The 230686-nt window shown below is 68.1% G+C and carries 205 protein-coding genes, 2 tRNA genes and 1 riboswitch (2 of these 208 cut by a window edge); of the genes, 79 read left to right on the top strand and 128 right to left on the bottom strand.

Annotation, left to right across the window (positions count from 1 at the left end; genetic code table 11):
* The 3 genes in view from PFX91_RS06070 to PFX91_RS06060 are tightly spaced (at most 53 nt apart) and all read left to right on the top strand, a layout consistent with a single transcriptional unit that may run on beyond the window.
* A protein-coding gene (locus PFX91_RS06070) for a glycosyltransferase family 28 protein (protein ID WP_285730032.1) crosses the window boundary here: on the top strand, nt 1–137 show its 3' end. It extends 322 nt beyond the left edge of the window; only the last 137 of its 459 coding nucleotides appear in the window; the start codon falls outside the window, past its left edge; it ends in the stop codon at nt 135–137.
* Nucleotides 134–1639, top strand: a complete 1506-nt coding sequence (locus PFX91_RS06065) for a glycosyltransferase (protein WP_285730031.1) — start codon at nt 134–136, stop codon at nt 1637–1639. The genes PFX91_RS06070 and PFX91_RS06065 overlap by 4 nt, the downstream gene beginning before the upstream one ends.
* A gap of 53 nt (nt 1640–1692) precedes the next feature.
* Nucleotides 1693–2277, top strand: a complete 585-nt coding sequence (locus PFX91_RS06060) for a GNAT family N-acetyltransferase (RefSeq protein ID WP_285730029.1) — start codon at nt 1693–1695, stop codon at nt 2275–2277.
* 22 nt (nt 2278–2299) lie between these two features.
* Here PFX91_RS06060 and PFX91_RS06055 read toward each other — a convergent pair whose 3' ends face one another.
* The 10 genes from PFX91_RS06055 to PFX91_RS06010 all read right to left on the bottom strand — a co-directional run bounded on the left by PFX91_RS06055 (nt 2300) and on the right by PFX91_RS06010 (nt 14350).
* Entirely contained in the window at nt 2300–3427 is a 1128-nt protein-coding gene (locus PFX91_RS06055; protein WP_502888263.1) for a glycoside hydrolase family 26 protein, read from the bottom strand.
* Nucleotides 3428–3540: 113 nt separating this feature from the next.
* Nucleotides 3541–4431 carry a sulfotransferase gene (locus PFX91_RS06050; protein ID WP_502888262.1) on the bottom strand — a complete coding sequence of 297 codons (891 nt, stop codon included), beginning with the start codon at nt 4429–4431 and terminating at the stop codon, nt 3541–3543.
* A 236-nt stretch (nt 4432–4667) separates the two neighbouring features.
* Entirely contained in the window at nt 4668–5825 is a 1158-nt protein-coding gene (locus PFX91_RS06045) for a S8 family peptidase (protein WP_285730027.1), read from the bottom strand.
* Between the two features lie 232 nt (nt 5826–6057).
* A complete protein-coding gene (cysN, locus tag PFX91_RS06040) occupies nt 6058–7326 on the bottom strand; it encodes a sulfate adenylyltransferase subunit CysN (protein ID WP_285730025.1) in 1269 nt (422 codons plus the stop codon).
* A gap of 109 nt (nt 7327–7435) precedes the next feature.
* Complete coding sequence (gene cysD, locus PFX91_RS06035) at nt 7436–8368, bottom strand: sulfate adenylyltransferase subunit CysD (RefSeq protein WP_285730024.1); 933 nt, start codon at nt 8366–8368, stop codon at nt 7436–7438.
* Nucleotides 8369–8412: 44 nt separating this feature from the next.
* Nucleotides 8413–9204, bottom strand: coding sequence for a 3'(2'),5'-bisphosphate nucleotidase CysQ (locus PFX91_RS06030; RefSeq protein WP_285730022.1), 792 nt, complete (start codon nt 9202–9204; stop codon nt 8413–8415).
* A gap of 3 nt (nt 9205–9207) precedes the next feature.
* Complete coding sequence (locus tag PFX91_RS06025) at nt 9208–10764, bottom strand: sugar transferase (RefSeq protein ID WP_502888253.1); 1557 nt, start codon at nt 10762–10764, stop codon at nt 9208–9210.
* Between the two features lie 335 nt (nt 10765–11099).
* Nucleotides 11100–12404, bottom strand: a complete 1305-nt coding sequence (locus PFX91_RS06020) for an SGNH/GDSL hydrolase family protein (protein ID WP_285730020.1) — start codon at nt 12402–12404, stop codon at nt 11100–11102.
* 82 nt (nt 12405–12486) lie between these two features.
* The gene (locus PFX91_RS06015) at nt 12487–13215 is read right to left on the bottom strand and encodes a polysaccharide deacetylase family protein (protein WP_285730019.1); all 729 of its coding nucleotides are present in this window, start codon (nt 13213–13215) and stop codon (nt 12487–12489) included.
* Nucleotides 13216–13333: 118 nt separating this feature from the next.
* On the bottom strand, nt 13334–14350 hold the full coding sequence (locus PFX91_RS06010) for a LacI family DNA-binding transcriptional regulator (RefSeq protein ID WP_285730018.1): 1017 nt from the start codon (nt 14348–14350) through the stop codon (nt 13334–13336).
* 161 nt (nt 14351–14511) lie between these two features.
* Between PFX91_RS06010 and PFX91_RS06005 the strand changes: the two genes are divergently transcribed.
* Nucleotides 14512–15693 carry an endo-1,4-beta-xylanase gene (locus PFX91_RS06005; RefSeq protein ID WP_285730017.1) on the top strand — a complete coding sequence of 394 codons (1182 nt, stop codon included), beginning with the start codon at nt 14512–14514 and terminating at the stop codon, nt 15691–15693.
* 72 nt (nt 15694–15765) lie between these two features.
* Here the strand turns inward: PFX91_RS06005 and pth are convergent, their stop codons facing one another.
* The 4 genes from pth to glmU all read right to left on the bottom strand — a co-directional run bounded on the left by pth (nt 15766) and on the right by glmU (nt 19918).
* Nucleotides 15766–16422 (bottom strand): aminoacyl-tRNA hydrolase, encoded by a 657-nt coding sequence (gene pth, locus PFX91_RS06000; protein ID WP_285730016.1) that lies wholly within the window; start codon nt 16420–16422, stop codon nt 15766–15768.
* Between the two features lie 92 nt (nt 16423–16514).
* A complete protein-coding gene (locus PFX91_RS05995) occupies nt 16515–17111 on the bottom strand; it encodes a 50S ribosomal protein L25/general stress protein Ctc (RefSeq protein ID WP_285730015.1) in 597 nt (198 codons plus the stop codon).
* 361 nt (nt 17112–17472) lie between these two features.
* Nucleotides 17473–18441, bottom strand: a complete 969-nt coding sequence (locus tag PFX91_RS05990; protein WP_285730014.1) for a ribose-phosphate diphosphokinase — start codon at nt 18439–18441, stop codon at nt 17473–17475.
* Between the two features lie 19 nt (nt 18442–18460).
* Nucleotides 18461–19918, bottom strand: coding sequence for a bifunctional UDP-N-acetylglucosamine diphosphorylase/glucosamine-1-phosphate N-acetyltransferase GlmU (glmU, locus tag PFX91_RS05985; protein WP_285730012.1), 1458 nt, complete (start codon nt 19916–19918; stop codon nt 18461–18463).
* A gap of 527 nt (nt 19919–20445) precedes the next feature.
* Here glmU and PFX91_RS05980 point away from each other — a divergent pair.
* The 4 genes from PFX91_RS05980 (at nt 20446) to PFX91_RS05965 (ending at nt 23723) form a co-directional block, all read left to right on the top strand.
* On the top strand, nt 20446–21405 hold the full coding sequence (locus tag PFX91_RS05980; RefSeq protein ID WP_285730011.1) for an acyl-CoA desaturase: 960 nt from the start codon (nt 20446–20448) through the stop codon (nt 21403–21405).
* Nucleotides 21406–21419: 14 nt separating this feature from the next.
* Nucleotides 21420–22076 carry a TetR/AcrR family transcriptional regulator gene (locus PFX91_RS05975; protein ID WP_285730010.1) on the top strand — a complete coding sequence of 219 codons (657 nt, stop codon included), beginning with the start codon at nt 21420–21422 and terminating at the stop codon, nt 22074–22076.
* 84 nt (nt 22077–22160) lie between these two features.
* A complete protein-coding gene (locus tag PFX91_RS05970; RefSeq protein WP_285730009.1) occupies nt 22161–22670 on the top strand; it encodes a MarR family winged helix-turn-helix transcriptional regulator in 510 nt (169 codons plus the stop codon).
* Nucleotides 22671–22760: 90 nt separating this feature from the next.
* Nucleotides 22761–23723, top strand: coding sequence for an SGNH/GDSL hydrolase family protein (locus PFX91_RS05965; RefSeq protein WP_285730094.1), 963 nt, complete (start codon nt 22761–22763; stop codon nt 23721–23723).
* Nucleotides 23724–23777: 54 nt separating this feature from the next.
* Here PFX91_RS05965 and PFX91_RS05960 read toward each other — a convergent pair whose 3' ends face one another.
* The 4 genes from PFX91_RS05960 to PFX91_RS05945 form a co-directional block, all read right to left on the bottom strand.
* Nucleotides 23778–24269 (bottom strand): glutathione peroxidase, encoded by a 492-nt coding sequence (locus PFX91_RS05960; protein WP_285730093.1) that lies wholly within the window; start codon nt 24267–24269, stop codon nt 23778–23780.
* Nucleotides 24270–24372: 103 nt separating this feature from the next.
* Complete coding sequence (locus tag PFX91_RS05955) at nt 24373–26148, bottom strand: ABC-F family ATP-binding cassette domain-containing protein (protein WP_285730008.1); 1776 nt, start codon at nt 26146–26148, stop codon at nt 24373–24375.
* Nucleotides 26149–27485: 1337 nt separating this feature from the next.
* A complete protein-coding gene (locus tag PFX91_RS05950; protein WP_285730007.1) occupies nt 27486–27662 on the bottom strand; it encodes a DUF397 domain-containing protein in 177 nt (58 codons plus the stop codon).
* Complete coding sequence (locus tag PFX91_RS05945) at nt 27659–28468, bottom strand: helix-turn-helix domain-containing protein (RefSeq protein ID WP_285730006.1); 810 nt, start codon at nt 28466–28468, stop codon at nt 27659–27661. Before PFX91_RS05945 ends, PFX91_RS05950 begins: the two co-directional genes overlap by 4 nt.
* Nucleotides 28469–28576: 108 nt before the next feature.
* Between PFX91_RS05945 and PFX91_RS05940 the strand changes: the two genes are divergently transcribed.
* The gene (locus tag PFX91_RS05940; RefSeq protein WP_285730005.1) at nt 28577–28924 is read left to right on the top strand and encodes a hypothetical protein; all 348 of its coding nucleotides are present in this window, start codon (nt 28577–28579) and stop codon (nt 28922–28924) included.
* A gap of 943 nt (nt 28925–29867) precedes the next feature.
* On the top strand, nt 29868–30968 hold the full coding sequence (locus PFX91_RS05935; RefSeq protein ID WP_285730004.1) for a hypothetical protein: 1101 nt from the start codon (nt 29868–29870) through the stop codon (nt 30966–30968).
* A 183-nt stretch (nt 30969–31151) separates the two neighbouring features.
* Here PFX91_RS05935 and PFX91_RS05930 read toward each other — a convergent pair whose 3' ends face one another.
* From PFX91_RS05930 to PFX91_RS05920, 3 genes are read right to left on the bottom strand one after another with little or no spacing between them, the layout of a single operon-like run.
* Nucleotides 31152–31706: a hypothetical protein gene (locus PFX91_RS05930; protein WP_285730003.1), complete on the bottom strand. Its 555-nt coding sequence runs from the start codon at nt 31704–31706 to the stop codon at nt 31152–31154.
* 29 nt (nt 31707–31735) lie between these two features.
* Nucleotides 31736–31885 (bottom strand): hypothetical protein, encoded by a 150-nt coding sequence (locus tag PFX91_RS05925; protein ID WP_285730002.1) that lies wholly within the window; start codon nt 31883–31885, stop codon nt 31736–31738.
* Nucleotides 31886–31905: 20 nt separating this feature from the next.
* Nucleotides 31906–32067 carry a helix-turn-helix domain-containing protein gene (locus tag PFX91_RS05920; RefSeq protein ID WP_285730001.1) on the bottom strand — a complete coding sequence of 54 codons (162 nt, stop codon included), beginning with the start codon at nt 32065–32067 and terminating at the stop codon, nt 31906–31908.
* 145 nt (nt 32068–32212) lie between these two features.
* Here PFX91_RS05920 and PFX91_RS05915 point away from each other — a divergent pair, with 145 nt between their 5' ends.
* Nucleotides 32213–32815 (top strand): hypothetical protein, encoded by a 603-nt coding sequence (locus PFX91_RS05915; protein ID WP_285730000.1) that lies wholly within the window; start codon nt 32213–32215, stop codon nt 32813–32815.
* A gap of 1 nt (nt 32816) precedes the next feature.
* Nucleotides 32817–34019: a tyrosine-type recombinase/integrase gene (locus PFX91_RS05910; RefSeq protein ID WP_285729999.1), complete on the top strand. Its 1203-nt coding sequence runs from the start codon at nt 32817–32819 to the stop codon at nt 34017–34019.
* Nucleotides 34020–34250: 231 nt separating this feature from the next.
* On the opposite strand, the gene PFX91_RS05905 is transcribed toward PFX91_RS05910, so the two are convergent.
* The 3 genes from PFX91_RS05905 to PFX91_RS05895 all read right to left on the bottom strand — a co-directional run bounded on the left by PFX91_RS05905 (nt 34251) and on the right by PFX91_RS05895 (nt 36915).
* Nucleotides 34251–35150 carry a transketolase family protein gene (locus PFX91_RS05905; RefSeq protein WP_285729997.1) on the bottom strand — a complete coding sequence of 300 codons (900 nt, stop codon included), beginning with the start codon at nt 35148–35150 and terminating at the stop codon, nt 34251–34253.
* 10 nt (nt 35151–35160) lie between these two features.
* Nucleotides 35161–35865: a thiamine pyrophosphate-binding protein gene (locus tag PFX91_RS05900; RefSeq protein WP_285729995.1), complete on the bottom strand. Its 705-nt coding sequence runs from the start codon at nt 35863–35865 to the stop codon at nt 35161–35163.
* A gap of 81 nt (nt 35866–35946) precedes the next feature.
* The gene (locus PFX91_RS05895) at nt 35947–36915 is read right to left on the bottom strand and encodes a 4-(cytidine 5'-diphospho)-2-C-methyl-D-erythritol kinase (RefSeq protein ID WP_502888261.1); all 969 of its coding nucleotides are present in this window, start codon (nt 36913–36915) and stop codon (nt 35947–35949) included.
* Between the two features lie 285 nt (nt 36916–37200).
* On the opposite strand from PFX91_RS05895, the gene PFX91_RS05890 reads away from it, so the two are divergent.
* Nucleotides 37201–39129 (top strand): serine/threonine protein kinase, encoded by a 1929-nt coding sequence (locus tag PFX91_RS05890; protein ID WP_285729992.1) that lies wholly within the window; start codon nt 37201–37203, stop codon nt 39127–39129.
* Between the two features lie 72 nt (nt 39130–39201).
* Here the strand turns inward: PFX91_RS05890 and guaA are convergent, their stop codons facing one another.
* The gene (gene guaA / locus PFX91_RS05885) at nt 39202–40782 is read right to left on the bottom strand and encodes a glutamine-hydrolyzing GMP synthase (RefSeq protein WP_285729990.1); all 1581 of its coding nucleotides are present in this window, start codon (nt 40780–40782) and stop codon (nt 39202–39204) included.
* Between the two features lie 123 nt (nt 40783–40905).
* The gene (gene galE, locus PFX91_RS05880) at nt 40906–41919 is read right to left on the bottom strand and encodes a UDP-glucose 4-epimerase GalE (protein ID WP_285729988.1); all 1014 of its coding nucleotides are present in this window, start codon (nt 41917–41919) and stop codon (nt 40906–40908) included.
* Between the two features lie 187 nt (nt 41920–42106).
* Between galE and PFX91_RS05875 the strand changes: the two genes are divergently transcribed.
* The 5 genes from PFX91_RS05875 to PFX91_RS05855 all read left to right on the top strand — a co-directional run bounded on the left by PFX91_RS05875 (nt 42107) and on the right by PFX91_RS05855 (nt 46589).
* The gene (locus tag PFX91_RS05875) at nt 42107–43384 is read left to right on the top strand and encodes a sensor histidine kinase (RefSeq protein WP_285729986.1); all 1278 of its coding nucleotides are present in this window, start codon (nt 42107–42109) and stop codon (nt 43382–43384) included.
* On the top strand, nt 43381–44076 hold the full coding sequence (locus PFX91_RS05870; protein ID WP_285729985.1) for a response regulator: 696 nt from the start codon (nt 43381–43383) through the stop codon (nt 44074–44076). Before PFX91_RS05875 ends, PFX91_RS05870 begins: the two co-directional genes overlap by 4 nt.
* Before the next feature lie 109 nt (nt 44077–44185).
* Nucleotides 44186–45085, top strand: a complete 900-nt coding sequence (locus PFX91_RS05865; protein ID WP_285729983.1) for an ABC transporter ATP-binding protein — start codon at nt 44186–44188, stop codon at nt 45083–45085.
* Nucleotides 45085–45837 carry an ABC transporter permease gene (locus PFX91_RS05860; protein WP_502888252.1) on the top strand — a complete coding sequence of 251 codons (753 nt, stop codon included), beginning with the start codon at nt 45085–45087 and terminating at the stop codon, nt 45835–45837. Before PFX91_RS05865 ends, PFX91_RS05860 begins: the two co-directional genes overlap by 1 nt.
* Complete coding sequence (locus PFX91_RS05855; protein WP_285729980.1) at nt 45834–46589, top strand: ABC transporter permease; 756 nt, start codon at nt 45834–45836, stop codon at nt 46587–46589. The genes PFX91_RS05860 and PFX91_RS05855 overlap by 4 nt, the downstream gene beginning before the upstream one ends.
* A 125-nt stretch (nt 46590–46714) precedes the next feature.
* On the opposite strand, the gene PFX91_RS05850 is transcribed toward PFX91_RS05855, so the two are convergent.
* The 7 genes from PFX91_RS05850 to PFX91_RS05820 all read right to left on the bottom strand — a co-directional run bounded on the left by PFX91_RS05850 (nt 46715) and on the right by PFX91_RS05820 (nt 56479).
* A complete protein-coding gene (locus tag PFX91_RS05850) occupies nt 46715–49309 on the bottom strand; it encodes a polynucleotide kinase-phosphatase (RefSeq protein WP_285729978.1) in 2595 nt (864 codons plus the stop codon).
* On the bottom strand, nt 49306–50847 hold the full coding sequence (locus PFX91_RS05845) for a 3' terminal RNA ribose 2'-O-methyltransferase Hen1 (protein ID WP_285729977.1): 1542 nt from the start codon (nt 50845–50847) through the stop codon (nt 49306–49308). The genes PFX91_RS05850 and PFX91_RS05845 overlap by 4 nt, the downstream gene beginning before the upstream one ends.
* A gap of 84 nt (nt 50848–50931) precedes the next feature.
* Entirely contained in the window at nt 50932–51375 is a 444-nt protein-coding gene (locus PFX91_RS05840; RefSeq protein ID WP_285729975.1) for a transporter, read from the bottom strand.
* 63 nt (nt 51376–51438) lie between these two features.
* Entirely contained in the window at nt 51439–52467 is a 1029-nt protein-coding gene (locus PFX91_RS05835; RefSeq protein ID WP_285729973.1) for a hypothetical protein, read from the bottom strand.
* Nucleotides 52468–52557: 90 nt separating this feature from the next.
* The gene (locus PFX91_RS05830; protein ID WP_285729971.1) at nt 52558–54789 is read right to left on the bottom strand and encodes a TRAP transporter permease; all 2232 of its coding nucleotides are present in this window, start codon (nt 54787–54789) and stop codon (nt 52558–52560) included.
* Between the two features lie 79 nt (nt 54790–54868).
* Nucleotides 54869–55438 (bottom strand): DUF1850 domain-containing protein, encoded by a 570-nt coding sequence (locus PFX91_RS05825; protein ID WP_285729970.1) that lies wholly within the window; start codon nt 55436–55438, stop codon nt 54869–54871.
* Between the two features lie 12 nt (nt 55439–55450).
* Nucleotides 55451–56479, bottom strand: coding sequence for a TAXI family TRAP transporter solute-binding subunit (locus PFX91_RS05820; protein WP_285729969.1), 1029 nt, complete (start codon nt 56477–56479; stop codon nt 55451–55453).
* Between the two features lie 191 nt (nt 56480–56670).
* Here PFX91_RS05820 and PFX91_RS05815 point away from each other — a divergent pair, with 191 nt between their 5' ends.
* Nucleotides 56671–57669 carry a TAXI family TRAP transporter solute-binding subunit gene (locus tag PFX91_RS05815; protein WP_285729968.1) on the top strand — a complete coding sequence of 333 codons (999 nt, stop codon included), beginning with the start codon at nt 56671–56673 and terminating at the stop codon, nt 57667–57669.
* 45 nt (nt 57670–57714) lie between these two features.
* On the opposite strand, the gene PFX91_RS05810 is transcribed toward PFX91_RS05815, so the two are convergent.
* From PFX91_RS05810 to groES, 9 genes are all read right to left on the bottom strand, one after another.
* Nucleotides 57715–59118: a sensor histidine kinase gene (locus tag PFX91_RS05810; RefSeq protein ID WP_285729967.1), complete on the bottom strand. Its 1404-nt coding sequence runs from the start codon at nt 59116–59118 to the stop codon at nt 57715–57717.
* 10 nt (nt 59119–59128) lie between these two features.
* Nucleotides 59129–59902, bottom strand: a complete 774-nt coding sequence (locus tag PFX91_RS05805; RefSeq protein ID WP_285729966.1) for a response regulator transcription factor — start codon at nt 59900–59902, stop codon at nt 59129–59131.
* 119 nt (nt 59903–60021) lie between these two features.
* Complete coding sequence (glpD, locus tag PFX91_RS05800; RefSeq protein WP_285729965.1) at nt 60022–61743, bottom strand: glycerol-3-phosphate dehydrogenase; 1722 nt, start codon at nt 61741–61743, stop codon at nt 60022–60024.
* A 181-nt stretch (nt 61744–61924) separates the two neighbouring features.
* Entirely contained in the window at nt 61925–62782 is an 858-nt protein-coding gene (locus PFX91_RS05795) for a lytic transglycosylase domain-containing protein (RefSeq protein ID WP_285729963.1), read from the bottom strand.
* 334 nt (nt 62783–63116) lie between these two features.
* A complete protein-coding gene (locus tag PFX91_RS05790; protein ID WP_285730092.1) occupies nt 63117–64223 on the bottom strand; it encodes a GuaB3 family IMP dehydrogenase-related protein in 1107 nt (368 codons plus the stop codon).
* A gap of 232 nt (nt 64224–64455) precedes the next feature.
* Nucleotides 64456–65946 carry an IMP dehydrogenase gene (gene guaB, locus PFX91_RS05785; protein WP_285729962.1) on the bottom strand — a complete coding sequence of 497 codons (1491 nt, stop codon included), beginning with the start codon at nt 65944–65946 and terminating at the stop codon, nt 64456–64458.
* A 991-nt stretch (nt 65947–66937) separates the two neighbouring features.
* The gene (locus PFX91_RS05780) at nt 66938–67519 is read right to left on the bottom strand and encodes a sigma-70 family RNA polymerase sigma factor (protein WP_285729961.1); all 582 of its coding nucleotides are present in this window, start codon (nt 67517–67519) and stop codon (nt 66938–66940) included.
* A gap of 274 nt (nt 67520–67793) precedes the next feature.
* Nucleotides 67794–69398: a chaperonin GroEL gene (groL, locus tag PFX91_RS05775; RefSeq protein WP_285729959.1), complete on the bottom strand. Its 1605-nt coding sequence runs from the start codon at nt 69396–69398 to the stop codon at nt 67794–67796.
* Between the two features lie 115 nt (nt 69399–69513).
* Nucleotides 69514–69825: a co-chaperone GroES gene (gene groES / locus PFX91_RS05770; RefSeq protein ID WP_285729957.1), complete on the bottom strand. Its 312-nt coding sequence runs from the start codon at nt 69823–69825 to the stop codon at nt 69514–69516.
* A gap of 291 nt (nt 69826–70116) precedes the next feature.
* On the opposite strand from groES, the gene PFX91_RS05765 reads away from it, so the two are divergent.
* Nucleotides 70117–71385, top strand: a complete 1269-nt coding sequence (locus PFX91_RS05765; RefSeq protein ID WP_285729956.1) for a THUMP-like domain-containing protein — start codon at nt 70117–70119, stop codon at nt 71383–71385.
* A 545-nt stretch (nt 71386–71930) separates the two neighbouring features.
* Nucleotides 71931–74039: a hypothetical protein gene (locus tag PFX91_RS05760; RefSeq protein WP_285729955.1), complete on the top strand. Its 2109-nt coding sequence runs from the start codon at nt 71931–71933 to the stop codon at nt 74037–74039.
* A gap of 199 nt (nt 74040–74238) precedes the next feature.
* On the opposite strand, the gene PFX91_RS05755 is transcribed toward PFX91_RS05760, so the two are convergent.
* The 8 genes from PFX91_RS05755 to PFX91_RS05720 form a co-directional block, all read right to left on the bottom strand.
* On the bottom strand, nt 74239–75207 hold the full coding sequence (locus PFX91_RS05755) for a zinc-binding dehydrogenase (protein WP_285729953.1): 969 nt from the start codon (nt 75205–75207) through the stop codon (nt 74239–74241).
* 121 nt (nt 75208–75328) lie between these two features.
* Nucleotides 75329–75796 carry a DUF6098 family protein gene (locus tag PFX91_RS05750; protein WP_285729952.1) on the bottom strand — a complete coding sequence of 156 codons (468 nt, stop codon included), beginning with the start codon at nt 75794–75796 and terminating at the stop codon, nt 75329–75331.
* Nucleotides 75797–76036: 240 nt separating this feature from the next.
* Nucleotides 76037–77227, bottom strand: a complete 1191-nt coding sequence (locus PFX91_RS05745) for a PQQ-binding-like beta-propeller repeat protein (RefSeq protein WP_285729951.1) — start codon at nt 77225–77227, stop codon at nt 76037–76039.
* A 163-nt stretch (nt 77228–77390) separates the two neighbouring features.
* Nucleotides 77391–78491 (bottom strand): PQQ-binding-like beta-propeller repeat protein, encoded by a 1101-nt coding sequence (locus tag PFX91_RS05740; RefSeq protein ID WP_285729950.1) that lies wholly within the window; start codon nt 78489–78491, stop codon nt 77391–77393.
* A 558-nt stretch (nt 78492–79049) separates the two neighbouring features.
* Nucleotides 79050–80399 carry an outer membrane protein assembly factor BamB family protein gene (locus PFX91_RS05735; protein WP_285729949.1) on the bottom strand — a complete coding sequence of 450 codons (1350 nt, stop codon included), beginning with the start codon at nt 80397–80399 and terminating at the stop codon, nt 79050–79052.
* 37 nt (nt 80400–80436) lie between these two features.
* Nucleotides 80437–83007 carry a TPR repeat domain-containing protein gene (locus PFX91_RS05730; protein ID WP_285729948.1) on the bottom strand — a complete coding sequence of 857 codons (2571 nt, stop codon included), beginning with the start codon at nt 83005–83007 and terminating at the stop codon, nt 80437–80439.
* 34 nt (nt 83008–83041) lie between these two features.
* Nucleotides 83042–83359: a hypothetical protein gene (locus PFX91_RS05725; RefSeq protein WP_285729946.1), complete on the bottom strand. Its 318-nt coding sequence runs from the start codon at nt 83357–83359 to the stop codon at nt 83042–83044.
* Between the two features lie 293 nt (nt 83360–83652).
* Entirely contained in the window at nt 83653–83820 is a 168-nt protein-coding gene (locus tag PFX91_RS05720) for a hypothetical protein (protein ID WP_285729945.1), read from the bottom strand.
* A 680-nt stretch (nt 83821–84500) separates the two neighbouring features.
* On the opposite strand from PFX91_RS05720, the gene PFX91_RS05715 reads away from it, so the two are divergent.
* Together PFX91_RS05715 and PFX91_RS05710 are read left to right on the top strand one after the other, a co-directional pair.
* Nucleotides 84501–84791 (top strand): ATP-binding protein, encoded by a 291-nt coding sequence (locus PFX91_RS05715; RefSeq protein ID WP_352231632.1) that lies wholly within the window; start codon nt 84501–84503, stop codon nt 84789–84791.
* Between the two features lie 49 nt (nt 84792–84840).
* Nucleotides 84841–85704: a hypothetical protein gene (locus PFX91_RS05710; protein WP_285729943.1), complete on the top strand. Its 864-nt coding sequence runs from the start codon at nt 84841–84843 to the stop codon at nt 85702–85704.
* Between the two features lie 78 nt (nt 85705–85782).
* Here PFX91_RS05710 and tsaD read toward each other — a convergent pair whose 3' ends face one another.
* From tsaD to alr, 5 genes are all read right to left on the bottom strand, one after another.
* Nucleotides 85783–86817, bottom strand: coding sequence for a tRNA (adenosine(37)-N6)-threonylcarbamoyltransferase complex transferase subunit TsaD (gene tsaD, locus PFX91_RS05705; protein WP_285729941.1), 1035 nt, complete (start codon nt 86815–86817; stop codon nt 85783–85785).
* Complete coding sequence (gene rimI, locus PFX91_RS05700; RefSeq protein ID WP_285729939.1) at nt 86810–87295, bottom strand: ribosomal protein S18-alanine N-acetyltransferase; 486 nt, start codon at nt 87293–87295, stop codon at nt 86810–86812. The genes tsaD and rimI overlap by 8 nt, the downstream gene beginning before the upstream one ends.
* A complete protein-coding gene (tsaB, locus tag PFX91_RS05695; protein ID WP_285729937.1) occupies nt 87283–87960 on the bottom strand; it encodes a tRNA (adenosine(37)-N6)-threonylcarbamoyltransferase complex dimerization subunit type 1 TsaB in 678 nt (225 codons plus the stop codon). The genes rimI and tsaB overlap by 13 nt, the downstream gene beginning before the upstream one ends.
* An 11-nt stretch (nt 87961–87971) precedes the next feature.
* On the bottom strand, nt 87972–88484 hold the full coding sequence (gene tsaE / locus PFX91_RS05690) for a tRNA (adenosine(37)-N6)-threonylcarbamoyltransferase complex ATPase subunit type 1 TsaE (RefSeq protein ID WP_285729935.1): 513 nt from the start codon (nt 88482–88484) through the stop codon (nt 87972–87974).
* Between the two features lie 192 nt (nt 88485–88676).
* Nucleotides 88677–89807, bottom strand: coding sequence for an alanine racemase (gene alr / locus PFX91_RS05685; protein WP_285729934.1), 1131 nt, complete (start codon nt 89805–89807; stop codon nt 88677–88679).
* A gap of 195 nt (nt 89808–90002) precedes the next feature.
* Here alr and PFX91_RS05680 point away from each other — a divergent pair, with 195 nt between their 5' ends.
* Nucleotides 90003–90719, top strand: coding sequence for a DUF6069 family protein (locus PFX91_RS05680; RefSeq protein ID WP_285729932.1), 717 nt, complete (start codon nt 90003–90005; stop codon nt 90717–90719).
* Nucleotides 90720–90977: 258 nt separating this feature from the next.
* On the opposite strand, the gene PFX91_RS05675 is transcribed toward PFX91_RS05680, so the two are convergent.
* Nucleotides 90978–92195: an ROK family transcriptional regulator gene (locus PFX91_RS05675; RefSeq protein ID WP_285729930.1), complete on the bottom strand. Its 1218-nt coding sequence runs from the start codon at nt 92193–92195 to the stop codon at nt 90978–90980.
* Nucleotides 92196–92303: 108 nt separating this feature from the next.
* On the opposite strand from PFX91_RS05675, the gene PFX91_RS05670 reads away from it, so the two are divergent.
* The 8 genes from PFX91_RS05670 (at nt 92304) to PFX91_RS05635 (ending at nt 101283) form a co-directional block, all read left to right on the top strand.
* Nucleotides 92304–93452, top strand: a complete 1149-nt coding sequence (locus tag PFX91_RS05670) for a Gfo/Idh/MocA family protein (RefSeq protein WP_285729929.1) — start codon at nt 92304–92306, stop codon at nt 93450–93452.
* A complete protein-coding gene (locus PFX91_RS05665) occupies nt 93449–95128 on the top strand; it encodes a sugar ABC transporter ATP-binding protein (RefSeq protein ID WP_285729927.1) in 1680 nt (559 codons plus the stop codon). The genes PFX91_RS05670 and PFX91_RS05665 overlap by 4 nt, the downstream gene beginning before the upstream one ends.
* Before the next feature lie 50 nt (nt 95129–95178).
* Nucleotides 95179–96234: an ABC transporter permease gene (locus PFX91_RS05660; RefSeq protein WP_285730091.1), complete on the top strand. Its 1056-nt coding sequence runs from the start codon at nt 95179–95181 to the stop codon at nt 96232–96234.
* Complete coding sequence (locus PFX91_RS05655) at nt 96231–97292, top strand: ABC transporter permease (RefSeq protein WP_285729926.1); 1062 nt, start codon at nt 96231–96233, stop codon at nt 97290–97292. Before PFX91_RS05660 ends, PFX91_RS05655 begins: the two co-directional genes overlap by 4 nt.
* Nucleotides 97293–97294: 2 nt before the next feature.
* On the top strand, nt 97295–98500 hold the full coding sequence (locus tag PFX91_RS05650) for a substrate-binding domain-containing protein (protein ID WP_285729924.1): 1206 nt from the start codon (nt 97295–97297) through the stop codon (nt 98498–98500).
* 4 nt (nt 98501–98504) lie between these two features.
* A complete protein-coding gene (locus tag PFX91_RS05645; protein ID WP_285729923.1) occupies nt 98505–99371 on the top strand; it encodes a sugar phosphate isomerase/epimerase family protein in 867 nt (288 codons plus the stop codon).
* A gap of 144 nt (nt 99372–99515) precedes the next feature.
* Nucleotides 99516–100241: a hypothetical protein gene (locus tag PFX91_RS05640; RefSeq protein WP_285729921.1), complete on the top strand. Its 726-nt coding sequence runs from the start codon at nt 99516–99518 to the stop codon at nt 100239–100241.
* Nucleotides 100242–100278: 37 nt separating this feature from the next.
* Nucleotides 100279–101283 (top strand): sugar phosphate isomerase/epimerase family protein, encoded by a 1005-nt coding sequence (locus PFX91_RS05635; RefSeq protein ID WP_285729919.1) that lies wholly within the window; start codon nt 100279–100281, stop codon nt 101281–101283.
* 18 nt (nt 101284–101301) lie between these two features.
* On the opposite strand, the gene PFX91_RS05630 is transcribed toward PFX91_RS05635, so the two are convergent.
* From PFX91_RS05630 to PFX91_RS05620, 3 genes are all read right to left on the bottom strand, one after another.
* Complete coding sequence (locus PFX91_RS05630; RefSeq protein WP_285729917.1) at nt 101302–101547, bottom strand: hypothetical protein; 246 nt, start codon at nt 101545–101547, stop codon at nt 101302–101304.
* A gap of 139 nt (nt 101548–101686) precedes the next feature.
* A complete protein-coding gene (locus PFX91_RS05625; RefSeq protein WP_285730088.1) occupies nt 101687–102058 on the bottom strand; it encodes a hypothetical protein in 372 nt (123 codons plus the stop codon).
* A 92-nt stretch (nt 102059–102150) separates the two neighbouring features.
* Entirely contained in the window at nt 102151–102645 is a 495-nt protein-coding gene (locus PFX91_RS05620; protein WP_285729916.1) for a hypothetical protein, read from the bottom strand.
* A gap of 442 nt (nt 102646–103087) precedes the next feature.
* Here PFX91_RS05620 and PFX91_RS05615 point away from each other — a divergent pair, with 442 nt between their 5' ends.
* The 3 genes from PFX91_RS05615 (at nt 103088) to PFX91_RS05605 (ending at nt 106287) form a co-directional block, all read left to right on the top strand.
* Nucleotides 103088–103723, top strand: coding sequence for a TetR/AcrR family transcriptional regulator (locus PFX91_RS05615; protein ID WP_502888251.1), 636 nt, complete (start codon nt 103088–103090; stop codon nt 103721–103723).
* Between the two features lie 292 nt (nt 103724–104015).
* Entirely contained in the window at nt 104016–104864 is an 849-nt protein-coding gene (locus PFX91_RS05610) for an MHYT domain-containing protein (RefSeq protein ID WP_285729915.1), read from the top strand.
* Between the two features lie 580 nt (nt 104865–105444).
* Nucleotides 105445–106287: an MHYT domain-containing protein gene (locus PFX91_RS05605; RefSeq protein ID WP_285729913.1), complete on the top strand. Its 843-nt coding sequence runs from the start codon at nt 105445–105447 to the stop codon at nt 106285–106287.
* A gap of 70 nt (nt 106288–106357) precedes the next feature.
* Here the strand turns inward: PFX91_RS05605 and PFX91_RS05600 are convergent, their stop codons facing one another.
* Nucleotides 106358–106630, bottom strand: coding sequence for a MafI family immunity protein (locus PFX91_RS05600; protein ID WP_285729911.1), 273 nt, complete (start codon nt 106628–106630; stop codon nt 106358–106360).
* Nucleotides 106631–106746: 116 nt separating this feature from the next.
* Between PFX91_RS05600 and PFX91_RS23225 the strand changes: the two genes are divergently transcribed.
* On the top strand, nt 106747–107013 hold the full coding sequence (locus tag PFX91_RS23225) for a hypothetical protein (RefSeq protein ID WP_502888250.1): 267 nt from the start codon (nt 106747–106749) through the stop codon (nt 107011–107013).
* A gap of 146 nt (nt 107014–107159) precedes the next feature.
* The gene (gene rsgA, locus PFX91_RS05595) at nt 107160–108272 is read left to right on the top strand and encodes a ribosome small subunit-dependent GTPase A (RefSeq protein ID WP_285729909.1); all 1113 of its coding nucleotides are present in this window, start codon (nt 107160–107162) and stop codon (nt 108270–108272) included.
* A 56-nt stretch (nt 108273–108328) separates the two neighbouring features.
* Here rsgA and PFX91_RS05590 read toward each other — a convergent pair whose 3' ends face one another.
* Together PFX91_RS05590 and metG are read right to left on the bottom strand one after the other, a co-directional pair.
* Nucleotides 108329–109252: a TatD family hydrolase gene (locus PFX91_RS05590; protein WP_285729906.1), complete on the bottom strand. Its 924-nt coding sequence runs from the start codon at nt 109250–109252 to the stop codon at nt 108329–108331.
* An 80-nt stretch (nt 109253–109332) separates the two neighbouring features.
* Nucleotides 109333–111150, bottom strand: coding sequence for a methionine--tRNA ligase (gene metG, locus PFX91_RS05585; RefSeq protein WP_285729904.1), 1818 nt, complete (start codon nt 111148–111150; stop codon nt 109333–109335).
* Nucleotides 111151–111363: 213 nt separating this feature from the next.
* Here metG and PFX91_RS05580 point away from each other — a divergent pair, with 213 nt between their 5' ends.
* Nucleotides 111364–111810, top strand: a complete 447-nt coding sequence (locus tag PFX91_RS05580; protein WP_285730086.1) for a hypothetical protein — start codon at nt 111364–111366, stop codon at nt 111808–111810.
* A gap of 82 nt (nt 111811–111892) precedes the next feature.
* Nucleotides 111893–114520, top strand: coding sequence for a protein translocase subunit SecD (gene secD / locus PFX91_RS05575; RefSeq protein ID WP_285729902.1), 2628 nt, complete (start codon nt 111893–111895; stop codon nt 114518–114520).
* Nucleotides 114521–114590: 70 nt separating this feature from the next.
* Here the strand turns inward: secD and PFX91_RS05570 are convergent, their stop codons facing one another.
* Entirely contained in the window at nt 114591–115253 is a 663-nt protein-coding gene (locus PFX91_RS05570) for an AIM24 family protein (RefSeq protein WP_285729900.1), read from the bottom strand.
* A gap of 84 nt (nt 115254–115337) precedes the next feature.
* Nucleotides 115338–116174: a 16S rRNA (cytidine(1402)-2'-O)-methyltransferase gene (gene rsmI, locus PFX91_RS05565; RefSeq protein WP_285730085.1), complete on the bottom strand. Its 837-nt coding sequence runs from the start codon at nt 116172–116174 to the stop codon at nt 115338–115340.
* Nucleotides 116175–116320: 146 nt separating this feature from the next.
* Here rsmI and PFX91_RS05560 point away from each other — a divergent pair, with 146 nt between their 5' ends.
* The 3 genes from PFX91_RS05560 (at nt 116321) to PFX91_RS05550 (ending at nt 119089) form a co-directional block, all read left to right on the top strand.
* Complete coding sequence (locus PFX91_RS05560) at nt 116321–117958, top strand: dolichyl-phosphate-mannose--protein mannosyltransferase (RefSeq protein WP_285729898.1); 1638 nt, start codon at nt 116321–116323, stop codon at nt 117956–117958.
* Nucleotides 117959–118249: 291 nt separating this feature from the next.
* Nucleotides 118250–118453 (top strand): cold-shock protein, encoded by a 204-nt coding sequence (locus PFX91_RS05555; protein ID WP_017603347.1) that lies wholly within the window; start codon nt 118250–118252, stop codon nt 118451–118453.
* Nucleotides 118454–118780: 327 nt separating this feature from the next.
* Complete coding sequence (locus PFX91_RS05550; RefSeq protein WP_285729895.1) at nt 118781–119089, top strand: sec-independent translocase; 309 nt, start codon at nt 118781–118783, stop codon at nt 119087–119089.
* A 39-nt stretch (nt 119090–119128) separates the two neighbouring features.
* Here PFX91_RS05550 and PFX91_RS05545 read toward each other — a convergent pair whose 3' ends face one another.
* The 8 genes from PFX91_RS05545 to galU form a co-directional block, all read right to left on the bottom strand.
* Nucleotides 119129–119683 carry a hypothetical protein gene (locus PFX91_RS05545; protein ID WP_285729893.1) on the bottom strand — a complete coding sequence of 185 codons (555 nt, stop codon included), beginning with the start codon at nt 119681–119683 and terminating at the stop codon, nt 119129–119131.
* Between the two features lie 1557 nt (nt 119684–121240).
* A tRNA-Ala gene (locus PFX91_RS05540) sits at nt 121241–121314 on the bottom strand.
* A gap of 72 nt (nt 121315–121386) precedes the next feature.
* Nucleotides 121387–122040: a divisome protein SepX/GlpR gene (sepX, locus tag PFX91_RS05535; RefSeq protein WP_285729891.1), complete on the bottom strand. Its 654-nt coding sequence runs from the start codon at nt 122038–122040 to the stop codon at nt 121387–121389.
* A gap of 403 nt (nt 122041–122443) precedes the next feature.
* Nucleotides 122444–123154, bottom strand: a complete 711-nt coding sequence (locus tag PFX91_RS05530) for a GNAT family N-acetyltransferase (RefSeq protein ID WP_285729889.1) — start codon at nt 123152–123154, stop codon at nt 122444–122446.
* 234 nt (nt 123155–123388) lie between these two features.
* On the bottom strand, nt 123389–123919 hold the full coding sequence (locus PFX91_RS05525; protein ID WP_285729887.1) for a MogA/MoaB family molybdenum cofactor biosynthesis protein: 531 nt from the start codon (nt 123917–123919) through the stop codon (nt 123389–123391).
* Complete coding sequence (gene moaC, locus PFX91_RS05520) at nt 123912–124424, bottom strand: cyclic pyranopterin monophosphate synthase MoaC (protein ID WP_285729885.1); 513 nt, start codon at nt 124422–124424, stop codon at nt 123912–123914. Before moaC ends, PFX91_RS05525 begins: the two co-directional genes overlap by 8 nt.
* A 165-nt stretch (nt 124425–124589) precedes the next feature.
* Complete coding sequence (gene glp / locus PFX91_RS05515; protein ID WP_285729884.1) at nt 124590–125822, bottom strand: molybdotransferase-like divisome protein Glp; 1233 nt, start codon at nt 125820–125822, stop codon at nt 124590–124592.
* A 153-nt stretch (nt 125823–125975) separates the two neighbouring features.
* Complete coding sequence (gene galU, locus PFX91_RS05510) at nt 125976–126911, bottom strand: UTP--glucose-1-phosphate uridylyltransferase GalU (protein ID WP_285729882.1); 936 nt, start codon at nt 126909–126911, stop codon at nt 125976–125978.
* A gap of 165 nt (nt 126912–127076) precedes the next feature.
* Between galU and PFX91_RS05505 the strand changes: the two genes are divergently transcribed.
* The 4 genes from PFX91_RS05505 to PFX91_RS05490 all read left to right on the top strand — a co-directional run bounded on the left by PFX91_RS05505 (nt 127077) and on the right by PFX91_RS05490 (nt 129610).
* Nucleotides 127077–127694, top strand: a complete 618-nt coding sequence (locus PFX91_RS05505; protein WP_285729881.1) for a 5-formyltetrahydrofolate cyclo-ligase — start codon at nt 127077–127079, stop codon at nt 127692–127694.
* A 176-nt stretch (nt 127695–127870) separates the two neighbouring features.
* The gene (locus tag PFX91_RS05500; RefSeq protein ID WP_285729880.1) at nt 127871–128212 is read left to right on the top strand and encodes an FmdB family zinc ribbon protein; all 342 of its coding nucleotides are present in this window, start codon (nt 127871–127873) and stop codon (nt 128210–128212) included.
* A gap of 119 nt (nt 128213–128331) precedes the next feature.
* On the top strand, nt 128332–128982 hold the full coding sequence (locus PFX91_RS05495; protein ID WP_285729879.1) for an SAF domain-containing protein: 651 nt from the start codon (nt 128332–128334) through the stop codon (nt 128980–128982).
* Between the two features lie 223 nt (nt 128983–129205).
* Nucleotides 129206–129610 carry an MscL family protein gene (locus PFX91_RS05490; RefSeq protein ID WP_285729878.1) on the top strand — a complete coding sequence of 135 codons (405 nt, stop codon included), beginning with the start codon at nt 129206–129208 and terminating at the stop codon, nt 129608–129610.
* A gap of 30 nt (nt 129611–129640) precedes the next feature.
* Here PFX91_RS05490 and PFX91_RS05485 read toward each other — a convergent pair whose 3' ends face one another.
* A complete protein-coding gene (locus tag PFX91_RS05485; protein WP_285729877.1) occupies nt 129641–130747 on the bottom strand; it encodes a D-alanyl-D-alanine carboxypeptidase family protein in 1107 nt (368 codons plus the stop codon).
* A 420-nt stretch (nt 130748–131167) separates the two neighbouring features.
* Here PFX91_RS05485 and PFX91_RS05480 point away from each other — a divergent pair.
* A tRNA-Arg gene (locus PFX91_RS05480) sits at nt 131168–131240 on the top strand.
* An 887-nt stretch (nt 131241–132127) separates the two neighbouring features.
* On the opposite strand, the gene PFX91_RS05475 is transcribed toward PFX91_RS05480, so the two are convergent.
* Nucleotides 132128–132643 carry a PaaI family thioesterase gene (locus tag PFX91_RS05475; protein ID WP_285729875.1) on the bottom strand — a complete coding sequence of 172 codons (516 nt, stop codon included), beginning with the start codon at nt 132641–132643 and terminating at the stop codon, nt 132128–132130.
* A 212-nt stretch (nt 132644–132855) separates the two neighbouring features.
* Here PFX91_RS05475 and PFX91_RS05470 point away from each other — a divergent pair, with 212 nt between their 5' ends.
* Nucleotides 132856–133608 (top strand): SDR family NAD(P)-dependent oxidoreductase, encoded by a 753-nt coding sequence (locus tag PFX91_RS05470; RefSeq protein ID WP_285729874.1) that lies wholly within the window; start codon nt 132856–132858, stop codon nt 133606–133608.
* Between the two features lie 61 nt (nt 133609–133669).
* On the opposite strand, the gene PFX91_RS05465 is transcribed toward PFX91_RS05470, so the two are convergent.
* From PFX91_RS05465 to PFX91_RS05410, 12 genes are all read right to left on the bottom strand, one after another.
* On the bottom strand, nt 133670–135343 hold the full coding sequence (locus PFX91_RS05465; protein WP_285729873.1) for a flavin-containing monooxygenase: 1674 nt from the start codon (nt 135341–135343) through the stop codon (nt 133670–133672).
* A 94-nt stretch (nt 135344–135437) separates the two neighbouring features.
* Nucleotides 135438–136325, bottom strand: coding sequence for an LLM class F420-dependent oxidoreductase (locus PFX91_RS05460; protein ID WP_285729872.1), 888 nt, complete (start codon nt 136323–136325; stop codon nt 135438–135440).
* Entirely contained in the window at nt 136322–137896 is a 1575-nt protein-coding gene (locus PFX91_RS05455; RefSeq protein ID WP_285729871.1) for a class I adenylate-forming enzyme family protein, read from the bottom strand. Before PFX91_RS05455 ends, PFX91_RS05460 begins: the two co-directional genes overlap by 4 nt.
* Complete coding sequence (locus tag PFX91_RS05450) at nt 137893–138861, bottom strand: amidohydrolase family protein (protein WP_285729870.1); 969 nt, start codon at nt 138859–138861, stop codon at nt 137893–137895. Before PFX91_RS05450 ends, PFX91_RS05455 begins: the two co-directional genes overlap by 4 nt.
* On the bottom strand, nt 138862–140049 hold the full coding sequence (locus PFX91_RS05445; RefSeq protein ID WP_285729869.1) for a thiolase family protein: 1188 nt from the start codon (nt 140047–140049) through the stop codon (nt 138862–138864).
* A gap of 12 nt (nt 140050–140061) precedes the next feature.
* Entirely contained in the window at nt 140062–140865 is an 804-nt protein-coding gene (locus tag PFX91_RS05440; RefSeq protein ID WP_285729868.1) for an SDR family NAD(P)-dependent oxidoreductase, read from the bottom strand.
* A gap of 1 nt (nt 140866) precedes the next feature.
* Nucleotides 140867–142036 carry an acyl-CoA dehydrogenase family protein gene (locus PFX91_RS05435; protein WP_285729867.1) on the bottom strand — a complete coding sequence of 390 codons (1170 nt, stop codon included), beginning with the start codon at nt 142034–142036 and terminating at the stop codon, nt 140867–140869.
* Between the two features lie 158 nt (nt 142037–142194).
* Nucleotides 142195–143088, bottom strand: coding sequence for an SDR family NAD(P)-dependent oxidoreductase (locus PFX91_RS05430; protein ID WP_285729866.1), 894 nt, complete (start codon nt 143086–143088; stop codon nt 142195–142197).
* Between the two features lie 66 nt (nt 143089–143154).
* On the bottom strand, nt 143155–143859 hold the full coding sequence (locus PFX91_RS05425; RefSeq protein ID WP_285729865.1) for an ABC transporter ATP-binding protein: 705 nt from the start codon (nt 143857–143859) through the stop codon (nt 143155–143157).
* Entirely contained in the window at nt 143804–144655 is an 852-nt protein-coding gene (locus tag PFX91_RS05420; protein ID WP_285729864.1) for an ABC transporter ATP-binding protein, read from the bottom strand. The genes PFX91_RS05425 and PFX91_RS05420 overlap by 56 nt, the downstream gene beginning before the upstream one ends.
* The gene (locus PFX91_RS05415) at nt 144652–145554 is read right to left on the bottom strand and encodes a branched-chain amino acid ABC transporter permease (protein WP_285729863.1); all 903 of its coding nucleotides are present in this window, start codon (nt 145552–145554) and stop codon (nt 144652–144654) included. Before PFX91_RS05415 ends, PFX91_RS05420 begins: the two co-directional genes overlap by 4 nt.
* Nucleotides 145555–145581: 27 nt before the next feature.
* The gene (locus PFX91_RS05410; protein WP_285729862.1) at nt 145582–146469 is read right to left on the bottom strand and encodes a branched-chain amino acid ABC transporter permease; all 888 of its coding nucleotides are present in this window, start codon (nt 146467–146469) and stop codon (nt 145582–145584) included.
* A 231-nt stretch (nt 146470–146700) separates the two neighbouring features.
* On the opposite strand from PFX91_RS05410, the gene PFX91_RS05405 reads away from it, so the two are divergent.
* The gene (locus PFX91_RS05405; protein WP_285729861.1) at nt 146701–147972 is read left to right on the top strand and encodes an acetyl-CoA hydrolase/transferase family protein; all 1272 of its coding nucleotides are present in this window, start codon (nt 146701–146703) and stop codon (nt 147970–147972) included.
* Nucleotides 147969–148457, top strand: a complete 489-nt coding sequence (locus PFX91_RS05400) for a MaoC family dehydratase (protein WP_285729860.1) — start codon at nt 147969–147971, stop codon at nt 148455–148457. The genes PFX91_RS05405 and PFX91_RS05400 overlap by 4 nt, the downstream gene beginning before the upstream one ends.
* 136 nt (nt 148458–148593) lie before the next feature.
* Here the strand turns inward: PFX91_RS05400 and PFX91_RS05395 are convergent, their stop codons facing one another.
* The 19 genes from PFX91_RS05395 to PFX91_RS05305 form a co-directional block, all read right to left on the bottom strand.
* Complete coding sequence (locus PFX91_RS05395) at nt 148594–149751, bottom strand: thiolase C-terminal domain-containing protein (protein WP_285729858.1); 1158 nt, start codon at nt 149749–149751, stop codon at nt 148594–148596.
* Nucleotides 149748–150149, bottom strand: coding sequence for a Zn-ribbon domain-containing OB-fold protein (locus PFX91_RS05390; protein WP_285729857.1), 402 nt, complete (start codon nt 150147–150149; stop codon nt 149748–149750). Before PFX91_RS05390 ends, PFX91_RS05395 begins: the two co-directional genes overlap by 4 nt.
* Nucleotides 150150–150194: 45 nt before the next feature.
* Nucleotides 150195–151739 carry an AMP-binding protein gene (locus PFX91_RS05385; RefSeq protein ID WP_285729855.1) on the bottom strand — a complete coding sequence of 515 codons (1545 nt, stop codon included), beginning with the start codon at nt 151737–151739 and terminating at the stop codon, nt 150195–150197.
* Nucleotides 151736–152764, bottom strand: coding sequence for an acyl-CoA dehydrogenase family protein (locus tag PFX91_RS05380; protein ID WP_285729854.1), 1029 nt, complete (start codon nt 152762–152764; stop codon nt 151736–151738). The genes PFX91_RS05385 and PFX91_RS05380 overlap by 4 nt, the downstream gene beginning before the upstream one ends.
* Nucleotides 152761–153942 carry an acyl-CoA dehydrogenase family protein gene (locus PFX91_RS05375; protein ID WP_285729853.1) on the bottom strand — a complete coding sequence of 394 codons (1182 nt, stop codon included), beginning with the start codon at nt 153940–153942 and terminating at the stop codon, nt 152761–152763. The genes PFX91_RS05380 and PFX91_RS05375 overlap by 4 nt, the downstream gene beginning before the upstream one ends.
* Before the next feature lie 35 nt (nt 153943–153977).
* Nucleotides 153978–154931, bottom strand: a complete 954-nt coding sequence (locus PFX91_RS05370) for an LLM class flavin-dependent oxidoreductase (protein WP_285729851.1) — start codon at nt 154929–154931, stop codon at nt 153978–153980.
* Nucleotides 154928–155716: an LLM class flavin-dependent oxidoreductase gene (locus PFX91_RS05365; protein ID WP_285729850.1), complete on the bottom strand. Its 789-nt coding sequence runs from the start codon at nt 155714–155716 to the stop codon at nt 154928–154930. Before PFX91_RS05365 ends, PFX91_RS05370 begins: the two co-directional genes overlap by 4 nt.
* 64 nt (nt 155717–155780) lie before the next feature.
* Entirely contained in the window at nt 155781–156956 is a 1176-nt protein-coding gene (locus PFX91_RS05360) for an ABC transporter substrate-binding protein (RefSeq protein WP_285729849.1), read from the bottom strand.
* 154 nt (nt 156957–157110) lie between these two features.
* Nucleotides 157111–157698, bottom strand: coding sequence for a nuclear transport factor 2 family protein (locus PFX91_RS05355; protein WP_285729847.1), 588 nt, complete (start codon nt 157696–157698; stop codon nt 157111–157113).
* A gap of 65 nt (nt 157699–157763) precedes the next feature.
* Complete coding sequence (locus tag PFX91_RS05350) at nt 157764–158942, bottom strand: ABC transporter substrate-binding protein (protein WP_285729846.1); 1179 nt, start codon at nt 158940–158942, stop codon at nt 157764–157766.
* Between the two features lie 148 nt (nt 158943–159090).
* Nucleotides 159091–160686, bottom strand: coding sequence for a class I adenylate-forming enzyme family protein (locus PFX91_RS05345; protein WP_285729845.1), 1596 nt, complete (start codon nt 160684–160686; stop codon nt 159091–159093).
* Between the two features lie 149 nt (nt 160687–160835).
* Nucleotides 160836–162011: an ABC transporter substrate-binding protein gene (locus PFX91_RS05340; RefSeq protein WP_285729843.1), complete on the bottom strand. Its 1176-nt coding sequence runs from the start codon at nt 162009–162011 to the stop codon at nt 160836–160838.
* Between the two features lie 250 nt (nt 162012–162261).
* Nucleotides 162262–162990 (bottom strand): acyl-CoA dehydrogenase family protein, encoded by a 729-nt coding sequence (locus tag PFX91_RS05335; protein WP_285729842.1) that lies wholly within the window; start codon nt 162988–162990, stop codon nt 162262–162264.
* Nucleotides 162991–163353: 363 nt separating this feature from the next.
* Nucleotides 163354–164208: a MaoC/PaaZ C-terminal domain-containing protein gene (locus tag PFX91_RS05330; RefSeq protein WP_285729840.1), complete on the bottom strand. Its 855-nt coding sequence runs from the start codon at nt 164206–164208 to the stop codon at nt 163354–163356.
* A gap of 78 nt (nt 164209–164286) precedes the next feature.
* Nucleotides 164287–165198, bottom strand: a complete 912-nt coding sequence (locus PFX91_RS05325) for a hydroxymethylglutaryl-CoA lyase (protein WP_285729839.1) — start codon at nt 165196–165198, stop codon at nt 164287–164289.
* On the bottom strand, nt 165195–166280 hold the full coding sequence (locus tag PFX91_RS05320) for an acyl-CoA dehydrogenase family protein (protein ID WP_285729838.1): 1086 nt from the start codon (nt 166278–166280) through the stop codon (nt 165195–165197). Before PFX91_RS05320 ends, PFX91_RS05325 begins: the two co-directional genes overlap by 4 nt.
* Before the next feature lie 69 nt (nt 166281–166349).
* Nucleotides 166350–166958 carry a TetR/AcrR family transcriptional regulator gene (locus PFX91_RS05315; protein ID WP_285729837.1) on the bottom strand — a complete coding sequence of 203 codons (609 nt, stop codon included), beginning with the start codon at nt 166956–166958 and terminating at the stop codon, nt 166350–166352.
* Nucleotides 166959–167054: 96 nt separating this feature from the next.
* Nucleotides 167055–168248, bottom strand: a complete 1194-nt coding sequence (locus PFX91_RS05310) for an acetyl-CoA acetyltransferase (RefSeq protein ID WP_285729835.1) — start codon at nt 168246–168248, stop codon at nt 167055–167057.
* A complete protein-coding gene (locus PFX91_RS05305; protein ID WP_285729833.1) occupies nt 168248–169636 on the bottom strand; it encodes a hydroxymethylglutaryl-CoA synthase in 1389 nt (462 codons plus the stop codon). Before PFX91_RS05305 ends, PFX91_RS05310 begins: the two co-directional genes overlap by 1 nt.
* A 147-nt stretch (nt 169637–169783) precedes the next feature.
* Between PFX91_RS05305 and PFX91_RS05300 the strand changes: the two genes are divergently transcribed.
* From PFX91_RS05300 to PFX91_RS05290, 3 genes are read left to right on the top strand one after another with little or no spacing between them, the layout of a single operon-like run.
* The gene (locus PFX91_RS05300) at nt 169784–170989 is read left to right on the top strand and encodes an acyl-CoA dehydrogenase family protein (RefSeq protein ID WP_285729831.1); all 1206 of its coding nucleotides are present in this window, start codon (nt 169784–169786) and stop codon (nt 170987–170989) included.
* Nucleotides 170986–172014 carry a TIGR03617 family F420-dependent LLM class oxidoreductase gene (locus PFX91_RS05295; protein WP_285729829.1) on the top strand — a complete coding sequence of 343 codons (1029 nt, stop codon included), beginning with the start codon at nt 170986–170988 and terminating at the stop codon, nt 172012–172014. The genes PFX91_RS05300 and PFX91_RS05295 overlap by 4 nt, the downstream gene beginning before the upstream one ends.
* Nucleotides 172011–172490 carry a nuclear transport factor 2 family protein gene (locus tag PFX91_RS05290; protein WP_285729817.1) on the top strand — a complete coding sequence of 160 codons (480 nt, stop codon included), beginning with the start codon at nt 172011–172013 and terminating at the stop codon, nt 172488–172490. The genes PFX91_RS05295 and PFX91_RS05290 overlap by 4 nt, the downstream gene beginning before the upstream one ends.
* Nucleotides 172491–172838: 348 nt before the next feature.
* Here the strand turns inward: PFX91_RS05290 and PFX91_RS05285 are convergent, their stop codons facing one another.
* Nucleotides 172839–173138, bottom strand: coding sequence for a DUF2637 domain-containing protein (locus PFX91_RS05285; protein WP_502888260.1), 300 nt, complete (start codon nt 173136–173138; stop codon nt 172839–172841).
* Nucleotides 173139–174002: 864 nt separating this feature from the next.
* On the opposite strand from PFX91_RS05285, the gene yicI reads away from it, so the two are divergent.
* Both yicI and PFX91_RS05275 read left to right on the top strand, forming a co-directional pair.
* Nucleotides 174003–176336, top strand: a complete 2334-nt coding sequence (gene yicI, locus PFX91_RS05280) for an alpha-xylosidase (protein WP_285729816.1) — start codon at nt 174003–174005, stop codon at nt 176334–176336.
* 167 nt (nt 176337–176503) lie between these two features.
* Nucleotides 176504–176725: a calcium-binding protein gene (locus PFX91_RS05275; RefSeq protein WP_285729815.1), complete on the top strand. Its 222-nt coding sequence runs from the start codon at nt 176504–176506 to the stop codon at nt 176723–176725.
* A 108-nt stretch (nt 176726–176833) separates the two neighbouring features.
* Here PFX91_RS05275 and PFX91_RS05270 read toward each other — a convergent pair whose 3' ends face one another.
* The 3 genes from PFX91_RS05270 to PFX91_RS05260 all read right to left on the bottom strand — a co-directional run bounded on the left by PFX91_RS05270 (nt 176834) and on the right by PFX91_RS05260 (nt 179737).
* Complete coding sequence (locus PFX91_RS05270; RefSeq protein ID WP_285730083.1) at nt 176834–178075, bottom strand: phospholipase D-like domain-containing protein; 1242 nt, start codon at nt 178073–178075, stop codon at nt 176834–176836.
* Nucleotides 178076–178222: 147 nt separating this feature from the next.
* Nucleotides 178223–179008 carry a class I SAM-dependent methyltransferase gene (locus PFX91_RS05265; protein WP_285729814.1) on the bottom strand — a complete coding sequence of 262 codons (786 nt, stop codon included), beginning with the start codon at nt 179006–179008 and terminating at the stop codon, nt 178223–178225.
* A gap of 138 nt (nt 179009–179146) precedes the next feature.
* Nucleotides 179147–179737: a class I SAM-dependent methyltransferase gene (locus PFX91_RS05260; RefSeq protein ID WP_285729812.1), complete on the bottom strand. Its 591-nt coding sequence runs from the start codon at nt 179735–179737 to the stop codon at nt 179147–179149.
* Nucleotides 179738–180184: 447 nt separating this feature from the next.
* Here PFX91_RS05260 and PFX91_RS05255 point away from each other — a divergent pair, with 447 nt between their 5' ends.
* Together PFX91_RS05255 and fdhD are read left to right on the top strand one after the other, a co-directional pair.
* Nucleotides 180185–181003, top strand: coding sequence for an HAD-IIB family hydrolase (locus PFX91_RS05255; protein ID WP_285729811.1), 819 nt, complete (start codon nt 180185–180187; stop codon nt 181001–181003).
* Between the two features lie 158 nt (nt 181004–181161).
* Nucleotides 181162–182046 carry a formate dehydrogenase accessory sulfurtransferase FdhD gene (gene fdhD, locus PFX91_RS05250; RefSeq protein WP_285729810.1) on the top strand — a complete coding sequence of 295 codons (885 nt, stop codon included), beginning with the start codon at nt 181162–181164 and terminating at the stop codon, nt 182044–182046.
* Between the two features lie 16 nt (nt 182047–182062).
* On the opposite strand, the gene PFX91_RS05245 is transcribed toward fdhD, so the two are convergent.
* Nucleotides 182063–182377, bottom strand: a complete 315-nt coding sequence (locus tag PFX91_RS05245; RefSeq protein ID WP_285729809.1) for a DMT family transporter — start codon at nt 182375–182377, stop codon at nt 182063–182065.
* A 34-nt stretch (nt 182378–182411) separates the two neighbouring features.
* A riboswitch (guanidine-III (ykkC-III) riboswitch) is annotated at nt 182412–182478 on the bottom strand.
* A 339-nt stretch (nt 182479–182817) separates the two neighbouring features.
* Between PFX91_RS05245 and PFX91_RS05240 the strand changes: the two genes are divergently transcribed.
* From PFX91_RS05240 to PFX91_RS05210, 7 genes are all read left to right on the top strand, one after another.
* Nucleotides 182818–183216: a DUF485 domain-containing protein gene (locus tag PFX91_RS05240; RefSeq protein WP_285729808.1), complete on the top strand. Its 399-nt coding sequence runs from the start codon at nt 182818–182820 to the stop codon at nt 183214–183216.
* A complete protein-coding gene (locus tag PFX91_RS05235; RefSeq protein ID WP_285729807.1) occupies nt 183213–184898 on the top strand; it encodes a monocarboxylic acid transporter in 1686 nt (561 codons plus the stop codon). Before PFX91_RS05240 ends, PFX91_RS05235 begins: the two co-directional genes overlap by 4 nt.
* 326 nt (nt 184899–185224) lie before the next feature.
* Complete coding sequence (locus PFX91_RS05230) at nt 185225–186241, top strand: sensor histidine kinase (protein ID WP_285729806.1); 1017 nt, start codon at nt 185225–185227, stop codon at nt 186239–186241.
* Nucleotides 186238–187065, top strand: a complete 828-nt coding sequence (locus tag PFX91_RS05225; RefSeq protein ID WP_285729805.1) for a LytR/AlgR family response regulator transcription factor — start codon at nt 186238–186240, stop codon at nt 187063–187065. Before PFX91_RS05230 ends, PFX91_RS05225 begins: the two co-directional genes overlap by 4 nt.
* On the top strand, nt 187062–187445 hold the full coding sequence (locus tag PFX91_RS05220) for a hypothetical protein (RefSeq protein ID WP_285729803.1): 384 nt from the start codon (nt 187062–187064) through the stop codon (nt 187443–187445). The genes PFX91_RS05225 and PFX91_RS05220 overlap by 4 nt, the downstream gene beginning before the upstream one ends.
* A complete protein-coding gene (locus tag PFX91_RS05215) occupies nt 187442–189094 on the top strand; it encodes a sodium/solute symporter (protein WP_285729802.1) in 1653 nt (550 codons plus the stop codon). The genes PFX91_RS05220 and PFX91_RS05215 overlap by 4 nt, the downstream gene beginning before the upstream one ends.
* A gap of 77 nt (nt 189095–189171) precedes the next feature.
* A complete protein-coding gene (locus PFX91_RS05210; RefSeq protein WP_285729801.1) occupies nt 189172–189855 on the top strand; it encodes a hypothetical protein in 684 nt (227 codons plus the stop codon).
* Nucleotides 189856–189871: 16 nt separating this feature from the next.
* Here PFX91_RS05210 and PFX91_RS05205 read toward each other — a convergent pair whose 3' ends face one another.
* From PFX91_RS05205 to PFX91_RS05195, 3 genes are all read right to left on the bottom strand, one after another.
* Nucleotides 189872–190645, bottom strand: a complete 774-nt coding sequence (locus tag PFX91_RS05205) for a bestrophin-like domain (protein WP_285729800.1) — start codon at nt 190643–190645, stop codon at nt 189872–189874.
* Nucleotides 190646–190914: 269 nt separating this feature from the next.
* Nucleotides 190915–192723: a phosphoenolpyruvate carboxykinase (GTP) gene (locus tag PFX91_RS05200; RefSeq protein ID WP_285730082.1), complete on the bottom strand. Its 1809-nt coding sequence runs from the start codon at nt 192721–192723 to the stop codon at nt 190915–190917.
* Between the two features lie 366 nt (nt 192724–193089).
* Entirely contained in the window at nt 193090–194001 is a 912-nt protein-coding gene (locus tag PFX91_RS05195) for a universal stress protein (RefSeq protein ID WP_285729799.1), read from the bottom strand.
* A 226-nt stretch (nt 194002–194227) separates the two neighbouring features.
* Here PFX91_RS05195 and PFX91_RS05190 point away from each other — a divergent pair, with 226 nt between their 5' ends.
* Nucleotides 194228–194941, top strand: a complete 714-nt coding sequence (locus PFX91_RS05190; protein ID WP_285730081.1) for a DUF998 domain-containing protein — start codon at nt 194228–194230, stop codon at nt 194939–194941.
* On the opposite strand, the gene PFX91_RS05185 is transcribed toward PFX91_RS05190, so the two are convergent.
* Nucleotides 194931–197138: a HelD family protein gene (locus PFX91_RS05185; RefSeq protein ID WP_285729798.1), complete on the bottom strand. Its 2208-nt coding sequence runs from the start codon at nt 197136–197138 to the stop codon at nt 194931–194933. The two genes, PFX91_RS05190 and PFX91_RS05185, sit on opposite strands and share 11 nt — an antisense overlap.
* A 286-nt stretch (nt 197139–197424) precedes the next feature.
* Nucleotides 197425–198330 carry a type I pantothenate kinase gene (coaA, locus tag PFX91_RS05180; RefSeq protein WP_285730080.1) on the bottom strand — a complete coding sequence of 302 codons (906 nt, stop codon included), beginning with the start codon at nt 198328–198330 and terminating at the stop codon, nt 197425–197427.
* Between the two features lie 332 nt (nt 198331–198662).
* Between coaA and glmS the strand changes: the two genes are divergently transcribed.
* On the top strand, nt 198663–200510 hold the full coding sequence (gene glmS / locus PFX91_RS05175; protein WP_285729797.1) for a glutamine--fructose-6-phosphate transaminase (isomerizing): 1848 nt from the start codon (nt 198663–198665) through the stop codon (nt 200508–200510).
* 67 nt (nt 200511–200577) lie between these two features.
* Here glmS and PFX91_RS05170 read toward each other — a convergent pair whose 3' ends face one another.
* The gene (locus PFX91_RS05170) at nt 200578–200946 is read right to left on the bottom strand and encodes an STAS domain-containing protein (RefSeq protein ID WP_285729796.1); all 369 of its coding nucleotides are present in this window, start codon (nt 200944–200946) and stop codon (nt 200578–200580) included.
* Nucleotides 200947–201097: 151 nt separating this feature from the next.
* Entirely contained in the window at nt 201098–201649 is a 552-nt protein-coding gene (locus tag PFX91_RS05165; RefSeq protein ID WP_285729795.1) for an ATP-binding protein, read from the bottom strand.
* 291 nt (nt 201650–201940) lie between these two features.
* On the opposite strand from PFX91_RS05165, the gene PFX91_RS05160 reads away from it, so the two are divergent.
* Complete coding sequence (locus PFX91_RS05160; protein ID WP_285729794.1) at nt 201941–202849, top strand: Sco1979 family transcriptional regulator; 909 nt, start codon at nt 201941–201943, stop codon at nt 202847–202849.
* Nucleotides 202850–203346: 497 nt separating this feature from the next.
* Nucleotides 203347–203583, top strand: a complete 237-nt coding sequence (locus PFX91_RS05155; RefSeq protein ID WP_285729793.1) for a DUF397 domain-containing protein — start codon at nt 203347–203349, stop codon at nt 203581–203583.
* A gap of 373 nt (nt 203584–203956) precedes the next feature.
* Here the strand turns inward: PFX91_RS05155 and PFX91_RS05150 are convergent, their stop codons facing one another.
* A complete protein-coding gene (locus PFX91_RS05150) occupies nt 203957–205198 on the bottom strand; it encodes a KamA family radical SAM protein (RefSeq protein ID WP_502888259.1) in 1242 nt (413 codons plus the stop codon).
* Between the two features lie 516 nt (nt 205199–205714).
* Here PFX91_RS05150 and plsX point away from each other — a divergent pair.
* Both plsX and argS read left to right on the top strand, forming a co-directional pair.
* A complete protein-coding gene (gene plsX, locus PFX91_RS05145) occupies nt 205715–206839 on the top strand; it encodes a phosphate acyltransferase PlsX (RefSeq protein WP_285729792.1) in 1125 nt (374 codons plus the stop codon).
* Nucleotides 206840–206886: 47 nt separating this feature from the next.
* Nucleotides 206887–208632, top strand: a complete 1746-nt coding sequence (argS, locus tag PFX91_RS05140; RefSeq protein ID WP_285729791.1) for an arginine--tRNA ligase — start codon at nt 206887–206889, stop codon at nt 208630–208632.
* A gap of 143 nt (nt 208633–208775) precedes the next feature.
* On the opposite strand, the gene rbsK is transcribed toward argS, so the two are convergent.
* Nucleotides 208776–209678, bottom strand: coding sequence for a ribokinase (gene rbsK / locus PFX91_RS05135; protein ID WP_285729789.1), 903 nt, complete (start codon nt 209676–209678; stop codon nt 208776–208778).
* Complete coding sequence (locus PFX91_RS05130) at nt 209675–210502, bottom strand: exodeoxyribonuclease III (protein ID WP_285729788.1); 828 nt, start codon at nt 210500–210502, stop codon at nt 209675–209677. The genes rbsK and PFX91_RS05130 overlap by 4 nt, the downstream gene beginning before the upstream one ends.
* 298 nt (nt 210503–210800) lie before the next feature.
* Between PFX91_RS05130 and PFX91_RS05125 the strand changes: the two genes are divergently transcribed.
* The 3 genes from PFX91_RS05125 (at nt 210801) to PFX91_RS05115 (ending at nt 215757) form a co-directional block, all read left to right on the top strand.
* On the top strand, nt 210801–212744 hold the full coding sequence (locus PFX91_RS05125) for an acyl-CoA dehydrogenase family protein (RefSeq protein WP_285729786.1): 1944 nt from the start codon (nt 210801–210803) through the stop codon (nt 212742–212744).
* Between the two features lie 47 nt (nt 212745–212791).
* On the top strand, nt 212792–214024 hold the full coding sequence (locus PFX91_RS05120; protein WP_285729785.1) for a winged helix-turn-helix domain-containing protein: 1233 nt from the start codon (nt 212792–212794) through the stop codon (nt 214022–214024).
* Nucleotides 214025–214323: 299 nt separating this feature from the next.
* A complete protein-coding gene (locus PFX91_RS05115; RefSeq protein WP_285729784.1) occupies nt 214324–215757 on the top strand; it encodes an FAD-binding oxidoreductase in 1434 nt (477 codons plus the stop codon).
* A 37-nt stretch (nt 215758–215794) separates the two neighbouring features.
* On the opposite strand, the gene PFX91_RS05110 is transcribed toward PFX91_RS05115, so the two are convergent.
* A complete protein-coding gene (locus tag PFX91_RS05110; protein WP_285729782.1) occupies nt 215795–216937 on the bottom strand; it encodes an acetyl-CoA C-acetyltransferase in 1143 nt (380 codons plus the stop codon).
* Between the two features lie 206 nt (nt 216938–217143).
* Between PFX91_RS05110 and PFX91_RS05105 the strand changes: the two genes are divergently transcribed.
* On the top strand, nt 217144–218286 hold the full coding sequence (locus PFX91_RS05105; protein ID WP_285729781.1) for an acyl-CoA dehydrogenase family protein: 1143 nt from the start codon (nt 217144–217146) through the stop codon (nt 218284–218286).
* Between the two features lie 36 nt (nt 218287–218322).
* Nucleotides 218323–218490, top strand: a complete 168-nt coding sequence (locus PFX91_RS05100) for a hypothetical protein (protein ID WP_285729780.1) — start codon at nt 218323–218325, stop codon at nt 218488–218490.
* Nucleotides 218491–218517: 27 nt separating this feature from the next.
* Here PFX91_RS05100 and PFX91_RS05095 read toward each other — a convergent pair whose 3' ends face one another.
* From PFX91_RS05095 to pdxH, 3 genes are all read right to left on the bottom strand, one after another.
* The gene (locus tag PFX91_RS05095) at nt 218518–220806 is read right to left on the bottom strand and encodes a SpoIIE family protein phosphatase (RefSeq protein WP_285729779.1); all 2289 of its coding nucleotides are present in this window, start codon (nt 220804–220806) and stop codon (nt 218518–218520) included.
* A 152-nt stretch (nt 220807–220958) separates the two neighbouring features.
* A complete protein-coding gene (locus PFX91_RS05090) occupies nt 220959–221660 on the bottom strand; it encodes an iron-dependent transcriptional repressor DtxR (protein ID WP_285729777.1) in 702 nt (233 codons plus the stop codon).
* Nucleotides 221661–221965: 305 nt separating this feature from the next.
* Nucleotides 221966–222619, bottom strand: a complete 654-nt coding sequence (gene pdxH / locus PFX91_RS05085) for a pyridoxamine 5'-phosphate oxidase (protein WP_285729775.1) — start codon at nt 222617–222619, stop codon at nt 221966–221968.
* A gap of 311 nt (nt 222620–222930) precedes the next feature.
* On the opposite strand from pdxH, the gene serC reads away from it, so the two are divergent.
* Together serC and PFX91_RS05075 are read left to right on the top strand one after the other, a co-directional pair.
* Nucleotides 222931–224055 carry a phosphoserine transaminase gene (serC, locus tag PFX91_RS05080; RefSeq protein ID WP_285729774.1) on the top strand — a complete coding sequence of 375 codons (1125 nt, stop codon included), beginning with the start codon at nt 222931–222933 and terminating at the stop codon, nt 224053–224055.
* Nucleotides 224056–224149: 94 nt separating this feature from the next.
* On the top strand, nt 224150–225154 hold the full coding sequence (locus PFX91_RS05075) for a glycerophosphodiester phosphodiesterase family protein (RefSeq protein WP_285729772.1): 1005 nt from the start codon (nt 224150–224152) through the stop codon (nt 225152–225154).
* Nucleotides 225155–225212: 58 nt separating this feature from the next.
* Here the strand turns inward: PFX91_RS05075 and PFX91_RS05070 are convergent, their stop codons facing one another.
* The 4 genes from PFX91_RS05070 to PFX91_RS05055 all read right to left on the bottom strand — a co-directional run bounded on the left by PFX91_RS05070 (nt 225213) and on the right by PFX91_RS05055 (nt 229604).
* On the bottom strand, nt 225213–226427 hold the full coding sequence (locus tag PFX91_RS05070) for a hypothetical protein (RefSeq protein WP_285729771.1): 1215 nt from the start codon (nt 226425–226427) through the stop codon (nt 225213–225215).
* Complete coding sequence (locus PFX91_RS05065) at nt 226424–227023, bottom strand: hypothetical protein (protein WP_285729769.1); 600 nt, start codon at nt 227021–227023, stop codon at nt 226424–226426. The genes PFX91_RS05070 and PFX91_RS05065 overlap by 4 nt, the downstream gene beginning before the upstream one ends.
* Nucleotides 227024–227146: 123 nt before the next feature.
* Nucleotides 227147–227596 carry a VOC family protein gene (locus PFX91_RS05060; protein ID WP_285729767.1) on the bottom strand — a complete coding sequence of 150 codons (450 nt, stop codon included), beginning with the start codon at nt 227594–227596 and terminating at the stop codon, nt 227147–227149.
* Between the two features lie 793 nt (nt 227597–228389).
* Complete coding sequence (locus PFX91_RS05055; RefSeq protein WP_285729766.1) at nt 228390–229604, bottom strand: lytic transglycosylase domain-containing protein; 1215 nt, start codon at nt 229602–229604, stop codon at nt 228390–228392.
* A 325-nt stretch (nt 229605–229929) separates the two neighbouring features.
* Between PFX91_RS05055 and PFX91_RS05050 the strand changes: the two genes are divergently transcribed.
* Nucleotides 229930–230394 (top strand): DUF6668 family protein, encoded by a 465-nt coding sequence (locus PFX91_RS05050; RefSeq protein WP_285729765.1) that lies wholly within the window; start codon nt 229930–229932, stop codon nt 230392–230394.
* Nucleotides 230395–230420: 26 nt separating this feature from the next.
* Nucleotides 230421–230686, top strand: the 5' portion of a protein-coding gene (locus tag PFX91_RS05045; RefSeq protein WP_285729764.1) for a hypothetical protein. The gene runs 34 nt beyond the window's last position; the window shows 266 of its 300 coding nt (coding positions 1–266); the start codon lies at nt 230421–230423; the stop codon falls past the right edge of the window.

The following is a 230686-nucleotide window of genomic DNA, read 5'->3' as shown; positions in this document are numbered from 1 at the left end:
TCGAGGTCTACGACCGCATCGACGCTCCCACGCTCACCGCGCGCCTGTGCCGTCCCTTCACCAGGCTGTTCCTCGCCCAGTGGGAGGAGCAGCGTGCCTTCATGCCGACCGCCATCACGGTAGGACCGCTCCTTTGACAGAACAGACCATCCGTCCCCTCCCTCCGCCCGACGACGACGCCCACCCCGACGTGGTGGTCAGCCTCGGCACGGACCACCACTCCTTCGACCGACTGGTCCGATGGATCGACGACTGCGCACGCCGCCGCCGCGACCTGCGTTTCCTGGTCCAGCACGGGCACAGCATCGCACCCACCGTGGCGGCGGGGGTTCCGTTCCTGCCCGGCGAGGACCTCGGTGAGCACATGCGCGAGGCCCGGGTCGTCGTCACCCACGGCGGTCCGGCCACCATCGTCCAGGCGCGCGGAGTCGGCCGTCTGCCCATCGTCGTGCCCCGCGACCCCGAACTGCGCGAGCACGTGGACGACCACCAGTTGTCCTTCGTCCGGAGGTTGGAGGAGACGGGCCGGGTGCGTTCCTGCGCCACCCTCCATCAGCTGTCCTCGTTCATCGACAGGGCGTTGTCCGCTCCCGAGGAGTTCCGGGTCTCCCCCCACGGTGAGGACACCGCACGGGCCGCGCTGCGCACCGGTGAACTCGTCGACCTGCTCACCGGCATCGGCGACGGCACCGCGCCCGCCTCCTCGCCCCACACCGCCGAGGTCCCCGACACCTGGCCCGAGGTGACCGTGGTCGTCCCCACACGGGACCGACCCGAACTGCTGCGCCGCACCCTGCGCGCGATCTCCGCACAGGACTATCCCGGTCGTGTCACCTCGATCGTGGTCTTCGACAACGACCAGCCCGATCCCTCGTTGGCCTGCTCCGAGGGGGACCGTCCCGTACGGGTGGTCACCAACACCCTCACCCCCGGCCTGGCCGGAGCCCGCAACACCGGGGTGCTCGCCGCCGACACCGACCTGGTCGCCTTCTGTGACGATGACGACACCTGGCTGCCCGGCAAACTCCGCGCGCAGGTGCGGGTCATGCTCGACGAACCCGGCACGGAGGTGGTGTGCTGCGGCATCCGGGTGGTCTACGACAAGGTGGAGGCGGTCCGCACCCTGGACAGGACCAGCATCACCTTCGGCGACCTGCTGGGATCGCGGTTGACCGAGCTGCACCCCTCCACGTTCCTCATCCGACGCCGCGCCATGGTGGGAGGCTGTGGGACGGTCAGCGAGGAGATCCCCGGCAGCTACGGCGAGGACTACGAGCTCCTGCTGCGCCTGGCCAGACGGGGGCCCGTCCGCAACGTCCCCGAGGCCGGCGTCCGGGTGCTGTGGCACCGCCGCTCGCACTTCTCCGGCCGCTGGCGGACCATCTCCACCGCTCTGCGCTGGCTCCTGGAGCGTTACCCCGAGTTCGCGCTGGTCCCCCGCGGTTACGCGCGGGTGGCCGGGCAGATCGCCTTCGCCGAGGCCGCGGCCGGGCACCGCCGCGCGGCCCTGCGCTGGACGGGCACCACGATCCGCCATCGTCCCACCGAGGGCCGCGCCTACCTGGCCTTGGCGGTGGTGTGCGGGGTGCCGGCCGGATGGGTCCTACGCGCGCTGCACCTTCGTGGCAGGGGTCTGTAGCCTCGAAAACGGCATCGGGGACCTTCGGTGCCCCCTACCCAGGAAGGACGCCCGTGATCCGTGAGGCGACCACCGACGACGTCGAGGGGGCGGCAGACACCCTGGCCGCCGCCTTCGCGGACTACCCCCTCACCCGGCACGTCATCAGCGCCGACGACCATGGGAAACGGTTGAGGGAGTTCCAGCGGATCTTCCTGGCCGAGATCGGCCTCCCCCACGGACGCGTCTGGGTGAGCGACGGCCTCGACGCCGTCGCGGTCTGGTCCACGCCCGACTCCGGCGGCGCCGACGAGGTGATGGACGGACTGCTCCCGCGGCTCGTGGAACTCGCGGGGGACCGTGCTCCGGCCTACGCGCGCGCCGAGGCGGTCATGGCGGTCCACAGGCCGGACGCACCGGTGTGGTTCCTCGGCACCGTCGGAGTCCGGCCGGAGGCGATGGGCCGAGGGCTGGGGCGTCGGGTGATCGACGCGGGACTACGCGAGGCCGACGCCCAGGGGTTCCCCGCCTTCCTGGAGACCTCCGCCGAACGCAACGTCCGCCTGTACGAGTCCCTCGGCTTCCGTGTGACCGCCGAGTACGACCTGCCGTGCGACGGCCCGCGCACCTGGTCCATGCTCCGTTCCGTGGGTGGCTGAGACCGCGGTCCCTCCGACTTCCTCAGTCTCGCCGCCGAGCCTGTTCGGCCAGACGACGCACCCTGTCGGGCAGCTTCACGTACGGGTCCTTGCCCGCCGTCTCGAAGCCCTTGCGGGCGTGCCGGTCGGCCCCGATCCGGAAGTCGCACCCCGGGGAGACCTTGTTGTCCCACACCTTCACCGCGCGCACACGCTCGTAGCGGCGCAGCACGTCGGGGATGTCGGTGTACCACTTCGTGGTCTCCCGGGCCCCGATGTACGTCGTGCCCATCTCACCGATCATCACGGGCTTGTCCGGGTCGATGCCGTGTTCGGCGCCCTCCTCCTGGATCCACTCGTAGGCCGGACGCAGCGCGTCCTCGAAGGAGTACACCTCGGTCCAGTGCGGCTGGGTGTCGCAGCCGGTCATGTTGTAGGCCTCCCAGCTGAGCCAGTCGACGTAGTCGTTGCCCGGCCACAGCCCCGGCAGGCGATCGAGGTTGCCCTTCCATCCGGTCACGTTCCACACCCAGATCACGTTGTCGGCGCCCTCCTGGCGGTACAGGTCCACGATGTGCCGCCAGGAACGCACGAACTCCTCGGGCGTGCCGCGCTTGTCGTAGCGCTTGTCGGCGTCGGCCTCGTGGTCGAAGGTGAGGAAGTAGGGCACCTCCAGTTCGGCGATGGAGCGGGCCTGGGCCCGCAGCGACTCGTCGAACTCGCCTTGGAGGATGGAGCGGTAGGCGACGGCCGGATGCCCTCGGCGGGTGAAGCGGCGAGCCTCGATGTTGGTGTGCACGAGCCGGCCCTCGGAGATCATCTTCCGCTCCCGTGAGCGGGGGACGTCGGCCTGGTCGATACCGCGCCAGGTGTAGACGATGTCCATACGCCGGTCGACGGCCTTCTCCAACGGCTCGATCCGGTCCTGGTAGGGGCTGGCGCCCCACCACGCCCCGCAGGAGGGCTCCAGGATCTCCGAGACCGTGCACGTGGTCTGGGGTCCGTGACCGCCATCGGCCGGAGGCTCCGTGGGCGTGACCGGCCGGACCGGCACGTCCTGCGACGGCACGTGTGGTGTCCCTCGTGCGGGAACGTCTTCCGTTCCGACCAGTGTCAGAACGAGGATCATCGCCCCCGTCGTCGCCATCGCCCGTACCGGTCCCCTGTCCACGGCGGATACCCCCCAGCACCCCAGAACACGACTCACAGTATTAAGATAGCTACTATAAGTGACATTCGGGGAGGACAACAGCCCTGCTCTGGCATAACGGACATCCGCGGGCGTCAGTAACCGTAACGTCCACGCAAGGGCGCGGTCACGGCGGCCACCAGGCCCCGCCGCCAGGAGGGCATGGCCCCACGCCAACCATGGTCGGCGCGCACGCCGATCCGTCCGTTCGTGAACCGCATCGGATTCCCCGACATCGCGTGCCCCTCCGACAGGTCCACGCCGCCTCCGGTCACGTCCAACGGAGCGCCCGTGTGTCCCGCGAAATCGGCGATACGGGCGAACTCCCCTCCCGGGTCGGCGACGAAGTCCTCATAGCGCACTCGCAGGGTCGGGGTGCCGCGTCGGGAGAGCGCGTCCAGACAGGCGTTCTGCGTCATCCACTGGACCGCCGCCCGCCCCGGGGAGTAGCGGGCCATCTCCGGCTCGCTGCTTCGCTCGGAGGCGTCGGGGCGCGCGACCCTCCTGGCCCAGGAGTGGGCCACCGCCCTCGGGTCCCGTACCACGTGCAGCAGGTGCAGCCGCGCGCCGTATCGCCGTCGCAGGCACGCCGCGAGCGAGGCGTGTTTGCTGGCGTCGACGATCACACGGGCCCCACTGACCAGGGACACCGCCGAGTACAGCCGGTGGTAGAGCTCGGTGTAACGCTCACAGCGGGAGGCCAGCGGGCCGTCGCCGGGGCCGTGGAGCAACGCCGGCAGGAAGCGGGTGCGGTCGACACCGCCCTTGAGTCTCAACACCTGGTCGGCGTCCAGCCGGTGCCAGCCACCGAAGGCCTCCCGTCCCACCTCGACCCAGAAACCGCAGTCGGAGAACGACCGGCCACAGCCGCACCGTTCGTCCTCGACCAGTCCGCGCCGCCACAGGTGCACGGTCTCACCGACCGAGCAGAACCCGGGCAACTCTCCGAGGAGCCGTTCGATCAGGGTCGATCCCGAGCGACCCATGCCACCGACGAACACCAGCCGATACCCATCGTCCATACAGGCAGGCTATTACCTTCGGTGAAATCTCCGTGGCGGAAGGTGACTCCTCCGTGTGCCCTCGCCGCCTCATGAGGACGACCCCGGCCGGGGATGCCGTACCCGGCCGGGGTCGTCCGTCTCCTCACTCCCGCGCCGAAGGAGGGGCCGGTGTTGTGAACGAGCGGGGAACTCCACAACCGCCGGCCTCTTCCTCCGTCCTACAGACCCTGGACGTTGAGGAGGAGGTTGACGGTGCCGGAGGGCACTCCGCTCAGCTTGTCCACACCACCGTTGGACGTGAGCCATCCCAGGATCACGCCTTGGGCGTCGTCACCGTGGACGCTCTTGTACAGCGCGGCGGCACCGGCCACGTGCGGGCTGGCCATCGAGGTGCCGTTGAACCGGCTGGTCCCACCGCCGGGGACGGTCGACTCCACACCCACACCGGGGGCGTAGATGTCCACGTTCGAACCGTGGTTGGAGAAGGTGGCCGCGGCGTCGTTGGAGTCGGAGGCTCCCACCACGACCACGCCCTCGGCCCCTCCCGGAGAGGTGTTGCCGGCGTCCTGGCCCTCGTTGCCCGCGGCCACCGCCACGAACACGCCCGAGTCCGCGAGGGATTCGACGGCCTGGTCCAGGGCCGGGGAGGGCGGCCCGCCCAGCGACATGTTGGCGACCGCGTTGGACCCGGCGTTCTCCGCCACCCACTCCACGCCGGCGATGACGTCGTCGTAGGAGCCCGACCCGTTGTCACCGAGGACCTTGACCCCGATCAGGTCGGCCCCGGGAGCCACGCCGTAGTTCTCGGAGCCGATGGTCCCCGCGACGTGCGTGCCGTGGCCCTGGCGGTCGATGCCGTCGCCGCCACTGGCGTCGAATCCGACCGAGGCGCGCCCGCCGAAATCGGGGTGGCCGGGGTCGATACCGGTGTCGAGGACGTAGGCGGAGGTGCCCGAGCCGTCGCCCGTGGTGGTGTAGGACCCGTCCAGCGGCAGGTCCTCCTGGTCGATGCGGTCCAGGCCCCATGTCGTCGTGGTGTGCGCGACGCCGACCTGCTCGACGTAGGCGACACCGTCCTGTGCGCGCAGTTCGCGCACCTCGGCCTCGCTCAGGTCGGCCGAGTAGCCGTTGAGGACCTCCTCGTAGGTGTGGTTCACCTGTTCGGCCGCGATACCGAGCGAGGTCGGGGTCACGGACGCGGCGCTGAGCGTGTCCTCCAGGACCACGAACCAGGCCTCGCCCGAGGCGGCGTCACTGGTGTACAGGGGGGCCAGGTCCTGTGTCCCCGCCGAAGCGGTCCCGGACAGGACGAGGGGGAGGGAGAGGGCTCCGGCCGCGATGACGCCGAGCCCTTTCCCCGCGGTGTTCTTCCGCACTCTGTCTTCTCCTTGAGAAGGGGGTGTCAGGGGTCCGGCAGGATTGGCTACCCAGTGTGTTCACTCGGTTGCAAACTCTGCCAAAAGTCACGTTAGTTAGATTCCGTCCTCTTTGCCAGGGTTGACGGAGGTTTTTTTCCTCGTTCACCTTTTTCGTACTCTCCGCGCACGACGAAGGGGCCGCCCGGAGGCGACCCCTGAGGAGTGCGTCCCTTGGAGGAGGGACCCGTGCTCAGACGGTTCGGACGACCATCCCCGCGGCGACCGTGGCGTTGGTCGCCTCGTCGATGAGGATGAATCCGCCCGTCTGACGGTTCCTGCCGTACTCGTCCACGAACAGGGGCTGTGTCGAGCGCAGCCGTACCCGGCCGATCTCGTTCACCGCGAGGTGATCGGCCTGTTCGTCCCGGTGCAGGGTGTTGATGTCCAGTCGGTACCGCAGGTCCTTGACGATGACCTTCGCGCTGCGGGTCGTGTGCTTGAGCAGGAGTTTGGAGCGTGGCGTGAGCTTGCGCGCGTCCGTCATCCAGCACACCATCGCCTCCAGGTCCTGGGTGACCGCGGGCATGTTGTTCGGGCGGCAGATCATGTCACCGCGGGAGATGTCGATCTCGTCCTCCAGCAGGAGGGTGACCGACATCGGCGAGTAGGCCTGGGCCACATCACCGTCGGCGGTGAGGATCTTGGCGATGCGTGTGTTCAGCCCGGACGGAAGGTGGACGACCTCATCACCCGGCTTGAGCACCCCTCCGGCGAGCTGACCCGCGTAGCCCCGGTAGTCGTGCAGTTCGGGGTCGGCCGACTTGTGGGGCCGGATCACGTACTGCACGGGAAAACGCGCGTCGATCAGGTTGCGGTCGGAGGCGATGTGCACGTTCTCCAGGTGGTGCAACAGGGAGGGTCCGCTGTACCAGGGCATGTTCTCCGAACGGCTCACCACGTTGTCGCCGTTGAGCGCCGAGATCGGCACGAAGGTCAGGTCGCGCGTCTCCAGCTTGGTCGCGAAGTCGGTGAACTCGGCCCTGATCTCCTCGAAGCGTTCCTGGGAGTAGTCCACCAGGTCCATCTTGTTGACCGCCAGCACAAGGTGCGGCACCTGCAACAGGGTGGCGAGGAAGGCATGGCGGCGGCTCTGCTCCTGGAGGCCCTTGCGCGCGTCCACCAGGATGATCGCCAGGTCCGCGGTGGAGGCCCCGGTGACCATGTTGCGGGTGTACTGGATGTGCCCGGGGGTGTCGGCGATGATGAAGGTGCGCTTGGGGGTGGCGAAGTAGCGGTACGCCACGTCGATGGTGATGCCCTGTTCTCGCTCCGCGCGCAGTCCGTCGGTGAGCAGCGCCAGGTTGGCCTGCTCCTCCCCCCGCGCGACGCTGGTGCGCTCCACCGCGTCGAGTTGGTCCTCGAAGATGGATTTGGAGTCGAACAGCAGTCGTCCGATCAGGGTGCTCTTGCCGTCGTCGACGGATCCCGCCGTCGCGAACCGCAGGATGTCGTTGCTCATGCTCACCTGGTCCTATGTGCAGTGGGCGGCGGGGGTCGTGCGAGGCGGGAAGGACCGCGGTCCTTGGAGACCTCGGGGAGAGGGGCGTGGTGCGGCGGCCGGCGTCGGACTAGAAGTAGCCCTCGCGCTTACGGTCCTCCATGGCGGCCTCGCTCGCGCGGTCGTCGGCTCGTGTCTGCCCGCGCTCGGTGATGCGGGTCGCGGCGATCTCGGCGATGACGTCGTCGATCTCCACCGCCGTGGACCTGACCGCGCCGGTGCAGGTCAGATCGCCGACCGTGCGGTAGCGGACGGTCTCCGTGAAGGGGACCTCGGTCTCCTCACGCTGGATGAGGGGCGAGTCGGCCAGCAGGATGCCGTCGCGCTCGAACACCTCGCGCTCATGGGCGAAGTAGATGGAGGGCAGCTCCAACCGCTCCCGCTTGATGTAGGCCCACACGTCCAGCTCGGTCCAGTTGGAGATGGGAAAGACCCGGATGTGCTCGCCTCGCTCGATGCGGGTGTTGAACACGTTCCACAGCTCGGGACGCTGGTTCTTGGGGTCCCACTGGCCGAACTCGTCGCGGAAGGAGAAGATCCGCTCCTTGGCCCGCGCCTTCTCCTCGTCGCGGCGCGCGCCACCGAAGGCCGCGTCGAACCCGTGCTCCTCGATGGCCTCCAGGAGCGCGGAGGTCTGGAGGCGGTTACGGCTGGCCCAGCGACCGGTCGGCTCCGTGACCTTGCCCGCGTCGATCTGCTCCTGTACCGAGGCCACCACCAGGCGGATCCCCGCCTCGGCCAGGCGGCGGTCACGGAACTCGATGACCTCGGGGAAGTTGTGGCCGGTGTCCACGTGCATGACCGGGAAGGGGACGGCACCGGGCCAGAAGGCCTTCTCCGCCAGGCGGAGCATGACGATGGAGTCCTTGCCTCCGGAGAACAGGAGGACCGGCCTTTCGAACTCCGCCGCGACCTCGCGCATGATGAAGACCGCCTCGGCCTCCAGGACGTCCAGCCGGGAGAGCTGGTAACGTCCCGGAGCCTGCTGAATCGCCTGGCCCATGAACCCGCCTTCGTAGTATCGACAGGGCCGACGGCGGGGATCGGTCAACCCCCCGTGTGCGGACCCGCGTTGTCCAGGTCCGCGCCGTCGCGGATGCTTGCCAACAACATACCCGACAATTCCGGTCGACATACAAGGATATCAGGCAGCAGGGGGTCGGCCTCGTTGTAGCGCAGGGCGGATCCGTCGATCCGGGAGGCGTGCAGCCCCGCGGCGCGGGCGACCGCGACCGGCGCCGCGCTGTCCCATTCGTACTGGCCCCCCGCGTGCACGTAGATGTCGGCGATACCGAGCATCACCGCGCAGATCTTGGCTCCGGCGGAACCCATCGGGACCACCTCGGCGCCGAGCTGGGTGGCCATGCGCTGCACGAAGGCCGGCGGCCGGGTCCTGCTGGCGGTGATACGCAGTCGCTGGTCCGAAGGACGTTCCTCCGGCAGCCACGGCGGATCGACCGTGGACAGGGTGCTGCCCTGCGCGGGAAGCGCCACGGCGCCCGCGACCAGCTCACCGTTCTCCCACAACGCCACATGGACCGCCCAGTCGGTGCGTCCGGCCTCGGCGAACTCGCGGGTGCCGTCGAGCGGGTCGATGATCCACACCCGGCGGGCCCCCAGACGCGCGGGGTCGTCGACGCCCTCCTCGGAGAGCACGGCGTCGCTGGGTCGCAGCCGCCCCAGGGCGGAGAACAGGAACTCGTGGGAGGTGCGGTCGCCCAGGGTGCGTAGCACGTCGGGTTCGCCGAAGCCGTGCCGGGCGCGTAGGCGCAACAGCAGCTGGCCGGCCTCACTCGCCAGGTCGCGGGCCACCTCATGGTCGTTTCGGATGTTGTTCACCGGCTAGTACGCTCCCGCTCCACGGATCACCGCTGACCACGTCTTCCACAGGATCTGGATGTCCAATGTCAGCGACCAGTTTTCCACGTACCGCAGATCGAGGCGGACCGATTCCTCCCACGAGAGATCGGAACGGCCGCTGACCTGCCACAGACCCGTCATACCTGGTTTGACCACGAGCCTACGACGAACATCGTCCACGTAGCGGGCGACCTCCTCCGGAAGCGGCGGCCTGGGGCCGACGAGCGACATCTCCCCCCGGACCACGTTGACGAGCTGGGGAAGCTCGTCGAGCGAGTAGCGGCGCAGCCACGCCCCCACACGCGTCACCCTGGGATCGCGGCGCATCTTGAACAGCACGCCGTCGTGTTCGTTGCGGGACTGGAGCGTCGTCCTCAACACCTCGGCCCCGGGGATCATCGTGCGGAACTTGTAGACGGTGAACTCGCTCCCGCCTCTTCCCACCCGGGTCTGGGCGAAGAGGGCGGGACCACCGTCCTCGGCGCGCACGAGCACGGACAGCACCAGGAACAGCGGGGAGAGCGCGACCAGGGCCGACGCCGCGGCACAGCGGTCGAAGATCCCCTTGAGGACGCGACGGGCCCCCACCAGCTCGGGGTGCTCCACGTGCAGCAGCGGCAGCCCGGCGACCGGCCGGATGGAGGTGCGCGGACCGGCCACGTCCATGAGCGCGGAGGCCACGATCAGATCGGTGCCGGTCTTCTCCAGTCGCCAGGCCAGGCGGCGTAGTTCCGCGCCGTCCATCTCCGGGCAGGCCAGGACCGCGACGGTGTCGGCTCCGGTCAGCGCGACGGCGTCCGCGACATCGGTGAAGGTGCCGAGGACCGGGCAACCCTCCACCTCTCCCGTCACCCGCTCCTCCTGCGGCAGGCACACGCCCACCACGCGCATGCCGTGGTGGACCTCACCGCGCAGCCTGCGGACGAGGTCGCGCACGGCCACCCGGTGACCGACGACCACCACACCGCTCATGCACCGACCGGAGCGACGGCGGCGGTGCAGGGCCTTGCGCCTGGCGTAACGAAGGACCAGGCAGACCAGCGGGACGAGCGGCAGGGTCAGGATCGCGTAACCACGCGCCAGGTCGAAGCCGACGGCGTAGGCGCCCATGGCGACGAACGCCCCCATGGCGAACCCGGAGGTGGCGACACGGCGGTACTCCTCGGTGCCCACTCCGAGGAAACGCCGCGCGTAACCCCCGCCCAGCCAGACGAACAACACCCATAGTGGCGGCAGCAGGAGGCACAGGTGGAGGTAGGGAAGGGTGGCGCTCTCCCCGAGGGCGGAGTGGAAGCGCACGGTCGTCCCGCTGAGGGCCGCGACGAGGGCCGCGGTCAGGTCGAGGCAGACCAGACTCCCGACGTAGGGCCGGACCCACGCGCCCGAACGTGGGGCCCGGTTCCCACCGGAACCGGCCGCCGCCGCGACGGCGGAGGTCACGGTGGTCCGCGCCGGCCGTTCGGGAGCGGTCTCCACCTTGCTGGTTGTGGCCACGTATCCCCCAAGACCACGGCTCTGGAAGTCTCGACTCCGAGACATCGCCCCGGCACCGTGGGGCTCAGGCTCTGAGGTTGGGGGCGGATGTGCCTCGGGCGCGACATGGATGGCAACCCGAATGGTAACTCAAAGTAGCGTAAAAATCTCTCAGTGTTTCGATCGTTCGCCAGGACTCTCCGGCGGGGAAGAACACGAGCACCTGCTCGAAGCCCTTCCGGCAAGGAGCCTCACGGGAGGACCCTGATCGGGGCGCCCATGGACACGTCGAACGGACGCCCGAAACCATGTGCGGAAAGTGACCGTCCGCGCGGGTCCAAGGCCCCGGAACACGCGCCCGTCACGCCGTCCGGTGGACTCGTCCCCGACGCGGGGGCGCCTCACCGCACGACCGGCCGAAAGAGCCGGGTCGGCACCGCCTCCGCCATCGCGGCCATACCGGCGTCGTTGGGATGCAGACCGTCCCCGCTGTCATGGTCCGGACGCAGGCGCGACGGGTCCTTCGGGTCTCGCAGCGCCGCGTCGAAGTCGATCACGGTGTCGTACTCCCCGCCCGTACGGATCCACTCGTTGACCGCCTGTCGCTTGGCCTCGTTCTCCTCGGTGAAGAAACCGAGGGCGTCGCCCCCGAACGGCAGGATGGTGCCTCCGTGGGCCCGCAGCCCCGCCGCGTGGGAACGGACGATGATCTGACGGTGCGCCCCGATGATCTCCTCCACCGTGACGACCTCCGAGAGCGGGGCCGTGGTACCGGGATGACCGAGGTCGTTCACCCCGAGCAACACGATGACGTGACGCACGCCGGGATGCGCCGTCACGTCGCGGTCGAAGCGACGCAGGGCGCTCTGTCCGAAGAAGGCCGCGTAGCCCTCGGCCTCGCTGCCCGCGATGGGGCGGGGGTCGTGCAGCAGCCGGTTGCCCGCGACCCCCGAGTTCAGCACCCCGGTGTGCTCCAGCCGTTCGGCGAGCAGGTCGGGCCATCGGTTGTCGGCGTCGACCTCGGTCTCCGAGCCGTCGGTGATCGAGTCCCCCAGTGCCACGACCGCGTCGGCACCCCTGGTCCGGGCTCGCACGCTGACCCCCGAGAGGAAGCGCCACTGGGTGAGCGTCTCGGTCGCCTCGATGCTCGTGTCTCCGGTGACGTTGCCCAAGGCCACCTCGTTCTCCTGGTAGGAGAGGGCGTGCAGTGTGGTCACGGGTGTCTCGTCCGGCACGTGGATGCTCACGACCAGGGCGGCCCGAGCGGGCAGTGTGAGCGGCACCGGATCACTGATCATCGGCGCGCCGGCCGGGATGGTCGGGGACGTGTTCCCACCGAAGGTGACCGTGTGGTCGGTGGAGGGGTCGATGTCGGTGCCCGTGGCCCCCGAGCGCAGTGCCACGTGGACCTCGCCGATACGCAGGGGCACCGTTCCGAACTCGTTGGTGAGCCTCAGTCGCAACCGGTCGCCGCCCAGACTGGTGCGGACCACCTGACGGAAGGTCTGGTCGTGCAGCACCGGGGTCGCCGTGGGCGGCGTGGCGGTCGGCACGCACGCCCAGGTGCCGACCCGGTTCTCGGTTCCGTCGATGGCGGGGGCGTCCACGGGGCCGGCCGAGGCTGCGCCGACGGCCCCGCCGGAGAGCGGCTCCGGCGTGCTCACCGGAACGGCGGCCCGGCGCCTTCGGGGCGTGAGTGGGGGCATGCGTTCCTCCTGGGGAGAACGGTTCGAACGTCGGAGCCGGTCCGCGTGCCCTCCGGCCACGGCTCCGAGGTCCGAAAGGACGTCACGGCCCATGGGCGGCGGGCAGGGTGAAGCGCCGGCCCTCGGCCTTCAGCACGGGGATGACCCGGGCCACGGCGTCGACCGTCTGGGCGCGGTCGCCCCCGCCGTCATGGAGCAGGACCACCGAGCGGGACGTGACTCCCTCCTCCAGGCGTCGGACCAACGTGTCCGTACCGGGCGAGTCCCAGTCCTGGACCACCAGACTCCATCCCAGAGGTCGCATGCCCAGTTCGGCGGCCACCTCGGGCGAACGACCCCAGGCCCCGTAGGGCGCGCGGAAGTAGGGGACCCGGGCGTGCGGTACCGCTTCGCGGATCACCGCGTCGGTCTCCAGCAGATCCTCACGGATCCGCTCCGGCGACCAGGTGCTCATGTCGTCGTGGTACATGCCGTGGTTGCCCAGCGTGTGCCCCTCCACGGCGATCCTTTCGACCAGCTCGGGGTGTCGACGCGCATGGTCGCCCCACAGGCAGAACACCGCCCTGACCCGGTTCTCCCGCAGTACGTCGAGCAACCGCGGGGTGTTGCGGGGGTCGGGCCCGTCGTCGAAGGTCAGGGCCACGGACCGACCACCCCGTGCGGTCGAGTCGACGATGTCGGGGGCGACCGGGTCCTGGGACGGGGAGAGGTCCGGGGAGCGGTGGGCGTGCCCGTCGGCCGGAGCCGTGGTGCACGGGACCGCCGGGAGGCGCTCTCGGGGCGGTCGGTCGTGTCCCTGGGGGTGCGCCACACAGACCTCCTCGGCCGTGGAACCCAGAATTACCGGAACTTTCCGGAAAACGAGGGCAGCCTAAGGAGCGTCACGCCGCGATGTCAACGGCCCGCACCAGTTCGGGGCACGGCACGGTTCACGGTGCCGGGGCCGTGCTGTCCCGGACCACGAGTTCGGTCGCCAGTTCGACCCTCGGACTCTCGATCGTCTCTCGCCGCACCAACCGCTGCACGGTGCGCACGGCGAGCCTGCCCATGTCGGACAGGGGCTGGCGGACCGTGGTCAGCGAGGGCGACGACCAGCGCGCCTCCGGAAGGTCGTCGAAACCGACCACACTGACGTCGGCCGGCACACGCAGGCCGCGCCTTCTGAGCGCCTCGTAGACACCGAGCGCCATCTGGTCGCTGGCGGCGAACACCGCCGTGGGCGGGTCGGCCAGGTCGAACAGTCGCTCCCCCGCGCGGAAGCCGGACTCGTACCCGAACTCGCCCGGCACCACCAGGTCGTCGTCGACCGCCAGCCCGGCGGTCTCCAGACCCGCCCGGTAGCCATCGAGCCGGGCACGGCTGCACCACAACTCGGGACGCCCCGCCACGAAGGCGATGCGCCGGTGACCGAGATGGATCAGGTGCTCGGTGGCGCTCAGACCCCCGGCCCAGTTGGTGGCGCCGATCGTGGGGGTGTCCAGGTCCGGGACTCCGACCGGGTCGACGACCACGGCGGGCACGTGCAGCTCCCGCAGTTCGGCGTGCAGGGTGGGGTCCAGGTCCGTGGTCACCAGGATCGCGCCGTCGCTGGCCCGCGAGCGGACGTTCTCCAGCCATTGACGGGCCGAGCTGGCCCTGCGGTGGATGGCCGACACGACGATGCCGGTGCCCACCGCGTGCGCGGCGTCCTCCACGCCGCGAATGATCTCGACCGCCCAGGGGCTGTCCAGGTCGTTGAACACCAGGTCCAGCAGACCGATGCGCTCCCGGGCACGGTTGCCCCTGCGCCGATAACCGTGGGCCCTGATGAGGCCCTCGATGCGTTCGCGCGTCGCGGGGGCCACGTCGCCCCGCCCGTTGAGTACGCGCGACACCGTCGGTGCGGACACGCCGGCCTCTGCGGCGATGGTGGAGATGGTGACGTCTCGTGACGGGGTGTCGGCCACTGGTCCTCCCTTGTACTCACCCAGAGTACGAGCACGGGCGATGGGACAGCACGTGGATACGGCCGGACCTTGACGCTCGGTACGTCAACGGCCTAGTGTCCATTCCTCACATGTTACGGAAATTTCCGGAAGTTTCGTCCGTACGAGAAGTGGAGCCCCCCATGAAACCGGTCCGCCTCGTCACCGCCGTACTCACGGCGGCGGCGCTGTCACTGTCCCTGGCCGCCCCGGTCGCGGCCACGCCGGGCCACGGCCACGGGCCGCCCCACCACCCCGGCCACCCCAAGTACGCCAAGCCCGGCACGCTGCGCTGGGCGGCCCCCGACGGCTTCGTCATCGGCACCGCCGTCGCCGGCGGCGGCCACCACGAGGAGCAGGACTACCCCGATCCCTTCACCTCGGACCGGACCTACCGCAAGATCCTGGCCGACCAGTTCAGTTCGGTCTCCCCCGAGAACCAGATGAAGTGGGAGTACATCCACCCCGAGCAGGGTGAGTACGACTTCGCGATGGCCGACTCCATCGTGGAGTTCGCCGAGCGCAACGGCCAGGACGTACGCGGACACACCCTGCTCTGGCACAGCCAGAACCCCGCGTGGTTGGAGGAGGGGGACTTCTCCTCGGAGGAGTTGCGCGAGATCCTGCACGACCACATCACCACCGTGGTCGGTCGCTACGCGGGCCGGATCGACCAGTGGGACGTGTCCAACGAGATCTTCGACGAGGAAGGCGAACTTCGCACCGAGGACAACATCTGGATCCGCGAGCTGGGTCCGGAGATCATCGCCGACGCCTTCCGCTGGGCTCATGAGGCGGACCCGTCGGCCGAACTGTACTTCAACGACTACAACGTCGAGGACGTCAACGCCAAGAGCGACGCCTACTACGAGCTGGTCCAGGAGCTGCTCGCCGACGACGTCCCCGTGCACGGCTTCTCCGCCCAGGTGCACCTGAGCACCCAGTACGGCTTCCCCGGCTCCTTGGAGGACAACCTTCAGCGCTTCGACGACCTGGGTCTGGGCACCGCCCTGACCGAGGTGGACGTGCGCATGCAGCTCCCCGAGAGCGGGAGGCCGACCTGGGCACAGCTGGAGCAGCAGGCCGACTACTACCAGCAGGCGCTCTCGGCGTGCCTGAACGTGGAGGGCTGCGCCTCCTTCACCATCTGGGGCTTCACCGACAAGTACTCCTGGGTGCCGGTGTTCTTCGAGGGTGAGGGCGCGGCGACGGTCATGGACGAGAGGTTCCGTCCCAAGCCCGCCTTCTTCACGATGAAGCACACCCTGTTGAAGGCCGACCGGAAGGGCCCGGGCCGTCCGCCCTGGGCCGGCCCCGGTCGGTGACGCGGCGCCGCGCCTTCGCGGCCGACCGCCCCGCCGAGGCTCCTCCGCCGGCGGGGCGGTCCCGTTCCGGGCTCAGGCCGCCGTGTGGAAGATGTTCTGCGCCCGGTCCAGCCCGTCCGAGAGGATCGTGCGGACCGCGTCGGCGGCGCGTTCGACGTTCAGGTCCAGCTCGGCGCGCTCGGTGGAGGAGAAGTCCTTGAGCACGTAAGCGGCCGGGTCCATCCGCCCCGGCGGACGGCCCACGCCGAAACGCACCCGGACGTAGTCGGGGCTCGACAGCGACGAGGTCGTCGACTTCAGGCCGTTGTGTCCGCCCGAACCGCCGCCCCTCTTGAGCTTGAGCGCACCGTAGTCGATGTCCATCTCGTCGTGCACCACGATGATCCGCTCGACGGGAACCTTGTAGAAGCGGGCCAGCCCGGAGATCGGACCGCCCGACAGGTTCATGAAGCTGCGGGGTTTGGCCAACACCACCGGCACCCCGTCCAGACGGGTCTCCACCACCTCGGCGTGCGCCCTGTGCGCCTTCCAGCGCTCGCCGGAGGCGAGCGCCTCCACCACCAGGAAACCGGCGTTGTGTCTGTTCCCCGCGTACTTGGGGCCGGGGTTGCCCAGTCCCACCACGAGCCAACGCTCGGTGTTCGCCATGTCCTCGTTCTCCTCGCCGGCGACTTCACCGCCGGTCTTCCCCGCGCCGGCACCGAACAGCCTGCTCCACCAGTTCCCCATGGGGCACGAGCCTACCGATCCCGCTGCCGACATGACGGACGCGCGGTCCCGGTCGGGGCCGCGCGTCCGTCTCACGTACGAAGGGTGAGACCCTACTCTTCCTTCTCGGCCGCCTCGCCCGCGGCCTCCTCACTGGTCTCCGGCTCCTCGTGCGTGCGAGGAGCGGAGACGGTGAGGACCGTGGTCTCCGGGTCGTCGATCAGCGTGGCGCCCTCGGGGAGCGTGACCTCGCCGGCGGTCGGAACGGCACCGATCTCCATGCCCTCGATGACGAACTCGACCTGGTTGGGGATGTTGTGGGCCTCGACCTCGACCCGCACGGTCACCAGCTCCTGGTTGAGCACGCCCGGGGCCTTGACCTCGCCGACCAGGATCAGGGGCACCTCGACCTCGACCCTCTCGCCCTTGGTGACGACCAGGAGGTCGACGTGCTCCAGGAAGCCCTTGATGGCGTCACGCTGGATGCTCCTGGGCAGGGCCAGGTTGTCCTTGTCCAGACCGTCGAGACGGATCAGGACGTTGGGGGTCTTGAGGGCGAGCATCAGCTCATGGCCCGGCAGGTTCAGGTGACGGGGCTCGGTGCCGTGGCCGTAGAGGACGGCCGGCACCTTACCCGCGCGGCGGGCGCGACGGGAGGCGCCCTTGCCGAATTCCGTGCGGGGCTCGGCAGCGATACGTACCTCGGACACGACAAAACTCCTCGGGCTCAACCCCGCAGTACGGGGAACACGACTCCAGTAGTACGAACGATTCCCGCCCGCGGCGGAGAATGCGGCGGGGTCTCCCCACAGTTCGGGGACGCGACCGCCTTGGTTCCAGGCGTGCCCGGCGAGCCGTCACCGGACCCGTCCGGCCCGGGAACGCTCGTCGCGCACCCCTGCCCGCGTTTGTCACGCGCAGCCCGCAGGACTCCGCCTGGACACGGGGACACTCGCTCAAGTCTACTGGTTCCACCGACGACTCCGAACACTCCCCGTCCCCCGGCTCCCCCGGCGGACACGTCCGCCCCCGTCCACGGGCGGACGGAGGCGGACGACTCGTGGCGAGGGCCTACTCGAACAGGCTCGTCACCGAGCCGTCGGTGAAGACCTCGCTGATGGCGCGTGCCACCAGCGGAGCGATCGAGAGCTGGGTGAGCTTGTCGAAGGAACGCTCCTCGGGCACGGGCAGCGAGTTGGTGATGACCACCTCGGAGATCCGGGAGTCCTGTAGACGCTTGGCCGCCGGTCCGGACAGTACGCCGTGCGTGGCGGCCACCAGGACCTTGGCCGCCCCCTGCTCGAACAGCGCCTCGGAGGCCTTCACGATGGTGCCCCCGGTGTCGATCATGTCGTCGACCAGCACGCAGGTGCGGCCCTTGACCTGCCCGACGACCTCGTGGACCCTCACCTGGTTGGCCTCGTCCGGGTCGCGACGCTTGTGGATGATGGCCAGCGGGGCGCCAAGGCGGTCCGCCCACCTGTCCGCAGTACGGACGCGGCCCGCGTCCGGGGAGACCACGGTGATCTCGGAGTGGTCGACCCGCTTGGAGATGTGGTCGGCCAGGATCGGCAGTGCGAACAGGTGGTCCACCGGGCCGTCGAAGAAGCCCTGGATCTGGTCCGTGTGCAGGTCCACCGCCATCATCCGGTCCGCGCCCGCGGTGCGGAACAGGTCGGTCATCAGTCGCGCCGAGATGGGCTCGCGACCGCGGTGCTTCTTGTCCTGGCGGGCGTACCCGAAGAACGGCGTGACCACGGTGATGCGTTTGGCCGAGGCGCGCTTGAGCGCGTCCACCATGATCAACTGCTCCATGATGGCCTCGTTGATCGGATCCGCGTGGCACTGGATGACGAACGCGTCCGAGCCGCGCACCGACTCCAGGTAACGGACGAAGATCTCGCCGTTGGCGAAGGTCTCGAACCGGGTGGGGACCACGTCGATCCCCAGTTCCTTCGCGACCTCCTCGGCCAGGCTCGGGTGCGTACGCCCCGAGAACAACATCAGGTTCTTCTGGCCGGTGGCCTTCATCCCGGTCACGTGTTCTCCCCCACACTCACTACTTGTCGTCGGCTCTGTGCCGATTGGACTTCTCCGCCGCCTCGGCCGAGGCCGTTCCCGGTCGCTTGCGCAGGGTCCAGCCCTCGACGTTGCGCTGACGGTTCCCCTCGGAGATCGCCAACGCGCCGGGAGGCACGTCGTCGCGCACCACGGTTCCGGCCCCGGAGTAGGAACCGTCGCCCACGTGGACCGGAGCGACGATGGTGTTGTCGCTGCCGATCCGGACGTGGTCGCCGATCACGCTCCGGGACTTGTTGACCCCGTCGTAGTTGACGAAGACCGAGGAGCAGCCGATGTTGCTGCCCACGCCGATGTCGGCGTCCCCGACGTAGGTCAGGTGCGGGATCTTGGACCCGCTGCCGACGTTGGCGTTCTTGACCTCGACGAAGGCGCCGGCCTTGGTCCGGTCGGCCAGGCGGGTGCCCGGCCGCAGGTAGGTGTAGGGACCGACCGTCGCCCCCGGGCCGATCTCGGCTCGGTCGGCGGTGGTCTCGCTCACCGTGGCGCCCTCACCGACGACCGTGTCCCTCAGGTCCGCGCGTGGACCGACCACGGCGTCCTCACCGATGACGGTGGCGCCCCTCAGTCGGGTCCCGGGTTCCAGGACCGCGTCGCGGCCGATGGCGACCTGGGCGTCCACCCAGGTGGTGGCGGGATCGACGACGGTGACCCCGGCGAGCATGTGCCGGGTGAGAAGGCGGTCGTTGAGGACGCGGCGGGCCTCGGAGAGCTGGACCCGGTTGTTCACGCCCTGGACCTCGTGCCAGTCCCGGGCGATCCACGCGCCGACCCGGTGGCCGTCGCCCCGCAACAGGGCGACCGCGTCGGTGACGTACTCCTCGCCCTTGGCGTTGTCCGTGGAAAGACGCTGGACGACCTCGGAGAGCAGCGCGCCGTCGAAGGCGTACATGCCCGAGTTGATCTCTTCGATCGCGTGCTGTTCGGGGGTGGCGTCGGCGTGCTCGACGATCCCGGTGAACTCGCCCTCGGCGTCTCGGACGATGCGACCGTAACCGTGGGGGTCGGGCACCCGTGCCGAGAGCACGGTGACGGCGTTGCCCTTCTCCTCGTGGGCGGCCACCAGCTCGGCGAGCGTGGAGCCTCGCAGGAGCGGGGTGTCACCACAGGTCAGGACCACGGTTCCACGGAGCTTGATGCCTTGGGACCCCAGGTCCTCGATCGCCATGCGCACGGCGTGTCCGGTGCCGTTCTGCTCCTCCTGGACCGCGGTGACGGTCTCGGGGGCGACCTCCTGGAGGTGGGACCTGACCTGGTCCCGGGCGTGACCGACGACCACGACCGAGTGCTGGGGATCGAGATCCCGCGCGGCCGCGAGCACGTGGCCGAGCATGCTGCGGCCGTTGAGTTCGTGGAGGACCTTGGGAAGTTTCGACTTCATTCTGGTGCCCTCGCCCGCCGCGAGGACGATGACGGCAGCTGGACGGTTCACGCTCACAGAAGGAGACCCCTCGTGATAGCCGGTGATGGTTCTGTCGGCTCACCCCTCGGCGGCGCGACCCGCATGCCGCACGGGCGGCCGTCGGATGACCAGCGGCCGACATGGGCAGGATACATGCGCGCCACCGTCGCCCAGCGGTCGCATGACGCCGGGTTCGGATGCCCGCCTCCCGTCGCGCCCGCGTGGACGCCGTGTTCGGGGGCGGTCGACGAGAAGTGTGTGAGATACGCCGCGCCACTTCCCGCGGAGGGCCCTCACAGCTCCCGGACCAGGGCTCGAACCTGGACGATGGGGACCAAAACCCCACATGCTGCCAATTACATCATCCGGGAAGGCGGCGGGTTGGAACATGTCGCGACCGCGCCCTGCACCACGATAGCGCGTCCCGCATGGGACTTGCCAAACCTACGGCATCGTAGGTTACGGTTACGTAGGAATAGGTTGGGTAGTCGCACGGGTGTCCCGGTGCCGTCCTGACCGCAACGACGTTGCCCGACGGCCCGAGGACGAGGTGTTGAAGGACCATGACCGTCATTTCTGAGGTACCGAGCATGCAGAAGACGAAACGTGAGGCGATTCCCGAGTACGAGCCCGAGCCGAGAGGCAAGGCCGAGCGCTACACGGTCTTCGCCTTCGTGTTCGTGCCGCTGATCGCGTTGTTCGCCTCCCTGCCCTTCTTCTGGGGCTGGGGCCTGTCCCTCACCGACATCGCCATCGCCGCGGTCTTCTACGTGATCAGCGGTCTGGGGATCACCGTCGGCTTCCACCGCCACTTCACCCACGGCTCCTTCAGGGCCAAGCGCCCGCTGCGCATCGCGCTGGCCATCGCGGGCTCCATGGCGATCGAGGGCAGCGTCATCAAGTGGGTCGCCGACCACCGCCGCCACCACAAGTACTCCGACGCCGAGGGCGACCCGCACTCGCCGTGGCGCTTCGGCGACGACTGGAAGTCGGTGGCCAAGGGCCTGTACTACGCGCACATGGCGTGGATGTACCTGGACGAGAAGAAGACCTCGCCCCGCCGTTTCGCGCCCGACCTGCTCAAGGACAAGGACGTCGTCCTCATCGACAGGCTGTTCGTGCCGATCGTGATCTTCTCCCTGGGCGCCCCGGCCCTCATCGGCGGCCTGGTCACCATGTCCTGGTGGGGCGCCTTCACCGCGTTCTTCTGGGCGAGCCTGGTCCGCGTCGCCCTGCTGCACCACGTCACCTGGTCGATCAACTCCATCTGCCACACCATCGGCGAGGAGAACTTCGAGGTGCGCGACCGCTCCCGCAACGTCTGGTGGCTGGCCATCCCCTCCTTCGGTGAGTCCTGGCACAACCTGCACCACGCCGACCCCACCTGCGCCCGCCACGGCGTGCTCAAGGGTCAGGTCGACATCTCGGCCCGCGTCATCTGGATCTTCGAGAAGTTGGGTTGGGCCACCAAGGTCCGCTGGCCCGACAACGAAAGACTCGCCGCCAAGCGGGTCAAGGTCTAGGATCTGTAGCCATCATGGGAGCAGCCGACAGCGAACAGAGGGTCCGTGTGCGCCGCAAGCGCATGACGGGTAAGGAGCGTCGGCAACAGCTTGTGGAGATCGGCCGGGAGCTGTTCGCCGAACGTGGTTTCGACGCGGCCTCAGTGGAGGAGATCGCCGCTCGGGCCGGTGTGTCCAAGCCCGTGGTGTACGAGCACTTCGGCGGTAAGGAGGGCCTCTACGCGGTCGTGGTCGACCGGGAGATGCGCACCCTCCTGGGGATGATGGGCGAGGCCCTCACCTCCGACAACGCACGAGGCAAGATCGAGAGCGCGGCCCTGGCCCTGCTGCGGTACGTGGAGGAGAACACGGTGGGGTTCCGGGTCCTGACCCGCGACTCCCACGTGGCCTCGGGTACGGGGAGCTTCGCCAGTCTGCTCAACGACATCGCCAGTCAGGTCGAGTACATCATGGCCGACGAGTTCGCCGAGAGGGGTTACGACCCCGCGCTCGCGCCCATGTACTCCCAAGCACTGGTGGGCATGTGGGCGTTGACCGGACAGTGGTGGCTGGAGGTCCGCAAGCCCAAGCGCGAGGTGGTCGCGGCCCATCTGGTCAACCTGGCGTGGAACGGGCTGTCCAGTCTGGAGCCCAAGCCGAAGCTGCGCTCACGAAAACGCAGGTCGAGCTGAATCCACGATCTCTCTCGAAATCCGGGGCGGGTATGCGCGACATACCCGCCCCGATCTCTTGATGTCAAGAGATAAACTGTTCCCATGCGCGATGAGGTGGATGGGCTGATCGAGGCGTGGCGCTCCGAACGCCCGGATGTGGACGTGACACCGCTGGAGGTGTTCAGTCGGGTGTCCCGGCTCGCGCGCCACCTGGACCGTGCCCGCCGCACGGTCTTCACCGAGCACTCCCTGGAGCCCTGGGAGTTCGACGTGTTGGCCGAGTTGCGCCGGTCCGGTCCTCCGTACGAGTTGAGTCCGGGGAAACTGCTGCGCGCCACACTGGTGACGTCGGGGACCATGACCAACCGGGTGGACCGACTGACCGCCGCCGGTCTGGTGCGGCGACGCCCCGACCCCGGGGACAAGCGCGGTGTGCTGGTCCGGCTGACCGAACAGGGCGCGGCGCGCATCGACGCGGCGCTGGCGTCCCTGGTGAGCTATGAGGAGTCCCTCCTCGCCCCGATGGACGAAGAGGACAGGAAACGGCTCGCATCGTTATTGAGATGCCTTCTGGTGCCCCTCGACATGGGGCCGGACGGTCCGCAAGGCTAGTTACCGAGCGGTACCCGTCCCTCACCGGGCCCGCGTCCAGGCGCGACACACATTCCGGGCTTTGGTTGGAGATCAGACGTGAAAAGGTGGATGGCCGCGGCGGCCGTGACCGTGCTGGCAGCGGGCTGCGGAGGTGGCGACGGCGAGGAACAGGCGACCTCTCCGAGCTACTACCTGTCCCTGGGCGACTCGTTGAGCGTGGGCGTGCAGCCCGACGAGAACGGGGCGCCCGCGGAGACCTCGGAGGGGTACACCGACGTCCTCCACCGGACCCTGTACGACGCCGACTCCACGCTCCGCCACGAGCGGATGGGATGCGGCGGCGAGGACACCACGACCTTCCTCCAGGGCGGACTGCCCGACTGCGACGAGCGGTACGAGAACGGTTCGCAACTGGAGGAGGCCGAGGCGTTCCTGGCCGAACACGAGGGTCGGGTGGACCTGGTGACCCTGACCATCGGCGGGAACAACTTCACCCGCTGCGTGGAGGGTGTGGAGGATCCCGAGACCCCCGAGGACATCGGGATCGACGAGGAGTGCGTGGCCGACGGACTCGAACGTGTCGAGACCGAGATCCCGGTGATCGCCGAACGGCTGCGCGACGCCGCGGGGCCGGACACGCAGATCATCGGGATGACCTACTACAACCCCTTCCTGGCCCTGCTGCTGCTGGACGACGCGCCCGAGGAGGAGGCGACCGAGGCCGCCGCAGAGGCCGAGGGCGAGGAGGCCGAGGAGCCCGACGGCGACGCCGAGGTCGAGAGCACCGAAGACGACTCTCTCGCGGAGTACTCGGTGGACATCCTCACGGAACTGAACGAGTCGCTCATCGCCTCCTACTCCGCCGCCGGGATCGACGTGGCGGACGTGGACACGGTGTTCGAGTCCGACAACACCGAGGTGCCCGCCGACAGCGACACCGGGATGCCGACCAACCTCCAGAACATCTGCGACCTGACGTGGATGTGCGACACCCGACGGGGCCCGGACATCCACACCAACCAGGCGGGTGCCAAGGAGATCGCGGCCGTGTTCGCCGAACAGGTGCACTGAGCGGTCCGCCCGTCGACCCGGGGCCGGGTCACCGATACCCTCCGTCCGTCGCCCTCATCCGGGCAGCGACTCCTCGATGAGGGCGACGATCCTGGGATCGTCGGGAACCGTCGTGGGGTGGAAGCGGTGAACGGCCCCGTCGGGGAGGACGAGGAACTTCTCGAAGTTCCAGCGCACCCTCCCGGACCTGCCCTCCTCGTCGGAGACCATGGCGAGCGCGGCGTAGAGGGGATGGGCGCGCCTGCCGTTGACCCTGACCTTGCTCATCATGGGGAAGGTGACCCCCCACGTGGAGGCGCAGTAGTCGGCGATCTTCTCGTTGGCGCCGAACTCCTGGAGGAACTGGTTGCTCGGGAAGCCGAGCACGGTGAAGCCCCGCGACCCGTAGCGGTGCTGCAACCCTTCCAGACGCGCGTACTGCGGGGTGAGGCCGCAGCGGGAGGCGACGTTGACCACCAGCCTCACCTGACCCGACCACTCGCCGAACGTCGTCTGCCGCCCGTCGATCAGTGTCACGGGGATCTCGTCCAGGTCCAGGGAGATCATCTCTTCCACTTCCTGCCTTCTCGGGTACCGCACACAAAACGTGTCCGGATTCTCCCTGAAAAGGGAGAACGCAGCACAATCGCCACCCAGAACACAGGCGGTGTCAGTCGCCGGCGACCTCGGCCTGCTCCAGCCAGACCTCCTCCAGCTCCTCGCGTTCGGCGGCCAGGGCCCTGGCCTCGGCGTCGAGTTCGGCGAGCCTGGCGTAGTCGTCGGCCGCGGCGGCCATCAGTTCGTGGAGTTCGGCCTCGCGCCTGCCGATACGGTCCATGCGCCGTTCCACGCGCTGCATCTCCTTCTGCGCCGCGCGCCGCTCGGCCGCCGACACTGCGGGCCGCTCCGCCCGCGGGGCCTCCTCCGCCTCGGAGGAGGACTGGGGCACCGTGGCCTCACCCATGGTGTCCGCGCGCCGCCGCAGGTACTCGTCCACCCCTCCCGGGAGGAAGGCCAGGCCGCCGTCGCCCATCAGGGCGAGCACGCGGTCGGTGATGCGCTCCAGGAAGTAACGGTCGTGACTGACCAGCACCAGGGAGCCGGGCCAGCCGTCGAGCAGGTCCTCCAGCTCGGTGAGGGTCTCGATGTCCAGATCGTTGGTGGGCTCGTCCAGCAGCAACACGTTGGGCTCGTCCATGAGCAGGCGCAGCAGTTGCAGGCGTCGGCGCTCACCACCGGACAGGTCCCCGATCGGGGTCCACTGGCGTTCGCCCCGGAACCCGAAGCGCTCCAGCATCTGGCTGGCGCTGTAGTCGCGTTTGCCGATGGTGACGTGCTCACGCACGTCCATGACCGCCTGAAGGGGACGGGACTCGGGATCGAGTTCGACGACGTTCTGGGACAGGTGGGCGAGTTTGACGGTCCTGCCGGTGCGCACACTGCCGGAGTCGGGGGCGCGTTCCCCGGCGAGGATCCTCAGGAGGGTCGACTTTCCCGCGCCGTTCACGCCGACCAGGCCGATCCGGTCCCCGGGTCCCAGTTGCCAGGTCAGCTCGTCGAGCAGCACGCGACCCGGGACGGTGGCCGACACGTTCTTCAGGTCGATGACGGTCTTGCCGAGCCTGGAACTGGCGAACCTGACGAGTTCGACGGTGTCCCGGGGAGGCGGCTCGTCGGCGATGAGCTGGTTGGCCGCCTCGATGCGGAACTTGGGCTTGGAGGTGCGCGCCGGGGCTCCCCGGCGCAGCCAGGCCAGCTCCTTGCGCATGAGGTTCTGGCGCCGCTCCTCGGAGACGGCGGCCTGGCGTTCACGCTCGGCCTTGGCCAGGACGTAGGCGGCGTAGCCACCCTCGTAGCGCTCGACGGTACCGCGCCCGACCTCCCACGTGCGGGTGGTGACGGCGTCCAGGAACCAGCGGTCGTGGGTGACCACCACCAGCGCCTCGGGACGGCCGCGCAGGTGCTCGGCGAGCCAGGCGATGCCCTCGATGTCCAGGTGGTTGGTGGGCTCGTCCAGGACGATGAGGTCGTGGTCGCCGACCAGGAGTCGGGCCAGGCCGGTGCGGCGCCGTTCACCGCCGGACAGGGCGCTCATGGGCGTGTCCAGGGCCCAGCCACCGAGCAGCCCGCGCAGGACGTCACGAATGCGGGCGTCACCCGCCCACTCGTGCTCGGCCCGATCGCCCAGCACGAACGACCCCACGGTGGTGTCGGGGAAGGTGTCGCGTTGGTGCAGGAAGCCGACGCGCAGCCCGCGGTTGTGCACCACTCGCCCGGAGTCGGGCTCGGTGATGCCGGACAGCACGGAGATCAGCGTCGACTTACCGCCTCCGTTGCGACCGACGACGCCGATGCGTTCACCCTCGTCGACACCGAGCGAGACCTTGTCGAGGAGTACGAGCGGCCCGTAGGCCAGGGACACGTCCTGAAGATTGACCAGATTCATCAACGGCCTTCCGCCCATAGCACATTGGTGTTCACCTGGTCAAACTTCCTCTCTGAACTGCAATGACACTGCTTGAAGGGGCAAGGGTTGAGCTTGGTTGTCTACGGTTGGCCCGGGGTCATGTGCTGACATGGTGCTGACCCCTCCCCGAGCAACAAAGGCACCCCTGCAATCACCCGAAGACCCACACTAGGCCCTGCCCCGACCCCCGGGGCGGGGCCTGTGCCACGCCTCACAGGACGACCAACGCGCCCCTGGATAAGGCCCCTCTCCGTCAAGCCCCCTCTGCGCCCCTCAGGGCATCACAGGTGCGTCACTCACAGGTGCGCCAGAGGAGTTGCCAGCAAGGCCCTCTGTAAGGCCCCTGTCCTGTACAAGGCTCTCTGTGAGCGCTGCTCTGTTGGTCCTGTGAGCTGCACAGGTGCTCACTCTGCTCTCCTGCTTGCTCTCTGCTGACTCCTGTTGAGCCCAGAGCTTCGTCTCACAAGCCCTGTTGACCTTGCTGCCTTGAGTGCTTCCACTCGATAGCCACGCTCTGACGTGGCTTCTCGGAGATCCATCTATCCATGTTCACTGCTCAGGAGAAGAGCAAGCGCAAGAAGCCCTGTCCATGCAGGCAACACTCATCTTCAAGGAGAAGATCACACATTCCAAGAACCCCTCGTAATATGTGCTCTTTTCTCTCCAATCTCGGAGATATGAACCGGAAAATGTAAGGCTTACGGAGATACTAAAAAATGCACGGACAGAGGAGGGATTTAATAAGTCCCCTTGCACATCTGGGGTAACACCCACAGCCGAACTTCTCAGACCCCGCCGGGGCTGGGTTCCCTCTCCGCATACGGGTCTGGGGTTTTGCAATCCTAGAGAAGACTGGAATCCGGGCCAGGGGTTATGCCTGATCTCGGGGTGGAAAAACTTGGGTTGTCCTAGATTTTACTAGTCCACGGGAATGCCTCCAAAACAATCTCCATCTTGGACATTACCCGTAATGGGGTCGATAGCGCATGGGTCGTATTCGGGGGCTGGCGGGGGAGGTGGCGGCGCGTAGGTCTCCGTTCCGGTATCTGAGCCGCTTCTTAGGTAGGTCTCTGGGGGTGGAGGTTCTAGTCTCTTTGGTGGGGAAGGGTTCGCGAAGAAAGGTTCTTCAGTAGCCGCATCCTTGGGCTGCTCTTGCCCCTGGCTCTGACAGCCTGCGAGAGCAAAAAGGAAAAGAAAAGCAAGAGTTCCTATGTATCTAATTTTCATATATAGAAGACATTCGCGCGCAGGGACACCCCGGCCTTTGAAGCTGGGGTGTCCAGTGAGGGGGTTTTCTTGGGATGTAGTGCTGTGGTCTACAGTTGCCCGTATTTGATTTCCTTAAGGAAGGAAGTCCACTCGGAAGCTTTAAAGCTTAGATGCCCAAGCTCCCTGTTCTGAGTATCCCGAACGAGGACACTGTGAGGACCTTCGTTCACTTCTACGCAGCTTGTTTCGCCCTGGCTGTAGCTGGACTTATGCCACTCGTTCACAGTGCTTCCTTTATTTCGGTCATTTTCTCTAGGGAGTCATCGGGGGATAGTGCCCACGTTTGCAGCTTATTATACGCGACTTCAAGCCTGCGCACTTGTGGGGCTTCATCAGTGATGTGTTCCCCCGTCGTGTACTCAGAGCACACTAGAGGGCTTCTGTCATTAATGTATATGAGCCGGAAGGACCCTACGGTCCATGTGAAGTCACTCAACCCCATGGGCAGCACCTGGATTGTAATACCTTCGGCAGTAGCCTCTTTCTCCAGGCGCTCAAGCTGATCTCGCATCACATGCGAACCACCCACTCTTTGAGTGAGAACTAGCTCAGGGATGACCACGCTCAGCATGAGTGAGCCCTCAGTTTGGAGGCGCTCTCGCCACGACTGGCGTGCTGCGATGGTTCTTTGAATACGTGCCTCGTTGGCCATGGGGACAGTGTGAGATATGAGTATCCGCGCATAGCCCTCCGTCTGGAAGAAGCCCGGGATCACAAATGGGTGAAAGAAGCGGATTTCATCCGCCTCCTTCTCATACTCCTCAGACTGCTCATACCAACCTGACCCACTCTCTAAGCGTTCCACATCACGCCAGAGCCTGAGCAGTGCCCCGTTGGTACTGAAAGCCGTGTCCATGGCGTCCACAATGCCCTGCTTAGGCGCCCTCACGGCGCGCTCAACTTTGCTGTGGTAAGTGGCTGAGTAGTTGGTCATCTCTGCTAGCTGTCCAAGAGACCATCCTCGCTGCCTGCGCAAACCCTTGACGTGCTCCCCAAAACTGACCCATGCGGGCTTCTTCTGGTCCACCATGTACTCAGCTTGTCACGAAGTCAGTACATGCCTGTACTCGGTAAGACCATTCGTGATCGTTCTGTATCCCACCTTCCATGGCTTCCTTGCAGGTGACAGCCTCACGGCATGACCAGTACAGGCCCGCCAAGGGAAAACCTGAATACAGGAGATATCAGGCATTGGCATCTCCTCAAGCTGAAAGAGTTGCAAAAGGAACTTAAGGGACGGCAGGTATCAGCTGTCCTCCGCTGCCAGGATCTCGGTGCCCTTGAGTCCAGGGAGGTCAGCGCATGGGAGGAGGGTGAGCCCCTAGAACTCCATGCTTCCATTCCGGGCACTAGGACCCCTGTTGTCATCACAGTGTCGGATGACTGTTACCTGTGGAAGCGCGCTGACGGCGCTGAGATGGCTTGCCCTGTTTATTTGTTTTCCAGAGCTCTTGAGTTGATCATCTACACGGTGAATGTTTCATGACTTCCTCAAAAGAAAGAGGGAAGTCGGAGGTCCTGCGAAATCTCTATGAGGAGCTGCAAGCACGGGGTGTTCCCGGTACTTACTTTGAGCCGGGAGAAAGCCCGGCTGTGTACACAAAACACACGTGTACTCGGATTCGCGCAGGATGCTTTTTTATCAAGCGCCTGTCCTCTTACGGGCATGTCATGGAGACAGCTTCTCTCGGTGCCAATCGCCAAAAGATCGCTGTATCGCTTATTCGAGCGATGAACTCTTAATGGAGGATCCCCTAGCTATGAGAAGTGTGCCTACGGGTGACGGCAGACGGCTAGCGCTCCCTGCGCCCATGTGACAAGCCCCCACATAGAAGCAGCCCTGCAAGGTGCGTCAACACCTCACAGGGCCTGACTCCTCAACCTGCTGTTACCAGGAAAGAAGAGCTATGGATGACCTTATCAGCCGTGCGCTGTCCGCGTTCGTCGCTGGATTGCTTGCCCTTGCCTACCCAGGCGTCTCTGTAGAGGCCCTGGCAGCCTCCCAAGGAGTGAGTGAAGGGGAAGGCCTTCCCCAAGCCTTCCCGGCGCCCCAGGGGGACTCTGGGCGCCTTTCTTGTGCTATCCGGAAGAGGTCTACCCGGGTACGTGGCTACTCCCGGCCTGTGAGGGCTCCTTACACCTTCGGCTCTGCTGAGTGGTGGGAAGTGCACAACGCTTCCAAACATCCCCGGGCGTTCATCATCAACGACCGGCCTTATCGGCAATATGTCTCATAACCTCATGACATGAGAAAGGCTCTGACAGTTGGCACTGTCGGGGCCTTTGCTTGATTGGTCCTGAAAATTCCGATACTCTCTTCGTGGGGTATCGGAATTTTGGGTGGAGAAAAAATGACTTGGGATAAGGGAAAGAGTGAGCATGGCGATCTTTATCGGTGTGCCGTTCGCCTTGTAGGGGAACTTAGTGGGATGGCCCATCGGCTGGAGCCGGTTGACGATGTCGAGCATGCTTTTAATACGGATAATGCCAAAAGGTGTGCATCGCTTTCCGTCTATCTCCAGTCATCGTTGGATTCCCTGGTGCGCGATGCCTATGCTCCTGCTTTCTCAGTGCTCCGTTCTTGCATGGAGCATGTTCTTGTAGACAAGCTGATCTTTTTGGGCCAGCGCTATGTTCAGGTGTTTAGTGAAATCGACGACGAAACTTGGAGTAGGTGGCAGGCTGAACGAAATTCTGGCGAGGCATGGCAAAATGTTGCTAGCTGGAGGCGTTCCAACAAAAGGAACGTTCGCGTTCTGTTTGAAGGCTTGCACTCTAAGTCTGAAAAAGAAGAAGAGCGTCAAACGATTGGGATCCACTACTTCCTTCTGAATGAGTACTCCCCCTTTGTGGCTCCGCCTTCTGAACAGGAGTATTTCGATGATGGTGTTACGGATGCGACTATGCGCCGGGATCATGCTGTGCATAACAAAAGTCTCTATGAAACCTATTTGAGGTGGTTGAGTGTCAAGGAGAGCCTCAAGGAAAACGGGTTTGCAGACGGGGAAAGCGTCAGGGCACTCGATGTCCATTATCGATTTTTGAGTGCATTTGTCCACCCAAACACTGATGCTACAAGACTACTTTACGGGAACCGCACCTGGGAGTGGCCATCTTATGACCATTACAGTAGTGAGTTGGTGCTTCTTTATGTGATCGTACTTTCTGTGGAAGAGACGAGGAACTTCCTTAAAATGGCGGATAATTCTCCTCGGGTTGGGATCTCGGATAGAGATTCGCTTGAAGCGTTGTGCGATCAGGCGTGGGATATGAGTTCACACCTCTGGTTTCCTGGGCAGCCCCCTCATGGCTATGACAGGTTTGTAGAGGCTAACCGCAGAGGTTTTCGTGAGCGCCGGTCCGGAACCTTTGATCGGGCAGTAAATCCTGCTTCGCTCTCGGAAGATGAGATCTCCTACTATGACAACCCTCTGCAACGCCTTATTAGGATGCATTCCAGTGCCTCTGAGTACATGACTGGTCTCGTATACCAGTCCCCTTGGCATCGAAATGACGCAAGGGGTCGCTGAGGTAGAATAATTTATTTGGACTCGGAGACCTCAAGTCGAAGAGACCATGTCTGTAAAGTTACAAGGCCGAGTCTCCCCGGCCTTGTAACTTATTACTCTTTACTTGAAGCTTCTTGCTTCAAACTTACTACTTTGCACTTGTTGCTTAATACTTAGCCACCGCCGGGGCGGTGATTGAGAGCTCTAGAGCATCAAGCTATCTCCCCAGGGATCTTTGGTCACTCCACCCGCTAGGTTTTCCTTGTTCACATGCTTCTTCTCTTGCCTGTTCTCCTTGTGCTCGTCTCCCCTCAAAGTATCCGGGTTGAGGAAATCTGTTATATCCTCGTACTCATCACCGTTAGCATTCTCGTACTTGTCGATTAGCACTACAGGGACACTGAGCGCATACTCTACCGTTCTTCCCTTTCCTTTGACATGGGTCAGGAATCCGTATACCTCTAGGAGGTTTCTGCATTTGGTCAGGTCATGCCCGCTCCCTGAGTACCCCATATCTTGAGCGAGCTTATTAAGGGAGGAAAACGTAGTTCCTGACCTTCCGTTCATGTGCCTTAGATATCCGTGAAGAAGGAGAGGAATCCTATGACCTAAGTCCTTACCACCAGTCCTCTCTACAATGATCTCAGATATCAAACCTCCTGGTTTCGCTTCATCCCAGATCATGCGACCGTAGAAAACTCTGGCAGCGTAGTCGGTTTTAATCTTCCTTCTTGGCTTGTAGTCCAAGTTCACTCCCATGTGTCCCATTAAAAGAGCTTGGCAAGATTTCAGTCTTCCAGTCGCTCTTCTTCCCCAGTCTCACTGCTTGCTTCGCGAATGATTAGCGCAACCTCTCGTGAGGCCTCCTGGTAGATGTGAATAAATTCCAAGGCATCACGTTCCGCCTGCTTCTCAAAGAAGCGTGCAATGTTGAACATTCTTTTCCCTCCGTTCTTTTCTAATAGCTGACTCGGTTGGCCTCAAGCCAGGTCTCTACGTCTCGCTCTCTGAATCGGAGATGCTTGCCCACCTTGTGAGCTCGGATTCCCCAAGAGCGCCAACGCTCATAGACCGTCTGCTTGGACACCCCCAGGTAGTCCGCCAGCTGTTTCGGAGACATGAGTCGGTTGCTTCCACCACTCGCCATGCACTCACTCCTAACTTCTGCCACCACCACGCCACACGAGGCCAGACAAGCACCGTGTGCCACACACCTTAAGCCCAGCACATGGCACTAGTCAAGTTTCGTGTGCTAACATGCTGGCATGAATCATCACGAAATAGACCCCAAGACCTACGGCTGGGAGCTTCCGGCAGGTTGGAAGCTGTACGCCTACGAGACAGACGGAGAGCCTGCCATCCTCAAGGCCACCTATGAACTCACAGAGGGCTGTGTCGCTCTCGTAGAGGCGCACGTACACGCGCCCTACAACGGCCCTACTCGCGTCACGGTGCTAGCAGAGAGTGAGGATGCGGCCAGCCAAAGCGACGGTGTCACCACGGAGATGATGCGTTCGGTCCCCCTCGGAGAGGCCCGGAAGACCATCACCTACTGGGTGAATCGGATCCGCTCCGAAATCGACCCGGGGTCGCAGCCCGCACCCCTCCCGGAACGAGTCGAGACCCCAGAGGACTACGCGCTTGTAGCCGCTGAGTACGTACGCCTGATTAACTCCAACGAACGTCGCCCCATCGAAACCATGGCTCAGGCTTGGGAGGTCTCCAGGAACACGGCCAGCGCTCGTGTCCGACGCGCAAGAGAGAAGGGCTACCTGATCCAGAGGAAGGGCGACAAGAACCGTCTCAGCGCCGAACTAACGGACTTGGCACTCGATGCCCTCAAGAGCACTGGGGAGAGTGGTGCCTGACATGGCCAAGCTCCTCAAGAAGTGCGACTGTGCAGACGCCGTGAAAACGGATGTGGGGAAGACACGCAAGTGGGACAAGTGTTCTCACTCTTGGACGGTCCGCTACCGGACTGCCGGGGGTAGGAGGGGCAAGCAGCGTGAGCAGTCCTTCAAGTCCACTGAGAAGCAGAAAGCGAAGGACTTCGCTCTCAAGATCGACTACGACAAGCGCGCCTACCTTGAGTCCTTCGTGGACCCCAAGGCCGGTGAGGTCTCCTTCAAGGACTTCACGGACAAGTGGCTCAAGCACAGACGGTTGAAACCTGCCTCCGTCCGGAAGTACCGCTCACTGTTGAACAAACACGTGTACCCGGCCTTCGGGGGAAGGCCCATGTCCTCCCTCACCAAGGAGGAGATGCGAGAGTTCTACTGGAATCTTCCCTTGGCGGGAAGCACTGTGGCATCCGTCCACACACTACTGAGTGGCGTCTTCAACAAGGCTGTAGAGGACCGAAAGCTCACGGAGTCCCCTGTCAAGGGAGTCGACCTTCCCGAGATCAGGACCAAGAAGATCCACCTGCCCACGCTTGAGCAGGTAGAGACGCTCTATCAGGCCATGCCCGGATACCTGCGAGTGATCATCCCCCTCATGGCCGGATGCGGCTTGCGTGTCAGTGAGGCGCTGGCCGCCAACGTGAACAACCTGGTGCATGGGGACACCATGTACCGGGTCATCGAACAGACCGGTCGTGACGAGAACGGCGTCACAAGGGTGGTACCGCTCAAGCACAGGATCGAAGGAGACTTTCGGGATGTTCCACTTCCGGCGTGGGCTTCCCAGGCCATCACAGACAGCGTCATGGGGTTCGGCACCAACGATGATGGCTACCTCGTTCAGCCTGCCCGCAGCGGAGACTATGTGTACCACGTGTCCATCAGCAGACCATGGAAGAAAGCTGTCAAAGCCGCTGGCCTTCCCAAGGACTTCACTGCTCATGGGTTGAGACACTTCTACGCGACGAAGCTCCTTGCCTCTGGGGTTCCCCTCACCGACGTGTCATCGTGGCTCGGCCACAACAACGTGAACGTCACCTACCGAACTTACCGCCACTACATCCCCGAGTCGGGAGAGCGTGCCCGCGCGGTCCTTGACCAGACCTTCAAGACCGTCAGCACAACACTCGGAGATGTCATGACAAAAGAGCCGGTGCTGACTTCGTGCTGACTCCAGAGGGAGTCAGAACAGAGTATGTGCAGGTAGAAGACTTATTTTTGCTCCCAGGTGATGGAACAGATTCATCGCTATCCATTGTGGCGGCAGCACCATGGTGCGTGGACCGCCCGCCCCTGTCCCCTGACCGGGACCGCCCCCGGCGCGCGAGGGCCTCTTCCCGGAGGGCCCGTCGTCTTCGGTGGACACCGCGTACGGACAGAGGGCGGCCACCGAACAGCACACCTAGACCAGGAAGAAGTCCCGGGCGGCCTTGGCGATCCCCTCGGTGTCCAGGCCGTGCTCCCGCGCGTGCTGGACGGAGGTGCCGTAGGCCCGTACCTCACGGTCCCGGGCGACGCCCAGGCCCGACTGTCGATGCCGTCGGTCGGCCAGCGCTTCGGCCACCTCGTGCGCCGAGGTGCCCCGCAGGTACGGTTCCACCACGAGCACGTCCGCGTTGCCCGCGGCGGCCACCAGCGAACTCAGCCCCTCCCGGTCGAACGGACGCACGGTGGCCGTGTAGGCGACGGTCACGTCCAGGTCGGCGGTCGCCTCCAGCACCCGGTCCAGCATCGGCCCGACCGCCAGGACCACTCCGGCCGATCGCGGCGAGCCCGACCGCACCACGTGGAGACGTCCGCTGACGGGAAACGGCGCGCGGTTGACGGTCTCCGAGAGTCGCACGTACACGCGGTCGTCCCCCGGGACGGCGGCGCCGAGCGCCTCGCGCACCTCGTCCGGATGCCCGGGCACGTACACCGTCCACCCCGGCAGGGTGTCCAGCAGGGCGACGTCGCCGGGCGCCTGGTGGGTGCGGCCCTCCTCGGCGGCGTCGTAGGAGCCCCCGATGCTCACCAGGACCGCCCCGACGTCCTGGTGGCCGAGGTCCAGTTTGATCTGTTCGAAGGGCCGTTCCACCAAGAACGGCGCGTAACTGTGCACGATCGGCCGCATACCGGTCAGGGCCAGGCCTCCGGCGACGCCGATCATGGCCTGCTCCCGAATACCCACGTCGATCACCCTGCCCGGATGCCGCGCCGCCGAGGTGCGGAACATGCCGGCGGAGATGGCGGCCAGGACGAGGGCGACACGCGGGTCGTCGTCCAAGGCCCGGCTGACGGTTGCGGCGAAGGTCCTGCGCATCTGCGGTCTCCTAGGGACGGACACGGGCGACGACGGCGAGCGGCCGCCCCGGATGGGGCCGGGTGAGGGCCTGGTACAGGGCGTCGTGGTCACGTCCGTGCGCCTCCCGGGCCTCCCAGCCCTCGACCTCGAAGCGCGGACCGATCCCTCCGGGCCATCCGTGGGTGGAGGAGTCGTTGTCCACGACGACGGCGGTGAGGTTGTCCATGCCAAGGCGTGCGGCCACCGCGATGGCCTCGTGATTGCTGCCCTCGTCGAGTTCCCCGTCACCGACGAGGACGACGATCCGGGGCTCGGTGCCATCGGCCCGGCGGATCTTCCGGGCGCGCGTCCCGAGGGCGGCTCCCAGGGCGAGGGGCAGTCCGTGTCCGAGGGAGCCGCTGCCGATCTCCACTCCGGGCACCAGGGTGCGGTCGGGGTGGTGCCCCAGGGGGGAGTCGAAGGAGGCCCATCCGCGCAACGTGGGCACGTCCACGAACCCCTTGGCGGCGAGCACGGCGTAGTAGGCGGCCGGTCCGTGCCCCTTGGAGAGCAGGAACCGGTCACGGGTCGGGGCGTCGGCGGTGGCGGGGGTGACGTCGAGCACGCGGTCGTAGAGCACCCACAACACGTCGAGCGTGGAGTGGGCGGCTCCGCTGTGCTTCTCGTCACCCTCCATGAGCCCGATGAGGGCGGGAAGGTCCGCGTAGCGCGAAAGAGCGGCTGTGGCTGGCATGACCCCAGTGTCGAACCTCGACAAAAGTTGAGGTCAATCGCCGCACCCTCGAAGAACGGTAAGAACTTCCTGTGATTTACGTCATAGGACGGTGGCTCCGGGGACGTCTCCCCACGCCCTCACGACCCGCTCGCACGACCCGCTCGACTCCAACGCGGCCACCACGGCGGTCTCCCTCTCCGTCGCCTCGTCGTCGTCCCCACCGACCAGGAACGCACAGGTCGGCCCCGAGCCCGACACCAGTGCGCCCAGCGCCCCCTCGTCGGTCCCCGTCCTCAGGGTGCGCCCCAACTCCGGCAGCAGCGACAGCGCCGCGTCCTGGAGATCGTTGGTCAACGCCGCTCCGAGGGCCACCGGGTCGCCCTCGGCGAGCGCGTCGACCAGGGCATCGTCCAACCGCGGCTCGGGGGCGTCCGGCCTGACGCGGTCGTACTCCGCGAACACCTCGGCCGTGGACAACCCTCGCGGCGACAGCGCGAACACCCAGCGGAAACGTCCAGGGCTGGGCAGGGGACGCAGGATCTCCCCGCGTCCCCTGCCCACCGCGGTGGCCCCCAACAACGCGAAGGGAACGTCGCTGCCGAGGTCGGCCGCGTACTCGGTCAGGACCCCGGCCGGCAGGTCACAACCCCACAGCCGATCGCAGGCCAGCAGCGCGGCGGCGGCGTCCGCGCTTCCTCCGGCCATGCCCCCCGCGACGGGGATGTCCTTGTCCAGGTGGACCGTGACCGGGAAGCCCCGGCCGGTCCGTTCGGCCAACAGGTTCACCGCGCGTGCGGCCAGGTTGGAGGAGTCCAGGGGCACGCGGGACAGATGACTGCCCAGGTCGCCCCCCACGCTCATCCCCGCGAAGGCGGATTCTTCGGGTTCTCCGGGAGGATCGTCCCGTCCCACGCCTTCGGACGGACTCTGCCGACACGGCGAGGCCCGCTTGACGGTAACCTCATCGAACAGCGAGACGGCGTGGAACACGTTGACGAGGTCGTGGAACCCGTCCTCACGTCTGGGCCCCACCGCCAACTGGAGGTTCACCTTCGCGGGGACCCGCACGGTTACGGTGGTATCAACGGTCACGAGTCCCCAATCGTAAAGGACCCCCACTTTGCGTGAACACCTACCCCGCCAGGGGCTCCGGAGTGTTCACCGTCCTCCGTCGACACCGATGTCGCGGGAGGGAATCGGGAACCAGGACAGCGATTCGGGGATCGTCACCACTGTCATGTCAGTTACCGCCCGCCCCCAGAACGGCCCCATCAGGTCGGTGAGTGGGAATCCGGGCACAAACCCCGCTACCTTGGGGCAAGGCGGAGTTTGGACACCGTCGGGGAGGGTCGCTTGCCGTCGGATGGGCTCCCGAAGAACCTGGAACCGCTGGCCGCCGGAGATCCGGCCACCATCGGTCCCTATGTGCTGTCCGGGAAGCTGGGTAGTGGCGGCATGGGCACCGTCTACCTCGGCAGCATGCCGGAGAAGAACAACCAGGTAGCCATCAAGGTCATCCGCCCGGAACTCGCCTTCGACGAGGCGACGCGGGCGCGTTTTCGCGACGAGATGGAGAACGCCCGCAAGGTCGCCTCCTTCTGCACCGCCAAGGTGCTCGACCACGGGACGTTCGAGAACCGCCCCTACATGGTCACCGAGTACATCGCGGGCACGGCGTTGGCCGAGCACATCGCCGAGAACGGTCCACTCGACTCCTCGACCCTGCACGGTTTCGCGCTGGGCGTGGCCGCCGCCCTGGCCGCCATCCACCGCACCGGGCTGGTCCACCGCGACCTCAAGCCCGCCAACGTGCTGCTGTCGCTCTCCGGTCCCCGGGTGATCGACTTCGGTATCGCCCGTGCGATGAACACCGCGACGAACCACACCCAGACCGGCATCGTCATGGGCAGTCCCGGGTGGATGGCGCCCGAGCAACTGCTGGAGGAGAAGGTCACCACCGCCGCGGACATCTTCGCGTGGGGATGCCTGGTGGCCTTCGCCGGGAACGGCACCCATCCCTTCGGCAACGGCGACGCCATGACGCTGGGCAAGCGGGTGCTCTTCGCCGAACCGCAGATCGGCGACCTGGACGGTCCTTTGGACCGCCTGGTCATGCGCGCTCTGGACAAGGACCCCAACCGCCGCCCCACCGCCCAGGACCTGCTGCTGGAACTGGCGGGTGGCGAGGAGAGCACCAACCCCAACGACATGGTGTCCAACGCGCTGCACCAGTCGTGGCGACCGAACCTGCCTCCGATGCCGCCCGGTATGCCACACCCGCAGCAGGTGCCGCCCGGCCACCAGGCGATGTCGGGGGTGAGGCATCCGGCCCACGGCCACTACCAGGCCGCGCCGCACGCCCCCATGTCCCCCCCGGCCCACCAGACGGGCGACTTCCAGCGTTCCCAGGCCCCCCAGCGGGGACGTCCCGGGCCCGTCCACCCGAGTGGCCGACCGCACGGAGGACAGGCTCAGGCGGGGCAGGGGCCGCCCCACCAGGCAGGCCCGCACGGACCCGTACAGGCCCAACACCCGGCCTCGACCGGACCGATCCCGATGGTCCCCCCCGCCGACCAGCAGGCGAACCGTCCCGGCCCACAGCCCTACGTGCCGCCGGTGCCCCCGCCCCCGCACCGGCCCGCCACACCGAATCGACGCAGAGGCGTGATCATCGCCATGGCGCTGGGCGGTGTGCTGGTGCTCGTGTTGATCATGCTCCTGATGAACGCGTTGGTGAACTGGGGCGGCCTGCCGTTGTTCGGCGACGATCGGGGTTCCCAAGGGGAGGCCTCCCCTCAGGAACAGCCGTCCGATCCCACGCCCGAGGAGGACGCGGCCGACTCCGAGGACTCTCCCGACCGCCCCTCCACCGGCCTGCCGGACGACATGGCGGGGGCCTCGGCCGACCAGATGGTGCAGTACCACGTCCACGAGGTCACCTGCGGTCTGCCCCAGCACAACATCCGTTCGCGGCTCCAGACGAACGCGGAGTACTGCGTGGTGATGCTCGGACTGTCGAACGTCAGCGACGAACTGGTGGTGTTCGACCACAACGAGCAGTTGCTGACGACCAGTTTCAACGAGACGGTCGAAGCCGAGGAGCCGTCCCGCCCCGAGTACGAGAAACCGCTGTGGGACACCTCGGGGATCGGCCCCGGGGCCACGGTGGAGGGTGAACTGGTGTTCATCCTGCGCAACGGTGAGACCCCGAGGATGCTCGTCCTCAGCCACCGCCCGGACGCCGAACCCACGGAGATCGACATCCGGCACATGGTCGACTGACCCGAACGGGCACGGGCCCGGCGTCCGCGCCGAAGAGGCGGACGCCGGGCCCGTCCTGGTTCCGGGGGAGGTCTACTCCCACTCGATGGTGCCCGGGGGCTTGCTGGTCACGTCCAGCACCACCCGGTTGACCTCGTCCACCTCGTTGGTGATGCGGTTGGAGATCCCGGCCAGGACGTCGTAGGGCACGCGCGACCAGTCGGCGGTCATCGCGTCCTCACTGCTGACCGGGCGCAGCACCACGGGGTGACCGTAGGTACGACCATCACCCTGCACCCCTACCGAGCGCACGTCCGCGAGCAACACCACCGGGCACTGCCAGATGGAGCGGTCCAGTCCGGCGCGGGTCAACTCCTCGCGCGCGATCGCGTCGGCCTCGCGCAGGATCTCCAGGCGCTCCCGGGTCACCTCACCGATGATGCGGATGCCCAGCCCGGGGCCGGGGAAGGGCTGACGCCAGACCATCTCCGGAGGCAGACCCAACTCCTCGCCGACCTTGCGCACCTCGTCCTTGAACAGTTCGCGCAGCGGCTCCACGAGCGTGAACCGCAGGTCGTCGGGTAGACCGCCCACGTTGTGGTGCGACTTGATGTTCGCGGTGCCGTTGCCGCCGCCGGACTCCACCACGTCCGGGTACAGGGTCCCCTGCACCAGGAACTCCACCTCCGTGCCGGCCTCGCCGCTCTCGGCGACGACCTCACGGGCCGCCTGCTCGAACACGCGGATGAACTCGCGGCCGATGATCTTGCGCTTCTGTTCGGGGTCGGTCACGCCCGCCAGCGCGGACAGGAAGCGCTCCTGGGCGTCCACGACCTTGAGCCTGGCGCCGGTGACCGCGACGTAGTCCTTCTCCACCTGCTCCGCCTCGCCCTTGCGCAGCAGACCGTGGTCCACGAACACGCAGGTCAGCTGCTCGCCGACGGCACGCTGGACCAGGGCACCGGCCACCGCCGAGTCCACGCCTCCGCTGAGGGCGCAGATGACGCGCTTGTCGCCGATCTGTTCGCGGATGTGCTCCACCTGCTCCTCGACGATGTTGAGCATCGTCCAGGTGGGCCGGCAGCCCGCGCCCTCGTACAGGAAGCGGCGCAGCACCTCCTGGCCGTGGTCGGTGTGCAGCACCTCGGGGTGGAACTGAACGCCGAAGAGGCGGCGCCCGGTGTCCTCGAACGCGGCGACCGGCGCGCCGGTGGTGGAGGCCGTCGTGACGAACCCCTCGGGGGCGGTGGTGACCGAGTCCCCGTGCGACATCCACACCTGCTGTTCGGCCGGCAGACCCGCGAAGAGCAGGGAGTCGGTGTTCGCCGTCAGCGCGGTGCGACCGTACTCGCGAAGATCGGTCCTGGACACGGTGCCGCCCAGGGCCTGGGTCATCGCCTGGAAGCCGTAGCAGATGCCGAGGGTGGGCACCCCCGTCTCGAACAGCTCCGGCCCGGGCCTCGGCGCCTCCTCGGCGTAGACCGAGGACGGTCCGCCGGAGAGGATGATGGCCTTGGGCCTCTTGGCGACCATCTCCTCCACTGGCATGGTCGAGGGCACGATCTCACTGTGCACGTGGCATTCGCGTACGCGTCGTGCGATCAGCTGCGCGTACTGCGCGCCGAAGTCGACGACGAGAACGGTGTCGAACGTGCTCTCAGCACCAACGGACACGACGGAGGACCTTCCGCAGGGAGTCAAGGGATGTCCGCCCAGTCTAGTGCGGTGACCGCCGCCGGTTCACCGCTCCGGAGCACTCGGCCCCCCGGTCCCGGCCCGTGGAGCGTGGGATCGGTCTCAGACGGCGAAGCCACCGGGGTTGGACGACTGCCAGCGCCATGCGTCACGGCACGCGTCGTCCACCGTGCGAACGGACTTCCATCCCAGGTCGCGGGCGGCTGCGGAGGCGTCGGCGAAGCACACGGCGATGTCGCCCGGGCGCCGATCGACCACCGCGTACGGGATGGACCCTCCGACGGCCCGTTCGAAGGCGCGCAGACTCTCCAGGACGGAGGTCCCCTCGCCGGTGCCCAGGTTGTAGACCCGGAAACCGGCGGCGTCGGCGATACGGTCCATGGCGGCCAGGTGGCCCTGCGCCAGGTCCACCACGTGCAGGTAGTCGCGCACGCCCGTGCCGTCGGGGGTGTCGTAGTCGTCGCCGAACACGTCCAGTCGCTCACGACGCCCGGCGGCGACCTGCGCGATGTAGGGGAACAGGTTGTTGGGCACCCCCTGAGGGTCCTCGCCGATCAGACCACTGGGATGGGCGCCGATGGGGTTGAAGTAGCGCAGCGAGACCACGTGCCAGCGCGGGTCGGCCTCGGTGAGGTCGCGCAGGATGCGTTCGGCGAACAGTTTGGTGGCGCCGTAGGGGTTGGTGGCCGACAGCGGACTGTCCTCGGTGATGGGCACCCGCTCGGGGTCGCCGTAGACCGTGGCCGAGGAGCTGAACACCAGGTTCCGCACACCGTGCTCGTCCATGACCTCGGTCAGGGACAGCAGGGCGTCCAGGTTGTTGCGGTAGTAGCGCAACGGTTGCTCCACGGACTCGCCCACGGCCTTCAGTCCCGCCAGGTGGATGACCGCGTCGATCCGATGCTCGGCGAAGACGCGACGCAGGGCCTCGGCATCGGCGCAGTCCACCTTGTGGAACGCGACGGTGCGCCCGGTGATGCGCTCGACGCGGCGCAGGGCCTCGGCGTGGCTGTTGACCAGGGAGTCCACGACCACGACCTCGTGCCCGGCTTCGAGCAGTTCGACCGCGGTGTGGGAGCCGATGTACCCGGCACCACCGGTGAGCAGTACGTTCATCTCTCACTTCCTGGCTGGAGCGCCCCGCCGCTTCGCGGGCGTTTCCCAGGATAGGCGCCCGCCGTCCGGAGGACGGGCGACGGCGTCACCGTGTTCCCCTCCGCGCCGTCCTCGGCTGTCTCCTCGTCCGTGGGTCCTCATACCGGGGTACGAGGTCCCATGACCCGCTCGCTCCTATCGTGGAGGAATGCCCGACCTGTCCCCGCGCTCCCTCATGGACCGCGCCACGTTGTGGGCCCGTGACCACGTGCTCGCCGTGGACGCGGGCTGGGCCGTCCTCTGCTTCGCCCTGGCGATGGTGTCCTGGCCGACGACCGCTTTCGGCACCTTCGAGTCATGGGCCTACCTCGGCCTGGCCGTCGCGTGCTGCACCGCCCTGGCCCTGCGCCGCGCCCGCCCCCTCCCGGCCCTGGCCGCCCTGGCGTCGCTGCTGGCGTTCCACGTCCTGTGGTTCGACTCCCTCACGACGCTGGTCGCGATCGGCGGCCTGGTCGGCGCCTACACGGCGCAGGCCGAGCTCTCCCGCCCATGGCGTGCCGTCGGATTCGTCCTGGTCCTGGCCGGCTCGGCCTGGGGCGTCCTGTCCCTGCCGCCGGAGAGCCTCTCGGCCGATCCGGAGTCACGCCTCAACAGCGTCCTCTCGGGGTGGACGGCCGTCGCGCTGGTCTCCCTGTGGGGCTCGTTCCGCAGACGCAACCGCGAGGAGTTCGCCCGTGTCGTGGAGCACGCCCGCTTGCTGGAGACCCAGCGGGCGCAGGAGGTGCGCCTCGCCGCGCTCGACGAGCGGACCCGCATCGCCAGGGAGATGCACGACGTCCTCGCCCACTCCTTGAACGTCATCGTCGCCCAGGCCGACGGGGGGCGCTACGCCGCCACGGCCGACCCCGAGCTCGCGGTGTCCGCCCTGGCCACCATCTCCCAGGTGGGACGCGAGTCCATGACGGAGCTGCACCAACTCCTGGGCGTCCTGCGCGACGGCGAGGAGCGTGGATCCACCCCCTCGCCCGGGATCGGCGACCTTCCCGGACTCATCGAGGAGTACCGCCGCGCCGGTCTGGACGTCCGCCTGGTCCAGCACGGTTCCCCACCCGCGCCACGCGACGGTCGGACGGTCTCGGAGACCACGTCGATCCTGCCCGCCTCCGCCTCCCTGACGGTCTACCGTGTCCTCCAGGAGGCCCTGGCCAACGCGCTCAAACACGGAGGGACGCCCTTCGTCCGGGTCGAACTCACATGGTCCGCGGGGCGGGCCGAGATCGTCGTGGTCAACTCCGTCCGCGAGACCGCGCCCATGCCCCCCGCCTCCGCGGGCGGACCTTCGGGCCACGATCGCCGCGGACCCGGACACGGCCTGGTCGGCATGCGCGAGCGCGTCGGTCTGCACGGAGGCACCCTGGAGGCGGGCCCCGACGAGGCGACCGGTGTCTGGCGGGTGCGCGCGGTGATCCCTTGGGAGGAGATGTGATCCGTGTGGGTCTGGCCGACGACCAGGTGCTGTTCACGGCCGGTGTGGCGATGGTGATCGACTCCCAGCCGGATCTGACCGTCGCCTGGCGGGCGGAGGACGGGGAGCAGGCCGTCGCCCACCAGCGCGCCGATCCCGTCGACGTCCTGCTCATGGACGTCCAAATGCCCGGTACGGACGGGCTGAGCGCCACGCGCACCCTCGTCTCCTCGGGCGCGGAGTGCCGCATCGTCATCCTGACCACCTTCGACACCGACGAGTACGTGATCGAGGGCGTGGAGGCCGGGGCCGCGGGGTTCCTGCTCAAGAACACCCCTCCGGAGGAGTTGCTGGAGGCCGTGCGCACCGTCCATCGCGGCGACTCCGTCATCTCCGCCAGTTCCACACGAAGACTGCTCACGCACGTGCGCCCGCTGCTCGGCGGCGCCTACCCCCACCCCGGACCCCCGCGTGGGCATCTCCGCCGGGCCGTGGAGTCGTTGACCCCGCGCGAGCGGGAGGTCCTGGTCGCCATGGCGCTCGGCCACTCCAACACCGAGATCTGCGAGCGTCTCGTGCTGTCCATGCCCACGGTCAAGACCCACGTCGGACACGTGCTGGCCAAGACGGGCTCCCGTGACCGGGTCCAGGCGGTGTTGTTCGCGTTCCGGGCCGGGCTGGTGGATCGTCAGGACCTGCTCCGGGAGGCCTGAGCGAAGGCCCCCGCTCCCCTCACACCACGGTGGGACCGTCCTCTTCGTCCCCCGGCACGATGTCCTCCCCGGGTGCCGTGCCCCAGGCTCTGCGAGGGAAAGGAGCCGCATGGACGACATCATCACCACCCATCGCCTCACGAAGACCTACGGTTCCCGCACGGTCGTGGACGACCTCGACCTACGGGTGCCGCGGGGCTCGGTGTACGGCTTTCTCGGACCCAACGGGTCGGGCAAGTCGACCACCATGAAGATGCTGCTGTCGCTGGTCCGGCCCAGCCGAGGGCAGATCCACCTCTTCGGCCGGCCGATGAACCGGGACACGCGCCCCGACCTGCTGAGGAAGGTCGGCTCCCTCATCGAGGCTCCCCCCGGATACGCCCACCTCACCGGACGGGAGAACATGGCGATCGTCCAACGGATGCTCGGACTCGACGACCGACAGATCTCCCGTGCCGTCTCCACCGTGCGTCTCCAGGAGCACATGACCAAGCCGGTCCGGGCCTACTCGTTGGGCATGAAGCAGCGCCTGGGCATCGCGATGGCCCTGGCGCGGGAACCGCGTCTGCTGGTCCTGGACGAGCCCACCAACGGCCTGGACCCGGCGGGCATCGAGGAGATCCGTGAGCTGCTGGTGTCCCTGGCGGCGAACGGCACCACCGTCATGGTCTCCAGCCACCTGCTCGACGAGATCGACAGGACGGCGTCGGTGCTGGGCATCCTCGGCCGGGGAAGGTTGATCTTCCAGGGCACGCGGGCCGAACTGTTCGACCGCAGCCTCCCCGACCTGCTCGTGGACACTCCCGAACCCGAGCGAGCCCTCGCCTTGGGTGTGCCCGCGGTACGCGCGGAGCGGGGCATACGCCTGTCCGGGTTCGACGACGAGGACACGGCCGCCCTCGTCCGGCGCCTGGTGGAGGGCGGCGTTCCCATCCACGGCGTACGTCGCGTCCAGCAGACCCTGGAAGAGGTCTTCATGGACCTCACCGGCCGTGAGGGGCTGGTGTGATGTCGACGGCGCTGGTCCTGGAACTACGGAAGATGCGCGGGCTGCGGGTCGGGACCGTGTGCGCGGTCATGGTGGCCGCCATCGTCGCCCTCACCTGCGCGAGTCTGATGTCGGACACCGCGCGGGCCGGTTTCGACGATCCGGACGCCCAGCCGTGGGAGAGGCTCCTCATGGGCTACGTCATGGTGGCGGCCCTGATCTCCCCCATCCTGGTGGCGGTGCTCGCCGGCAGACAGGTCGACGTGGAGCACCAGGGCCAGGGGTGGACGCTGTCGCGGGTGGCCGGTTTCGGTCCCGGACTGCTGTGCCGTGCCAAGGTCGTGGTGCTGGGGCTGCTCCTGGCGGTGGCGGTGTCCGTCCAGACCGCCCTGATCGTCATGGCGGGTCTGGCCGCCGGGATCACCGTGCCACCGTCACCCGGGATGTGGGCCGGGTACGCGGTCCGCCTGTTGCTGGTGGACCTGGCCCTTCTGTGTCTGCACGTGTGGCTGGCCGCACGGGTGGAGAACCAGCTCGTCGGGCTGGCCACCGGGATGCTCGGCGCGTTCTGCGGGGTGTTCTCCCTGCTGATGCCGCCGGCCCTGGCCCGGGTGCTGCCCTGGGGCCACTACGCGGTCATCTCCCCGCTGGGCATGGGCGAGGAGGGCTTCCTCGCGGTCACTCCCGGGTACGGCTGGTCGGCCGCGTTCCTGCTGGTCGTGGTGGTCCTGTTCGGTGTCGCCGTCCGGCGTCTGGACGGGAGGGAGGTATGAGGGGGATGGTCCTGGCCGAGCTGACCAAGTTGCGGCGTTCGTCGCTGTGGATCGTGGCCGTGGTCCTGCCGCTGCTCGCGGTCATCACAGGAACCGTCAACTACGGCGGCAACCAGGAGGCGCTGTCGTCCGGATGGAGTTCCTACTGGTCGCAGGTCGTGCTCTTCTACGGCCTGTTCTTCATGTCGATGGGCGTCGCGGTGATGGCGTCGGCCGCGTGGCGCATGGAGCACCGCGGCCACAACTGGAACCTGCTCATGGCCACACCCGCCCGGGCCTTCCGGATCGTGGGCGCCAAACTCGCCGCCCTCGCCCTGATGGTCTGGGCCATGCAGTCCGTCCTGCTCTCGCTGGTGGTACTGACCGGCAGGCTCGTCCTGGGCCTGGACGGATGGCCGCCCTGGCACAGTGTCGCCGCGGCGTTGCTGGGCGTCGTCGCCGCGCTGCCGGTCGTGGCCCTCCAGTCCGGCCTGTCGATGCTGATCCGTTCCTTCGCCGTGCCCGTGGCCCTGGGTCTGCTGGGCTGTGTCGCCGGGGTCGGTGTCCTCCTCTCCGGTGTCGGCGGGGTGCTCCCTCACCTCGTCCCCCAGGCTCTGGTCAGCATGACGCTCAACCTCGGTAGCACGGCCCTCTCCGACGCGGGAGGCCTCGACCTGCCGACGGTCGCCGCCATCGTGGCCGCGTCGCTGTCGTCCGCCCTCCTCCTGTGGGTGCTGGGCGCGACGGCACTGCGCCGGATGGACGTGCGCTGACACCGGTCACGGAGGCGTTCGGCCGTCCCCTCGGGCGGGAAGCCGCGCGCGGCGCGCGGGGCCTGGGGACGTGCGACGGTGGCGGGGCCCACGCGGAGGTCGCGCGTGGGCCCCGCCACCCGCCCCTACAGGCGGGGGTCGACCGGTTCCGACTCCAGGGCCAGCACACCGAACACCGGTTCGTGGACACGCCACAACGGTTCTCCGGCGGCGTGCCTGCTCAGCGCCTCCAGACCCAGCTTGTGCTCGCGCATGGCCAGCCCTCTCTTGCGGCCGAGCCCGCGGTCCTTGAGGACCTCCATCCGCTCCGGATCGGTGTAGTCGGGGCCGTAGACGATCCGCAGGTACTCGGGACCGCGCACCTTCAGCCCCGGCTGGACCAGACCCTTGGGCCCCTCGGCGCGTGCGCCCAGGACCGGTTTGACCACCATCCCCTCACCTCCGGCCGAGACCAGTGCGGTCCACCAGTCGGTGGCGGAGGCGCACGCGGCCGGGTCGGTGGTGTCCACCACGCGGTAGCGGGTGGGTCGGATCAGGCCGTCGGCCTCGGCCAGCTTCTCGGCGATCGCCATGTGCCACAGATGGTCGGCGTCGCCGTACTCCCTGCCCTCGGAGGCCAGCACCATGAACGGCGCGTACCGAAGCCCGGCCGTGCCGTCGGTGTCCCAGGAGTGACGTCGGTAGACCCGGCTGAACTCCTCGGTCTGCGCCGTGCGGCGCGCGACCTTGTCCACCAGTTCCTCCACCCGCACGCCCCGCTCGGCCGCGGCGGCCAGCGCGAGACCGGCGGCGGGCAGCGCGGCGCGGGCGGCGGCGCCCACCGACGCGTACTGATCGCGGATCAGGGACCGGGCCTTGGCCGACCACGGCAGCATCTCCCCGTCCAGGGCGATCCAGTCGGTGCCCAGACGGTCCCACAGTCCGGCTTCGGTGACCGCGTGCCTGAGCCGGTCCACCACCTCTCCCTGGAGCACGGGGTCGTCGAAGAAGGGCCGCCCGGTCCGGGTGTACACGACCCCTCGTTCCCCGGGGACGAACCTGCGTTCGGCGGCGGCCTCGTCACGGCACAACACGACCACGGCGCGCGAGCCCATGTGCTTCTCCTGGCACACGACCTCGCCCACGCCGGCTCCTCGGTAGGAGGCGAACGCCTCGGAGGGGTGTTCCAGCAGCCCCGGCTCGGCCGAGGTCGGCGCGGGCGCCATGGTGGGCGGCAGGTACGGCAGCCAGCGCGGATCGACCGCGAAACGGCTCATCGCCTCCAAGGCGGCCAGGGTGCCGCCCGCGTCGATGCGCACGATCCCGTACCTCGTCCGGACCTCCAGTCCGGTGCGGGGGCCACCGACGCCGACGTCGGTGATGTCCACGGTGACGTCCGGGCGCCCACCCGCCTCCCGCGTCGTCTCCTCCACCAAGGGCCTGGCGGGTTCGTACCAGGTCCGGTGGGCCGCCACCTCCACCAGTTCCCGCTCGGGATAGCGCAGGGCGGTGAGCTTTCCGCCGAACACGCAGCCGGTGTCCAGGCAGAGGGTGTTGTTGAGCCACTCGGCCTTGACCATCGGCGTGTGGCCGTGGACCACGGCCGCCCTCCCCCGGTACTCGCGCGCCCACGGCAGCCGGACCGGAAGCCCGTACTCGTCGGTCTCCCCGGTGGTCTGGCCGTACAGGGCGAAGGAGCGCACACGACCGGAGGCACGCCCGTGGTACTCCTCCTTGAGTCCGGCGTGCGCGACGACCAGCCTGCCCCCGTCCAGGACGAGGTGGCTGACCAGCCCGTCGCAGAAGGCGAGCACGCGCTCACGGAACTCCTCGCTCTCCCGTCCCAGCTGTTCCATAGTCTCGGCCAGACCGTGCGTCAACCGGACATCGGCCCCCTTCAGTGCCCGGACGAGCTTGTTCTCGTGGTTCCCCGGCACGCAGAGGGCGTCGCCGTCGGCGACCATGCCCATGACCAGACGCAGCACCCCGGGGCTGTCCGGGCCACGGTCCACGAGATCGCCGACGAACACCGCGGTACGGCCCTCGGGGTGGCGCGCTCCGACCGCACGCTCCTGGTCGTCCCGGGAGAACACGTAACCGAGCTCGCCGAGCAGTTCCTCCAGTTCCTCGCGGCAGCCGTGGACGTCCCCGACGATGTCGAACGGTCCGGTCAGCTCGCGCCTGTCCGGCCAGGCGCGTTCCAGGGCGATGACGGCGGTGTCGATCTCCTCCACCCCCCGCAGCACGTGGACCTTGCGGAAACCCTCACGGGGAAGTCGTTTGAGACCTTGGCGCAGGTCACGCCGCTGTCGCCGGATGACGTGGTCGCCGAAGTCCCGGTCGGGTCGGTCACGGTTGCGCTCCCTGGCCAGGGCCTCGGGGACGTCCAGCACGATCGCGGTGGACAACACGTCGTTGTCCTTGGCGATGCGCACCAGCTGCGCGCGTGCCTTGGGCTGCACGTTCGTGGCGTCCACGACGGTGAGCAGTCCCCTGCGCAGACGGATGTCCACGATGGTGTGCAGCAGGGAGAACGCGTCGGCACTGGCCGACTGGTCGTTCTCGTCGTCGCTGACCAGGCCCCGACAGTAGTCGGAGCCGATGACCTGGGTGGGCTTGAAGTGCCTGGCGGCGAAGGTCGACTTGCCCGCGCCGGACACGCCGATGAGCACGACGAGTCCCATCTCGGGCACGCCGAGCACGCGCGGCGCGGTGGCTTCGGCCTTCTCTGTCGTGCTCATCGGGTGAAGACTCCCATCTGGGTCGAGGCGCCGGTCTCGGGATGTTCGGGGCCCACCGGCAGGTGTCGGACGTCGTAGCCGTAGGTGCGGGCCACCCGGTCCGTCCACAGGGCGAACTCGGCCCGTGACCACTCGAAACGGTGGTCGCCGTGCCGGAACGAGCCGTGGGCGAGCCCCTCGTAGTGGGTGTTGTACTCGGCGTTGGGCGTGGTGACCACGACCACGCGGGGCCGGGCCTCCCCGAACACGTTCTCCTCCATGGCGGGCAGCCGGGAGGGGTCCAGGTGCTCGATCACCTCCATCAGGACGGCGGCGTCGTACCCGAGCAGACGTCTGTCCCGGTAGACCAGCGAGCCCACGAGCAGTTCGGCCCGGGTGGCCCCGGCGTTCGGACCGCCCCGGCCGCGGGCGTCGGAGAACAGGGGCCGGTGGTGGCCCCGCCCACGCGGGTCACATCCCCGGCACAGCCTGCGGTGGGCGTGTTCGAGGGCGGTGACGTTGACGTCCACTCCGGTGATCCGTTCCAGGGAGGGCTCACGCACCAGTCGTTCCAGCAGCCTTCCCGAACCGCACCCCAGGTCGAGGACGCTGGTGGCCTTCTCGGCCCGCAGCACCGCCATGACCGCCCCCGCGCGCTCCTCGGCCAGTGAGGCTCCGCGTTCGTCCCGCCCTCCGTCCGTCGACGCCTCCTCCACGGCGGGGTCGTGCTGTTCCTCGTCCTCGGGCAGGCCCTCGGCCTGGGCGAGGCGGGCCAGGGCGGTACGGACGTGGCCTTCGTTCCGGTGGAGGTAGCGGCGGGTGATCCAGGCGCGCTCGGGGTGGCCCACGAGCCAGCCGGTCTCGGAGCCGGGCGCTTCGACGGCGCCGTCGTCCTCATCGTCTCCGCTCGTCTCCGCTCCGGTCGGCCCCCCGGCACGCAGCAGTTTGTCGATCTCGCTCCGGTCCACCCAGTAGTGCTTGGTTCCGTCCATGGCCGGCAACAGCACGTACAGGTGGTTGAGCGCCTCGGACAGGCGCACGGTGCCGGTGAGGGTCAGCGACAGGTAGTGGGAGTCCCCCCAGCCGGGCAGTCCCGGGTCGAGCGGCACCGGTTCGGCCGCCACCGTCCAGCCCAGAGGTTCGAAGAGGGCGCGGACGCGGTCGGCCCCGGCCCGGCAGGGCACCGCCGGCATGCGCAGCTCCAACGGGATGGGGGTGCGCGCCAGTGCGGGACGTCGCTCGCACCTGCCCTTGAGAGCGGAGCGCATCACCCGACCCAGCGCCACCGCGAACAGCGACGACGTGGCGTAGGGGCGATCGTTGACGTACTGGGAGAGCGCGAGGTCGGGTGTGCTCACCGACGTGCGTGTACGCAACAGCGCCTGCGCGTCGACGTCCAGCAACAGCGCCGCGGTGCAGCGCTCCCGCGTCGCCTCGGGGTAGAAGACGTGGGCGGTCCCGAAGCTCTGCGCGAAGCTCTGCGCCCTGTCGGGATGCTTGTGCAGCAGGAAGCCGAGGTCCGTGGCCGGGTTCGTCGTGGTCGTGATCGTCAGTAGCACCCGTGCATTGTGTCCGAAACACCTGGAAGCGGCCAGGTGTTTTCCCCGCCGGGGGCCGGGCCGCTCCCGGCGGGGAGGGGCCCGTCAGCGGTCGCGGCGCCGGACGATCCACGTGGTGAGGGCCAGTACGGACGTGAGGACGAGCACCTCGGCGACCACCAGGGCCCCCACCGATCCCGTGATCGCCCCTAACGCTCCGGGAACGGTGTGGTCCTCGACCCGGGTCCACAGCAGGTACACGGCTCCGGACACGACCAGGTACGGGGGCGCGGCGATCAGGGCGGTCACGCCCGGCCGGGGCAACCGTGTGAGCAGTGCCATGGGCCAGACGAGCACGGCCGCCAGGGGCAGCGGCAGCAGGACCAGCGCCAGCCCGGCGCCGATGTTCGCGTCGGGGACAGGATCGGACAGGAGCAGGTACCCACCGACCCCCCACCCGACCAGGTGGGCGAGGCAGACGGCGACGAGGGCGGTGGCCGAGGCGGACAGGAAGAGACGGGACACGGGGACGTGGGAGACGTGGCTCATGACACGAGCATCCCGGCCACGCGCCGTGCGCGCCTGAGCACGGCTACTCACCACGCCGGTTCCTCAGAAGGACGGCGGGACGTCGGGTGCCCGCCCCGGGTCCACGCCCAGCTCGCCCATGGCGCGGGCCGACTCGCTCGGGGCGTGGCCGAAGAGCGACCACGGCAGCTCACAGGAGATCGTGCCCACGGCGCTCAGGTGCCAGCGCGCGGCCTCGGTCATCCCGGCCCGATGGAAGGCCCAGCCGTAGAGGTGGTGCGCCTGTGCGTCCCGCGGGTGGGGAACGGCCTCGGCGACCCAGTCGCGGGCGAAGGAGAACAGTTCCTGGACGTTCTCACCGTGGAGACGGCCCATGGCCAGATCCACGATGTAGTCCATGTTCCCCTCCCTCCTCAGTCGCGCGCGCTCCCGGCTCAGGTGCTCGGCGTGCGCCAACGCGAGCACGGCAGGGAGGGGGCTGCCGGTGGGGGCGGTGTCGGCGACCGATCCGGCGAAGGCGAACATCTCCATCGCCTCCGTGGAGACCGCCGCGAGCGCCCGGACCCTGGTCATGTGGGCGGGGAAGAGGTGGGGCGCCCGGGCGACGGTCTCGCGCCAGAGCCGGTCCATAGTCTCCCTGTCGGCGAGCAGCCTGAGCGCGACGGCCTGGAGGCCCTCCCAGGGCACCGCGTCGTCGCGACGCAGTGCGGCCGCGGCCTCCAGTGCCTCCTTCGCCTTGTGCAGGGTGCCGGAGGCGGCCTTGCGTTCGGCGCTGGAGAGGACCGGGGGCCGTCCGTCCAGCGCCCGCGACAAAAGCGCGTAGCCTGACCACAACATGACGTCGGCCCGGTCCGCGCCGTGCTCGGCGAGCATGGCGACCTCCTCGGGGCGGCCGGCCGCGGCCCGTCCCAGCCCCGCGGCCCTCAGCGCACGAACCTCGGGATCCTCACGGCTCTCCACCAACAGGGGGAGGCCGGCGTCGACGTCGCCCTCGCGTACCGCCTCGCACGCGGCCCGTAGCACCGGATCGACGTCCGGCACCTCCGGGACCAGGAGCGCCGCGATGTCAAGGGTGCGCGCCGCCCTGCGAGGTCTACGTCCGAATCGCCACATGCCAGCAGAGCGTAGGGCATGTGCGGCGGGCTCGTACCCTCGTGTCCGCCCCCGAACCGGTCGCGCCCCCGCCGCCGCGGCGGCACGGAGTCACTTCTCGGTGGCGGTGGTCCCGTCCTCGTGCCCGCTCCCGGCTCCGGCCGCTTCCCCGTCCTCGGTCCGTTTCGCGGGCCTCGCCGCGACACGGTGGCCGATCACGTGGAAGGCGATCAGCACGACACACATGACCGAACCGGCCAGGACGAACCATCCCGGTGCGACGGGGATCGACAGCACCGCCCCGAACAGGTCGCTCCACTCGGGGGCGACTATGACCAACATGGCGGCCAGGGCCAGTCCGAGCCTCTCCCCCAGCAGGGTGCGGCGCAGGAAGTGGCCCTCGATGGCGATCGCCGCCGCCGCCAACGCCACGCAGCCGGTGACCACCGCCACGACCAGCTCCTCCACCGGACCTTCTACGGCCATCAGGGCGCCGTAGGCCATCAGCAGGGGGACGAGGTACAGACCCTTGGCGAACTTCCACGCGGACAGCCCGGAGCGCATCGGGTCCGCGTTGGCGATGCCGGCGGCGGCGAACGCGGCGAAGGCCACCGGCGGCGTCACGTTGGAGTCCTGGCTGTACCAGTACACGACCATGTGCGCGACGATCACGGCCAGCCCCAGCTCCTGTAGGGCGGGGACCGCCAGGACCGCCAGGACGACGTAGGAGGCCGTGACGGGCAGGCCTATGCCCATGATCAACGACGTGAGGGCGACCATCAGCAGAGTGAGCAGCAAACTGCCCGCGAACGCGGTGACCAGGACGTTGGACAGCACCAGGCCCAGCCCGGTCAAGCCGACCATGCCGACGATGACACCCGCCACCGCGCAGGCCACCGACACCGGCAAGGTGTTGCGTGCGGCCAGCACGAACACCTCCAGGAAGTCCTTGGTGGTCAGCCGGCTCCCGGCCCGCAGCATCGCCACCACCAGCAGGGCACCGCACGCGTACAGGCCCGCCCGGGTCGGCGGAACATAGTTGAGCAGCAGCACGATGAGCAGGATCAGCGGGGCGAGGAAGTGCCAGCCCGCCCTCATCACCGCGCGCAGGGTGGGCAGCTCCGACCTCTCGGCGATCTCGACCTTGTGTTTACGCGCCAGGATGTCCACGAACAGGAACATCACGCCGAAGTACATCAGCGCGGGGATGATGGCGACCTTGACGATGTCGGCGTAGGGGATGCCCGTGCGCTCGGCCATGATGAACGCGCCCGCGCCCATGATGGGGGGCAGGATCTGCCCGCCGGTGGAGGCCGCCGCCTCCACACCCGCCGCGTCGTGCTTCCTGTAGCCGACCTTGCGCATCAGCGGGATGGTGAACGGTCCAGTGCTGACCACGTTGGCGATGGCGCTGCCGGACACCGAGCCCATCAGGGCGCTGCCCAGGACCGCTCCCTTGGCGGGACCGCCGACCATGCGTCCGGTGAGCACGTAGGCCAGGCCGACGAAGAAGTTGCCGCCCCCCGTCTTGGACAGCAGCGCGCCGAACAGGATGAACACGAACACGAAGGTGACGACCACGCCGAGGGTCAGCCCGTAGATGCCGTCGCCGAGGTAGCTGTGGGTGGCGATGCGCTGGATGGTGGCGCCGGAGTGCCCGAACTGACCGGGGATGAGCGGACCGATCCACGCGTAGAAGATGAACGCGGTCACCATCACGACCATGATCATGCCGACCGACCTGCGGGTCGCCTCCAGCAGCAGGACGATGGCGGCCAGGCCCATGATCCAGTCGACGTCGGTGTAGGCACCGGCCCGAGAGGCCAACGCGGCCTGATGCACCATCGGGTAGAAGCTGACCACCACGGTGGCGGCGATCAGCACCAGATCGAACACCAGCGCGGGAACCGAACGTCCCGCCCGACCGGGCAGGACCGGTTTGACCAGGAACACCAGCGCCATGACGAACATCAGATGGATGAGCCGCTGCTCCCGGGCGTCGAGTCCGGCGCGGAGCGCGATGTAGAGCTGGAAGGCCGTCAGGGCCGTGGCCAGGGCCAGGACCACGACGCCGATGACGGAGGCGGCGGTGCCCTCGCCCCAGCGTTCGACGGCCATCCGCCTCCAGACGGGATCCGCGTGCTCGTTCCCACCGTCCACGTCGGGGAGCGCGTCGGCGGACGTGCCCGCCGTGCGGCGTCCAGCGCCGGCTCCCTTCGAGGGCTCCCCGGCGCGGACGACCGTACCGTCGCCCCCGGGAACGGAATCTCCCGAACCCGTGGTCCCGTCGAGATCGTTCGCTCCCTGGGTGTCGCCCCTGACCTGGGACGGGTTCTCAACCATGTTTCTTCCTCGTGGGTCTCGGCGGGGCAGAACGTCGAACGGCCCGTGCGAGTGGCGGGCGGAAGGTTGCGGGCGGTTCTCAGCACTCCGGGCCGGGGCCGCCCTCCAACAGCAGGCGGAGCGCGGAGACTCGGACCGGTTCCACCGTCACCGGCCGAGCGGCCAAGCACCGGGACAGTCGAACCTCGTCGTCGGGTGTGCGGATCCGGTGGTCGGTGGTGGGGGCACCGACCCTGATGACGAGCTCCGTGCCGATGTCCCGGCCGATCCCGTCGACGACCCACCATTCGCCGTCGGCGTGACCGGTCCCCTCACCGGGGATGTGGCCCATGCCCGCGCCGAACTGGCGGAGCCGGGTGGCGTCGACGACCATGCGCCCGTCGCGGACATCGATGTCCTCCTCGATCGGCAACCCGTCGATGGAGTGGACGTAGGCGATGGTGAACCGCTCCCCCTCGGCCAGGGGAAGGTGGCCGACCGTGTCGCCCTCGTCGCTGAGGCGGAGGGCGGGCCGGAGCGGCAGCGCCGGGACGGTGAGGACCATGGCCAGAACGGTGCCGCACGTCACGAGTGCCACGGTCCGCCGACGCTGGGAGGTGGTCCCCGTGTCCGCGGAACCGTGTCCGCTCACCTCGAAGGACGTGCTCATGGAAGGCGCCGTCTAGGGAAGCAGTTCCTGGGGGAGCCGCACACCCTGCTCCTCATAGAAGCGGACGGCACCGGGGTGCACCGGGACGGGGCTGTTCAGGATGGTCTCGGGGACGAGGTACTCCTCGCCGGGGGCGTACACGTCGATGATCTGGTCCATGTGCTCGAACATGGCCGAGGTGATGTCGTAGGCTTGGTCCTCGTTGAACTCGCCGGCCACGACCAGGGAGTTCCACACGGCGATGGTGGGCACGTCCTCGTCCACACCCGGGTAGGTCCCGCCCTTGATGATGTGCTCGGTGTAGCCGCCGTAGCCGTTGACGACCGCGGCGCGCTCCTCCTCGCAGAGCGGGATGATGTGGATGTCGTCGGTGGTGCCGAGTTCGGTGATGCCGGCGTGGCCCTCACCGACCACCCATGACCCCGCGTCCAGCTGGTTGTTCTGCAGGGCGCTGGCGGTCTCGGCGTAGCCGAGCTGGTCCACCTCCACATCGGCGGTGGCGATCTCCAGGGACTCGAAGACCTGCTTGGTCGTGGCCTCGTTGCCGCTGCCGATGTCACCGATGGAGTAGCGGCTGCCGACCACGTCGGAGAAGCACTCGAAGCCCTTGTCCTCGGCGATGGAGGCCAGGGTCACCGTATGGAGGACATTGGGGTAGAGCACGGCCAGCGAGTAGGTCTGGATCGGGGAGCCCTCGAAATCGGCCATGCCGGTGGCGGCCTGGTCGGCGGCGTCGCCCTGGACGATGGCCAGGTGGCCGTCGCCGCGGCCGAGCAGGCGGAGATTCTCCACCGAGGCGCCGGTGGCCTCGACCGAGCCGGTCTGGCCTTCGAGGTTGTCGCCGATGATGGTGCTCAGAGCTCCCCCGATGGGGTAGTACACGCCGGCGGTACCGCCGGTGACGATACTGAGCCGGTTCTGGACGGGGCCGCCGCCGATCGCGATCTCCTTGTCGTCTCCGGACTCCGCCGGCTGGGCGCAGCCCGCCAGGAGTAGAGCGCTGAGGGGGATGGCGGCCAGGGACAGCGTCGCGCGTCGCATGGTCGGGTGTCCTCTCGGATGCTTCTCGGGGGGGTGAAGGTCGGCTGGACGTCCGCGTGGCGCCGCATGGGGCACGCCGGGCGTCGTCCCGCTGTCAGAGAACGTAGTGGCCGATTCCCCGGCATCCGTAGCCTGCGGCACCGGATTTGAGCCTCTTCTGAGGTTTCTCTCCGCTTGCTATTGTTCTTGCCATGGCGCGGTCCCCCACCCGGTCACCGAGAACGGTTCCCGGAGCGCTCCTCACGACGTTCCTGGTCGCCGCTTCCCTTCTCACCTGTTCACAGCCACCGGTCTCCCAGCCCCTCCGTCTGTCCATCGGCACCGGCGGCACCGGCGGGGTGTACCACGCCTACGGTGCGGGCCTTGCCCAGGCGAGCACCACCCGTCCGGACACCGAGGTCGTCGTCCTGACCACGGCCGCGAGCGTGGAGAACAACCGCATGGTCGCGGCCGGGGAGGTGGACGCCGCCTTCACCCTCGCCGACGTGGCCGCCCTCGCGGTGGCGGGCGAGGAGCCCTTCGAGGAACCGCTGCCCGTGGCGGCCATCGCGCGCCTGTACGACAACCACACCCACCTGGTCGTGCGGGCCGACTCCTCCTACGAGACGGTCTCCGACCTGGCCGGAAGCACCGTGTCGGTGGGGGCGCGCGGATCGGGCACCCAGATGATGGCCGAGCGGCTCCTGGAACTGGAGGGTCTGGAGGAGACCGGTGAACAGGGTGTGACGCGGCTGAGACTACCCATCGACGCCTCGGCCCGGGCCCTGGAAGAGGGCCGCGTGGACGCCTTCTTCTGGTCGGGAGGGCTCCCGACCCAGGCCGTCTCCGACCTGGCCGAACGCGTACCCGTTCGACTGCTGGACCTGGCCGAACACGTACCGGACCTGGTCGAAGGGTACGGCGGGCACTTCTCCGAGCTACCGGTTCCCGCGGGTACCTACCCCGACGTGCCCGCCGTGCGCACCATCGGCGTACCGAGCCTCCTGGTGGTCAACACCTCCATGCCCGACAGGATCGCCACGGAGCTGACCCGGCTGTTGTTCGACTCCCGGCCCCGGCTCACCGGCTTCCACCCGGTGGTGCTGCACCTGCATCCCCGCTCGGCGATCTCCACCCTGCCCGTCCCCCTGCACCCGGGCGCCGTCGCCTACTACCGCGAGGTCAAGTACGCCCATGACCCGGGAGGCTGACCTCCGGCCCTCCCTTGGGCCGCAGCCGCGACGCCGCGCCCCGACTCAGGCCCGAAGGCGGATACGTGCGTCGATCCCCCGGGGAGAGGCGGGGCGCAGGGACAGCTGGGCGCCCTGCATCTCCAGCAGGGCGACGACGATGGACAATCCGAGACCCGAGCCGCCCGCTCCGACGTGCCCGTCCCTCCAGAACGGCCGGGTGGCCTGCTCCAGATCGGACTCGGGTAGGCCCGGGCCGTCGTCCACCACGTGCACGTCGACGTGGGAGCCGCCGTCCGGGCCCTCCTGCGTCCGACGCGTGCGGATCGTGATCCGCACGCCCGGCCCACCGAACTTCAGGGCGTTGTCGATGAGGGCGTCCAGGGTCTGGTCCAAGGTGCCCTCCACACACCGGACCCGCACGCCCGTGTCGCCCTCGCGCACCAGGACCGCCCCGGCGCGTTCTGCGATCGGCGCCCAAGAGGACACACGGTCGTCGGCGACCTCCGCGACGTCCTCCCACACCATGGAGTGCCCGGCGTCCTCCGTACGGGCGAGGGTGAGCAGACTGTCGCAGACCCGGGCCAGACGGTCCACCTCGTCCAACGCCAGACGGTGCCCCTCCGCGCCCTCCGGCGTCAGATGGCGGGCCAGACCGTCCACACGCAGCCGCAGAGCGGCGAGAGGGTTACGCACCTGGTGGCCCGCGTAGGCGACGAAGGTGCGCTGGCTCTCCAGCATCGAGGCGATCGTGTCGGCCATCCGATTGAAGGACTCCCCGAGACGCCGCAGCTCGACCGGGCCGGCGGCCGCACGCACCCGAACGTCCAGGCTGCCGCCGCTGATCGCCCGAGTGGCCTCGTCCAGGTCGTCGATCGGACGCAGGACCCAGCGAGTGAGGGGACCCGCGGCGGCTATGCCGGCGACCATCAGCGCGACCACGGCGGCCCAGGCCGCGCACCACTGGACGAGGGTGGCGCGGCGCAGCGAACCGGTGGGCGAGGCGGTGACCGCCGCGCCCAGGACCTCTCCGGATCGGTCGATGGGCTCGGCGACGATCAGCGGTCCCCTCTGCCAGGGATAGACGACCGTGTCGGTCCCCGTCCGGTGTCCCGCGAGAGCGCTCCGGACGACTTCGGGTAGTTCACCCCCGGGCCCTGACCTGAGGGCCATGACCACGGGGACGACGCCCTCGCGGGAGGAGGCCACGACGCGGCCCTCCCGGTCGATGATGACGACGAGGATGCCGTACAGCTGGTCGTAGGCGGCCAGCTCACCGATCAGCGCGTCGGCCTCGCCGGTGAGCACGCCGGTTTCGGCCAGGCCCGCGAAGCGAGCGGTGTCGTTGATCCTGTCCAGGAGCATGTCCGAGGTGCCCCGGGCGGCGATGCTCCCGCACAGGGGCACCGCCAGTCCAAGGCAGGCCGCGACCAGGAGGGTCACGTACACGGTCAGCACTCGGCGGCGCACCGCGCGAGGGTCAGGACCGCTGGGCCGGGACCGCGCTCCCGGCCGGAGAAGGCACGGCGGGCGAACCGGCGTCGGGGACGGAGTCGGGGCGGACGGCCGCCCCTTCCGCCGCGGGAGCCTCACCACCCGCTCTCAGCCGATAGCCGACACCGCGCACGGTCTCGATGAGCCCGGGAGCACCGAGCTTGGAGCGCAGCGTGCCGACGTGCACCTCCAGAGTGCGCAGAGTGCCTGGCCAGGTGGTCCGCCACACCCTCAGCAGCAGTTGTTCACGGGAGACGACCCGGCCCGCCTCGCGTACCAGCACGGTGAGCAGGTCGAACTCCTTACGGGTGAGCTCGACCTGCTTCCCGTCGCGGGTGACGACGCGGGTAGCGGGGTCCACCCTCAAAGGTCCCGCGTCCATGGGCGGGTCGACGCACTTGCGGGTACGACGCAGGACGGCTTCCATCCGTGCGCACAGCTCCTCGATGGCCAGGGGTTTGACGACGTAGTCGTCGGCGCCCGACCGCAGGCCGCGGACACGTTCGTGCTGTCCGCCCCGGGCGGTGACCATGATGACGGCCGTGTCCCCGACTTCGTTCCGCCTTCGCAGGCGGGTGCACAGTTCGATGCCGTCCATGTCGGGCAGGCCGAGATCGAGCAGGACGAGGTCAGCGGGTGCGGCGGCGAGCGCGCCGTCGGCGGTACGCGCCTGCTCGACCGCGTAACCCTTGGCCTCCAACGCACCGGCGAGGGCGTCGGCCAACCGGATGTCGTCCTCGACGAGCAGCACCTTGATCATGGCTTCGCGTCCTTGGTCGTGTGGGGGGGCTACACCGCACCCTAACCAAGCCGTGTGCTCCGGGCTACTGCCCGTGGTCGGAACCGACGTCAGCGGGTCCTCCGTGCCACGGGGCACGTTCACGGACGCATGATGCTCGCCCCGGGGACGATCTCGGGAGCACCGTGCTGGATGGCGTCCGCCTCCTGGTCGGTGTCCTGCTCCTGCGCGGCGCGCTCGGCCGCGATCCCCTTGCGGTAGTACTCGACCTCGCGTGCGATCTGCTCCTCGCTCCACTCCAGGGACTCGGCGAGCAGCGCGGCCGCCTCGTCGGCGGCGGCGATACCCCGGTCCCAGGTCTCGAAGGAGATACGGGTGCGCCGGGACAGCACGTCCTCCAGATGACGGGCCCCCTCGGCCTCGACCGCGTAGACGACCTCGGCGCGCAGGTAGTCGTCGGCGTGCGCGAGCGGTCGGCCGAGGTCGGGACGTTCCCTGATCAGGTCGAGCAGGTCGTGGATGTGGGAGCCGTAACGGCGCAGCATGTGGGTGATACGGGAGACGTGCAGCCCCGAGTCCCGGGCCAGTCGGTGCCGCTGGTTGTACAGGGCCCAGTAGCCGTCGGCCCCCGCCAGGGGCAGTTTGTCGGTGACCGAGGGCGGGATGCCGTTGCCCAGTCCGTGCGCGACCGCGTCCACCGCGTCCTTGGCCATCACCCGGTAGGTGGTGTACTTGCCCCCGGCGATGAGGACCAGTCCGGGCACGGGGTGGGCGACGGTGTGCTCACGGGAGAGTTTGGAGGTCTCCTCCGACTCCCCCGAGAGCAGCGGACGCAGCCCCGCGTACACGCCCTCCACGTCGTCCCTGCTCAAAGGTGTGCGCAGCACCTGGTTGAGATGGTCCAGGACGTAGTCGATGTCGGCACGACTGGCGGCCGGGTTCTCCTTGTCCAGGTCCCACGCGGTGTCGGTGGTGCCGATGATCCAGTGACGTCCCCAGGGGATGACGAACAGGACGCTCTTCTCGGTGCGCAGGATCATCCCCGAGGAGGCCTGGATGCGGTCGCGCGGCACGACGAGGTGGATGCCCTTGGAGGCGCTGACATGGATCTGGCCCCGCCCGCCGACCATCTCCTGGATGTCGTCGGTCCACACTCCCGCGGCGTTGACCACCTGGCGTGCGCGGATGCGCAGTTCCTCACCACTCTCCAGGTCCGTGACGGTGGCGCCAACCACGTGCTCGCCCTCACGCAGGAAACCGACCGCCTGGGTGCGGGAGGCGATGCGCGCGCCCAGCCCGGCCGCGGTGCGCAGCACGCTGATGACGAAGCGGGCGTCGTCGACCTGGCAGTCCCAGTACTGGATGGCCCCGGCCAGGGCGTTGCGTTTGAGCGCGGGGAAGACGCGCAGGGCCCCCGATCTGCTCAGGTGGCGGTGTGCGGGCAGGCTCCGGTTGTTGCGCGAGGACAGGGCGAGGGCGTCGTAGAGGGTGACACCCGCGCCGATGTAGGCGCGTTCCCAGTGGCGGGCGAACGGGAAGAGGAAGGGCACCGGACGGACCAGGTGCGGGGCGAGCGTGGTGAGCAGCAGTCCGCGTTCCTGGAGCGCCTCGCGGACCAGCTCGAAGTCGAACTGTTCCAGGTAACGCAGTCCGCCGTGGATGAGCTTGCTGGAACGACTGGAGGTACCCGAGGCGAAGTCACGCGCCTCGACCAGCCCGGTGGACAGTCCGCGTGAGACCGCGTCCAGGGCGATCCCCGCCCCGACGATGCCTCCTCCGACCACGAGAACGTCGAGTTCCCTGTCGGTCATCGCCTCAAGCGCCTCGCCGCGTCCTTGGGGTCCCAGCCAGGTGGTAGCCATCCGTCTCCTCCGTCTCGATGTGGGCACTCCCAGGCGCATACCCGCCCTGGCCCGTGCCCATCGAAGAGGACCCCAGGCTAACGGTCGGTGTCGGACAAACCGGACGCCCGCTCACCGGCGTGTCTCACATGACGCGGTGGAGACTTCGTGCGCGAGGACGCCGGCCTCCCGGCCGGGACCCTCAGGAGGCGTCGGCGTAGGCGTGCGCGTAGGCCAGGACGTCGTTGACGTAGGCGCGGGAGCGGTTGTACGACAGGATCGCCTCCTCCCAGTCGGCGCCCACCGTCAGGTCGCGCCCCTCCGCGCACAGGTAACGCCCCGCCGAGAGCGCGGCGTCGTCGATGTTGTGCGGGTCGGGGTCGGCGCCGGAGAGCGAGGCGCCCCAGATCTCCCAGGTCTGGGGGATGAACTGCATGGGGCCGATCGCCCGGTCCCACTCCACGTCGCCGTCGTAGCGGCCGCCGTCGGTGTCGGGGACGGCCCGCGTCCGGTTGGTGCCGTCCAGCGGGATCCCGATGATGTCGACCGTCGTGACACCGTCGGGGCCGATCTCTCCTCCGGCGAAGGTGCCGTGGTGCGACTCCACGAACCCGATCCCCGCCAGCGTCGGCCAGGACAACCGACAGTCGGGGTGCTCCTGCGCCAAGGCCAACTGGGCGCCGGCGTACCCCTCCAGGGCGCGCCGGGGAACGCCCGTGGCCTCCGAGACCCGGTCCAGCCACGCGTCACTGGGCCGGGAGGCCGCGGGAAGGGGGGAGTGTCGTTCGTCGGCGCCCGCCTGCGCGGGTGGCCGTTCGTCCGCCGGAGTGACCTCCGAGACCTCGGGCGGGCCGGTGAGTTCGTCGTGCGGCGGCGTCTGGATCGTGCCCGCGGGCGGCTCGACGCCGGAGGCTCCGTGGGGCGACCAATCGTTGAACGCACTGGATATCCGGTCGACCAGGAGGACCACGCCACCCGTCACCAGCAGGCAGAGCGCGAGTGTCACGCAGACCGCGACCACCGGACCGCGGCCGCGACGCTTTGCACGCCGCTTACCCATAGGCTCCCCAGATCGTCAAAAAAACGTCAATCCCACTTCAGGACCTCACCAAAGTACGCGACCGGTGGCGGTACCTGTCCAGCCCCTCACGCACGCACGTTCGCGACGATCCCGGGAAAACGGACGGGGGCCGCACCATCGGTGCGGCCCCCGTGTTCGCCCTCGCGGGACTAGGTCGTGTTTTTTGAATCATTCCGGGCTCGCGTCCACCAGGCCGCCTCTCGCTACGCCTCTGCGCTCGTGAAGCACAACCAGGCTGAACTTCGCACATCGTCTTGCGAGAGATTGCCTGGACGGCCGCTCGCTGACCCGAAAGCCTTCTAAAAAACACTCCCTAGTGGTGCGGGTTGACCACGACCTCGACCCGCTGGAACTCCTTGAGGTCGGTGTAGCCGGACGTGGCCATCGTGCGACGCAGCGCCCCCATGAGGTTCATGGAGCCGTCACTGGTGGAGGCCGGACCGTGCAGGATCGACTTCAGGTCGCCGATCGTGCCCACCCGGACCCGCTCGCCACGCGGCAGTTCACCGTGGTGGGCCTCGCTGCCCCAGTGGTAGCCGCCGCCGGGGGCCTCGGTGGCGCGTGCGAGCGGGGAGCCCACCATCACCGCGTCGGCGCCGCAGGCCAGGGCCTTGGCGATGTCGCCGCTGCTGGTCATGCCCCCGTCGGCGATGACGTGCACGTAGCGTCCCCCGGACTCGTCCAGGTAGTCACGGCGGGCCGCGGCCACGTCCCCGATGGCGCTGGCCATCGGCACGGCCACGCCCAGCACGGAACGGGTGGTGTGCCCCGAGCCGCCACCGAAGCCGACCAGCACGCCGGCTGCGCCCGTACGCATCAGGTGCAGGGCCGCGGTGTAGGTGGCGCAGCCGCCGACCACGACCGGCACGTCCAGTTCGTGGATGAACTGCTTGAGGTTGAGCGGCTCGGCCCGTCCGGACACGTGCTCGGCCGAGACCGTGGTGCCCCGGATCACGAAGATGTCCACGCCCGCGTCGACGACCGCCTTGTGGTACTGGGCGGTGCGCTGCGGCGACAGCCGCGCGGCGGTGACCAGGCCCGCGTCGCGGATCTCCTCGATCCGGCGGCCGATCAGTTCCTCCTTGATGGGCGCGGAGTAGATCTCCTGAAGACGTCTGGTCGCGGCGTCGTCGTCGAGCTCCCTGATCTCGCGCAGCAACGGCTCGGGGTCCTCGTAGCGCGTCCAGAGCCCTTCGAGGTCGAGCACACCGAGACCGCCCTGTTCCCCCACGGCCACGACCGTCTCGGGAGAGGCGACGCTGTCCATGGGACTGACCACCAGTGGCGTCTCGAACCGGTAGGCGTCGATCTGCCAGGCGATGGACACCTCCTCCGGGTCCCGTGTGCGGCGGGCGGGCACGATCCCGATCTCGTCGAGCTCATAGGCGCGGCGCCCGTTCTTGCCCAGCCCGATCTCCACCTGAGCCAACGTTTCGATCCCCTCTGACGTGCGTCACCGGATGGTCTACCGGCGCGGTCCCTGCCGCCGAGAGTCTATCGGCCCGTCCGAGACCGCCGCCGGACCCGGACGGAGCGGGCGACGGCGCTCCCAGGCACGGCGCCACGGCGGCGTCGGCGGCCGGTCGTGGGGGACGTGGAAGAACGGCTCGGGCCGCCGGGGAGACCCCGACGGCCCGAGCGGGTTCCGATCGTCAGCGCACGTTGTAGTTGGGCGCCTCGACGGTCATCTTGACGTCGTGCGGGTGGCTCTCACGCAGTCCGGCGCTGGTGATGCGCATCAGTTGACCGCGCTCACGCAGCTCGTCCACCGTGCGGGTTCCGGCGTACCACATGGACTGGTGCAGGCCCCCCACGAGCTGGTGGGCGACCGCCTGGAGCGGGCCGCGGTAGGGCACCTGTCCCTCGATGCCCTCGGGGATCAGCTTGTCCTCGGAGGCCACCTGTGCCTGGGCGTAGCGGTCCTTGGAGAAGGAGCGTCCGCGCATGGCGCCGAGCGACCCCATGCCGCGGTAGGCCTTGAACTGCTTGCCGTTGATGAAGATCAGTTCGCCGGGGCTCTCCTCCACCCCGGCCAGGAGACTGCCGAGCATCACCGTGCTGGCGCCCGCGGCGATGGCCTTGGCGATCTCACCGGAGTACTGGAGTCCTCCGTCGGCGATGAGCGGGACGTCGGCCGGTCCACAGGCCCTGGCGGCCTCCAGGATCGCGGTGAGCTGCGGGGCGCCCACACCGGCCACGACGCGGGTGGTGCAGATCGAACCCGGCCCCACGCCGACCTTGACCGCGTCGGCCCCGGCGTCGATGAGCAGTTGCGCCCCGGCGCGGGTGGCGACGTTGCCCCCCACCACGTCCACGCGGGAGTTGGCCTTGAGCTTGGCGATCATGTCGGCGAGCCCGGAGGAGTGCCCGTGGGCGGTGTCCACGACGATGAAGTCGGCCCCGGCCTCCACGAGCAACTTGGCGCGCTCCTCGGCCTCGGCGCCCACGCCCACCGCGCCGCCGACGACGAGGCGGCCGTCGGCGTCCTTGGTGGCGTCGGGGAACTGCTCGCTCTTGATGAAGTCCTTGACGGTGATCAGGCCGCGCAGCCGATCATGCTCGTCCACCAGGGGCAGCTTCTCGACCTTGTGGCTGCGCAGGAGCTCGAAGGCCCGCTCACGGCTGACGCCGACGGGGGCGGTGACCAGGTTCTCCGTGGTCATGACGTCGCGGACCAGACGGCCGCGGTCGCTCTCGAAGCGCATGTCGCGGTTGGTGACGATGCCGACCAGGGTGCCGCCGGCGTCGGTGACGGGGACACCGGAGATCCGATAGTGGGCGCACAGGTTCTCGACGTCGGCGAGGGTGTCCTCGGGCCGACAGGTGACCGGGTCGGTGACCATGCCGGCCTCGGAGCGCTTGACCAGGTCCACCTGGCTGGCCTGTTCCTCCGGCGAGAGGTTGCGATGCAGGACGCCCGCGCCGCCCTGGCGGGCCATGGCCACGGCCATGCGCGCCTCGGTGACGGTGTCCATCGCCGCGGAGAGCAGGGGTATGTGCAGGCTGAGGTTACGGGAGAGGCGGGTGGTGGTGTTCACCTCACCGGGCTGGAGGTCGGAGTAGGCCGGTACGAGGAGCACGTCATCGTAGGTCAGTCCCGGCGGTAGCAGTTTGCCCTCGTAGTCGTTGTACTCCTGCTCCATGACACAACCTCCGCTTTTTCGGCACACCTGCGCGGCCTGGCCCCTGCGTGTCGTCCCATCCTAGGGCGCGGCCCCGGGCTCCCTCGGTGGAATGGACTGTTCGACCCGTCACCCTGAGGAAAAGTGATCAGCGTCACGGTTTGGGCCATGCCTTGGGTCGCGCCCCGGACGTGCCCACGGGACCCCGGGGAACCCCTCTCCCGAGCCCCCAGGGGACCTTTCTCCGAGACCCAGAGGGACCTTCCCCAGAGCCCAGAGGGACCTTTCTCCGTCCAACGGTGACGGGGTGCCCTGTTCTTCCCGGATCCAGACCCCACTCCGCCCACCCCGACCTGCCCCTTCCCCCGTGATCTTGCTCCCAGCGTCACTGGGAGCGCCCGGCAGTGACACCCCGAGCAAGATCACCGGGAATAAGGCACGCCTCTCCACCCAGGCGACACCGAGGAAGGCCATCCACCGTTCCCCCAACGGGCGCCAGGAAGAGCCGGAACGAACCAGTGGATCTTGCTCCCAGCGTCACCGGGAGCGCCCGGCAGTGACACCCCGAGCAAGATCACCGGGAATAAGGCACGCCTCTCCACCCAGGCGACACCGAGGAAGGCCATCCACCGTTCCCCCAACGGGCGCCAGGAAGAGCCAGGAAGAGCCGGAACGAACCAGTGGATCTTGCTCCCAGCGTCACCGGGAGCGCCCGGCAGTGACACCCCGAGCAAGATCACCGGGGTTTGAATCCCTTGCACCACACCAACACCGGTTCCGGACGCCCCTGACGGCTGACCGGAACCGGAATCCGTCCGGCCACTCAGCACCCCGGACACCCGACGGCCCCTCAGCACCCCGGACACCCGACGGACCCTCAGCACCCCGGACACCCGACGGCCACTCCCCTCAGCGTCGGGGGTACCCGATGGGGCCCAGCACGCGGCAGTAGTCCCGCACGCGCGGACGGTCGGGACAGCGGGGGTTTCCGGAGCGGGGACGCCCTCCGTGCTCAGGGGAGGAGGCGGTTCGCCACGGCCACCTGCCGAAGCCGAGCGATAGCTCGGTGCTGGGCGACCCGTACCGCTCCCGCCGACATCCCAAGAACATGTCCCGTCTCATCCGCCGTCAGTCCCGTGATCACCCTCATCACCAGCAGCTTGCGCTGTTGCTCGGGTAATTCGTTCAGAAGTTCTCTGGCGTGCTGGGCCTCGATGACCCGCACCGCCGCCTCCTCCGGCCCCGGAGCCTCGTCGGGCTGCTCGGGCAGCACGTCGGTCGGCACCACCTCGGCCCTGCCGGCCACCCGCAGGGTATCGGCCACCTTGTGGGCCGCGATCCCGAAGACGAAGGCCGCGAAGGGCCGTCCTCGGTCCTGGTAGCGCGGTATCGCCGAGAGCAGGGCGATGCACACCTCCTGGGCCACGTCGTCGGAGTAGTGGGCCAACCCCGAGACCCGGGCCAGACGCGCACGGCAGTACCTGACCACCATGGGTCGGACCTCGCGCAGCAGCGAGTCCATCGCCCCGTCGTCCCCGCGGACCGCGAGCGACCCCAGATGATTCAAGCCCGTTTCGCGCGCAGCGGGATCCACCTCACCCTGCGTTCCTGGCCGCTGCGCGGTAACGCCCCCCCGGGCACCTGCATCCGTCACGCTACGAATAATGCCCCCACCGCGAGACCTGACCACGCCGATCGGCAACTACGGAATGGTTACGTTTTGGGAAAATAGTCCAAAAACGCCCAGTGTGCCCCGAAGGAATGTGGGTCCCACATGGTAGGAGGCGGGACACGAACGCGTGTCCCGCCCCACGTCTGCGGCGGCCCGGCTCCGAGGCCGTGACCGCTCACCGACCATCGGTCACGTGTCAGTGGCTGTGACCGTGGCCGTCCTCCTCGTCCTCCTCGGGCTTGTCCGCCACCAGAGCCTCGGTGGTCAGCAACATGCCCGCGATGGAAGCGGCGTTCTGCACGGCGGAACGGGTGACCTTGACCGGGTCGAGGATGCCCTGGGCGGTCAGGTCGCCGTAGCTGTCGGTCGCGGCGTTGTAGCCGTGGCCGACCTCCATCTCCGCCACACGGTGGGTGACCACGTGGCCCTGGGCGCCGGCGTTCTCGGCGATCCAGCGAGCCGGCTCGACCAGGGCGCGGCGGACGATCGCCACACCGGTGGCCTCGTCACCGGTCAGACCGAGGTCGTCCAGGGCGGTGGAGACGTGCACCAGGGAGGCGCCGCCACCGGCGACGATGCCCTCCTCGATGGCCGCACGGGTCGCCGAGATGGCGTCCTCCAGGCGGTGCTTCTTCTCCTTGAGCTCGACCTCGGTGGCCGCGCCCACACGCAGGACGGACACACCGCCCGCGAGCTTGGCCAGGCGCTCCTGGAGCTTCTCCCGGTCCCAGTCGGAGTCGCTGGCCTCGATCTCCTTGCGGATCTGGTTGATGCGGTCCTCGACCTCGGACTGCTCACCGGCACCGTCCACGATGGTGGTGGTGTCCTTGGTGATGGTGATGCGGCGGGCGTTGCCCAGGGTGTCGACGTCGGCGTTCTCCAGGGTCAGGCCGACCTCCTCGGCGATGACCTGTCCACCGGTGAGGACCGCGATGTCCTGGAGCATGGCCTTGCGGCGCTCACCGAAGCCGGGCGCCTTGACCGCGGCGACGTTGAGGGTGCCGCGGATCTTGTTCAGCACCAGGGCGCCGAGAGCGTCGCCCTCGATGTCCTCGGCGATGATGAGCAGCGGCTTCTTGCTCTGGAGGACCTTCTCCAGCAGGGGGAGCAGTTCGTTGAGGTTGCTGATCTTGCCCTGGTTGATCAGGATCAGGGCGTCCTCCAGCACCGCCTCCTGGCGGTCGCCGTCGGTGACGAAGTAGGGCGAGATGTAACCCTTGTCGAACTGCATGCCCTCGGTGAAGTCCAGGTCCAGACCGAAGGTCGGAGCCTCCTCCACCGTGATGACGCCGTCCTTGCCGACCTTGTCGAACGCCTCGGCGATCATGTCGCCGATCTGCTCGTCCTGGGCGGAGTTGGTGGCGACGTAGGCGATGTCCGCGCGCTCCTCGACCGGGCGGGCGCGCTCCAGCAGGATCTCCGACACCTTGGCGGCGGCGGCGTCGATCCCCCTCTTCAACGCGATCGGCGAGGCGCCGGCGGCCACGCTGCGCAGTCCCTCGCGGACGAGGGCCTGGGCGAGGACCGTCGCGGTGGTGGTGCCGTCACCGGCGGCGTCGTTGGTCTTGGTGGCGACCTCCTTGACCAACTGGGCGCCCAGGTTCTCGTAGGGCTCGTCCAGCTCGATCTCACGGGCGACGGTCACACCGTCGTTGGTGATGGTCGGGGCACCGAACTTCTTGTCGATGACGACGTTGCGGCCGCGCGGGCCGAGCGTCACCTTGACGGCGTCGGCGAGGCGGTCGACGCCCCGCTCGAGAGCGCGGCGGGCCTCGTCCTCGAATTCCAGGATCTTCGGCATATGAGTGCTTCCTCCTCAGGATGGCCAAAAGCGGGCATCCCGCCCGCCCGGCGCTATGCCGACCGGTGCGGGATGCGAACAGCTTCGGACCCGGTCGTCCGGGCCCCGTCGAGTGCTACTTCTCGACGACCGCGAGAAGGTCGCGGGCGGAGAGCACCAGGTACTCCTCGCCGTCGTACTTGACCTCGGTGCCGCCGTACTTGCTGTAGAGGACGACGTCGCCGACCTTCACGTCCAGCGGGATACGGTTCTCGCCCTCGTCGTCCCAGCGGCCGGGACCCACGGCCAGGACCTCGCCCTCCTGGGGCTTCTCCTTGGCGGTGTCCGGGATGACCAGACCGGAAGCGGTGGTCTGCTCGGCGTCCAGAGGACGGACCACGACGCGGTCCTCCAGCGGCTTCAGCACGGTCTTGGTGGCGGTCGACACTGTGTGACCTCCCCCTTCAAGGTTTCGGTGTCCTGATCTTCGGTCCGCGCGGGCACACGGACCGGCTACGAAAAAGGGGCGACCACGGCGGCCTGTCGTCGCGGGTGCCAGACCGGCCTCGTCGCGATTAGCACTCTACCCCCGAGAGTGCCAGAATGGAAATGAGAACGTGATCCCCGGTCACCTGTCCCCACACGCCGCGAGCCGCACGAGTTCCGTGCCACGTCGAGCGTCCAGGAGCACCGGAGAGCGTCCGCCCGTAGATCCGTCTTCGACGCTTGGGGGGAACCCATGCGCGTGTCCGCGTTCGAGGCACTGCTCACCGACACGGGCCGGGAGGTACTGGCGGAGGTCGACCCGGAGGCCGCCGCACGCGACCCGCTCACGGCTGCCTCCCGGCTGCGTCAGGACCCGCGAGTGGCGGCCCTCGCCCTTGGTCTACCCGTATCCGAGCTGGTAAACGCGCTCATGACCCAGGTGGCGTTGCGCGAGCGCGGCCGAGCCAAGTTCGGCGACCTCGCCCGGCGGATGTTCTTCACCCCACAGGGTCTGGAGCAGGCCACCCGACGGGCCGTGGCCGGCCACCGCGCGGAGCGGATGGCCGGGTTCGCCTCCCGCTTGACGGGCGGCGCCTGCGCGGGTGACCTGTGCTGTGGGATCGGCGCGGACCTGCTGGCGTTGGCCGGGCGAGGCGTGGCCGTGGAGGGGGTGGACGCCGACCCTCTGACGGCGGCCGTGGCTCGCGCCAACATCGGAGCCCTCGGCCTGGACGGGCTGGCCCGTGTGCGCGAGGGCGACGTCACCGAGACCGCCCGAGGGCGTTTCCCCCTCCTGTTCTGCGATCCCGCCCGTCGGGGCGGACGCGGCAGGGTCTTCGACCCGACGGCCTACTCCCCTCCGTGGGACGCGGCCGTCGACCTGGCCCGGGGCGCGGAGGCGGCGTGTCTCAAGGCCGCGCCGGGCATCCCGCACGAAGCACTGCCCGAGGACGCCTCGGCCGAGTGGATCTCGGTGGACGGTGAACTGAAGGAGGCGACCCTGTGGTTCGGCGCGCTCGCCGACGGGTGTCGGCGGCGGGCGACGGTGCTGCACGAGCGTGAGGGACTGCTGGCCCGGGAGGGCGCGGAGGCGCACCTGGACGCCGACCCCGAGGCCGGTCCGGCGCCGGTGACCCCCGCCAGGCGCTACCTGTACGATCCCGACCCCGCCGTGGTGCGCTCACACCTGGTGGCGGAGGCGGCCGCACGGGTGGACGGCTCCCTGTTGGACGAGCGGATCGCCTACTTCACCGCGGACAAAGCGGAGATCTCGCCACTGTGGCGGGTGCTGGAGATCGTGGAGGTGATGCCGTTCTCCCTGAAGCGGCTGCGCGCGGCGATACGCGGGTTGAACGCGGGGACGGTGACGATCAAGAAGCGGGGATCGGCGGTGGACACCGAGAAGCTGCGCCGGGACCTGCGCGCCTCGGGAACGGAGGCGGTGACGGTCGTCCTCACCCGGATCGGCGAGCGGCCGTTCTCCCTGCTCTGTCGCGAGGTCGGCGCCCCGGCCTCGGCCTGAGCGGGACGACGGGTCGTCCCGCTCGTCTTCTCGGAGGGCGACCCGGTTCTTGGAGGGCGACCCGGCGGAGGCTTCCGTGAACCGCGACGACCCCGCCCCTCGGCGACACTCCCGGAACCGCACGGTGCCACCGGGAGCAGGGCCCACCGGTTCACCATGGGGGTGAGGGGCCCTGAGGGTCCTGCGGCGGGAAAAGCGGAAACGGGGCACACGGAACGCACCAGATCGTTACCTTCCGCGCGCGGATCTTCTTTGGACCCCTGGGGCGCCGAGGTTCTGTGTCGTTAGACTGGCCCCCGCTGAGTTCTTTCCCTTCTCATGGATTCACCCGGAAAGGCCATGACTGTTGATCCGCTCGGCGGTTCAGCCGGCATATCGGCCTTACCCTCTCGTATATACACACAGTCACACTATGGTTACGATGAGGTCGTACCGGTGCGGGAGCGCCGTCCACCCGGGGACCATCGAGAACCCGACCCGTCCGGAACCCACCGTCCGTTCCCCCGGACGGGTCCGGGAGCGCCAGAAAAATAAGGAGCACCTCGGTGGAACAGAATCACAACTTCCTCAACGGGGGAGGTCAGGCCGGGATCTCCGACCGGATGCGCGACCTGCTCTCCCAGGCCGCGCAGGAGCACGTCTCCGAGCAGAAGTCGCAGGGTGCCGTCAACGAGGAGATGCGCCAGCGCCTTGAGGGCATGGAGTGGCTGCTCCGCGAGCTGCGCGAGCGCGAGCTCACCGCCCTGACCGAGTCGGTCGCCACCGTCAACAGCCGTGTCGACGACTTCCTGGCCCGGCCCCCGGAGTGGGCCGAGACCCTCGCCGAGCACATCGAGATCGTCGGCCGGCAGGTCAAGCCCCTGTCGGACATCCCTTCCCTGCGCGCCGACACCCACCGCGTCGCCGGACACCTGGACACCGCGCTCACCCGTCTTCAGCGGATGGCCGAGACCGGCAACCGCACCTCCGACCAGGTCGGCGAGCTGACCGAGCGCCTCCACGGGCTGAGCGAGACCTTCGGTGAACGACTGGACGCCCTCGACGCCGCGATGACCGCCCTCACCTCCAGGACCGAGGCCCTGGAGTCGTCGCTGGCGGCCCTGTCCCAGACCTCCCAGAGCCGCCACGAGGACCTGACCACCAAGCTCTCCGAGGGGCAGGCCGAACTCACCGAGGCCGTCGCCCAGGGTCGCACGGAGATCTCCGAGGTCCTGGCCGCCGGTCGCACCGAACTCGCCGAGGCCATCGCCGCCGGCCGCGAGAGCCTGGCCACGGCCATTTCCGAGAGCCGCGAGGCGCTCACCGCCACCGGCACCCGACTGGGCGAGTCCGTCACCGCCAAGGTGGAGGAGTCCTCCGACGGCCTGCGCGCCTTCTTCGACGAACGCACCGTCGAACAGCACCAGGCCGTGTTGGACCGCATGCGGGAGAACACCGACGAGCTGGGCGAACGCACCTCGACCCTGGCCGCGGAACTGGGAGCCCTGGCCACCGCGTCCGGCGAACGCCACGAGGCCCTCTCCGCCAAGCTCACCGAGAGCGTCGGCCACCTCAGCACCCAGGCCGAGGAGAACAACGCCGAGGCCACCGCCGCGGTCGCCGACGTCACGAGCTCCCTGAGCAAACTGCGGGAGGACCACGAGTCCTCCCTCACCGAACTGCGCGCCCACCTGCGCCAGCGCCTGGCCGAGCTCAACGAGCAGATGGAGTTGGGCCGTACCGAGATCCGGGAGCACGCCGAGGCCACCTCCCTGGGTCTGCGTGAGGCGATGATCAAGCGCACCGACGCCCTGGACGCGCGGATCACCCAGGACGCCGAGCGCGTCACCGCCGGTTTCACCGAGCTGCGCACGTTCGTGCGGGACAACAGCGCCAAGCTCTCCACCGAGTCCGAGGAGCGCTCGCAGGCCCTGACCGAGGCGCTCACCGAGCAGGTGGAGACGCACCGCACGACGCTCAGCGCACAGGTGGAGGCCCACCGCACGGCGCTGGACGAGCGCCTGGAGCGCCACCGCGAGACGCTCACCAGCAAGATCGACAGCCACCTGGCGCAGATCACCGGCAAGGTGGACCACGAACTGGGCCGCCTCACCGACCGCTTCGACACCTTCGAGGGGCACTTCGAGGGCAGCTTCGAGAGCGTCGAGGGCAAGATCGACCGCATCGACGGCCGCATGGACGGCGTCAACGGCCGCCTGGACGGTCTCGACGGCCGGGTCAACGGGGTCGAGGGTCAGTTCGAGGGCGTCAGCGGGCACTTCGAGGGCGTGGACGGGCGCATGGAGGCCCTGGACGACCGCCTGGAGGCGCTCAACCAGCGGCTCGGTCAGCTTCCGCAGACCATGGAGGTCAGCGAGCTGCACCGCCGCCTGACCGAGCTGGTGGAGCGGCCCGACCACACCGGCAGGCTCGACGAGATCGACGAGCACGTGACCTCGGCGGTGACCCCGGTGCTGCGCGAGATCAAGCAGCGCCCGGACCGGCACGAGCTGGAGGAGACCGTCACCGAGGCGGTCGAGAACTCCCACGACGACATCACCAAGCGGTTCTCCTCCCTGGAAGAGACCGTCCTGGCCCTGGCCGAGGCGTTGCTGCGCCCCGGCAGGGACGGGAGAAAGAAGCGTCGCCGCGACGACGACGAGGACGACGAGTAACAGTCCGGGCGCGTCACCGACGTGACGCGCCCGGACGGTCCACAACCGACCCCCCTGCCGGGGCCGCTTTCGGTGTCGAGAACGGCCCTGGCAGGGGGTCCGCCCATAGTGGGAGTGGACGGACCGGCGGGCCGGAGGCCGTGAAGGGGGCGGGGACATCGCCGCGGTGTCCCCGCCCCCTTCGGCATGGGCGACCCGGTCAGACCATGAAGACGATCTTGCCGAACTGCTCGCCGTCGGCCATCGCCTGAAAACCCTCCTTGGCCCGGGACAGGGGCAGCACCCGGTCGATGTCGGGGCGCACCCCCGTGCGTACGCACATCTCGGCCAGTGCGGCCAGCTCCTGCCTGGTGCCCATGGTCGAGCCGAGGACCCGCAACTGGAGGAAGAACACCCGGTTCAGCTCGGCGGGGGGCGCCTCACCACTGGTGGCGCCGCAGGTGATGACGGCGCCGCCGGGCTTCAGGGAACGCAGGGAGTGTCCCCACGTGGCCTGGCCGACCGAGTCGAAGACCGCGTCCACCCTCTCGGGCAGGCGCTCGCCCGTGGGCAGCGCCTGGTGTGCGCCCAGCTCCAGGGCCCTGGCGCGCTTCTCCTCACTGCGGCTGGTGGCGTAGACCCGGTGCCCCACCTGCGAGGCGAGCCGGATGAGCGCCGCGGCCACCCCTCCCCCGGCCCCCTGCACCAGCACCGTGGACCCGGGCCGCAGGTCGGCCTTGCCGAAGAGCATGCTGTAGGCGGTCAGCCACGCGGTGGGCAGGCAGGCGGCCTCCTCGAAGGACAGCTCCGCCGGTTTGGGGATCAGGTTGGCGCGCGGTACGAGGACCTTCTCCGCGAAGGTGCCGTCGTGGACCTCCGAGAGCAACGAGCGGCGGGGATCGCGGGTTTCGTCGCCGCCCCCGGCGACCGGGTCCCCGATCACGCTGTGCACGATGACCTCGTTGCCGTCCTCGTCCACCCCGGCGGCGTCACAGCCCAGGATCATGGGCAGGCGCTTCTCGCTGAGCCCGACCCCGCGCAGGCTCCACAGGTCGTGGTGGTTGAGGGAGGCGGCCCTGACCTCGACCGTCGTCCACCCCTCCCGGGGCTTGGGGTCGGGGCGCTCGCCGGCCTCCAGTCCGGAGACGGGGTCCTCGGGTGAGATGCGTGCTGCGGTGATAGCGAACATACCCAGAAGCCAACCATGGTGACCGAACCCGGTTCCACCCCGGAGGGCGGGAAACGCCGGAACCCGGGAAACGCCGGCCCGGGAAACGCCGGCCCGGGAAACGCCGGAGCCCGACCGGAGCCTAGGCGTCCGTGGGGCCTCGCCCCGCGTCGAAGCGCCGCCGATACCTCTCCAGTGCCTCCTCCATGACCGTCTCGGAGAGGTAGGCCACCGGCCGCACCTGGTCCAGCAGCGGTTCGTGGTCGGGTCCGTGCGCGACGGTACGCCCCTGGAGCACCCATCCGCACCGCTCCGGGTCCTCCTCCACCAGGGAGGCGTACTGGCGGACCTGGCGGGCGAGCCAGTCCTCCAGCGGCCGGGTCCACCACTTCTCGGGGGTGAGGACGGTGACCGAGAGCCCCGGGAGTTCCAGGCCGCTCTCGTAGTCCTTGCTCACCGAACTGCTGTCCCGGCCGGGTCCATGGGAGTAGCGCAGGTAGAGGCGATCATGGTCACGGACGAGCCGCGCCAATTCGGCCAGGCCGGTCACCGTGGGCAGGTCCGTGGGCAGGTCCGTGCGCCCGTCGTCGTCTCCGGAGGTCGTGTCCATACGGGCCGACTACCCCGGCCGGTGGCGGGGATGCCTGCGCGGGGAGCGCCTGGGGGTGGGGGCGGCAGGTGGGGGGACGGAGGGCGGTAGGGGCGCGACGATCTTGCTCCCAGCGTCACTTTCCACGGCCCGCGGTGACGCTGGCGCCACTGTCGTCGCGCAGGGTCGGGGGGCACGCCTTCTCAGCCTCCGCATCGGGCAGGGGCACCGCTTGTGGCCAGTTCCTGTGCCCGGCCGACCTCAGTGCAACCCGATCACCCCACTGCGACCTTCGAAGTCGGTGTAGGAGAGCACGACCGCCCCGGGGACAGAGCGGGCGTTGCGGACCTTGATCAATGTCTCCTCGTCCCCCTCGAACATGACAGGAACCGCGTCGTCGAACCCCTGGAAGACAGCGATCGCGTTCGCTTCCTCTCCGCTGGTGACCTCCTCCGCGAACCGGATCACGCCGTCCTCCAGTCCGACGGCCAAAGGTTCTCCACGCCATGCGTTCACCAGGGACTCCGCCGTGCCGACTCCGTTGTCGGAGGAACCTGCACGAATCCCGCCTGAGCGATCCTGCTGCCGATAAGCACCTGTGCGTGTGTTCCACACACCCAACAGGGAACCGTCATCGCTCGTCCAAAGAACACGGCCTTCCTCGATCAGCGTGGTCTCCCCTGTCAGGGGATCGACCACCTGACCGGTCCCCTCATAGGGGTAGTAGGCGGTGACCAGGCCGCTCTCGTGGGTTGCCACTCCACGCTCCATGGAATCGGCTGGGAACATGCCGACCTGTTCCTCGGTACGCCACAGCTCCTCGCCCGTCGCCGCGTCGATCCCCACGAAACCCGAGACGAACTCCTGGCCCTCGGTCATCTTCACGGGGTCCTCACCATCCGGCTGTTCGTAGCAGGTGACAGCGGCGACCGCGACTTTCTCTACGGTGACGAGCCTGTCGATCGACCCGGTCTCTTCGCACTGGGCCAGATCGGAAACCGACCAGTCCCTCTGGTCGCTTCCCAGCCTGAAGGCGGTCAACCCGTCGCCGTCCACAGTGATCCAGTGCTCGGACGTGACATTCCTCAGCCCTCCCCTGACCCGCCCGGACGAGCTGTCCCCCTCCGTCAGGATGTAGTCCTGGATCGGTTTCCCCGTCTCGGTGTCCAGGACGACCATCCTCGGCGGTGTCGCCTCGTCGTTGGGGTCCAGAAGCTGAAGCGCGAAGTAGCGGCCTCCACCCGCCAAAGCACCGAAGGCCTCGCTTCCAGAAACTCGGAACTCCCACATCCGGCCGCCGTTCTCACCCGAGAGAGCCACCACCCCGTCTTCGAGGAGAGCGGCCACACCACCGGGGACGGGGAAGACCTCGACCCGAGAGGTCTCCTTCGGCGCTTCCCACTGCCACGCCACCTCGCTCACCTCGGTGCGGTACTCCAGATCCTTTATCACCTCCTGGCTTCCCCTCTCCTCCCATGAACAGGCAGAAAGAAGGAAGGCGAGCAGGACGATTATGGGCCTCTGAGTCCTCACATAGATCTTTCTGGTTAAGAAACCGACAGGCCAGCTTTTAAGCTCCTCTACGTACCGAGGTCAGCGGTAAAGCTTTCTGCCTTTACGCCTCGGATAGGAGCGTATTCAGATCAGCGACCATCATGCGAGGATCGCCGCCCCAATCATGTACGGAAATGGGGAGCTGTCCATCGACGAGCAAGGACTCTTCCTCGAGTTCCTCAAGGTCGATCAGTCCTTCCTCCAGCATCACGTGCGCAGACTGGAGAACCAGTCGCGCATCAGCGTCCTGGAGATCCTCGATAAGAACCACATAGGCAGGAGCTTTTTCCATCTCTGTCTGCGGAGGAAGGTACTCCTGCCCCCGAGCCCGGTCGAACACTTCTCCTCGGCCGAACATGACGTATCCGTCGGCCAGGTCACCCCTCACAAGGCGTTCTACTGGATCGTCCGCCCCGCCAGGAACCGTACGCGGTGTCAACAGAAGTAGTTCGGGGACAACGGCACCAGGCCATCTGTACTCCCATTTCTTCTGACCGGATTCGGCTGCGAGTCCCGTCAAACGGATCTCGTCACCGCAGGCCGCCACTATGGCGACGGTGTCACCGACGGCCTGTATCTCGGGTTCACCACACTCTTCCCAGGGACCCATGCTCCACAATTCCTGGTCATCCTTCAGCCCACGAGCGGTGACCTGGCCTTTTTCGGACAGGAGCAGTCTTGCATCGTTGGTCAAAAGTGAGACCAAGTCAGACGGGGATTCCTGTGCTCGGTGCTCAGCTACCAGCTGCCCTGTAACTCCATCCAACACCATCCAACGAGTACTTCCGGAGAGTAGTCCCCCACCGTCCGCAGCCAAAACGATCTGTGCGCCGTCCGCGGTGACTCCGGCGGCCACAGGTCCTTCGAGGCCGTGAAAACTCCACACTTCGGCTACCGGCTTGGTCCCCCATAGGGCTACGCCGTCATCGAAGACCGCCAGCGCACCGTACTCGGTCACCAAAAGCTCTCTCACAGGACCACGGGGATCATCCTTTAATTCCTCTTTTGCATCAAGCACTCCGGCCATGGAGAGTGAATATAGAAGAGTTTCACCTGTTGACTCATGAGACCCAGAAGAAGGATACACAAAAATAAATAAATAAACTTTGAGAACAAGAGCAAATATTACCACCGGAAGAACCAAAAGGAGATTACGCTTCACATAAGATAACAATATCCATACCCCTAGAACTATCGACGCATGACATCACACGCGAGGCGAGCGACGCCCCAGCGTGCTCCACAACATCAGCATTCCACCTTTAACCATCTTTATCAGATCTCTTACATTTACCCGACATAACTCCTCCTCAACCCGAGCTTGAGCGCATCTAGAGGAGGAGAACAACACGATGCGGCGTGATCAGGTAGCGGGGACCATGGCCAGGTAGGGACACAAGTCCGTGATGCCGCGTGGAGTCAAGGAGCTCGAGTTCGACGAGCACGGTCGGGACCGTGGACGATGACAGGCTGGACATGGGAGGCCTTCAGGATCATTGGGCTGCGGCATCAGGATGCTCATGGATCCCCATGCTTGTTTGCGTGTACGACCGTGGTCTTCCTGAGCTCGAGAATCCACACCAAGCTGGAACTTGCAAGAGCCCTGAGGGACAGTCCTAGAGCGATCATGCAGACACCTATCCACATATAGGCAACGGACTCAGTGGATATACGAAAACAGTCTTTGAAGACGAATATTTCTTCTAAAGAAACCCCTTTTCTATGTGAGCCCTACGAGACTGCCAAGAACCTTCCCGTTCTGATTTTCTTGGTATGCGACCACTGCCCCTGGAACCACAAGCAGTCGGCTTCTGACGTGGGCGTTGTTGATCTCAGGATCAAGTTGCTCGACTTCAATCTCCAAAAAATCATCGTCCCAAGGAGCAAATATCAGATTCATAGTTCCAGAGAACGAATCTTTGCAATCGAAGGCGCATCCATAGGTTAGAACACCGTCTTCCAAGGCCACAGCCCTGTTCACCGGTTCCCACAAATGATCTACTTGAACGTGAACCTCTTCGGGAATCTGAACTTCTTGAAAAATTCTTCCATCGTAAGATGTCTTTACATAATCATGATGTCCAGAACTTGAACTTTCTCGCTGATACCAAATATTCCATGACGAACCAACATAGACACGAAGGTCATTATAAAAGCCATCATCCCCTGTTAGAGGCCATTCCCCTTCCAGAAGATCCCCTGTGACAATGTCGAACATGTAGTTCTCCCCTGACACATCCAGTCGGATCGCTCTCGCGTCATCGGCCACTGCCAACCAAACTGGAGGAAACCCCTCCCCTGAAACATCATCGGCATCTATAGGGATTTTTTCTGACTCCCACAATGTGTCACCAGAGACTCCGTCTATCGCAATAACACCAACCGAAAAAAGCTCTTCATAGAGTCCTGCATCATCAGCTTCTCCCGCGGGACAAACCTCTGGAAGAAAAAGAGCATCCGCATTAGTTGAAACGGGCCAATTCCAAGGCTCATCCTGATTGAAAATCGGCAGTGGAAAGCATTTTCTTTTTCCTTCATATCTCCATGAAAGATCTCCTGTTTTTATTTCGTAGGAAGATAGTCCTCCACTACTTGGGATAAGCAGCTGGCCAGTTGTCACCAAGCTTGGATGAAGAAACACTCCCTCTGGAGCAGAATACTCCGATACCGTATCTCCAGTGAGCGCGTCCAAGAAAACCACGATCCCCTCTTCTTCGGCGAGTAACAACACGCCAAGGCCATCGGCAGTCACAGAAGTGCTGAAGTCTCCTTTGGATTCATAGCTCCATATTTCTTCAGAAGTCTCCCCATGCAAGGAAACCAACCCATGTCTGTGAGACACCAAAAGCCCGACAGCAGTCGGATGGACCCCTGAAATGTGCATGGACTCAGGCGGATCCCAACTCCAACCAACACCATCCACAGAAGAAATAAAGGACATTTGATTAGAAAAATCGGTCTCTTCTTCTACCTCAAACCGAGGATCATTGAGAAGAAAGCATCCGAAGAACGCCAATATGGAAGCAGAAACAAGAACCGCTCCAACTGAAATAATGTTCCTTTTCTTCACTTCTCCCCTGACCTTAGATCAACGCACCCAAAGCACACTAGCTCTGAGATCTAATTTTAATTTCTTTTTCGTTCTGCTGGAGTTGCTCAGTCATGTCAGAGCGCACTCCATAAGTTGATGAAAAGCTTTCCAGAAAATCTTGCCCAGTCCTTGCTTCACCCGGAACCCATGACACTTCTGTTCCCGCCATAGCTCTGGAGATAGCCCAGTTTAACTGAGCCGCACTTTCTCCTTGTAGTCCCTGGAGGGATTCCACCGCCTTATCTGTACTAATAACAGGAGACCCATCGTTACCATAGGTCAAGATCTCGCGTGATTCCAGAATTTCGGTAACTGTCATTTCCTTAGTCCCCGTGAAATACTTGGATTCATCTCCAACTTCAGCCAGTGGACTCGTTGCTCCACCACTATTGTGGTTCTCAAAAGCTTCTTCCAAAATAAATACAGCGATTGTGTTGGATATCTTCTCTTCAACATTCCCCTTTCCAATATGCTGAGATGGAGCTTCGAACTCCGTGATAATATTCTCCTTAAATTGATCCGAATAATGATCTCCAGCAGCCGAAAGAGCAAAACCAACGAAGGGAATTTCCCCTATTGCCCCAGAAGCTGTACTGGAAACCAAATCATAAATATTTTCCTTCCTCTTATGAATCCCTTCTGCATCCATCCCTCTATACACTGACTCGTTGTGCAATGCGGCATCCACAAAGCTCTGCAAAGTGGAGGCTCTCTTTGCCGCATCTGAAAAGTCTCCGGTTTCTACAGCACTCGCCTGGTGAGATATAGAAAATACCTCTGCTGCCCCGTGAATTCTTGCTGCAGACTCATCATCTGTCATGAGCAGTTCCAGGAAATGCAATCTCTCCTCAGGACTTAGAGAAAGCGTATTACTTTCTGTGTCCCAGGTAGGCCAGTCATTAGGCCGCTCAAAGTCAAGGTCTACAACACCGTCAGTGATACCGGTTTGTCCAGCGAAGCTGTATATGTATCTTTCAAAGATATTGGTAAGGCTTTGAGCTATCTTATCGTTGTACTGGCCGAAACCTGCGTTAGGGTATACCTCTTCTTCACCTTCTTCTATACCTGGAATCGCCACCTTGACGTTCGTATCCATAAGCTTCTTTTGCATTTCAGGGTCAGTCATGAACTCAATGAGACTGACTGTTGCTTCAGCAGCACGCCTCTGCTCATCCTCTGCCTTGCTAGAGGCGTCTTCGGGTATCCAATCGAATAGCGCTGTAACTGGAGAGCCTCCCGCATAATCCGAATCCTCCGGCCATTCGTAGAGGAGAAGTCCTGCCAGTGCTTCAGCGCTTATCCTCTGAGCTGTATCATCGTCAATGTAGGCACCATTCAGGTATTCATGCATCAAGATCGTATAGTTGGCGTCCTCGTTCCGAGTGGAAACTTCTAGAAGGTCAGCAAGCCCCTTATCCCCTAATTCCTCTAGAACAGCGGTCGAAGGTTTCCCAATGAGGTTGTCCTGATAAATGTCATGCATCAGCTGTCCCATTGACAGGGTCAAGCTAGTAGAGAACCTTTCTCCCCCTTCCATTTCCTCCGGGGCATTACCAAGGATTGCTGCAAGACTTGCCAAAGCCTGAGGATATTCCGTGTAGGCGTAGTCATGAGAAACTTGGCCACCCATCAAAACTGGTCCTTGCACTGCTTCCCGGATATCCTCGGGAAGCAGAGCGAGCCCTCCACCAAGTTTCTCATCGGAGAGGGAAAGGATAGTCCCTCCAATAGCCTCTAGGAGCGCAACCTTGTCATCCTCTCCATAAAGGGAATCCTCAAGGATTCCAGGGATGGCTAAGATACCTTGAAGACCTTCTCCTGTTTCTATCTTATCTAGCTCTGCATGCAACCCCTCAAGAAACTCTAGTTCAGATTCAGAAAATTCTTCTCCCGTTTTTAGGTAATCAAAAGAACGTGAATTTAGGGCAGAAATTAGGGCCAGGTAAGCGCCTACTTCGCTACTATCAGCATTTCCTCCTTCCAGAGCCTCTCTCAGACCCTCCCCGATTTCCTCGCCGCTTTCTGAATCGAAATTCCAATAATCTGTATCTCCAGTTGTGGCATAGGCAATCTTGTCACCAATATGACCGGCCTCAATTAATTCTCTAATATTTCCTGGAGTCGGGCCCTCTTTAATCTGATCCTCCGTATCCTCACATCTCTCCTCCAGACTCTTCCAGGCTTCTTCGGCTAGCCTGTTATAACGTTCTATTACGACATCTCTAAGGCTTGCATCCTCTTCTTCGCTTCCGGTGGAAGGGAGGCCTCCGACCTCTGTTGCCATTTCAGATCTTAAAGTTTCAATTCTTTCTTCATACCAATTGACATCAGATATGACCTTCCCAATCATTCCATAAGCATGTAGGCACGCCAACAGTGCACTGGACCAGGATTCTTGGTTCTCCAGGGCGGTCGACCTCAAGCCTTCGCCGATCTGCCCCTCAAAGTGAAGTGATACCGGTTCCGAAATAGTACAGAATTCTCCCGAGCGACCTGCAATTTTTGCATGTAGCTCCTCAAACGCTTCCCTGTGTCCAATAAGAACGGAAGCTTCGATCTCACATTCAGTAAATGTGAAAGTGACCATACTTCATCCCTACATGGCTTCGAAATTTAGAAGGTCAATAGTTGATTGGAACGATCGGGGAGAACTGCTCAGCCGACTCCATGTCTGTGCGAGCGCCTTCTTCAGCACCGCCCTGGATGTTGCCAGCCAGGGTGGCCGCGTGGCGCTTGACCTCTTCCATGTGCTCCACCTGGGCGTCACCGAAGGCGCTCCAGCCTCCCACGACAGGAGCTTTGGTCATCGCATTCTTGACTGCCTGAATGGCCTCATCGAAGTCGACCGGAAGGTCTTTGAGTAGAGCCGCGGCCTGCTCTGCGGCGACACCGCCGGCGTGGGCGTCCTGGGGGTTCAGAGCCGCTGAATCAGGGGACATGGGGGAACTCCTGCTTCACTACGTTGACCTGGGGATACACGCCCGAAAGGGATGGGCGGTCGTAATCGAGCGATTACCTCCAATCAACCCTAACGAGAGACTGCGACCTCCCGAACGGGAAAACCCCCTGAACTGAGGCGATGTCCCTATCCTGGCCGGATGTGGCCACAGAGTCCCGAGGGACGACCCACACCAGCCCCAGGCCTGGACCAACCGCTCCACCAGGCGCGAGCCGAACCCCTCCCCCACCTCCGGAACCGTCACCGGCCTTCCCGGTAGGGCGCCCTCGTCGGTCACGGCGACCCAGAACATCCCCGGTAGGACTCCATCTCCCTACGGGAGCGGCCACAGATCGTGCCGGAGGCCGTGTACTTCAGCGCGTTCGTGTGCAGTTCGGTCAGGACCACGATCAACGGATAGGCCCGGTCGTGACTGAGTTCGCTGCCCTTCCAGCACCACACTCGAGCCCTCGGACCACGACCACGGCCACCTCGCCTTCGGGGGCACGATTTGGACCGGCTTCCTCTCCTCGGTGAAGAGCGAGCGCTGAGCGCACCGGCAGCGGTCCCGCTTTCCACGTGGAATCGGGGAATTTTTTATGCCCTATGCCCGAATAGATTCCTTTTGGAGTTTTAGCGAAAAAGGTTCTTGCAACCTCTCCCACCTGGGAGAACACGCCACTTCGAAATTTTTTCCGCACTACTTCGCGGTAACGTCGCCAATCTCCGAGGAATGCCCTAACCTTTTCCCCAAAACCACGAATGACCCCGCGACGGTAGCAACCGTCCGGGGCCGTGGCCAGCAACCAACACCGTTTAACCAAAGGATTGCCAGCATGCGCTATTTTAGCGCGGCCCCTCTAGCCGTGCCCTGGACTCCCTCAAGAACCTCCTCGCCTCCCCCTGCGGACGCCACTCCGCCTTCGGTCGCCGCCGACGCTCCGCACGTGTCCGCCGCTACGCCCCGCTGCCCGAGCCCTCTCCCCAGGCCGGCCGGGTTCCCGAGCGCTCTAGGCGCCCCGTACCTCCTCCCGCCTTCTTCCGCGAACACGCCCGTATCCCGGACGCCCACGCCGAAGACATCGCCCTCGTGCGTCCCTACTACACCGCCCACGAACGGCTCCTGTCCGCCGAGGAGGACCGTGTCCCCCGGCCACGCGACCCTGTGTCCCGCCCCCTCCACGCTGCGCCTGTCGATCAGCGACTCCGGCGGAGGCCACGGCGTTCCCCGCATCCCCGCCGAACGCGACGACGACGCATGGAACCGGGCGGAAGGGCAGCGCGGCCTGCTCCTCGTCCAGAACCTGTCCCGCGCCTGGGTCCATCACCAGCTCGGCCCCTGTCCAGGACTGGGCACCGACGTGTGGGCCGAGTTCCACGTGGACCCGACCGGTGTTCCCCGAGGGCTACGCCCCTTCGTCTTCACCCACTGACCCCCGGGGCCTCGGAATCCCCCTCGGCCCCAGAACAGCGAGGAGTGCTGTGCCCAACAAGGAACACGAGATACCCCTGAAGATCATCAGGAACGCCCCCGAACTGGTGGTGCCCCTGCTCCGTGACGCCGTCGGCTACGACCTGCCCGAGCACACCGAGGTCGTCCTGACCTCCGCCGAGTGCACCGACAGCACACCCCGGACCTACACACCCGACGGCGCCGTGCTGCTGAGGGCCGGTACCGAGAACACGCTGGCGGTGGTGGTGGAACAGCAGGCCAGGTGGGACAGCGACAAGTTCTGGACCTGGCCGGTCTACCTGACCACCGTCCGCGAACAGCTCCGCTGCCCGACCCTGCTGCTGGTGTTGTGCCCCACGGACAAGGCCGCCCGAGACTGTGCCGGGCGCATCCCCCTGGGTCAGCCCGGCAACACCGTCACCCCCTCCGTGGTGGGACCGTCCCAGATTCCGGTGGTCACCGATCCGGAACAGGCCCGGGACATGCCGGAGCTGGCGGTGCTCTCCGCCAAGGCCCACGGCGACCACGATCTACGCACGTTGGACACGGTGATGGAGGCGCTGAATGCCGTGTCCTCCGATCGCCGTGCGTTCTACTATGACTACGTACTGGCCGGGCGCTCCGAGGAGGCCCGGAAATACCTGGAGGACCTGATGTCCGTGGACACCTGGGAATGGCAGAGCGACTTCGCCCGCACGTACGTCGGCATCGGCCGCGAAGAAGGCCGCGAGGAAGAGGCCGCCGGCAACGTCATCCTCGTCCTCACCGCCCGAGGCTTCGAAGTCCCCAACGAGATCCGCCGACGCATCGAGTCCTGCGACGACCTCACCACCCTCAGGACCTGGATCCAAAAAGCCGCCAAGGTCGACGACCCCGAAGAACTCTTCGACTGACGTCGGGCGCAGGAACCACGCGGGGGTGGGAAGCACCGACTTCCCACCCCCGAAACCGTCCTCGGTCCGGCCCGTTCCTCACACCGCCAGGGGCGAGTTCACCGGCAAGGACGTGTCGGTGGCCAGGTCCAGCGGCGACGCGGGCAGGCCCGCCGCCACCACCTCGGCGCCCAACGCGGCGATCATCGCACCGTTGTCGGTGCACAGGCGTGGGCGCGGCACGCGCAGCTCCACACCCGCCTCGCGACAGCGCTCCTCGGCCAGGGCGCGCAACGCGGAGTTGGCCGCGACCCCGCCGCTGATGACCAGGGTGCCCACCCCGTGCTCCACGCAGGCGTCCACCGCCTTGCGGGTGAGCACGTCCACCACCGACTCCTGGAAGGCGGCGGCGATGTCGTCGACCACCAAGGGCTCGCCCTTGCGTTCGGCGTCCTCCACGTGGCGGGCCACGGCCGTCTTCAGTCCGGAGAACGAGAAGTCGTAGGTGCCGTCACCCCACTTGCCGCGCGGGAAACGGATGCCCCGGGAGTCGCCCCGCTGGGCGGCCTTGTCGATGGGCGGCCCTCCCGGGTAGGGCAGATCCAGCAGCCGCGCCACCTTGTCGTAGGCCTCCCCCGCCGCGTCGTCCACGGTGTCGCCGAGCGAGACCACGTCGGTGGCCAGGTCGTTGACCTGCAACAGCGAGGTGTGTCCGCCCGAGACCAGGAGGGCGATCGTGGGTTTGGGCAGCGGGCCGTGCTCCAGCTGGTCCACGGCTACGTGACCCACCAGGTGGTTCACTCCGTAGAGCGGTTTGCCCAGGGCCATGGCGTAGGCCTTGGCCGCGGACACGCCCACGAGCAGGGCGCCCGCCAGACCGGGGCCGGCGGTCACCGCGATGGCGTCGACGTCGGAGAGCTCGGCCCCGGCCTGCTCCAGCGCCCGGTGGACGGTAGGAGTCATCGCCTCCAGGTGCGCGCGGCTGGCCACCTCGGGCACCACGCCGCCGAAGCGCACGTGCTGGTCCACGCTGGAGGCGACGGCGTCGCCGAGCAGTTCGCAGCCGCGTACCAGGGCCACGCCGGTCTCGTCACAGGACGTCTCGATCCCCATGACCAGAGGCAGGTCACTCATGGTCTCCTCCCCCGGCGACGCGCCGCATCACGAGCGCGTCCGCCCCGTTGTAATAGCCGCGGCGCACACCGATCTGCACGAAACCGAACCGGCCGTAGAGCTTCTGTGCGCGCGGGTTGTCCGAGCGCACCTCCAGGAACATGTGGGTGACTCCGCGCCGCTCCGCCTGGTCGAGCAGTTCGGTGAGCAGCGCGCTGCCCACACCCCTGCCCCAGACCCGTTCGTCGACGGCCATGGTCTGCACGTCGCCCTCGGGTGGGACGAACCGCAGCCCGGCGTATCCCACGATCGCGTCGTCGGACTCGGCCACCACGTAGTGGCGGGTGGGCTCGGCCAGTTCGCTCATGAGCATGCCCTCGGTCCAGGCGTCGAGCGGGAACAGGGTCCGCTCCAGCTCCATGACGCCGGGTACATCGTCCATGGTCATCTCACGCAGCCGCACGTCCGGCGCTCCGGCCTGCCCGGTCACCTCACCCATTGGCGCACCTTCTTCGGGGCCCCGGGCTCCACCGCGTCCGGGCGGCGCAGGTAGAGCGGCTGGGGGTCGGGCGGCTTCTCGCCCCGGTGCAGGCGCAGCAGGGCCAGTTCGGCCATGGCGGCGGCGTCCGGGTGCAGCGGGGACACCGGCTCCGAGCCTGCGCCCAGGACGTCGGCGTACATGCGGGCACCGTCGCCGACCAAGGGCAGGCCGCCGGTGTCCAGTTCGGCGGGCCGGTCCACGGCCACCTCTCCCACGCGGGTGAGGTGGTCGTCGTAGCGGGCCCAGAACACCTCCTTGCGACGGGCGTCGGTCATGGCGACGAAGGGTGTGGTGCGTCCGGTGGCGAAGGCCAGGGCGTCCAGGGTGGTGACCCCGTGGCAGGGGATGCCGAGGGCGTCGGCCAAGGCGTGGGCGGTGGCCAGTCCCACCCGCAGCCCGGTGTAGGGGCCGGGGCCGATGCCGACGGCGATGTGGTCGAGGTCGGCCAGGGTGATCCCGGCCTCCTCGGTGACGCGCACGATCGTGGGGCTGAGCAGTTCGCCGTGGCGGCGGGCGTCCACGGAGCCGGCACCGGCGCGCAGGGTGAAGGAGCCGTCGGGACCGCTCTCACCGATGGCGACGGTGACCGCCGGGGTGGCGGTGTCGAAGGCCAGGAGCAGCACGGGGATACCGCCTATCCACGCCCGGTCGCGGTGCCGGGCAGGTCGATGCCGGCCCAGCGGGCGCCGACGGCGCGCAGGTGGACCGTGCGAGTGTCGTCGGGGTGACGTTCGATGCGGATCTCCAGCCGCTCGTCGGCCAATCCCTCGGCCACGCCCTCGCCCCACTCGACCACGGTGACGGAGTCGGCGAGGGTCATGTCCAGGTCGATGTCGTCGATCTCGTCGGCACCGCCGAGCCGGTAGGCGTCCACGTGCACCAGGGCGGGGCCGCCGACCAGGGACGGGTGGATCCGGGAGATGACGAAGGTCGGTGAGGTGATCGTTCCGCGCACGCCGAGCCCTTCGCCCAGTCCCTGGGTGAGGGTGGTCTTGCCCGCGCCGAGCGGCCCGGACAGGATCAGCAGGTCGCCGGGTCTGGTGAGGGCGGCGAGGTCCCGGCCGAGGGCGCGCATGGCGTCGTCGGTGGCGGCGGTGACCTCGCCGACGGTGAACGCGCCTGGAGTGGTTGCTGTCGCGTCTGTCATCGGCTCGCTGCTCGTGTCGGGTGTGGTGGGCTGGTCGTGGCCGCGCCGGGTCGGGGCGCGCCCGGGGCCGGCGTTCCGTTGAACACCCCCTCCGTCCAGGTTAGGCGGATCGGGGCGGGTCCGTGACCGGATCCCACAGACCGATCGGACACACGTCGGAGCCGGTGCGGCTCCGACCTCTCCCGTGACGTCTCAGGCCAGGTCCCCGACGTACTCGCGTGGGACCCGGGGGCCCACCCTGGTGACGATCTCGTAGGGGATGGTGTCCAGGATCCGGGCCCAGTCCTCGGCGGTCGGGGTGTCCGGGTGCTCCGCCGGGTCTCCGAAGAGCACCGCGTGGTCCCCGGCCCTGACCTCGTCGTCGCCGACGTCCAGGACGAACTGGTCCATGCAGACCGTTCCCGCGATGACGCGGGAGCGCCCACCGAGCAGGACGGGGCCCTTGTTACTGGCCGCGCGGGGCACACCGTCGGCGTAGCCGAGCGGCACCAGGGCGAGGGTGGTCTCCTTGTCGGTGACGTAACGGTGACCGTAGGAGACCCCGCTCCCTGCCGGGACGCGCTTGGTCAGGGCGATACGGGAGTACAAGGTCATGGCGGGCCGCAGCCCGGGCACGGTGAGGCCGGGGATGGGGCACAGACCATAACTGGCGATCCCGCCCCGTACCAGGTCGAACCTGGCCTCGGGGAGGGTGAGCAGCGCCGCGGAGTTGGCGATGTGCCTGACCTCGGGGCTCAGGCCCGCCTTGTCCGCGACCTCCAACGCCTCGTGGAACTGTGAGAGTTGGAGGGCGATGGAGGGGTGGCCGGGCTCGTCGGAGCAGGCGAAGTGCGACCACACACCGGAGACGCGCACGCGCCCCTCGTCCTCGGCACGGGCCGCGGCCTCCACCAGTGCGGACCAGTCCGCCGGAGAGGCCCCGCCACGGTTCAGGCCGGTGTCGGCCTTGAGCTGGACGCGTGCGGTACGGCCCAGGCGCCGGGCCTCGGCGACCACGGCGTCCAGGGTCGCGCGGTCGCTCACGCCGAGGTCGATGTCGGCCTCGATGGCCTCGGCGACGGGCTCGCCGGGCGGGATGATCCAGGCCAGGACGGGAACGGTGATCCCCGCTCGGCGCAGTTCGAGGGCCTCACGGATGAGGGCGGTGCCCAGCCAGGTCGCGCCGCCCGCCATCAGGGCACGAGCGGCGGGGATCACGCCGTGCCCGTAGCCGTCGGCCTTGACCACCCCCATGAACGGGGTTCCGCCGGCACGCTCTCGGAGCAGCCGCGCGTTGTCGGAGATCGCGTCGAGATCGACGCGGGCGTGCGCGAAGTGAGACATGCCTCCAGTGTTCCACGTGTGTTCCACCGGAACGTGCGTCCGCGGGTGGAGGGTGCACGCGTGGCCGAGGCTTTTCGGCGGTGTGTCGGGGCGTGCGGGATGACCTGCGAACACGCGGGTTTTCCCGGTTACCCGTAGTACATGGGTGGATGCGGGGTAGGAGCGGCGTTGACACAGTATCTGGGGGTACTGGTAATGACCGAGATAGGAAGTGAACGACCCGTCAACACCACGCGGCTGTGGTCGGGGGGGCTGGCCACGGCGGTCGTCGCGGCGCTGGTGGTCCTCGCGGGCACGCTGGTCTTTCGTGGAGTGTTCGGAGTCCCGGTGCTCGCTCCGGAGGAAGCGGGCAACCTGGGCGACGCGGGCACCGCGATGTACGCCCTCATGGCAGCGGTGGCCGCCCTCCTGGCCACCGGCCTGATGCACCTGCTGCTTCTCAGCGCGCCCCGGGCCCTGAAGTTCTTCGGATGGATCCTGGGCCTGGCGACCGCCATCGCCGCCGTCTCCCCGTTCTCCGAGGCCGCGGACACGTCCAGCCAGGTCGCCACGACGGTGATCAACCTGGTCACGGGGCTGGCGATCATCACCCTCCTGCGCAGCGTGGGGCGTTCGGCCACCCTGAGCAGGAGGGCGGTGGGCCCGAACCCGTCGGTGCCCATGGCCCGACCGTCGGAGGCCACCGTCCGTCCCGTGGGGGAGGACCGTCCCATGCCCGTGGACGAGACCGAGCCGATCGATTCCGACGGACCCGTGCAGGGCGAGGAGCCGGTTCTGCGGCAGGAGGGCATCCTGCCCGAGGTCTCGCAGGACGAGTACCGCAGGAACCAGGTCCGCGCCCGGGAGATGGACGCCGAGGCGGAGCGGGCCAGGCAGAGCGGACGGAGTCCGGGCGATCAGCACGCCGGATGAGCGGTCCACCGGGTTCCCCGTGACCCGAGGGCCCGGGGCGTCCCTGACCACGGCGTAGGAGGAGGGGCGGAGCCGAGCGGTTCCGCCCCCTCCTCATGCGCGGGGTACCTCGCGCTCCGTCGAGGGCCTCCGGTCCACGCGCGGGCCCAGGGCTCATGCGTGCCGAACGCGACCGCGCCGACCGCTCGGCACGACCGACTGCTCTTCGTGGAGCCGCGGGGGACCCCCGAGAGCGGTCCGAGGCTCTGAGTGACCGTCTCAGGCCCCGCTGACCAGCGCGTCCGCGTGCCCGGGGCTCAGGCAGTGCTCGATCACCATGACGGCGGCGCCGACCACGCCCGCGCTCTCGCCCGCCACCGAGGAGACGATGCTCAGGTGTTCGGTGGCCAACGGCAGTGAGCGCTGGTAGATGACCTCGCGCACTCCGGCGAGCAGGTGGTCGCCGGCCTGGGCGAGTGCTCCGCCGATGACGATGACCGACGGGTTGAACATGTTGACCGAGGCCGCCAGGACCTCGCCGATGTCGCGGCCCGCCTGGCGCAGTGCGCGCAACGCGGGCACCGATCCACTGCGGGCCAGCTCCACCACGTCGCGGGCACCGTCGGCCGGTACCCCCTCCGCGGTGAGCGAGGCGGCCAGGGCCGCGCCGCTGGCCACCGCCTCCAGGCAGCCGGTGTTCCCACAGCGGCAGGGGCGGTCGTCTCCGCTGGGGACGTGGATGTGGCCCATGTCCCCGGCCGCTCCCTGGGCGCCCCGGTAGACGCGGCCCTCGCTGATGATCCCGCAGCCGATGCCCGTGGCGACCTTGACGAACATCAGGTGGCTGGCCGAGGGCCAGGCGGTGTGGTGTTCCCCGATCGCCATGATGTTGACGTCGTTGTCCACCATGACCGGGACGTCGATCCGGTCGTGGACGTAGCCGGGAACGTCGAAGTCGTCCCAGCCGGGCATGATCGGTGGGTTGACCGCGCGTCCGGTGGAGTGCTGCACCGGGCCGGGCAGGCCGATGCCCAGGCCGAGCAGTTCGTCCGTCGTGCGCCGTGCGTCCCCCAGCAGGCCGCGGCCCCTGTCCACGACCCAGTCCAGGACGGGTTCGGGTCCCAGGGCGATGTCCAGGTCGGCGCGTTCCTCGGCGAGTACGGTTCCCGACATGTCGGTGAGGGCCATTCGGGCGTGGGTGGCGCCGAGGTCGGCGGCCAGGACCACGCGTGCGCCGGGTCGGAAGGAGAAGGTCGTGGGCGGCCTTCCCCCGGTGGAGGCGGCCTCGCCCGCCGGTCCGATGAGTCCGCTGGCGAGCAGGGCGTCCACGCGTTGGGTGACGGTCGAGCGGGCCAGACCGGTGACCGAGGCCAGTTCCGAGCGAGTGCGCGGCCTGCCGTCACGCAGGAGTCGGAGCAGGGTGCCCGCACCGGGTGCGGTGGTCGGAGCGCCGGTCGAGCCGGGTCCCTCCGTGGGAGTCAGCGCTTCTTCCGTCATGCGAACAGTGAAGCACAGGATCTATTGACTTCCATGCAGCATTCTAATGCGGCCAGTTCAGACAACTTATGCTTGACGATCGTCATAAGTCCGGCGTACCTTCGACGCATGTCAGTGAGCAAGGCCATACACCCGGGTGAGGCGGCGGACGCCGGACCGGCCTCCCCGCGTCCCTACCGCGCCGCGGTGATCGGCACCGGCTTCATGGGGCGGGTCCACTCCCACGCCGTCCGGGCCTCGGGCGGCGAGGTCGTGGGGGTCGCGGGTTCCTCCCCGGACAAGGCCGAGCGGTTCCGGGTCGCCAACGGCATCGCCCGGGCCCACGGGGACGCCCTCGAACTCGTCCGCGGTGACGACGTGGACGTGGTCCACGTGTGCACCCCCAACGACCTGCACGCACCACTGAGTCTGGCCGCGTTGGAGGCGGGCAAGCACGTGGTGTGCGAGAAGCCGTTGGCCACCGACGCCGACACCGCGCGCGGCCTGGTCCAAGCCGCACGTGAGGCGGAGCGGGTCGCCGTCGTCCCCTTCGTCTACCGCTTCCATCCCATGGCACGCGAGGCACGCGCCCAGGTCGCCGCCGGCTCCCTGGGCCGCGTCACCCTCGCCCACGGCGGTTACCTCCAGGACTGGCTGCTCTATCCGGAGGAGGACAACTGGCGGGTCGATCCCGTGCGCGGCGGGGCCACCCGCGCCTTCGGTGACATCGGTTCGCACTGGTGCGACATGCTGGAGTTCGTCACCGGCGACCGCATCACCGCGGTCAGCGCCCGGACCTCCCGCGTCAACGACACCCGCGACGGCCGTGCCGTGGCCACCGAGGACCTGGTCTCCCTACAGTTCTCCACCGTGGGCGGCGTGATCGGCAACGCCGTCATCAGTCAGGTCTCCCCCGGGCGTAAGAACCGGCTGGTGCTGGAGGTCTCCGGCACCGAGGGTTCGCTGCTCTTCGACCAGGAGAACCCCGAGACCCTCTGGGCCGGCAGCCGAGGCCGCACCGGCACCATCACCCGTGACGATCCCGGTCTGAGCGCGGACGCCGCACGCCTGGCCACCGTGCCCGTCGGGCATCCCCAGGGTTACCAGGACTGCTTCAACGCGCTGGTGGCCGACACCGCCGCCGCCATCGCCGGGCACCCTCCCGAGGGCCTGCCCGTGTTCGAGGACGGCCTGCGCGCCGCCGTCCTGGCCGAGGCCGTGCTGCTCTCGGACCGGGAGCGACGCTGGGTGGACGTGGCGGAGGTCGAGCAGGGATGACCGGCCCGCCCCTGCTGCGGATGAGCGGCATCACCAAGTCCTTCCTGGGCGTGCGCGTCCTGCACGGGGTGGACCTGGAACTGCGTCCAGGACGGTTGCACGCGCTGGTCGGCGAGAACGGCGCGGGCAAGTCCACCCTGATGAAGGTGCTGGCCGGAGTGCATCGCGCGGACGAGGGGACCGTCGAACTGGAAGGGTCCCCGGTCTCCTTCGAGCACCCGCTTCAGGCCCAGCGCGCGGGCGTGTCCACGGTCTTCCAGGAGTTCAACCTCCTGCCCGAGCGCACGGTCGCCGAGAACGTCTTCCTGGGCCGGGAGATCCGCCGCCGGGGATGGGTGGACGGCCGCGCCATGGAGCGCGCCACCGCCGCGCTCCTTTCCGATCTGGACCTGCGTGGTATCGACCCCCGCGCCAGGGTGGGGTCGCTGTCGGTGGCCGAACAGCAGGTGGTGGAGATCGTCAAGGCGCTCTCCCACGACGCGCGCATCATCTCCATGGACGAGCCGACCGCCGCGCTCGCCGACCACGAGGTGGAGACGCTGTACCGGATCATCGGCCGCCTGCTCGCACGCGGTGTGGCGGTGCTGTACGTGTCGCACCGCATGCGGGAGATCTTCGACCTGGCCCACACCATCACCGTCCTCAAGGACGGCCGCCTGGTCGACACGGTGTCCGCCGACGCCGTCACCCCCACCGATCTGGTCCGCAAGATGGTGGGGCGCCCGGTCTCGGCGGTCTTCCCCGAGCCTCTGACCCCGCACGGCGAACACGTGGGGCGGGTCCGTCTGTCGGTCTCCGGTGGGGGCAACGCCCAACTGGACGGGATCGACCTCCAAGTGCGCGGGGGAGAGATCCTGGGCCTGGGCGGGCTCCAGGGCAGCGGACGCACCGAGGTCGCCCACGCCCTGTTCGGGATCGAACGCTTCACCCGGGGCGAGGTGTTCGTGGACGGCCGCCGGATCGACGCGCGCTCACCTCGCCAGGCCGTGCGCGCCGGTCTGGTCCTGGTGACCGAGGACCGCAAGGCACAGGGGCTGGCCCTGAACCAGTCGATCGCGGCCAACGGCCGTCTGGTCCTGGACGCGGTCTGGCCCTTCGGTTCGGCCCGCAGGGCACGGCGGCTACCCGAGATCCTGTCCTCGGTGGAGTTGGTCGCACGCGCGGGTCACGGCCAGGACGTGCGGTACCTGTCCGGTGGCAACCAACAGAAGGTGGTGCTGGCCAAGTGGCTGGCCGCCGAACCCGGGGTGATGGTGCTCGACGAGCCCACGCGCGGTATCGACGTGGGCGCCAAACAGGCCGTCTACCGGCTGATGCGCGAACTGGCCGCGGCGGGCGTGGCCATCGTGCTCATCTCCTCGGAACTGCCCGAACTGATCGGGATGTCGGACCGTCTGGTCGTGCTGCGCGACGGCCGGGTGGCGGGTGAACTTCCCGGTGGGTCCGGTGAGGAGGCCGTCATGGCGATGGCCACGGGCTCGCCCCACGGGAACGACCCCGATCCCGCGGTCGACGATCCCCGTACACCGCCCGGCTCCGGTGACGAGGTGGTCGACGACGCCATGAAGGGCACCGGCGCCTCGACGCCGCCCCCGACCCCCTCCGCCGATCCCGTCCCGCCCACCGGAGACGGCGGCGAGGACCCCTCCGCACGGCACGAGGAGGCCGCTCCGTGAAACGCACCGCGATCCTCCCCGCGCGTGTCCCCCGCCTCGGCACCACCGCGATGGTCTATCTGGCCCTGGTCCTGTTGCTCGCGCTCAGCGCGGCCTTCGTGGCCGCGCGGGGCGGCAACCTGTTCACCACCGCCAACACCGTGGACCTGTTCACCCGCAGCAGTCTGCTGGGATTCCTGGCCATCGGTCAGACCCTGGTGATCCTGTGCCGTTCCCTGGACCTGTCGGTGGGCTACGTCGCGGCGCTGTCCACCGTGGTCGCGGCCACCACCATGGCGGGAGACCCCTCCCGCGTCCTGCTCGGTGTGGGCGCGGCCCTGGGCCTGGCGGGTCTGATCGGTCTGGCCAACGGTCTGGTGGTCACCAAGTTGGGGGTCAATCCCTTCATCGCCACCCTGGGCGCGGGACTGATCATCAAGGGGTACCTCGACACCGAGTTCCAGGGGCCGGCCGGGGAGATCCCGGCCGCCTTCCAGGCCTTCGGCTACACCAGGATCGGTGTACTGCCCGTGTCCACCCTGATCATGCTGGGCGTGGCCGTGGCGGCGGTGCTGTTCCTGCGGCGGACCCGGATGGGCTACCACGTCTACGCCGTCGGCGGTGACGCCGAGGTGGCCCGCCTGTCGGGGATACGCCCGGAGGTGCCCACCGTGACCGCGCACGTGCTGTGCTCGGTCATGGCCGGGACGGCGGGTCTGCTGTTGGCTGCGCGTTTCGGCACCGGCAGCGCCACGGTCTACGGCAACGGCTACGAACTGGAGGCCATCGCGGCCGTGGTGCTGGGCGGAACCTACCTGCTCGGCGGTCGTGGCGGGGTGGCCGGGACGATCGCGGGGGTGTTCATCCTCGCCACGCTCGACACCGTCTTCAACGTGCTGGCGATCGACCCGTTCGTCAAGGACGTACTGCGCGGTGTGATCGTCATCGCCGCGGTGGCCGTCTACGCCCGAGGCCGGCACTCCCGTGCCGCCACGCGCGTGCGCTTCCCCTCGGGCGGCGCGTCCCCACCGGATCGAGGTCCCGCCCCCGAAGCCCGTCCGTCCCCCGACCCCGGGGGACCGGCGGATCCCGACCCCTCCCCGCGAGCCCTGGGAGGCCGCCGATGACCCCGAACACGGGCACGTCCTCCGCCCTCTCCCCGCGCTCGGCGCTCGCCGCGTCGTTCCGGGGCGGTACGGCCACCGCCGCCCTGTTGCTGGCACTGATCTTCGTCGTCATCGCCACACAGAACCCGTCGTTCTTCGAGGGTCCGCCGTTGATGGCCTTCGCCAAGAAGGCGGCGCCGCTGGTGATCCTGGCCGTCGGCCAGTACCTGGTGATCGTCTCGGGGGAGTTCGACCTGTCGGTCGGCTCCCTGGTGGGCGCGCAGGTGGTGATCGCGGCGCGGCTCATCGACGGCGAGGAGTCGATGACCCTGCCGGTGATCGCCCTGATGTTGGTCTTCGGCCTGGTGGTGGGTCTGGTCAACGGTCTGGTGACCACGCTGCTGCGGGTGCAGTCGATCATCACCACGCTCGGCACGATGCTGATCCTGTTCGGCGCCGTGCGCTACTGGACCGGCGGTGCGCCCACCGGGGCCCTGTCGGAGTCCTTCCGTGTGCCCGGACGCGGCGGGATCGAGGACGTGCCCTTCTTCGGTCAGGTCCCGTGGGCGCTGGTCATCGCGCTGGTGGTGGCCGTGGCGGCGGTGCTCTGCATGCGCTCGCCCTTCGGCCGCGCCCTCGTCGCGACGGGTGACAACGACGTCGCCGCCGCGTTCTCGGGGGTGCGGGTGTGGCGGACGCGCACCATGGCCTTCATCGGCTCCTCCCTGCTGGCCACCGTCGCCGCCGTCCTCATCGGCGGGTTCGCCGGGGTGACCGCGCAGGTCGGCGAGGGACTGGAGTTCACCGCCATCACCGCCGTCGTGCTCGGCGGTGTGGTGCTGGGCGGTGGGCGCGGCACCGTGGTCGCCGCCGTCCTGGGGGCCCTGACCGTGGAGGCCCTGTTCACCCTGTTCAACCAGCTCTACCTGCCCTCGACGATCCAGCCGTCGGTGCAGGGTCTCATCATCATCGCCGCGGTGGCCTACGCCGCCCGCCGAGGCGACCTTCGACTGCCGGAGCGCCTGCGACGGCGACCGGACCATCCGACCGAGCGGACGCTCGGCTCTTCCAGGAGGTAACCATGCGCGTCCCCCGCGTGCTTCTCGCCGGCGCGGCCGGTCTGACACTGATGCTCACGGCGTGTACGACGGACACTCCGGACGACTCGCCCGAGGGAGGCAACGGCGAGGCCGGGTCGACCCCGGACGGGGAGTGGTTCGACCAGGCCGAGTACGAGGCCCAGCTCGCCCAGCGCGAGATCACCCCGGAGGGGCCGGAGGACCAGCCCTGGTTGCAGGCGATCGAGCCGGAGTGGATCGACACCGCCGAGTTCGCCCATGACGCCCCCGAGGACGCGACCCTGTGCTTCTCCAACGCCTCGGTGTCCAACCCCTGGCGCGTCACCGGCTTCATCACCATGGAACAGCAGGTGGAGGCGCTCCAGGAGGAGGGGCGTATCGGTGACTTCCGGGTCTCCGACGCCGCCGACGACGACAACCAACAGATCTCCGACATCCAGGCGTTCGTGGACTCGGGGGACTGTGACGTCATCATCATCTCGCCGTCCACCACCGCCACCCTGACCCCGGCCGTGGAGACCGCCTGTGAGAGCGGAGTCCCGGTCGTGGTCTTCGACCGCGGCGTCAACAGCGACTGCATGGTCACCTTCATCCACCCGATCGGCGGTTACGCCTTCGGCGCGGACGCGGCCGAGTTCCTGGTCGAGAACCTGGACCCGGGGTCGAAGGTGCTGGCGCTGCGCATCCTTCCCGGCGTCGACGTGCTCGAACACCGGTGGGCGGCGGCCCAGGAGGTCTTCGGTGACAGCGACCTGGAGGTACTCGGTTACGAGTTCACCGAGGGCGACGGCGCCAAGATCAAGGACCTGGTCTCCCAGCACCTGCAACGCGGCGAGGTCGACGGCATCTGGATGGACGCCGGGGACGGTGCCGTGGCGGCCCTGGAGGCCTTCGAGGACGCCGGACGGCCCTACCCCGTGATCTCCGGAGAGGACGAGTTGAGCTTCATGCGCAAGTGGCAGGAGGAGGACCTCACCGCGATCGCGCCGGTCTACTCCAACTTCCAGTGGCGGACACCGGTCCTGGCCGCGAGCATGATCCTCGCCGGCGAGGAGGTGCCCTCCGAGTGGGTCCTGCCGCAGGAACCGGTCCGCCAGGACCGGCTGGACGAGTATCTCCAGCGCAACGAGGACATGCCGTCCCTGCACTACGCCAAGTTCGGCGGCGAGGACCTGCCGGGCTTCCCCGAGGCCTGGACGGAGAGGTAGGAGAATGCACGCGCTGGGGGTCAACACGTGGGTGTGGACGTCGCCGCTGACCGACGCGGGGCTGGAGCGGATCGCGCCCCGGGTGGCCGAGTGGGGGTTCGACATGATCGAGCTCCCCGTAGAGGAGGTCGGCGACTGGGACCCCCGGCGTGCCCGGGCCCTGTTGGACGGGTTGGGTCTGTCGGCCGGCGTGGTGCTGGTCATGGGGTCGGGTCGGGAGCTCGTCGCCACCGACCCGGCCACCCGTACGCGCACACAGGACTACCTCAGGAAGGTCGTGGACACGGCGGCGACGGTGGGCTCCTCCGTCATCGCCGGCCCGGCCTACGCCTCGGTCGGCCGTACGTGGCGTATGTCCCCGCGAGAGCGGGCGGGGATCGTCGCGGAGCTGGCCGAAGCGCTGATCCCCGTGGTCGAGCACGCCTCGGCCGCGGGGGTCGGCCTGGCGGTGGAACCCCTCAACCGGTACGAGACCAGCGTGCTCAACACGGTGGACCAGGGACTGGAACTGCTCGACCTGCTGCCGGACGGGCACTGCGGACTGGCCCTGGACGTGTACCACATGAACATCGAGGAGCGTGACGTGGCGGCGGCGATCCGGCGGGCCGCCGGACGCATCGGGCACGTGCAGGTGTGCGCCAACGATCGGGGCGCCCCCGGCGCCGACCACCTGGACTGGGTCGGCATCCTCGACGCGTTGGAGGAATCGGGATACCGAGGGCCCCTGGTGATCGAGTCCTTCACAGCGGAGAATGCCAGCATCGCCACGGCGGCCTCCGTCTGGCGACCGTTGGCGGCGAGTCAGGACGCCATCGCCGTCGACGGCCTGGCCTTCCTCCGACCCCTGACACGACGGGAGGAGACCCCATGAACGGGTCCGTACGTCGACGTGCCGCACCACGGCGACGGACGCCCATGGCCGGGATGACCACGTCCATCACCCCCCGCTTGGTGTCGCGCTCACCGGAAAGCGCTTGCTTAGTAGGGCGGCTCCCTCCTCGAAGGAGACGTCGCGATGTCCGAACAACACCGGTCCACCTCCGCCCCCGCTCCCCGTCCCCCCGAGGGCCTCGATCCGGTGGAGGCGACCCCGTTCACCTGGTGGCTGACCGGGATCTCCCTCGTGACGGCGGGCGCGGCCTGCGCCGCCGCCGTCTTCCTCGGTGGTGTCCACACGACGGCGGACACGCCGTCCGGAGTGGAGGTCCTGGCCTACCGACCCGATCCCGACAGGGTCGGTGAGCTCCTCGAACACGCCCGCATGGCCCACGAGGAGCTGGCCCCCGTGGTGGGGGGCATGGAGGTGTTCCTGCCCACCGACGGCTCCCACCCCTCCCTGGAGCCCGCCGAACCCTCGGTCGTCTACTCCTGGCGGACCGGGGTGCGCGAGGCCGCGGAGTACCTCGGCGAGCCGCCGGAGGGGGCCGACGCCCACGACCTCGCCCACGCGGGTCTGGTCTCCTCCGTCCGATCGCTGTCGATGTCGGTCGAGACCTACGCCCAGGCCGCCCTGGTGGAGGACGAGGACCTGCGCATGGACGTCCTCCACATCGCCATGGACCTGCGCGACCAGGCCGTCCTGTCGTGGGAGTCGGCCGCCGCGCAACTCGACATGGTCGGTGTGGACACCGGCCACGGGCCCTTCGAGCTGTACCTGGCCGAGGCCCCCGATCGAGGGCGGTCCGAACCCGACGACGGGGCCGGGACGGAAGGGGGCCCGGGGGGCGGCCACGACCACTGAGCCCGATACACACGCACCGAGCACGAAAGGCACCGACATGCCTCGACCAGTCACCCTCTTCACCGGCCAATGGGCCGACCTGCCCTTCGAGGAGGTGTGCTCCTTGGCCTCCTCCTGGGGCTACGACGGTCTGGAGATCGCCTGTTGGGGCGACCACCTCGACGTCACCCGCGCCGCGGTGGACGACGCGTACGTACGCGATCGGCTCGGCGTGCTCGAACGCCATGGCCTGGGCGTGTGGGCGATCTCCAACCACCTGCTCGGGCAGGCCGTCTGCGACGATCCGATCGACCACCGCCACCGGGACATCCTGCCCGCGCGTGTGTGGGGCGACGGGGACCCCGAGGGCGTGCGCCGGCGGGCGGCCGAGGAGATGAAGACCACCGCGCGCGCCGCGGCGAGGTTGGGCGTGTCCACGGTGGTGGGCTTCACGGGTTCGGCGATCTGGAAGTACGTGGCGATGTTCCCCCCGGTGGGCGAGGACGTCATCGAGGCCGGGTACCGGGACTTCGCCGACCGCTGGAACCCGATCCTGGACGTGTTCGACGAGGTGGGGGTGCGCTTCGCGCACGAGGTGCATCCCTCCGAGATCGCCTACGACTACTGGTCGACGCAGAAGGCCTTGGAGGCGGTGGGCCACCGTCCCGCGTTCGGACTGAACTGGGACCCCAGTCACATGGTGTGGCAGGACATCGATCCCGTCGGTTTCCTGTGGGACTTCCGGGACCGGATCTACCACGTGGACTGCAAGGACACCCGTAAGAGGGTGGGCAACGGTCGCAACGGGCGGCTGGGCTCGCACCTGCCCTGGGGTGATCCTCGACGGGGTTGGGACTTCGTCTCCACCGGTCACGGGGACGTTCCCTGGGAGGACTGTTTCCGCACCCTGAACGCGATCGGTTATCAGGGGCCCATCTCGGTGGAGTGGGAGGACGCGGGGATGGACAGACTCGTCGGCGCCGCCGAGGCGGTGGACTTCGTCCGGGCCAACGCCTACGACCCGCCGGAGTCCTCCTTCGACTCCGCCTTCGGGTCGGACTGAGCACCGCGAGGCGGCCGTCTACATCATCGGGGCGATGACCACCCGGTAGCGGCCACCGTCCGCCGTGGAGACGTCACGACGGAAGTCGTTGACCCGGTTGACCGAGCTCTGCACGGCCCCGCTGCCGAAGGCGGAGGTGTCCACGGCGGGAAGGTGCTCCTCGACGGCGCGCACGGCCTCGTCGACGGACATGGCCGTGCCCCTGCGTTCGGGGGTCACACGCAGTCCGTCGTCGGTGATACGGCTGATCACGATCCGGAACATACCGGCTCTCCCTGCGGCGTCGGGGGGCTGACACCGGCATTCTCTCCCATCGGGTCCGTCCCCGGAACCGGAAACGGTCCGGGCGCCGGGGACGGCTCGGGGCGGGGACGGAGACCTCCCGCCCCGGGCGTGGTCCCGCTCAGACCTCCAACGTCTCCTCGACGCCCTTGAGGCGGTGTCGAGCCAGGGCCAGGTTGCCCCGCGACCGGTCCAGGGCCAGGTAGAGGAAGAGCCCCTGCCCCTTACGGCTGCTGAGGGGACGGATGATGTGGTACTGGCCGGAGAGGGTGATGAGGATGTCCTCGATCGCGTCGTTGAGCCCCAACTGGTCCATGGTGCGCATCTTGGCGCGGACCACCTCGGTGTTCCCCGCGGCGGCGACCGTGAGGTCGAGCGCGTTGGTCGCGGTGAGGGTGCCCAGGGCCATTCCACTGCTGTAGTCGACCACGGCGGCGCCGATCGCCCCGTCGGTCTCCATCATTTCCTTGAGTCCGGATTCGATGTTCGGCATGTCCTTCTCTCTTCCTTGGCTACGTCTGCGCGAGGTCTTGTCGGTCATCCAGCGGCGCAGTTCCGCGGCGACACGGCGGGACGGGCGGGCGGTCATGCGGCCACCGACCGGGGTCGGTCGACGGAGAGGGTGCGCAGGGCGCTGAGGACCCGTTCCAGGACCCCGCGGTCCACGGGTGCCGCGACCCGGACGGAGGGGCGGGTGCGGTCCCCGTCACGCCGGTGCGGGCGGTCGCTCCCGCCGGAGGGCGGCGGGACCCGCACCGTGCGCGCCAGGTGACGCAGTCGCCGCAGCACGAGGGCGAGGTTGCCCTCGGAACGGCCCACGCGCACCCGCAGGCACAGGGCCGATCCCTTCAGAACGGCGAAGAGCAGGTGGTCCTCGGGCTCGGTGACGACCACCTCCTCCAGGCTCTGGGTGGCGCACAGCGGGCCCGTGTGAATGGCGCGCAGGATCGCCGACGTGTCGGCGACGCGGTCTTCGACACCGACACGGGTCAGGGTGCGCCCGTCCCTCCAGTCCACGAGGCAGACACTGCGCACCCCGGGCGTTTCGAGCATCTCCCGCAACTGCTGGTCGAAGCGCACGGCAGTCCTTTACGAAGATGGAGCCGGGTCTTCACACGGCCCACGACGAATCAGGCGGACTGTCTTTTACAGACATCTCGAGAATAGGGACCGGAGGTTCGCAGCGCAGGCTTTTCCATAATTTTCCACGTTCTTCCTGCGTAGAGGCCCTGGGACCATTCGTCGGAGAAAGAGAGGCGAACGACTCCATGCCCCCGAAGAACACTTATGCCATGGCATGGGGTTTTCAGGCCGAGAGACCCGAGAACGGCGAATCGGCACGGGCGTCACACCCTCGGAATCGGTGCCTTCCGGGTGGGTGGGGAGCCCCGGCGCACGGAGCACGGACTAGGATGGCCTCCCCACCGACCGTTCGTTAAGAAACCCTGGCGGCGGCCCGGCGTGGGCGGCCCACGCGGCCCTTCACGTGGCGGACCGCACTCACCAGGTAGATTCGACAACCGTGTCCCGACGTTCCCCAGCCGAACCAGTGTCCGCCCGCCGCGGGTCGGCGGAGCGGCGGCGCTCCGGCCGCCCCGGTCACGACGCCGACTCCGTCCTGCGCGTGGCCGCGCGCGTGTTCAACGAGCGCGGATACGACGGCACGAGCATGGAGGACCTGGCCCGTGCCCTGGGCGTGACCAAGTCGGCCATCTACCACCACGTCACCGGCAAGACCGAACTGCTGCGCCGCTCACTGGACCTGGCCTTGGACGCCCTGTTCGACGTCACCCGGGAGGAGGGCGCGACCACCGGCCCCGCCATCGACCGGCTGGAGTACGTGCTGCGCGGCAGTGTGCGGGTACTGGTGGAGGAACTGCCCCACGTGACCCTGCTGCTCCGGGTCCGCGGCAACACCGACGTGGAGAAGCACGCCCTGGAACGGCGCCGGGAGTTCGACCACCTCATCGCCGACCTGGTGCGCGAGGGCGTCTCCGACGGAGACATCCGCGCGGACGTGGATCCGGCCGTCGCCTCCCGCCTGCTGTTCGGCATGGTCAACTCGGTGGTGGAGTGGTACAAGCCCGACCGCGGCCTGGACCATCCCGAGATCGCCGACACCCTGGCCAGGATCGCCTTCTCGGGCCTGCGGGTCTGAACGGGGACGCATCGGGGAATCCCTCCACACGTCTCCCCGTCATAGGACCTCCTCCGACCGGACCCGACACCACGTGGCGGACCGAAGTCCCTGGTGGGGCGGGTGGAGTCCACGTAAAAGTTCTGTGACTTGCCTCACAATCCCTCCTCACTCTGTGTTGCATGCCCACGCCAGGCGAGTCGGGCCTGAGTTCCCTCGGGGCGTTATCGATCCGATACCGCATCAAGTGGCGACAATCTCCCTAAGATGGGCGAAACCCCCCTTTTTTAAAATCCCCCTCAGGAGTACCTCCTTGATCGACCATTTCTCCTATGGGCTTCTCACGCCCGTGATCGCCTACACGGTTTCGGTGATCGGCTCTTTCGTGGGACTGATGTTCGCCGCACGCACACGGACCGCGTCGGGTGCCACACGCTGGACCTGGTTGACGCTCGGTGCCGTATGCCTCGGTGGAACCGCCGTGTGGTCCATGCACTTCATCGCGATGCTGGGGTTCCAGATCTCCGGTGCCGTCATCCGCTACGACACGACGCTCGCCGTGGCCAGCGGACTGCTCGCCATCGCGGTCATGGGCGTGACGCTGTACCTGACCACCACCCGCCGCACCGGAGGCTCCCTGCTGCTCGGCGGGCTCATCACGGGGGTCGCCGTCGTCTCCACGCACTACACGGGCATGGCCTCGATCAACATGCACGGGGAACTGCACCACGACCCCCTGTACGGCGCACTGGCCGGAGCGGTCGCCGTGGTCGCCGCGACGATCGCCCTGTGGCTCTCCCTGCGCCTGCGGGGTGTGCCCGCGATCCTCTTGGCCTCCCTGATCATGGGCGCGGCGGTCACCGGCATGCACTACACCGGCATGATCGGCATGCACGTCACCCTGATCCCGGGCCTCCAGGCGACGCCGGTGGAGGGCGCCACGACCTCCGAACTGCTCCTGCCCCTGCTCATCGGACTGTTCGTCTTCCTGATGGTGTGCAGTCTGCTGCTGATGTTGGACGTGGACGACACCGACGCCCGCCGCGTCTCCTCCAAGGAGGACAGGGCCGCCCCCGCCGAGTCAGGGGAGGACGACGACGAGCACTACAACCCCCGGCACCGCTCCCCCGACTCCTACGACCCCTGGGAGCGCAGGAGGTGAGCGAGGCCTCGGCCTCCCCCTCACCGCACCCGCTCCCGCGAAGCTCCTCGCCGGGCGGCTCGGGAACCTCTCCGGCCGCCCGGCGCTCCTTGCCTCCGGACGTGACCACGTCGGCCGCCCACCACCGCGTCACCGCCACGACCGAGCCGTCGCGCCGCTCACCGGCCCCGGCCTCCGACGCCCTGTTCGACGTCCCCTCGCGGGAAGCGGCGACCCTCCACGCCCACGTGGCCCCGGCCGTCGCCTCCCGACCGCCGGCGATCGTCTTCCCGGCCCCGCGTGCCCGCCCCGAGGGGCCCTCGGGGCGTCCCCGCCCCTCCCGTCTCCCACGAGACGCCCCCGGCCGCGCGTTCCACGGTGGTCGGCCCCGACGTCCCCGGGGATTCGGGCGGAGAACACCTGGTGAGCGCAGTGATGTCACCCACATACACCCCCTCACCCTGCGTCGCATCCCTTAGGGGGCAAGCCGAGCCCGACCCCCCTTCCGAGCGTTACCGACGCGATGTATTCCCAGGTGACGGCGTCCTCCCTAAGATGAGCCGCACCCCTCTCTTTTGGAAATCCCCCAGGGAGTGCCACCGTGGTCGACCATTTCGCCTACGGATTCCTCACACCGGCGATCGCTTACGCGGTCTCCGTCATCGGTGCCTTCGTAGGACTGATGTTCACCGCACGAGCCCGTAACGCCTTCGGCGTCGCGCGCTGGACATGGCTGACGCTCAGCGCGGTGTGCATCGGTGGAACCGCCGTGTGGTCCATGCACTTCATCGCGATGCTGGGGTTCCAGGTCTCCGGCGCCTCCATCCGCTACGACACCGCGCTCACCGTGGCCAGTGGACTGCTCGCCATCGCGGTCATGGGCGTGGCCCTGTACATGACCATCAACCGCCGCACACGCGGCGCGCTGCTTCTGGGCGGAGCCATCGCGGGACTCGGCATCGTCTCCATGCACTACATGGGCATGGCCTCGATCAACATGCACGGGGACATGCACCACGACCCCCTGTACGTCGGACTGGCCGGTGTGATCGCCGTGGTGGCCGCGACGGTCGCCCTGTGGTTCTCCCTGCGTCTGAAGGGCATTCCCGCGACCCTCGCCGCCTCCCTGATCATGGGCGTGGCGGTCAGCAGCATGCACTACACCGGCATGATCGGCGTGGACGTCACCATGCACTCGGACTCGCACGCCACGCAGGTCGAGGGAGCCGCGGCGTCCGAGCTGCTCCTGCCGCTGGTGATCGGGTTGTTCGTCTTCCTGATGGTGTGCAGCCTGTTGCTGATGTTGGGCGTGGACGACACCGGTGCGCGCCGTCCCTCCCGTGCGGCGGGCAGGGCCGCCCCGTCCACTCCGGCGTCGCAGGAAGGCGACGAGCGCTACGACCCCCGACACCGTTCCCCCGGCGCCTGGGAGCGCAGAAGGTGAGCCGGCTCCCGGCCTCCCCTCTCCACCACGTCCGCCCCCGCCGGGGTCCTCGCCGGACGGTCGGGGCCCCTCACCCGACGACCTGATCCGCGATCGCCTCCACGAGTTCCTCGGTTCCCAGGCCCTTCGATCCCACTTCCCTCGCCATCGCCACGAGCCGTCCGTGGTAGGACGGACTCACCGAGAGATCGTCCTCGTGTATCCACGAGCACAGGGTGTCGAGGGCGAGGGCGTACTCGCCGGCGACCAGGAAGTCCTCCACGTCCTCGATCACACGGGGGTCGGTCAGGGGCGAGTCCGACAACAGACGTCCGATCTCACCTCGACACCGCGTCCAGTCCATGACCGGATGGTCTCACCGCCCCACCGGCGGGGGAACTCCGTACCCGGCCATGCAAGGCCCCTCCCGGCACCATCCGCCACTATGGGCCCCTTCCACAACCCCCTGGCGTCCACGCGATGAACGGGCGCGGACGGATCCACCACGATCCCCTGTACGTCGCACTGTCCTGTGCCGTCGCACCGGTGGCGGCGACCACCGTCCTGTGGTGCGCCTTCCGTCTCCACGGACTCGGGGCCGTCTCGGTCGCCTCCGTGAGGGTGGCGGTCGCGGCCACGTCCACGCACCACCTGGGCATGACGGACGCCGACGACGTGTGGAGACCACGGCGCCGAGTCGGCCCACGGCGGGAAAACCGGTGGCGTGGGCGGGACGGGCGGTTCTAGGATCACCTGAACGAAACGGCCGCCCCACGACGACGAGGAGGGAGACCATGCCCGTCCACGATCCGCACCCCGCCTTCCCGACCATCCGCGAGCCCTGAGAGCACGAGGCGGAATCCTCGTAGGGCTCACCTCACAGAGAGCCCGTCGTGAGCACGTACGACAACACAAGAGCAGCACTTCCCCATCCGCTGTCCCCACTGGGGTGGGACCACCGTGTCGAGGTCGCCTTCGACACCGTCGCCGCCGCAGCCTCCCACCCCCTCGTTCCCGCGCGGGTGGCCTCCTCACGCCGTGGCGCGGCCGTGGTCCACCTCCCCGAGGAGACGACCGCCGAGTACGCGCCCGCCGTCCTCAAGGCCGCACGGGCCGACCCCTCCAGCGCCCCCTGTAGCGGTGACTGGGTCGCGTTGCGGCGCTCGGGGGACGCCTGGCTCGTCGAGGCCGTCCTGGAACGCGCCGGTCTGCTGGTCCGTCAGGGCGTGGCCAAGGACTCCCACGACCAGGTACTGGCCGCCAACGTCGACGCGGTCCTCATCTGCGAGGCCGCCGACCAGGGACCCAACGTGGGACGCCTGGAACGCTTTCTGAGCCTGGCCTGGGCGAGCGGCGCGACCCCGGTCGTGGCCGTGACCAAGGCCGAACTGGCCGGAGACCGACTGCCGGAGGTGGTCGAACTCGTCGAGACGGTGGCCGTGTCCGTCGACGTGCACGCCGTCAGCGCGCACACCGGTCTCGGGTTGGAGCGATTGTCCGCCCGTTTCCTGCCTCGCACCACCTGGGTGCTTCTGGGAACCTCCGGCGCGGGCAAGTCCAGTCTGGTCAACGCGGTGGCCGGACGCACACTGATGGACACCGGACGGATCCGTCAGGACGGACGGGGACGGCACACCACCACCCACCGCAGTCTCCTACGGATGCCCGGCGGCGCACTGCTCCTGGACATCCCCGGGGTACGGCGCGTCGACGTACCCGGCGGGGAGGAGGGCGTGGACCGGGCCTTCACCGACGTCCGGGAACTCGCCGAGCGGTGCCGCTTCCGCGACTGCGCGCACGGCGACGAACCCGGCTGCGCGGTCACCGCCGCGGTCGACGAGGGAGAGCTGGACGCCCGGCGCCTGGAACGCTGGCACAGGCTCCGACGCGAGGCCGAGTGGAACCGGTCCCGCGGCGACGCGCGCCTGCGCGCGGAGCGCAAGAAGGAGTGGAGGAGGGCGGACCGGCGGGCAAAGGAGAACGCCTGGCGCAAACGCGGCCTGTGAGCCGGTGAGCGATCTCCTCGGGGTGCCCCGCCCGGGTCATGGGAGGGGCACCCGGGTCAGAAGCCGAAGGCCCGCCGTGCGTTGCCCGCGATGATCCTGGCCAGCTCGTCCTCCTCCATGCCCTTGACCTCGGCCAGCGCCCGCAGCGTGTGCGGGACGAGGTAGGGCGCGTTGGGGCGCCCCCGGTAGGGCCTGGGGGTCAGGAACGGTGCGTCGGTCTCCACCAGCATCAGCTCCGCCGGGGCCACCGCGGCCGCCTGGCGCAGGGATTCGGCGGTGGCGAAGGTGACGTTGCCCGCGAAGCTCATGAAGTAGCCGTGCTCGGCGCACACCTTGGCCATGTCGGCGTCCCCGGAGAAACAGTGGAAGACCACCCTGTCCGGTGCCCCCTCCTCCTCCAGGACCCGCAGCACGTCCTCGTGGGCCTCACGGTCGTGGATCATCACGGCCTTGCCGTGGCGTTCGGCGATGGCGATGTGACGGCGGAACGACTCCTCCTGCGCCCGTGCGCCCTCGGGGCCGGTGCGGAAGGTGTCCATGCCGGTCTCACCGACCGCCACCACCTGAGGCAGTGCCGCGAGTTCGTCGATCCCGGCCAGGGCCTCCTCCAACGCGGCCCCTCCCCCGGCCGCGCGGGCCTTGCCCGCCCAGTCGGTGTCGTCGACCTCCACACCGGACGCGCCGTCGCCGTGCACGATACGCGGTGCCTCGTTGGGGTGCAGCGCCACGGCCGCCCACACCTTCCCCGGATGTGCCGAGGCGACCTCCGTCGCCCACCTGGACGAGGGGAGGTCCACGCCCACCTGCACGAGCGGGGTCACGCCGACGCTCTCGGCGGCGGCGATGATCTCCTCCACCTCCGGGGTCTGCATGTCCATGTGGGTGTGACTGTCCGCCACCGGGACCCGCAGGGGCTCGGGTACCGGCGGGAGCGTTCGACTGTTGCGCTCCCGCACCGCTCTCCCGCTGCGCTTGCCCATGTTCACGTCCCTCCACGAAGGCGCGCCGACGGGCGGTGTGCCCGTCGGCGCGGTCGTTGTGCCTCTCGGTGCCCGAGGTCCTACCCGACGGCCTCTTCCAGGCGGGCCAGTTCCTCGTCCACCACCGACTGGTCGAGCTTGACGAACAGCGGCTCGGGCCGACTGAGCGGGGTTCCGGGCACGATCGGCCTGGACTCCCAGCGCGCCACGTCGTCGGCGTAGTTCCCGGTGATCACCGGGTAGTCCACGGCCTCCCGCGAACCGCCGATGGTGTCGTGTCCGGTCTCAAGACGGGGCATGCCCGTCCAGGTGCCCTCTCCGCCGAGCATCGCGTGCACCTTGTTCGCCGACGCGGGCAGGTACGGGGTGAGCAGCGTGTTGGCGTCCTGCACCAACTGGAGGGCCACGTGCAGCACGGTGGCCATCCGCTCCGGGTCGGTCTTCTTCAGCGCCCACGGGGCCTGGTCGGAGATGTACTTGTTGGCCTCGGCCACGGTGCGCATGGCCTCCTGGAGGCCGGCCTTGAACTGGGATCGCTCCAGCCGCTCACCGACCCTGTCGAAGGCCGCCTTGGAGTCGGCCAGCACCCTGCGGTCCTCGTCCGTCAGTTCGCCCGCGGCGGGGATCTCGCCCAGGTTCTTGGCCGCCATCGAGATCGAGCGGTTGACCAGGTTCCCCCAGGCCGCGACCAGCTCGTCGTTGTTGCGGCGCACGAACTCGGCCCAGGTGAAGTCGGTGTCCTGCGTCTCGGGTCCGGCGGCCATGATGTAGTAGCGCAACGCGTCGGCCGAGTAGCGCCGGAGGAAGTCGCGCACGTAGATCACCACGCTGCGCGAGGAGGAGAACTTGCGTCCCTCCATGGTGAGGAACTCGCTGGAGACCACCTCGGTGGGCACGTTGAGCCTGCCCAGTGGCCCGGGTTCCCCACCCCGGTCGCCCTCACCGTCGACTCCCAACAGGATCGCGGGCCACACGACCGAGTGGAAGACGATGTTGTCCTTGCCCATGAAGTAGTAGGACCGGGCGTCCTCGCCCTGCCACCAGCGACGCCACGCCTCGGGTTCGCCGATGCGCGCGGCCCACTCGATGGACGCCGACAGGTAGCCGATGACCGCGTCGAACCACACGTACAGGCGCTTGTTGTCGTTGTCGCTCCACCCCTCCAACGGGATGGGCACGCCCCAGTTGAGGTCGCGGGTGACCGCGCGGGGCTGGAGGTCCTCCACCAGGTTCAAGGAGAACCTGAGCACGTTGGGCCGCCAGTCGCCCTCCTTGCCCTTGAGCCAGGTCGTGAGGACGTCGGCGAAGGCCGGAAGGTCCAGCATGAAGTGCTCGGTGTCGACGAACTCCGGCGTCTCGCCGTTGATCCGCGAGCGGGGCGAGACCAGGTCGATGGGGTCGAGCTGGTTGCCGCAGTGGTCGCACTGGTCGCCGCGCGCGCCGTCGTACCCACAGATCGGGCAGATGCCCTCGATGTAGCGGTCGGGGAGCGTGCGGCCGGTGGAGGGGGAGACCGCGCCCTTGGTCGTGCGGGTGAAGACGTACCCGTTCTCGTACAGCGTGGTGAACAGCTGTTGGGCGACGGCGTAGTGGTTGCCGGTGGTGGTGCGGGTGAACAGGTCGTAGGACAGACCCAGCCCCACCAGGTCCTCGGCGATGATCCGGTTGTAGCGGTCGGCCAGTTCGCGGGCGCTCACGCCCTCCTGGTCGGCCAGCACCTGGACCGGGGTGCCGTGTTCGTCGGTACCGCTGACCATCAGCACGTGGTTGCCCGACATTCGCTGGTAGCGGGAGAAGACGTCGGAGGGGACTCCGAAGCCGGACACGTGACCGATGTGGCGCGGTCCGTTGGCGTAGGGCCAGGCGACCGCGGTCAGGATGTGACGATTCGACGACATGCTCCAAGCCTAAAGGGGACGGCGGCCTGTCGCGCACCCCTGTGCCCCTCCCCGGCCCGGACCCGAACGGAGATGGCGCGCAATTCGGAACCGAAAGGACATTCCCGAAGGCTTGCCGTCACCCGTATGCTCTGCTGGACGAGATGTGCGCGACCGGGACACGTGATGACGGACGACGTCCTCTCCCGGCCCCTACCCGAGGCGGTGGTCACCATGGTCGGCGGTGCCCTGAACCGCCCTGCCCTGCACACCGCCGCGTTGTTGACCAGCGTGGTGCTCCTCGTCGTCCTGTCCTTCCCCGTCGCCTCCGGCGGCGAGCGTACGGCCGACTCCGCCCTGCCCTCGCACGGCCTGTTCAGCGCCCCCGCGCACGAGCGGGACCGGACCGCGGAACAGGAGCGGATGACCCCGCGCGAACGCGCGGACCTGGCCATGGCCCCGATGGTGACCGTCGGACCGCCCGCCTCCACCTGTGACCAACGTCCGGTGTTGCGCGACCTTCCCGACGCGGTGCCCGCCTGCGCTCTGCGTCTGGCGGTGTGGGACCAACCCTGGTGGCCTCTGCCTCCCCCGACCTCCGACCCCGCTCCCGAACAGGTCGCCCTCGGGGAGCTGCCGCCGACACGGGCTCCCCCTCTCACGGCGAACACCGCCATCTGACCACCCCGGAACGCACCCCCCGCCCGGCCCGTCCGGGCATGCGCCGGGACCATCCGTATTCGCAGTGAGAGGTACCTACCCCTTGTCCAGTCACACGGGAGCAGGAGCGCGCTGGACACGCGCGCTCGTCTCCCTTCTCGTCATCCTCGTCGCGTTCGGCGCGGCGTGGTTCATCCCGCCGCGTCTGGGGCTCGACCTCAGCGGCGGCACACAAATCGTCCTGGAGACCCAGGACGGCCCCGACGGAACGTCCGCCAACGCGGAGAACACCGACAAGGTCGTGGAGGTGTTGCGCCAGCGCATCGACCGCTTGGGCGTGTCCGAGGCGACCATGTCCCGTTCGGGTGAGAACCGGATCATCGTCGAGCTGCCCGGTGTGCAGGACCCGGCGGAGGCCGCGCAGATCGTCGGCCAGACCGCCCAGCTGTCCTTCCACCCTGTGCTCGGCGTGGGAGAGCAGGGAGGCCAGGGCGTCCAGGCCCCGGGGGCGGGCGGCGACTTCGCCAACGCCCCGCAGGGCGAGGCCGACGAGGCCAGGCCCCCCGCCGACGCGGAGGGCGGGGACGAAGGCGGCGAGGGCGGCGGCGAGGAGATGACGCCCGAGCAGATGGAGGAACTCCTGGGCGGCCAGGGCGGCCCCTCCGCCGAGAACCCCGAAGACGTCGTGATGACGCTTCCGGACCAGGACGGCACGCCCTTGCAGCTGGGCGAGATCGCGATCCGGGGCGACCAGGTCTCCAGCGCCGAGGCGGCCCTGGACAACGTCAACCGCACCCAGTGGACGGTCAACGTCAACTTCCGTGGCGAGGGCCGTCAGCAGTGGACCCAGTTGACCGCCGACGCGGCCTGCTACCAACAGGGCGACCCGCGCCGTCGGGTGGCGATCGTGCTGGACGAGCAGATCATCTCCGCACCGGAGGTCAACCCGGAGTTCGCCTGTGACGTGGGCATGCCGGGCGGGTCCACCGTCATCACCAGCCCCTCCTTCACCAGTGAGACCGCGAGCGAGTTGGCGGTGCTGATCGAGGGCGGTTCGCTGCCGCTGCCCGTCACCGAGGTCCAGCGTCAGACTGTCGGCCCGACCCTCGGCGCCGCCGCGATCCAGGCCAGCGCCATCGCCGCCGTCCTGGGCCTGGCCTTCACCGCCCTGTACATCACGCTGGTCTATCGTCTGGTCGGTTTCCTGGCCTCGGTCGCGCTGGCGTTCTACACACTGATCGCCTACGGGGCGCTGGTGGCCATCAACGCCACACTGACCCTGCCGGGCCTGGCGGGTTTCGTGTTGGCGATCGGTATGGCCATCGACGCCAACGTGCTGATCTTCGAACGTGCGCGTGAGGAGTACCAGCGCCAGTCGAAGGTCTACGAGGCGAACAAGTCCGCGGGCATGCAGGAGGCCACCGAGGACGAGGCCGCCAAGGCCGAGACCGGGGCGCTCGCCCGACGTCGCCGTCGGGCCATCCCGCCGAACCTGGAGAAGGCGTTCGTGGAGGGCTCCCGCAAGGCGTGGAGCGCGGTCCTGGACACCAACGTCACCACCCTCATCGCCGCGGCGCTGCTGTTCTTCTTCGCCTCGGGAACGGTCCAGGGCTTCGGTGTGACCCTGAGCATCGGTACCGTCGTCTCGATGTTCTCCGCGCTGATCATCGCGCGCGTGTTCGTCGAATGGGCGGTGCGCCGCTCGGTCATCCGCAAGCATCCGGCGATCAGCGGTCTGAACAGGATCGGTGGGGTCCGGAGCTGGCTGGTCGCGAAGAACCCCGACCTGATGAAGCACCGGAGCAAGGGCCTGATCGTGGCCGCCCTGATCGTGGCCGCGGCGATCGCCGCGCCGCTGGTCCGCGACACCAACCTGGGCGTGGAGTTCACCGGCGGCCGGGTGCTGGAGTACGAGATCACCGGCGGCGAGGCCGTCTCGGTGGACGAGGCCCGCGAGATCATCGCCGGACTCGACTTCCCGGGATCGGACACCGCCGTGGTGCAGGAGTCCGGTGACGGCGACCTCGCGGTGCGCACCGGCAACATCTCCGACGACGAGGCGGCCGGTATCACCGACGCCCTGGACGAGGCCACCGGTGGCGTGGAGATGGTCAGCGACGAGCTGATCGGTCCGAGCATGGGCGAGGAGTTGCGCAACCGGGCCCTGATCGCGTTGGGCGCCGCGCTCGCCCTCCAGATGATCTACCTGGCCTGGCGTTTCCGCTGGTCGTTCGGTGTCTCCACCATGCTGTCGCTGGCGTTCAACCTGGTCCTGGTGATCGGTCTGTTCGTCTGGTGGGGCAAGCCGATCGACGGGGTGTTCCTCGCCGCGCTGCTGAGCGTCATCGGTTTCACCGTCAACGACACGGTGGTGGTGTTCGACCGGGTGCGCGACGAGTGGGCCCGGGACGAGAAGTCGAAGTTCGGCGAGATCGCCAACCGTGCGGTGCTCAACACCCTGCCGCGTACCGTCAACACCTCGGTGGGCGCGCTGATCATCCTGGGCTTCCTGACCTTCTTCGGAGGGTCCTCGCTCCAGGACTTCTCCATCGCGATGCTGGTCGGTCTGACCACGGGTGTGCTGTCCACGGTGTTCGTCGCCGTCCCGCTGTCCATCTGGTTGCAGAAGTGGGATCGGACCGACCCGCCGCACGTGCTCAAGGAGCGCAAGGCCAAGCAGAGGGTGGCCGCCAAGGCCGCCCGCGAGGCCGACGACGGCGCGGTCGTGTGACGACCGCCTGACGGTGTCGGGCCCCGGGGACGCGAGGTGTGCGACCCCGGGGCCCTCCTCGTGTGCCGGGTCAGGCGTCCTGGGCGTGCGCGGGGGCGCCCTCGGAGGCCTGCACCATGACGAATCCCTTTCCCTCGAAGGAGAGCTGGACGGCCTCGCCGCTGCCCCTGCCGATGAGTGCCCCGACCTTCGCCGTACGCCGCACCCCCGTGCGCAGTGAGGTGGACCAGGCGACCGCGGAGTCGGTGTCGACGAAGGTCGGCCGGTCCACGTCGATCAGCACGGGGGTGCCGTGGCAGGCGATGGCCACCCTGCCCCGCCCCTCGAAGACCGTGTTGAACAATCCACCGCTGAGCATGCCCGCTCCCTCGATCCGGCGGATGTCCCAGCTCAGCCCGCTCTCGAAGGCCAGGACGTTCTCCCCGCTGACCGTGAGCCGTTCGTCCTCCAGATCCACCAGGTGCACGTCCCAGGCGTCGCGGGCCAGGAACACGTCCCCCTGTCCGGAGACACGCATCAGCGGCAGCCCTTCACCCGTGAGGGCCTTCTTGAAGAACCTGCCGACGCCGCCGGCCCCCTCGTAGGAGAAGTCGACCCGGCCCTGGTAGGCGACCATGGAGCCCTGCCGTGCGAGGAACTCCCCGTCCAGACCCACCCGGAGCATCTTGTTGTTCTGCAAGTGCATCCCCGGTCGACTGTTCTCCCGGGCCTGCTGAAAAAGCTCGCTTCTCATGTGTCGATCCTCCTCCAAGGCCGGCCCGCCCTCCCGAGGGGACGCACCGTCCGGTACAAGGTCTCCTCGGAGTCCCCGCCGTGCTCAATCGGCGGACGTGATCCCGTGCACCAGGTCGTAGACACGCCGTTTGGGGACCCCGCTCCGCTTGGCCACACGGGTGATCGCCTCCTTACGCCGCAGGCCCTCCCCCTCCAACTCCGAGACCGCGACCAGGAGCGCCTCGTCGTCGGTCTCCTCCGGGCGCCGGCGGGCGCCCTCCACGACGATGGAGATCTCGCCCCGTACCCCCTCGGCGGCCCACCCCGCCAGCTCCCCGAGGCCTCCGCGGCGCACCTCCTCGTAGGTCTTGGTGAGCTCACGGCAGACCGCGGCGCGTCGGTCGGCGCCGAAGGCCTCGGCCATCGCCTCCAGGGTGGCCGCGACACGGTGCGGGCTCTCGAAGAACACCATCGTGCGGCGTTCCGCGGCCAGGTCCGCCAGGTGTCCGGCCAGGCCCTTACGGGGCGGAAAGCCCTCGAAACAGAAGCGGTCGGTGGGCAGGCCCGAGAGCACGAGCGCGGTGGTCACCGCGGACGGCCCCGGAATGGCGGTCACCGGGATGTCCTCCCGCGCGCAGGCCGAGACCAGGCGATACCCCGGGTCCGACACGCCGGGCATTCCGGCGTCGGTGACGACCAGCACGTCGCGCCCGTCCCTCAGCTCGGCGAGGAGTTCGTCGGTGCGGCGGTCCTCGTTGGCGTCGTAGTAGGACACCACGCGCGCGCCCTCGGCTCCCCCCAGGCGCACGTCCGCGCGAGAGGCGAACTGGCGTAGTCTGCGTGTGTCCTCGGCCGCGATGACGCGTGCGTCCTCCAACGCGCGCAGCAGCCTGGGAGGCGCGTCGTCCAGGTTCCCGATGGGCACACCGGCGAGTGTCAGGGTCCCCGCCGCCCTCGCACCAGCTTCACCCTCAAGCACTGTGATCCCCGTCCTGTCGCGCTACGGTGGGCTCTGTCGCGCCACCCGAAATCTCCGCGGGCCGTCCGTGACGGACGACCATCTCCGACCCCAACCTACGAGCCGAGATGAGCACCACCGCATACTCCTCCGAGGCCGAGCCCTCGCCCCCGCCGCGGTCGGCATCGATCCGTGGCCGCTTCCTGCCCGTCGATCCCGCGCCGCGCTTGCTGGGATGGTCGGCCGCCGCCCTCGTGGCCCTGTTCGCGGGGGTCCTGAGGTTCTTCAACCTCGGCCACCCCGACAGGATCTACTTCGACGAGACCTACTACGCCAAGGACGCCTACGGGCTCCAGGAGTTCGGATACGAGCACGAGACCCTGGAGGAGCCGGTCGACGCAGACGACCTGCTCGGCCAGGGTCACCAGGACATCTTCACCGGGGCGGGCGACTTCGTCGTGCACCCGCCCGTCGGCAAGTGGATGATCGCCTTCGGCGACTGGCTGTGGGCCCTGCTTCCGTTCGGCACGACCATGACCCCGGAGGCGTGGCGGTTCGCCTCGGCCCTGGCGGGAATGGCCTCGGTCCTCATCCTGGTGCGGTTGACCACCCGGATGACCCGCTCGGTGCTGCTCGGGTGCACGGCGGGCATGATCCTGGCGCTGGACGGCCTGCACTTCACGTTGAGCCGCATCGCCATGGTGGACATCTTCCTCACCCTGTGGGTCCTGGCCGGGTTCGCGTGTTTGGTGATCGACCGGGACAAGACCAGGGAGCGGCTGGTCCGCCTGTCGGAGGCGGGTACGGAACTGACGTCGGTGGGCTGGTTGGGGATGCGCTGGTGGCGTGTCGCGGCCGGCCTGTGCTTCGGACTGGCGATCGGCACGAAGTGGTCGGCCCTGTTCTTCGTGGCGGCGTTCGGCCTGCTCACGGTGGCGTGGGACTACGGAGCCCGGATCAGCGTCGGCCAGCAACGCCCCTTCTGGCGTTGGTTGGGGATCGACGCCGTTCCGGCGTTCGTCCAGACCGTGGTGGTCGCGGCCCTCGTCTACGTGGCCTCCTGGTCGGGGTGGCTGTTCACCCAGGGCGGCTACAACCGCGACTACGCCGACGGCGTGACGGCCGACCTGCTGCCCCGGTTCCTGGGCAAGCCCGTGGAGGCCCTGTGGAGCCTGTTCGACTACCACCGCCGGATGATGAACTTCCACACCGGGCTGGTCAGCGACCACTCCTACATCTCCGAGCCGTGGGAGTGGCTCATCATGCGCACTCCGGTGATGTTCCACTACAACGGGGAGGCCGTCGGCTGCGGCACCGGTGACTGCGTCACCTCGGTGGTCTCCATCGGCACGCCGATCATCTGGTGGCTCGCCCTCCTCGCCCTGATCGTGATGTTCGGCTGGTGGGTGACGTTCCGGGACTGGCGTGCGGGCGCCGTGCTGCTGGCCGTCGCGGCGGGATGGCTGCCGTGGTTCGCCTACCCCGACCGCCCCATGTTCCTGTTCTACGCGCTGCCGATCCTGCCGTTCCTGGTCTTGGCGATCGTTCTGGCGCTCGGTCTCGTCATGGGGGCCGGCGAGGGCGCTCCGCGCTTCGCCCCGTATCTGAGGGCGGTGGGAGGCACCGTCTACGGCGTGGTCCTGCTGCTGATCGTGGCCTCCTTCGCCTACTTCTACCCCGTTCTGGCGGCGTATCCGATCGACGAGGGGATGTGGCGCGACCGTTTGTGGTTCGACGTGTGGATCTACGGCAGCGGGGGTTCCTGAACGGGCTCTCCGACACGCCCCGTTAGTGGTCCTCCATCGGAAAAGCAAGGGCTCGGAGTAGCCGGAACAGGACACGCCGCGAGGGTGATTCCCACGCGCGAGGTCTCGGCATGGCACCACTCTCCCTGGTACTGTCTGCAACTGGTTGCTGTTGTAGTTTCCATGGATGCCCGAGGCGCCTCGCGGAACTTCACGTGGGCGCTCTTCGATACGGGATCACTCGTCGGTCCGGCGCCCGGCGACCCGGGGCCAGCAGGGTGCGGCCCCGAAGTAGTCCCCAAGGGAGAGCACATGGCTCAGGGCACCGTGAAGTGGTTCAACTCTGAGAAGGGTTTCGGGTTCATCGCCGTCGAGGGCGGCCAGCCCGACGTGTTCGTTCACTACTCGGCGATCGCGGGGACCGGCTTCCGGAACCTGGAAGAGGACCAGAAGGTCGAGTTCGACATCATCCAGGGCCCCAAGGGCCCGCAGGCGGCTGACGTCAGGACCGTCTAGACCCGCGTCTTTGCGCCTTCGGCGGCAGCCCACCGTTCGGCGACACCGTCTGTGAGCGCGACCCTTGTCCGTACACCCGAACAGCCGGGATCGGGTTCGCTATGACACGCCTTGCGCTCTTCGGTCCGGAGCATCCGCCCGGCGGCTCCGGACCAAGGTGACCAGGAGCTCACCTCTCCGGGTCAGGAGGCGTCCGACCGGCCCCTCGCTCCATGAGCGAGGGGCCGGTCCGCTTGTCCGTGCCGGGTCGGGACGGGGTTACCCAACCTTCCCGATACCGGTTAACCTGCTTGGTGCCGGTCTGTACACGAAGGACGAGGGTCGCGCATGTTCAACATCAGCGGAGGAGAGTTCGTCATCCTCCTCCTGCTCGCGCTGCTCATCTTCGGCCCGGACCAGTTGCCCAAGGCCGCCCAGCAGATCGGCAGGGTGCTGCGCCAACTGCGTGTCATGGCCAACTCCGCCTCCAAGGACATCAAGGAGGGCCTGGGGCCGGAGTTCAAGGACTTCGACGTGCAGGACCTCAACCCCAAGCGCTTCGTACAGAAGCACTTCTGGGAGGACGAGGAACCGGAGAAGAAGCCCGCGGCCAGGCTGAACGGCAAACGTCCACCCTTCGACGACGAGGCGACCTGACCCCTGTCCATCCCGTGGTGGGCGGACCCGTACCGCTCCTCAGCCCACGAGCATGAGCACGAACAGGCCAAGGCCCAGAAGGATCAGCGATCCCACGATGATCGCGGGTGAGCCGAACGCCATGACCAGCCCCTCCACCAGCAGTGCCCCTCCGAAGGCCCCGACCAACCAGGGCCACCGTGGTGCGGGCTCCCATCCGTGACGACGTTCACGGCCCAGGGTGATGAGGAAGGCGCCTCCGAGGAACAGCCAGAACGCCAGGTGGGCGAGGGCCCTCGTCTCGGGCTGGACGTAGTCGGCCATCCCTCCGACCACCATCACGTAGGTCAGCGTCCCCGCCGCCAGACGCCAGTGTCCCCGTCCTCTGTGCGCCGGGATCACCTTGCGCCGCGCCGGCGTGGTACGTCGGAACCGCTCGGCCGCGACGAGGGGCTCCTCCTCCACCGGTTCGACCGTCGTCTCCCGCCGGGGCTCCGGTGGGCCGGATTCGTAGGGCGGTGGCTCGTAACCCCCACTCGCCGTGGTGTCTACAAAGGGGGGAACGGGCTCTTCGGGGGGCTGGTATCCGCCGAGGTGATCGGGGGAGTCGGACACGTCGGATCCGCTCCTTCGCGGTCGCGTGGTCCTTCCTGGCAGGACCGGAGGTCGTGTTCACCTCCCTACCCGGTGTGGTCCCCGATCAAATCACGCATCCCCCGGTACTCCGTGACGACGTGCTGAAGGACGTGCGTGTGCGATGGCGAGAACATCGGGGGAACACGAAAGGCCTGACCAGTGCGACACCGATCAGGCCCGATACCGGGATCCGGAAGGGATCCGCTCGGCAGACCGACTACTGCCAGGAGAAACCGCTGCTACGGACGGTGGTCGTGAGCGTGGTCATAGCGTCTACCTTTCTTCGGCTTTCAGCCCATCCCGCGACCATGATGGCGTAGAACTCACAACAGCCGCAAGGCTTGAAGTCGAGTTTTCTCCATTCCACGGCGCGGATACGACCAAAGACTGTACCAGTACCGCCGAATAAGTGGCCGCGTGGATGTTTTCGCAGATCAGAAGGGTGAGCATTCCTCTTCCTCGGAGGACGCCCTCCCCCATGCCCTGCCAGAACAAGCCCTTCTTTCGACAAGGACACGGCATGCCCATAACGCAGAGCAACGAAGGCTCCTATTGCCGAGAACGGAAAACCGGATATCCTCCGGCCCCTCCTGGGGAAGGGCCACGGCCAGCGGATGTGCCCATACCAGGCAAAACCACCCGAACAAGGGGTGAGAACACGGTAGTTTGCCCGGATTTGCCACCTTACATCCACCCTCAGGGGCCGTTACTCTCCGTTGCGACAGAAGGAGCACCGCACGCCTTCACATCACACTGAGGCCCTCTTCCCCCTTATTTCGGGCCAGCTGAAAAAGGAATATCTGCTCTTCCTCTGTTCCGTCGTTCCCTTCTCGGCCCTTACCTCCTCGTGGACCTTCGAAGTACGCTGGAGGGGCATCGGCCGCCCCGCCGCAGGGGATAGCCACTTCGCCGGTGACACTCGGGGCTCCGGTCCGGCACACCCACCCGCCACAGGGGACAGCGTCACCTCGACCGGGGCCCCCTTCCGTCGACGGAAGGGCCGAACAGCCCCGCGCGCCATCCGGCGACGCCCCGGCACACGGAGCACTCCGGTCGACCTCTTCGAGTCCCCGAGCACGGTCGCCGCCGTGCGCGGAACGCGATGCCCGAGCGGCACAAGCGGCACACCGGAGGCTCAGGGGATCACTCCCGAAAGCGACAAGCCCGCGGGGAAGGTCGCGAAGCGACCGACCACGCGGGCCTTCGACCGGGGGTACGGGGATCGCCCCCCGAAAAGCATCGCGGGCCGCGGCGAGCCGGTCGAAGACCGGCGAGCAGCAGCCCGCGTGGGCTGCCTCCGACCAGCACCGGCCCCAGCACACCCAAGGCCGTGCCGCGAGGCACGACGGCCGAAGGCCGAGCGGCACACCGGGGGGTACGGGGGGTCGTCCCCCCGAAAGCAACAAGCCCGCGGGGAAGGTCGCGAAGCGACCGACCACGCGGGCCTTCAATCGGGGGTACGGGGGTCGCCCCCCGAAAAGCATCGCGGGCCGCGGCGAGCCGGTCGAAGACCGGCGAGCAGCAGCCCGCGTCCCGTGGAGCTATGGGGATTTGAACCCCAGACCCCCTCGATGCGAACGAGGTGCGCTACCGGACTGCGCTATAGCCCCTTGGAGACGAGAACCAGGTTAGCAGGAATCCCCGAGTGATCCGAACCGGGTTCCTCGGCCGCCGGTCCGGACTCAGTCTCCGGCCGCCCTGAGTCGGGCATCGGCGTACTGGTCGTAGACCTGGTCGCGCCGCTCCCTGAGGGCGATCACCTCGGCCTCGCGCTCGGCCTCGCGCCGCTCTTCCTCCTCGATGCGGCGGGCGCGCAGAACCGCCCTGCGACGGGCCAGCAGCGCGGCCCTCCTCTCCTCGGCGTCGGCCTTGGCCGCCTCCCTGAGCAGGACCAGATGGCCCGCCAGCAGCAGCACCGGCGGGACCGTCACCCACCAGGGCCCCAACCCGAACATGACGGCCACGGCGGTCGCGACGTTGACCAGGACCAGGCCGGTGGTACGACGGCGCCGCCGGGCGATGATCCGCGCTCGGGGACCGGGCACCGCCCGGTAGCGGCCGGGGGGTGGAACCTCCTCGCCGGCCTCGGGCTCATGCGCGTGGTCGGTGCCGTGCTCTCCACGGCGCAGGACCTGGGTCCGAACGGCGTCCGGGTCGTCGTCGACGCCGTTCTCGGAGCCTTCCTCGGCACCCTCGACGCCGACGTCCTCGCTCTCCGCGCCCTCTCGGCGCGGGTCCTCGTGGACGGTGTCCACGGAGTCCTTGCGCAGCAGCATGGGCACGAGGACGATGAGCCACACCACCACGATGGCGAGGTACAGAGGGGAGCTACTCATCACCCCTCCTCACGATGACGGCCGCTGGACGTTGACCGACACTTCGTCGACACCGCGCCGCGTGGGTCCCTGGGGAAGGAGACGTTCCCCCACGGGACCTCGTTCCGGCCCCTCCCTGGAACCGGGGTGATTCCCGTGCTTCATATCCACGCGTTGCCCGCATCGTCAATGCGTCTATGTTCCGCACGGTACGACCCCGTGTCCATAAATGCGCCACATTCCGACCGGAGTGTCGCAAGATTGTGGACTCTCTGTTTCGGTCGTGACGTCCTTGGCCGAGAAAACGCAGGTCACACTCTGACTGCGGAGCGCATCACCAATTCAACGCAAAGTAATGAATCAATGTCGCTAAAGTGATGTTTAAGTTCTGGGCACACCTGCGATGGTGTCACGTTCAGTGGCATCATGGATGCGGACTCGCCGGATCACGCGGGCCTTGGCCGCCGTTCGGGCCTTGGGGCCCCAAAGCGGAACCGGGGCCGGAACCAGGCTCTATCGAGGGTCCGGAAGGTGTCCCATGACGCCATCGGTGCATCATCCCTTGGGGGACCTCCTCCGCGGTGATCGCATAACAGATGTGGTCACGCCAGGCTCCGTCGATGTGCAACTGGCGTCTTCGCACTCCCTCGTCCCGAAAGCCCAGTTTGGTGACCACGCGTCTGCTCGCCCTGTTCTCGGGCCGGATGCTGGCCTCGATCCGGTGTAACCCGACCCCGAAGAAGGAGTGGTCCACGGCCAACGCGACCGCGGTGGGAGTGATGCCGTGACCGGCGAAGGCGCTGTCGATCCAGTAGCCCACCTGCGCGGACCTGGCCGAGCCCCAGGTGATGGCCCCCACGGTGAGCTGCCCCACGAACCGGCCCTCGAAGAGGACCGCCCACGGCATGGACAGCCCCTGTCGGGCCTCCCTGCGGATGGACTGGAGCATCGCGACGTAGGGGGCCAGGCCGTTGGTGTTCACCGGCATCTCCGGATAGGTCGGCTCCCATGGACGCAGCCACTCCTCGTTGCGCGCGCGTACCTCTCTCAGCACGGAGGCGTCGCGCAGGCGCAGAGGACGGAGCACGACCTCCCTTTCCCGCAGGGTGACGGGCCACCCCTGTCTGCGATTCACGACCGTCCCTTCGACGCCCCGAGCACCGTGATCCATCGGTACGACACCGGAAGGCGCGGGCATCGGACTCCCGCCACCGGCGACGCTTCCAGTATTCCACTCCCCTGATCGACGTGTCCGGCGTCACCCCCGGGCGTGAGAATCGGCTGATTCCTAACCCTAATACTCGCGCACCGAAAACCGACCCCATCCCAGGAATTCTCAACGGACGGAATACCCAAGGTGTGATTCCGGTCATTTTTCCGCGCCATTCGGACGTGGGTGATCCCCGCCCCGAAGCTGATCCACCGCGTGCCCGAGCACCGGCTCCAACACGTCCATCCCGTCGTGGGCACCGCCTCTGGAGCCGGGCAGGTTCACCACGAGCATCCGGTGTCCACCGCGCTCGGCGACCCCCGCCAGACCGCGGGACAGGATCGCCGTGGGCACCCCCTTGTCCCTGCCTCCCGCCCGCAGCGCCTCGGCGATGCCGGGGATCTCGTAGGACAACAACCGACGGGTCATCTCGGGGGTGCGGTCCTGCGGGGTCAGTCCCGTCCCTCCCGTGGTGATGACGGCGTCGATCCGCTCCTCCAGTGCCCTTTCAAGGGCTTCCGCCACCGGTTCGCCGTCCGACACGACCCAGGGACCCACGGCCTCGCAGCCGGCCGCACGCAGGCGTTCGACGATCACCGGTCCGGAACGGTCCGGGTACACGCCCGCCGCGGCCCGGTTCGACACCGTCACGACCGCGACACGGGGGCCGGCGCCCTCCGACTCACGCACCACGCCTCCAGTCGCCCTTCCTGCCTCCGGTCTTCTCCTCGACCCGCACCCGCGTGACCTCGGCCTCGGGATCGATCGCCTTGACCATGTCGATCAGGCCGAGCGCCGCGGTCATGACACAGGTGAGCGCCTCCATCTCCACACCGGTACGGTCGGCGGTGCGCACCGTCGCGCTGATGTCCACCCCCTCGTCCACGACGGTGAGGTCCACGTCCACGCCGTGCACGGCGATGGGATGGCACAACGGCACGAGGTCGGGGGTGCGCTTGGCCCCCTGGATGCCGGCGATCCGCGCGACGGCCAGCGCGTCCCCCTTGGGCACCTCTCCGTCCCGCAGCGCGGCGACGGCCTCGGGGCCGAGCAGTACCCGACCGGTGGCCGTGGCGGTGCGCGTGCTCACCCGCTTCTGCGACACGTCGACCATGCGCGCGGCGCCCGTGTGGTCGAGGTGGGTGAATCCGGAGGGGTGGTCGGCCTCCTCCGGCCGTGGATCGTGGGTCGTCATCAGCCCGCCAACTCCGTGATCGAAAAGCGGATGCGACCGGGTGGCCGCACCCGAGCGCCCAAGGCGCGTCACGACGACCGTACGGCACCGTGGGGACCTTCCCCCGGCCACCCGCTCGTCCACCGCGTCGCGTCCGCGGACCCTCCCTCCACAGCGGCGGGGTCCCTACTGGGGCCGGGGCAGGCGCAGTACCTGTACGGAGGTGCCCGCGACCACCTCGGTCACCTCCTCGGGCACGACCACGAGCGCGTTCGCCCCGGCCAGGGCGGACAACTGGTGGGAGCCCTGGTGGAAGGCGGGCGAGACCGTGGCGTCGGCGCCGCGTCCGTGCGGGGACTCCTCCAACACGGCACGCAGGTAGGAACGGCGCCCCTTGGGGGAGGCCACCGGGCTGGTGAGGGTGGCCCGCGTCGACGGCAGGGGGTCGGGGTCGAGTCCGCGCAGCTTGCGCAGCGCGGGACGGACGAAGATCTGGAAGGACACGAAGGCGCTCACCGGGTTGCCCGGCAGGGTGATGATCGGGGTCCGGTCCGGGCCGATCGTCCCGAAACCCTGGGGTTTGCCAGGTTGCATGGCCACCTGGGTGAACTCCACGGTGCCCTGGCGGGTGAGCACCTGTTTGACCACGTCGTGGGCGCCCATGCTCACCCCACCGGTGGTCACGACGATGTCGGCACGTACCAGCAGGCCCTCCAGGGTGTCGAGTACGGTCTCCGGGTCGTCGCCGACGAAACCGTGTCGGTGGACCTCGCATCCGGCTTCGAGCGCGGCGGCGGCGACCATGAAGCTGTTGGACTCCCAGATCTGTCCGGGACCGAGCGGGTGTCCGGGCTCGACCAGTTCCTCACCGGTGGAGAGCACGACCACCCGGGGACGCGGGTACGCCGGCACCGAACGGCGTCCGACCGCGGCCAGGATGCCCATCTCCCCCGGGCCGATCCGTACGCCCGGGTGCAGCACCGTGGTCCCCTCGACCACGTCGTCTCCCGCCCGGCGGACGGCGTTGCCGACCTTGACCGGGCGGTCGACGGTCATCCTGGTCGTACCACCGTCGGTCCACTCGACCGGGACCACGGCGTCGGCTCCGGAGGGCATGGGGGCTCCGGTCATGATGCGCGCGCACATGCCGGGCAGGACCGCGGTCGGGGAGGGGTCCCCGGCGGGGATGTCGGCCACCACCGGCAGCCGCACGGGCGATTCGGGTGTGGCCGGGGCCAGATCCGCGGCGTGCACGGCGTAACCGTCCATGGACGAGTTGTCGAAGCCCGGAAGGGACACGGGCGAGGTGATGGCCTCGGCCAGCACGGTGCCGTGCGCCTGGATCAGGTCCAACCGGGTCGGCTCGGGTTCGGCGATCAGGGCCAGGACGTCGGCGACGTGCTGTTCGACGCTCTTCACTGGAATCCTTCCGCTTCGCGGTTCCTGTGCCAGAACCGCCTCCCGTACCTCGGGAGACGTCTTGCGCCCCATTCTCCCCGTGTCCGGCTCCCTGCGGGGCGGACCTCGGCCGCCACGCCGGGTCCGCGTCGGGAGGGCGGTGCGGTCCGGCCGTCAGGGGCGGCCCGAGCCCCGGCGGTCGACGAACTCCCGCATCCAGGGCAACAACTCCGCCGCGAGTTCGGGACGGCGGAAGGCGAAGTCCACCACGGTGCGGATGTAGTCGGCCCTGTTCCCGGTGTCGTAGCGGCGCCCCCGGAACAGCACCCCGCGCACCGTGCCGCCGTCCTCGGGCTTGTACCGGGTCAGCTCGCGCAGGGCGTCGGTGAGCTGGATCTCTCCGCCGCGCCCCGGCGGGGTCTCCTGGAGGACGGGGAAGATCGCCGGGTCGCACACGTAACGCCCGATGATCGCCCACCGGCTCGGCGCCTGTTCCGGGTCGGGCTTCTCGACGAGGTCGGTGACGGTGACGACGTCGTCCTCGTCGGTGGGTTCGATGCCGGCGCATCCGTACAGGGACACCTGTTCGGGCTCCACCTCCATGAGCGCGACGACGCTGCCGCCGTACTCTTCCCGCACCTGGATCATGCGGCGCAGCAGATCGGCGGAGTCGATGAGGTCGTCGCCCAGCAGGACGGCGAACGGGTTGTCGCCCACGTGGGCCTTCGCGCACAGCACCGCATGGCCCAGGCCGCGCGGCTCGCCCTGGCGGACGTAGTGCATCTGGGCGAGGTCACTGGACTCGCGCACCGACCGCAGGCGCTCCTCGTCGCCCTTGGCCTCCAGGGCCTCCTCCAGTTCGTAGGCCCGGTCGAAGTGGTCCTCGATGGAGCGTTTGCTGCGACCCGTGATCATCAGGACGTCGTGGAGGTCGGCGGCGACCGCCTCCTCGACGACGTACTGGATCGCGGGCTTGTCCACGATCGGCAGCATCTCCTTGGGCGTGGCCTTGGTCGCGGGAAGGAACCGGGTGCCGAGGCCGGCGGCGGGCACGACCGCCTTCGTGACAGGTACCGTCTCAGGTCGCCTCTGGTCGGTGGAGTCGTTCATGTCGGCACTCTAGGCCAGTCCCCCACCGCGCCAGGGTCTGCACACACTGCCCGGCGCCAGGAAGTTCCGTCGGTTTCGCGTCCCCGAGAACGGGCCTCCACCGGCCGTTCACCGTCCACGTCCTCGGCGGGACGGTCGTGCCCGGTGCGGTGCCACACTGGGGCCATGGACGAGAGCGAGCGACGCGGAGCCAAGAAGCGGCTGCGCGAGTCCCTGCTGGCCCGACGGCGGGCGCTCGGCGCCGAGGAGCGCGCGCGGGCCGGCGCGGTGTTCCGGGACACCCTCATGGGGGCTCCCTGGCCGCCCATGGACGGAACGGTCGCCTGCTATTACTCCGTCGGCACCGAGCCCGACACCCGCGGTCTGGTGACGGCGCTGTGGGAACGCGGCACGCACGTGCTGCTGCCGGTGTTCCTGCCCGACGGCGACCTGGACTGGGTGACCTTCGACGGCCCCGACCGTCTGGCACCGGCCGGGCACGGGCTGCTGGAACCCCGCGGACGGCGCCATGGACCCCAGGCTCTGGAGCGGGTGGACGTGGTGGTGTGCCCTGCCCTGGCGGTGGACCGCCGGGGCATGCGCCTGGGGCGGGGCGCGGGGTGCTACGACCGGGCGCTGCGCCACAAGAGGCCGCACACCCCGGCGGTCGCCCTGGTGTACGACGAGGAGTTCGTGGACTCCCTGCCCACCGAACCGCATGACCGCCCGGTGGACGCCGTGGTCACCCCCGGCGGCGGCCCGCGGATGTTCGGCCCGACGCTTCGGCCGGACGAACGAGGTTGAGCGGGGCCTCGGGGAGTCGCCGGAACGTCGTCGCAGGTGGACCTACGGCGGTGTCGGCGGCCCGGCCCTCGTCCGGGCGTTCGCGCTCGACACCGGGCCCTGTCACGCCCTCGGCCGGGGAGCGCGTACTATTTAGCAGTCAACGGGCGAGAGTGCTAACAAGGAGGACTCGAACAGTGCCTACGTACCAGTACGCGTGCACCGAGTGCGGCGCCCAGCTGGAGGTCGTGCAGAGCTTCAGCGACGACGCGCTGACCGTCTGCCCCGAGTGCGAGGGACGCCTGCGCAAGGTGTACTCCGCCGTGGGCATCGTGTTCAAGGGTTCCGGCTTCTACCGCACCGACAGCGGCAAGAGCTCCAACAGCTCCGCGCTGACCGGCTCCAACTCCGGTGAGGGCAAGGGCGGCGACACATCGGCCTCCGCCTCCTCCTCCACGGACGGCAAGGGCTCCTCCACGGAGAGCGGCAGCGCGAGCACCACCAGCACGGCGGGAAGCACGTCCGCCGCGACCACCTGAGTCTTCGGACCGTTGACGGCGGTGTGCCGTCGGGAACTCGACGGCACACCGCGTACCCGCCCGGGGATCGAGCCTGTGGACAACGCTCCGGGGACGCCGTGGCGATCTAACGTTGAGGCGTGACCGACGCACCACCCCCCTATCGGCACCGCCGGGCGGTCGTCCGCCTCCTGGACCGGCGCCGACGCCCTCTGGCCGCCCTGTTGGCCGCCGCGGCGCTCGTCAGCGCCGTCCTGGCCGTACGCCCCCTCCCGACCCCCACCACCCCGGTCCTGGTCGCCTCCCGTGACCTGGACGCCGCGAGCCCGCTCACCGGGCACGACCTGACCGCACTGGCCCTGCCCGCGGAAGTCGTACCCGCGGGCGCCCTGGACGCCGACACCGACACCTCCGGGCTCCTGCTCAACGCCCCCGTGCGCCGTGGTGAGGTCATCACCGACGCCCGGCTCTCCGATCCGCCCGCCCGGCCCTACGGGCCCGGCCTGGTCGCCGTCCCCGTGCGGGTCGCCGACCCCGGCGCCGTGGACCTGCTCTCCCCCGGCAGCAGGGTGGACGTCCTCGCCGCCCACGGCCACGACGACCTGGGACCCGCTCGTGCCGGTGCCGCCGTGGAGGTGGCCAACGACCGGCCCGTTCTCGCCCTGCCCCGCGAGACCGGCCAGGCGGGGGAGGGCGGGGCGTTGATCCTCATCGCCGCCACCCCCGCCGAGGCCAGGAGTCTGGCGGGCCACGCCGCCTCCTCCCGATTGTCCATCACCATCCGCGGTTGACCCCCGCCCGGGTGTGGGCGAAGCTGGCCGGGCGCCGCGGACCCTCACGTCGGCGGCGCCCCTCCCCCCGTGCCGGGGCCGTGTGGAAGAGGCCTCGAAGAAGGCGTCCGCTCCGTCGCGGGCCCCACGCCCACCCCGTGCGCGGTGGCACAGCGCGCGGAGGAGGGCACGCCCCGCGGTTTCGGGGCAAGGACGTTCACCACGGATTCGACAGGACTCCTCCATGCAGGGTTTCAAGAAGTTCCTGTTCCAGGGAAACCTGGTGCAGCTGGCGGTCGCGGTCGTGATCGGCTCGGTCTTCGCCAACCTCATCACCGCGTTCACCGAGGGTTTCATCACTCCGCTGCTCGGTATCTTCGGCGGCGTCCCGACCTTCGGTGACCTCTACTTCGAGATCAACGGAAGCCGTTTCCTGTACGGCGCCTTCGTGGACGCGTTGATCTCCTTCCTCATCACCGCCGCGATCCTGTACTTCCTGGTGGTGCTGCCCGTGTCCAAGGTCGTGGAGCGCTTCGTCAAGGCCGAGGAGGCCACCACCCGCGAGTGCCCCCACTGCGTCAGCGAGATCGACAAGAGGGCGACCCGATGCGCCCACTGCACCGCCGAGGTCGTACCGGAGACCGTCTGAGGACTCCTCGACGGGACGGGGCCGGCGGCGTCAGCCGGTGTACTCCCAGTGCCAGGGCTCGAAGGGGCTGGACTTGGCCCAGGCCGGATGGATCCACCCGTAGTCGGCGCCGTTGGCCTCCATCCACAGCCAACGTTCGGACCTGTAGTTCTGGATGCCACAGCCCAGGTCGATCGCCTGTCCCAGCCCATGGTTGCTCGTACCGGGGACCGCCGCGAAGCCCGGTGCCACCTCGCGGTAGACGCGGTGCTGGTTGGGCAGGTCGCGGTAGGCGCTGGTGATGCACATGTTCTCGCCGAACTCCTCCACGTACCGGGAGTTGAGTTGGAGGAAGTCCACGGCCGCGTCGGCCCGCAACTGCTTGTTGTCGTAGAGGTCGCACAGGGCCTCACCCGGCAGCAGGCCGTTGGGGGCCCCCTGCGCCTTCGCGGCGTTGGCGGGGTCGCAGTCGCCGGCGGCCATGTAGGCCTCGGGGTCGATGCCACGGTCTTCGAGTTCGCCGTAGAGCTCCTCGGTGAGTTCCTCCGAACGCTCACGCAACTGCTCGATGTCCGCGGCCAGCTCGACCTCCTCCAGCTGGGTGTTGGTCTGTAGTTCCTGTGCCTGGCTGGCCAGTTCGACCTGTTCCTCCCGCAGGTCGGTGGCGTCCTGGATCATCGCCTGGTTGTTCTCGGAGATCTTCGCCGCGTAGGACTGCGTTTGCAGATCCTCCACGAGCGCCCCCGACGCCAGCACCGCCAACAGGCCTCCGTCGGGCTGCTTGTAGAGGGTGCTGGCCAGTTGGGCCAAGGGCTCGCGCATCTCGCTGAGTTCGAGCTCGGTCTGCTGGAGGTCGTACAGGGTCTCGACCAGCTCCTCCTGGGCCTCCTCCAACGCCTCCTGGCGTTCGACCTGCTCGTCGGTGGCCTCCTGGAGTTCGTCCGCGGCGGCCTCCGCCCGCTCCCGAAGCTCCTCCAGACTGGCCTCGGCGGGATCCAGCGCGGCCATCGGCACCGGGGCCACGAGCAGCGCGGTGACGAGTGCGAGTGTCACCGCCTGAGCGAAACGGACACGGTAGGACATCGCAAGGGCGGTCAGCGCCCCGCGGCCACCCGGCACGCGGGACCTGCGCCGCGCCGCATCAGAAGTGAACGGCACGAATGATCCTCCGGACTGCTTCCTTGAACACCTACCCGTGGCCGCAACGCAACGTACTACATGTCCGCCTGCGGCCACGCGGGGCTGTTTCGCCGGTCGGAGCGGGCGACGTGCGGGGCTTCGCCCTTCACCACGCCCTCTGTTCCCGTTTCCGGAGAAACCCCTGATCACCACAGTGCCGACCGAAACCACGTCCCGGTGTTCACGATCACCGGAGGTACACATGCGGCCGTAACACGACACGCGCCATGAGCGAGATCACAACGCGTCGGGGCAACCAATCGTAGGTCAGCGTACTGTGCCATGCAGGCAGCGTCTCCCACCCATGCCCCCCGAACGGAAAACCGACACCCCATCCACTGCCATCCTGGGTTAGGCTTGGCCAGGTGGCGGGGTAGGACATACCTCTGTCAGACCCATGGCTCCGTAGCTCAGGGGATAGAGCACCGCTCTCCTAAAGCGGGTGCCGCAGGTTCGAATCCTGCCGGGGCCGCCCTCATGACCTGGGGCTTCTCTTTCACGAGGGGCCCCAGTCCCGTTTCGGGGGCCGGTTCCGCGAGTTCCTCGCCGTGCCCCGGCAGCCGTCGGAGCATGGCCGCCGCGCTTCAGGCAGCGGTGGGACTTGACGGCACATCCCACAGCGCCCGGTGCGGTGTCCACCGCGGCCCTTGGCACAGGAACGTCGGTGACGACCTTCGGTACAGGCGTCGACATCGTCACGACCATGACCGAGATCCACGGCATCAGCCCCACTCGACCGCGATCGCTGAGGGACTCGACGACCGGTCTCGTGCTCGTCCGGGGTAGCGCACTCCGTAAGAGGTGTTCCACAAGCGACCACTCGACGATGTCGCTTCCATGAATCGCCACCACCGTGGTCCTGGGGGGAAATCGATGCCTCTCGGAAGCAGGGGATGAAGACGATTTCGGCGCTGGGGAGGAAGAGTTCCGCTGGCACACCTTCAGCCTCGACCCCTGGAGAAGTGAGCCATGACCGTCGTGGTGAGCGAAAAGGGGGTTCTTTCGGGCCGCGGACCGAGGAGTTCCACTCACATGACGGTGCGTCCTCCTATGGGGCGGCCACCCGGATCACCACATGCCGATCTCCGAAGCCCCGACCCCTTGAGGATGCCTTCCCTCAATCCGATAAAGGGGCTTCGTCACTCTACGGCCAAGGACCCGACACCCTCCCGGTTCTTCTTGCCGGCACTCCGCACAGTGGTGTGAGGGCCTGAAAATGAGCGTTCTCACCACCCACACCGAGCTCGCACCCATCGATCTTCCGGTTCCGGACCATCCACCGTAGGGCGGGGCGATGTCGTACATGTGCGGGTAGGACGCCACCCCTGAGAGATGTTCGGGACGCCGATCCACGTGGGATCAGGCCTGACCGGGCCTCAAGGTGACGAACAGGCTCTCCGCCTCCGCGCACAGCGTTGGCCCGTCACGCAGCTCGGCCCGCAAGAACCTCTTGCGCCCTTCCGCACGCTCCGTCCACGCGGAGAAGGTGAGTTCGACTCCGATACGGACGACCGAGAGGTACCGGGTGTTCAAATACGCCGTACGTGAAGCCGGCATTCCTTCGGCGTTGGCCAGCCACCCGAAAAGCTCGTCGAAGAGCAGTGGTATCGATCCTCCGTGCGCGGCACCTCTGCCACCGAGGAAGAACGGACCGAAAACGGATCGACCCGTGAGGGAGTCGGGCGGTGTCGATTCGAGCACCTCGTACCAGGGGGTGGTGGCCTGCCCCGCCGCGGGTAGCCGGAAAAGGCGACCATAATGCCGCTCCTCCTCGGGTACTCGCTCGGCGGCGAGCCGTTCCGTCAAGTCGGCCAAGGTGGCGCGCAGCTCTTCACTCGACGCCTCGGTGAGGGACGCGGAAGAGAACTCGTCCAAGAAGCCACGCAACTGGGAAATCAGCTCCGCGTGATACCGATGCACGGAAGAGATGCTCTCGGCCCGGGGATCGGCCGTTGAGGAATCGTCTGTCATACGAGAGAGACTATCAAGCACTTGCTTGACATCTGTGCGAATAAGGCCCTAGCGTCCGAGCCGAAGATCATCACCGGCTCAGCGCGGGCGCGGTTGAGGGCAAGGAGCGGGGTCACATGGAGCTGGGACTCGACGGTGCTCGAGCGATCGTCACCGGGGCCGGTGCGGGTATCGGTCGCGCGGTGGCGATCACCCTCGCGGAGAGCGGCGTACACGTGCTGCTGGTCGCACGGAGGATCAACGCACTCGAAGCGGTCGCCGATCGGATCACGGAGACCACGGGGAGGCGTCCGGCCCTGCTCTCCTGCGACCTCAGCGCCCCCGACGCGGCATCGGTGATCGGGCGGGCCGCGCGAGAAGAACTCGGGGGCGTGGACATCGTGGTCAACAACGCGGGCCAGGCTGACCCTCCCGGCGGTGTTCTCGACGAAGCCGCGTGGAGAGACTCCTTCGAGCTGAACTTCCATTCCAAGCGCCGGCTCGCCGAGGAATTGCGCCCCGAACTGGAAGCGTCCGGCCGGGGGCGAGTGGTGAACGTGGTCGGCCTGCTCGAGCCCGTCGCCGTCACGGCCGCCCAAGCGGCCATCGCGGCCTGTCGCCTGTGGTCCAAGGCGTTCTCTCGCGAGGTCGCCGCCACGGGTGTGACCGTCAACTGTGTGGCGCCCGGCCGGATCGACAGCGAGCAGGTACGGCGCCACTTCCCCACTCCGGAGGCGCGCGAGGAGTACGCCGTCCAGAACATTCCGTCGCGACGCTTCGGGGAGCCGGAGGAGGCGGCCGCCCTGATCGCCTTCCTGTGCTCGGCGGGAGCCTCCTACGTCACCGGTGAGACGATCGGCGTCGACGGGGGCTTGCGTCGCCACGCGTGATCCGGAGCCGGCGGGAAGGGACGGAGCCTCCCCGCCGGCCCGGCTCCGAGCCGCACCGTGGTCAGGTCGACAACGTGGCCGACACGGCGGAACTCGACAGCAGGAAGCTGGGATAGCCGTTCTCGAGCTCCTCGGTGAGTCGTCGCCGATAACGGGGGGCGCCTCCGAGGTAGACCATGACACGTGGTTTCTCATCACGTTCGAGGTTGATGTTGTGCCCGTTGAACCACGACCGTGTCTGTGACATCAGCAGTTTGGAGTTCACCTCACGCACGTGCTCGACCCAGGCGATCTCGGCCTCACGGCGCCCCTCGAACCTGTCGATGCCGTGTTCCTCGATGTAGAGCGCCGTCTGTGTCATCCAGTTGACGACGTCTTCGATCCCGCGCGGAAAGTTGGCCGAGGCCGAGCCCGACTGCGGTCCCACGAGAACGAACATGTTGGGGAAGGAGGAGACCTGGACTCCCAGGCAGGTCTCGGGCCCGTCCTTCCACCGGTCCTTGAGCCGAACGCCATCGGTGCCGATGATCTCGATCCGGTCGAAGGGACCGGTCACGGCGTCGAAGCCGGTGGCGTAGACGATGACGTCCAGCTCCAGGTCACGGAACTCTCCGGAGCCCAGGTCGAGCCGGATACCGGTCTCGGTCACCTCGTGGATCGGGTGCGCCATCAGGTCGACGAGCTCGACGTTGGGCTGGTTGAAGACCTCGTAGAAGCCGGATTCTCCCGCGACCCGCTTCGTCCCGAACCCGTGATCCTTCGGGATCAGCAGCTCGGCCACCTCGGGGTCCTCGACCCGCTCCCGGATCTTGCCGGCGACGAACTCCGAGAGCTCACGGTTGGGTCCGGGCTCCGTGATGCAGTCACGGTAGTTGCCCATGTAGAGGCCGGCGCCCTGGCCGTTGTAGAGCTCTTCCCAATGACGCAGCCGCTCTTCACGCGTCACGTCGGTCGAAAGCGTCCGGTGGGGCCGGTGGATGAAGCCCGCCGGGGTCTCACGGCACCACGCGAAGATCTCGTCGTACCTTTCCCTCAGCTCCTGCATCTCCTCCTTGGAGATCGGCGCGTTGCCCAAGGGCGCGCACCAGTTGGCGTCTCGCTGAAGGACCGACAGCGACTCCACCTTGTCGGCGATGTCGGTGATCACCTGTACGCCACTCGCGCCGGTGCCGATGACCGCGACCCGCTTGCCGGTCACGTCATACCCTTCGGGCCAGTCGAACGTGTGCGTCTCCAATCCCCGGAACGTCCCCCTGCCCGGGATCCTCGGATAGGTCGGCACGGAGAGGAGTCCCATCGCGTACAGCACGAACTTGGCGCGGATCACCTGGCCGTTCTCGAAGGTGAGCGTCCACCGAAGATCGTCCTCCGACCACTCGGCACGGACCAGGCGCATGTCGAAGGTGATGTGCTGCCGCAGGTCGAACTTGTCCGCCACGTGTTCGAGGTAGGAGAGCGTCTCGGGTTGGGCGGCGAACCTCTCCTTCCAATCCCACTCCTGGAGAAGCTCCTCGGAGAACGAGTACTGGTACGTGTAGGACTCGGAGTCGAAGCGGCAACCCGGGTATCGGTTCTTGTACCAGGTGCCGCCAAGCCCCGAGTTGGCGTCGACCACTCGCACGTCGGCCCCGATCTCGAGCAGATCGTGCAGCTGGTGGAGACCGCACACTCCGGCACCGATGATGAGGTAGTCCACCTCGGAGGTTCGCTCCGCATCACCATTGACTCGCCCCACGACACTCCTCCAATTAATCAAGCGCTTGCTCTAATTCAGCGTGTAACGCGCCCCTCGGGGCCCGGATGCCCCTCGGGGCCGATCGTTCTCCCGCTCAAAGACCGATGATCTCGGCGTAGCGGCGCATGTCCCTCTCGTAGTTCTCGTCACCGATCCTGGGCGAGACCACGACCTCGTCGATGCCCAGCCGAAAGGCCTCATCGATGTAGGCGCGGTCGTCCTCCCAGTCCTTTTCCGTCGAACCCTTGCTGCGCCGCCCCACCTTGAGGGAAAGCTCGGACATGTCCCGGCCGGCCGCCGTCATCATTTCCTCGAGGCGCTCCAAGAAGATACGAATGTCCTCATGCGTTCGGCTGTAACCGGCCCATCCGTCGCCGAACCTCACGATCCGGCGCAGGGTCGAGTCCGAGTTGCCTCCGACGATGATGGGAAGGGGACGCTGAGCGGGCTTGGGGAAGCAGTAGAGGGGCTCGAAGTCCACGAACTCCCCTCGGTACTCGCTCAGCTCCTCCTCGGACCACAGGACGCGCATCGCGGCCAGGTAGTCGTTCATCCGGGCGCCGCGTCGTTCAAAAGGCACGTCGAGCGCCTCGTACTCCTCCTCGGACCAGCCCACACCGACACCGAACTCGAAGCGTCCGCCACTGAGCTGGTCCAGGCTCGCCACTTGGCGGGCGGTGACGATCGGGTTGCGCTGCGGCACCACGAAGACGTAGGTCCCGATGCGCAGCGTCGTCGTGCTCGCCGCGATGGAGGAGGCGAGTACCAACGGGTCGTGGACCCCCAGCATCCGGTCGACCTCCTCCCCGCCGCCCGACTCGTACGGGTACTTCGAACGATAGGTCGGGAAGAACACGACGTGCTCGGGCAACCACACCGAGTTGTACCCGAGCTCCTCGATCAGCTGGGCCGCGTCATTGGACCACGTGCCCGACCGGCTGCCCATCCCCGGGAACAACTCACTGATACCAAGCCTGCTCATCGTCGGCCTCCCTCGACCTCGTCCTCCGTGCCCTGGACGAACCGTTCCTTGAGCACGTGTTTCATGACCTTCGAACTGGCGTTGCGTGGCAACTCGTCCACGAAGAACACGTTCACCGGCTTCTTGTAACCGGCCAGTTGCGACCGTGCGTAGTCGCGCACGGCCTCCTCCGATATCTCCGTGCCCGGCACGGGCACGACGGCGGCGGAGACCGCCTCGCCCCAACGCTCGTCGGGCAACCCGAAGACCGCCGCGTCGACGACCTCCTCCATCGAGAGCAGGACCCGTTCGACCTCCGCGGGATAGACGTTGGCCCCTCCGCTGATGATGAGATCCTGGGCCCGCCCGGTGAGGTAGAAGTAGCCGGCTTCGTCTCGGTATCCCAGATCGCCGGTGAAGTACTCGCCGTCTCGAAAGACCTCCGCGGTCTTCTCCGGCTGGCCGTGATAGCCGGAGAACATGGTGTCGGCCTCGATGACGAGCTCGCCGATCTCACCATCGGGAACCGTGTGACCGTCGCTGTCGACGACGCGCACCGACGCGGTCGGCAGCGGACGGCCGACGGAGGAGAAGATGTCGCGTGCCGTGCCGTGGCCCGTCCAATCACCGCGGTTGGTGATGGTGATCGGACCGATGACCTCGGTCATGCCCCAGGTCTCCACCAGTCGGTCGCCGATGGTGCCGACGAGTTTCTCGGCCAGCTCGGCCGGCAGTGGCCCACCGGAGTGGAGCACGCTCTGCAGGGTCCCCAACGCCTCGGGATAGGCCTCCAGGGCGGCGAGCAGTCCTGGGATCAAAGGGGTGAGCCCTAGTGTGAAGGTGGCCCCGTGCTCGACCATGTGTCGGCCCCACTCCTCGGGCGTCGCACCGGGGATGAACGCCACGGTCCCACCTGTGTAGAAATGCGGGAAGATCACCCCCCACAGTCCCGAGACGAAGGACCACCCTCCCGGGAACGCCACGTGGCCTTGCAGCGGCATCCGGTAGGCGTACGGCACCAGCTTGACGCAGTTGACCACCGCGCGATGGCTGACCAGGACCCCCTTGGGGAAACCCGTCGTGCCGCTGGTGTAGCCGATCAGCGCGATATCCTCCAACGATCGGTCGATCGGCAGCGGCGAAGCCTCGGCACCGGCGAGCGCCTCGGCGTACGGCGTGGCACCCGGAGGCGGCGACTCGTCGATGGCCAACCACGCCGAGAGGCGGTCGGCGAGGGCCGACTCGGCCGCCACCTTGCTCACCTGATCGGTGTGGATCAACGCGACGGAACCCGAGTCGGTCAATACGTGGTCGAGTTCCGGTGCCGTGAGACGGTCATTGACGTGGACCGCGGTGTAGCCGCCGAGCGCGAGCCCGACGTAGACCTCCAATGACTCGACCCGGTCGCCGAGCATCGCCGCGATCGAGGCACCGGGCCGTAGGCCCCGAGCCCGCAACACGTGGGTGAGCCGCCACCCGTTCTCGATCACCTCCGCGAACGTACGCTCCTCTCCCCTTGAGATGATCGCCACGTTGTCGGCGAACCGGCGGCCGGCCTTGCGGAAGAGTTCTCCCAGGGTCTCCGCGGTCATGCGTGCTCCTTCAGGTCATAGAGTCGTACGGCGTTTCGCGCCAGGAAGAGCGTCAGTTCCTCCGCGCTCAACACGGGCGGGTCCCCCGCGTGCGGCGACGCCAGGTCGAGGACCCTCGCGATCCATTCCTCCAGGTGCGCACCGTCAGGGTCCTCCCTGGGGCCCCGGATGATGTCGGAGCCGAAGATGAGGCGATGCGCGCCGATCTGATCCCGCATCCGACGCACCCGACGTCGAAACTCGGGGTAATCGCTCAGGGCGCAGCGCTGCCAGAGCGACAGCTCCAGGTAGGCGTGCCGCCAGCCGGTCGCGCAGTCCAATGCCTCCGCCCACCAGGCCTCCAGCCCGGCGTGCGCGAACACCACACGGAGTTCGGGATGGCGCGCCATCATCGAGGCGACCTCGGCGGGACGGCAACGGGCGACCTGAAGCGGGTCCCCGCCCAGAGGACTGGTGTGGATCACGGCCGGCAGCCCGCGTTCCTGTAGCGCGTCGAACAGCCAGGAATGGGAGTCGTCGGCCAGATCCCAGCCCGCCGCCGGGTAAAGCTTGAAGCCCTTGCAGTGGGGGTGTTCGAGCGCGGCGTTGAACAGCTCCCGCGCGTTCTCGTGTCTTGGGTCGAGACCGGCGCAGAAGTAGAGGCGTCCTTCGTTCTCCGCGGCGACCTTTTCGTAGCGGGCGTTGAGTTCACCGATGGGCAGGTGCCGTCCCCCCGGAGCCCCCACGATCGTCCAGTCCACCACGGGCACCACTCCCGCGGCGACCCCCGCACGGTCGAAGGCTGCCATGGTCAACGTGGCGTCCGGGTCGCTCTGACCCACCGCGACCCGGTCCATCAGGGTCTTGGGATCACGCTCGGGGAGTCGCCGCCCGGCGGCCTGTCGGGCCCAAGCACGACGGAGGCCCTCGGGGAGCCACGTCGCGTCCCAGACGTGCATGTGCGCGTCGATGACGAGGTCGCTCATCTAGCCCCTCCCCAGTACGTGCACGGTGGAGGCGGCCGTTTGCCAATCGATCACCCCGCCGCCGATCTGCACCACCGCGCGTCGCGGCTCGGTGTCGAGTTGGAGTGGCCCCGCTTCCCCGCGAAGTTGCGCCACCACGTCGTGCACCTGTGCCAGACCGCTGGCTCCGAGGGCGTGGCCCCGGCCGACCAGGCCGCCCGTCCGGTTGACAGGCAGGGCTCCACCGGCCTCGGTGACCCCCTCGGTGATCCACCGTTGTTCCTCGCCCTTCGGGCAAAGGCCGACATCGGTCCAGGCCATCAGTTCGTAGGCGACCGAGGCGTCGTGCACCTCGGCCAGATCCATGTCCGAAGGCCCCAGTCCCGCCTGTTCGAAGGCCGCCAAGGCCGAGGCCTGGACCGCGTTGGGCATCTCCGGTCGGTCCTGGGGTGGACGGGTGGCCAGCTGCGACGCCATGACACGGACGGCACGGTCCGAGGCCACCGCCTCGGGTCTGCTGGTGACGACCACCGCGGCGGCACCGTCGCTGACCGGTGAGCTCATCAACACGGTGAGCGGTTCCACGACGGTACGCGCCGTGAGCACCTCCTCCGGGGTGGCACCGAAACGGCGGTGGGCGAACGGGTTGAGCGTGGCGCTTTCCAGCGAGCGGGACGCGACCCGGGCCAGACCCTCGATCGTCACGCCGCTCTCGTCGAACAACGCGGTGGCCAACTTGGCCTGGCGGTCGACGAACGGGCTGCGATTCTGTCCCGCTCCCTCCCCGACGCTGAAGCCCTCCTCCACGTCCGCACCCGCCGCGTAGGCGCTGAACATCCGCTGCCGGTCGGCGTGGTTGGCCTTCTCCACACCCAGCGCCAACACGGTGTCGTACATCCCCGAGGCGACCGCCATCCACGCGAGGTGGAGGGCGTTGCCTCCCGAGGCACAGGCGTTCTCCACGTTGTGGATCGGGATGCCGGCGAGCCCGAGCGGGTAACCCACCACCTCGCCGCGGATGCATTCCTGTCCGGTGATCAGGCCGGCGAGCGCGTTGGAGAAGAACATCGCCTGGACGTCACCGACCCCGATGTCGGCGTCGGCCAGCGCGGCGTCCACGGCCACCTTGCCGAGCTCCTTCATCGAACGGTCGAGGAACTTCCCGAACGGGCTCATGCCCACGCCGCTCACTACCACGGTCTCAGCCATCGTCGTCCTCTCTCAAGCGGGTGCGTTCGGGGGCGTCGGCCACGCTGCGCTGACGCCCCCGTCCACCAGCAGGTTCTGGCCGGTCACATAGCTCGCGTCGTCACCGGCGAGGAACGCGACCGCCGCGGCCACCTCCTCGGGTGTCCCCTCGCGCCCCATCGGGACCACCGAGCCGCGCGCCGCTCCCCCCTCGCCGAACTCTCGCCGCACCAGCGCGGAGTCGATGTTGCCCAGGGCCACCGCGTTGGAACGGATGCCTCGACCTCCGTAACGCACCGCGAGGTGTCGCATCACTCCGAGCTGGGCCGCTTTGGTCGCCTCGTAGGAGAGCGAACGCCGACTGCTCAACACTCCGGCCGTCGAGCCGATGAAGACAAAGGCGCCTTGTCCTTGGGCGAGCATCCGCGGCAGTGCCGCCTGGGCCGTCAGCCAGTGCGAGCGGACGTTGACGTCGTTGGCGGTGTCCCAGTCCTCCAGGGACTGCACCTTGGCCGGTTCGCGGCCGGAGACCCCGACGTTGCAGACCACCACGTCCAAACGCCCCTCGCCGAACCGCACGGCCTCCTCGACCGCGGCACGACAGGACTCGGGGTCGGCGGCGTCGACCTCGACGGCCAGGCCCGGGGTCCTCAGGTGGGCCACCGTCGCTTCGGCGCGGTCGCGATCCTTGTCGCCGACCACGACCCGGGCTCCCTCGGAGGCCAGCCGCAGCGCGATCGCGCGCCCGTTGCCCATGGGGAGCTCTTCTCCGGGGCGGGCGGGGCCGTCGCTTCCGCCCCCGAGCACGTAGGCGACCTTGCCTTCGAACCTGCCCATCTCAGTAGCTCCTCGGCAGGCCCAGCACCTGCTGGGCGATGAAGTTCAGCGACATCTCCTGGCTCACCGGGGCCAGGCGCATGATGCGCGCCTCCCGCCAATACCGTTCCACGTGGTACTCCTGGGCGTAGCCCAGTCCTCCGTGGGTCTGCATGGCACGGTCCGCGGCCTGGTAACCGGCGTCGGCGGCCAGGTACTTGGCGATGTTGGCCTCGGCGCCGCAGGACTGACCGGAGTCGTATTTGGTCGCGGCGATCAGCGTCATCTCCCAGGCCGCTTCGAGGCGCGCGTACGCGTCCGCGAGCGGGTGACTCAAGGCCTGGTTGCTGCCGATCGGCCGGTCGAAGACCCGACGTACCTTGGCGTACTCCGTCGCGCGGCGCACGGCCGCCTGACCGATCCCGACGGCCTCGGCCGCGATCAGCACCCGCTCCGGGTTGAGACCGGAGAGAATGTGTTTGAAGCCCTTCCCCTCCTCGCCGACCAGCCGCCACCCCTCGACCGGCAGGTCGTCGTAGAAGGTCTCGCAGGTGGCCACCGCGTTCCGACCCGTTTTGGGGATCGGCCGGATGTCGACGTGCTCGGGATCCAGGTCGATGAGGAAGAGACTGAGACCGTCGAAGCGCCGGGCCGGATCATCGGGCGCCGGGGACGTGCGGGCCAACATCAGGGCGACCGAGGATTCGAGCGCCTTGCTGGTCCAGATCTTCTGTCCGGTGATGCGCCAACCGTCACCATCGCGTACCGCACGCGTGGTGATGCGTGAGGTATCGGTACCCGCGTCCGGCTCGGTGACGGCGAAGGCCACGTGGAGGTCTCCGGCCGCGGCCCGGGGCAGGAACGTCTCCTTGAGCCGGTCATTGCCGTACTTGATCACCGGCTGCAGTCCGAAGACGTTCATGTGCAAGGCGGTGCAGCCGTTCATGGCCGCCCCTGAGGCGGCGACCTCCCGCATGAGGATCGCCGCCTCGGTGACTCCTTGCCCGCCGCCTCCGTACTCTTCCGGCGCGGCGATACCGACCCACCCGTCGGCGGCCATCGCGTTGAAGAACTCCCAGGGGAAGCGGTGGTCGCGATCGCAGGCCAGCCAGTAATCGTCGTCGAACTCGGTCAACCTCTCCCTGATCGTCCTCGCGATGAGGGCATGGTCGGGGTCACGTAGATCTGACACGAGCCGCCTCCAGATTCAGCCAGTGCCCACCGCTGGGCTCTTCGTCGAATGTCCACCGTGGCCTTCGGCGTCGGTACCGGGGCCACTCCACACTATCAAGCAAGTGCTTGATTTACTATAGGGACGGCCACGCCGCCCCGGCTCCGTACTCGCCGGGATCAGCCCCGCAGCATCTCGGTGAGCACGGCGAGCTCCTGTTGGAAGTCCGTCAACACCATCGTCTCGGCGGGGTCGTTGATGTCGTCCCAGGCGTCCCGAATACGTTCGGCCGTCAGGTCGCGTTCGAACAGACCCGGGGTCTGGGCGACCAGCACCCGGGCCACCCGGCCACCGCCCACGTTGTAGACCTCCCCCGTGGCCGTGCACTCGGGTGCGCTGAGCCATAGGACCAACGGCGCGACCAGTGAGGGATCCAGGCTGTCGGCGAGGTCGCCGAGCAGGTTCTCCGTCATTCGGGTCCGGGCACCCGGCTCGATCGCGTTGACCGACACGCCGGAGCGAGCGCCCTCGATCGCGAGGGTCTTGGTGAGGCCGATGATGGCGGCCTTGGCCGCCGCGTAGTTGGCCTGACCGAAGTTGCCGAACAGGCCCGCGGCCGACGTGGTGTTGATGATGCGTCCGCCCTTCTGCTCGGTCATCACGGGCCAGGCCGCCTTCGACATCCACAGCGTTCCGCCCAGGTGCACGTTCAGGACGGCATCGACCTCCTCGCTGGAGATCTTGGCGAAGGAGCGGTCGCGCAGGATGCCCGCGTTGTTGACGAGGATGTCGAGTCGTCCGTAGGTCGAGGTCGCGAAGTCGACGATGCGGGCCGCGCTCTCCTTCGTGCTCACGTCCGTGTTCTCGGCCACGGCGGTACCCCCCGCCGCCCGGATCTGGTCGACGACCCGCTGCGCGGGCGACACGGCGCCCGCCTCGTCGCTCGGCCCACTGACGTCGTTGACCACGACCCGGGCGCCGCGTTCGGCCAACAGCAACGCGTGCGCGCGCCCCAGTCCGCCACCGGCACCGGTGACGATGGCGACCTGACCGTCAAGACTGATCTGGCTCATGGAACTCCTCAACATTGACGGCCGACGCTTTCCGTCGGCCGAATCGATGACCGGGAACAAGACCGCTCATCCGAACAGAGCGGTCATGACCTCGTCACGTCCACGGATCTCCTCCGGTTCGCCGGAGGCGACGATCCGTCCCCGCTGCATCACGTACACCTGGTCGCTGACCGCGAGCGCGAGTTCGGCGTTCTGCTCCACGAGAAGGATCGTCGAGCCCGTCTCGTGCAGCGTGGTGATGGTCTCGAAGAGCACGTCGACGATCGAGGGCGCCAGACCCATCGACGGCTCGTCGAGCAGCAGTACGTCGGGGTTGGTCATCAAGGCGCGCCCGACCGCGAGCATCTGCTGCTCGCCGCCGCTCAGCATCCCCGCCAACTGTCCGCGCCGCTCGGCCAGGCGTGGAAAGAGGTCGAGGACGCGCCCGTACTGGGCACGGAAGTCGGCTTTGTTGCTGCGCCTGCTGTAGGTCGCCAGGCCGAGGTTCTCCTCCACCGTCAACGGCGGCGCGACACGGCGTCCCTCGGCCACCAGCGCCACCCCCGCGCGCACCACTTTGTGGCACGTCCAACCGGTGATGTCGGTGCCGTCGAGTTCGACGGTGCCGCTCGCGGGGCGATGCAGCCCCGCGATGCTGTTCATGGTGGTGGTCTTGCCCACGCCGTTGGAGCCGATCAACGCGACCAGCGAACCCTTGGGGACGTCCAGGTCGACTTCACGAACCGCTTGAACCGCGCCGTGCGCGGCGGAGAGTCGCGATACGCGCAGCATCGGAGCTCTTTCCAAAGTAGGCCTCCTTCACATCGTCTTGCTCCAGGCACCAGCTCGGGGTGCCTTGCGCGAGCATCACACCGGAGTTCATCACCGACACCGATTCACAGAACTCCTCGACGAGGCGCATGTTGTGCTCGATGAGGATCAAGGTGAGTCCGGAGGCCTGCAGCTGGAGCAGAAGTTCCCCGATCTCCTGGGACTCGGCGTCGTTCATTCCCGCCGTCGGCTCGTCCAGTAGCAGCACCTGCGGCTCGGTCGCGAGCGCACGGGCGATCTCCACGCGACGTTGGTCTCCGTAGGAAAGCGTTTCGGCGAGCTCGTCGTGGGCGGATCGCACGCCGACCTGTTCGAGGAGGGCTTGGGCCCGCTCGCGGACCCTCTGACGTTCGCGACGCTCCCCTGGGCTGAGGAGGAGCGCCCCGCCGATGGTGGAGGAGCGGCGCATATAGGCACCGGCCACCACGGTCTCCAGCACCGTCATGCCTCCGAAGAGGCGAATGTTCTGGTAGGTCCGTGCCACTCCGTGCCGCGCGATCCGATGCGGCGGCATCCGTGTCACCTCGTCGCCGAAGACCGAGATCGATCCGCTGTCGGGAGCGATGAACCCGCTGATCATGTTCAGCACGGTGGTCTTACCCGCGCCGTTGGGACCGAGGATGCCGTAGATGCTCTGTCGAGCGACCTCGATGTGGATGTCCGACACCGCGGTCAAACCGCCGAACGTCTTGGTCACCCCCGCGATCTCGACCGCGGGGGCGACCGCCCCGGAAGCCCCGGGGGAAGTCGTGGTCATGAGAGCACCTCCTGGTTCGCCGATTCACGCGACGCGCTGACGCCGGAGGGCTCCGAGCCTCGTGAGCGGCGGCGGAGCAACCGGAACCGACGCAGGTCGACCAGACCGCGCGGCATGTAGATGATGATGAGGACGAGGAGGACACCGGTCACCACGCGGTCGTAGTCACCCATGACGTCGCGCAACAACTCGGGCAGGATCGTGAACACGACGGCGCCGACGATCGGACCCGCCCAGTGGAACGCTCCTCCCAGGACGACGGCGGCCAGCGTCACGAAGCCGAGGTGGGTGTAGAAGGTGTCCGGCCCGATGTACTGCAGGAAGCTCGCCTGCATCACGCCGGCCGCCCCGGAGAAGGCACCGGAGAGGATGAAGCCCACCAACTGGATGTGCCGGGGCGAGACGCCCAGGGTCTGCGCGACCGCCGGATCCTCCCGAACCGCGTCGGCGGCGAACCCGAATCGGGAACCGGCCAGTCGCGACATCACGAACCCGGCGATGACCAGAGTCCCGAGCAACCACGGCCACGTGCCGAGGTCACCCGGTATCAGGGTGCCGGCGGCACCACCGGTGTATTCCGGGAGGTTGAGGATCAACACCCGACCGATGAGCACCATCGCGATGGTCGCCATCGCCAGATAGTGGCTGCTGAGCCGAATGACGATCCCGGCCGTGACCACTCCCAGGAAGGCCCCGAGGACGATCCCGAGAACCAATCCGAGGAACGGAGGCAGGCCCAAGGTCGCGGCGAGGTACCCGAAGGTGAAGGCGCCCACCGCGCCGAAGAAGATCGGAGCCAGGCTCAGGACACCGGTCCACAGGGAGGCGTACACGCCTAGGGCGAAGAGCGCGTTCACCCCGGCGAACTGGAGTGTGATGATCCAAGCGGTCGTACTCACAGATGACCCTTTCGAGAGGTGGCGCGCTCAGGCACGGACCAACTGGCGTTCACTGAACAGTCCCTGGGGCCTGGTCACGAGAACCAGCAGCAAGATGCCGAAGGTGATGGCGTCACGGAAATCGGAGGAGATGTACTGAGAGCTGAGGACCTCGAGGACCCCGATCACCACCCCCACCGCGGCCGCGCCACGGATGTCGCCGTAACCGCCCACCACGACCGCGGCGAAGCCCTTCAGCAGCAGGGCTTCTCCGAGGCCGAACGACACGTTGTTGTCGGCCAGCGCCGACAGGACGCCGGCGAGCCCGGCGACTCCTGCCGCGATGAAGGCGACGGCCAAGAGGGTCCGCCGTGGGTTCACACCCACGATCGCCGCCGAACGGCTGTCCACCGAGACCGCGCGCACCGCCGCCCCGAACCGCGAGCGGCTGAGCAGAAGGTGGACCGCCGTGACCACGAGGATCAGCGCCGTGATGCTCAGGATGTGGGCCGGCAGCATGACGATTCCACCGATCCGCAAGGGAGTCGACGGGACGGCTTCGATCGGGAAGCTCCTTGTGGTGGGGCCGATGAACCCCTCCGCGACGTTGAGCAGCACGATCCAGATGCCGATACTGGCGATGATCGGAGCGAACGTTCCGGCGTTGCGCTTGCGCAAGGGCCCGAAGGCCAAGAGCTCCGACAGCACACCGAGAAGACCCGCGAACGCGACGCCCAACACCGCCGCGACCCAGAAGTTCATCCCGCCCTGGACGACCAGCCAGAAGGCCGACAGTGCCCCCCAGGTCGCGAAGGTCCCGTGCGCCACGTTCAGAATCTTCATACGCGCCAGGATGAGGGCGAAGCCGATCGCGAACAGAGCGTAGATCGACCCCACCGCGAGCCCGTTGAAGATTTGTTGTGTTAACAGTCCCACTGAGTCGATCTCCCTCGCGTAAGGGCCTGACGAGCACCAATCGAGCGCTCGCTAGATAGTAAGTAAGCCACGTCACAGCACTAAGGTCAATACCCAATCAAGCACTTGCTTCACTTTCTTCCTGCGGCTAGGGTCTCTCAGGACGCGCCGAAACGTCCTCTGCCACCGGCCGCAACCTCGGACTCCGGCGCGGATTCCCGGGCCGGCCCCGCGCACACAGCAGGAGGAGCGATGAAGCCACCTCGGACGGTCTCCGTGTCAGCGGCGATCCAAGCCATTCCTCCTCGAAGCACCATCGTGGCGGCACCCGGTTGCGGTACGCCGGAGACACTGCTCACCGCGCTCGGCGGGCTCGCGGACACCCTGAAGTCGGTGCGCCTTTGTTCGGGCCTCCAGCTCGGCGCGTACCCGTTCCTCGAAGCCTCGGCGGCCGGTCACCTGCCGTATGTGACCTGGCACCCCTACGGTCCCGCCCGTGCCGCGCTGAGTCCCGGCGACGTCGACTACGTCCCTGCTCGCGCCTCGGCCGTCCCGGACCTCCTCGACCTCTGGGAGACCTCCGTCGCTCTGGTGCGCGTTTCACCCCCCGACCGGAACGGGTGGTGCAGTCTCGGTCCTTCGGCCAGCTACGTCAAGCACGCGATCGACCGCGCGGCCTTGGTCCTGGCCGAAGTCGACCCCGACCTCCCCCGGACCCACGGCGACTCGATGGTGCACGTCGGCTCGATCACCCACCTCGTCGAGGCCGACACACCGATGTGCGAGTTCCCGGCCGCCACCCGGGACACGGTCAGCGACCGTGTCGCCGAGCACGTCCTGACGCTCCTGCCCGAGCGGCCGACGCTCCAGCTGGGGATCGGCGCCGTGCCCGAGGCCCTCACCGCCTTCCTCCTTGAAAGCGGGCTACGCGACGTCCGCTTCGTCGGGATGGCCAACGACGCGATGGTGCCGCTGTTCGACGCGGGGATCGCTCCCTGGAGCACCGATCCCCGACCGGCCGTCCTCGCCGCGGAACTCATGGGCACCCGACGGCTGATGGAGTTCGCTCACGACAACCCCGCGGTCGTGCTCCGGGACAGTAGGTTCTCGCACGCTCCGCGAGAACTCGCGCGGATCCCGCGTCTGGTGACGGTGAACTCCGCCGTCGAGGTCGATCTCGCCGGCCAGGTCAACGCCGAACTCGTCGGTGACCGACAGGTCTCCGGTATCGGCGGCAGTGCCGACTTCGTCGAATCCGGCTTCGGGTCCCCCGGAGGTCTCTCGCTCATCGCCTTGCCCTCGACGACCCCTGACGGCCGTCGCAGCAGGATCGTGCCCCGGCTCGGCACCGACATCGTGTCGCTCCCCCGTCACACACCCGACGCGGTCGTCACCGAGTACGGCGTGGCCTGGTTGCGCGGCCGCTCGGTCACCGAACGGGCCCACGCACTGGCCGAGGTGGCCCATCCCCATCACCAGGCCGCGCTTCTCGCGTCCGCCTCTCGATCCAAGGAGACTCCGTGACCGTTCATACCCGCCGTGGCCGCTACTACGAGGAAATGATCACCGGAGACGTGTTCAAACACGAGCCCGGACGGACGATCACCGAAACGGACAACGTCCTGTTCTGCAGCATGACGCTGAACACCCAGAGCCTGCACTTGGACGCCGTCGCCTCCGCCGAGTCCGAGTTCGGCCAGCGCCTGGTCAACAGTCTTCTCACGCTCAGCATCGTCTGCAGTGTCGGCGTACCCGACCTGACCCAGAAGACCACCATCGCCAACCTGGGCTTTCAGGAGATCTCCTTTCCCGCCCCGGTCTTCATCGGCGACACGCTCTACTGTGAGACCGAGATCGGCCACAAGCGACTCTCCGCGAGTCGTCCGGGCCAAGGGATCGTCACCCTTGAGCACCGCGGTCTGAACCAGGACGGCGTCGTGGTCTGCAAGGCGGTTCGTACCGCCCTCGTGCGGCTGCTTCCCGAGGGCGAGCGCGCGATGTCGACCTGACCGGGTTCCGTGGCCGGCGCGGGGGCGTCGGCCACGTCCACGACGAGCCATACGAGCGCGACCGCCTCCTGATCGGAGGCGGTCGCGCTCGTTCTTCCTGCGGGGAGAGGAGGAGACCCCCTCTCCCCGAGCACGGTCAGCCGAGCGTGGCCTCACTGCCCAGGACAAGGGTGCCGGAGGACATGAACATGCCTCCGACCCCCACGGCCACACTGACGTCGACCCCCTCGACCTGGGCGGGAGCCGTGCCGCGCACCTGGCGGACGGACTCTTGGATGGCGAACATGCCGTACATCCCGGTGTGCGTGTAGGACAGCCCTCCGCCGTTGGTGTTCAGCGGCAATGCGCCGCCCGGAGCGGTGTTGCGGTCGGCGACGAAGGCGGCGGCCTCTCCTCGACCGACGAACCCGAGGTCTTCGAGCCCGTACAACGGCACGTGGGCGAAGGCGTCGTAGATCATCAGGTGGTCGACGTCGCTGTGCGCGATCTCGGCCTGGACCAGTGCGGCACTGCCGGCCCGCTCGATCGCGCGAGAGGAGGTCAGGCTCGCCAGGCCCGAGACCACCGAGGACTCACTGGACTCACCTGCTCCCAGTACGTACACGGGCGGCGCGGCCGCGCCCAGGTCCTTCGCCCGCTCCGCCGACATCAGGACCAGGGCCCCGCCGCCATCGGTGACCAGGCAACAGTGCGCCAGGTGGATCGGATCCGCGATCACGGGCGAGGACAGGACGCCCTCGACGGTGATCGGCTCCCGGAGCTTGGCGCGGGGGTTCCGTGAGGCCCACTCCCGCTGGACGACCGGGACCATCGCGAACTGCTCTTCGGACATCCCGTACTCGGCCATGTAGCGTCGGACGCCGATCGGGAACAGCGACGGGGCGCCGACCGGCCCGTAGGGGACCTCCAGCTGACCCATCATCGACTGTGGCGCCGGTGCCCAGGGTTGCATCCCCACCCTGGAACGGCCGGACTCTCCATGCGTGACCAGCACGGTGGAACACAGGCCGGACGCGATCGCGGCCATGGCGTGGCGCACATGCAGCATGTAGGAAGAGCCGCCGACATTGGTGGCGTCGAGGTACTCCGGCACGATTCCCAGGTAATCGGCGACGTCGTTGGGGAGTTCCCCCGCCGAGGCGACACCGTCGATGTCCGAAGGTCGAAGACCGGCGTCGGCGAGGGCGTTGAGCGCGGCGTCCACGTGCAATTGCAACGCCGACATGTCCGGTATCTTGCCCAAGCGGGTGCTCTCGGCGGCCCCGACGATGGCGATCGCTCCACGCAGACTCATGTTGTCTCCACCTCCGGGACGAACTGGACGACCCGTCGCTCACCGCGTTGCTCGAACTCGGCGCGGACCGGAAGGTCGACCGACACGACGTCCGGGTCGTCGATCAGGATGTTCGACATCAGCAGCGGCCCCTCTTCGAGCCGTACCAGGGCGATGACGTACGGGGCCTCCTTCGCGAACGCTTCGGGGCCTCGGTGGTTGACCACCCAGGAGGCGACCGATCCGCGACCGCTGGCGGGCAGGAGCTCGACAGAACGCGAACCACAGTCGGGGCAGCACATTCGCGGATACAGGAACCGAAGCGCGCAGCTTCGACAGTGCGCCACGGTCAGTTCTCCGGCGTCGATCCGGTCGAACCATTCTTGGGTGTCAGGGGTGGGTGAGGCGACGGGCTTCACGGCTTCCCTTTCGTTTGGAAGGACGAATCTGGTGTCCAACGCCGTTCAGCGCTGAGCCATCGGTACCAGGAGCTGCTTGCGCAGTTTGCCGTTGGCCGCGCGTGGGAGCCGCTCCACCACCGTGACGGTTCGAGGAACCTTGTAGCGGGCCAGGCGGTCCGCGAGGTACTCCTGCAACACTGCTTGGGCGGACCGCTCATCGGTCGCGAGCGCCGAGTCGGGGCGCACTTGGACGACCGCGACCACGCGCTCGCCCCACTCGGGGTCCGGAACGCCGATCACGCCCACGTCCTCGACCTCGTGGTGGCTCAGGATCGCCGCCTCGACCTCGGCCGGATAGACGTTGATCCCGCCGCTGACCACCACCTCCGACGAACGGCCGAGCAGGTAGAGGTAACCCTCCTCGTCCAGCCGGCCGAGGTCGCCCACCGTGACGAAGTCACCGACCCGGGAGGCCCGGGTCTTGTCCGGATCGCCGCGGTACTCGAACGCACGGGTGCCCATCCGCAGGTAGACCCTGCCGCTCTCACCCGTCGGCAGCTCCTGGCCGTCGGATCCGAGGATCATGACCTCCGCGCCCGGCTGTGGACGTCCCACGCTTCCCGGGCGCTGGAGCCACTCCGGTGCGGAGATCACGGTGCCGGCCGCCTCGGTGGCTCCGTAGTACTCCCAGACCACCTCACCGAACCAGTCGATGATCTCCCGCTTGGTCTCTTCCGGGCAGGGACCCGCGCCATGGACCAGGTTGCGCATGGAACCGACGTCGTAACGGGACCGGACCTCGGCGGGCAGCCGAAGGAGCCGGTGCAGTTGGGTCGGCACCATATGGGTGGTGGTGATCCGTTCCTGGTCGATGAGGCGCAGAACCAGCTCGGCGTCGAAACGCTCCATCAGGACGACGGCGTGCCCGAAGTGGAGGGAGGTGACGGCCAGACCGCTGACGGCCGTGTGACTCAAGGGCGAGGTGACCAGGTGCTTGCCCTCGTTCAACGGCGTGATGTCGAACATCCCGAGTTGCCACTGCGCTCCGGCGGCGAAGACGTCGTCGGGGTCACCCTCGGCCAGTGGTCGGTACACACCCTTGGGACGGCCGGTCGTACCCGAGGTGTATCCCAGGTAGGAACCGGGAGTGCGATTTTCGAGCGGCCCGGAGGGACACCCCGCGCTCTCGGTGAGAAGATCCCGAAAGCCCTCCGCCTCACCGAGCGCGAATCGCCGCTCGACGGGGAAACCGACCTCTTCGGCCGCCGCGGCGAGCATCTCGGTGTAGGCCACGGAAGCGATCACCACTACCGGCTCGGCGTCGGCCAGGATGTGCGCCACTTCCGTGGTGGTCAGCGCGGTGTTGATGGGAACGTAGTAGGCGCCGCTCTGTTGACAGGCCAACACCAGGGCCAGGTTCGCCGCCTCGTTGGCGGCCACGCCGACGACCCGATCGCCGCGCTCGAGTCCCTGCTCCCGTAGCAGCCGTGCCATCGCGTTCGCCTGTGCAAGGAGTCGCCCTCGTGAGACGCGTGAGCCGTCGGGTTCGACCACGGCACAGGCGTCGGGGTCTGCGGCCGCGAGCCGCCAGAAGCCGAGTTCGCTCATCCTCGATCCTCCTTGCTCATGTGGGTCAGCAGGCTTTGGGCGAGCGCACGGCGATGGGTCGTCGTGGTTCCATAAGCGGCGCTCAGACTCATCACCCGCTTCAGCCAGAAATGGAGGTGGTACTCCCACGTGAAGCCCGTGCCGCCGTGCAGCTGGAGCGCCTCCACATTCGCGTGATCCGCGGCCTGACCAGCGTACGCTTTGGCCACTGCCGCCCTGCGAGCGGCACCTTCCTGATCGAGGTCGCCGAGTGCGCTCGCCGCGGCGGCCTCGGCCATGTCGACGCCGACCGCCACGTCGGCGATCTTGTGCTTGACCGCCTGGAAGGAGCCGACCGGGCGACCGAACTGGTGTCGCACGTTGACGTATTCGACGGTGAGGTCCACGAGTCGGCGTGCCGCACCCGCCAACTGACACGCCGCGCCGGCCACTGCCAGAGTGCTCACCAGCGTCGCGGTTTCAGAGGAGGTACCGAGCACCTCACCCGAACCCCGAGGCGTCACCCGGGTCACCGGCCGCAAAGGGTCCACGGCGTTGAGCTCTTCGATGTCCAGTTCCTCGGGCCGGTACACCGTCACCCGCCCCTCGGAGGTGACGTCGAGCACCAGATCCGCGTTCGCGCCGAAGGCCACATAGGGGTCGAGGTGGCTCGACCGGATCCCGACGATCAACTCACCCTCCGCCAGCGCTTCGAGCCGGGCGGAGGATTCGGGATGGTCGGGGAAGGCTCCGAGCACCGTCGCACCCAGCACCGCGGTCTCCAGGAAAGGTTCGGGGACCGCGTGGTATCCCATCGCGTGCAAGACTCCCGGCAGGTGCTGGGGGGTGAGCCCGGCCCCACCACGTTCCTCCTCGACCAATGCGGAGACAAGACCCGTCTCGGCGAACCGCTTCCACAGCTGCGGGCTGTGCGCCTCGCCGGCGTCGAGCCGGGCACGTAGATGGTCCAACCCGCTGTAGTGCCCCAGAAGATCGGCGGTGACCTCTTCGAGCTGACGACGGTCCATGTCCAAGGTCGCAGTCATGACGGTCGGGGCTCCTTCGGTAGTCCGAGCACTCGCTCGCTGATGATGTTGCGCTGGATCTCCGAGGTACCGCCGAAGATCATGGCCCCTCGCGAGTACCAATAACGGTGATGCCATTCCTGCCAGGCACGCGCGGTGAGAGGGTCGTTCTCGTCGATCGCGCTCGTATCGCCGACGATGGCGCCCTCCTCCGCCATGAGGCGTAGCCCGGTGGCGAAGATGTCGTGTTGCATCTCGGTCCAGTAGAGCTTGTTGATGCTCGCGGTGCGGTCCAGGTCGCCCCCCGCCTCGGCCAGCGCGGCCAGCCGGTAGACGTTGGCTCGGTAGACCTCGGTGGAGACCAGGACCCTGCCCAGTTCGTCCAGGGCGAGCGTGTCGTCGGCGAAGCCCCGGTGGTGGACCAGCCCGGCCAGCGCCGCGACATCGTTGGAGAACTTCGCGTGGTCGCCGAAGACGGCCCCTCGCTCGAAGCCCAGCGTCGACATCGCGACCTGCCAGCCCTGGCCGACCTCCCCGACCACGTTCTCCACCGGGACCCGAACGTCGGTGAAGAACACCTCGGCGAAACCTTGGGTGCCGTCGACCATGGTGAGCGGCCGGACCTCGACACCGGGGGAGCGCAAGTCGATGCACAGGAAGCTGATGCCCGCGTGCTTGCGCTTTTTCGCCGCTTCCGGGTCGGTCCGCACGAGTGCGAAGATCCAGTCGGCGAAGCCTCCCATCGATGTCCAGATCTTTTGACCGTTGACGACGTAGTGATCGCCGTCACGGTCGGCTCGTGTGCGTAGCGACCCCAGGTCCGAGCCCGCCCCGGGTTCGGAGAAGCCCTGGCACCAGATGGTGCTGCAAGAGAGCAGGTCGGGGATCCACCGACGACGTTGCTCCTCGGTCCCGTACTGCATGAGCACCGGGCCGAGCAGGTAGAGGCCGCCCATGTTGACGCGCTCCGGGGCGCGTGCGCGGTAGTACTCCTCGGCGAAGGTGATCGTGTGCCGCAGCCCGGCGCCACGGCCCCCGTACTCGACCGGCCAGTCGACGGCCGCGTACCCGCCCTGGAAGAGGGTGCGTTCCCACCGACGGTGCTGGTCGAACCCCTCCTTGGTGGTCCAAGGTCGGAGTCTCTCGGCAGGAACGTTCTCAGAGAGCCACTGACGTACCTCCGCCCTGAACTCTTCCACGGGGGTATCGAAGCCCTCGGTCGTCTTTGTCGTCATCATGTATCCAATCCCGCCAGACCCAAGGCGTCCGCGACCTCGGACATGACCTGCGCGTAGTTGTCCTCGGTCATCCGCAATGAGATGTTGACGCCGTCGACACCGAGCTCTGCGTACCGAGCCACGATGTGCGAGAGATCGGCGATCTCCCCGACGGCGCGGAAGCCGGCGATGACGTGCACGTCGTCACGTGTGCGCCCCGCCGTGGCCAGGTGTCGTTCCAGGGACGCCAGGCCCTCTTCGAATTCCGCGGGGGTCAGGTTCCACGGGTACCAACCGTCCGCGATGGTCCCCGCGCGTCGTACCGCCGCCTTGGAGTGGCCACCGACGAGCATTCGCGGCGGGGTGATCCCGGTCGGGAGCGACCGGGACCGGTCTCCCTGATCCCCGCTCCAAGCGGTCGCCAGCTCGTTGATCAATCGCTCAGAACGTTTTCCACGTACGGTGAAGTCGCTCTCGCAGGCCGCGAACTCCTCGGCGGACCATCCCAGGCCCACGCCCAGGTCGAACCTGCCGCCGGTCAGCTCCGCGACCGTCAGCGCCTCGCGGGCGAGAAGACGGGGGTTGCGCAACGGGAGAAGGAGTACCGAACTACCGAAACGCAGTCGCGTCGTGGCCGCGCAGACCTCGATCGCGGTCTGGAACATGTCGAGCAGTCCCTGTTCCGGGGCGGACTCGACCCGGGCCTTGCCGTCGACGACCTTGTTGTGCTGTTCCTTGACGTCCGGATCGGCCGCGAGCGGTGCCTCCGGGTACGGATAGACCGAGTCGTACTCGTCGAAGAACAGGACGTGCTCCGGCATCCAGATACCGTCGAATCCCGAGTTCTCCGCGGTTCGGGCGAACTCGGCCATGAAGCCCAGGTTCCGCTTCCGGCTCCCGTCGAAGAGATCCACGAGCCCGATCTGGACCCGGCCACGACTGCCCACGACACCGGCGCCGTTCGTGCTCATGCGCTCACCTTTCTCAGTTCGCCGGGCCCGGGGACGTGCTCGAAGACGGCGACCAACTCGTGGACACCGGCCGCGAGGGCCACTTCCCTACTCGCCTCCACCTGGTCCGCGTCGACGAACCAGGTACGTCGGACCTTGGTCGCGTCGGAGCCGAGAGCGTCGTCCAGTTCCCTCAGACCGCTACGCAGCTCGTGCTCGTCCAAGCGCCACGCGAGCCACCCTTCGACGTGCCCACGGCGTTCGAGCGCCCGCGGCAGGACCGCCGCGTCCCGTAGGTGCACCGGGAGAGGGCGTTCCCCCACGGTCTTGGGGAGGGCGATCACCTTCGAGAACTCGACCGTGTCGTTTCGGATCCGGCCGCGACGCTGTGTCCACAACGCCTCCATCGCCGCCAATCGGTCCATGGAGACCCCAAGGGAGTCCACGTTCTCGGGAGGGCCGTCGTCCTCCACAAGGCCCTCCGGCGGTTCGCCCACGTCGAGGCCCAACTCCAGCCGCCCGCCGGAGAACCAGTCGAGGCTGGCGAGCTGTTTGGCGCGCACCGCCGCGGCCCGCACGGAGAGAAGGTCACCCGCCAAACCGAGGCGCATCGTCTGGGAGGAGCGGGCCACGCAGTACAGACCCAACGTGGGGTCGTGCGACGTGCTCGTGGCGACCTCCCGGTCACCGAGCGCCCACCAGGAGGAGAAGCCGAGTTCTTCGGCCGCCTTCGCCCCCGCCTGAATCGCGTCATACAGAGAAGCGGTCGATCCGGACTCGAACGCGCACGCTATGCCGAGCTCCATCCCGTTTCCTCCGTTCCATGTCTCATGCGGCATTCGAGCCGTCGTTTCTTCCGCTCACCGGCCCTCAGCCCTCCCAGCTCTCGAGGGTTCCCTCCTCGGTCCACCGCAGGTAGGTCGCCTTGGAGTCCATCTGCGCCTGGCCCTCCTCGTAGCTGACCGGGCCGTACACGGTCTCCAGGGAGGTGATGTTCGACAGGGCCTCGGCCACGTCCTCCGGCTCTCCGGAGCCGGCCTCCTTGAGGGCTTCGGCCACCAGCCACATCGCCGTGTAACCCTGGGCCCCGTACATGTCGGGCTGGGAGCCGTACTCCTCCTCGTAGAGCTCCACGAATCGCTGCGCCGTCTCGTTCTCCGTCAGTTCGGAGTGGAAGGGGCTGAAGAAGATCGTGTTGCGCAGGCCCTTTCCGGACGTTTCGAAGAGCTCGGCGCTGTCGACGCCGTAGTTGGCCAGGATCGGCTCCTCGAAGCCGCGTTCGCGCAGCGAGCGAGCGAAGAGCGCCGACGGAGTACCCAACATCGAACTGACGACGGCGTCGGGGGCCAGGGATTGGACCTCGGTCGCCGCCTGCGTGTAGTTGGTGTCGGCGGACTGGGTGTTGATGCGCTTGAGGACCTCGACACCATTGCGTTCGAGCGCCTCTTGCCAGATATCGGCGTCGGCCACCATGCCGTCGTTGTCGGCCGTGACCAGGAGGACCGCGGTCTCGATCTCCTCGGCGGGCACGACGTCATCGATGAACTGGTCGTAGAGGCCACCGGGCTCGGAGGGGATGATCACCGGCCGCACGATGTGGGGCGGGTCCGCCAGGCCGGGCAGAACGGCCGAGGTGACCACACCGGGCGTCCCGGTCTGCGCGATCACCGGTGCGAGCGCACCGGCCTCCGCGGAGAGGCCGCAGCACAGCACCGCGCTCGCCCCATCGGCGACGTACTGCTGGTACAGGGAGATGGCCTGGGCGGGGTCGTTGTTGATGTCCTCGATCTCGAGGTCGATGGTCACGCCCTCACCGAGAAAGCCGCTCTCGTTGATCTCCTTGGTCGCCAACTGCGCGCCCTCGGTGATGGGCACCCCCGCGAAAGCGGCCGGGCCCGAGGTGAGCGCCGGGAAGCCGATGAGGTGGCTCGCCTCGTCCTCGGCGTTCTCGGCCCCACCGCACGCGGTCGCGATGAGCAGGGTCAACGCGGCGGCCCCCGCGGTGAGGACACGGCCACGGGTACGTCCACGACGATCAGCGGTCATGGGATTTCCTTCTTTCTGAAGACTTTTCGACACGATGGTTTCCGCTCTGATCAACTTTTCCTGGAATGAGATGTCACCCGCTCCGGATCGCCGACTCGGGCGACATCCGACGTGGAAATCGCCTTTTCACCAGGAGCGATCCGAATGGAAACCCTTAACGAGCGAAGTTCTCACGGAACTCCTCCGCCATGGTGTAGGAGATGTCTTCCTTGCTCCGCGAACCGAGCCGTAGAAGCTCTCGAGGTTTATTGAAAGCATCCCAATAATCGGGAGTTGTCATTTCGATCCGAGAGGCGTCGAAGACCAAGGTACGGGCCGAGATCCGCCACTCTCCGGCACGCTTTTCAAAGGTGTCCAGATATCTTCCCGCCACCGGAATATCGAACTCGACACCGTCTTTGACCAGGCGCTGCCAGACGAATACCAGGGATTCCACGAAAGCGCGGTCACCGTCCAGCTCCACACGGATGTTGGTGACCCCGTGCCACATCAGCGGGATATCGGGGGTCTCGGCGAACTGGATCGGGCCACGCCGGTGGAGGAACTCCCGGGCCGGGCCGACGAAGCCCCCGTGGTCCTCGGTCGCCCCTTCGTGGTAGCACTCCGCCGCCAAATCGACGTCACCACGGTCGGAGGCACGTGCCAGGCGGTAGATGACCTGGGTGATCTCACGCTCGTCCAGCCACGCCCGCAGCCGCCGCACCTCGTCGAGCGACAGGTTCGCGTCCCCCGCCGTCGTCATATACGCCTCCCTCTTTCGCGGGTCCACCACCATCGATGGGGTCATCGTCGAAACCGCCATGGCCCTCACGGGTCCGCCGGTTCCCAGAGCTCCACTTCACCGTCGGCGCCCCACACCAGGTGACGTGCCGTTTCCGCGACCTCGGCCTGCCCGTCCTCGAAGGTCAAGGTTCCGTAGACGCTCTCCAGTTCGGTGAGGTTCGCAAGCGCCTCACCGACCGATTCCGGGTCGGTTCCCTCTCCCTGGGAGATGGCGGTGATGAGGGTCTGTGCCGCCGTGTAGCCCTGGGCCGCGAACATGTCCGGCGATGCACCGAAGGCCTCCTCGTACTCGACCACGAACTCGGCCCCGGCCTCGTTGACGGGGTGCTCCGCGTGGAAGGGCGTCGGGAAGACGGTCCCCTCCATCATGTGGGCCGAGGCCTCATAGGCGGCCGCGCTGTCCGCGCCGACGTTGGAGACCACGGGCCGGTCGAAGCCGCGTTCCCTCAGGGAACGGGCCAAGGAAGCGGTCGAGGATCCGATCGTGCTCGCCACCACGATGTCGGGGTCCTGCGCCGTGATCGTCGTCGCGACGCCGGTGAAGGACGTCTCCGCCGTTCCGGCGTTGATCGTCTCCAGGACCTCGATCCCGTTGCGCTCGAGCCCTTCCTCGTAGACCCGGGCGTCCTGGACCATGGCGTCGTTGTCGTCGTTGACGACCATGACCGCGGTCTTGAAGCCCGCTTCGGCCACGGCGTCGAGGAACTCGTCGTAGATACCGCCCGGCTCCGAGGGGACCTCGAACGGACGGAAGAGGTGGGGCGGCTCCGCGAGATCCTCCAGGATGGAAACGGTGACCACACCCGGGGTGACCGACTGGGCCATCACCGGTTGAAGGGCTCCCGCCTCGCTTCCCAGGGTGCAGCACAGCACACCGGCCGCGCCGTCGGCCTCGAACTGTCTGTACGCGGCGATGGCCGCCGCGGGGTCCGCTGCCACGTCCACGACCTCCAACTCGATCTCGGTGTCCGGCCCGAGAACGCCCTCCGCGTTGGCCTGGTCGACGGCGAGCTCGATGCCTTGGCGGACCGGAACACCGGCGAAGGCCGACGGGCCGGACGTGCTGATGGCCGCCCCGATCAGAACCGTCTCCGCTCCACTGTCGGAGGGTTCATCGGCACCGCAGCCCGCTGCCGCCATCACGACGGCGACGCCCGCGACGGCGAGTCGACCACGCTTGAGGAGGAGGGAGGTGCGAGACACGATCGCCCTTTCGTTTTCAAGCAATTGCTTGATCAAATTAAGCCTGATGATTACACAGTGACCGCCATCACGCAAGGGGGGTGCGGAACCGACCTCTCTTCGGACGTGGAGACACACCTCGGCTGAGCGGGCACGACGCCCGTCCGATTCAGCCGCCGGCCCCCTCGGTCCGCGTCAGGACCCACCGCCGGAGCTCGCCCCTGCGCACCTTTCCCGTCGCGTTGCGCGGCAACTCGACGACGAAGGCGACGCCCGTCGGCACCTTGAACCGGGCCAGCTGCTCCCTGCAGTGTGTGAGTACCGTCTCCTCGTCGATCTCACTACCGAGTGCACGAACCACCACCGCGAAGGGGGACTCGCCCCATCGCCGTGAGGGCACCCCCACCACGGCGGCGTCCAGGATCCCGGGAAGCGATGACAGCACCCGCTCGATCTCGGCCGGGTAGACGTTCTCACCACCGCTGATCAGCATGTCCTTGAGGCGGTCGTGCAGGTAGAGGAACCCGTCCTCATCGAAGGAACCCACATCGCCCGTACGGAACCAACCGCCGACTCTGGCCGAGGCCGTCTCCTCGGGATCGCGCCAGTAACCCCGCATCACCTGGTGCCCGCCGACGACGACCTCACCATGGGCACCCGGCGGCAGCACCTCCAGCGTGTCAGGGTCGATCACGGCGACGGCGCTCCCCGGCAAAGAGCGCCCCACGCTCGCCAACCGGTGGGGCTCCTGATCGGCCCTGTCGTGGTCGTCCGGGCTCAGCAACGTCACGCCGCCGGTGGTCTCGGTGAGTCCGTACCCTTGAAGGAAGCGGCATCCGAAGACCTCCTGGGCCTCACGCAAGAGTTCGGGGGTCATGGCCGACGCCCCATAGGTCATGTAGCGGAGCCGACTCCAATCCCTCCCGCGAACATCGGCCCGCCCCACCAACGCTTGCAGGATCGCGGGAACCACCACGACGTGGGTCACCCCGTACTCGAGCCACACAGAGGCCAACTCCGTTGCCGGGACGCTCGGGAGCAGCAGCAATTCCGCCCCGTTGAGCGTGGCCAGGACGGCGTACCCGAGTCCGGCGATGTGGAAGAAGGGAAGGGGTGCCATGGCCACCGAACCGGGACCGAGCTCGTTGAGGTCCTGGATCGCGCCGTACTGCGCCACCAGGTTGTGCCCGGTCAACTCGATTCCCTTGGGCCGCCCCGTGGTACCGGAGGTGTAGAGCATCAATCCCACCTCGTCGGGTCCGGCGGGTGCGTACGGCGCGGTGCCGGGATCGGGTGCCACCAGGTTCTCGGGTGAGGGCCCGCCCCCCAGACCGAGCAGTACCCGATCGGCCGGCGGCTCAGCGGAAAGTCCTGGTGCCTCCCCACCGGCGAGCACGATCGCCGCGGGATCACAGTCGGCGACCATTTCCGTCAGTTCACGTGGCGCCGACAAAGGATTCACGACGACGGGGATCATGCCCGCGCGAGCGGCTCCATGGACGGCGGCCAGTGTCCGCGGATGGTGCGTACCGAGCACCGCGACCCGGTCTCCGGGCCCCAGCCCACGCCCGACCAGCCACGACGCGAGTCTGATGGCCTCCGCGTCGAGTTCGGCGAAGGTCCAGGTACGTTCCTCGGTCCGGATCGCGGGCAGGTCAGGGGTCATTCGCGCACGCCGGGCCAAGACCTGACCGAGTCCGGTCATCACCTCACCGTCGGGCAGACGCGCCGGCGTGTAAGGGGTCACCACAGGTTCGGGGATCACGGTCTCTTCTCTCCCTTGTTCGGGTCCGGCCTACGCGTCCCCGCCGGAAAGCCTCCGATTCGAGCGGGCGTGACTCACGTTCGCGGAAGCCTCATACCAACGACCCGGCCGTGGTCCACACCACGGCCGGGTCACCACCAACGGTCGTCTCAGCCCAGTTCCAATTCGCGAAGCGAGCCGTCGGCCTCCCATTCCAAGACGATCCCGGGGTCGTGGGCGACGGACTGCCCCTCCTCGACCGTCACCGACCCGTAAACGGTCTCGTACTCCTCCACCGACGCCAGTGCTTCCTTGACCAACGCCGGGTCGGTGCTCCCCGCGCCCTTCAGGCCATGGGCCATCAGCCACATCGCGGTGTACCCCTGGGCCGCGAACAGGTCGGGCTGCTCCCCGAACTCCTCCTCGTAGGCCGTCACGAACGACTTCGCCATCTCGTTGCGCGGGTGGGTGGCGGCGAACGGGGTCGGGAAGGTGACCCCTTCCATCGCATGTCCCGCCGTCTCGAACAGGGTCGGCCCGGAAGCTCCGTAACTGGTCAGAATGCGCTTGTCGAAGCCCCGCTCACGCAGCGCACGCGCGAGCTGAGCGGTGGAGCCGCCCAGCATGCTGGAAACGACCACGTCCGGGTCGACGGCCGCGATCTCCGTCGCCGGACCGACATGGTTGGTATCGGCCGCGGCGATCGAGATCGTCTCGAGGATCTCGATCCCGTTCCGCTCCAGCGCGGCCGTCCAGACCTCACCATCGGCGACCATCGGATCGAGGTCGCCGTTCACCACCATGACCGCGGTCTCATAACCTTGGTCCGGCACTATCGCATCGACGAACGAGTCGTACATTCCGCCTTCTGCGGCGGGTAGCAGCACGGAACTGAAGACATGCGGGACCTCGACGGCTTCCGCACGGTTGGAAGAGGTGACCACACCCGGCACCTCTCCCTCCTTGATCAGCGGCGCGAGCGCTCCGGTCTCCGACGCACCACAGCACAGCACTCCAGAGGCACCGTCGGAGACATACTCCTGATACAGGGAGATGGCCCGAGCCGGATCGTCGTTGATGTCGTCGATCTGGAGTTCCACGGTGGTTCCCTCACCGAGGAAGGCGGTCTCGTTGATCTCGTCGGCCGCCAGTCGCGCCCCCTGGGTCAACGGCACTCCCGCGAACGAGGACGGGCCTGAAGTGAGCGCGGGGAACCCGATGAGGTGGCTCGTTTCCTCCGCGCCGCTCTCGGATCCTCCGCACGCGGCCACCATGAGCAAGGCCACGGTGGCCGCTCCCGCCGCGAGGACACGGCGGCGCACACGATTCGAACGATGGGTGATCATGGTTCCCCTTCTTCTCGAACACTGATCGACGTGGTGAGATCCGTTACGGTCGTCTTTTGCCGTGCAGGCACGTCACCCGGCACAGCTCGCCCGTTCGAACGGTGATCAACGTGAGAAACCGGGCTTCGTCGAAATCACGCCGCCCTGTGTCCCCTTTTTCGAAGGGCTCCTTCGGAACCTCTCCGAGGGCTTGTTCGCGCAGCGGCCACCGGAGATCTCGGCGGGCCCGCGCCTTGGTCGGTGCGCCCGGTCAGGGCAGATGGGCGCCCACACGCGTGCGACCACGCAGCAGGTCCCGGGAGATGATCAGCCGCCGCATCCCGTCGGTGCCCATCTCCAGCGCACGGTGAGCGATCCCCAACGCATACGAGGCAAGGACGAACCTGCCCCGGTCGATCCACTCCATCGCCAGACGGAAGCCCTGGCCCACTTCACCCGGCACACGGGTTCCGGGAACCCGTACACCGTCGAAGAGGAGTGAGGCGGGTCGTGTCCCGCCCATCGTGTCGATGGGCGAAGAGGTCCACCCGTCGGTGCGGTCGACGAGAAAGCCGTCGCGCCTCCGTCGCGTACACCGTGGTCGGGCTCGGTCATGGTGAAGCATGATCGTCTTGTCCCCTCCAGGGTGGGGGAACAGGCACTCCTCTTGTCGTGCGGGGGTCGCCCGGTAGAGGATGTCGTCGGCTTCAGCACCGGGGGCGAAGGGAGCGTACGTGCGCCCCACCTCGGTGTGGACCAAGGACCGGGTCACCGGGTCCGGTCCCGCGCCGCCGTACTCCTCCGGGGTGCCCAGTCCCCCAAGGCCGGATCTGCGGGCCCTGGCCCGCGATTCCGGCCGCGCCTCCTCCAGTCCGGGCGAGCCCTCACGCTCACGTCGAAGGAACTCTGGTTCGAGCGGGTGCACTTCCCGCTCCAGGAAACGTCGCACCGTCTCCACGATGGTGGCCTGCTCCCCGGTCGGAGCGAAGTCGACGGCCATCTCAGCCCGGCCCCGAACCGTGGAGCACGGCGCCGGAGCTTCGCTCCCGAAAGGCTTCGGGTGCGAAGGGGAACCGGCCGCCACCCGCCCTCACCAGCGCGGACACCTCGGACGTCCAAGCGGGGAGTCGTCGTCCCCCATCGGGGGCGCGTCGACGCATTCGGGTTCGGTGGCCAGGGGCGACAACGCCGCGACAGTACTCGACGACCCTCAAGGGGGATGCTCGGCTCATGTGACTTATCTTATATCAACCGCTTGCTTTACTGAAGCGATCGCTTGATTTATGTCACATGAACATGATCTGCGTCACGCACCGATCGCGGCCTGTCGCCGCCCCTCGAACCAGAACGCCATGCGGGGTCACTACGGGCGCAGCTCCATCCGACCACGGTCGAGCACCGGCTCACCGGCCTCATTGAGGGTACGGAACAGCACGCTCCCACCATCCGCCTCGATCCAGGCCTGGATGGTCAACTCGTCACCGGGAAAGACCGGACGGGTGAAGCGGCCGCTCATCGAGGCCATGCGCCCGGTGTCACCCTGGGCCAGCTCGTTGACGAGGATCCGAGCCGTATAGCCATAGGTGCACATGCCGTGCAGGATCGGGCGGTCGAAGCCCCCGCGCGCCGCGAAGGTCGGGTCCGAGTGCAACGGGTTGCGATCACCGGTCAACCGGTAGAGCAGCGCCTGCTCAGGGCGGGTGCGGGCACGGGCATCGAGGTCCGGCTCCCTTTCGGGGAGTCGCCATGAAACGCTCTCACCACGTTCGCCCCCAAAGCCCCCCGCACCCCCGAGGAAGGCCCCCGTACGGGTGCGTGCGAGCAACTTCCCGGACTCCTGGTCCACCAACTCGGTCTCGGTCCACGCGATGGCGTCGCGGCCCTTGTCCCAGATGTCGGTGACGACGGTGGTCACGGTGGCGCTACCGGAGGCCGGGAGCGGACCTTCGAGGTGCATCACCTGCTCCGCGTGGACCGCCCGGGTCGGGTCGTAGTCGCCGATGTCGGGCAGGCCCTCCCCGAAACCCAACACCACCGCGAAGCTGGGAACGACCTGCTGTGCGATCCCCTCGGAATTCTCGGTGGTGAACGCCAGTTCCGCGAGCGGGTCCTGCTGGCCGGCGCCGACCGCCAAGGCGTACAGAAGCGAGTCCTGGTCGGTCCAGCTGACGGTCAGGGGTCCGACGGTGGTACCGATCCGGCTTGGGTCCAAAGGCATGACAGATTCTCCTTGAGGATGTGCCCGCATGGGCGCCGGCGCCCCCACCGAGAGCAGGGGCGTCGGAGGTTTCCCGGGTCAGACGGCCAACCGCGTACGGGGCCCGGCCTTGAGCAATCGCGACGTGAGCTCCCTGCCCACGATCCGCTGTGCGGTCTCGGCGACTTCCAGCATCCGGTCGAGGTCCACACCCGTTTCGATACCGAACTCGTGAAGGAGGTAGACCGCTTCCTCCGTCGCGATGTTCCCGCTCGCTCCCGGTGCGTACGGGCATCCCCCCAGACCTCCGACACTCGCGTCGAAACGGTCCACCCCCATCTCCAGGCCGGCGACGAGGTTGGCCATCCCGGTGCCACGGGTGTCGTGCAGATGCAGTGCGACCTGTGTATCGGGCGACGCCTCCTTGAAGCGCCCCAACAGACGCCGCACTCGGGGCGGCGAACCCATACCGGTCGTGTCGCCGAAACAGATACTGTCCGCCCCCGCCGCGACGGCCCTCGTGGCCAGCCCGCTCACCCGTTCCTCGGGGACCTCCCCCTCGTAGGGGCACCCGAACGCCGTGGCCACGATGACCTGACAGGCGACCCCATGGTCATGAGCGAGCTCGATCAGCTCGGTGATGGCCTCCAACGACTCTTCCGGATCGCGGTTCAGGTTGCGCTGGTTGTGGGTGCGTGAGGCCGAGACGACGGCCTCGATGTCGGTGAACCCGGCCTCGATCGCACGGCGCGCACCGACCAGGTTGGGCACGAGCGCGGAGTAGCGGACGGCCGGATCACGACGGTGGCCCGCCCAGACCTCGGCGGCGTCGGCCATCTGCGGGATCGCTCGCGGATGTACGTAGGAGACCGCCTCGATCTCGCTGATACCGGTGGTCGCGAGCTCGTCGATGAGACGGATCTTGTCGGCGGTGGGCACCGGGGGCTCGTTCTGCAATCCGTCCCTCGGTCCGACCTCGCGAAGCACCACACGAGTGGGGAGATCACTCATGACAACCCCTTCGCTGTCGCCACGAAGTCCCGGTGCAGCTTCGGAGTGCCGTACAGTCCCCGGCACGCCATCACCCGGCGGAAGTGATGGGAGAGCTCGTGCTCCCAGGTGAAGCCGATGCCGCCGTGAACCTGGATCGCCTCGCGCAGGATATAGGTGCCGGCGTCGCCCACCACAGCCGCGGCGGCCGAGGCGGCCTCCCGCCATCCGTCCGTCCGCTCCTGGCTCAGACGCAACGCCTCGCCAATGGCGCTACGCGCCAATTCGAGTTCGGCGTACATGTCCACCAACTTGTGCTTGATCACCTGGAACGATCCGATCGCGCGACCGAACTGCTCCCGCGTACCGGCGTACTCTCTGGAGAGCTCGAACGCGCGCTCCGCGGCTCCCAGCGCGTCCGTGGCGATCAGCAAGGAACCCACACGCCAGGCGTCACGCACGGCCGTCTCCACGACCTGCCCCCTGGCGACCACCCGTGCCGGCGCCGCGTCGAGCTCGACCGAAGCAAGACCTCGGCCCGGGTCGACCCCGTCCTGTGCTCGGACATCGACCCCTTCATCGCCGACACACACCGCGACCAGCACCGGCTCGTCCGCCTCGTACACCGCCAGCACCAGGTCCATGGCATGAGCACCGCTGTCGACGAACCGCCACCGACCGTCGACCCGACCGTCCCTCAACGTGGCGGTACCGACCAGGCTCTCCCCGGTCGCGTCCTGGTGGAAGGCCGGGACCACGACACGTCCTTCCTCCGCGATCCGGCGTTGGAGGCCCGCCGTGTCCTGTGGGTCGGCGGCCCGCAACAGGCTCACCGCCACACCGGCGACGGCGGTCAACGGGCCTGACCAACCATGGCGCCCCGCTTCGAGCAGCGCGGCGCCGAGTTCGACCAGGCCCGCCCCTTGCCCTCCCAGGGAGTCGGGAACGAGCAACCCTGCGACATCGACCTCGGAGGCCAGCCCTGACCAAGCCTTCGGCAATGTGCGGCCTTGGTCCCTGTTGTGCTCGACCGGACTGTTCTCTTCCAGGTAACGAGCGATGACCGGCCCGAGCTCGGCGTTCAGCACGAACGCTGTGGCCATGACTTCTCCTTTGGTCGAGCAATCGCTTGCTAAGTGAGGGGTGCCCGTCGTCGTACGCCGTGAATCGACTCAGTCGGTCGACCGGATCCCGTCGAGGAAGATCGAACACTGCACGTCGATCACGTCGTCCACGGTTCTCTCCCCTTGGGGGTCGAACCAGCGGATGACCGCCTGGATCGCTCCCATGACGGTGCGGTAGATCATGCGAGTACCCAGGTCCGAGCGGAAGGCGCCGGCGACCACTCCCTGCTCGATCACGTTCAGCCAGATCTGTTCGACCTCGCGTTGACGACTCGCGATCACCGTCAAGGGACCCACGTAGTGCCAATCGTTCTGCAGGATGGTCACCTCATCCCTGTGCTGAACGACACCGTGCAACGCGACCCGGATCAACTCCTCCAACGCCTCCACCGGATCACCGGATTGTTCGACCGCACGCCGATATCCCGCCACGGTGAGGTCGAGGTAGGAGGACAAGGCCTCCGCCACCATCTCTTCTTTGGAGCTGAAGTAGTAATAGAGGCTTCCCGAGAGGATCTCCGCTTCATAGGCGATATCGCGAACGGTCGCGTTCGCGAACCCCTTCTCGGCGAAGGTCTTGGTGGCGGCCCGCACGATCTCTTCCTTACGTGCGACCCCCGTCGGCGAACCCGTGGACCGACGCCGCGTGGCACTCATGTGCTTTTCCTTTTCCGACATGGTTCAACATGGTGTCATAGTCGGTCGGGGGCCGGTACGTTCTCGTACCGGCCCTCCCGCCGACGCACACCGTGCTCAAGCCCCGGGCGGCCGAGAGGACACGATGGTGACCGCACTGACCAGGTCACCCGGGCTGCCGCCCTGGTTCTGCACCAGGCCGAAACCCGGAGTGGGGACCTGTCGGTCACCGGCTTCACCTCGGAACTGAAGCCACATCTCGAAGAGCATTCGCAGCCCGCTCGCCCCGATCGGGTGACCGAAACTCTTCAGACCACCGTCGATGTTCACCGGGAGCGAGCCGAGACGGTCATAACGACCGTCCAGGACGTCACGCCAGGCCTGTCCACGCTGGGAGAACCCGAGTTCCTCCATGAGGACGAGTTCGGTCGGGGTGAAGCAGTCGTGCACCTCGGCCAAGGAGACCTCGGTGGCCGGGTCCGTGATTCCCGCCTGGGCGTAGGCGATCTCCGCGGACACACGCGATTCGGCGAGGTCCGAGTAGTCGTAGTCACTGTCGTTACGTCCGGTGCCCGAGCCGGCGTCCAGCGCCAACGCGTGCACGTAGAGCGGACGATCGGTGTACTTGAGCGCATCCTCGGCACGGACGATGACGGCAGCGGCTCCACCGTCGGCGACGCCGGAGCAATCGAAGATGCTGAGGTCACCCGCCAGGGCCGGCGCGGAGGCGATGGTCTCCTTCGGCGTCGCCTTGCGGAACTGGGCACGCGGGTTGAGCGCGCCATTGGCGTGGTTCTTCCAGGCGATGTGCGTCATCGCCTCCTTGACCTGTGCCTCACTGACGCCGTAGCGACGGGCGTAGGCCGGCACGATCATCGAATACATCGCCGGGGCGCTCAGGACGGGCGGCGTACCGTCGTTGGGCACGCTCGGCATCTCCAGCCCGGAGTAACCGGCGTCCTTGAGCTTTTCTCCCCCCACCGCCATGACCACGTCGTAGGCGCCCGAAGAGACCGCGTAACAGGCGTTACGGAACGCCTCGGAACCGGTGGCGCACATGTTCTCGACCCGGGTGACCGGCTTGTGCCGCATACCCAACGGTCGGCTCAGGGTGAGGCCGGAGACGCCGGAGGTCATCGCCCCCAGCCAAAAGGCGTCCACCTGTTGGAGTTCGAGCCCGGGAACGCTGTCCACCGCCCCGTGGGTCGCCTCGATCAGGATGTCGTCGACCGAAAGGCTCCAGTGCTCACCGAACTTCGTGCACGCCATCCCCACGATGGCGACGGGATTCTTCAGCGCATGGGTGGCCATCAGCAGTCCTCTTCTCGGTGCGGACGCACCTTCCAGATGTAATTACGCACCTTGTTGCCCGCGACTCCGGCCACACGGAACGTCGGCTCCACGGGATCTCCGATGTTGACGGCCTGGTCCACCGCGTCGGCCAACTCGAACTCGAATCGTCCGCCGCCCTCGAAGTCGACCGCGGCGACCTTGGCCGGAAGCTGCACGGACTCGGAGAGCCAGTCATCGGTGAGGGTCGCCACGTGTGCCGGAACGCCGATCATCGGTTCCGGTACGGAGGCGTCACGTGAGTTACACCGCAGACAGATCCGACGCGGTGGAAGGTTGCGGTAGTCGCACTCGCGGCACCGACTCGCGACGAAGCCGAACTTCCACTCGCCGGTGCGTCGCGAAGCCGGGGGAACCGGCGGCTTCATGTCGGGGCGTCGCGCAGGCTCACGTGGGAGCAGGCCCCGCCAGGTCAAGAAGTCGGCGTAGGAGACCTCCACGGTCGACGTATCGAGGTTCTCCAACCCGCTCTTTCCGGGGCGGTGCCGCTCGGTCATCCGGAAGACGAAGGCGTCCGCGCCGTCCACCACGCTCATCGCCAGCACCAGGTCGCCCGGTGCGGCCGCGTCGAAGGCGGCGACGAGACCGACGCCGAGGTCGGCGGCACCGGCGTACCCCAGATCCGACACGACCCCCAGGTCCGCCTGCCCCGCGCTGAACTTCTTCTTCAGTGCCGCCCGTGTCCGCGAGTGCGGTGTGCTGATCACGACCTTACGGAGGTCTTCGGGGGCGACCCCGCAACGGTCGAGCACCTCGTCGAGAGCACGCTGCCCCAAAGGCACGTACTCTTCGGCGCCGAAGCGGTCCTCCCAGGTACGAATGCGTGCTTCACCGGGCTCGCGCCAACGTTCCAGCAGCTCCCTGGTGATCGACACGCTCGCGACCAGTTCCGCCACCGCCCGCGGACCCACCACGAACCCGGCAGCGGCGTCGGCGCCTTCCGACTCGTCCGCGGAGCCGGGCAACGCGTAGCGCAGATCGGCGGCGGCCACGACGGCGTTGCCTTCGGCCAGGCCGGCCCGCAACGCACCCGCACCGCCCCGGAGCGCACCGCCGACGTCATAGGCCGCGCACGTTTCGGGCAACCCACCGGCGACCGCGACGGTCGCGGCATTGGACTTTTCCAGGTAGGCCGGCGACGAAGTGGCGAACCACAGCGACCCGTCGATATCGCCGTCCGCACCGATCGCTCGTCGCACCGCCGCGACGGCGAGCGTCGTGCTGTCCTCGTCGTAGGAGGCGACCGGGCGGACACCGCGTCTCCTGGGGGCTTTGAGCGTCTTCCCGATGGCTGCACGATCCAGGCGGCCGGTCGGGACATAGACGGCGTAGGACTCGATGCCGACCACGCGACCTCCGTTCTGCCGTCTCCTCCGGGAAACAGCATTTCAATCAAGCACTTGCTTTGCTACTGTAGGTGCCCCCATCCACCACCGCAACCATGAGGGGAAGCAGCGCGACACCAAGCGGTGACACGGGATCTGATCAGGAGAGGCATGAGCGAACCAATGGGGCCTTCGGGACTCGACGAGTTCAGGCGCGAAGCGACCGAGAAACTCGCCGGGTTCGCGGAGCGGCGACAGAAGGAAGCAACACGCTGGGGGGTCGGAGACGACCGCGTCTCCGTGGTCGCGGAACGTTCCGAAGGCGAAGCCGAGGAACTGAGCGCGCTACGCCGATACCGTTCCTACCTGGCCGAACACGGGCTCGGTTGGGTCGAAGGGCCCCGGGCCTTCGGCGGTCGCGAACTCTCTCCGGCGCATGCCGCCGTCCTACGCGAGGTCGAGTCGGAGTTCGACCTCCCCGATGACTCGTACGTGCGCTTCAGCGTCTCGACCCTCACACCGACACTGCTCGCGCACGGCACCGAGGAACAGCGGCGTTCCTGGCTGCCCCTCCTACGTTCCGCGGAACTGATCGCCTGTCAGCTCTACTCCGAGCCGGGGGCGGGGTCGGATCTGGCGGGACTGACGACCCGCGCGGTCCGTGACGGCGAAGGCTGGCGCGTCTCCGGCCAAAAGGTCTGGAGCTCCGGCGCGCACTACAGCGATGTGGGTCTGTGCATCGCCCGCACCTCTCCCGACAAGCCCAAGCACTCCGGCCTCACGACCTTCCTGCTGGATATGGACTCACCCGGGGTCGAGATCCGACCGATCCGGCAGCTCACGGGCGGAGCCTCCTTCGACGAGGTCTTCCTCGACGACGTCTACGTACCGGACGAGCGACGCATCGGCGAGATCGACCAAGGGTGGTCCGTGGTCGTCACCTCCCTACTCAATGAACGCTCGGCCATCGGTACCGAGGTGGGCGTCGACGAGGCACTCGTCGAGCGACTCCTCGACCTCGTACGCCACGTCGGTACGCCCATCGACGCGCAGACCCGGGACGCCGCGGCGCGGATCGCCGTTCGTGCCTGGGCCGCACGACTGACCACCGCACGTTTCTTGGAGGGCGGCGGCACCCCCGGTCCCGAACTCGCCCTCAGCAAGCTGCTCGCCACCGACCTACTGCGTTCCATGAGCGATCTGGCCGCCGACGTCCTCGGCGCCGCCCATGTCGCCGATTCCGGTGACTGGGGGACCTACGCCTGGTCCGAGCTGACACTCGGCCTCCCCGGGTTGCGGGTCGGCGGGGGGACCGACGAGATCCTCAAGAACACCGTGGGCGAGCGGGTTCTCCACCTACCGAAGGACGCACGATGAAGATCGACATGGGTTTGATCGGTTCCTCGGCGTTCGGCTGCGGACCTGCCGCGGCCGAAGCCGAACGCCTGGGCTTCGACGGTGTCTGGGCCAGTGAGAGCGTCACCGACGCGTTCTTGCAGTCCCAGGCCGCTTTGATGTCGACGAAGGACATCAGCGTCGGTACCGCGATCGCGGTGGCCTTCGCCCGCAACCCGATGTCGACCGCGTACTCGGCCTGGGAATTGGCGGCGATGTCGGGGGGAAGGTTCACCCTGGGGTTGGGAAGCCAGGTCCGGGCTCATGTCGAACGCCGATTCTCGATGCCTTGGGGCGCCCCGGTCGCCCGCATGCGCGACTTCCTTCAGGCATTGGACGCGATCTTCACCGCCTGGAGGGAGGGGACCCGCCTCGACTACCAGGGGCGGTACTACCAGCACACCCTCATGACCCCGGTCTTCACCCCGCACCACCACGAACACCGGATCCCGACGATGATCGCCGCGGTCGGGGCGAAGATGACCGAACTCGGTGGTGAGCTGTGCGACGGGCTGCTGCTGCACGGCATGACCACGACGACCTACCTCGACGAGGTGACCCTCCCCGCTTTGGAGCGAGGCCTTGCCGCCTCGGGACGGAAACGCTCCGATGTGGAACTCTACGTTCCGCTCTTCATGGTGATGGGCGACACCGAGGAGGAAATCGCCGAACGCGCACGCGAAGTACGCGGGCAGATCGCCTTCTACGCCTCGACCCCCGCGTACCGCCCGGTCCTGGAAAGCGTGGGCTATGGCGAACTCCAGCCCGAGTTGCAGGCGATGTCGCGCGAGGGTCGCTGGTCGGAGATGGGCGCACAGATCGACGACACCCTGCTCCACGAGATCGCACTCGTCGGTTCGCCCGAGGACATGCCGCGCCTGTGCCGGGAGCGGTACGCCGGGCGGCTGGATCGCGTGTCCTCCTATTACCCCTGGCCCGGCGACGACCCCGACCGACTGCAAGAGATCCTCGCGGGCTTCGCCGAAGAGACCGAGGAGGACCGATGAACCCTGCCGACCTCAACGAACTACTGGACCGTTCCCGTATCGCCGACACGCTGCACGCCTACAGCCGCGGGGTCGACCGTTGCGACATCGATCTGCTGGTCGACCTGTTCACCGAGGACGCCCGCTTCGACTATGGCCACGGCAACATCACCCGCGGGCGCGAGGCGCTCACCGAGCTCTTCAAGGCGGCCACCGGCCGGTACACCGCTACGAACCACCATTGTTCGACGATCAACCACCTCTCCCTGGGTGAGGGCAGAGCCGAGACGATCACCTACGTGTACGCCTTTCACGAGAACACCGAGACCGACCTCCAACTGCACGTTTGGGGCAACTACGAGGATCGGTTGGTCGATGAGGGCGACCGGTGGCGGATCGAAGAACGCCGGGTGCGGATAGCGGGCGTCAAAACCGTCTCGGGCGAGGAGTTGCCGGACCGCTTCGAACGCTACCTCCGGGGTGGGCCCCTCCCCTGAGGCACGCCGGGTCTTCGAAGTACCGGCCGTCCACGCGGCACCCAAGGTCAGGACTTCGGTCTTGGCCTTCGGTGCTTACAGGGCACCCTCGAAGAGGGCACCGTCGCAGCGGATTTCTTCGGGATCTCGCTTTCGCCGCTTCCACGGGAGTGCCCCGCGTGCGGGGACCCCGTTCACGGCGCCCGCCGATCCGTCGCCGGTCGCCTTCATCGATCCCCGAGAAACCCCTGGCTCCCCGTTCACCGTGCGTTCTCGGTCGGTCCGCGATCACCACTGGCCAGGACAGACGGCGACCGGCCTCGTCCCCCACGACGACCGGATGAAGACAAGGGCGAACATGAACAAGAATCATCGGGTGAAGCCGGTCCTGGTAGGCGGAGCGGAGGAAGGGACGACGGATCGTCGTACCGGTGAGAGGGCGGCATCGGTGCCCAAGCCGCACCGCAGCCGGTGCCCGAGTGCGTTTCCGGTGGCGAGCGGGCCGGTCCGGGCGCTCCGTGGTTCCGGCATCCTGGCCCTGACGCTCGTCGCTGAGCAGGCGACGATCACGCCGTCCACCGACAAGGGGAACAGGACCGCGCGCCGCTCGGGTTCGCCATGGCGCGGAGCGAGTTCGTACATGTGCGGGTAGGACACCAGCGCAGCGATGCCCGCGGGGCATCGACATGGCGACGGTGGTCGTCCGGCGGGGCCGGCGAAAAGGTCTCATCCTCGGTCACTCCCGTCTCGGGGCGAAGCCTCGCGGGTGGAGAGGGTCGTTCTCCCCCGCCGAGTTCGACCCCTTTCCGGTCTCGGTTCGCTGCCCTTCACCGGGGTACGGCGAAGTACGCCTTCTCAGGTCGGAACCCCGGCGAACCTCCTTGAACGAACCGTGCTCGCTCTCCTGAGGCGGGTGCCGCAGGTTCGCATCCCGCCGGGGCCGCCCTCATGACCTGGGGCTTCTCTTTCACGAGGGGCCCCAGTCCCGTTTCGGGGTCCGGTTCCGCGAGTTCCTCGCCGTGCCCCGGCAGCCGTGGCTGCGCCCGTGCGGCGACACCCGTCTCTCCTCTCCCGTCGTCCGGCGGGCGCGCCGCGACACTCCCGTGCGCGGCCGAGGAGCCGCCGGATCGTCCTGGGATCGATGTCCGGGGCGGTCCGCCCCGTCTTCACGCCCCGAACGCCCCCGCACATCCCGCCTCGCCCCGTTCCGAGAACCGAGCGAGAGAGGGTTGTCACCGAAAATGCCGTTCCGTACCATGTCGGACGTTGTCGAAGCGCTTCGACAACCCTGTTCCAGGCGCTTCGACTCCCGGAGGGACGGATGCACGCACACCTTCACCCTCCGCGACGGTCGGACCGCGCATCGAGGCCCGGGACGCCGTCGGATCCCCGGCCGCACCCTCCTCCCCGCGCGGTACCCACGCCGCCACGCGAAAGAACCCGCGGTCGCCGAGATCCCCGGCGACCCGACCGAGCGACCCGTCGCCTCACCTCCGGCGATCCGGGACGTAAGACGAAAGGTGAAGGCCGTTCATGAAGTTCACCGATGGTTTCTGGCTGATGCGAGAGGGCGTCCGCGCGCACCACGCGCGCGAGGTGCGCGACGTCCGGGTGCACGGGGACCGGTTCACCCTCTACGCCCCGGTGCGCTCGGTGGCTCACCGGGGAGACACGCTCAACACACCACTGATCACGGTCGACTGCTGGTCGCCCGCTCCCGGTGTGATCGGCGTCCGGACCACGCACCTGTCGGGCTCGGTCCGCCGCACCCCCTCGTTCGAGGTCCACGGTGGTACCGGCCCCCCGCCCGCGGTGCGACGGGACGACTCCACCATCGAGTTGAGCAGCGCGGGCCTCTCCCTGCGGGTGGCCACCCAAGGCCCCTGGCTGATGGAGTTCCGCGCCGGGGACGCCACACTGACCAGGGTCGACGCCAGGGGCACCGGCTTCGTCGAGGACGCCGACGGCGCCCATCACATGCTCGGCCAACTGTCCCTGGGCGTCCGCGAACTCGTGTACGGCATGGGCGAGCGCTTCACCCCGTTCGTGCGCAACGGCCAGACCGTGGACATCTGGCAGGCGGACGGCGGCACGAGCAGCGAACAGGCCTACAAGAACGTGCCGTTCTACCTGACCAACCGTGGCTACGGCGTCTTCGTGGCGCACTCCGGACCGGTGTCCTTCGAGGTCGGCTCGGAGTCGGTGGGGCGCGTGCAGTTCAGCGTCGAGGACCACTCCTTGACCTACTACGTCGTTCACGGGGCCGACCCGAAGGAGGTCCTGGACAGGTACACGGCGCTCACCGGGCGTCCCGCGCTGCCCCCGCCGTGGTCTTTCGGACTGTGGCTGTCCACCTCCTTCACCACCTCCTACGACGAGGACACGGTGAACCGCTTCATCGAGGGCATGACGGAACGTGACATCCCGCTCAGCGTGTTCCATTTCGACTGCTTCTGGATGCGCGAGTTCCACTGGTGCGACTTCGAGTGGGATCCCGATGTCTTCCCCGATCCCGTCGGCATGCTCTCGCGACTCAAGGCCCGGGGGCTGCGGACCTGTGTCTGGATCAACCCCTACATCGCCCAGCGTTCCGCGCTGTTCGAGGAGGGGGCGAGACTGGGACACCTGGTCCGCCGACCGGACGGGACCGTGTGGCAGTGGGACATGTGGCAGGCGGGGATGGCCCTGGTCGACTTCACCTCCCCCGACGCGCGCGCCTGGTACGCCGACAAGCTGAAGTCCCTCCTCGACATGGGCGTGGACTGCTTCAAGACCGACTTCGGTGAACGGATCCCGACCGACGTCGTGTGGTCCGACGGTTCCGACCCACAGGGCATGCACAACTACTACACGCAGCTCTACAACGCGACGGTGTTCGACCTGCTGCGCCGTGAGAGGGGCGAGGGGGAGGCCGTGCTCTTCGCGCGCTCGGCGACGGCGGGCGGTCAGAGCTTCCCGGTCCACTGGGGCGGAGACTGCGCCTCCACGTTCGAGGCCATGGCGGAGAGCCTGCGCGGCGGCCTGTCCCTGGGGGTGTCGGGGTTCGGCTTCTGGAGCCACGACATCGGCGGTTTCGAAGGAACCCCCGACCCCGCGCTGTTCAAGAGGTGGCTCGCGTTCGGCCTCCTCTCCTCGCACAGCAGGTTGCACGGCAGCCGCTCCTACCGTGTGCCGTGGGAGTTCGACGACGAGTCGACCGTCGTCGCCCGTGCCTTCGCCCGCCTGAAGTGCCGGCTCATGCCCTACCTGTACGGGGCGGCGGTGCAGGCCCACGAACGAGGCGTGCCCGTGATGCGCGCGATGCTGCTGGAGTTCCCCGACGACCCGACCTGTCATCACCTCGACACGCAGTACATGCTGGGCGAGGACCTCCTGGTCGCTCCCGTGCTGAGTCCGGACGGCTCCGTGGAGTACTACGTCCCCGAGGGGGTGTGGACCCACCTGCTCACAGGCCGGACCGTGCGGGGCCCGGCCTGGCGCCGGGAGGTCCACGGCTTCGACTCCCTGCCCCTGTTGGTCCGGCCCCACGCGGTCCTGCCCGTCGGCGCGGTGGACGGACGTCCGGACTACGACTACACCGACGGACTGACCCTGCGCGTGTACGGAGCCGGGCATCGGGCCCCGCGGACGAGCACCGTCGTACCGGCCGCCGACGGTTCCGCGGCCGTGGTCTTCCACACCACGCGTTCGGAGGACGGGGTCACGGTGGAGGCCCGAACCCCTCCTCCGCACGGGTGGAAGGTCCTCCTCGTGGGGGTGCGCGACGCGGGGCCGGTCGACTCCCCCATCGAGGTCACGGGGACCGACGACGGCGTCCTCGCCACGGTCCCCGCCGGTGTCACCCGTCTTCGTCTGCGTCTGCCCTGACCGGCTCGGGGCCCGCCGCCGGCCCCCCGTGGGGCGGACGGGCCCCATGGGCGGCCGGTTCCCCGAACGGAACGACGACACGCCCCCTCACCCACCGTGTCCACATGACATCGAGGCGGGGCCGAACGATCATGGAAGGAAAGTACAGGCAGGTCAGGGGAGGTCGGATGACGCGCGCACAACGCTCCGAGGACGAACGGCCGGAGGAGCACGAGGAGACCAGGCCGCCCGCGCGGCAGCGGGGCGCCTCACCCTCCGCTATCGCGGGAGCGCTCCATCGCACACCCCACCCGGGCCCCCAGCACTGGGGCGGCCCTCGCCCCCGCAAGACCGAGCCGGACCCGTTCTTCTCTCAACGTCTGGGACCGCCGCCCCCTCGCCGGCCCTGACCTCGGTGTCGGGCCGCGCCGGGGCGTGGCCGAGTCACCGGGGTCGGCCCCTCGGCGGAATCCGCCCGCGTGGAGGTGTCGTCTCCGCGCGCGGGAACGACGGCTCCGTCACAGGAACGGCCGCCAGGGGGCCAGGACGGCCTCCCCGAACCTCGCCAGGAGCGAGCGTTCCTCCCACTCCCGCGCGGTCAGTTCCCGGCAGTTGGTGAGGTCGTTGGCGAAGACCTCCTCCAGGTGCCTGGCCACGCCTTCGTCGAAGATCTCCACGTTGACCTCGTAGTTGCCGATCAGGCTCAGCCGGTCCACGTTGGCGGTGCCGATCGTGGACCAGCGGCCGTCCACCGTCGCGGTCTTGGCGTGCACCATGGCGTCCTGGTAGAGCCACAGCCGCACCCCTCCGCGCAGCATCACCGCGTACTGGCTACGGGATATCCAGTCCGCGACGGCGTGGTTGGAGTTCTCCGGTACGAGGACGTGGACCTCCACCCCCCGTTCCACGGCGTCGAGCATCACCCGTTGGAACTCCCGGTCGGGCATGAAGTAGGCCTGGGTGAACAGCACCCTCTCCTGGGCCCTGTCGACCGCCTCCAGGAACATCGCCCGGATGGGGTAGATCAGCTGTTCGGGGACGTTGCGGTGCACGCGAAGGTGCGCGTCCCAGTCGGTCTCGCCCAGGTTCTCCAGCTCGGGGTGGTGTGGGCGTCGGTTCATGTTCCAGAAATCGATGAAGGCGTTCTCCAGCTCCCACACCGCCGGGCCGGACATCCGCATGTGGGTGTCACGCCAGTCGGTGGCGTACAGCGCCCCGATGTTGTATCCACCGACGAACCCCGCCTCACCGTCGATGGTGAGGATCTTGCGGTGGTCACGGCCGGACTTGCGAATGTTGAGCAGAAGGACCCCCGGACGGAAGGCCGGGTATCTCAGCACGTGGACGCTGGGAGGAAAACGGAAGAAGGAGGAGGGCACCACCAGGTTCGCGAAGCCGTCGTAGATCACGTACACCTCGACGCCCCGGTCGGCCGCCTCGATGAGCTCCTTCTTGAAGGTCCTTCCCACCCTGTCGTCCTTGATCATGTAGGACTCGAACAGGATGCGTTTTCGAGCTCCCCGGATCTCCGTGAGCATGTCCTCGAACAGGTCCTCACCGTAGGTGTAGACCGTGGCCTCGGTTCCGGTGTCCCCCACCGGGAACTCCGCCGGGGGCGTGCGTGGGAAGGGTGCTCGGCGGGGCATGGACTTCTTCCGCCAGTGGTTGATCCCCATGAGGGTCACCGCCACCGCGACCTGGGTACCGACCAGACCCACGAGCCCCCATTTGGCCACCGACACGATGGTGGAGCGTCGCACAGTCACCTCCCGAGCAGGATGATGTTCGCGGTGACACGAGCCCGACCCGGACGGGGTCGCGACACAACGTGGACATCAACCGTATCCCGCTACCCACTATCGGCGGTGAGCATCCTTTTCCGCTCAGGAGGAAACGGCGACTTCGCGCTAACCCCGGAGGCGGAACACCGCCATCTCCGTGGTGGGGCTCTCCCTACGGCGCCGGACCAGGCGCCGCTCCCACGGGTACAGGGCGGCGCCCGCCGCCCACCCGGTCGGCTCGGTCAGGGTGACCGCGCGCAGAGCGCCGCCCCACGCCTTGCGCCACGGCGCGGGGGCGTCCACCTGGGCGTTCATCAACACGAGCATGGGCACGCGGCGGATCAGGTCGAACCCGGCTCGTCCGGCGGCGTCCGTGATCCACTCCAGGGTCCGGTTGACCTGGTGCTCGCCGCGCTGCTCCGGACGTCGGAGGAAGTTCTCGGAGACCACGAGGAGGCCGCCGGGGCGCAGCACCCGGGCGAACTCGCCGAGGGCGCTGGTGTAGCGCTCGTCGTCGGTGATGTGGAAGAGCACGTCCATGCAGGAGACCGCGTCGAAGGCGTCGGCGTCGAACGCGTCGAGGTCCGCGGCGTCCTGTTGGACGAAACGGTGGTCGGGGAACCTGTGGCGTAGGCGCTGCACGGCCGCGTCGGTCATGTCGCAGCCGGTGACGTCGTCGACGCCCATCCTCGCCCACAGGTCCACGTAGAAGCCCGTTCCGCTGCCCACGTCCAGGACACGGTTCGGGACCGGGGCCAGGCGGGAGGTCTCACGCAGGAAGACCTCCTCGCGCACCCGGTACATCCACGTGTTGAAGGACCGGCCCAGAGCCCGGTATCCGACACCGCTCTCCGTCCAGTCGCCTTCGAGGCGGCGTTCCCAGAAGTCTCGCAGTTCGCTGTGCGTAGCCATGGGACAACTGTCACACCGGGTCGGGGCGAAGTCCCGTCGCAGCGCCGAGGAAAAAGTGACGAGGCGCCACGTCGCGGGTTTCGGACATCCGGCTGCCTCCGGGGCAGCGGACCGGATACCGCGTCGCCGGTTCGGCTCTCATCCACTCCGGTGGGCGGTGACCCGTTCGACGAAGCCCCACGCGGTCCGGTCGTGGTCGTCGACGGTGAAACCCACGTCGACGGCGACGTGCCGGGGAAGCCTCCGGGGCGACTCCTTACGCGTCTCGAACAGTCGGAAGGGCCGGCGGGTGTACTCGACGTGGTCCACCAGCAGCAGGAGCCCGCCCGGCCGCAGGACCCGGTGCATCTGCGCCAGGGCCCGGTACTGGTCGGGGATGGTGCACAGGGCGAGCGCGCACACGACGGTGTCGAACTCCTCGTCACCGAAGGGCAGGTCCTGGGCGTCGCCCTCCCGGAGATCGACCCGTCTTCCCAGTTCCGCCGCCCGCACCCGTGCCCGCGCCAGCATGCGGGGGCTCAGGTCCACCCCGGTGATCTCCACCCCGTCGGGGTAGTACGGCAGGTTGTGGCCGGTGCCCACCGCGACCTCCAGCACCCGACCGCGCGCCGCCGCGCACAGACGGGCACGGATGTCGCCGAGGACGAGCCGTTGTGTTCTCTCCCCCTTGTCATACCGTGCCGACATCCGTTCCCACCGGCTTCGTACACGTCTGGTCCGCTTGTCCATGGTGTCGCTCTCCGCTTCTCGCCAGGCGGTTCCAGTGTGGGACTTCGTGTCCCCACGAAGTCAAGGGTCAAGGAGACGGAGTCGTCCATCGACGAACCGGCCGCACCGTTGGGGTCGGCGACCCACGTCCCACGTCACCGGGGATCGGTGGGGGTGCTCGGTCCGTCCCGGCGCGTCGATGGACGGCACGGGTGCGCATCGGAGTTCCGCCTCCAGGTGGCGCCGACACTGTGGACGCGGGAGACGGGGTTCGGCCCGGCGCGGGTCCGCGCCGTACTCGGCCCCCGACGGGGCCGCGCGACACGCGTACCCGAGCGGGCGTCCCTTCACGGGCCGGATCCGGTACGTGCGTGTTCTCCGCCGACGCGAGGACCTTCAAAGGCGGCGGACTCCCTACCTGTGGGCGGGAACGTCCGGCTCTTCGTTTCGTGGGCGGCAGCGGCCATAATGCGCATCATGGCCTTTCCCCGTGTGATCGCGACCGACCTCGACGGCACCCTCCTCGGAGCCGAGGGCCTCGTCTCCGAACGTAACCGACGTGCCCTGACCTCCGCCGCGGACATGGGCGTCAAGGTGGTGATCGCCACCGCGCGTCCACCCCGGACCACCCGACACATCGCCGAACAGCTCCCCTGTGCCGCGGTGATATGCGGCAACGGAGCCATCGCCCACGTTTCGGGGGAGGACCCCCTGACACGGGCGATCGCACCGGAGTCCGCCGCCGTGGTGGTCGAGAAACTGCGCAACTCCCTGCCCGACATCGGCTTCGGGGTCGAGACCGGCACCGACTTCTTCCACGACTCCGACTACTTCGTGGAACCGTGGGTCCCCCACGACTGGGTGCGGGAGGTGCTGGAGACCACCGACGCACTCCTCGAGCGGGCCGTTCCGGTGACCAAACTGCTCGTACGGTGCCGGGACACTCCGGTGGACGTGCTGCACGAGGCCGCGACGGAGGCGGTCGGCTCACTGGCGGAGGTCACCTACTCGGGTGCCCACGGTCTGCTGGAGGTGAGCGCGCCGGGCGTGAACAAGGGCACCACCCTCGCCATGGTCTGCGACCGGTGGGGGATCTCCTCCGAGGACGTGGTCTTCTTCGGGGACATGCCCAACGACCTGGCCGCCCTGTCCTGGGCGGGCGTCGGGTACGCCATGGCCAGTGGGCGCCCCGACCTGCTCGACCCCGCCTTGGGACTACGGGTGGCCCCCGCCGGGCACGAGGACGGTGTGGGCAGGGTGGTCGAGGAACTCCTGGCCGGGCGCTGAGAACCCTTCGCGGCGCGCGTGGGATGCTGACCGGAGTTCCACGAGTCCGGACCGCTCAGGACGGGTAGCCGAACGTGGAGGGTCGGAGAACGGCCACGGTGTGCGCCTCCCGGCGCGGGTGGAGGGGTGGACCGGATGCAGCGGAAGGCGGTGCGCCGATGGGACGGATCACGACCCGGGAGAAGGTCCTGAGGATCAGGGACGGGATCACGGGCGAGCGCGTGGACACGCTCGTCGTGGAGGAGCCCCTGGAGATCAGGCTGGACGGCGAACCACTGAGCGTCACCATGCGCACCCCCGGCAGCGACTTCGACCTCGCGGCGGGGTTCCTGGTGGGTGAGGGCGTGGTCGGCGGGGAGGAGGAGGTCATCGCCATCCGCTACTGCGCCGGCGCCACGGAGGACGGTTCCAACACCTACAACGTGCTCGACGTGTCGCTGGCTCCGGGCGTTCCCCGTCCGGACACCTCCCTGGAGCGCAACTTCTACACGTCCTCCTCCTGCGGGCTGTGCGGCAAGGCGAGCCTGGACGCCGTGCGCACCCAGGCCCGGTGGCCGGTGGCCCAGGACGGACTGCGCATCGGTATGGACGTCCTGGTCTCACTGCCCGAGCGACTGCGCGGGGCGCAGCGCGTGTTCGACCGCACCGGCGGCCTGCACGCCGCGGGCCTGTTCACCCCGCGGGGCGAGCTGCTCGCCCTGCGCGAGGACGTGGGCAGGCACAACGCGGTGGACAAACTGGTCGGCTGGGCGCTTCGCTCGGGTCGCCTGCCACTGCGGGAGACCGTGTTGCTGGTCTCCGGGCGCGCCTCCTTCGAGCTGACGCAGAAGGCGTGGATGGCGGGCATCCCCATGATGGCCGCCGTCTCCGCGCCCTCCTCCCTGGCCGTGGACCTGGCAAGGGAGGCGGGCATGACGCTCGTCGGCTTCCTGCGCGGCGCCTCCATGAACATCTACACCGGAGGGCATCGGGTGCTCCTGGAGGAACCGTCCCCGGCCGAGCCCTCGACGACCTCCGGGGCGGGCGGTCCCTCGGACGGGTAGGCGCGGTGCCGACGACTCAGCTCAGGACCTTGAGCCCGATGACGCCCGCGATGACGAGCAGCAGGCACAGCGCCTTGGGAACGCTGAACCCCTCTCCGAGGAAGAACATGCCCACCAGGGCGGTCCCGCTCGCCCCGACGGCCACCCAGACGGCGTAGCCGGTCCCCACCGGGATGGTGCGCAGCGCGTAGGCCAGACCGGCCATGCTCACCACCATGGTGACCGCGAAGATCACCGACGGCCACAAACGGGTGAACCCCTGGGAGGCGCTGAGCGCGATCGCCCACGCGGTTTCGAAGAGCCCCGAGATCACAAGAACAACCCAGGCCATGGCCCGTTACCTCCGTGACGTGCGTGCGTACGTGAACGCGCCGTCTTGTCGTCACCGGGTACGGCGCACCTCGTCCGGGGTCCGGATCCCGCCGACGCGAGCGGATCGCGCGGCAGGCGGTGCCACGTAGGTTACAACGCCCCTGGCAGGGGCGGATTCCCGGGGTGGGCCGCGGCCTCCTTCCCTCCCGTGTCCGACGTCTTCCACCGGGCACGGACCCCTGTGCCGGAACGCCTCACCACTCGGCGACCGTTCGGCGCGTCACCCGACCGTTCGGCGCGCGCTGGGCGACCGCTCGACGCTCCTCCCCCGCGTTCGGCGCGCGCTGACGTGCGCACCCTCTTGTCGTGCGGTGTCCCTCCTTACAGTTCGAGGTAATGCAGATCACACGGTCGAGACACTCTTGTCACCGGCTGTCCGCCGATCCCCCGGAGGTTTTCATGTCAACGGACAGGCCCACGAAGGATCCGGTCCCGCCCCCCGGCGGCGGGGACGAGGCCGGGTCCATACGGAGCGAGGCCTACGTCGCGATGCACGGCGACCCGCGCTTCGTCGAACTCAAGAAGCGCCTCTATGGTTTCGTCTTCCCGATGAGCGTCGCCTTCATGGCGTGGTACCTGTTGTACGTGCTCATGTCCGCGTTCGGCCGCGGCGCCATGGGCACCATGCTCTTCGGCAGCGTCAACGTCGCCTTCGTCTTCGGCCTCCTACAGTTCGTCTCCACCTTCGGGATCGCGGTTCTGTACACCGGCTACGCGCGCCGCAAGCTCGACGTCCGGGCGACCGAACTGCGCGACGAACTCCACAACGGTGTGACGAGCAAGGAGGGCGGCCGATGATCCTCGCTCAGGAAGCGGTCGACACGGTCAGCGAAAGCAGCCGTATCGTCACCATCGTCCTTTTCGTCCTCATGATCGCAGCCACGCTCGCCATCACGGTGTGGGCCGGCCGCAACACCCGATCCGCCACCGACTTCCACTCGGGGGGCCGCGGCTTCTCCCCCCTTCAGAACGGTCTGGCGATCGGCAGCGACTACATGTCGGCCGCCTCCTTCCTGGGCATCGCCGGCATGATCGCCCTCTTCGGCTACGACGGCTTCCTCTACTCCATCGGGTTCCTCGTCGCCTGGCTCGTCGCCCTTCTCCTGGTCGCGGAACTCCTGCGCAACTCCGGCCGCTACACCATGGGCGACGTGCTGTCCTACCGTATGCGGCAGCGACCCGTCCGCACCGCGGCCTCGGTCTCCACCCTCGTGGTGTCGATCTTCTACCTGTTGGCCCAGATGGTCGGCGCGGGCGCGCTCATCGCCCTGCTGCTGGGCATTCAGCCGGGAGAGACCTTCCTCGGCATGGACGCCGCCACCGCCAAGATCGTCGGCATCGTGGTCATCGGCCTGCTGATGACGGTCTACGTGACCTTCGGCGGCATGAAGGGCACCACCTGGGTACAGATCATCAAGGCCGTCATCCTCATGGCCGGTGCCGCACTGCTCACCTTGCTGACCCTGTCGCTGTACGGGTTCAACCTGGGCGCCCTGATGACCGACGCCGCCAACGCCAGCGGCAAGGAAGGCTTCCTGGAGCCCGGTCTGCGCTACGGCGTGGAGGTCGCGGGCGACCCGCTCCAGACCATGTGGAACAAGCTGGACCTGATCAGCCTGGGCATGGCCCTGGTACTGGGTACGGCCGGTCTTCCGCACATCCTCATCCGCTTCTACACGGTCCCCGACTCCCAGAGCGCCAGGAAGTCGGTCAACTGGGGCATCGGCCTCATCGGCGTCTTCTACCTGATGACCCTGGTGCTGGGCTTCGGCGCCGCGGCCATCGTCGGCCACGAGGCCATCAGCACCCAGGACGCGGCGGGCAACACGGCCGCCCCGCAACTGGCCCAGGCGGTCGGTGAGACCATCGGCGGCGACATGGCCGGTGCCGTCCTGTTGGCGATCATCGCCTCCGCGGCCTTCGCGGCCATCCTGTCCACCGTGGCGGGCCTGGTCATCGCCTCCTCGTCCTCCATCGCGCACGACTTCTACAACTCCGTCCTTCGCGGAGGCAAGGCCACGGGGACCGAGGAGGTCAGGGTCGCGCGTATGGCCGCCCTGGGTGTGGGCACGGTCTCGATCGTCCTGGCCGTGTTCGCGCAGAACCTCAACGTGGCCTTCCTGGTCTCCTTGGCGTTCGCGATGGCGGCCTCGGCCAACCTGCCGACCCTGCTGCTCAGTCTGTTCTGGAAGCGGTTCAACACCTCCGGCGCCCTCTGGGGCATCTACGGCGGTCTGATCAGCGCCGTCGGCCTCGTCTTCTTCTCCCCCGTGGTCTCGGGTTCGGAGAGCGCGCTCATCCCCGACGCGGACTTCGCCTGGTTCCCCCTGCCCAACCCGGCCCTGGTGTCGGTGCCGATCAGCCTCCTGTGCGCGGTCGTCGGCACCCTGATGTCCAAGGAACGCGACTTCGACAAGTTCGCGATGCTCCAGGTCCGCGCTCTGACCGGCGCCGGAGCGGAGAAGGCGTCCGACCACTAAGAGGAACTCCCAGAAGAAAGGTAAGGAGCCATGCGCTCGGGGACGGCCATCGGTGGTCCGCCTCGACCGGAAGGCCCGCTCCGTTTCCGGTACGACCACCGCCCCGAGCCCTTCCCGGGCCCGTCGTCCCACAGGGCGACGGGCCCGGCCCGTGTTCGCAACGGACGCCCCTTCCACGCCATGAGGGCAGAAGACGACGCCCGCCATGTGAGCGTCGGCACATCCGGCTGGGATAGGGTCGTTCCGTGTCATATCGGTGGCTGTCGCGGATGTCCCCCTCCCGACGGCGCCCAGCGTCGTCGGAGCAGCGAGCGAGTGTCGCGTTGATGCGTCAGGTCCACGCCCTGGGCGTCGACCTCCAGGATGGGCTGCACGGCAGGAAGGTACCCGCGGCCGCACGGCGGCTGCGCCGGCTCCTGGACGTGGACGGCGTCGTACTCGCCGACCTGGACGGCCCCGTCGCCGGTAACGGCAGGCAACCCGACCCGCAGGAGGTCAAGGGTCTGCTCGCCCAGGTCTTCGAGTACGGCAGCAACACGCGCACCCGCCTGACGGACGGAACCTCGGTGTGCGCGGTCCCCCTGATCGTCGACGACGAACTCTCCGGCGCCCTGGTGGCCTCGGGCCATCCGGTGGAGGACGATGTCGAGGCCGCAGCGGCCCTGGTGTCGGACTGCCTGGACCACGCGGCCCTGCGCCGGACCCGGGCGCGCATCGCCGCCGCCGACCTTCGCACGCTCCGGGCACAGATCTCCCCGCACTTCGTGCACAACGCCCTGGCGGTGATCGCCGCGTTGGTGCGCACCGACCCCGACCGCGCCCGACACCTGCTGTCGGACTTCGCCGACTACCTGCGCTACGGCTTCTCCGAGAAGGGCGACTACGCGACGCTCTCAGAGGAACTGGAGGCCACGCAGACCTATCTCGAACTGCAACGCGCCCGGTTCCACGACCGGCTGGACATCACCGTGAGGATGGCCCCGGAGGTGCTGCCGGTGGCCGTTCCCTTCCTGGTGGTGCAGCCGATCGTGGAGAACGCCATCCGGCACGGGCTGGAGCGCAAGGAGGGGCGCGGCCACATCAGCGTCTCCGGTTTCGGGGAGGGCCCGCTGTGCGTCATCGAGATCGAGGACGACGGGGTGGGCATGCACCCCGAACTGGCCCGTTCCCTGCTGGCGGGGACGGGACCGGAGTCGCGTAGCGTCGGGCTGGCCAACGTGGACCAGAGGCTGCGCGCCGTCTACGGACCCGAGTACGGTCTGGTGATCGAGACCGCGCTCGGAGAGGGCACGAAGGTGACCGTGCGCATACCCAGGTTCACCAGGGGGGTGGTGGCACAGTGAAGCCCGAGCTCAAGGTGTTGGTCGTCGAGGACGAGGCCTCCACCCGCGAGGAGATGGCGTCCCTGCTCGGAGCCATGCCCGAGGTGGCGGAGGTCCTCGTGGCCGACAACGGGGCCACGGCCGTGCGACTGCTGGGGACCACCACGATCGACGCCGCGTTCCTGGACATCCTCATGCCCGGGCTGGACGGCATGGACGTGGCCAGGGTGCTGAACGTGCTCTCCGAACCGCCGTCCATCGTGTTCGTGACCGCCTCGGAGGCCCACGCCGTGGAGGCGTTCGGCATCGGCGCCGTGGACTACCTGCTCAAACCCATCCGGCCCGAACGCCTCGCCGAGGCCGTGGGCCGCATCGCCCAACTGCGTCACCCCAAGGGCGACATCACGCCCGCCGAGGACCTTCACGTGGTGCAGATCGACACGGGCAGACGCACGGTGTTCGTCAAGCGCGACGAGGTGCAGTTCGTGGAGGCCCAGGGCGACTACGTCCGGTTGCACACCGCCGACGGCGGCCACCTGATCCGGCTGTCGCTGTCGTACCTGGAGGAGGTGTGGGCCTCGGCGGGGTTCGTCCGGGTCCACCGTGGATACCTCGTCGCCATTCCGTGGGTGCGCGACCTTCGGGTGACCTCCTCCTCCGGTCTGGTGGCGGGTACGCCCGCCGGGGACGTACCGGTGAGCCGTCGCCACGGCCGCCACCTGCGCGCCCAACTCCTGGAGGCGGCCCGCCGCGACCAGCTGGGCCGGTCCGCGAACGCCCAGACCGGGCCCTCCTCCCGACCGCGCGGCGGTGAGGCCGACCACTCCTCCCGGCGGGTGCCATGAGCCCACGACGCGAGAAGCTGACCAGCCCCCAGACACGGATCGCCCTGGCCCGGGGCAACCGGCCCGCACAGCACCTGCTGCCTCTGCCGGGACCGGTGGACACCGAGGCGGCCCGCCGCCTCTTTCGCACCCAGCGGCGTGTCGCGGTGCGCACCGTGGCCCTGCTGTCACTGCTGCTGTTCGGCATGAGCGGGGCCTTCGCGGCCCTCCCCGTCCTGGGGAAGGTCAGGCTGTGGGACGTCCCGGTGTCGTGGCTGCTGTTGACGGTGGCCGTCTACCCGCTGTTGTTCGCGCTGGCACTGTGGCACGTGCGCTCGGCCGAGCGCGTGGAGGACCGGGCCTCGCCAAGGCGCCGAGCAGCCGGGGGGCGCGAGCGGTGATCTCGGTCCTGGCGATCGGGCTGGTCCTGGTCACCAGCCTGGTGATCGGCGTCTACGGAGTGCGGGCCGCCCGGTCCACCTCCGATTTCCTCGTGGCCTCGCGTCGGATCTCCCCCAACTGGAACGCGATGGCGATCGCCGGGGAGTACCTGTCGGCCGCCTCCGTGCTGGGACTGTCCGGACTGGTGCTCAAGAACGGCCTGGGCACCATGTGGTACGCGGTGGGGTTCACGGCGGGCTACGTGGCGGTGGTCGCCCTGGTGGCCGGGCCGATGCGCCGGTCGGGGGCGTACACGGTGCCCGACTTCGCCGAGTACCGGCTGGGGGCGCCGCGGTTGCGCAAGTTGTGCGGCTGCGTGGTCCTGGTGATCATGCTGCTGTACCTGGTGCCCCAGTTCAAGGGCGCGGGTGTGGTCCTGAGCCTGGTCAGCGGGACACCGTACTGGGTGGGGGTGCTGCTCGCGGGCCTGGTGGTGAGCGGGTCGATCGCCGCCGGCGGCATGCGGTCGGCGACCTACGTGCAGGCCTTCCACTACGTCGTCAAACTGGCCTTCCTCGCCATTCCCGCGATCTACCTGATGGTGCACTCCAGCCCCGACACCCGTACCCAGGCGCTGCACCCGGAGTGGGACACCCGGTTCCCCGAGAGGACCTCGGTGGAGTTCACCGTGGGGACCCGCTTCACCCTGGAGGAGCCGGTGAGGGTGACCACGCCCGGTGGCGGGGAGGTGGAGCTCGGCGCCGGAGAGCACACCGTGGCGGAGGGGACCGAGTACGCGTTCCCCGAGGGCGCGGCCATCCCCAGCCCGGTGGGACTGCCGGAACTGGGCAGTGAGCGGTGGAGCACGCCGTTGCTGAACGTGGGCGGCCACCCCCTGTTCGAGACGTGGTCGACCCTGCTGGCGATCACGCTCGGCTGTATGGGCCTGCCCCATGTCATCATGCGCTTCCACACGAGCCCGACGGCGCGGACCGCGCGCAGGGTCGCGGTGGGCGTGATCGCCCTGTTGGGTCTGTTCTACCTGTTCCCGACGGTGTACGGGCTCCTGGGCAGGGTGCTCACACCGCAGTTGGTGCTGTTGCAGGGCACCGACACGGTGGCGGTGGTACTGCCCGCGCAGGCGGTCCCGGGCTCGGTCGGCACGGTGCTGACCGCGTTGGTGGCGGCGGGTGCGTTCGGGGCGTTCCTGTCCACCTCCTCAGGGCTTTTGTTGGCGCTGGCCGGCGGATTGTCGCACGATCTGTTCCAGGGAAGTGTGCCGCGGCTGCGCCTGGCGGTGGCCGTGGGCGCGTGCGTGGCGGTGCTGCTCGCGTTGCCCGCGCAGATGACCGACATCAACGTGCTGGTGGTGTGGGCGTTCACCGTGGCGGCGTCCACGTTCTGTCCTTTGCTGGTCCTGGGGATCTGGTGGCGGCGTCTGACCCTGCCCGGCGCCGCTTGGGGGCTGATCGTGGGAGCGGTGACCGCGACCGGTGCGGTCGGATGGTCGATCCTGCTGCCCACCCCCGCGGGGTGGGCGACGGTGCTGTTGGCCCAACCCGCCGCCTGGACGATTCCGCTGGCCTTCGCCACGATGATCGTGGTCTCCAGGGTGACCCGGCCTCCGGACTGGGCCGAGCACGCGGTTCTTCGTCTGCACTCGCCCTGACCGGGCGGTTTCGGGTGCGGTGAGCGCGCCGGCCACGTACGATCACCACGTGCCCTGACAGCGACACGAGGAGTCACATGCCCCCCTCCCGTCGTTTCCTTCCCGCGTTGCTCGCCGTGAGCGCGCTTCTGTTCTCCGGTGGTGCCTCCTCCGCGCACGCCATGGAAGGCGACCCACCGGACACCGCCGTGGAGGTGGGGCCCGACGGGGTCGGTGTGAGGACGCCGGGCGCGCTGGTGGAGATCGACCCGGGCTCCTATGTGCTGGTGTGCGCCAACGGGGTGCGGGTGAAGGTCGGTGTGGGCGAGGCGCCCCCGTGCGACTCCTCGCCCGAGCCTCCTCCCGTTCCCCCGCCGCCTCAGGAGCCGCCGCCGGTGGAACCCGCCCCCGAGGAGCCGCCGGTGGAACCCGTTCCCGAGGAGCCCGTTCCCGAGGAGCCCGCTCCCCAGGAACCGGTTCCCGGCGAGCCCGAGAGGAGGGCGCCCACGGAGGTGGAGGCCGAGCCCGAGCCCGTCCACGTCGCTCCGGTCCTGGTCTCCGAAGAACGTGCGCCGGCCCCCGTGGAACCCTCCGCGCCACCGCCCGTGCCGACCGTGACGGAGGAGGTCGTCCGGGAGCAGCTCCTGGCGGACACCTCGACCTCCTCGGCGCAGCGACCCACCGGCGCCTTCACCCCCATGCGCACCATGGTGGTGCTCGTGGTGGTCGTCGCCGTGGTCGCCGCGGGTGCGGGCCGCGCCGCAGCGCGGCCCGCCGGCTGAGCGGCGAGGGTCCCGGTCACTGCGGATCCAGGGCGGCGTCGGTCCGGTCGAAGCCGGCCAGCGCCTCCTGGATCGCACCCGCGTCGTGGGCCAGGACGCCGGTGAAGGGGTTGCCCAGGTAGAACAGCATCACGATGGTGGCGAAGACGAACACCAGGTTGACCGAGGCCCAGAAGTAGGCCACGGCCGAGCGCTGCCGGAGCATGGCGAACGGCAGCACCGCCACGGCGACGGCGGAAAGGGCCGCGACGGCGTTCAGGAAGGGCGGGATCTCGTCCCCTGCGGCGTCGGCTCGTTCGATACGCGCGTCGGTGAGCTCGGCGAGTTCCTGGCGCGCGGTGAGACGGTCCAGCCCGTCACCGGTGTCGGACACCGACAGCGCCCGCACGGACGCGGCCAGGGCGGCGAGTGCCTGGTCGCCCTCGTCGCTCAACTCCCCGCTGTCCCGCATCCTCGGCCAGTCCTCCTCCACGACCGTGGTCATGTAGGCGCGCAACCGCTGACGCACCGCCTCCGCCTCGTCGTCGGGGAAGGCGGCCGTGCTCCAGTACAGGGACTCGGCCGCGCCCACCTCGTCGATCATCCCGTCCTCGGCTCCGGTGAAGTGCTCCCATCCGATCACCACCCCCATCGCCGCCGACGCGAGGTAGAGCGCGAGCACACAGGGGGCGACGACGACACTGACGGCACCCCCCGTGGACTCGTCGTCGACACGGAACCTACGGGCGGCGAGGAGGGCGCCGAGCACCATGGCGGCCAGGACTGCGAGGACGAGAAGCAGCGTCATCATGCGTATTCCCAGAGGAGGAGGGACCGGATCGAGTCCATCCGTAACACGCTCCGGGACGCCTTCTCAGCGGAAAGTAAGAACGCCCGGAAATGTCGCCTGGGCGCGCGAGACCGGGGAAGGGCCGCGAGGACCGGTCGCCTCGCCCCCGTAGCACGCCCGTCCCCTGCGGACGGTCCACCTGGATCGGGGGAGACGGGTGAGGGGGCGCGGGCACTCTCGTGCCCGCGCCCCCTCACATCGGTGGTCCTCCGTTCGGACCGTCGGCCCGATCAGTCCCCCAGACGCTTGAGCAGGGCGTGGTACTCGTCCCACAGCTCCTCGGGCAGGTGGTCGCCGAAGGTCTTGAAGAACTCCGGTACCAGGGCCGCCTCCTGCTTCCAGACGTCGTTGTCCACCTCCAGGACGAACTCCAGGTCCTCGGCGGAGATGTCCAGGCCCTCGGTGTCGATGGCTTCCGCGGTCGGCACCCGGCCGATCGGGGTCTCGACCGCGTCGGCCTCGCCCTCCAGGCGCTCGATGATCCACTTGATGACGCGGCTGTTCTCGCCGAAGCCGGGCCACACGATGCGGCCGTCCGCGTCCTTCTTGAACCAGTTGACGTAGAAGATGCGGGGCAGCTTGGACTCGTCGGCCTCCTTGCCCAGCTTCACCCAGTGGGCGAAGTAGTCGCCCATGTTGTAGCCGCAGAACGGCAGCATCGCGAAGGGGTCACGGCGCAGCTCGCCGACGGAGCCCTCGGCCGCGGCGGTCTTCTCCGAGGAGACGTTGGCGCCCAGGTACACGCCGTGCTGCCAGTCGAAGGACTCGGTGACCAGCGGTACGGCCGTGGCGCGACGACCGCCGAACAGGATGGCCGAGATGGGCACGCCCGCCGGGTCCTCCCACTCGTCGGCGATGGTGGGCGCCTGGCCCGCCGGGGTGGTGAACCGGGAGTTCGGGTGGGCCGCGGGCTCGTCGGAGTCCGGGGTCCAGGGGCGGCCCTTCCAGTCGGTGAGACCCGCGGGCGGCTCCTCGGTCAGGCCCTCCCACCACACGTCGCCGTCATCGGTCAGGGCGACGTTGGTGAAGATGCTGTTGCCCCACAGCGTCTTCACGGCGTTGGCGTTGGTCTTCTCACCGGTACCGGGCGCGACGCCGAAGAAACCGGCCTCGGGGTTGATGGCGCGCAGCCGCCCCTGGGCGTCGAAGCGCATCCAGGCGATGTCGTCGCCGACGGTCTCCACCTTCCACCCGGGGATGGTCGGCTGGAGCATGGCGAGGTTGGTCTTGCCACAGGCGCTCGGGAAGGCGGCGGCGACGTAGTGGGCCTTCCCCTTGGGCGGGGTGACCTTGAGGATGAGCATGTGCTCGGCGAGCCAGCCCTCGTCGCGGGCCATCACCGAGGCGATGCGCAGCGCGTAGCACTTCTTGCCGAGCAGGGCGTTGCCGCCGTAGCCCGAACCGTAGGACCAGATCTCGCGGGTCTCGGGGAAGTGCGAGATGTACTTGGTGGAGTTGCACGGCCAGGCCACGTCCTGCTGACCGGGCTCCAACGGGGCGCCCACCGAGTGGACGGCCTTGACGAACTCCCCGCGCTCCTCGATCAGGCGTAGGGCGGGGGTGCCCATGCGGGCCATGATGCGCATGGACACCACCACGTACGGCGAGTCGGTGATCTCGACGCCGAGCTGGGAGATGTCGCCTCCCAGCGGACCCATGCAGAAGGGCACGACGTACATGGTGCGTCCGCGCATCGCGCCGCGGAAGACCTCGCCGAAGGTGGCGCGCATCTCGTCCGGGGCGATCCAGTTGTTGGTCGGGCCCGCGTCCTCCTCGCGCTCGGAGCAGATGAAGGTGCGGTCCTCGACGCGCGCGACGTCGGTCGGGTCGGATTTGCAGTAGAAGCTGTTGGGGCGTTTGTCAGGGTTCAGGCGGATGAAGGTCCCCTGCTCGACCAGCTGGTCGGTCAGGCGGGTCCACTCCTGCTCCGAACCGTCACACCACACGATCTCGTCCGGCTGGGTGAGCTCGGCGACCTCACGAACCCAGGAGATGAGTTCTTCGTTATCGGTCGGGGCGGTGCCCACTTCGGTCCCCACGACAGTCACAGCGGCTCCTTAAGATCGAGATCTCTCGCATCATGAACGACGAGACCCCGCGGTGACCAATTGGTATAGTCCAATGGTCTATTAAAGGAACACGCGAAGACCAGGAATTCCTGCGTAGCAAGGGATCCGGTTGTCCTACCACCGGGTAGGCAGGGGCTCACACGGCGCCCACTCCACTACTGCTCGGAGCCGATTCCCCCGAGAACAGGGGGTTTCTCCCTCCAGAAGTGACACAGCGTGCCATTTGTCACATCCTCGGAAGGGGGTTGCGTGGACGGAACTAGACCAGTGTCCTTGGACCCGCCCTCCGAGAAGGGCATCGGACCACGTGGGCGGGCATGTGGGCACCGGAGGAGGTCAGCGCAGGATCGCCACGGGACCTTTGGCTCCGTGCAGGACGGAGTGGCTCACGGAGCCGAGCAGCAGCCCACGGAAACCACCCCGGCCACGCGAGCCCACCACGATGAGATCGGCGGGGGTGGCCTCCTCCAACAGGGCGACCACGGGGTGGGCGCGCACCACCCGTGTGCTCACCGCGACCCCCGGATGGCGCAGTCGGGCGTCGGCCAGCTCCTCCTCCAACGCCTGCCGCGCGGCCTCGGCGGCGGTCGCGTCGTCGAACAGCTCGGGAGGGATGGGGCCGGTGGCGGCGGCGAAGGCCACCAACGGCTGCCAGGCGCTCACCGCGACCAGTTCGGTCTCGGCGAACTCGGCCTGCGCGAAGGCGAAGTCGAGGGCCCGCACACTGGGTTCGGAACCGTCGACACCGACGATGATCCTCCCCCGCACCCCATGCGCGGAGGCGTGCTCATGAGGCAGCACGATGACCGGAACGGGAGAGCGCGCGGCCAGTTCGATGCCGACGGAGCCGACGAAGGCGGCCACGATCCCGCTCAGTCCGCGTGAACCCACCACCACCGCGACGGCGCCCTCCACCGAGGCCTCCGTGAGCAGGGCGTCGGCCGGGCGGGCGCGGGACAGACGGGTCTCCACCCGCAGTTCGGGGAAGAGCCGGGACACCCAGTCGCTCGCGTACTCCAGGAGGTGTTCGGCGCCCTGGAGCCCGGTCCCGCCCGGGGACGTCCCCGGGTCGACCCGTGTGCGCTCGGCGAACACACCGACGGAGGCCAACGCCCCGGCCGCCGCGACGATCCTCACTCCGAGCCCGCGCAGCATCGCCTGATGCGCCGACCATTCCAGCGCGTGGCGGCTGGAATCGGTCCCGTCGACTCCCACGATCACCCATCGCGCCGTGGATGCGCCGTCCATGCGTGCGCCCTTCTCGTCAGTCGATCCCCGTTTTCACCGCTCCTTGGCCGGTGTTTCCCGATCATGCCGTAGGAACACCCGACCGCGGATAACGGTGCCGCCGCGAGTTGGGTGACGCCGGGGGACGAAGGGCGTATCGTCCCATGACAACGGCGGATCCGAGGGCGCCGCATGGGTACTCCTCCCCCATGGGACACGGGACCGCCCGTGAGGACAGGGGGGCATGATGCCGCACTCCGCACAGCTGCACTGGGACCACCGGGACGGAAGGGTCGCGGCGGTGGTGGCCGCGATCGTGTACAGCCTGTGGGTCCTGGAGGTCATGCTGCCCAGCGGTGCCGCGCAGGGCGCCCTGGCCGACCAGGGGTCCACCTTCGCCCGGTTCCTCGAAAGCGCGAACCGCACCGCGGCGATCCTGGTGATACTCGCCGCCGGTCTGGGGCTCGGCCTGGGGGCGCGGGAGACCGGTCACCTACTGACCGCCTCGTGGTGGTCCATGGTCGTGTTCGGCGTGGCGTCGTTGGTCGCGACCCTGTTGCCGGGACCGTGCGTGGTCTCCACCGACGTGGTGTGCACGGCGGAGTCGCTGGTGGAGGGGGTGCCCGGCGCCACCCCCGCGCAGGCGGTGGTGGCGGCGACGGCGCTCCTGTCCGCGATGGCCGGTGTGATCCTCCTGGCACTGGACCGACGACGCCGTCACGACCGCACGTGGCCACTGGTGGCGCTCCTGGCCGTGCTCCAGTCGGTCGCGGCCGTGACCCTGGCCGTCATGGCCGTACGGATCCACGTGACCTCGGGCGACGGCGATCCGGGGGTCGTGTTCGGCTTCGCCCAGCGCGCGCACCTGGTGACGGTGGCCCTGTGGCTGCTGGCGACGGGTCTGTTGTCGGGACCATGGCGGCGGACCCGGGACGTCCACCGCACAAGGGTCAGTGGCTGACTCGCAGGACCTCCGGCAGGGGACGGGCGTGCACGACGTGCAGGGCGCTGACGGCACGGGTGAGCACCACGTAGAGCCGATTGGCGCCGCGTTCCTCCGCCTCCACGATGGCGGCGGGCTCCACGACCACGACCGCGTCGAACTCCAGGCCCTTGGCCAGGCCCGCGGGCACCGCGACCAGGCGACCGGCGTCCGCCTCGACTCCCTCCTCCCCGAGTACCGGCGTCGAAAGCCCCTCGGTCTCGAGCCTCTCCTTCAGCGCGGGCAGGTCGGCGTCGGCGGCGATGAGGCCGACGGATCCCTCCCCCCTGAGCGCGTCACGGCAGGCGTCGGCGACGGAGGCGGCGAGGTCGCCCTCGGCCCGTGTGAGGCGGAGCGCCCCGGGCGCACGGCGCACGGCCGTGGGCGCGAAGGGGTGGTCGGCGGGCCGTGTGAGGGAGCGTCCCGGGACCGGCGCGATGGTCGGCAACAGGCGGGCGGCGAAGTCGATGATCTGGGCGGGGACCCGGTAACCACGGTTCAGGACGCTCAGGTGACCGGTGGGTTTGCCGAGGTGTTCCATGAGCGTGGACCAGTCGGTCGCGGCGGAGGGACTCGTGCCCTGGGCGATGTCGCCCAGCACGGTGAACGACCCGGACACGCAGCGGCGGCCGAGGGCCCTGCACTGCATGGGGCTGAGGTCCTGGGCCTCGTCCACCACGATGTGGCCGAGGCCGGCGGGGCGTTCGATCAGCGCGGCGGCCTCGTCGATGAGCGCGAGGTCCTCCTCCGACCAGCGGGCCGACTTGGGGCCGCGAGGATCACCGGGGAGCAGGATCGCGGTCTGCTCGTCGGCGGTCAGCAGACCTTCGGCCGCCCTGGCGAGGCGCCGGGGGTCCGTGAGCAGTCCGAGGACCAGTGTGAGCGGATCGGCCTTGGGCCACATGGCCGTGACCGCCGAGCGCACGGCGGGATCCCGGCGCACCTGTGCGTGGGTGCGGTCGTCGCAGACCTCCCCCTGACTCTCCATGAGCGACAGGACGGTGTGCGCGATGCGGTGGGAGAGCAGTTCCCGGCCCGCGCCGTAGGCGACACCGCGTGTGGCCAGCTCGTCGAGGAGGGGGCGCAGGTCCTCGGGGTACAGGCGCAGGCGTCGTGATCCTCTGCGGACCACGACGGTCTCCTCAGGGGCGCGTAGACGGGACCACAGGTCACGGCGGAGCACCTCGGCCATGACCGCCCCGCCCTTGATCCTGGCGGCGCCGGGTTCCTCCACCCGGCGCACCCATCCGGCGGCGGGGCGGGCGCGTTCGGGAAGCCCGGCGGTGAGCATCTCGGTGACGGTGGTCTGTTGGACGTCGACCTCGCCCAGGGCCGGCAGGACGTCGCGGATGTAGGAGAGGAAGGAGCGGTTGGGCCCCACGATCGCCACTCCGGACCGGGAGAGGCGTTCACGCTCGGTGTAGAGCAGGAAGGCGACGCGGTGCAGGCCGACGGCGGTCTTGCCGGTACCGGGCGCGCCCTGTACGCACAGGGTGGTGGACAGCGGGGCACGGACCAGTCCGTCCTGCTCGGGCTGGATGGTGGCGACGATGTCGCGCATGGGGCCGGTGCGGGGACGCTCGATCTCGGCGCTGAGGAGTGCGCCGGTGTGCTGTCGCGCTCCATCCGGGGAGGAGGTGAGGTCCTCGTCCTCGAACGCGGTGAGCACCACCTCCGGGTCGGTGCGCGATCCGTGGTCGAGGGTGGTGAAGCCGTAACGACGGCGCGCCCGCACCCCCATCCGGTCGCCGGGCGAGGCCCGGTAGTAGGCGGCGCACAGGGGCGCGCGCCAGTCCAGGACCATGGGCCGTCCGTCGGCGTCGTGGATGTGCCGGCGGCCGACGTGCACCCGGTCGACCTCGGGGGTCGGGGCGTCTTCGGCGTCGGCGGATCCGGACGGCCCGTCCTCCAGGAAGACCGTGCCGGGCTCGAAGTCCAGACGGCCGAAGAACGGCGGGGTGCCGGGGACGTCGGCCAGGGCGGCCAGACGGCGCTCGCGACCGCGCCGCAGGGCCGCGTTGGTGACCTTGTCGTTGACGACGTCGCCGAGGACGAGTTCGCTGTCCTCGACGTCGCGGCGCATCCGCCGGAGGGCTTCGCGGGCGGCGGTGAGGTGATCGCGCTCGGCTTGGAGTCGCGGATCCACCGGTGGGGTCGAGGGATCGATCGTGGACATGCGGCGACCTCGGAGGGCTCGGCGGGACGGTGACGCGTCGGCACGCGTGCGCGGGTCCCGCCCCGGTCGCCACGGGGGCCCGGTTCGTTCCGATCCGTGAGAGCGCACCACGCCCCTTGGGGCGTGCGGCCGAAAAGAGGGTCCACCCTACCCGACCGTCGGAGCGTGGTCGAACCACTTCCCCGCGTCTTCGGGGGAGGCGAGGTGCGTGGGACGCCACGAAGGGGTCGGCACGCATGGGGCCTTCCAGTCGGGAAGGACGGGGGCGAGGGCGGGGGGACGGGGGTCAGGTCTTGCGCAGGCGCACCCTGCGGACACGATGGTCCTCGCCCTTGTACAGGACCAGGGTGGCCCGGCCCCGGGTGGGACGGATGTTCTCGATGAGGTTGACCTCGTTGATGGTGCGCCAGGTGTCGGACGCGAACTGGAGGGCGTCCTCCTCCCGGGTGCTGGTGGCCATGTGGTGGAAGTAGGAACGGGGGTCGGAGAAGGCCGTGCGGCGCAGTTCCCGGAAACGGTCGAGGTACCAGGCCCGGATGTTCTCGACCTTGGCGTCCACGTAGATGGAGAAGTCGAAGAAGTCGGCCACGGCCATGTGCCCGGCGGCGGCCGGCTGGAGGACGTTGATGCCCTCCACGATGAGGATGTCGGGGCGGCGTACGGTCTGCCGTTCGCCCCGGACGACGTCGTAGCGCAGGTGCGAGTAGACGGGGATGTCGATGCGGTCGGCGCCCGCCTTCATCTCCGACACGAAGCGCACCAGCGCGCGGCGGTCGTAGCTCTCCGGGAAACCCTTCCGCCGCATCAGCCCTCGCGCCTCCAGGACCGCGTTGGGGTGGAGGAAGTTGTCGGTGCTCACCAGCTCCACGTTCGGGTGGTTGGGCCACTGGGCGAGCAGGGAGCGCAGCAACCGCGCCGTGGTGGACTTGCCCACCGCGACACTGCCCGCCACACCGATGATGAACGGTGAGGGGCGACCGGACTCCCCGAGGAAGGCGCGCACCGCGGCGTGCCGCTGCTGGGTCGCGCCCACGTACAGGTTGAGCAGACGTGACAACGGCAGGTAGACGTCCCGCACGTCGTCCAGGGAGGTGGGGTCGGTGGTTCCGCGAAGCTCGGCGAGGTCCGTCTCGGTCAGGGAAAGGGGCGTGGAGGCCCGGAGCGCCGCCCAGGCCGCCCGGTCCAGTTCCACGTACGGCGTGGAGAAGCCGTTCTTCGTCGCGTGAGACACGGTTGACCACACTAGACGAGGCATCTCACCGCACCGGTCACGTGGTCCCCCCAACCCTGGCTCCGGGGAACGAACGTGCCCGAAAGCACACTTTCAGCGACACGGACCCAGATTTTTTTCTTCTGGTTCCAGCGAGGGTGGAACCGGTTCCACTCCGCGCCCACACCTCGCTCCCACCTGCGTGGTCTATCTCCAGTGCACCAAATGGTCTATACCGCTACCTGCGAAAACAGCCAGTGGTATGGAGAGGTGGTTGGTCGATTCCCGTCCCTTTCTCCCCTACGCTGGCGCCCATGTGCGGAATCGTTGGCTACGTCGGGCCGCAACCGGCGCTGGAGGTCGTCGTGGACGGCCTCGCGAGGTTGGAGTACCGCGGATATGACTCCGCGGGTGTGGCGGTGCTGGGCGACGGCGCCCTGCACACCGAGAAGAGAGCGGGCAAGCTCGCCAACCTGCGCGAGGCGTTGGAGAAGCGTCCGATCAACGGTGACGGAGCCGGCATCGGGCACACGCGCTGGGCCACCCACGGCGCTCCCAACGACGTCAACGCCCACCCCCACGTGGACGACGAACGCCGTGTCGCCGTCGTCCACAACGGGATCATCGAGAACTTCGCGACGCTGCGCCTGGAGTTGGAGGAGAAGGGCTGCAAGTTCGTCTCCGACACCGACACCGAGGTGACCGCGCACCTGCTCGCGCTGGAGGTGGCCGAGCACGGTGACCTCGCCGCGGCCATGCGCTCGGTGTGCAAGCGCCTGGAGGGCGCGTTCACCCTCGTCGCCACCTCCGTGGCCGATCCCGGCCTGGTCGTGGCCGCCCGCCGCAACTCACCGCTGGTCGTCGGTCTCGGTGAGGGTGAGAACTTCCTGGCCAGCGACGTGGCCGCGTTCATCGCGCACACCCGCGAGGCGGTCGAACTGGGCCAGGACCAGGTCGTGGAACTACGTGCCGACTCCGTGACCGTCACCGACTACGACGGCGCTCCCGTCGAGGTGAACGAGTACCACGTGGACTGGGACGTCTCGGCCGCCGAGAAGGGCGGATTCGACTACTTCATGCTCAAGGAGATCGTCGAGCAACCGCGGGCGGTGGCCGACACCCTCCTCGGACGCGTGTCGGCCGACGGCCGGCTCTCCCTGGACGAGATGCGGCTGTCCCCCGCCGACCTGCGCTCCGTCGAGAAGATCGTCATCATCGCCTGTGGGACCTCCTTCCACGCGGGCCTGATCGCCAAGTACGCGATCGAGCACTGGTGCCGTGTTCCGTGCGAGGTCGAGGTGGCCAGCGAGTTCCGGTACCGGGACCCGATCCTGGACCAGCAGACCCTGGTCATCGCCATCTCCCAGTCCGGCGAGAGCATGGACACCTTGATGGCGGTCCGTTACGCCCGTGAGCAGCGCGCCCGGGTCCTGGCCATCTGCAACGTCAATGGGTCGACGATTCCGCGTGAGTCCGACGGCGTGCTGTACACCCACGCGGGTCCGGAGGTCGGCGTGGCCGCCACCAAGACCTTCCTCACCCAGCTCGCCGCCTGCTACCTGGTCGGTCTGTACCTGGCCCAGGTGCGCGGGCTGAAGTTCGGCGACGAGATCAACACCGTGATCGCCCAGCTGGCTGCTATGCCCGAACAGGTGGAGCGGGTCCTGGGCACGGTGGAACCGGTCCGCGAGCTGGCCCGGTCGCTGGCGGGAGCGGACACCGTGCTGTTCCTCGGCCGTCACGTGGGCTACCCCGTGGCGTTGGAGGGCGCTCTCAAGCTCAAGGAACTGGCGTACATGCACGCCGAGGCGTTCGCCGCCGGTGAGCTCAAACACGGTCCGATCGCACTCATCGAGGACGGTCTGCCGGTCGTCATCGTGGTGCCCTCCCCCAAGGGCCGCAGCGTGCTGCACGACAAGGTCGTGTCCAACATCCAGGAGGTGCGCGCACGCGGCGCCCGCACCATCGTGATCGCCGAGGAGGGGGACGAGTCCGTCCGGCCCTACTCGGACGTGCTCATCGAGATCCCGGCGGTGCCGACCCTGCTCCAGCCGATCGTCTCCACCATCCCGATGCAGGTGTTCGCGTGCGAGTTGGCCCTGGCCAAGGGCAACGACGTGGACCGGCCGCGCAACCTGGCCAAGAGCGTCACGGTCGAATAAGTGGTCCCGCCGGGGGCGTGCTCGTCGGACGACCGCGGGCACGCCTCCGCGCCGGCCGGAAGCGGGGTCAGTACGTGGTCTGACCGCCGGCCCCCTCGTGGGCGGCGATGGCCGCGGCGACGTCGACGTGCGTCCGCAGGAGCCCGGTCAGTCCCAGGACCGTGAGTATGCGGACCAGCTGCCGAGGCGGACAGGCCAGAAGAAGATGGTGCCCGGCCCTCGTCGCGGTCTGTAGGGACCGCACCAGGGCGTTGACGCCGGAGGCGTCGATGAACTCGACCGCGGACAGGTCGACGACCACGCAGTTCTCCACCGCCGTGGTCGTGATACGGGTGAACGCCTCCTCTGCCGTGGCGATGTCGATCTCGCCGTCCAGTTCGACAACGGCGATCCCGTCACAGACGAACTGGTCCTGCTCCGTGTCCAGCACGGCCACGCCTCACTCCCGGGATCCAGCGTAGGAAACTCCACTCAGGACGCGATCGGTCAAATACCGACATGCCCTGACAGCCTACTCGTCTCGGGCGGCGTAGCGATGTCATCCACGGCCGCGACGCGTGCGCCACCGAATACCCAGGGGGCGCAAATCAGTCCTTACCACCACATATCGCCCAAACGATCTTTCCGCGACCCGGGAGGGTTTTCCAGCCCCATTCGCTGCTGAAAGCCGACACGAGCCCGAGGCCTCGCCCCGACTCGGCGAAATGGTGGGCCTCCATCCTGACCGGCGCTTTTTCGCTGGAGTCCGCCACCATGCACACCACTCCGCCCCTCATGCCCAGGTGGCGCAATTGGACCACGACGCGTTCCGTCCCGGGCTCGGCGGTCTCGGCACGAGCGTGGCGGCAGGCGTTGCCGACCAGCTCCGAGACGATGAGACGGACGTCCTCCATCACATCCGGACGTCCCCATTCTCGCAGTGCCCGGGCAGCGGCCTCGCGCGCCTCGCGCACCGATCCGGGGACCGACGCGAACGCCCAGCCGGCGGCGTTCGGCGTGCGCGCGCTCCCGCCGAGGGCGACACGGCCCAGCGGCTCGTGCCACCAACCGCCCAGGAGGGTGTGCGACGCCTGGGTGAGCGAGCGGCGGCTCCAGGAGACCTCGGAGGCGATATCCGAGGACACCAGCTCTGCGTTCATCACGATCCTTACGAGTGTGATGTCGGGCGATGCTGTCCGCAGGGCCATCGTGGCTTACATCTGTAAGGCACAGATGCACGTGCAGATCGACGTTTGACCTAGACTATAGGACGAAACACCCTTCGTGGTAGGCCCCTTACCAAGAATTGACTGATCAGTACTCAGGCCTACATCGTTCACATAACGCTCCTCAGGGAACACAGCACTATCTCCGAACACTTCTGTCCGTAACTCGACCACGCGGGTATACTGATTCGTCGCTCGCGCCAAATCCGCTACACGGGAGGCGATGTGGTCGCCGATCACGTACCGAATCTCCAGGTCAGCCAGGATTTCCTGGCCAATTCCAGCGGTGGCCCCACAGTCCTTCGCATTCTTCTGGGAACTCAGCTGAGACGGTTGCGTCAGGCCAAGGGCATCTCCAGGCACGACGCCGGATACGCCATCCGCGCTTCCCACGCCAAGATCAGTCGCATGGAACTGGGCCAGGTCAGCTTCAAGCGCCGCGACGTGGAGGACCTGCTCAAGCTCTACGGGGTGGACGACGTCGACCAGCGCGAGGCCCTCCTCGACCTGGTCTCCAGTGCCAACGCCCAGGGCTGGTGGCACAAGTACGGCGACGTGCTGCCGAACTGGTTCAGCGTGTACGTCGGCCTGGAGGAGGCCGCCTCGGTCATCCGTACCTTCGAGGTCCAGTTCGTGCCCGGCCTGCTCCAGAGCCAAGACTACGCCCGGTCGGTCATCCGACTGTCGGGGAGCGCGACCTCCGAGGAGGACGTCGACAACCGCGTGCAGATGCGCATGCACCGCCAGCGCAGGTTCACCGAGCCCGAGGCCCCCCGTCTGTGGGCGGTCATCGACGAGGCCGTGCTGCACCGCCCCTACGGCGACCCGGAGGTGATGCGCGGGCAGATCGAGCACCTCATCGCGATGGCGCGGCGCCCCAACATCACCATCCAGGTGGCCACCTTCTCGATGGGCGGTCACCCCGCGGCGGGCGGTCCGTTCAGCATTCTGCGCTTCCCCACTCCCCAGTTGCCCGACGTGGTCTATCTGGAACAGCTCAACAGCGCGCTGTACTTCGACAAGTACGACGACACCCATCGCTACGCGCAGACGATGGACAGACTCGCCACCCAGGCACCACCGCCCGGCGAGACGGAGAGGATCCTCCAGGGGTTCCTGGAGCGCTACTCCTGACCACGGACCCCCGTCACCGACCTCCCCTCCCTTTCCCTCCACCGCGCTTCCGAGCCCCCTGACGGGGCCTCGCCTCGCCTTCTTCGGCCCCGTCGCTCGCTCCCTTCTCCACGCCTGGTCGCTCTCCGCGTCCGGGCGTTCGCTTTGTGCTCCCGCCCCCGGTTCCCGCGTGGCCGCCTTCGGCCACGAGTGGAGAACGATCTCTGGACGAACGGACCGCACGAACCGGGGCCCCAAGGGCCATGACATGCGATTCCGCACACACGGCGTCCTGTGTTCTTGCATAAGTGCTTACCTCGGTAAGTACCAATGCACGTGCATGGGCTACGCTTTGGCTCGCACAGGGAACGAAGGAACCATCGGTGGACGCGGCCCGCCCGTGGGGAGGCCAAGGCCCACGCGAAGGACCCCGCCGTTCGGCGCGACGGACGCGGCGGTCCGGACGACCGCGGTGGACACCCCCGCTCACCAGTCCCCAGAAGCTCCAGGAGGTTGAGATGCATCCGATCTACAACGGCGTTCCCGCGAACCGCCTGCCGAAGGTCGTGTGGACCAAGAGCAGCTGGAGCAACCCCAACGGGAACTGTGTCGAGGTCGCCACCCTTCCCGACGGGGACATCGCCGTACGGAACTCGCGCGATCCCCAGGGCCCCGCCCTCATCTACACCCCCGACGAGATCGACGCCTTCGTGCGGGGGGCCAAGACCGGGGACTTCGACGGCCTTCTGCGGTGACCCCGACCCGTCCCCGCGGACGGGCGTTCGCACCCCGAGCACCTCTCTCCCCCACGGGGCGGGCACGGCACCCTCCCCTCTCAGACCATCTCGGAGAACGTCCGCGTCGATAGCCGCTGTGACCACCCCGAACCGCCCAGCGGCTTCTCCGTCCACGACGCGGACACGCACGGAGCCCGGCACCTGCGCAGGTGCCGGGCTCCGTTGTGTTCGGTCGCTCGACCGCCGTCGCGGCCGGCGTCCCCACTCTCGGCGTGCCGGGAGCCGCCCGCCCCAGGGACGCTCCAATTCCCCTGGGACGGGACGTCCTCCCGTTCGCCTCGGTCGAGGGACACCGCCCGTGGCCGTGGATCCGGTCAGGCGGCGCCGGAGGCTACAGCCGTGTGGGATCCACCAGGCCCCCGGCGGCGCCGGACCGCGTCCGGTCCCACGGGAAGTGGGTGGCGCCCAACGCGGGCTTGAGATCGAACAGCCACGCGGCCTTCTCGTCGTACTCGGCGAAGAAGGGCCTGCCGACCAGTTCGGGGTCCCGAGCCTGGATGAAGTGCAGGACGAACACCTTCTCGTCCCCCACCTCCGCGATGCCGTCCACGCACACCTTGCCCGGTGTCGCCGACATCGACGGTCCGCGCACCGTACGGGCCAGACCGGACACGTTCTTGTAGGCGTTACGGAAGATCTCGTAGGCCTCCGCGAGCGGCACGGCGAAGTAGTCCTGCGGGCCGGTGTCGCGCTCGACGAACATGTAGTAGGGAACCATGCCGTGCCGCAGGTGGGTGCGCCACATGCTCTCCCACACCGCGGGATCGTCGTTGATCGTGCGGATCAGCGGGGCCTGGGTACGGATGACGGCTCCGGTCGAGCGGATGCGGCGCACCGCCTCCTGGACGAGCTCGGGCCGCATCTCGTTCGGGTGCGAGAAGTGGGCCATGAACGCGAGGTTCTTGCCCGAGGCCACGACCTTCTCGAACAGACGAAGGGTGTCGTCGGCGTCGGGATCGGTGACGAAGCGCTGCGGCCAGTAGGCCAGTGCCTTCGTACCGATACGGATGGCCTCCAGGTGCTCGATCTCCAGCAGCGGCTCGATGTACTTGGAGATCACACCCTCGCCCATGATCATCGGGTCGCCACCGGTGAACAGCACACTGGTGACCTCGGGGTGCGAACGGACGTAATCGACGAGCTGATCGATCTCGCTGGAGGCGAACTTCAGGTCGGCGTCGCCCACGAACTGGGCCCAGCGGAAGCAGTACGTGCAGTACGCGTGACAGGTCTGCCCCTGTTTGGGGAAGAAGAGCACGGTCTCCCTGTACTTGTGCTGAACACCGGGGATGGGCTCCTCGTTGGCCAACTTGGGCACGTTGAGGTCCATCTGCCCCGCGGGATGCGGGTTCAGGCGGGCGCGAACCTGGTTGGCGGCCTCGTTCAACTCCTTACGCGAGGCACCGGAACGCAGAAGGTCGGCGATCCTGGACACGTCCGCCGAGGGCAGCATGTCCGCCTGCGGAAAGACCAGGCGATAGATCGGGTCGTCGGGAGCCGCGTCCCAGTCGATCAGTTCGTCGACGACGTAGCTGTTGACGCGGAACGGCAGCACGCTGGCCACCGCCTGCACCGCGAGTCGCTCATCGGCGGCGAGACCGGCTCGCGCGGTGAGCTCGTCCAGATGTTTCGTCGTATAGGCACGAAACCGACGTCCGGCGGACGGGGACTGTGCCACGTCTGGCGTAACGCTCACGCCTCTCCTCTCTGCGGGTATGAGGGACCTCCTGAGATCAGTCCAGGAAGCCCTGATCCGACGCCTCCCCGTGCGGGGGGCGCCGGAAGGGTTCGATGTGGTTGTCACGCATGTCCGTAGTGTGATGAGACTCCGGACCAACGGGCGGTCATACCCCATTCGGGGCTTTTGTACCCATAGTGCGGTAAGTCCATGATTGACCTGGACATATAGGAAGTATCCTCCCATGGGGACACTGACACATCTCACGACGGAGCCTTCGCGCGACCGGTACCGTGACACCGCACATCCCACGCGCCTTGGGCGTGCCCCGTCGTCCCGCCAGTGCCAGGATCAGTGCGTACCGCGCGCGGAACGCGCGCTCATCCGCCCACCACACCCATGAGGGAACAGTTGACTGGTACATCCGACGCGGAGGCACCCGTGGCGCTGCCGGCGTCGCCGCCGACCATCGCCGTGGACGCGATGGGAGGCGACAACGCTCCCACGGAGGTCGTCCGGGGCGCCGTGCTCGCCGTACGCGAACTCGGCCTACGCGTGGTGCTCGTGGGGCGGCGGACCGAGGTGACCGCACTGCTCGCGGAGGAGGACGCTCTGCGCGAGATCCCCGTGGTACACGCCGAGGACAACCTGGCGATGCACGAGGGCGCGCTGGCCAGCTGGCGGCGCCCCCGCTCCAGCGCGGCGGTCTCCTGCCGCCTGATCCGCCGAGGAGACGCCCAGGCACTGGTCTCGGCCGGCTCCACCGGGGGGATCGTGGCCACCTCGACGGTGCGGCTTCGCACCCAACCCGGTGTCCTGCGGCCGGCCCTGGCCGTGACCCTGCCCACCGGTGAGACACCGACGATCATGGTCGACGCCGGGGCCAACGCCGACGCCAAACCGGAGATGCTGGTGCAGTTCGCGCATCTGGGCTGCGCCTACGCTCAGACGGCGTTCGGGGTGCACAGGCCACGGGTGGGGGTACTGACCATCGGGTCGGAACCGGGCAAGGGCAACAAACTCGTGCGTCGGGCGACGGAGCTGCTGTCGGCCACCGCGGAGAACACGCCGGCGATGGACTTTCGCGGCAACATCGAGGGCCATGACCTGCTGGCGCGCAAGGTCGACGTGGTGGTGACCGACGGTCACACCGGAAACGTGGCGCTGAAGTCAGTGGAGGGCGCGGCTGCGTTCGCGATGGAGGCCGTACGCGCGGCGCTCACCTCCTCGATGGCGGCCAAGGCGGGGACGCTCCTGCAACGCAAGGCGCTGCGGAACCTGCGCGAGCGGTTGGACAGCGAGTCCTACGGCGGCGCCGCGCTGCTGGGACTGAACGGGACCGTGGTCATCGCGCACGGCGACAGCCGTGCCTGGGGCGTGGCGCGCGCCTGCCAACTGGCGCACGACCTGGCGGGTGGGCGGATCGGTGAGCAGATCCGCCGCCGGGTGCACACCCGCCCATCCCACTGGTTGCACCGACTGGCCCAGTCCGAACCCTCCGGATCCAAGGCCGGTGAGCAGTCCGAGTCGCCCTGACCGGCCGTCCGTACGGGAGAGGGGTCCGTGATCGGTACGCTGGAGGCATGGCCGACCCGCAGGAAGTACTCTCGCGACGGGTCCAGTCCGCCCTCGGCGCCGCCTTCGGCCCCGAGTTCGCCGACACCGACCCCGTCATCCGCCCGTCCCAGTTCGCCGACTACCAGGCGAACGTCGCGCTGGCGCTCGCCAAGCGACTGGGCCGAAAGCCGCGCGAGGTCTCCGCGGCGATCATGGAGAAGCTGGACGTGTCCGACGTCTGCCGTGACGTCGAGGTCAGCGGACCGGGGTTCATCAACCTGACCCTGCGCGAGGACTGGATCGCCGAGCGGACGCGTCGGCTCCTGGACGACCCACGACTCGGAGCGCCCCTCCAGGACGGCCAGAACATCCCGCTGGACTACTCCGCGCCCAACGTGGCCAAGGAGATGCACGTCGGGCACCTGCGCACCACCGTGGTCGGCGACTCACTGGCACGGGTTCTGGAGTTCCTGGGACACAACGTCATCCGTCAGAACCACATCGGTGACTGGGGCACGCCCTTCGGCATGCTCATCGAGCACCTGCTCGCGGTGGGCGAGGACTCCCCCGAGGCGGATCTGGTCACCACCGACCCCAACGCCTTCTACCAGGCGGCCCGCAACGAGTTCGACTCCTCCGGCCCCGGACCGGAGGACTTCGCCGCGCGTGCCCGACGCCGCGTGGTCCTGCTCCAGAACGGCGACGAGGAGACACTGCGCCTGTGGCGCAAACTCGTGGGCCTGTCGAAGGTCTACTTCAACAAGGTCTACGACAGGCTCGGGGTCACCCTCACCGACGACGACCTCGCCGGGGAGAGCACGTACAACGACATGCTCGCCGACGTGTGCGAGGAGCTGGAGTCCAAGGGCATCGCCGAGATCAGCGACGGCGCCCTGTGCGTCTTCCTCGAAGGCTTCACCGGCCGTGAGGACAAGCCCGTCCCGTTGATCGTGCGCAAGAGCGACGGCGGCTACGGCTACGCCACCACCGACCTGGCCACCGTCCGCCACCGCGTGGACGACCTCAAGGCCGATCGCATCCTGTACGTGGTCGGCGCCCCGCAGGCCATGCACTTCAAGATGGTGTGGGCCACCGCGCGCAAGGCCGGATGGCTGCCCGACAACGTCGAGACCGTCCACGTGCAGATCGGCAACGTGCTCGGTGCCGACGGCAAGATCCTGCGCACCCGCAGCGGCGCCCCGCTCCGCCTCATGGCGCTGTTGGACGAGGCGGTCGAGCGGGCCGGGGCGGTGGTCGCGCAGAACCGGCCCGACCTGGACGCCGCGAGCCGGGACGAGATCGCCCGCATGGTCGGCATCGGTGCGGTCAAGTACGCCGATCTCTCGGTGGCGCACGACACCGAGTACACGTTCGACTTCGACCGGATGCTGGCTCTGAACGGCAACACCGGCCCCTACCTGCAATACGCCCAGGCACGGATCCGCTCCATCTTCCGCAAGGGCGGTCTGGAGCTGTCCGAGGCCCGGGGGCGGATCACCGTCTCCCAGGAGGCCGAGCGTGCCCTGGCCCTCAAGCTGTTGGAGTTCGGCGCCGTGGTGGCCCAGGTCGGCGACCTGCTCCAGCCGCACCGTCTGTCCTCCTACCTGTTCGATCTGGCGCAGTCGTTGACGGCGTTCTACGAGCACTGCCCGGTGCTGACCGCGGACACCGAGGCCGAGCGCGAGTCGCGCCTGGCGCTGGTCGCGGTGGCGTTCCGCGTCCTGGTCCAGGGCCTGGACCTGCTGGGCGTGGAGGCCCCCGAACACATGTGACGGCGGGCGCGCGCGTCCACCACGCGGAAAGGAGGCCGGGGCGGTGTCCGCCCCGGCCTCCTCCATACGCACGTCTCCACGGTCGCCGACCGGACCCCGCACTCGGGCGTGACCGGCGTCCGGACCGCCGGGCGGGGGACGACTCAGCCCTCCAGCAGGGCCTCCACCTCGTCCCGGGTGGGCATCGACGAACTGGCTCCGTGCCGCTGGACCGAGAGCGAGGCCGCCGCAGCGGCGAACCGCATGGCCTCCTCGGGGCCGCGCCCCTGCGCCCTGGCGACCGCGAAGGAGCCGCAGAAGGTGTCACCCGCAGCCGTGGTGTCCACGGCCTTCACCCGGCGGGCGGGAACGTGCACCGGTTCACCACCGCGACGACCGTGCAGGGAACCGTCCCCGCCCAGGGTCAGCAGTACCTCAGGAACGATCTCCAGCAGCGCCGTGAGCGCCTCGTACGGATCCTCGCGACCCGTGATCGCGGCCGCCTCGTGCTGGTTGGGGACCAGCACGTCCACCGCCGACAGGAGTTCGTCGGGCAGTTCACGCGCCGGAGCGGGGGTCAGGTAGACCGGGACGCCCAGGTCCCGACCGGTACGCGCGGCCGAGACCACCGCCTTCATGGGCAGTTCGAGCTGGAGCAGCAGGGCCGCGCCGCCCTCGATGGTCGCGGCGTCCCCCTCCGCCACACCGGTGACCTCACCGTTGGCTCCGGGAACGACGATGATCGAGTTCCCGCCATCGCCGTCCACCACGATGTGCGCCACCCCCGACACTCCGGGCACGGTACGCAGTCCGGACACGTCGACGCCGTGGTCGACCAGGTTGGCCCGCAACTCCTCACCGAAGGCGTCCTCCCCCACCGCTCCGAGGAAGGCCACCTCGGCGCCGACCCGGGCGGCCGCGACCGCCTGGTTGGCGCCCTTGCCCCCCGGAACCTGACGGAAGGCCGTGCCGGTGACCGTCTCACCGCTGCCGGGAACCCGGTCGACGTAGGCGACCAGGTCCATGTTCACGCTGCCGAAGACCGAGATACGCGGCGCCGCACTCATGTGGTCGCCTCCTTGGGCCTGGCCTGACCCTCGTCCCCGTCCAGGCCCACGATGACCGGGGCGTGGTCGGAGGCTCCCTTGCCCTTGCGCTCCTCGCGGTCCACGCTCGCGCCGCTCACACGCTCACGCAGCGCGGGGGAGGCCAGGACGAAGTCGATGCGCATGCCCTTGCGCTTGGGGAAGGACAGTCCCTTGTAGTCCCAGTAGGTGTACACACCGGGTCCCGGGGTGTGGGGGCGGGCCACGTCCTCGAACCCGGCACCGACCAGTTTCTCAAAGGCCGCGCGCTCGGGGGCGGTGACGTGGGTGCTGCCCTCGAACTCGGCCATGTCCCACACGTCCTCGTCGCGGGGGGCGATGTTGAAGTCGCCCATGTAGGCGATCTGCGCCCGGGGATCGGCGGCCAGGTCGGCGCTGCCCGCCTCGCGCAACGCCTCCAGCCAACAGAGCTTGTAGTCGTAGTGGGGATGGCCGACCTCACGCCCGTTGGGCACGTACAGGCTCCACACCCGCACGCCCGCACAGGTGGCGCCGATGGCGCGGGCCTCGGCCTCCTCGGGGTCGCCGTAGCCGGGCTGGCCCGGGAAACCGATCCGGACGTCGTCGATCCCGACGCGGGAGGCGATCGCGACCCCGTTCCACTGGGACAGGCCGTGATGGGCCACCTCATAGCCGCGGTCGGTGAAGACCGACGCGGGGAACTGGTCGTCCCTGGCCTTGGTCTCCTGGACGGCCAGGACGTCGACGTCGCTCCGGTCCAGCCAGGCGCCGATTCGCTCGGCCCGGGCCCGGGCGCTGTTCACATTCCATGTCGCGATACGCACAGCCAAAGGCTAGGACATTCTCGGTGGGCGCATACCCCACCCCGCCCTTCCTCGTCCCGATGGGCGGCGCCCCGATGCGGCCGTCCTCCGCACCGGGGCATCGCGACTCCCGGCACACGTGCCCGGATGGTTTCCGTCGCGCTCTCTTGGACGTCCAGCCCTCCCCCGAGGTTCGCATTGGGCGAAAGGTTTTTCCTGGCGTGCCGGAGCGCAGACCCCGTCCACACGCGTAGGCCACGCCCCGACGGGTAGGCGTGTGTTCCAGACCACACCATGCCTCGACGAGGTGAGAGCGCACATGTCAACGTCGGACATCGACAGCACCGCCACCCACGCCCCGGAAGTCGACGAACGACGTGCCCGCGCCGTGGCGGAACAGGCACGCGAGAGCGGAGGGCACCGCCCCGGCTTCGCCAAGGAGCTGTATCTGGGACGCCTTCGCCTGGACCTGATCCACCCGCTCACCGGGCCCGACGAGGAGGCCCGACGTCGGGGCGAGGCCTTCCTGGAGTCGTTGCGCGGGTTCTGCGAGGAGATCGACGCCCAACGCATCGAACGGCAGGAGCGCATCCCCGACGAGGTCGTCAACGGCCTTCGCGCACTCGGCGCGTTCGGTATGAAGATCCCCGTCGAGTACGGCGGGCTCGGACTCGGCCAGGTCCACTACAACCGCGCCCTGATGCTCGTCGGCTCGGTCTCGCCCGCGGTCGGCGCCCTGCTCTCGGCCCACCAGTCCATCGGTGTCCCCCAACCCATCGCCATGTTCGGCACCGAGGAGCAAAAGCGCGCGTTCCTGCCCCGCTGCGCGCGTGAGGACATCAGCGCGTTCCTGCTCACCGAACCCGACGTGGGCAGTGACCCGGCGAGGCTGCGGACCACCGCCACGCCCACGGAGGACGGCGGGTACGTGCTGGACGGCGTGAAGCTGTGGACCACCAACGGTGTGGTCGCCGACCTGCTCGTGATCATGGCCAGGGTGCCCGAGGGCCCCGGCCATCGGGGCGGCATCACCGCCTTCGTGGTCGAGGGCACCTCTCCGGGCATCACCGTGGAGCGGCGCAACCGCTTCATGGGGCTGCGCGGCCTGGAGAACGGCCTCACGCGGCTGCACGGGGTACGGGTCCCGGCGGCCAACCGGATCGGTGAGGAGGGACAGGGATTGCGAATCGCGCTGTCCACCCTCAACACCGGACGGCTCTCGCTTCCCGCCATGTGCGTGGGCGCGGGCAAGTTGGCGACCAAGATGTCCCGCGAATGGGCACGTGAACGCGTCCAGTGGGGTCGTCCCGTGGGCAGGCACGAGGAGGTGGCCAAGAAGATCTCCTACATCGCGGCCACCACCTACGCCATGGAGGCCATGCTGGACCTGGCCGGTCAGATGGCCGACGACCGACGCAACGACATCCGCATCGAGGCGGCCATCGCCAAACTGTGGGCCTCCGAGCACGCGTACACGATCGCCGACGAACTCGTGCAGATCCGCGGAGGTCGCGGTTTCGAGACCGCCGACTCCCTGGCCGCACGCGGCGAACGCGGCGTCCCCGCCGAACAGATGCTGCGTGATCTGCGCATCAACCGGATCTTCGAAGGGTCCACGGAGATCATGCACCTGCTGATCGCCCGTGAGGCGGTGGACGCCCACCTGTCGGTGGCCGGGGACATCATCGATCCCGAGGCCGACCGGGCGACCAAGGCCAGGGCGGTGGTCAAGGCCGGCGGGTTCTACGCCCGGTGGCTGCCCACCCTGACCGTCGGCCGGGGATGGTCACCGTCGGCGTTCCATGAGTTCGGACCGCTCGCCGCCCACCTGAGGTACGTCGAGCGCACCTGTCGCAGGCTCGCCCGCTCCACCTTCTACGGCATGTCCCGCTGGCAGGGAGGGTTGGAGGTCAAACAGGGTTTCCTCTCCCGGATCGTGGACATCGGCGCGGAACTGTTCGCGATGAGCGCGGTGGTCGTGCGCGCCCACCATGACGCCGACGCCCACCCCGGACGGGGAAGGGGCCCGCTCGAACTGGCCGACGTGTTCTGTCGCCAGTCGCGGTTGCGGGTGGAAGGCCTGTTCGAGGGCCTGTGGACCAACACCGACACCGTGGACGGCAAGCTGTCCCGACGTCTGATGGACGACGCCTACACGTGGATGGAGGAGGGCGTCGTCGACCCCTCCCTGCCCGGCCCCCTCATCGCCCCGGTGGTCCCCGGACCGTCGAAGGAGGAGGACCTGCACCGACGCATGGGCTGACACCGTGAGGGCCCCCGAATGTCGCGGACGAGGACTACGGTGACGGGATGGCCGAACCGCAGCCCCGCCGCGACGCGGAAATCTCCCTCTCCCAGGCGCGCAGGATCGCACTCGCCGCCCAGGGTTTCGACGATCCCGCTCCGAAGGGCGGACCGACGCTCACCCATCTGGCACGAGTGGTGCGCCGGGTGGGCCTCCTACAGATCGACAGCGTGAACGTGCTGTCCCGTAGCCAGTACCTTCCGGTGTTCGCGCGCCTGGGTCCCTACGACACCGCTCTGCTGGACCGGGCCGCCACCACCGCGGCCGGTTCCGGCCCGGCCCGGCTGGTGGAGTGCTGGGCGCACGAGGCCAGCCTGGTGCCGCCCTCCACCCGCCAACTGTTGCGCTACAGGATGGACCGCAACCGTGCCGAGACCCGTGTGGGGTGGATGAACGGCATCAAGGAGGAGAAGCCGGAACTGGTCAAGGCCGTGTACGAGGAGGTGGCGCGGATCGGCCCGGCCGGCGCCCGCCGGGTGGAGGCGGAACTGGAGCACGACCTGCCACGGGCGAAGGAGCACTGGGGCTGGAACTGGTCGGAGGTCAAGAAGTGTCTGGAGTACCTGTTCTGGATCGGCGACCTGACCTCCAACGGACGTAACGCACAGTTCGAACGGCTCTACGACCTGCCTGAACGGGTGCTGCCTCCCCAGGTGCACGATGCGCCGCGGCTCTCCCCCGAGGAGGCGCACCGCGCCCTGGTGTCCATCGCGGCCCGCGCCCACGGGGTGGCCACGGAGGCGTGCCTGCGCGACTACTTCCGGTTGAGACCGGCCGAGTCCCGAGCGGCCGTCGCCGACCTGGTGGAGGCCGGTGAACTGGTGCCGGTGCGGGTGCGGGGCTGGGAACGTACCGCCTACCTGCACCGCGACGCCCGGATGCCCCGCAGGATGGACGCGCGGGCGCTGCTGAGCCCCTTCGACTCGCTCGTGTGGACGCGCGGGCGCGCCGAGGAACTGTTCGGGTTCCGCTACCGGCTGGAGATCTACGTGCCCGCCGCCAAGCGCGTCCACGGCTACTACGTGCTGCCGTTCCTGCTGGGTGAGGATCTGGTGGCCAGGGTGGACCTCAAGGCGGACCGCCGGTCCGGGACCCTGCTGGCCCAACGGATCACCCTGGAGGAGGACGCACCCGAGGAGACCCTGCCCGCGTTGGTCGAGCAGTTGGGCCGGATGGCCGCCTGGTTGGGGCTGCACGACGGTGTCGGAGGTCCCGCGCTGACCTCCCCCGTCCGCTGATCCCACACGGAGCGCTCGGGGGCCGCCGAGGTCGCCCGTCAAGAAGCGCGCGCGTCCACACCGGGAAACGGCAAAACGGTGACGTGCCCCCTTCCCCCGCCGGGTCGTGCGATCCTCGGGGGAGCCACAGGTCCGGCACCATTTCCGGCAACGATCGTCCCAAAGGCACAGACCGATGGTCCCCGTCGGATCTACGCTGCCCACAGGGGATGAGCGCGGCCCACCGTGCGTGCCCCGGCCACGACCGCGCCCGGGGGTGACCTGCCCTGACTCCCCGCGATGACGAGGGAGGTCCGAAGATGACCTGGTCAGGCGGACGAACAGTGTCCGAGAAGGCGTGGACGGACCTGGGGGCGAGGCTCTCGGGAGAGGTCCTCACGCCCGGTGACGAGGGCTACGAGGAGGCGCGCACCGTCTTCAACACCATGATCGACCTGAGGCCGCGCGCGATCGCCCAGTGCGCCACCGTCGAGGACGTCGTCCACGCCGTGACGCGTGCCCGCGAGGAAGGCGTGGAGGTCGCCGTACGAGGCGGCGGGCACAGTGTCGCGGGGATGTCGCTGACCGAAGGCGGCCTGGTCGTGGACCTACGCCGGATGAACGAGGTGACCGTCGACCGCGACGGGAGGGAGGTCCGTGTCCGGGGAGGCGCCCTCATGGGGGATCTGGACGCGGCGACCTCTCCTCACGGTCTGGTGACCACCGGCGGCAGGGTCTCCACCACCGGCGTCGGCGGGTTCACCCTGGGCGGCGGGTCGGGGTGGCTGGAGCGCAGGTTCGGCCTGGCCTGCGACAACCTTCTGAGCGTGGACCTGGTGACGGCGGCCGGAGACCGGGTACGCTCCTCCTCCTCGGAGGACCCCGAACTGTTCTGGGCCCTGCACGGAGGCGGCGGGAACTTCGGGGTGGCGACCGAACTGAGCCTGCGCCTGCACCCGCTGCCCGAGTTCACCCTCGGGGTGCTCATGTTCCGCCCCGATCGCGGCCCCGGGGTGGTCCGGACCTGGCGCGACCTGATGGCCACGGCCCCGGACGAGATCGGGGGCGCCGTGATCTACCTGGTCGCCGATCCCGAACCGTTCGTCCCCGAGGACATGGTCGGGACCCTGGTGTGCGGTGTGGTGCTGACCTGCGCGGGCGGGGAGGCGTTGCTGCGCGACGTGGCCGCACCCCTTCTGGGGATGCGCCCCGACGCGGAGATGATCGCCGAGATGCCCTACCAGGCGGCCCAGAAGGCGCTCGACGATCCGCCCGGTTACCGCAACTACTGGTCGGTGGAGCACCTGGCGACACTGCCCGACGAGGCCGTCGAGCTGTTCTGCGACCGTGCCGAGGACATGGTCGTCCCCTCTCCGACCGGACACATCCTCTTCCCGCTCAGCGGAGCGGTGTCGCGGGCACCGGGCGACCACCCCGTGCCGTGGCGCTCCGCGAGGTGGGCGGTCCACCCGCTGGCCATGTGGGAGGACCCCGACGACGACGCCCGTGCCCGGCGATGGGTGCGGGACGTCCGCTCGGACATGCTTCCGTGGTCGACCGGGGACGTCTACCTCAACTTCGTCGCCGACGAGGGGCGGGATCGCGTCGTCGCCGGGTTCGGAGAGGAGAACTACCGCAGGCTGAGCGCGGTCAAGACGAGGGTGGATCCGGAGAACCTCTTCCACCGCAACCACAACGTCCTGCCCGCCAGGGCGATGCCCGCGGCCACGGCCCCGCCGCCCCGCAGGGGCTGACGCGGGCCGGGCCACGTGCGTGCGACCGTCGCGGCGGTCAGACGCGTTCGATGATGGTGACGTTGGCCTGGCCACCGCCCTCGCACATGGTCTGTAGACCGTAGCGGCCACCGGTGCGGTGCAGTTCGTTGACCAGCTTGGTCATGAGCACCGTCCCGGTGGCTCCCAGCGGGTGACCCAGGGCGATCGCACCGCCGTTGGGGTTGACCTTGGCCGGGTCGGCCCCCAGTTCCTGGATCCAGGACATCGGCACCGGGGCGAAGGCCTCGTTGATCTCGGTGACGTCGATGTCGTCGATGCTCAGCCCGGCCTTCTCCAAGGCGATCCTCGTCGCGGGGATGGGCGCGGTGAGCATGTACACCGGGTCGTCGCCGACCAGCGACAGCTGGACGATCCGGGCCAGCGGGGTCAGTCCGTGCTGCTCGACGGCGCGCTCGGAGGCGATCAGGATCGCGCCCGCGCCGACGGAGATCTGGCTGGCCACGGCGGCGGTGAGCGCCCAGCCCTCACGCAGCGGCTTCAGGCCGGCCATCTTCTCCAGCGTGGTGTCGGGGCGCACGCCCTCGTCGCGGTCGACCCCGGCGAGGGGAGCGATCTGGTCGTCGAAGTAACCGGCCTCCAGTGCCTTGGCCGCGCGCCGGTGGCTCTCCAGGGAGAACTCCTCCAACTGTTCGCGGGTGAAGCCCCACTTCTCGCACATGAGCTGGGCGCCACGGAACTGGGAGATCTCCTGCGTGCCGTAGCGTTCGGTCCAGCCCTCGCCGTACAGGCTGAGACCGTTGTCCACGGCGTACTGGACGTTGGAGCCCATGGGGACCATGCCCATGTTCTCGACGCCGGAGGCCACGACCAGGTCCTGGGTGCCGGACATGACGCCCTGGGCGGCGAAGTGCACGGCCTGCTGGGAGGAACCGCACTGGCGGTCGATGGTGACGCCCGCGACGGACTCGGGCAGACCGGCGGAGAGCCAGGCGGTGCGGGCCAGGTCGAGCGCCTGCGGCCCCACCTGACTGACGCATCCCATGATGACGTCCTCGACCGCCGACGGGTCGACTCCGGTGCGGTCGACGAGTTCCTTGAGCACGTGCGCGCCCAGGTCCGCCGGGTGCACGGCGGCCAGGGCGCCCTTCTTGGTGCCGACGGGGGTGCGCACTGCGCCGACGATGTATGCCTCGGCCACGAGATCCTCCAAGAGCCTGGATGACGGTTCTGAACCGAACTGTATTCGGTTCGCCTGATCCGGCAAGGACCCGCCCCCATACCGGAAAGGCCGACCGAGGTCCACGACCGTGGGAACACCGGCCGACCCGGGTCGGACCCTTCAAAGCCGAACGCGATTCGGTTACTGTGGGCGCACCCAGGAATCCCCGAGCCCCGGAGCCGAACATGAAGCGGGAACTCTTCGACGCCGAGCACGACCTCTTCCGCGAAGCGGTGACGGAGTTCCTCAAGCGGGAGGTCGTTCCCTTCCACCAGCAGTGGGAGAAGGACGGGATCGTCCCCCGACAGGTGTGGACCAAGGCCGGTGAGGTGGGGCTGCTCGGCCACGGCGTGCCGGAGGAGTACGGCGGCACCGGGCTCGACGACTACCGGTACAACGCCATCGTCAACGAGGAGATCTGCCGGGCCCACGCCAGTGGACTCGGCATCACCCTCCAGAACGACATCATGACCCCGTACATGGTCGGCCTGACCGACGACGAGCAAAAAAGGCGCTGGCTGCCGGGCTTCGCCCGCGGCGAGCTGATCACCGCCATCGCCATGACCGAGCCCGGGGCGGGCAGCGACCTCCAGGGCATCACCACCTCGGCGGTACGCGACGGCGACGAGTACGTCATCAACGGCTCCAAGACCTTCATCACCAACGGCGTCAACGCCGACCTGGTGATCGTGGTCGCGCGGACCGATCCCGACGCGGGCGCCCAGGGCTTCTCGCTCATCGCGGTCGAGCGCGGCACCCCCGGGTTCGAGCGTGGACGCAACCTGGACAAGGTCGGCATGAGGGCACAAGACACGGCCGAGCTGTTCTTCGACGACGTACGCGTGCCGACGGCCAACCTCATCGGTCGGGAGGGCGGCGGCTTCGTCCACCTGATGGAGAACCTGCCCCAGGAGCGGCTCTCCATCGCCACCTGTGCCACGGCCTCCGCCGAGCGCGTGCTGGAGCACACCATCGAGTACTGCCGTGAGCGCACCGCCTTCGGCCGCCCGATCGGGCGCTTCCAGAACACCCGTTTCGTCCTGGCCGAGTTGGCCACCGAGGTGGACATCGCCCGCACCTACGTGGACCGCGGCATCGAGCTGCTCAACCGGGGTGAGCTCACCGCCGAGGACGCCGCCATGGCCAAGTGGTGGACCACCGAGCTGTGCAACAAGGTCATGGACCGTTGCCTCCAGCTTCACGGCGGGTACGGGTACATGATGGAATACCCCGTGGCACGGGCCTGGCAGGACTCCCGCATCCAGACGATCTACGGCGGCACCACCGAGATCATGAAGGAGATCGTGGGACGAGGGCTGGGACTGTGACCGTGTGAGCCCCCGTTCGGAAGGGTCGGAGCTGTCATGAGCGGTGCGTGGGACGGCCTCATCGTCATGGGCCTGCTGGCCGTACTGCTCGTGATCGGCGTGCGCAGACTCCGGCCCAGGATCCACATCCCGTGGAGCACCCCGGGGATCGTGGTCGTCTTCGTCTTCGTCTGCCTGCTCCTGTGGGCGTGGTCCTGGCGCTGAGCGTCGGACCCGGAGAACGTCGGGAGACTACTCCCCGTCGTCCTCCTTGTCCTCCTTCGCCTCCTCCTGCGCGTGCATGGGCATCTCGAACCAGACCGCCTTGCCGTCCGGCGTCGGACGCGAACCCCACCGGCTGGCCAGCTGCTCCACCAGGTACAGCCCCCGGCCGCCCTCGTCGTCCGCGGCGGCACTGCGGATACGCGGCAGCCGCAGGTCGTTGTCGAAGACCTCCACCCACACCGTGGACGCTCCGCGCCGCAGACGGAGCAGGAACTCCTTCTCCTCCGGGTCCTCGGCCTCCTCGTCGGCCCCCTCGCCGACCGCCTCCAACAGGTCCGACCAGTCCTCGTCGAACTCGTCCTCGGCGTCACCGGCCCCGAACGGGATCTCGGAGTCCAGCACACCGCCGCCGGTGAACTCGCGGTGCACCGGGTGCGGGGTGGCGTGGATGACGACGTTGGTGACGATCTCCGAGACCAACAGACAGGCCAGTTCGGCCTGGTCCCGGTCCATCCCCCACTCCTTGAAGGTCTTGGCCGCCAGGTGGCGGGCCTCGCCCACGGTGGAGGCCTCCGAGCGGAACCACCCCTCGCGCAGGGCGAGTTCGTCGGAGTGGGTGCGCACGACCAGCAGGGCGGTGTCGTCCTCCAGTTCTCCGGGGACGCTGTGCACGGCCGCCTCGGCCATCTGCTCCACGTCCTTGTCCGCGACCTCCGACACTCGTTCGGAGAGCTGGACGAGGGCCTGTTCGGGGTCGGGGTCGCCGCCCACCGGTCGCCGGTTCACGAGCCCGTCGGTGTACAACACCATGGTGGCGCCTATGGGAAGGCGGAGGTCGGCCTGGTGATAGACCACGTCCTCTCCCGCGCCGCCCTTGGCTCGTACGCCCAGCACCCGGTCGGTGACCTCCAGATCCAGTTTCTCCACCGATTCGGAGGTCACCAGCAGCGGCGGAGCGTGGCCGGCGTTGGCGTAGGACAGCTCACGGGACCAGGCGTCATAGACCATGTACAGGCAGCTGACACTGGGGATCCAGGTGTCGCCCTCGCCGTCCTCCTGCCCCAGCTGGCGGACCCATTCGTCGAGCTCTCGCAGGATGTCGGCGGGCTCACGGTCGGCCTGGGCGAAGGCGCGCAGAGCGGCGCGCAGCTGGCCCATGACGGCCGCGGCGTGCGGCCCCCGACCCTCCACGTCGCCGATGACCAGGCCCACGCGCCCCGCCGAGAGCGGAATGGCGTCGTAGAAGTCACCACCGACCTGGATCTGGGCCTCATGCCCGTGTGACCGTGACGACGCCGCGGGCAGGTAGCGGTGGGCGACCGTCAGTCCGTCCAGGGAGGGCAGTCTGCTGGGCAGCAGACTGCGCTGGAAGGCGATGACGGTACCCCGCTCCTCCTCGAACAGGCGGGCGTTGTCGATGGCCAGCGCCACTCTGGAGACGATGGCGCCGACGAGGTCGCGGTCGAAGCCGCCATAGACGCTCTTCTGCCGGGGGGTGAGTTTGGACAGGGCCAGGGTGAGCACTCCGAGCACTTCGCCGCGGGCCCGCAACGGGGCGGCGATCGCCGAGGTGATGCCGACCTGACGCGAGGTGTAGTCGGAACGGCTGTTGGGCGAGCTCTCGAACAGGTACTCGTTGCTGACCACCGTCTCCAGACGGCGCAGTGCCTGGGTGACGAAGTGACGTTCGGGGTAACGGACCTCGTCCCCGACGTCGTACCAGGTGCCGGGCGGGGGCGTCCATCCCTCGGCGTGCACCGAGACCTGCCTGATGAGGCGGTCGCGTTCGTACAGGTCGATGAAGCAGTGGTCGGCGAACTGCGGCACCAGGATGCCCGCCACGCCCTTGACCGTGGACTCGAACTCCAGCGAACTGGACAGCCGACTGCCGATGCGCTCCAGCAGCCCGTACTGCTCCTCCACCCGGCCGCTGCGCAGTGCCTCGCGGGCGATGAGGATGATGCCGTCGATCTCCCCCGTCTCGTCGCGCATGGGCACCGCCTGGGCGCGCACGTGGATCCACGTGGCGTCGCTCTTGAGCACGGCGAAGGTGCCCTCCCACGGTTCACCGCGCAGGACCCGCCGGGCGAGCTGGGCGGCGTGCTCGCGGTCCGACTCGTGGATGCCGATGTCGAGCAGGGAGCGACCGACGTAGTCGCGACCGTCCACGAATCCGAAGAGTTCACGTGCGAAGGGGTTCCAGTAGCGCAGCAGGCTGAAGCTGTCGATGACGACGATGGCGATCTGCGCCTGGTCCACCACGTCGGCCGTGGCGAGCGCGTCGCTCTCCCGGAAGGGCTCACCCCACCGTGTCATCTAGCCGCCACCTCGCCGTCATGAGCTGCACACATGCCTGCTCCGGGTACCCCGAACGACCGCACCTTGGGGCGAGCGTAGCAACACCGTCAACGTTCCCGCAGCGCAATGTGACAATCCCGATGAGCAACCAATCAACGTGTCCGTACGGTTCACGGCTTGGCGACGAAGATGTGCCCGGCGACGAGTGCCGAGAGGTCGGTGCCCCTGGACTCCCCGCCGATCACGCGAACCCCGTCGTCAGAGGCGCGCAAGACCACTTCCTGCCCAGGTTGTACCCCGCATTCGCGCAAGGTGAGCATGGCGTCGGCATCCGACTGGATCTGTTCGCTGATGCGGCGCACGGTGACGGTGATGTCGGTGTTACCCGCCACGTCGATCATCGGAACGATGGAGTCGTCCGCGAAGGGTTCGGGAGCGTAGTCCTCCAGACCCAGTTCGTCCAAGCCGGGGATCGGGTTGCCGTGCGGGCACACGGAAGGGGCGTTGAGCAGCGTGACCAGCCGCTCCTCCACCGCCTCGGAGATGACGTGTTCCCACCGGCAGGCCTCGATGTGCACGTCCTCCCACGGCAGGCCGATGACGTCGACGAGCAGACGCTCGGCGAGCCGGTGCTTGCGCATGACGTGCGTGGCGAGGCGTCGCCCCTTGGGGGTCATGACCAGGTGCCGGTCGTTCTCGACCCTCAGCAGACCGTCACGCTCCATACGGGCCACGGTCTGACTCACCGTGGGGCCGCTCTGGTGCAGGCGCTCGGCGATGCGAGCACGAAGCGGGACGATCCCCTCCTCCTCGAGCTCGAAGACCGTACGGAGATACATCTCCGTGGTGTCGATCAGCCCGTGTGCGGTCAAGTCTCCCCTCCCAAGGCTTTGCGCCCGGCGTGCGGTCACGGCGGGCACGGCGGCTCTCTCTCAACACAGGTCAGGGCGACGTCATTCCCAGGGGCCGGATGGGAACCAAGGGCGTCCGCAGGACCGCGGGAGCGACCACCGATACGACAAGCATATCGTGACGTGAAGATCCTTGAATTCTGCGCGGTCTCACGATGCGGACACGTTCTCTCCCCCAGCGTGAGGAGCCCCGTCCACCGCCCCCGCGAAGGTGCGGTCGCCCGGCCTTGAGGCCATCGCCGACGGACGATCCGCGGGTGGTGGGCTCAGGGCGCCAGCCGGTCGATCTCCCACGCGCCGTCGGGACCCCGCAGGTAACGGAACCGGTCGTGCATCCGATCGGCGCCGCCCTGCCAGAACTCCACCTCACCGGGCACGAGTCGGTACCCGCCCCAGTAGGCCGGTCTGGGGATCTCCTCCTCGGCCGACCACACCGTGTCGAACTCCCGGTAGAGCCGATCCAGCTCGGCCCGGCCCGTCACCGGCTCGGACTGGCGTTCACTGGCCCAGGCCCCCAACTGAGAACCGCGCGGTCGCGAGGCGAAGTAGTGGTCGTTCTCCTCGTCGCTGAGCCGTTCCACGCGCCCCGCCACCAGGACCTGACGTCGGATCGCGTGCCAGGGGAAGACCACACCGGCCCGTGGGTCTGCCTCCAGGGCCCGCCCCTTACGCGAGGTGTAGTTGGTGAAGAAGCGCAGGCCGGTGCTGTCGTAGCCCTTGAGGAGCACGGTGCGGGCGCGGGGCATGCCCGAAGGCTCCACCGAGGCGAGCACCATGGCGTTGGGCTCGGCCAGGCCGGCGTCGTAGGCCTCCACGAACCACAGGTGGAACTGCGTCATCGGGTGGTCGGCCAGGGAGGAACGCCTCAGGGGCTCCCCCCTGTACGGCTTGCGCAGCTCGGCAGGGTCTCGGTGGTCCACACGGGGCATCTTCTCGTGTCGGGCGCCCTCCGCGCCACCCGCCGCCCTCGGCGTCCCAAGAACCGGGAAGACCCCACTCCGGTACGGCCTCGGCCGTGCACGGGCCCGCCTCGCCCTCGTACCGTGAGGACGAACCCCGCCGAGAGGTCCGCGAGGACCACGCCGTCCCCGCTCCCCTCGCCGATCCCCGTTCCGCGCCGTCCCCCGGGTTCCTCTCCTGTGACGGAAGGATCAGGGCTTCACACGTTTTCACCTCGCGAAACGGCGCCCCTGACCGGTGCGCCGTCATCACGGCGACTACTCTGGGGACCGTGACCGACGAGATCCAGATTCCCGCGAACCTGCTGCCCTCCGACGGCCGTTTCGGCAGCGGTCCGTCCAAAGTCCGCCCCGCGCAACTCGACGCCCTGGCCTCCTCCGGGGTCCGCTACATGGGCACCTCCCACCGGCAGAAGCCGGTCAAGTCCCTGGTCTCCCGGGTACGCGCCGGCGTGAGCGAACTGTTCTCCCTGCCCGACGGGTACGAGGTCGTCCTCGGCAACGGCGGGACCACCGCCTTCTGGGACATCGCCGCACACGGTCTGGTGCGCGCCAAGTCCCAGCACCTGTCCTTCGGCGAGTTCTCCAGCAAGTTCGCGAAGGTCACCAAGGGCGCTCCGTGGTTGGAGGAGCCCACCGTCATCGGCAGCGACCCCGGTGACCACGGGGAGCCCGTCGCCGAGGCCGGTGTGGACGTGTACGCCCTCACCCACAACGAGACCTCCACCGGTGTGGCCGCTCCCATCAGGCGTGTGGAGGGCGCCGACGAGGACGCCCTCGTCCTGGTGGACGCCACCAGCGGTGCGGGCGGCCTTCCGGTCGACATCACGCAGACCGACGTCTACTACTTCGCCCCGCAGAAGAGCTTCGCCGCGGACGGCGGCATGTGGTTGGCCGTCATGTCGCCCCGTGCCCTGGCCCGGGTGGAGGAGATCGCCTCCGGGGGGCGCTACATCCCCGAGTTCTTCTCCCTGACCACCGCGGTGGACAACTCCCGTAAGGACCAGACCTACAACACCCCGGCCGTGGCCACGCTCCTGCTGCTCGCCGAGCAGCTGGAGTGGATGAACGGCCAGGGAGGTCTGGCGTGGGCGGTGGAGCGCACCGCCGAGTCCTCCTCGATCCTGTACGAGTGGGCGGAGAAGTCCCCGGTCGCGACCCCGTTCGTCACCGACCCCGCCAAGCGCTCCCAGGTGGTCGGCACCATCGACTTCAGCGACGAGGTGGACGCCTCCGCCATCGCCAGGGTGCTGCGCGCCAACGGCGTGGTCGACACCGAGCCCTACCGCAAGCTGGGCCGCAACCAGCTGCGCGTGGCCATGTTCCCGGCGATCGAGCCGAGCGACGTGCGGGCGCTCACCGAGTGCGTGGACCACGTGCTCGCCCGGTTGTCCTGAACCGTTCACACCACGTTGCACAATGGTGGCCGACCCGGACATCCGGGTCGGCCACTCCTTTTCCGGCTTCTCGCTCTCCCAGGACGGTTCGACTGTGCGCAGGAACAAGAAGGAACCCCCCATCAAGATCATTTCGCACCGCGGAGCCTCGGGACACCGCCCCGAGCACACCCTGGCCTCCTATGAACTGGGAGCCCGGCACGGCGGCGACTTCATCGAGATGGACCTGGTCGCGACCAAGGACGGGCACCTGATCTGCCGCCACGAGCAGGAGATCGGCGAGACCACGGACGTGGCCGACCACCCCGAGTTCGCCGACCGGCGTACCACCCGGACCGTCGACGGACGGGAGGTGACGGGCTTCTTCGCCCAGGACTTCACCCTGGAGGAGATCCGGACCCTGCGCGCGGTGGAGCGCCTGCGAGATGTGCGCGCGGCGAACACCGCGATGGACGGGGTCTACGGGATCCCGACCCTGGAGGAGGTCATCGACCTGGCTCTGGAGCTCACCGAGGAACTGGGGCGTCCGATCGGGATCTACCCCGAGACCAAACATCCCGCCTACCACGTCTCCCAGGACCTGGACCTGGAGCCGGTGCTGATCGCCACCCTGGGCAAGGCCGGACTGACCGGCACGGAACCACGGGTACCGGTGTTCCTCCAGTCCTTCGAGGCCGAGAGCCTGCGCAAGTTGGCGGAGACGGAGCTGCCGCTGGTGTACCTGATGGGCACCCAGGAGCACTGGGCGCATTACACCACCCCCGACGGCCTGGCGGAGGTGGCCTCCTTCGCGCAGGCGATCGGCCCGGCCAAGCCCCTGGTGATCCCGACCAACGAGGACGGCTCCCTGGGCGAACCCACGGACCTGGTGGCCAACGCGCACGAGGCCGGGCTGTTGGTGCACCCGTACACCTTCCGTAGCGAGAACCACTTCCTGCCCACGGACCTGCGCTCGGACGGCGAGCCGAGCGACTACGGTTCCTTCGCCGCCGAGTACGAGGCTTTCTTCGAGGCGGGCGTGGACGGCGTGTTCACCGACTTCTCACGACACGCCTTCCTGGCGCGCGAGCACTTCCTGGACCCCCAGCCCGTCGAGTGACGCGGTGCGGGGCGCCGGTGCGCTCCGGTGTTCGGGATCCCGGCCGCCGGAGCGAGGCTCAGTCCCCGCGCCCGGTCCCCCTCTCCGGCCTGCCCGAGTGAGGAGTGCGCGGAGAGGGGGGCGCTCCCGCCCCCGCCCCTCCGCGCACGGGCGGCCCGGCCTTCGGGGAGAGGAAATCAGCGGCGGGGGCGGGCGTTGCCTTCCCCTCCGCCGATGAGGGCTTTCCCGAAACCGCTGTACCCACCCCGGGGAGTCCCTTCGACACCGGCGGCAGCGAGGGACCCGAAGACACCGAAGGAGCGGGGCCGGCGCTGTGGGGATCCGCCCCGGGACCGCTGATCCCGGCCGCCGGCACGGCCATCTTCGCCCCCCGACCCGCCGCATCCAGGTCTGCGTAGGAGTCCGCGCTTCTGAGAAGGGAGATCGCCCGGTCACGTTCGTCGTGCAAAGCAGGAGGGAGGTCGATCTTGCCCAGTTTGTCGGCCAGAGCGTGTGGGGGCGGGGTGTCCGGGGCGAGCCCTTCGTCTTTGAGCATGTCGAGCGGAGGGCCCGATGGTGACACGTACGTCTCCATCAGGACCTGAGCACGCACCTCGTCGTGTTCCATGAACGCCTGCACGCTCGGTGGCAGGTGGGCGTGCTCCGGTAGCGGCAACACGAACCGAACCCGGTCCGTCCCGACGTCAGGGTTGTCCTTCAATTCGGGAAGCTCGTCGCGGCCGAGTACGGAATCCCGGGAGACATCGGGTGCGAAGGCGTAGGCCTCGCCCCGGGCCGCCTGGGTGTAGGAGCGCGACAGGTTCTTCCACGCCTCCTTACGGGCTCCTTTGATCTCCGACTCTTCCAGGTCATAGTGTCTTTTCAGTTCCCTGATAACACTGGGTTCGAAGAGCCGGTAGGAGTCCAGCTTCTGGCCTGTGGGAGTGGTCTCCAGGACCTGATAGCCGCGCGCCTCGGCACAGGCCTGGGCGAGGTGTCGGTGGCCGACGACATCGGTACCAGGGCTCTCCGCGGACTCGTACGACCAGAACGCGAAGGGTTTGCCGTCAGGGCTCGGCTCCACCGGACTGTTCCTGGCGAGGTCCCTTGTGTACCTGCCGACGTCGGGCCGGCCGTCCGGTGTCACGTAGTTCTGGGAGTAGCAGTCACCGGCGAGCCGATGGGCGATCTCCTCCGCTTCGGCCTCGGTGAGAGAGTCATACTCCGTCTGCAATCGGCGGGCTCTCGCCCATTCCCCCGGGGTGGGGGCGAGCCCGTGGAAGGACTTGGTCAACGCCCCTCCCTAGGATGGAGCAGATCAAGAGAGACGTTCGACCCGGCGCCCCACCGTTCCTGCCACGTGAGCAGACTCACTCCCTGTTCAAGAACGACGATGGGAGCCTGTTCACCTTCCGCAACCCAGTAGGCGACCCTGCGGGGGTTGTCCTGCGGAGAGGTCGGCACCTTCCACAGACCGTCCACCGGCGGAGACGGAAAACCCGGCTCCCCGGCCAGACCCGCACCCGCGAACCCGCCCAACACGGAGGACACCGCCTCCACGTACACCGGCCACCGCGAGTCGGAGGCCTCCACCACAGCCCCCTTCTCCTCCGCGATCCCCGTCCTCACACGGAACAGGCTCAGCCCGAGCGAGACGACAGGACGCCACCTGCCTCTGGACCTGAAATAGAGGTTGCTCCCATGCCGGGTACGCACCTCCAGATCCGCCTCGACCTCCAACGGCTCCCACCCGTAGACGGCACACCACTCATGAAAGGCCGGCGACCCTCCAGGAGGAGGCCCCTTCCACACCGCGGGCCAGTCCACTCCCCTCAGATCCCCCAACTCCGCCACCAACGTCTCCGGGGAAACATGGACCCTGGTCTCCATACCCGTCCTCCTTCTCTCTTTTTCATGGACATCCACCGCCACAGCCTTCCTCGCCCCGCCCACAGGGCCTCTCAACCTCCATGGGCGATGATCACGGACGACCCCCGGCACGCCCCCGAGTCTCTACTGCACGTCGAACTCATTGCCCTCGGGATCGCGCATGGTGACGTGTGAGGAGCCGTGTTCCTCCACCGTCCGGACCGTGGAGGCGCCCAGTTCCTCCAGGCGAGCGACGACCGTGTCACGACGCTCCGACCCCACTTTCAGGTCGATGTGCAGGCGGTTCTTGACACTCTTGGGTTCGGGGACCCTCATGAAGAGCACACGCCGTCCCAGACCCGCGCCGCTGAAGCCGTCCACGGGATCGTCGGGGTGGCGGATGGCCGCGGCCCCGACCCACGCCTTGCGTCCGTCGACCTCGGTGTAGTCGCCCTCTCCCGCCATTCCAGCGGCCACCGCATGCTCGATGAGCGCGCTGTTGTCCTCGGGTTCGTACTCCAGCGCAGCGGCCCAGAAACGGGCCAGGGAGGTCGGTTCGGCACAATCCACGACGAGCTGCCAGTCCACGGCCATCGTCGTTCTCCTCACTGTTAGTGGAAACGCATGTACACGGCCCCGGCCCTGATTTCGGTCACATGACACGAAGTACAAAGGCCCCGGCGTACTACTCCCCTGTCTCGGGGGCGAGCCCATGAAGAGGCTTGGTCAACGCTCCTCCTAGGTAGCAGCCCCAGGAGGCATTCGGTCCAGCGCCACCCTGATCTTTCCAGGTGCGCAGACTGACTCCCTGCCGAAGCGCCGTGAGAGGGCCGTTCACCTTTCGAAGCCCAGTAGTCGCACCTGTGGAGGTGTACCGCGAAGGGAACCTTAACCGCCAGGTGCCCCCACCGATGGGAATGGAGAACCGAGGCTCCCGAATGGACTCACGATCTTCGGGGAAACTCTTCGTCCTGGCGGCGAAGCTTTTCAGGCGCAACTGGCCAAGCAGGGGTACGCATAACCTCGCGCAGTTTCACCGTCTTCACCTCCCGTGGGGCGTCACAACGCAATCCCACATGCATCCACATTTGCTCCAGTTCTTGATAGGGAAGCTCCCTCTCTCCAGGACCTTCGGTTCTAGGGGCGTTCTCGGATTGGAGTGTTTCCCGCACCCACCCACCTGGTCAGATGTCAGTTCTCCTCCGGCAAGTACTACGAGCGCGGGTAGAAGCATGAGGAGGTTCCCTTCTCAGTCCCTTCGGTCTGGGAGCCGGGGCACGGACGCGACCACTGTCTGTGGTGGAACCGAGCTCTAGAGGACGGGAGCGGCGACCAGGGTTCAGTGAGTCTGCCTGCACCTACAAGGTCCGCTCTGAAAGAGGGAGAATCAGCATCTTCCCGCGGGCTCACCGACGGAAAGGTGGATGTGGTTGTAGTGGTTCTGGTTGAAGTCACCGCGATCTTCCATAGGGCTCGACACGGCCAACCAGTCGCCGATCTTCCCACTCGTACCCCACCAGATCCGCTGCTCGTAGATGATGCACATATTGGTGTATTTTGGACTTTCCCGAATAAGGGCGTTGATGACTTCCCTTGCTTTCAGGTGGGACTGGGGATATTTCAACGAGGCGTTGGCGTTGTGGTGACCCACGTAGAAGTCACAAGCATGACCACTCCCGTGCTTTCCACTGTCCCCCGGACGAATGCAGTGATGGTTCTGCTGATCCTCCCCCATGTTCCCGCCCGGAGTCATGGGACCCAACCAGAGTCCCTGGTCCGCGAAGGTCGTTCCCATGATGATGTAGAGCTCGCACAGTTCGGGATGCAGCGTCGCACTCGTGGACGTTCCGTTGGCGGCGGGAAGATCCGGCGTGCGATCAGGAGCACCTCCACACTGGGCGTTGGGGTCGACCGCGAGGTGAGGGATCGCGAGGGAGTCATAGTGCTTCTTGCGCTCCAGAACGTCCTCGTAGTACTCCAGCGAATTGTTGTAGCCCATGATCGCCCTCTTCAGGCCGGCTTCGGTCGTGAGGTCGTTCCCACCACTCCGGCACAGGTGGCCGACGGCCGCCGCGGTCGCGTCGAAGACGTTCTGCGGGTTCTTCTTCCCGTCGTCGTTGCCGTCCTGCCCGTAGCTCCTCCAGGATCCGGGAATGAACTGCATCGGCCCGACCGCCCGGTCCCACTCCTCGTCGCCGTCCAGCTCGCCTCCGTCCGTGTCGGGGATGGCCTGGGTCCTGTTCCGACCGTTCAAGGCGATACCGACGATCGGAGGGCTGACATCACCGTTCTCCGCGATCGTCCTGTCGACGTTCCCTCTGTCAGAGGAGCTGTACGTGGCGTGCTTGGTCTCGATGTAACCGACCGCGGCGACCAGGGTCCACGTCATTCCCTTGCATCCCGGAGAGATCTCCTCCGTCCTCTGCTCGGCCATGAAGTAGGCCCTGAGAAGGGTCTGGTCGATCCCTTCGACCTGTGTCGGATAACTTCCCGCATATGCCGTGTTCTGCATCTCTTCCAAGAAGAGCATCGCGAACATCATGACCAGCACGCCGAGCATGGCGAAAAAACCGAGGGGGACATAAATAGCAAGCTGCTTCACCTGAGCACAACAATCCGTCAGTAACGATCACCGAACTCCGCACCCCACCTGAGCAGTCTGCCACCCTGGTGCTCACGAAAACCTGGTGGTACCGCCCAGCTGCCCGCTGTGTAGTATTCCGTTGCCCCTGCTCTCTTTACAAGCGGTCCAGAAACATGGAGCCAAGGTGTCCCATTCTCACAATCCGTGGATTCCCCCAGGTCAGGACACGGATGAGGTCGAGGTAGAGGACTCTTCCCTTCACAACCAGGACCCTGATCTGGCGATTACCCCGACAGGCCCGATCCTTCCTCAGCCGGGGGCCGGACTGCCGAGGGGAAAAGGTTTGGAACTTCGTCGGATCACGCAAAACGCCAGGTTGTGGTGGGTGGGGACGCATGGCGGCTCGGGAGAGAGCACGCTCGCCGCGCTGACCGAAGGATCACGTGACGCACATCATGAGTGGCCGGTTCCGGCCAACTCCTCTGTCGGCGAAGTCCCGGTGATCCTCACGTGCCGAACCAACCTGCTCGGTCTCCGTTCAGCACAGGAGGCCCTTACCCAGTGGGCTTCAGGGGCGGTCCCGGATGTCCGACTGCTCGGCCTGGTCATGATCGCCGACGCCCCCGGGAAGAGCCCCAAGGCCTTGAAGGACTTCGCCCGACTCGTCGCGGGAGGGGCTCCTCGCGTGTGGGACCTTCCCTGGATCGAGGAGTGGCGGACGGACCCACCTGTCGCACCCTCGGACCACCATGGTGTGAACCGCCGGGTCCGGCGAGTCATCAAAAGCGCTGAACACCTCCTCAGTTGAAACATCGAAAGAGGCACTGACCCCTCATGATCGAAACATTCGAATTCGCTTCCAGCACACTCGCCATGGCCCCCGCCGGGTTCATCGACAACGTCGACACACAGGCTCCCCCCGGGTTGGACACAGGTTTTCTCACCGTTCTCGGCTGGGCCAAGTGGATCGCTCTGGCGGTCTGTGTTCTCGGTCTTATCATCGCCGGTGCGCTGATGGCCATCCAGTCCCGCCGCGGTGAAGGCGGGGAGCACATGAGCAAGATCGGTATGGTCCTCGCCGGTGTGATCATCATTTCGGC

This window comes from Nocardiopsis sp. ATB16-24, assembly GCF_030271535.1.
Lineage (GTDB): Bacteria > Actinomycetota > Actinomycetes > Streptosporangiales > Streptosporangiaceae > Nocardiopsis.
This window is presented reverse-complemented; position numbering and strand designations above follow the sequence as displayed.

What these genes read in the sequence shown, in the direction of transcription:
- PFX91_RS05195 (WP_285729799.1), bottom strand. Translation starts at nt 194,001, where the DNA reads ATGGACGGCGCATCCACGGCGCGATGGGTGATCGTGGGAGTCGACGGG.
- PFX91_RS05860 (WP_502888252.1), top strand. Translation starts at nt 45,085, where the DNA reads ATGTCGACGGCGCTGGTCCTGGAACTACGGAAGATGCGCGGGCTGCGG.
- PFX91_RS05730 (WP_285729948.1), bottom strand. Translation starts at nt 83,007, where the DNA reads ATGGTCACTTTCACATTTACTGAATGTGAGATCGAAGCTTCCGTTCTT.
- rimI (WP_285729939.1), bottom strand. Translation starts at nt 87,295, where the DNA reads ATGGGTGAGGTGACCGGGCAGGCCGGAGCGCCGGACGTGCGGCTGCGT.
- PFX91_RS05265 (WP_285729814.1), bottom strand. Translation starts at nt 179,008, where the DNA reads ATGGCTACGCACAGCGAACTGCGAGACTTCTGGGAACGCCGCCTCGAA.
- PFX91_RS05645 (WP_285729923.1), top strand. Translation starts at nt 98,505, where the DNA reads ATGCACGCGCTGGGGGTCAACACGTGGGTGTGGACGTCGCCGCTGACC.
- PFX91_RS05920 (WP_285730001.1), bottom strand. Translation starts at nt 32,067, where the DNA reads ATGTCTCCGAAACAGCTGGCGGACTACCTGGGGGTGTCCAAGCAGACG.
- PFX91_RS05975 (WP_285730010.1), top strand. Translation starts at nt 21,420, where the DNA reads ATGGGAGCAGCCGACAGCGAACAGAGGGTCCGTGTGCGCCGCAAGCGC.
- PFX91_RS05220 (WP_285729803.1), top strand. Translation starts at nt 187,062, where the DNA reads ATGAGCCCACGACGCGAGAAGCTGACCAGCCCCCAGACACGGATCGCC.
- PFX91_RS05100 (WP_285729780.1), top strand. Translation starts at nt 218,323, where the DNA reads ATGAGCGGTGCGTGGGACGGCCTCATCGTCATGGGCCTGCTGGCCGTA.
- PFX91_RS05970 (WP_285730009.1), top strand. Translation starts at nt 22,161, where the DNA reads ATGCGCGATGAGGTGGATGGGCTGATCGAGGCGTGGCGCTCCGAACGC.
- PFX91_RS05240 (WP_285729808.1), top strand. Translation starts at nt 182,818, where the DNA reads ATGTCAACGGACAGGCCCACGAAGGATCCGGTCCCGCCCCCCGGCGGC.
- PFX91_RS05425 (WP_285729865.1), bottom strand. Translation starts at nt 143,859, where the DNA reads ATGCTGCGCGTATCGCGACTCTCCGCCGCGCACGGCGCGGTTCAAGCG.
- PFX91_RS05185 (WP_285729798.1), bottom strand. Translation starts at nt 197,138, where the DNA reads ATGTCCACGATCGATCCCTCGACCCCACCGGTGGATCCGCGACTCCAA.
- PFX91_RS05680 (WP_285729932.1), top strand. Translation starts at nt 90,003, where the DNA reads ATGACCGAGATAGGAAGTGAACGACCCGTCAACACCACGCGGCTGTGG.
- PFX91_RS05095 (WP_285729779.1), bottom strand. Translation starts at nt 220,806, where the DNA reads ATGACACGGTGGGGTGAGCCCTTCCGGGAGAGCGACGCGCTCGCCACG.
- guaB (WP_285729962.1), bottom strand. Translation starts at nt 65,946, where the DNA reads ATGGAGCAGGAGTACAACGACTACGAGGGCAAACTGCTACCGCCGGGA.
- PFX91_RS05125 (WP_285729786.1), top strand. Translation starts at nt 210,801, where the DNA reads ATGTCAACGTCGGACATCGACAGCACCGCCACCCACGCCCCGGAAGTC.
- PFX91_RS05060 (WP_285729767.1), bottom strand. Translation starts at nt 227,596, where the DNA reads ATGGCCGTGGACTGGCAGCTCGTCGTGGATTGTGCCGAACCGACCTCC.
- pth (WP_285730016.1), bottom strand. Translation starts at nt 16,422, where the DNA reads ATGGGGAACTGGTGGAGCAGGCTGTTCGGTGCCGGCGCGGGGAAGACC.
- PFX91_RS05765 (WP_285729956.1), top strand. Translation starts at nt 70,117, where the DNA reads ATGCGCGTGTCCGCGTTCGAGGCACTGCTCACCGACACGGGCCGGGAG.
- PFX91_RS05795 (WP_285729963.1), bottom strand. Translation starts at nt 62,782, where the DNA reads ATGGGTAAGCGGCGTGCAAAGCGTCGCGGCCGCGGTCCGGTGGTCGCG.
- PFX91_RS05915 (WP_285730000.1), top strand. Translation starts at nt 32,213, where the DNA reads ATGAATCATCACGAAATAGACCCCAAGACCTACGGCTGGGAGCTTCCG.
- glpD (WP_285729965.1), bottom strand. Translation starts at nt 61,743, where the DNA reads ATGGCTACCACCTGGCTGGGACCCCAAGGACGCGGCGAGGCGCTTGAG.
- PFX91_RS05825 (WP_285729970.1), bottom strand. Translation starts at nt 55,438, where the DNA reads ATGAGCACGTCCTTCGAGGTGAGCGGACACGGTTCCGCGGACACGGGG.
- fdhD (WP_285729810.1), top strand. Translation starts at nt 181,162, where the DNA reads ATGGGACGGATCACGACCCGGGAGAAGGTCCTGAGGATCAGGGACGGG.
- PFX91_RS05815 (WP_285729968.1), top strand. Translation starts at nt 56,671, where the DNA reads ATGGCGCGGTCCCCCACCCGGTCACCGAGAACGGTTCCCGGAGCGCTC.
- PFX91_RS05380 (WP_285729854.1), bottom strand. Translation starts at nt 152,764, where the DNA reads ATGACTGCGACCTTGGACATGGACCGTCGTCAGCTCGAAGAGGTCACC.
- PFX91_RS05315 (WP_285729837.1), bottom strand. Translation starts at nt 166,958, where the DNA reads ATGAGTGCCACGCGGCGTCGGTCCACGGGTTCGCCGACGGGGGTCGCA.
- PFX91_RS05395 (WP_285729858.1), bottom strand. Translation starts at nt 149,751, where the DNA reads ATGAGTCTGCGTGGAGCGATCGCCATCGTCGGGGCCGCCGAGAGCACC.
- PFX91_RS05560 (WP_285729898.1), top strand. Translation starts at nt 116,321, where the DNA reads ATGAGCACCACCGCATACTCCTCCGAGGCCGAGCCCTCGCCCCCGCCG.
- cysD (WP_285730024.1), bottom strand. Translation starts at nt 8,368, where the DNA reads ATGGGCCAGGCGATTCAGCAGGCTCCGGGACGTTACCAGCTCTCCCGG.
- PFX91_RS05325 (WP_285729839.1), bottom strand. Translation starts at nt 165,198, where the DNA reads ATGAGTGATCTCCCCACTCGTGTGGTGCTTCGCGAGGTCGGACCGAGG.
- PFX91_RS06005 (WP_285730017.1), top strand. Translation starts at nt 14,512, where the DNA reads ATGAAACCGGTCCGCCTCGTCACCGCCGTACTCACGGCGGCGGCGCTG.
- PFX91_RS05470 (WP_285729874.1), top strand. Translation starts at nt 132,856, where the DNA reads ATGGAGCTGGGACTCGACGGTGCTCGAGCGATCGTCACCGGGGCCGGT.
- PFX91_RS05430 (WP_285729866.1), bottom strand. Translation starts at nt 143,088, where the DNA reads ATGAGCCAGATCAGTCTTGACGGTCAGGTCGCCATCGTCACCGGTGCC.
- PFX91_RS05750 (WP_285729952.1), bottom strand. Translation starts at nt 75,796, where the DNA reads ATGGACACGACCTCCGGAGACGACGACGGGCGCACGGACCTGCCCACG.
- PFX91_RS05650 (WP_285729924.1), top strand. Translation starts at nt 97,295, where the DNA reads ATGCGCGTCCCCCGCGTGCTTCTCGCCGGCGCGGCCGGTCTGACACTG.
- PFX91_RS06050 (WP_502888262.1), bottom strand. Translation starts at nt 4,431, where the DNA reads ATGGGTCGCTCGGGATCGACCCTGATCGAACGGCTCCTCGGAGAGTTG.
- tsaD (WP_285729941.1), bottom strand. Translation starts at nt 86,817, where the DNA reads ATGAGTGACCTGCCTCTGGTCATGGGGATCGAGACGTCCTGTGACGAG.
- PFX91_RS05065 (WP_285729769.1), bottom strand. Translation starts at nt 227,023, where the DNA reads ATGGAGACCAGGGTCCATGTTTCCCCGGAGACGTTGGTGGCGGAGTTG.
- argS (WP_285729791.1), top strand. Translation starts at nt 206,887, where the DNA reads ATGGCCGACCCGCAGGAAGTACTCTCGCGACGGGTCCAGTCCGCCCTC.
- PFX91_RS05655 (WP_285729926.1), top strand. Translation starts at nt 96,231, where the DNA reads ATGACCCCGAACACGGGCACGTCCTCCGCCCTCTCCCCGCGCTCGGCG.
- PFX91_RS05930 (WP_285730003.1), bottom strand. Translation starts at nt 31,706, where the DNA reads ATGGGAGTGAACTTGGACTACAAGCCAAGAAGGAAGATTAAAACCGAC.
- PFX91_RS05385 (WP_285729855.1), bottom strand. Translation starts at nt 151,739, where the DNA reads ATGAGCGAACTCGGCTTCTGGCGGCTCGCGGCCGCAGACCCCGACGCC.
- PFX91_RS05440 (WP_285729868.1), bottom strand. Translation starts at nt 140,865, where the DNA reads ATGGGCAGGTTCGAAGGCAAGGTCGCCTACGTGCTCGGGGGCGGAAGC.
- PFX91_RS05165 (WP_285729795.1), bottom strand. Translation starts at nt 201,649, where the DNA reads ATGAACGCAGAGCTGGTGTCCTCGGATATCGCCTCCGAGGTCTCCTGG.
- PFX91_RS05235 (WP_285729807.1), top strand. Translation starts at nt 183,213, where the DNA reads ATGATCCTCGCTCAGGAAGCGGTCGACACGGTCAGCGAAAGCAGCCGT.
- rbsK (WP_285729789.1), bottom strand. Translation starts at nt 209,678, where the DNA reads ATGAGTGCGGCGCCGCGTATCTCGGTCTTCGGCAGCGTGAACATGGAC.
- PFX91_RS05245 (WP_285729809.1), bottom strand. Translation starts at nt 182,377, where the DNA reads ATGGCCTGGGTTGTTCTTGTGATCTCGGGGCTCTTCGAAACCGCGTGG.
- PFX91_RS05230 (WP_285729806.1), top strand. Translation starts at nt 185,225, where the DNA reads ATGCGTCAGGTCCACGCCCTGGGCGTCGACCTCCAGGATGGGCTGCAC.
- PFX91_RS05300 (WP_285729831.1), top strand. Translation starts at nt 169,784, where the DNA reads ATGAGCGAACCAATGGGGCCTTCGGGACTCGACGAGTTCAGGCGCGAA.
- PFX91_RS05875 (WP_285729986.1), top strand. Translation starts at nt 42,107, where the DNA reads ATGCCCGACCTGTCCCCGCGCTCCCTCATGGACCGCGCCACGTTGTGG.
- PFX91_RS05310 (WP_285729835.1), bottom strand. Translation starts at nt 168,248, where the DNA reads ATGGCCACCCATGCGCTGAAGAATCCCGTCGCCATCGTGGGGATGGCG.
- PFX91_RS05335 (WP_285729842.1), bottom strand. Translation starts at nt 162,990, where the DNA reads ATGGCCGTCGACTTCGCTCCGACCGGGGAGCAGGCCACCATCGTGGAG.
- PFX91_RS05360 (WP_285729849.1), bottom strand. Translation starts at nt 156,956, where the DNA reads ATGACCGCTGATCGTCGTGGACGTACCCGTGGCCGTGTCCTCACCGCG.
- PFX91_RS05580 (WP_285730086.1), top strand. Translation starts at nt 111,364, where the DNA reads ATGGTCGGCGGTGCCCTGAACCGCCCTGCCCTGCACACCGCCGCGTTG.
- PFX91_RS05260 (WP_285729812.1), bottom strand. Translation starts at nt 179,737, where the DNA reads ATGGACAAGCGGACCAGACGTGTACGAAGCCGGTGGGAACGGATGTCG.
- groL (WP_285729959.1), bottom strand. Translation starts at nt 69,398, where the DNA reads ATGCCGAAGATCCTGGAATTCGAGGACGAGGCCCGCCGCGCTCTCGAG.
- PFX91_RS05290 (WP_285729817.1), top strand. Translation starts at nt 172,011, where the DNA reads ATGAACCCTGCCGACCTCAACGAACTACTGGACCGTTCCCGTATCGCC.
- PFX91_RS05450 (WP_285729870.1), bottom strand. Translation starts at nt 138,861, where the DNA reads ATGAGCGACCTCGTCATCGACGCGCACATGCACGTCTGGGACGCGACG.
- PFX91_RS05955 (WP_285730008.1), bottom strand. Translation starts at nt 26,148, where the DNA reads ATGAATCTGGTCAATCTTCAGGACGTGTCCCTGGCCTACGGGCCGCTC.
- PFX91_RS05675 (WP_285729930.1), bottom strand. Translation starts at nt 92,195, where the DNA reads ATGACGGAAGAAGCGCTGACTCCCACGGAGGGACCCGGCTCGACCGGC.
- PFX91_RS05910 (WP_285729999.1), top strand. Translation starts at nt 32,817, where the DNA reads ATGGCCAAGCTCCTCAAGAAGTGCGACTGTGCAGACGCCGTGAAAACG.
- PFX91_RS23225 (WP_502888250.1), top strand. Translation starts at nt 106,747, where the DNA reads ATGAACGGGCGCGGACGGATCCACCACGATCCCCTGTACGTCGCACTG.
- PFX91_RS05460 (WP_285729872.1), bottom strand. Translation starts at nt 136,325, where the DNA reads ATGAGCAGGCTTGGTATCAGTGAGTTGTTCCCGGGGATGGGCAGCCGG.
- PFX91_RS05940 (WP_285730005.1), top strand. Translation starts at nt 28,577, where the DNA reads ATGACCAGTACAGGCCCGCCAAGGGAAAACCTGAATACAGGAGATATC.
- galE (WP_285729988.1), bottom strand. Translation starts at nt 41,919, where the DNA reads ATGAACGTACTGCTCACCGGTGGTGCCGGGTACATCGGCTCCCACACC.
- galU (WP_285729882.1), bottom strand. Translation starts at nt 126,911, where the DNA reads ATGAACGACTCCACCGACCAGAGGCGACCTGAGACGGTACCTGTCACG.
- PFX91_RS05865 (WP_285729983.1), top strand. Translation starts at nt 44,186, where the DNA reads ATGGACGACATCATCACCACCCATCGCCTCACGAAGACCTACGGTTCC.
- PFX91_RS05625 (WP_285730088.1), bottom strand. Translation starts at nt 102,058, where the DNA reads ATGCCGAACATCGAATCCGGACTCAAGGAAATGATGGAGACCGACGGG.
- PFX91_RS05905 (WP_285729997.1), bottom strand. Translation starts at nt 35,150, where the DNA reads ATGCGCAGGACCTTCGCCGCAACCGTCAGCCGGGCCTTGGACGACGAC.
- PFX91_RS05405 (WP_285729861.1), top strand. Translation starts at nt 146,701, where the DNA reads ATGAAGCCACCTCGGACGGTCTCCGTGTCAGCGGCGATCCAAGCCATT.
- PFX91_RS06020 (WP_285730020.1), bottom strand. Translation starts at nt 12,404, where the DNA reads ATGCCCCCACTCACGCCCCGAAGGCGCCGGGCCGCCGTTCCGGTGAGC.
- alr (WP_285729934.1), bottom strand. Translation starts at nt 89,807, where the DNA reads ATGTCTCACTTCGCGCACGCCCGCGTCGATCTCGACGCGATCTCCGAC.
- PFX91_RS05630 (WP_285729917.1), bottom strand. Translation starts at nt 101,547, where the DNA reads ATGTTCCGGATCGTGATCAGCCGTATCACCGACGACGGACTGCGTGTG.
- PFX91_RS05115 (WP_285729784.1), top strand. Translation starts at nt 214,324, where the DNA reads ATGACCTGGTCAGGCGGACGAACAGTGTCCGAGAAGGCGTGGACGGAC.
- PFX91_RS05155 (WP_285729793.1), top strand. Translation starts at nt 203,347, where the DNA reads ATGCATCCGATCTACAACGGCGTTCCCGCGAACCGCCTGCCGAAGGTC.
- PFX91_RS05320 (WP_285729838.1), bottom strand. Translation starts at nt 166,280, where the DNA reads ATGGCCACAGCGTTCGTGCTGAACGCCGAGCTCGGGCCGGTCATCGCT.
- metG (WP_285729904.1), bottom strand. Translation starts at nt 111,150, where the DNA reads ATGTCGTCGAATCGTCACATCCTGACCGCGGTCGCCTGGCCCTACGCC.
- glmS (WP_285729797.1), top strand. Translation starts at nt 198,663, where the DNA reads ATGTGCGGAATCGTTGGCTACGTCGGGCCGCAACCGGCGCTGGAGGTC.
- sepX (WP_285729891.1), bottom strand. Translation starts at nt 122,040, where the DNA reads ATGAGTAGCTCCCCTCTGTACCTCGCCATCGTGGTGGTGTGGCTCATC.
- PFX91_RS05340 (WP_285729843.1), bottom strand. Translation starts at nt 162,011, where the DNA reads ATGATCACCCATCGTTCGAATCGTGTGCGCCGCCGTGTCCTCGCGGCG.
- PFX91_RS05355 (WP_285729847.1), bottom strand. Translation starts at nt 157,698, where the DNA reads ATGACGACGGCGGGGGACGCGAACCTGTCGCTCGACGAGGTGCGGCGG.
- PFX91_RS05925 (WP_285730002.1), bottom strand. Translation starts at nt 31,885, where the DNA reads ATGTTCAACATTGCACGCTTCTTTGAGAAGCAGGCGGAACGTGATGCC.
- PFX91_RS05830 (WP_285729971.1), bottom strand. Translation starts at nt 54,789, where the DNA reads ATGGTTGAGAACCCGTCCCAGGTCAGGGGCGACACCCAGGGAGCGAAC.
- PFX91_RS05755 (WP_285729953.1), bottom strand. Translation starts at nt 75,207, where the DNA reads ATGTTCGCTATCACCGCAGCACGCATCTCACCCGAGGACCCCGTCTCC.
- PFX91_RS05505 (WP_285729881.1), top strand. Translation starts at nt 127,077, where the DNA reads ATGGACGAGAGCGAGCGACGCGGAGCCAAGAAGCGGCTGCGCGAGTCC.
- PFX91_RS05455 (WP_285729871.1), bottom strand. Translation starts at nt 137,896, where the DNA reads ATGACCGCGGAGACCCTGGGAGAACTCTTCCGCAAGGCCGGCCGCCGG.
- PFX91_RS05570 (WP_285729900.1), bottom strand. Translation starts at nt 115,253, where the DNA reads ATGAGAAGCGAGCTTTTTCAGCAGGCCCGGGAGAACAGTCGACCGGGG.
- PFX91_RS05660 (WP_285730091.1), top strand. Translation starts at nt 95,179, where the DNA reads ATGGTCTATCTGGCCCTGGTCCTGTTGCTCGCGCTCAGCGCGGCCTTC.
- PFX91_RS05725 (WP_285729946.1), bottom strand. Translation starts at nt 83,359, where the DNA reads ATGTCCCCTGATTCAGCGGCTCTGAACCCCCAGGACGCCCACGCCGGC.
- PFX91_RS05295 (WP_285729829.1), top strand. Translation starts at nt 170,986, where the DNA reads ATGAAGATCGACATGGGTTTGATCGGTTCCTCGGCGTTCGGCTGCGGA.
- cysN (WP_285730025.1), bottom strand. Translation starts at nt 7,326, where the DNA reads ATGAGCAACGACATCCTGCGGTTCGCGACGGCGGGATCCGTCGACGAC.
- PFX91_RS05445 (WP_285729869.1), bottom strand. Translation starts at nt 140,049, where the DNA reads ATGGCTGAGACCGTGGTAGTGAGCGGCGTGGGCATGAGCCCGTTCGGG.
- moaC (WP_285729885.1), bottom strand. Translation starts at nt 124,424, where the DNA reads ATGACGACCCACGATCCACGGCCGGAGGAGGCCGACCACCCCTCCGGA.
- PFX91_RS05665 (WP_285729927.1), top strand. Translation starts at nt 93,449, where the DNA reads ATGACCGGCCCGCCCCTGCTGCGGATGAGCGGCATCACCAAGTCCTTC.
- PFX91_RS06025 (WP_502888253.1), bottom strand. Translation starts at nt 10,764, where the DNA reads ATGTCTCGGAGTCGAGACTTCCAGAGCCGTGGTCTTGGGGGATACGTG.
- PFX91_RS05550 (WP_285729895.1), top strand. Translation starts at nt 118,781, where the DNA reads ATGTTCAACATCAGCGGAGGAGAGTTCGTCATCCTCCTCCTGCTCGCG.
- PFX91_RS05105 (WP_285729781.1), top strand. Translation starts at nt 217,144, where the DNA reads ATGAAGCGGGAACTCTTCGACGCCGAGCACGACCTCTTCCGCGAAGCG.
- PFX91_RS05835 (WP_285729973.1), bottom strand. Translation starts at nt 52,467, where the DNA reads ATGTGGCGATTCGGACGTAGACCTCGCAGGGCGGCGCGCACCCTTGAC.
- PFX91_RS05190 (WP_285730081.1), top strand. Translation starts at nt 194,228, where the DNA reads ATGCCGCACTCCGCACAGCTGCACTGGGACCACCGGGACGGAAGGGTC.
- PFX91_RS05640 (WP_285729921.1), top strand. Translation starts at nt 99,516, where the DNA reads ATGTCCGAACAACACCGGTCCACCTCCGCCCCCGCTCCCCGTCCCCCC.
- PFX91_RS05275 (WP_285729815.1), top strand. Translation starts at nt 176,504, where the DNA reads ATGACGCGCGCACAACGCTCCGAGGACGAACGGCCGGAGGAGCACGAG.
- PFX91_RS05960 (WP_285730093.1), bottom strand. Translation starts at nt 24,269, where the DNA reads ATGATCTCCCTGGACCTGGACGAGATCCCCGTGACACTGATCGACGGG.
- PFX91_RS05490 (WP_285729878.1), top strand. Translation starts at nt 129,206, where the DNA reads ATGCAGGGTTTCAAGAAGTTCCTGTTCCAGGGAAACCTGGTGCAGCTG.
- PFX91_RS05980 (WP_285730011.1), top strand. Translation starts at nt 20,446, where the DNA reads ATGACCGTCATTTCTGAGGTACCGAGCATGCAGAAGACGAAACGTGAG.
- PFX91_RS05840 (WP_285729975.1), bottom strand. Translation starts at nt 51,375, where the DNA reads ATGAGCCACGTCTCCCACGTCCCCGTGTCCCGTCTCTTCCTGTCCGCC.
- PFX91_RS05855 (WP_285729980.1), top strand. Translation starts at nt 45,834, where the DNA reads ATGAGGGGGATGGTCCTGGCCGAGCTGACCAAGTTGCGGCGTTCGTCG.
- PFX91_RS05120 (WP_285729785.1), top strand. Translation starts at nt 212,792, where the DNA reads ATGGCCGAACCGCAGCCCCGCCGCGACGCGGAAATCTCCCTCTCCCAG.
- tsaE (WP_285729935.1), bottom strand. Translation starts at nt 88,484, where the DNA reads ATGACAGACGCGACAGCAACCACTCCAGGCGCGTTCACCGTCGGCGAG.
- PFX91_RS05330 (WP_285729840.1), bottom strand. Translation starts at nt 164,208, where the DNA reads ATGCCTTTGGACCCAAGCCGGATCGGTACCACCGTCGGACCCCTGACC.
- PFX91_RS05210 (WP_285729801.1), top strand. Translation starts at nt 189,172, where the DNA reads ATGCCCCCCTCCCGTCGTTTCCTTCCCGCGTTGCTCGCCGTGAGCGCG.
- PFX91_RS05805 (WP_285729966.1), bottom strand. Translation starts at nt 59,902, where the DNA reads ATGATCAAGGTGCTGCTCGTCGAGGACGACATCCGGTTGGCCGACGCC.
- PFX91_RS05600 (WP_285729911.1), bottom strand. Translation starts at nt 106,630, where the DNA reads ATGGACTGGACGCGGTGTCGAGGTGAGATCGGACGTCTGTTGTCGGAC.
- PFX91_RS05945 (WP_285730006.1), bottom strand. Translation starts at nt 28,468, where the DNA reads ATGGTGGACCAGAAGAAGCCCGCATGGGTCAGTTTTGGGGAGCACGTC.
- PFX91_RS05365 (WP_285729850.1), bottom strand. Translation starts at nt 155,716, where the DNA reads ATGGAGCTCGGCATAGCGTGCGCGTTCGAGTCCGGATCGACCGCTTCT.
- PFX91_RS05965 (WP_285730094.1), top strand. Translation starts at nt 22,761, where the DNA reads ATGGCCGCGGCGGCCGTGACCGTGCTGGCAGCGGGCTGCGGAGGTGGC.
- PFX91_RS05205 (WP_285729800.1), bottom strand. Translation starts at nt 190,645, where the DNA reads ATGATGACGCTGCTTCTCGTCCTCGCAGTCCTGGCCGCCATGGTGCTC.
- PFX91_RS05850 (WP_285729978.1), bottom strand. Translation starts at nt 49,309, where the DNA reads ATGAGCACGACAGAGAAGGCCGAAGCCACCGCGCCGCGCGTGCTCGGC.
- PFX91_RS05635 (WP_285729919.1), top strand. Translation starts at nt 100,279, where the DNA reads ATGCCTCGACCAGTCACCCTCTTCACCGGCCAATGGGCCGACCTGCCC.
- PFX91_RS05255 (WP_285729811.1), top strand. Translation starts at nt 180,185, where the DNA reads ATGCGCATCATGGCCTTTCCCCGTGTGATCGCGACCGACCTCGACGGC.
- PFX91_RS05370 (WP_285729851.1), bottom strand. Translation starts at nt 154,931, where the DNA reads ATGAGCACGAACGGCGCCGGTGTCGTGGGCAGTCGTGGCCGGGTCCAG.
- PFX91_RS05420 (WP_285729864.1), bottom strand. Translation starts at nt 144,655, where the DNA reads ATGACCACGACTTCCCCCGGGGCTTCCGGGGCGGTCGCCCCCGCGGTC.
- PFX91_RS05900 (WP_285729995.1), bottom strand. Translation starts at nt 35,865, where the DNA reads ATGCCAGCCACAGCCGCTCTTTCGCGCTACGCGGACCTTCCCGCCCTC.
- yicI (WP_285729816.1), top strand. Translation starts at nt 174,003, where the DNA reads ATGAAGTTCACCGATGGTTTCTGGCTGATGCGAGAGGGCGTCCGCGCG.
- PFX91_RS05670 (WP_285729929.1), top strand. Translation starts at nt 92,304, where the DNA reads ATGTCAGTGAGCAAGGCCATACACCCGGGTGAGGCGGCGGACGCCGGA.
- PFX91_RS05590 (WP_285729906.1), bottom strand. Translation starts at nt 109,252, where the DNA reads ATGGGCAAGCGCAGCGGGAGAGCGGTGCGGGAGCGCAACAGTCGAACG.
- PFX91_RS05820 (WP_285729969.1), bottom strand. Translation starts at nt 56,479, where the DNA reads ATGCGACGCGCGACGCTGTCCCTGGCCGCCATCCCCCTCAGCGCTCTA.
- PFX91_RS05935 (WP_285730004.1), top strand. Translation starts at nt 29,868, where the DNA reads ATGGCCCATCGGCTGGAGCCGGTTGACGATGTCGAGCATGCTTTTAAT.
- PFX91_RS05555 (WP_017603347.1), top strand. Translation starts at nt 118,250, where the DNA reads ATGGCTCAGGGCACCGTGAAGTGGTTCAACTCTGAGAAGGGTTTCGGG.